The organism is Acetobacter oryzifermentans, from assembly GCF_001628715.1.
GTDB classification, from domain to species: Bacteria; Pseudomonadota; Alphaproteobacteria; order Acetobacterales; family Acetobacteraceae; genus Acetobacter; species Acetobacter oryzifermentans.
On record NZ_CP011120.1, the window covers coordinates 1,600,001 to 1,762,500 of the forward strand.

Consider the following 162,500-nt stretch of genomic DNA (forward strand, 5'->3'; position numbering starts at 1 on the left):
GAATATTTTGTAACCCGCTGACCACCTGCCCTTCTGGTTCAGCACTTTCCGCCACTTCTGGAATATCGTTTTCACCGGCTTCAGGCTGCTCAACGGGTTCTTTCTGCCCAAGTGCCTTGGAAACGATACTGACCAATGCCTGACCGGCTAAACTGGATTTTCCGGAACCAGAAATACCCGTCACTACCGTCATTACACCTAAGGGCAATTCTAGCGTGACATTGTGTAAATTGTTCCAATTGATACTCTTCAGGCAAAGCCACCCTTCAGGCTTGAGTGGAACCATCTGCCCGTGCTTAATCTCATTAAAAATATAAGGCCGCGTGCGGGAGCGAGAAACAGACCTCAGTCCTTCTAATGAGCCACTATACAGGATTTCCCCACCTTTTTCGCCTGCATCTGGCCCTACATCCACCAGCCATTCTGCATGCCGAATAACTTGGCAGTTATGCTCAACCACCAAGAGCGAATTTCCTGCATCCAACAATCCATGCAGTGCCTTAAGAAGGGCCTGTGTATCGCATGGGTGCAAACCAGAGCTTGGTTCATCCAGCACATACAGCACACCAAACAAATTAGAACGGATTTGAGTGCCCAAACGCAGACGTTGATATTCACCGGGGGAAAGTGTTTGCACGCCCCGGCTTAACTGAAGGTAGCCAAGCCCCAATTCCAATAAAGTTTGCAAGCGTTCTATCAGCGCTTCCACAATACCATAAGCGGCCAGCCCCGTCGCATCGGTCTGCTTTTTGAGTTGCTGGCTTTGTTCGCGCAAAATGGCCGTAATTTTCTTGAGCGGTAAAGATGAAAGTTCGGCAATATTGCGCCCAGCAAATAACACCTGAAGCGCTTCAACTTTAAGCTTCTGACCATGACACTCTGGGCACACGCTGCTAACCATGAACGATGCAGCTCGCGCCCGCATTTTAGCGCTTTGCGATTTGGTGAATGTGTTCAGCACATATTGGCGTGCACCGGTGAAGGTGCCGTTATAATCTGCGGGAACACCGTGCTTGATAGCTTCCAGCACTTGCGCATGCGTGCGACCGGGGTAAACAGGTTCTGTTGGGGTTTCCTTTGTGTAAAGGATCCAGTCCCGCGTGGCTTTGGGAAGATCTTTCCACGGAATATCTACATTCACACCACGCGTGATCAGAATATCCCGCAAATTTTGGCCCTGCCATGCAGTCGGCCATGCCGCAACGGCCCTTTGCCTGATACTGAGCGTATCATCCGGAACCAATGTTTTGTCTGTTACATCGTAAATACGCCCTAGCCCATGGCAGCGTGGACATGCCCCCATTGGCGTGTTCGACGAGAAATCTTCTGCCTCCAAACGGCTCATGCCAGCAGGATACGTGCCAGCCCGCGAATACAGCATGCGCAAGAGGTTTGAGAGTGTAGTTAGGCTGCCAACAGAAGATCGGCTGCTACTGCCTCCGCGCTGCTGTTGCAATGCTACGGCTGGGGGCAGGCCTTCTATGGCATCCACAACCGGCACTGGCATTTGATTAAACAGCCGACGTGCGTAAGGAGAAACAGATTCCAGATACCGACGCTGGGCTTCTGCATAAATTGTGCCAAATGCCAGCGAGGATTTGCCTGACCCTGAAACGCCGGTCATTACAACAAATTTATCGCGCGGCACAGAAACAGAAACGTTTTTCAGATTGTGTTCACGTGCCCCGCGGACGCAAATCATATCGGCTGGGCTGCTGGCAGAAGACTGTGTTTTCATGGGGGCATTATACGCCCCCTATTTCTGCCCTGTGGTATGGAAAAAAGAATAGGTGCCCTGCATATAGCGTTTTCTGGCGTTTAACGCGGCCAATCGGGCACTTATTAAAGCTTAAAGCGTATCCTCTGTTGGCCCATCAGAAAGCGCACCTTCCCATTTAGCCGAGATTGCAGCGGCATACCCATTGCCCAACACGTTGGTTGCTGTGCGCATCATATCCAGAAAATGATCAATACCCAGAATGAGCGCAATACCTGCTTCCGGCAGACCAAACTGAGGCAGCACAGCCACAAGCGTAACAAGTGAGGCTCGCGGTACGCCCGCAATACCCTTACTGCTTAGCATCATCACCAACAGCATCAGAAACTGCTGAGACCACGGCATATGGATGCCATAAGCCTGTGCAATAAAAATGGCCCCGAAAGACTGAAACAGAATGGAGCCATCCATATTGAAGCTGTACCCTAGCGGCAGCACAAAACCGCTGATCCGAGTAGGTACACCAAAATTTTCCAGCTTTTCAAGCAGCAGCGGATAAACAGATTCACTACTAGCCGTGGCAAAACCTAACAGCACAGGTTGCACAAGCTCGCTCACCAGCCTTTTAATGCTGCGCCCCAGAACCAGAAAAGCAATAAAGGTAAGAACGCCCCACTGCACAAAAATCGTGCCATAAAATTCTGCTAAAAACCGTCCAAAATGCAGCAACATGCCAGCGCCACTTTGGGCTACAGTGCCCATAATGGAGCCAAATACGGCTAGTGGCGCCAGCACCATCACCATGTCTGTCATACGCAGCATGATATGCGCCAGCTCTTCGGTCCATTTCAGCATGGTTTCACCGGCCTTGCCCGCTGCGGGCAAGGCCACACCAAACAGAACCGAGAATACCACGATCTGAAGAATATCATTGCGCGCCATGGCATCCATGACACTGGTTGGCACCACATGCAGTAAAAATTCAACAGGCTGAAAAGGATGCTTTAAGGATGAAATATCAGACGGCAGAGGCGCAGAAAACCCATGACCTGGCTGCAAAATATTGGCTGCAAACAAGCCAATAAGCAGCGAAATAAAGGACATGGTGATAAACCACAGCAAAACGCGCCCACCCACGCGCACCACCAAGGTATCGTCCCCCAGCTTGCCGATACCGCTTACCAATGTTGCAAATACCAACGGCGCAATAATCATGCGTATAAGCCGCAGGAAAAACCCTGTTAACAAGGTTGCCACCTGATGCGCAGCCGAAATATAGGCCGGAAACAGATCATGCACCGCAAGCCCGCACAGAATGCCAAGCACAAGGGCAATCAGGATAGCGTAGGTGCGCCGTTTGGTATTAGTAGGTGAAGCAACCTCTGCCATCTGTCATTCTTCTCCCTCTGGAGCATGAAACTTGTCAAAAAGAAGGCTCATATAGGGAAGAAGACGCAAGAGGTCAAAGCTGTAAGAATAAGCAAAATTATTTCTTAACCGTATCATTTATTTGACAATATAAATGATTACCTGTCCGTTTTTTGGTAAATTCCTGATACAGACTATTCAGGTTTCAAAAGCCATACGCTCTCGGTAGCTGGCACACCGCCTTTTAGACCTCCTGCTACCGAAGTATTATCCAAACACATTATGGCATAATCTGCCCCATAATACCGCTGAATATCTTGCTGGGTTACACTGAACGGTGGCCCCGCTATGCAAGACTGATCATAACCTAAAGTAACAAGAAGTTGCTCTACCTTGCCCGAAATATCTATCAGATGCTCTGCATAAGTTATACGCATGGCGGGCGGCAAGGCCACCAAAGCGGCCCGATCGTAAATTGCCTGTACGCAACCGAGTAATGCACGAGAGAGCGCGAAAATATCACCCACAAATATGTTTAGGTTTTCAGCCTTAAAGCACAGCATATTGGAGGCCACTTGAGATATTTGTGGCGTTATACCAAGTTCAGAAAAAAGCTGTTCTACCGCAATCTGGCTAAGCTCTACTCCAACCACCTTCATGCCACGTTGTAGGAGCCAATGAATATCCAGCGTTTTGCCACATAATGGCACAAAAATACGTGCGCCCTCCTTAAGCTCCAGAACAGGGAAATATTTGACCAAAAGCGGATTAACAGCGGAAAGATGAAAGCCAATTTGGTTTTTCTGCCATTTCATGTCCCAGAATTGTGCATCCATTTTGGCCTCTTTCTGCTATAAAATCATTTATGATAGGTTTTATGCTTAGTGCGTAAACAGCAAAGCGAACACCCTGTTTTTGCAGGATATTCGATCCTACACTCTGTATCAGAAAGTTGTCTCTTATGCGTAAACTTTATGTTTATGATCATTGCCCATTCTGCATTAAAGCCAGAATGATTTTTGGCCTCAAAAACATTCCTGTCGAGATTGTTGTTCTTCAAAATGATGATGAAGCAACACCCATAGGTATGATCGGCCAGAAAATGCTGCCCATTCTGGAAGAAAACGGGCACTATCTGGGGGAAAGTCTGGATATTATTGCGCAGATAGACCGGGAAGGAACACCTCTCCTTACAGTTCCTTCCCGTCCAGAAGTTTCTGATTGGATCAGCCGCTCCAGTTCGCTGCTGTATAGGCAGTTTTTGCCTCGCGCCGCAGCGGCCCCTTTCGCAGAGTTTTCCACCACATCTGGACGAGCATACTTTATTCGCAAAAAAGAGGCTTCAACTGGCCCATTCTGCACGATTTTTAATGGAGGCCCAGAGGCCCTTCTCCCGTTAAATGCATTGTTAGAAGATTTGGCCTCTCTCCTGCCTGAACCATCTACTCTTCAGGGGGCGCTTTCTTATGATGATATTCATCTGTTTGCGCATCTGCACAGTTTTTCCATTATCAAAGGGCTTACCTATCCCGCTGCAGTAGAGAACTATAGGCAGGCTCTTTCCAAGCGTTCGGGCATTGCCTTGCTGGATGCTATAGCCGTCTGATTATAAAAAACTTTTCCTGTGTTACATTTTGTGAGAATTCATAATCATAAACACAGGAAAGGTTTGTATATAAATAAAAATGAAAAATAATACATGAGTATTTGTTTTATAAATTTATGATTTTAAAAAGTAATTTTTCAATTATTATAAAATTATATATTTATTTTCACATTTTATAATTATGCCAAAATAATATATTGCAAAAATTTTCCGTTGAAAATTTTATTAGAAAATATTATCAAGGCAATGTTATGACAACTGGCATAAGGAGAGGCCTTTCCTTTAGAATTGTAATTCTTCCCTAACATCAAATGGTTTCGTTTTCTTGTGGTCTTTAGATGGGTGCCTGTTTTATATTATTGCAATAATATAAAACCATAATCTGTTTACTCTCAGATTTTTCCTTTTCTCCCATCTGGCAAGCAGATACATCCAGCTATCGCATAGTGCCGCAGACCCGCTGCGCTTTTTTCCCTCAGACACATGTCCTGAGGCTTTTTATGGTTAGAAGCCCCTATTGGCTCTTACCATTCAGGCGCGGACTTCCCTCCGAACCGTATTTTTCCACAAGATTCCGGAGTGAACGGCCATTTGGCATCACCCGGAGAATTGCAGTCAGCCAGCATATTCCGCACTTCGGTGGAATATCCCGTCAAAATGACGGTTGCCTGTGTAAAGAGGAGTATCTCCCCTTGAAACAGACAGACTCCCTGTCGCCTCCGCCTGCATCTTTTGCAGATCGTCTTGGAATTCCCGCGCCCCTGTTCTGGGGCTTTGTGGGGCTTCTGTTCTTCATGATCGGTGATGGTGTAGAAGCCGGTTACCTTGCCCCTTATCTGGAAGGGCATGGTACATCAGCCGGTAATACCGCACTTTTGTTCACTATTTACGGCGTTACTGTTTCTATCTCCGCATGGCTATCTGGCCCACTGTCTGATCTATGGGGCCCCAAGCGGGTAATGTGGATTGGCTTGGCGATCTGGGCCGTTTTTGAAGTTATCTTTCTGGCCTGTGGTGTTGCCGTTAACAGCTATCCCATTATGCTGCTGGCCTATTCCCTGCGTGGTTTAGGGTATCCGCTGTTCACCTACGGCTTTCTGGTCTGGATTGCTGCTGCCACGCCGCCGCGCCAGCTTGGTTCTGCAGCAGGCTGGTTCTGGTTTGCCTTTTCTGGTGGTCTGCCTACCTTGGGCTCTCTGTTCGCCAGCTTTGCCATCCCTGTTATCGGAGAAATGGCCACTTTCTGGTCTTCTCTGGGGATGGTTGTTTTTGGTGGCTTGCTGGCTCTGCTGCTTACGCGTGAACCCACAGGCTCTCAGCGTCTGGCAGCCCCCGGCACTCCAGCCAAGGAAATCTTCTTCAGCTCTATCAGTATTCTATGGCGCGAACCCAAAACCTTTGTGGCCATGGTGGTACGCACAATCAACACATCATCCGAATATGCGTTTCTGGTGATTATGCCGACCTTCTTTACCAAGGTTATTGGCTTTACGCTTTCTCAGTGGTTGCAGTTGCTGTCGATTGTGTTCCTGTCCAATATTCTGGTAAACCTGTTTTCCGGCATTTCAGCAGACAAATTCGGCCATCGCGAAGTTGTGGCTTTTGGTGGCGGCATTGGGGCAGCCATTATGGTGCCTGCTTTCTATTATGTGCCGCAGATGTTTCCCGGCAACTTTATGATTGCTGCTATTGTAGGCGCTTTGTATGGCGCTTCCTTAGCTGCTTTTGTGCCTCTGTCCGGTTTGGTGCCCCAGATTTGCCCGAAGGAAAAAGCTGCGGCTCTTTCAGCTCTTGGGCTGGGCGCTGGCGCCAGCACATGGGTTGGCCCGGCCATTGTAACGTGGTTTGAATCCTGGCACGGCGTTGAAGGTATTATCTGGATCTTCTCTGGTCTGTATGTTGCCTCTGCCCTGATGACCATGTGCCTGACCATTTCACCCGAAGCACATCGTTACCTGAAAAAAATCTCCGAACGGGAGAAACAGAAGCGCGCAGCCGCAGCCCGTGGTGATATTGGTGAAGAACTTTCCCTCAGCAAACAATCCTGAATCCGCTCTGCTTTATATGCAAAGCTGGCAAAAAGCCCCGTCCAGCAATGGATGGGGCTTTTTTTTATGTTCTGCAACACGCAGATGAATTACATCATGCCGCATGGCACCCAACACTCATCCCCTCCGGCGAGGCTGGACAACAGGCAGCTGCGCAACAGCCGCCGCAAAGGCAGCGTGGCAGATCCTAAACGGCCATTCGGCCCCGGCCTGCGTAAATATCACCCTTCCCTCCGGCCAACATGTTGGTTTCGCCATTGCCCGTACCGGTGGCACGCTAGAGGCACCTTTTGCTGAAGTTATTAAAGATGCGGGGGATGATCCCGATATCACGCATGGGGCGCTTATCCGTGCAACCGTCAAAGCTTTGCCTGCTGGTTACGGCATCGCATTTCAAGCAGGCTCCGGTGTAGGCACTGTCACCCGCCCCGGCTTGCCGCTAGCGGTGGGAGAGCCAGCCATAAATCCAACACCTCGGGCCATGATCCGTGCAGCTTTAACCGAAGCAAATGCCGGTATCTGCCCAGATGCAGAGGTGAGTATCAGTGTAGAAAATGGAGAAAAACTGGCTGAACGTACGTTAAATAGTCGGCTAGGCATTCTGGGCGGTTTGTCCATTCTGGGCACAACCGGCATTGTAGTGCCTTTTTCATGCTCGGCATGGATTGAAAGCATCCATCGAGGAGTGGATGTTGCGCGCGCTGAAGGCTTGACGCATTTGGCAGGAAGCACCGGAAATGTTTCTGAAAAAGGCGTGCAGAAATTCTATAATCTGCCCGACAGTGCGCTTATTGAAATGGGGGATTTTGCTGGTGGCCTGTTAAAATACCTTCGCAAACATCCTGTGCCACACCTTACGATCTCTGGCGGTATCGCCAAAATGACCAAGCTTGGCCAAGGCTTTATGGACCTGCATTCTAAACGAGGCCCAGCAGACATGCGCCAGTTGGCTGCGCTTGTTCTCGCACATAACGGAAAACCCGATATAGCAGACACTATTGCGCGCAGCCCCACAGTAGCAGAGGCCTTTTTGCACGCAAGTCAGCAGGGTTTTCCGCTAGGCAACCTCATTGCCCGCTCGGCCTTGCAAACCGTTAAGGACGTTCTACACCCCGCCCCCATACAAGCCGATGTGCTGGTGTTTGACCGTGCAGGCAATCTGGTTGGGCAAGCCTGAAAGCTTAGTCCTGCCCGCGAAAACGCCGCCGATAATCAGGGTTATACAAAGCGCTTTCCCTAAAATCTTTATCCCCCAATACCCGGCCCACTATCACAAGTGCGGTGCGTTCTATGGGGTTTTCTTTTAATTTATTTACAATGTTAGCGAGTGTTCCGCGTAGCACAAGCTGATCTGGCCATGTCGCTCGGGCCACAATAGCTACCGGACAATCCGCCCCATAAAAGGGTGTCAGCTCTTCTACAATTCTATCCAGCGCATGCACTGCCAGATGAATAGCCAATGTAGCCCCTGTAGCGCCAAACGCTGCCAGCGTTTCTTTTTCTGGCATAGCGGAAGCACGCCCGTTTACACGCGTAAGCACCACACTTTGGGCAACGCCTGGTATGGTTAATTCCTGCCCTAATATGGAAGCCGCTGCCGCAAAGGCTGGTACGCCCGGTGTCATGCTCCACGGAATACCGTGCTTGTCCAAGCGGCGGATTTGCTCTGCCACAGCGCTATACACAGACAGATCACCTGAATGCAGGCGTGCCACATCCTGCCCTTGCTGATGGGCTTTTACGTATTCGGCTTCAATCTCGTCCAATGTCATGGGGGCTGTATCAACCTTACGCGCATCAGGCGGGCAGAATTGCAGCATTTCCGGCGGCACAATAGATCCTGCATACAAACATACTGGACAGGATGCCAAAATATCCCTTCCGCGTATGGTAAGCAGATCAGCTGCTCCGGGGCCTGCCCCTATAAAATGCACGGTCATTCAAATATCTCCTTCTGCCACGGCGCATGTCACACCACTCATGCTGCAACGCGGTACAATAAGTTTGCCCTGTGGGCCAGCCGCAACCAATGCACAGGCTTCAGATACCGAGGCTACGCCAGTATACTGCATGCTACGGGCTGCTACTGTCTGGCATTGCGCATTCATCTGCTGCATGACGGCAAGCTCTACCCAGATAATTCGGATATCCAGCCATTTTGCTGCCTGTAACGGCAGATTTTCTGTATGTCGAAATGCAGGCACAGCAAGAGCTGACAACTCTTTACCAAACTGCCGCGCCAAGGCGAGTTCAATACACGCCTGAGCCTGTGCTAAGGTAGCCCTGCTGTTCCAGCCCATACCTAGAAATATCATGCGGTGCCGGGCTTTTGCGCAATCCATTGCGTTACCGGCATGGCAGGGCGGAAACCGTGCAGAGAACCTATCTTCTCTAACCGAGACACAGAGATACGCGTAAGCGTTCCACCCCACTCCTGCATAGCGCGTAGCAAGCGCGCTTCTGTTTCGGCCACCACGGCATTCACAACAATACGACCACCGGGTTTAAGAGCCTGCCATGCAGTTTCCAACACACCAGCGCGGCTTGCGCCTCCGCCAATAAAAATAGCATCAGGCTTTGGCAAATCTTCCATGCCTTCTGGCGCACGGGCTTGCCTTATATCTAACCCCGGCACACCAAGAGCCACAGCATTGCGTGCAATGCGTGCAACCCGCTCTGGCTGCGCTTCAACACACACAGCGCGGCAGAAGGGAGATGCCAACATCCACTCAATACTGATGGAACCAGCTCCCCCCCCAATATCCCACAACAACTCCCCTGCCCGAGGCGCTAGGGATGACAGTGTAACAGCGCGAATTTCCCTCTTTGTAAGCTGGCCATCATGTTCGAAGCACGTATCGGGCAACCCATTGGCAAGGGGCAATGTGTGCGGAGCACTTTGGGCATCTATTTCCAACCCGATCAGATTAAGCCGTTGTATCTTATCCGGCGCACCTTTGCTGGCGTAAAAACTGTACATGGCTTCATGTGGGCCACCTAGCCGCTCCAGCACATGGCAGCGCGTTGCCCCTAACCCTTTATTACTAAGCCAGTTGGCCAAAACACGCGGCGTATTTTCATCAGCAGACAGTACAATCACACGGCCAGATGGCTGCAAAGCTGGATAAAGCTGCTCTATGGGGCGGCCACATAAAGAAATCACCCGGCAATCCTGCTCTGCCCACCCAAGCCGACTACATGCCAAAGCCACAGAAGATGGAGCTGGTAAGCACAGCATTTCCTGTGGTGGGATAGAGTGCGCAAGTGTATTACCCACGCCAAAAAAGAATGGATTACCAGAGGCCAACACTACAGTTGGCGCACCCTTTCGGGCAAGAATAGCATCTATTCCGCGTTCAAAGGGTGTGGGCCAAGCAAGTGTTTTCCCCTGCACTAATGAAGCCGCCAGTTCCAAATGGCGAGCCCCTCCGACCACAAAAACCGCTTGTGTAAGAATGGAACGCGCAACAGGAGAAAGACCTTCCACACCATCTTCCCCAATCCCGATCAGGGTGAGCCACGGGGGGTGTGGCGCATGTTGGGGTTGCTCGGTCATTTATCCATTCCTTTTTTGGCACACACTTGCACGCTAATGGGCTGGGCTTTTACAACAGTTTTATTTTTTATGCTGTAAAGCTTGCCCGTATGCCTTCATCTTCCAATAATTTTCGCGTTCTTGTTCTCGGTGGCACCACAGAAGCTTCTGCCTTGTGCCGTGATCTGGAGCAGACCCCCTCCATCAGTACCACGCTTTCCCTTGCCGGAGTAACCAAACAGCCGCATTTACCTACGCTATCCGTGCGGATTGGTGGCTTTGGAGGCGTTGATGGATTAAGCACATGGCTTAAAACACATGGCATCAGCGCGCTCATAGATGCCACCCACCCTTTTGCTGCCACTATGAGCCAACACGCCGCCACAGCCTGCGGCACTACGCAAACGCCACTGCTACGTCTTGAACGTCCTGATTGGCAGGAAATGCCAAGCGATAGATGGTTCCATGCGGCTAATCTGAAAGAAGCCGCCAGCCTGTTAGCCAATTCCCCAAAATGGAGAACAGCACCACAGCGCATTTTTTTAACAACAGGCCGTAAGGAATTAGCGCCGTTTAAAATTGCACCCCAACATCATTACCTCATTCGCTCTATTGATGCGCCCGATCCGGCCTCCTTACCTCCAAATGCAACCATTCTGCTGGATCGCGGGCCTTTTGATGTGAACAGTGAAGCCAAGCTGATGCAGGATTACGGCATCACACTTCTGGTTTCCAAAAACTCTGGGGGCAGTGCTACATACCCCAAACTGGAAGCTGCACGCCTGTTGCGTATTCCCGTCCTGATGATTGACCGCCCAGTGGCCTGCCCTCATATCCCTACAGTAGAAACTGCCCAACAAGCCATGGCATGGTTACAGGCGCATCAAGCTGCATCAACCCGCCGTAAAGTATAGAACCACGGTTCACCATTGGGCCGATCCACCAAACGGCTGGCTTTACAACCTATCAGCACCAATGTGCTCATATCGGCCCATTCCGCATTGGCATCCTGCAGGGTGGAAAGCCGCACAGCTTCATCAGGTCGCCCAATGGCGCGCGCGAAAGCAACGGGAATAGTGGCTGGCAACACACCGCGCAAATGCTCCAATGCCTCACCCAACTGCCACGGGCGGGCATGAGACCGAGGATTATACAGCGCAATCACAAATCCAGCCTGTGCAGCCAACTGCAACCGTTCCAGCACGACATCCCAGGGCTTGAGGTTATCTGAAAGGGACATCACACAAAAATCCCCACCCAACGGGGCACCCAGCCGTGCAGCCGCAGCCAGAACAGCACTTAAGCCGGGAACAACGCTAATATCCAGCGCACGCCATTTATCTGGCCCTTGCTCCAATGCTTCAAACACAGCGCTGGCCATGCCAAATACGCCTGCATCTCCACCAGAAACAACTGCCACATGTCGCCCTTGCTCTGCCATTTCCAACGCATGGCGAGCACGATCAAGTTCTACCCTATTGTCTGAGGCATGACGAACAACATGCGAAGGGGCTTCTACCCGATTTACATACGGGCCATAGCCAACCAGATCTGTTGCTTGAGCTAAGGCCTGATCTGCCTGTGGCGTACGCTGGAGGCTATTACCTGGCCCTAACCCTATAATGGTAACGCTACCCTTCATCTCACACCTTTCCGACCCGGCAGCAGAACCAGCGAGAAATAAGGCACGTTATCTGCCTGCTCTTGCAAGGCACACATACGGGTATTTTCCTGCGTGCCGCGTTCAACATATACGGCATCTTCCAAACGCCCCGCTTTTTCCAGCGCCCGCTTGACCTGTGGCATATTACGGCCTGTTTTCATGATAACTGCGGCATCTGCCTGTTCCAGCCAGTTGGTCAGCTTTTCTTCTGGCAATGTGGCAGGGAGAACGCACAACACATCATCTCCGTGCGTTATGGGCAGATGTGCCTGTGTCCAGCAGCCATTCATAGCCATAATGCCGGGTACAATTTCGGTTTCAAAACCGGCTTTCAGCCGATCAAAAAGATACATGGCCGAACCATACAGAAAGGGGTCGCCCTCACATAACAGAACGACGTCCTGCCCTTTTTCCAGCCGTTGAGCCAGATTGCGCGCGCAGTTATCATAAAACTGGCTCATGCCACCATGATACGCCGGATTGGCAACGGAAACTTCTGTTGTGAATGGATATTCCAGCCGCAACTCATCGGCATCGGGCGCAATATGTGCACGTGCAATAGTACGCGCATGGCCCGGCCTATCATGACGGCAGAAATACGCCACGACCTTTGCCGCCTGCACCAGCCGAACAGCCCTTACTGTCATGAGTTCGGGATCACCCGGGCCTACGCCAACAACCTGCAATTTGCCGCGTGTCATTTATTCACGCTCACAAGCCAGAGCATTTACAGCAGCAGCAGCCATGGCGCTGCCCCCCGGCCGACCGCGCACAACAAGCCAAGGCACATCCTTGCGGAGGGAAAGAGCTTCCTTAGATTCCATGGCACCCACAAAACCTACCGGCAGCCCGATAATGGCCGCAGGGTACGGTGCGCCTGCATCCAACATTTCCAGCAAGTGGAAGAGTGCTGTCGGTGCATTGCCAATGGCAACCACTGCTCCAGCCAGCTTTTCACCCCACAAATTCAGCGCTGCGGCTGAGCGGGTGTTGCCAATCTGACGCGCCAATTCCGGGGTGCGACTATCGCGCAGCGTGCAGGTTACGGCATTATCAGCAGGCAGTCTCGCCCGCGTAACCCCATGCGCCACCATTTCGGAATCACACAAAACATCGCAGCCCTTTTTCAGAGCCGTGCGGGCAGCCGTAACAAAATCAGCCGTCATGCTAACAGATTGCGCCATTTCCACCATGCCGCAGGCATGAATAATACGTACGACAACCTGCGCTTCTTCCGGCGCAAAGGCAGACAGATCGGCTTCCGCCCGAATGGTCGCGAAGGAGCGTTCGTAAATAGCTGCTCCATCCTTGATATACTCATACGCGGCCATTCATTATCCTTTCCTGTGGCTTGGTGCCTATAAAATAGTCTTCGACTGCTGTGTCATCTGGGAAAAAGCGCATGACAGGCCCCGATGTCGTGCCATTGTGGATGAGCCCATAGCCATTTTGGTCGGCAACAACCGTCCAGCTTGCTTTTGCAGGGTGCGCACAGCCTTTACTGCATCCAGATACATGCAGGCTTTCCCCTGCCCCCAAACTATGCGCCAGTGTTTTTGCCAATGCTTGTGTTGCACCTTCTGCTTGCGCACATCCTGCATTTCCCATGCAGGCAGAAACTCGTAAAATAGGATTGGTGCTTGTATCCACCATATCCGCCACATGCGGCGCGTACGGCATACCGTGCAGAATAATACTGTGCCACGGCGTAAGCCGCAGGATGCCATCTCCGTTTCGTGCATGATGCGCGCAGCTACGCAGCATAGTGGATGTTAAAATGCCTAATGGCGCATTAAGGGCATATAAGGCAGAACCTATTGAGCCTGCTAATAAAGCCGGATCCGGCACGGCTGCACTCGTAACTTCTGCTGGATAATAAGGCTGATGAATGGCCTGAAAGAGCATTTTACCCGTTGCTGGGTACCGTGCTGGCCGTTTACCTTCCGGGATGGCGGTAAAAGCCTGGGCCAACTTTACAGCCAATTCAACTATGGTCTGAATGGGGGCAGCCTTGCTTTTCTGATTGCCACATACAACAGACCACAACCCCGCCCCATTGGCTTGCAACGTGATATCTGCCTTCAACAACCCAACAGTAAACAGCCCTCCGCCATCTACGGCAAAGCCAAACTTATCCGGCAATACAGAAAGAGTATCGGCATGACACAAGGCCATGCGCAAAGCTGCGGCACATTCCAACGTATCTGGAGCACAGGATCGATCACACCCCGCCAAAGGGGATACCAATAACGCCAAGCGCTTTTCATGCTCAGGATTGGCCATACCTAAACCTGCCAGAACGGCCAGTTCGGGAAAACGCAAGGCGTTGTTATGAGAGAACCCACGCAATTGCAGGCTGGCGCGGTTGGTAAGGCAGATCAGCCCATTGCCTTCACGCTCTGCAATCTGTGCCAGAAAAACAGCCTGCGCCGCAGTTATCCGGCCCAATGGTGGCCTTACACGCACCAACCAGCCATCTTTGGCTTGCATGGGGGCAAACAGACCCGGACACCACCCTTTAACCTCTGGCGGCGTAAAACGCTGTGTCACGCTATCTGCCTCCTTTCTTGGCTGCGGCGGATACAAAATCTCTCTTCACGGTCGCCCTGTTACGCAACACAAGCCTTGCTTGTCAAAAAGCCAAACGTACTTCCATATTTAAGAGAGAGGCAGCCTGTAGCATTACATGAGCCAGCAGCAATCTGTGTTATGAAAGACAGATGATCATAACATCTCCTCTTTCCATCCGCTTGGGCTTGATAGCAGGTTTGTTTTTTGCCGGATCAGGCATTTACTCTACCCGCGCCTGCGCAAATGAAACCCTCACGCTGGATACAGCCGCACAGGCCACATATGCGTTGGTGAAACAGATAGGTGAACAGCGCTTTACTGCGCCAGACTTTCGCCCCGGCACTGTGCGGCATATGGTGATGTTTCAGTTCCGCACCACAGCAACTGCTGCCGAAAGGCAGGAAGTCACACGTCGTTTTCTGGAACTGGCGACACACTCACGCCGACCGAATGGCAAACCGGTTGTTGCCAACTTGGAATCTGGGCCACAAAATAGTGGTGAAAATGCAGATCACGGGCTGGATTATGGGTATCTTGTTACCTTCCGTTCAGAAGGTGATCGTAATTACTATGTAGGTCGCCCGATTGTACACACGAGCGGATGTTTTGACCCCGCGCATGATGCCTTTAAAAAATTTGCTGCACCATTTCTGGCCAATGTGGTGGTTTTTGATTTTACCGTAAAATGAAGGGGAGAGAGAAACCCTCCCCACTCCGTTAAGGCTTGAAATATTTAGTATTCAGGCCCCGGCAACGCCTTCTCCCACCATATCAAGTGGGTTTACCACCTTGTCGAAGGTAGGTGCATCTACGTAACCAGATTTAAGGGCTGCATCCTTGAGGGAAAGATCATGCTCCATGGCAATGTGCGCAATTTCCGCAGCCTTGTCATAGCCAATAACAGGGGCCAAAGCGGTAACGAGCATAACGGACCCACCCACATTCTGCTTGAGCCGCTTTTCGTTTAGTTGCGTACCTTCAACAGAAAAAATGCGGAAGTTATGGCAGCCATCGGCCAAAATACGGATACTGGCAAGACAGTTGGCCAGTATTACCGGCCGCATCACATTCAGATCCAACTGGCCCTGACTAGCCGCAAAAGCAATGGTGTTATCATTCCCCAACACCTGCGTTGCAATCATCACCATTGCTTCACATTGAGTGGGATTCACTTTGCCGGGCATGATAGAAGAGCCAGGTTCATTTTCGGGCAGATGCAGTTCTCCTAACCCGCAACGTGGGCCGGAGGCCAGCCAGCGCATGTCGTTGGCAATTTTCAGCAATGGCACCGCCAGGCCGCGCAAACCCGCAGATGTTCTGGCCATGGCATCCAACCCACTTAACGCAGCAAATTTGTTAGGCGCCGTAACAAATGGCTGCTTTGTTAGCTCTGCTATACGCGCAGCTATAGCTTTGCTGAAACCTGCTGGCGCATTCAGCCCCGTGCCAACAGCAGTACCCCCGGCAGCAAGCTCGAACAAAGCTTCACGATCTTTACGCAGGCCACAAAGCGCATCTTCTAGCATTTGCACCCAGCCAGACCATTCCTGCCCTACCGTTAAAGGTACAGCATCTTGTAAATGGGTGCGGCCAATTTTAACAACGTCCATCCATTGTTCGGCCTTTTGCCGTAAAGCTTCTATAAGCTTTTCTACGCTGGGCAAAAGTCGGTTTTCAATTTCCAGCAATGTGACAACATGCATGGCCGTTGGAAATGAATCGTTGCTGGATTGGCCCATGTTCACATCATCATTGGGATGGATGGGTGTTTTAGAGCCAATTTTGCCACCTACAAGCTGAATGGCACGGTTTGCAATAACCTCATTCACATTCATATTTGTTTGGGTGCCAGACCCTGTCTGCCAAACAAACAGCGGAAAATGTGCATCCAGCTTACCTGCTGTAACTTCATCTGCAACCGTAGCTATCAGATCTGCCTTCCATTGCGGCATACGCCCTTCTGCCGCGTTCACTAACGCAGCCGCTTTTTTAACAATGCCATATGCATGATACAGCGGTAGAGGCATACGCTCTGTGCCAATGGAAAAATGCACCAGACTGCGCTGGGTTTGTGCTCCCCAGTATTTGTCTGCCGGAACATCTATGGTTCCCATTGAATCCCGTTCCTGCCGGACACCTGTGGCCTGAATACCTACAGGACAAAAACGAATTTGCGGATTATTGCTCATGATACATGATCTCCCTGCTGGCTCGTGACGTTCAGCCAGCTTTCTGGTTTGAGCAGCATAGACCTCTTCCGCATCTAAAAATGAGGCCACGCCCATCACATTTAGACGATGATGATTTTCAACCAGATATTTATAAGATTTTTGAAATTTACTTATATATATCGTTTCACTAACTCCTTTACTAAGTAAGGACTAGAAAAACCAAGATGCATTTCTGCTATGAATTTGACCACTTCATAGACTTGCTATCGCCAAATGTTTATTCTACACGCTTTGTTTACATCATTCAAAAGGGCGTGACATATTGCGCCCTCATGAACTTGGCTCAATGCATGATTCCATAAAAATTATCATGCAAATAATTTCATCGTGCAATGGTACAGCATTCAACATGCACATACCGTGGGAAATATGAGAAAACTGTTACTGACAGGGAGCGTATTTACCTGCACCATACTGCTTTCTGCCCCCGCTCTGGCAGATGATGCGCAGGAACTGGCAGCCATTAAGGCGGAAATGCGCCGGTTGGCTGCGCAGGTGGAAGCAATTGAAGCCCGTCAGGCCAAGCGGCATACAGGCACCTCTGCCCCCGCTCGTAATGTTGGCCATAGCGCCAATACACCTGCAGGCGCACATACTGGCAATAAGCTTGCCACTGCTTACGCAAATCAAGCAGATCGGGAAGATCCTTCCATCCGCTTCTCACCAGATGAAGCCCCAGTTAAAACTGCCTCCAATACGCAAGGCGGAACTGCAAAAAGCGGTGTGGGCTTTAAATGGCTGCCCGGAGCCACTGGCTCTGACTTACCCTCTGGCGCAGATGCAGAAGAAAAAAGCCATTCCTCAATCGATCTTTCATCTTCCAGCCCTACTGCCATTACGCAAACAGAAGTTGATAGATTACCGCCCATTTTCAGTATTGGTGGCATATCTGTAAAGCTGGGTGGCTTTATAGATATGTCCAATATCTGGCGTAGTTCCAACATGACCAGCGGTCCGGCAACGGGCTGGGGCAATTTTCCTTATGCCAACAGCCCCAACCATGGGTTGTCTGAAGAACGGCTTTCTGCTCAGCTCAGCCGCCTGTCTATTTTAATGGAAGCTAACCCCAGCAAGTCTTCCCGCTTGCAGGCTTATGTTGAAAGTGATTTTGCGGGTTCTGGCAGCACAACCAACAGCGTGCAAATTAACGGCTACACGCCGCGTCTGCGGCAAGGTTACTTTACGTTCACCCAAAAGGATTGGGGCTTACATATTCTTATGGGGCAAGCATGGAGCTTGGCTACAAACTACGCCAAAGGCATTATTCCCCGCCAAGAAGAATTGCCCGCAGTTACAGATAACAACCAGTTACCCGGTATTGTCTTTACACGCGTGCCTCAAATCCGAATTGGCAAGGACTGGAATCAGAAATACTGGCTTGGCCTTTCTATTGAAGACCCTCAGGCGACCGTTGGTTTCTCTTCCACTGTCAGTTCTGGCAGCACCATTCCTGCTGCGCGGGGGCAAGCAGAAGGTGCGCGTGTTTACTATGCCAATACCGGGGGAATGCTGCTAAACGCAGCCACAAATTACTCTTACAACCCTGTTCCAGATATGATTCTGAAGGCAGCGGCAGATACATCCTTCGGTCATTATGAAGTGTTCGGCCTTGCGCGCTGGTTCCGCTCTCTTGCCGTGGAGCCGGGAACAACAACAACCAAAAAACACACCCATTTTGGTGGCGGCGTAGGTGCTGGTATGACAGCCCCCTTGGGCACGAACCGCCTACACCTTACCGGCGATGTTCTGGCCGGTGATGGCATTGGCCGTTATGGACCAACCCAGATACCAGATACAACATTCAACGGCCGTGGGCAGCTTACGCCTGTTCCCGAAATTATGGGGTCACTCGGCTTGGTGGGGCACCCCAATTCTTCCGTGCTGCTTTACACTTATGGGGGTGTGGAAGCTTCTGGTCGCAAACGTTATATTGGCGCAGATGGCAAGCAATATGGTTACGGCGTAAACGATCTGGATCTGGCTGGGTGCGATGTGGAATTTGGAGTATGCAGTGCACAAACACACACCCTTGCCTCCTTTACCGCTGGCGGCTGGTGGCACTTTTTGCAAGGCCGTTACGGAAGCATGATGGCAGGCTTGCAATATACCTTTGTGCGCAAGTTCGCCTTTAAGGGGAATGACGGGCATGGCGATAGCGTAGACCCGGCAACATCAGGCAACACAGTTTACGTAACTTTCCGGTACTTCCCGTTCCAGTAAAGGCTTTTAGTTAATTCCAAAACCCTTCATCTTGCGGTAAAGTGTTGCACGGCTAATTCCCAAACCACGTGCAGCCTGCGTAACATTTCCCTGAGAAACCGCCAAAGCGGAGCGGATAACGTTTTCTTCCGCCTTTTGGAAACTTATTTCCGAACCCTCTTCCAGTTCGGTTAACAGGTTGGGATGTTGGGCAATAGTTTGATCTGTCCAGCCCATCCATTCACGCGCAGCATGCGTGGCACCTGTAATCTCCCCTTGGTCGTTAATAGAAACCAAAGGTGCTGAGCACCCCCTTACAGAACCCAAGGTAAGTATTTTTTGCCCTGCATAACTGTTACGGAAAAGCTGTTCTTCAATACGCCGGCCAGATTGCGCAAGTGTTTCCATTAGCAGTTTGTCAATAGGCTGGACTGTTTTGCCATTCATGGAGGCAAGGTTTAGGGCTCCTGCAACACGCCCCTGTGCGTCGAATATCGGCACAGCATAACTAATCAGCAAGGAAAAACAAAAGCGCCAATGCGCGCCTCGCCCCAGAAAAACTGGGCATCTATCCTCTACGCATGTTCCAATACCATTAGTGCCTGCTATCTCTTCGCTCCAGATGGCGCCTTCACGCAGATTAAGGCGGCGGCAAACGGAAAGGTGTGTTTCATCTGCGCAGCGTGCCAGAATCATGGCGTTTGGATCGGCCAACAATACCATAAGCCCCAAACCTTGCACCAAAGTAAAAAGGTGCTGCATTTCTTCCGAAGCTTGGCGCAAAAGCAATGCGGACCGGCTGCTAACATGCCGAAATTCTGCACCACACAGAACGTCTGCCTTCCATTTTTGGGAAGGATCAAGCTGGTAGGATGTCTCGCAACGTATCCAAGATTTCTGTACTGTTTCTTCCGGGCTTTCTGCTTTGGAAACAGTGTGTTGAGAAAAAGGCCGTGTATTCATCGCGGGGGCTCTACCATATCCGGCAAGGACATATTAAAGGCTTTTCTAACGTTGCTTTTCTCTTATACATAAAAAATATAACTCTCATAGGTAATTTATGTATTTTATTTTTTACCTATCCTCTCCAAGTAAACTTTTTGTTATTCAAAAACAAAGCCTACTGCCAGAGGTAAACAAACTTTACGTAATAGGCATTCGTTTCTGGTGTATTTCGCCCTTCAAGAGAATGCGAGTAACGGGCTGTTAGCGAAAAGTGCTGGTTAATATTATACATAAGCCCCGGGCCCAGAGCGATTTCACGGCTGTTAGAATTATCCAGATACTGACGTAGCGTATTATCGCGCGTTCCTGTTACATTCTGCCAGTCAAATGCAAGAAATGGCTCGAACTTCTTGGTCGCTTTCCAGCTAAATCGCAAGTTGGTGTAAAACACCACGCCGGGTGAATAGCTATGCTGGTCTTTTTGATGTTTTGTAGACCCAACAACCGTGCCGGCATCACCATCAAAACTGAAGTGTTTCCATTCATAATCAAATATTAAACTGGATATATTTGACCAATAATTTGTAGATGTTGCATCTCTTGTGCCATATGGCGTTTGCATAAAAGTCTGTATGCCAAAAGTACTGTGCTTGTTGGGCTTAAACCATGCTGCTGGCCCAACAATAGTAGGCCCTAGCCCACCGTAATTTGTGCCATCTGCCAGTTTGTAGCTTTCGGTTTGGATCAACTCAAAAGCAAATCCGACATGAGGAATGGCCTCAAAACTACGAAAGTGCACATATTTTGTCATACCCGACCATGTATGGCTGCCGCCAGTTGGCGTACGCTGTCCACCACTTCCGTAACTATGGCCTGCGGCGTTTCCATCACCATACTGCACCAGCACGTTAAATGGCTTGAAATCCACAGGTAGGTCATATTCATGTGGGCCAATAATGCCCAACGTGATATCCGCAGCTCGCGCAGGAACTACGTGACACACAATCACTGTAGGCATGACGAAACGCACGAGGGAAAGCAGACGCTCCCCGCCTTCTATCAAACGCATCTGAATATTCCGATAAGCAACAATAACAATCAAATAAACGCGTGATGCGGGGTTCCAGATAAACTGGAACCCCAATGTGTTAACGCGTTACTGAGCGGGAGAAGCTTTCTCACCATCAAGCGTGTAAGCGATAATGTAATCACCGCTTCTGGTACCAAGGCCACCGTGGCCACCGGCTGCAATCAGCACATACTGCTTGCCACCAGCTTCGTAGCTCATGGGGGTAGCCTGGCCGCCTGCTGGCAGGCGATCACGCCAGATAACCTTACCACTCGCCAGATCGAATGCCCGCAGATAATCATCTGCTGTGGCACCCATAAACACAACGCCACCTTTGGTAACAATATTGCCGCCAATATTATACATACCGGTAGGCAAAGGCAGGTTGTTATGGGTACGGAAAGGCCCGGTATCACGCGTTGTGCCAACAGGATGCTGCCAGACAATCTTCTTGGTAACCAGATCGATTGCCGTCAGCGTGCCCCAAACCGGCCCCTTACAAGGGATCTGTAGTGGGTTCAGCCAAGGGTTGGTAAGCGCAATATAGGGTGTTCCGTAATCTGGAGAAACAGAAAGGGCATCACCTTTAGGCGCAGGTTCTTCCCCACTGCCGGTCCATTTTGGCAGCGTACCGGCCTGCTCCATTCCCGTACGTTTTTCCAGCTTGATACGAAAAGGCAGATAACTTGCATTGGCCAGCATAATCTTACGCTGCGGGTCAATGGTAATACCCTGCCAGTCTACAACACCGTAAAATGCAGGATAAACAATGGTTGTTTGACCCACATGCGGTGGTGTGAACTGCCCTTCGTAAGCAGACTGACGATACTGGATACGGCAGATCATCTGGTCTAGCAGCGTTGCCCCCCACATATCAGACTCTTTAAGATTGGCCGGTGTAAGAGAAGGCATGCCAACAGGATAAGGCTGTGTAGGAGAGACACGGTCATCCGGCGCATGGCCTGCTGTGGGAACCGGCTTTTCTTCAACCGGATAACCCGGAACAGGCGTGCCGGTGCGGCGGTCCAGAACAAAAAACTCACCACGCTTGGTGCTCTGCACCAGTGCGGGAACTTGCTCACCATTCGCGCCGGGAAGTTCAACCATGGATGGGCCGGAGGGCAGATCCATATCCCACAGATCGTGATGCACGGTCTGATAGGTCCAGCGGCGTTCACCCGTTACAATATCCAGCGCAATTGTGGCAGAGGATGTTGCATCGTCAAACGGACGACGGGTTCCGCCCCAGTTATCTGGCGGAGAATTACCCGTAGGAATGTAAACAAGCCCAAGGTTGAGGTCTGCCGTGTAAACACCCCAAGCATTGGGTGTATCACGCGTTAGCTCATCATTCGGGCCGGGTTTCCATGTTTCTGGCTGATGCCCTGCATCCCACGCCCAGGCAATTTCACCTGTTGTGGCGTCAAACGCACGGATAGCGCCGGAGGGCTCGAAATTGGCTTGGTTATCAAAAATCCACCCGCCAGTAATCACGCGGTTTTTGGCTACCATTGGCGGAGAGGTTACAAAATGGAACCCATGCGGCACATGGCCCAGATACTGGCGCAGGGAGATAAAACCGTGATCCCCAAAATCTTCACAGGGTTTACCGGTTTCTGCGTTTACCGCCACCATGCGCACATCAGCAACTGGTGAGTAAATGCGGTTACGGCAGCTTGTCTGAATTTCATCAGGAATATGGTAGTAAGAAACACCGCGGCAAGCCAGATAGACGTTCTTGTCCAAATCTGCCGTTGCAGGGTGCGGATCAAACTTCCATTTCACTTTACCTGTGGCTGCATCCAGTGCCATCACCCAGCTATGGGGTGTGCACATGTAAAGTGTATCACCAACCTTAATGGGCGTAAGTTCCAGATTGAACTCATGCCCTTGGTCTGGCCCAGCTACAGTGCCTTCACCCTGCTGCTGCACATCCCCCGTGCGGGTAACCCATGCACGTTTGAGGTGCGAGATATTAGAAGCCGTAATCTGCCCCAATGGAGTGTAACGGTCCCCGCCAACAGTGCGGCCATAAGCCGTCCAATCTCCATCTGGCACACCTGCTGATGTTTCATCAGACTGGCCGCTTGCTGCCATGCGGTCTGCCGGTACGGTGCCATCAATGGAATAAGAACTGAAGCAACTTGCCACAACAACAAGGCAGGAAACCACCAAAGAACCCAGAACTTCGCGCTTATCACTCAGCCAGCTATTGCCCGAGCGCCAAACACCTGGCAGCAGAAGCCAAACACCTAGCCCGATAAGCGTAAAGAGACGAACTTCCAGACCCCAGATATTCAGCCCGACTTCGCATAAAGACCAAATAGTGGCCACAAGCAGCAAAGCTGCATACAGCCGCATAGCCAGAGCAGGCCTGCGAAAGCCGCTGATAGCGGCCCCCAGCATGACACCGCCAGCAATAATATAAAACCAGGAACCACCAAGGAACAGAAGTTCCGCGCCACCAAAGAAGAGGAAAAGCCCCACAATGGCAAGCAGAATAGAGGTTATGAGCGAGAATAACCTCGCCTGACTCTCTCGCATACTCGTGCTCTTTCTACAGTTTCACGAGCCGTTACGGCGGCATGATCCTGAGATACCATGCTCACGCACCGGCCAATGACCCTGCACAACATAAAAGGACACAATGCCGTCACACTTTTGTCCTGTTTTTCACGCGAGTTTGTAAAAAATGTTACCAATTGTCTCATGGGTGAGACAGTTGGTGAGACTGACTGTTCTATTGAAGCCAAAATAGCAATGCCCGACATATTCAGGCAGATGCATCATTCTTTATGCTGTATAAAATAGAAAGCTAAAAAACGGGAGATTTTGTTTTTATATCTCCCGTATTCTTATCACCTCTATATTTTTAAAAACACCTTAGAACGACCATGTTGCATCGCAACTGAACCAGAGCATGTTGTTTGTGCCGTTATTAACAGTTGGGTTTTGCACAGTGCCTGCCTGGTTGAATGGATGCGTGCCGTTAAGGGATTTGTCCAGCCGAATTTCAGGCCGGATAGTAAAGCCGCCCAACGCCAGCCTTTTGTTCACGAACTCGGGCCTGTAGGAGACGCCCACCGTCAGCTCCCCATAGGTTGTGGGCAAGGCATTGTAATATGGGAAAGGCTGGTTGCTCAGAGCCTGCGTGAGAGAGTTAAAGCTGGAATATTCCATAATCACCCCACCTGTATTGTCACGAAAGATCTCGCCGCGTGCATTAAATGTCAGCCAAGGATGAATGTCGTAAGAAAAATAGGTTGTCACCCCATAAGCATCATCACGCGAAGAATCATCGTGCAGATAGGTACCATCCACAGAAACAGTCATCTTATCATTGATATGATACGAGGCCATCACATCCGCATTATACTGCATAAGGCTGTTGGCTTGCTTGCCAATGCCTGCACTCACCCACCCTGTGGGTGAAACAATGGTGCGGCCATTGTTGCCCTGCGGCCCAAAATGCCCAATGGCATGCACATCCAGCTTGCCATCCATCAGCTTGTTCCACGCCAGACCAAAATAACCCTTGGGCTTGTTGTTGTTGCCAGAGGCACCAAAGGTTGTGGAGTTCCCTGCATCCACCCCCAAAATCCAGTCCATATGACGTGTCAGATGCATGGTGGCCAGAATGCCTACCGTCTGAAACGGTACGATATAATCTGAGGCGTAGTTATATGTGTAGAATGGCCGTGCAAGAGCGGGTGTGCCTTCTGCCCCCATAATGCCGTACATCTGGCCGATCTGCACATCAATGCCGCGCTTGAAGATCCACGGTAGATGTACATCCAGATGCGCCTGTGTGGGTGCCCATTGATACAGACCATGCAAAGACCCAGACCCCATCCCGATTGTGGGGTCAAACCGTGCATCGGAACCATACATGGCCTCCAGCACAAAACCGATGCCGTATCCGCTGCCTACAGACGTGATAGGATGAGACAGAGAGCCAATGATCTGGTTCAGCGTGACCGTATTGGCACGATCTGAATAATACTGCGCAAAGTTGCGGCCAGAACGGGTCCAGGGGTTTCCTGAAATCCCTGCTTCAATGGAGACATGCCCTTCCAGACCTTCCCAGTATGTAGGTGTGTGCCCGGGTTTAACATGAAACAGGTTGCCTGCCTTGGGCTTCATGGCCTCTTCCTCTTCAGAAAGAGAAGTGGCAGGCGGCTCTTCTCCATCTGTTGGGGTGCCTGCACCCTTTTCTGCCTCTTCGGGCTTAAGGGTTTTGGCGATGTCTCCCACCTGAACCTGTGCAGGCGCAGATGTTTGTGCGTGAGCTACGGATGTACCTGTTTCACACAAAAATGCAGCGCAACATGATAGCAATACAAATTTGAAGGCACTTCGATCGGTTTTGGTCTGTCGCATGTATCACTTCTCTTGCGCATCAGAAATAGTGACGAATACGAAACGTATTGATCCACACTTGCCACCAGCCGAACACAAATAAAGTATTCAGCAGCATGATGCCTTCACCGCAATTGTAAGACCAACACGTACGTTTCGAATTAGAAATAATATGTCGTGCGCAAAATGGCAATCCTCTAACCACAAAATAAACATGGATTTCAGCACAATTTACTCTGTTGAATGCATTCTCTGCCTCTTTAGAGGCTAAAATATTGGATTTGCGCGTTCAATACGCAGGCAACCTCAGCTCTACCTAGTGCGTTGGTTAGAAACTTTTGCACCCATTATGAAATAAGGTATTTGCAAATTCATTAGATATTTACAAAATTTTCCAAAAACCGAATAAACTGAAATACTTCTGCGCTTTTCATACATTATAAATATCTATATTTATAATATAGTTTTGATATATTCCTTATGCATATGCTGTTGCAATGTATCACAAACCTGCGCATATAAAACATATCAACACTTACTGATATGCGCAATTTGCATGCCATCGTGGTTTTCGATTACAAAGGATCAGTCTTCAACAACAAAGGACGGAACGACACAGCAATGACATCGCTTTTCACAGATGCCACAATTTTTGTTTTCCTTCCTTGGGTGCTGTGGCGCCTTCTGCACAAAGCATTGCCTATTGTTGTATTACCTATCCTTATTGGCATTCTGCTGGCTGTATGGCACGCTCCCATAAAAGAACTGGGCATTCCCTCTTCTTATGGTGATACCATTGGGTGGATTGCCGTATTGGTTTTAGCGTTTACTGCTGGCTTGGAAATGTGGCAGCACCCTGAGGGTGATACATCTGTTCATGCCATTGCCTCCCCTACCCTCGGTCGTCTGTTAGCCGGTGCGGGCGTTGCTTTAGGTATTCCCTTCTTGCTCGGGGCCATCTTGGCCTACACCTGTTTTCTGCCTTTGCATGGATGGCAAGCTCCTCTGGCCTCACCTCTTATTGCCGCAGCGTCTATCGGTTTGTGCATTTCCGTAAGCGCTCTCCCGGTTCTGATTGGTGTTGTAAGAGAACTTGATGCGTCCCAACGTCCGTTGGGGCAATTAGCACTTAAGCTTGCTGTGGTGGATGATGCTGCCTTATGGGTTGGCCTTGCTGTTTTACAGTTTGCTCATAGAGGCACCGCAGCTCTGCATAGCTGGACAGGGCTGGAGTTTCTGGCCGTTGCGTTGCTGGTTGGGCTGTCTTCTGCTGGCAACTGGGCCTCTCGCCATTTTCGTCACCCTCCCACATGGGTTATCTGGGTCACTGTTCCTATTTATTTGGCTGCCGGATCATGGGCCAGCATGCAGCTTGGATTGCACGAACTGATAGGCGCATATTTTGCCGGTGCAATCATGCCGCCCAGTTGGGTAAGACGCCTGCCCATAGAACAGGTTGGAACGTTTGCTCTTATCTGGCTGGCGCCAATGTTCTTTGGCCATAGCGGGCTACGAATAAACGGAGACGCCCTGACATGGCCTTCCATTATTGCGTCTTTTGCTCTGGTTGGTATTTCCATTCTGAGCAAGATTGGCGCAGTTTATGTGTTTCCGCCTGCTCCGGGGCTTAAACCCAGACAAGCCTTGGGTATTGGAGCGCTGTTACAATGCAAAGGGCTGATGGAAATTGTTGCCGCCACTATTTTGCATGAACAGGGTATGTTGTCTGATTTTGCTTTTGCATCTTTAATGGTGCTGGCAGTTGTTTCCACCGTTTTAACCGGGCCACTTTTCCGCCTGCTGGCGCCGCGTTAAACCAATACCTCCTGCGGTAGAGCCCAAAAATGCAATGCGCGCTGCTGGTGCATATACACCAGCAGCTTCACAAATCTAAAATACAAAACATTTACAAACATAAATTAAAGGAATGGCAAGGGTTGTTATAACAGCACACATCCCCAATACACGTATGCGCGCTGTATCTGGCATTATAAAAGCTCCCCCAAGGCAGATACAAAAAATAGCATAATAGAGAAGGCTGACACTTAAATAACTTCCGAAATAAGGTGTTAAAAGCGCTGTGCTGATAAGAACAGAAATGCCGGAAATACATCCAAAAATACTGCCATATGTTAAACACGTAAGAAATTTTGTACCCGCTCCAGGCTCTGTTGCTCCGTTTTTCTGCTCCTTTCGATACCGCGATATCAGCCACAATCTGTTGCCAGAATAGAAAAGAAATGCCCCTACAAAACCCAATATCAAATATCCAAACTTAATTGTATTTCCACCAAAACTTCCAAAGTGTAGTGCAAAAAAGGTGGTTAAAATACTAAAGGATTCAGATTGAAGCCCCGGCATATATTCTGTGGAAAGTATTTTTCCAGAATCTGGATCAAGTTCGACAAGGCCACCAGCCGGGCCACGCATCATATAGTGCCCATCATGCCCGATTACGCGTAAAGTCTGTTGCGCTTTATCTGTTGAGGCATAATCTAAAACATCTGGCACAAATCCCGGAGCCTGCTTTTGCAACGCTTGCACAATCTCTGCCGGAGCAAGAGGCATTATAGAAGTCTGCGCAACCTGCTCATGATTCATATTGCGTGCGTGTAAGTGATGATCATGAATAGCCGTCGGAGCAGAAAACATCATGGTTTGCACATTATGAATGACACCATGATAAGCAAAAAGCACGGATGAAAGAGCAATAACCACATGAAAAGGCAGGCTAAAGAGGCCTAGAAGATTATGAATATCCAGCCATTTCTTCCATGCCCCCTTGACCAGCCGCAAGGCAAAGAGATTTTTTGCCAGCATAGGCAAAAACACAATCACACCAGATACCAGCGCAACGGCATACAACAGCGCAATACTGCCCATGAACCATCTGCTGTAGGGCATAAAAACGGGTAGCCCCACATTTTCATGGAGCTCATCTATAAAATGCGCCACTTCAGATGGCTTGTGTCTTACCGTAACCAGATGCTCCTGTGCATCTAGTGAGGCCGCTATCATATCCACTGGTCCGGCATGCCTTTGCCCGGCCTTTACGGGCCACATCAGCCTGGCAGGCAAAGAAGCGGTGGGCGACAGTACAACCGTATATTCCTGCTGTGCCTCAGGGTAAGCTGCAAATGCTTTTTGCATCAGATCCGGCACCTGCTGCACAGTTACTGGTGCAGGCAAAGCCGCTGGCTTTGTGAGCCAGTTTTGAAGAGGCACTTCAAAAACGCTGATGCCTCCAGCATAAAACGCCACAAAAAGAAACAACCCTGCCAGAATACCCACCCAACTATGAATATCCCGATACATTTGTACAATATCTGCGCGTATTTTCATGCCTGTAGGCCCCTTAAAACAAAAAACAGGCCCCAGACACATAAGGCAGATATGGATAGGTAATTCCAAGCCCGCCTGCCGTTAGAAAACAAAAAGCAGGTTGGTAAAATAATGCACCACAGCAAAACCGTGAGCCATGTTAAAAACTGAGCAGATGCCGTTCTTGGGTCACTATCTACGTGAGAGAGAACGCCAATTACCCCAACAAGGCCAAATGTAAGAATATTACCCGGCACGACAGCCGCAGTAACTTTGGCAAACCAGTTCTGGCTTGTGTAAGTATATTTACGCATAATGCCTACCGTTGCCTCAGCAAAGCAACAGCAAATGGAAACAGAAGCCATACAAGCATCATCAACAGTATTTGCATGAATAATGCAGTTGCTACGCTTTTGATCTGCCAAAGACAACAAAAAGAAAGCCCCAGCACTGCCCACCCCGCCATTCTGAACAAACCTTTGGGGCGCAAAGGAACCGTAAATACATATTGATTCTGGCAAGTGGCATAAAGCATACAGCACCCAAAAACAGTGGCTCCTGTTGCAATCCACATCACGTATTCAGGCAACATGCTGCCCCTCAATATTACGATCGGGCTGAAAAAATATGGTTATGCTTGCCCCATGTATGCATTTATATAAAGCCATGAACCTCATGCGGAAAAGCCACGCTATCTTTCAGACAAGTTAAAGGAGAACTCGTTGCACAAATACATTATTAAGAATCATTATCAACATAATTTTTTGCAGTTATCCGTTACTCCCCTCCTTCATGGAGCAACCGTCCCACCGGCCTTGTTCTCAGGCCATAGCAGGGTATCTTTGATAATCTTGTAAATACCGCATCAAAACCCCAAATTTTAATAGATCAAAATTATGCCAAAAGGATGTATTTACATGAGCCTTATAAAAAAATGTATATTCCCCGTACTTAAAGTTAGCGCCATAGGCCTGAGCGCTGCATGGACAGCTATGGCAGCATGTAGCAAGGATAAGGAACTGGATGGCCAAGAAAAATCCGTCCATCTCGCCACCATGGGCTCTGCTGGTCTGGTTGGTATTCTAGGTTTTTGTCTACTGCGTAAGGATGGATGGGGCAAAACATACCGCCCCTGGTTAGGCCTTAGCCTTATTGCCAGCCACGGGATTGCCGGTGTGCGTAGCCGTAAAGCTGTTCAACATCAGGATAAAAAGGATGCGGTGCAGAGCGGTATCTTGCAGATTGTTATGATTATTCTGGCCGCTTGTGTATTCACCACAAAGCCAAATAAATAACTCTTAAATAAACCCCAATATCTTGTATCCTTATTAAGATATTGGGGTTGTTATTCGATTTTAAAATCAGGCTTCCTGATTACTTTCCATCCATTGCTTGATCAATGTATAGGTAATGGAAAGGATCATCGGGCCAACAAAAATACCGGCCAAACCCAAAGCCGCTAATCCGCCAATAACGCCCATCATGATAAGAACTAATGGAACGTCTGCCTGTTTACGGATCAGATAAGGCCGCAACATGTTATCTAGAAAGATAGTTAAAAAAGTTATGGCAAGCAGAACAATTGCTGGCATCACTCCCTTATCAAAGTAAACCCAGATCACCGCCGGGAAAAGAGTAACCCCCGGCCCTGCTTGCAATAAACAGGCCATAAAGGTAACAGCCGTAAGAATGCTGGCCCATGGCACACCTGTAAGGTACATACCACCGCCCCCTACCAAACTTTCAACAATGGCGGTAAGGGTAACGCCCAATGCAACCCCTCTGATAGTACGCACGGCCAGCTCCAGCATATTCTGCCCACGCTTGCCAGATAACGTTCCTACCAACCTTTCTGATGTTGTAATCAGATATTCAGCTTTTGCCAAAAACACTGTAAGTATAATAAGAGTAAGCAAAAACTGCACTGCAAGCATACCAATACTGCCCGCATAAGACATAAGATAATGCATAATCTGGTCTGGTTGCGGCACAGCCTGCTGCACAATATCCATTGGCTTCATGTTTTGCAGATGTTGCCACCATTTGCCCAGATACTCACCCACCATAGGCAAATGGAGCAGTTTTTCTGGCAGATCGGGTAATTTTAGAGATTTAATGTAGGGAATAATATTACTGAACGCATCAGCATGCTTCACCACTGTAGAAACTGCCATCCAGAATGGCAGAACAAATAAGGCCAGAGCAACCAGAAGCGTGCAGGAAATAGCCATTTTACGGCTACCATGTAACCAGCCTTGCAACCGCAGCAATAATGGCCACATGGTTACAGCAATGGTGCCCGCCCAAATAAGAGCGGGAATAAAAGGTTCTAAAATCCACACTGCCCCCAGCACAAGGGTGCAGGCAAACAAAGCTACCAGCACAGGCCGCGTTCCTGTAGCAAGTTCAGGCTTTTGTTCGGAAACAGATGTCTCTGGTATCATTGTTTTACGCTCATCCCATGGCTACAGGCCGAACCAGCCGTAAAGCTTTTCAGTTCAGGGGGTAAAAAGGATGCCATGTCTGCTTCTTTCAAAAGCTCTCGTCCGCGGTCAGACCATTTGGCCAGCCCCACATGTGGGTTGCTAAAAGAGCCGCTCACCATAACGGGAATTTCCATTGCCAACATGCCTTTGGCACCATTGCTGGCAAAAACCAATTCAAATGCCTTTTTGTTCAAATCAAACTCGGCTTTTCCCACAATACTACCTGCATCCGATTTTATACGTAATGGCTGCACAACACCTTTACCTTGTTGCATTTTGAGCGCTCCCAACAGGCATGATACACTCGCCTTGCCTTTGCTTTGGCGAAAGAGAGCACCAACATCTGTTGTCGCAATATCCATCACTTCGCGAGAGATTGTTCCTGTGTTCATGCCCACTGCAGCCGTGACATTGGCCTGGCGCGAGGCTTCGTTTAAAGTCTGGATATTATCTGCATGCGTAAGGACGCGAATATTCAGCTTTCCGCCCACCGGAAAAGGTGAAAACCCTGCCTGCTTACGAAACTGATCAATATCCCCATTATCTACATTTACTGTAGCCTGTACGCGCGTGCCTTTCTGACCAGCCAACAAGTGCCCGGAAGCCTGAATACTGGCTCCAAGCCAATTCATTTTCATGGAGCTCACATCCACCCGGCCTGGCATTTGGCTTACGCTGATTTGGGCTTGATTGAAAACAAGCTTATTATACAGCACCGTATCTGCCGCGAATGTAACATTAATAAGCGGATCAGGGTGTAAAGGCACCAACAGCGGCACATCAATACCGCTCGTAGACGTTTTGGGTTTTTCGGACGGGCTTCCCAAAAGAGCATTCAGATTTAGGCGGGAAAACGCCATGGAACCAGCAACCTTATCAGGTTGCCCTTTCGCGCCTTCTGTAAACGTTACGTCCGCAGTGCTAATCGGACTTTCATTGAGCGAACCAGTTGTATGGTCTAGATGCCAAACATCCCCTTTATGCGTAAAGTGCCCCGATAACGTAACAGGTTGCGTAATCTTGCTATCAGCTTTGCCAGCAAAAGCCATGATCGGGCGAGATGTTGCTGTCTGCAAATCCAGCTTTGCATCAATACCATCAAAATCAAATAGATCTGTCATGGTGCCGTTGAGATGCAGAGATAAATCCCCTGATGCCGCGTGAATATCCGTTCCATAAGGCTTACCCGCTTGGCGCAAAACATCTATCGGCTGCATATTGGCCTGAAATGTTACAGGCGTGCCATTATACGCCCCGTTAACGTTCATCACCAATGGTGCGGTATCACTTGTTGAGTGCAGGGCAACTGCCTTCAGGCCTGTTACATAGCTATGCCCATGCGCTGAACGGTAAATAACCTCACTATCCGTAATGGCTGCATCACGCAGGCCGGGAAACCATATTTTGCCACTGGGTTCCTTTGGCTTGGCTGGCGCAGAAGATGCCTTTTTACCAAACCTCCAGTTGGGTTCGCGCGTAGGCGTACGCTCGAACAAGCCCGAAAATCCATCAATTTTCACATCTCGCGCCTGCATTTGCCCATTAAATAAGGAACTAAGCAGGATTTGAGCGTGCAGATGCTTCAAACTTATCATATCTGCACGACTACCTTGGGGGATATTGGCCAGATGCAGATTATCCAGATCCACCGTAACCCACCGACCAAAGCGCACATGCAATGCCCCTATTTGGGTTTTCCGTCCAAGTGACGCACTTATTTTATCTGAAGCAATATGCGCCAGATTATAGTGTGGAAGGCCAGCAAGCAGCACGCCAATAGCCACAGCAGAAACGGCCAGAACACTTCCGGCTAACCATACCCAACGGGGCATACAAGTACCTTTCCCAATCCTTTATGAGGACGTAGAATGCAGAAATATTATAAAAAATTCTATGGAAATATATTTCTCTAAACCAGAAATATATTTAAATCTATTTTTCTGTATCAAGAAAAGGAAGAACACTGCGGTAGATTTGTAGTTCTTCATTTGTAGGTATGACACAAACTTTTATTTTACTACCTGCTCCGCTGATAACCCGCGCATGGGCTGCATTGGCGGCTTCATCAATCTGCACACCCATCCATGCCAACGCCTCGCACACATCGGCACGCAAATTCTGATCATGCTCACCAATACCTGCGGTAAAAACTATGCCGTCCAAACCACCCATAATGGCAGTTAATGCTCCAATTTCCTGTACAATCCTATAAACAAACAACCCGAGCGCTTCTGAAATATTCTTACGTTGGACGGCATCCTGACTTTGCGCCAATGTTACACGCAAAATGCGCATATCGGACGATATGCCCGAAACTCCCAAAAGCCCCGATTGATGATAAAGCGTGCTAACCAGGGTTTTCCAATCCGCTTTTTCAGATTGAACCATGTAAAGCAATGCGCCCGGGTCTATCGCCCCGCAGCGTGTCCCCATCATCAACCCATCCAGAGCAGAAAACCCCATGGTTGTTTCCAAACTTTTGCCTGCTTGCAACGCACACAAGCTCGCACCACTTCCCAGATGCGCAACAATAGTACGCCCCTGCGCCAGTTTAGGATCAACCTCTGCCAATTGGCCCGCAATATAGCTGTATGAAATGCCATGAAACCCGTAACGACGAATGCCACGATCTGCATAACGGCGCGGAAGTGGTAACAGTCGTGCCATTTCCGGGATAGTTTGATGAAAGGTGGTATCAAAACAGGCCACCTGCAAAATATCAGGACGCTTTTCAAAAATAGCTTTTGCAGGGGCCAACGTGGCCGCCTGATGCAGCGGATCAAACGGTGTAAGTTTGTCTAATTGCTTAAGCGTATCCAGCGTAATTTTAACGGGTTGCAGAAATTCTGCCCCGCCATGCACAATCCGGTGCCCTACAGCCCGCACCTGTCCTTGACCGGAATATTGCTCAAACCAATGGAAAAGATGGCTAAAAATATACAATCCCGTTTCCTGCCATCTTTCCTGCGCAAGAAGCTTCCCCTCCGCATCTTTGGCCGTAAATTGAGAATAATCAGGAAACTCCTCAATTTCTCCGTGCAGCAGAACCTGCGGATCTCGCGTGCCTGAGAAAGCGTAAATCGTCAGCTTCAGGCTTGAAGAACCACTATTAAAAACAACAACTACATCCTGCACGGATACTTTTCCTTGTTATAAGGCGACGTTCAGCCCTGCCCACCAGCAAGATGATGAACATAAAGCGCCCCAATGGCTATGGAAGCCAGACGCGCCTGTACACTGTTTGCTCGACTGGTGAGTAATACGGGAACGGCTGCCCCCAAAACAATGCCTGCGGAATCTGCGCCAGACATAAAAATCATGTTTTTTGCCAGCATATTACCGGATTCCAGATCCGGGGCCACCAGAATTTGCGCACGTCCTGCTACGGGTGAAACAATGTTTTTTATTTTTGCAGCCTCAATACTTACTGCGTTATCCATCGCCAAGGGCCCGTCCAAAACACCTCCTTGTATTTGCCCACGTTCTGCCATCTTGCATAAACATGCAGCATCAACTGTTCCGGGTATTTTGGAATTAACCGTTTCCACTGCAGAAAGAATAGCAACGCGTGGGACACCCAAACCCAGCCCGTTGTGTAGGTCTATCGCGTTTTGAACAATATCGCGCTTTACATCCAGATCCGGGAAAATATTGATGGCTGCATCTGTTACAAACAGTAAATCTTTATACCCGGGCACAGCCAATACAAAAACATGGCTAATACGCCTGTTGGTGCGTAAACCACTCTCTGCTTCAACAATTGCATGCATAAAAACATCTGTATGCAGGCTGCCTTTCATCAACGCTTTTACGCGCCCTTCCCTTACCAAAGTCGTTGCTTTCTGGGCAGCTTCTGCTGGTGTTGTGGCATCAATAAAAACAGCCTTATCCAATGCAATACCACTTGCCTGTGCCACAGATACGATTGCGCTTTTATCACCTATCAAGACAGGCTCTATAATATCCCGTTGTGCCGCATCCATTGCACCTTCAAGGGCGTGTTCTTCACACGGCCAGACAATACCGACAGGTACCTGCCCCGGCAATTGAACAGCGCGTGAGACCAATTGCTCAAATGCCTGATGGCTGCTTGACGCTGCACTGCCCGGCATTTCCCCAGTATCATGCGCATATTGTGAAGTCTGCGTCTTGCTGGAAAGGATCTTGTGCATATCATTCATCTTCACAATTATCCGGCAATATCAGTGAAATGAGCAGATAAAATGTGCCTATACTGCGTGCGCAGAAAATCTTCAGCTTGGGTTGCTGTGCCTCTGACTGCCATGCGCCCTTTAAATTCCTTTACAGACACCAGTTTCTGCACAGACATCCATTCACGCAGTTCTTCCAGAAGGGTTGAGATATAGCTCGGCCCCTGCTGCAACAGCACGGATGTCACCATCGCTATGTCACCCCCAGCCAGCAGGCATTTGGCAACATCCGTACCAGAATGCACGCCACCAGAAATGGCCAAATCAGCCTGACAATGTTCTGAAAGCAGCGCAGCCCACATCAGCGGAAGCCGTAATTCGTAAGCAGAACTGGGAATAAAATCCACCTCTGCGCTATCTGTTAAGGAACGCAACCCCGGCTCATAAAAACTGTTGAACAGAACTATACCATCCGCTCCGTTTTCCGATAATCGCTTCACCATATTGCCCAGTGAGCTGAAAAAGGGAGAAAGCTTAACGCTGACTGGAACCTTAACCTGTGCTCGTACATCCCGTAATATCTGTATGCAACGTTCTTCCACCTGCGCGCCTGTTTCATCCGGATTGGTTGGAATATGCCAAAAGTTCAGCTCTATTGCAGATGCCCCCGCCTGCTCCATATCCTTGGCAAAACGCAGCCAACCCGCTGGTGTGCAGCCATTAAGGCTGGCAATAATAGGCACGCCCGCCCTTTCTGACGCACTGCGCAACACAGCCAGCCTTCCATCCAGCGGAGAAGCATGAGGCATGACAGGAAAATACCCTGCCGCTTCTGGATGAGAGTTTTCTCCCGTTTCCCACAAAGCAGCTTCTGCCAGTTCCTGCGCTCGAATGTCTTCCTCAAACACAGAGGCCATAACAATGGCAGAAGCCCCGGCATCTGCCACGCGCAAAATGCCTTCCAGATCTGCCGTTAACGGAGATGCAGAAGCTACAACGGGATGGGCCAATTCCAGCCCAAGATAGTGTGTACGAATATCCATGACCATAATGCTCCCGTATCGCCTCAGTTCACATCTTCCCAATGCGGAAGGAAGCGGCTGCCATCACGTGCAGCCATATCTTCGTAAATCCGGTAGCGCTCATTGGCTGCCGCCTGCGCCTGATGCAACAAATGCGCGGCACTTTGTGGATGCGTGCGAGTAAGCGTTTTGTAGCGCAGTTCCCGATACGCATAATCTTCCAATGGAATACGTGGGCGGGTTGAATCAAGCCGGAACGGATTAAGCCCACTTTTGCGCATGGTGGGGTCAAACCGGAACAACGGCCAATACCCCGATGCCACGGCACGTGCCTGTTGCTTCATACCTGTGCGCATATCTATGCCATGTGCAATACACTGCGAATACGCCAGGATAAGAGATGGCCCTTCATACGCTTCTGCTTCTCGCATTGCGATAATAGCCTGCTCCGGATTAGCCCCTAGTGCAATTTGGGCCACATACACATTGCCGTAAGCAATGGTCTGCAAGGCCAGATCCTTCCGCGGCACACGTTTGCCACCTGCCGCAAATTTGGCAGAGGCGCCCAACGGTGTTGCTTTGGAGGATTGCCCACCCGTGTTGGAGTACACCTCCGTATCCAGCACAATCACGTTTACATTACGCCCTTGAGCCAACACATGGTCTAGGCCGCCGTAATCAATATCGTACGCCCAGCCATCGCCTCCAACAATCCAGATAGAACGTCGGATTAGAAAATCTGCCACAGAAAGTAACATGGCGGCATCAGGCGTGTTTACACCCTCTAACTTGCTACGCAGCGCGCCTACGCGCTCACGCTGTAGCGCAAATTCACTTTCTGTTATCTGGGACGCATTCAGGATAGCCGTTGCCAGATCCTGCCCCACGACCTGAGCCTGTTTTTGCAACAACTGCCGTGCCAAAGATTCCTGCTTATCTGCGGCCAGACGAAAGCCAAGGCCAAATTCTGCATTGTCTTCAAACAGGGAGTTCGACCAAGCAACCCCACGCCCCTGGGCGTTGGATTTCCATGCATGTGCTGGAGTATTTCCCGCATAAATGGCCGAACAACCTGTGGCGTTGGCAATCTGCAACCTATCTCCAAACAGTTGAGAGATCAGTTTCAGGTAAGGTGTTTCACCACATCCTGCGCATGCTCCGCTGAATTCGAATAGAGGTTCCAAAAACTGCACGCCGCGTACGTTGGCTTCGTTAATGGCTGCCCGGTTTACTTCTGGAAGGTGTTCAAAAAACGCAATATTCCCACGTTCTTGTTCCAGAATAGGCAATTTTTCTCCCATGTTGATGGCACGCGTTTTACCATCTGGGCTAATTTCCGGGCAGTTTTCAACACACACACCACAGCCTGTGCAGTCTTCCACATAAAATTGGAGTGTAAAGCGGGCATCTGGATAACCACGAGCATTCACCGGAGCAGATTTGAAGCTTGCTGGAGCGCCTGTCAGATCCTTGTCTTCGTAAGTTTTGGCACGAATGACACTATGGGGGCATACAATACTACACTGGCCGCACTGGATACATGTATCCGGGTTCCAGATTGGCACCTCTACGGCAATATTTCGCTTTTCGTACTGCGTTGTACCACCGGGGAAAGTGCCATCTGCCGGAATATGACTTACAGGAATACTCTCGCCCCTGCCCGCCATAATTTCTGCAGTCACCTGCTGCACAAACAATGGCGCTGATGGAGGCACAACCGGCGGCATGGGCAATGTGCCATCAGCCTTGGCGGGCACAGCAACTTCATGCAGCGCCGCTACAGCGGCATCTACTGCACGGAAGTTAAGCTGCACAATGCTATCACCCTTTGCGCCATATGTTTTCTGAATAGACTTTTTAATTTCTGCAATAGCTTCATCAGATGGCAAAACGTTGGAGAGATGGAAGAAGCATGTTTGCAAAATAGTATTAACGCGTGGCCCCAAACCAAGCTTAAGCGCAACGTCTGATGCATCAATTACAAAAAACCGCAGTTTTTTATTAACGATCTGATCCTGCACTTTACGCGGCAGTTGCTCCCAAACCTTATCGGCTGCATAGGGGCTGTTCAGCAGAAAAGTAGCTCCATTATTAGCAGCACCCAGAATATCGCGCCTGAACAGAAAATCGAACTTATGGCAGGCTACAAAGTCAGCATGCCGGATAAGGTAAGGTGCCTGAATGGGAGATTTACCAAACCGCAGATGAGATGCTGTTTCTGCCCCAGATTTATGGGAATCATAATCAAAATAAGCCTGAGCATACCAGCCCGGTTTTTCGCTTAGAATTTTAACACTGTTCTTATTAGCCCCAACTGTGCCATCCGCACCAAGGCCATAAAACAGACAGCGCACTGTGCTTTCTGGTTCTATGTCAAAAGTTTCATCATATTCCAGATGAGTATGGGAAACGTCATCTATAATCCCCACCGTAAAATGATTTTTGGGTGTGGGCTTCTTCAATTCATCAAAAACGGCTCGCGCCATAGCCGGGCTGAAATCACGCGAGGAAAGCCCATAGCGCCCACCAATTACGCGCGGCATATGCGAGAACTGGCCATTCCCCCCCCCCTCTGCCAGCACGCCCAAAATATCTGCATGCAAAGGCTCCATAGGGGCGCCGGGCTCTTTTGTCCGATCCAGCACGGCAATAGATTTTACACTTGCTGGCAAGGCTTTTAAAAAATGCTCCGCAGAAAATGGCCGGAACAGGCGCACATGCAACGCCCCCACTTTCTCGCCATGCGCGTTCAGCCATTTTGCAGTTTCCCGCACCACTTCAGAACCAGACCCCATGGAAATAACCACACGTTCTGCATCTGGCGCACCTGTGTAATGAAACAGATCGTATTGACGGCCTGTTAGCGATGCAAACTTATCCATAGCTTCCTGCACAATGGCAGGTACACGCTCGTAAAACGGATTAACCGCTTCTCTGGTTTGGAAATAGGTATCCGGGTTCTGCCACGTCCCGCGGATAAACGGATGTTCCGGGTTAAGCGCCCTTTGCCGATGCGCATGCACCAGCCGATCATCTATCATCTGGCGGATAACATTATCCGGCACCACAGAAAGGCTGTTGTATTCGTGCGAAGTGCGGAAGCCATCTGCAAAATGGATAAAAGGAATACGTGCAGCCAAAGTGGCGACCTGTGCAACCAGCGCCAGATCGTGAGATTCCTGCACAGACCCCGCACCCAGCATAGCAAACCCTGTTGTACGGGCCGCCATGATATCCTGATGATCACCAAAAATAGAGGACGCACCCGCAGCTAATGCGCGCGCTGCCACATAGAACACAGTTGATGTGAGCTCGCCTGCAATTTTGAACATGTTGGGCAGCATGAGCATGAGACCCTGAGAGGCCGTAAAAGTTGTGGTAAGTGCCCCGGTTTGCAAAGCACCATGCACACACCCGGCAGCGCCGCCTTCTGCCTGCATTTCCTGCACAACAGGCACTTCTCCCCAGATATTCTGCACGCCTTGGTCAGACCACGTATCTGCTAGTTCTGCCATAGGGGAAGACGGCGTAATGGGGTAAATCGCACAAACTTCGTTCACACGATAAGCAATATGCGCAACAGATGTATTGCCATCCATTGTCTGGAGTTGTTCAGCCATGACATTCTCCATTTTATGCACGCACCTTGAAGCGTGTAGGCATAATTGGCTCACCCAAACTTCCCTTTGTTGGCGTGGCCTCTACTGGTTCAGGGTTCATCTCAATGGCATGGCAAGGGCACTGTTCTGCGCAAACTGCGCAACCGGTGCACAGATCCATCTCAACCGCATATCCCTTCCCCGGCCCTAGCCGCGTAATAGCTTGTTCGGGGCAAGAGGCATAACAATTGTCGCATTCAAAGCAATTGCCACAGGAAAGGCATCTACCGGCTTCATAACGTGCTGTTTTTTCATCCAAACCGGCGAATATTTCATCAAACCCGGCCCGTTCCGTTAAGGGGCGCTCGGGCTGCTTGCTTCGGTCTGCCTGCGCGTAATCTGGCAGGTGCAGCATATCGAATGAGACAAGCGGATGTGCCGCAGGGTGCACATAATGACGCCCGGCCAAATAAGCATCTATGGCACGTGCTGCAAGCTTGCCGTGGCCTGTTGCGGTTGTCATGGTGCGTGCGCCACCTATGCAATCTCCGCCGGCAAAAATGCCATCCTGCCCTGTTATGAGCGTTGCGGCATCTACAACAACCGTATCACTCGTACTTATGGTGATAGCTGGCGCTGTTTTAAGCAAAGCCAGATCACTATGCTCTCCAACGGCCATAACCACTGCATCCGCTGGCAAATGTGTTGTCTGCCCCGTTGGGGTTACGCTGCCATCTGGGTTCATGGTCACTTTTTCAACTGTGACCCCATCTGCACCAAAATGGTCTGCAACGCTTAACCATTCAATTTTAACTCCTTCTGCAAAGGCTGCATCTGCTTCGCTTGGCAAGGCTTCCATGTGCTTGGGATCATAACGGAAAATCAGAACCGTATCTTTGGCGCCCAAACGTTCTGCTGTACGGGCGGCATCCATTGCCACGTTACCCCCGCCAACAATGGCAACACTGCGGCCCAACTGGGGCGTTTCACCTTTGCTCACATCATCCAGCAAGTTCACGGCATCCACCAGTTTTTTACCATCTGTTGCTGGAATATTCAGATGGTTGGCTAACTGGGCCCCTACGGCCACAAACACGGCATCAAACCCGCCTTGCTGACGCGCTTGAGAAATATCATCAACCCGCACACCACATCGCAGCGTAACGCCCGGCATAGACGTTATTCTAGCAATTTCATCTTTCAGAGGCTGTCTCGGCAACCTGTAGGCCGGGATGCCGTGCATCATCATCCCCCCCGGCTCTGCTGCGGCTTCTCGTATTTCAACCTGATGCCCTAGTCTGGCAAGATGATAAGCGCAGGAGAGCCCTGCTGGCCCACTGCCTATAATCAGCACTTTTTTGCCCGTGGATGGAGCAGACTGAAAACGCCATCCATTCTGCACTGCCAAATCACCCAAAAAGCGCTCTACAGCATGAATGGAAACCGCATCATCCAAACTGCCCCTGTTACACCCACCTTCGCATGGGTGGTAACAGGCTCTGCCGTGTACTGCGGGCATCGGGTTATTTTCTGTAAGTGCGTACCATGCTTTTTCGTAATCTCCAGCCTGTGCATGTGCCAACCAACCTTGAATATCCTCCCCCGCAGGACAGGCATGGTTACAAGGCGGCAAAAAGTGTTTGTAAACAGGTCTTTGCCATCGAGAACTCCCAACACCTCTACGTGTTGTATCCTGCATGACCTGTGTCATGTCGTGCAGCTTTATAGTCATGTAGGTTCTCTCCCGACCCCGTGGCCATTTCAAAGTGGCCGTGCGCATGCAACGCACATTTACGGAACAGATTTCTGAAACACATGCGTGAACCGTAATGCGCTTTGTGCAGGAAGGCAAAAATCGAATAATCCGTCAACTTTAAATTGATGAAAATATCTTCTCATTTAAATTATTTTTCTTGCAAATAATTTTCATTAAAAATTATTATTCGACAATAATTCCTATTCATAAAGAAAATAAGAACCAAAATAGTGCTGTATTTTAAAAAATAATAATTTGACGTATTATTCATTTTTGTTTTCCACAAAACTCATTTTCAACACTTAACTCCGAACAAGAAAACTGCAACGATGCAGGAGCCCCCCCCCCCCCTAACGACTGCCTCTTTTTTGATGAACATCACACAACGGATCATGGTCCATAATAGTTATTTAGAAACAAACTAATAATAAGAATTAAAATAATTAATGAAAATTATATACCGATTTAATACTTAATTTATAATATTTTTTGTTTGTTTGTTCTTTTTAATGTTATATTTTTGATTGATGAAAATATTATATCCCCCTCTACAATGTATTAAAAAATATCTCTTTTTTTAATCTTATTTTATTGCCGCTTTCAGACGGAGGAATTTTACTGTAAACAAAGAGCGAGAAGGACACTGGAGTTTGTAAAAAATTGACGGAACGCCCGCAAAAGCCCGTTACCAAGGCTAAACCAACAACAACCAGACCCAAAAAGTCCTATCGCGCTTCTCAAAAACGCGAAATGACACGCGCATTCAAGCAAGATGCCTTTGAAAGCGCGGCATGGAAAGTTTTTTCTGGCATTGGCTTAGATGCAGCAACAGTTAGAGATATTGTTGCTCTTAGCAATGTCTCTCCGGGCAGTTTCTATAATTATTACAAAACCAAAGAAGCCATTTTTGATATTATCCTCGTAAAAGTTGCGCAGCGCGTAAGAGGTGCAGCACGCCAGGCACGGAGCGAAGAAGATAATCTGGATGCAATGCTCCAGAAAAGTCAGTGCGCAGCTTTCCGGGAACTTCTCAGTATCCATGGTGCTCCGCATTTTCTGGAGCTGAATCAGCACCATATCAGAGCCAAGCTTTTTAATATGAGTGAAACACGGGAAATGCTGGATGACCTGAAGCAGAACCTGCTCAGATTGGTCCCCATGAAAAATACATCTCCCGAACGCATGGATTTTATTGCAGCCGCTGTTTTAACAACAGCTCTGGAAGGGTTACTGTATATTGCGCGCAACCCTTTAGTTGATATTGATCAAACATCCCATCTTACAGCGGGTATGGCAGCGGCAGGTATCCGTGCTGCTGCTGCGGCTGCCGGCTAATTTTTTGTCTTACCCGGCAGCAGAGGTAAGATGTGTGTATAGGATAGAGCAGCCAATAAGTATAAGCGCTATCCCACCACAGATCTCTGCATAGCGGCCAATCCACACACTGGCATGCCGCCCTAGCATAACCCCTGCCGTTGCCATAACCGTGGTAACGGCACCAATAACCAAGCAGGCCGATAAAATATTCACCTGCATAACGCCTAAGCTCACCCCTACCGCTGTTGCATCTATGCTGGTTGCCAAAGCTGTTCCAACCAACCCCAACACGCCACGGCTTACAGCTTTAGGCTGTTCAACTTCAGCCGCTTCTTCTGATGCATCTTTCATTGCCAAGCGGATCATGTTGCCGCCAATACCGCAGAGCAGTGCAAAGGCTATCCAATGGTCTACTGCGGCAATCCACGTGCTTAAAGCTAACCCCAGCACCCAACCCACAACAGGTGTAATGGCCTCAAAAAACCCGAACACAGCACCAATACGCAGGGCATCATTCCAACGTGCGTGTTTAACACTGGCCCCTTTGCCAACCGCAGCAGCAAAAGCATCCACAGAAAGAGAAAGCCCCAAAACGCCAAGTGTAAAAATACCAGTCATGAGCTTGTCCAAGGGCCGCAAAACGCAAAACAGCACGCACCGCCCCCCGGCCACAGTTGAGGCAATGATGCCGTTGGTCTTGCTGGGCGTTTTTTCTAAAACGCTGTCTCCGCCATGGCCTGCTGGCCAAGTGTGTTGACGAAGACCCCTCTGCAACAGAGGGTGGCTACTCCCCAATGAACGGGGCCTCTGTATCAATATCGCCGACATTCCGCAAGAGCCTGAAAAACCGAAGGCTTTCACGCAACATATGAAGCATTCATGATAATTCGAAATAAGAAGGTGAACGCTGGGCAAAAATAGCCGTTAGTATGCTGAAGCTAAATTCTGCGTGACATAAACTCGATAAAAAGGACAAAACACTATGATAAAATTATATTACACTCCGGGTGCCTGCTCTTTAGCATCGCATATTATTTTAAATGAAACACGCCTGCCCTTCGGTCTGGAAAAAGTAAACCTGAAAACCAAGACATTGGAAGATGGTCGAGATTATCTTAAGATCAATCCACGTGGTGCTGTTCCTGCCATCGAAATTTCACCCGGCGTAGTGCTTACCCAAAACGTGGCTATTCTCCCCTATATTGGCAACCTTTCTGATATTGCCGCCTTCCGGCCAGCAGAAGGCTCATTAGATCGCTCACGTCTGCTGGAAGCTCTGGGTTTTTGTGAAGATGTGCATAGTGCTTTTGGTATACTCTTCACCCCCGATCTGCCTGATACCACACGCGCACTTTGCCAAAAAACAGTAACCCGGCGGTTGGAACAGCTTGAGCAATTGCTAGAAAGCAATGGCACAGACTATTTACTTCCTGCTGGGTTTAGTCAGCCTGATGCCCTTATGGCCGTGATTTTAAGCTGGGCCGCCCCTTTGGATATTGATCTTGCCGCTTACCCCAAAGCACGCGCATTACGAGATAAAGTGTTTAACCGCCCTGCCACACAGGCCGCCCTTAAAGCAGAAGGTTTAGTGTAAGCCAGCAACTCTCCTGCCCTGCTAGATACTTTCTTGATCCTGTGGGGCAGGAGAAACCATATACATACCGGTTGTACGTGCTGGAGAAATCAACACCAACCCTGCAGCACGCGCGGTACGCACAGCAAGCGCCGTAGGCGCAGAAAGAGACACCACGGCGGACATGCCAGCAGCAACAGCTTTTGCGGCCATCTCATAAGAACAGCGGCTCGTTAAAAAACAAAACCCCTGCGTGAAATCTAGTTGATGCCTGAGCCCATATCCTATCAGCTTATCCAAGGCATTATGGCGGCCAACGTCCTCTCGCATATGCACAATATGTCCATTAGGCAAACACCACGCGGCAGCATGCAGCATACCAATGCCTTTATTCAAAACCTGATGGTTTCGTAAGTTTTCAAATGCTTTATGGATTGCGTTTGCATCAGGCTCCTGCCCTATTACACCACATATTTTACGGTTTGTTATGCTTTCCATGTCGGAACCACAAATCCCACACCCTGTCCGCCCTGCTATCGGACGGCGCGTGCGTGCCAGTACCTTGCGCAAGGATTCTGCATTTACGCGCACATCAGCCCGCAAGCTATCAGGCTGTGCTGTTATTTTTATTTGTCGCAAATCTGCACCGGAAGAAATAATATCTTCTGTAAAAGAAAAACCTACAATAAAATCATCTATATCATACGGTGTTATCATCATGACCGCATAATCAATACCATTGTATATTAACGCGAGAGGTGTTTCCTCTGCTACCATAAGCGTGTTGTGCTCTCGCGCCACAACTACGCTTTCATGCCCTTGCGGCCAGCTTATCCGCTCCGCTTCATACGGAAGCGCTACAGAAAAGGATATATTTTCTGCCATCACCCATTTCCTCTTGCAGCATCAACCTTACACACAGGAGCGCAATATTTTTGTGCACGCATAAGATCTTCAGGCGTGTTAATATTCATAAAAGGGTCCACTCCCTCTATTAGAGGAAAATCTACAGCACGTGCTTCCAAAACATGGGTAAGTGTACGCACACGTGTTTGATGCTTTTTATTCTCCGCCGTTAGGAAAGATAACTGTGCCGCCAACACTGGCTTGGCAGAAACAGGCCATGCTGCCACCAATGGGTGAGATTGCCCCCCACAACACGCATACGAAGGGGCTGGCACAAGTGCAGCCACAAGCCCCACAGGAATAAACGGCGTATCCACCGGTATTGTTATGAGTGTATCGTAACCGCACTTTTCTGCCCATTCCAACCCGCTTAACACCCCAGCCAATGGCCCTACATTATGTATGCTGTCTGGCAAAACAGGGCATTGCCAGGCACTAAAGCGTGCAAAATCACCATTAGCGCTAATCGCTACGGCGCTGCATTCGTGCTGCAACCGTGCAAAAACACGATCTAGAGAAAAGCCATTCCCTGTATCTAAAAATGCCTTATCCTGCCCATGCATTCGGCGCGCCTGTCCGCCTGCCAACACCAGTCCGGCTATTTTCATGTCCATTCCACCCTTTTTGAAAATATCTTTCTTGTTGATTCTAGTTTTTACTTTTTACACATTCTAAAATCTAAAGGATTTTTATATGCCTTATTGGTTTTGCAAACATGACATCTCAACGTACGCAGCTTATTTTTGGCATTATCGGCCGCAGTGGGGCCGGTAAAACGCATTTAATATCACGGTTGCTTCCTGCTTTTTGCCATCTCGGTTGGCGCGTCTCAACCATCAAGCACACGCATCATGGTGTAGATATGGACAAACCCGGCAAAGATACGTTTGTACACAGGCAAAATGGCGCTACAGAAGTTATGCTAGCCACCCCTGAACGATGGGTGCTTCAGCATGAATGCAATACCCTTCCCACTATATCTGATTTGCTCCAGCGTATGGAACCGGTAGATCTGGTACTGATAGAAGGCTTTCATGCAACTATGCCTACATGCATGGAAGTATGGAGACCCACCATAGGGAAAACCCCTTTATTCCCGCAAACGCCGGGGGTTGTTGCTATGGCATCTGACAATTCCAACATACCAAATATTCCAAACAATCTTACTGTTCTGGATCTGAATGATACAATAGCTATTGCAGCATATATTCGTGCGCACGCTTATGCGTTCAAATTACCAAACTAACTTGTAAAAGGTATCATCTGACACATATCCCCCACCTGTAGAGTTTCACCAGCCGACACTTTCACAAAACCAGTAGCCCGTGTGAGACAAAGAATATCAGAGGCCCCAACAGACGGCACAAGGCTAATAGAGTTTTCTCCCTTATTTTCTGTAAAATGCACTGGCAGAAAACAGGTTGTATCTGTTGCCGCAACATAAGAAAAACGGCTTTGCCCTTCTGTTGCTATACTTGCATTTGCCTCATACTTTTCATCCACCAGACAATGCAAAAATGGCACAACAAACAGTTGGGCACATATAGCTGCCGCTGCTGGATTTCCGGGCAGACAGAATACCATTTTCTGGCCGAGCTGCATGACTGTCATGGGCTTGCCGGGACGTATTTTAACACGTCGAAAAAGACATTTAGCCCCCATCTGGTTAAGGACAGACAAAACATGATCAGTCTGCCCAACAGAAATACCTCCCGTGGTGATAAGAATATCAGCTTCCTGCACGCACTGATAAAGGAGTTTATGCAAATCCTCCGCACTGTCTGAGCCACATACATAACGCGTGACCAATGCACCTTTACTTTGCAGCATTGCTGCTAGTAACTGTGTATTCAGTTCCGTTCGGCAATCTGTTGCTGTTGCGCCAAATTCTGCTCCATTGGCCACAACACAAATTTTGGGGCGTTTATATACAGCTACCTGTTTCTTACCTTGGTGCACCAATACAGGTAAATGCCGCCAATCCAGTTTTTGGCCGTGTTCGAGCAGCATATCACCTTTACAGAACTCCTCCCCTTTCCGCCGAACGTTCAAACCACTTCGGGCGGTCTGTTCCCGCAGATGTACACGCCCATCCATTATGGATGCGCGTTCCTGCGCCACAACACAATCAGCTCCTACAGGAAGCCGTGCCCCCGTAAGAATGCCGTATGCAACATCTTGACCCAAGGGTGGTGGAGTATCCCCCGCCGCTATTTGCCCAGCAAGAGGCAGACCTGTGTTCCCCGCTTTTTCCATATCAGCACAACGGAAGGCATACCCATCCATTGCTGAAATATCAGCTTCTGGGCGCGGCATCACTGCCCTTACATCCTCTGCAAGAATACGCCCATCTGCCTGCGCAATAGATACAAACTCTATTGGAAGTAATGGTATGTTTTGCATGCAAGCGGCAAGAAGTGCTTGTGCTTCATCATACCCCACCATATCTGGCGCTGTGCATTTTTGTTCTGGAGTGGCGGAGGCTAATAAAGAACCAACCATACAGCCATTATCCCGGAAATGAGAACGGATTCAAACCTGCGCGCGAAAACCCCTGCTGTTCTACGGCTGTATCCAAAGCAAAGCTATCCAGATCATCTGCAACGGCATCCAGATCCGGCTTATAATCCAACCGAAAAACCTTCAGATATGTTTTGCAGTCTCCACAGCTTTCGACTTGAACCGGGGCTTTTAAATCTTCAAATGTCCAGTGTTCAACATGAGCAGATGCACCGCACTCCACGCAGATACCACGCACTCTGTGCCAACGTGTCTCACACAAACTGCACTGAAGGTAACGTAGCCCCTCACGGTCTCCGCCCAATACAAGACTGGCTACCGGCTGGGCACCACAACAAGGGCATAATCTGGCCTCTCCAACAGGTTGTGTCTGTTGAATATGCTTCTGGTCTTGCCCAACAGCCTGCGCCCAAGAAACAGATAAAGCGGCCCATAGTATAACGGCTAACCCGGCATCAACCTGCGTATAATTCCCGCGTAACAAGTGGACAGCCGACTTTTTTAAAGCTGGTATATTCTGCCTGTAGCTTTCCAACATTATGCGCGTTTCTTCTGGAACAACAAACTTTACTTGCTGCACTAAAAATAAAAACGCCTGTTGCCAGTATGGTATTGCCAGAAACAACTTTTCAAGCTGATCTTGATCACATCCCTGCTTTGGCAAAGCACGAATAGCAGAACCGTCTGCCACACTCAGCGGCATATGTTTCAAAATCTGCTGCTGTGCCAAAACAAGATGAGAAAGAAATTCAAAATATCCTCCCTCCGCCTCACCCCGTTGTTCTGCCAGAAAACGTAGCCGTTTTTCCCTGCGGGTATATACAGCTTCCAGAACCGGAAAAATCAGTGGCTCAATAGCCTGCACGCCCGGCGTGCGTTTATCCAGCGGAACAATATCGGTTTCAGCACGCATCAATGTGGCCGCTTTGCAGAAGATTTTTCAGCAGGCAATACTTCCTCTTCATACCACCGATCATGATGCTGCCGCGCCCACGCACGGGATACGTAGCCTGTAATCATACCGCCAATAGAACCCCGTACCCATATGCCCATATAGATATGCCCCAACACCAACAGAATAAGCCCAAGCCCTGCAACAGAATGCGCCAGCAAAGCCAGCCGCACCACAGGGATGGAAAAATACATAGCAAAATAGGCGCGCCAGATTATTAACCCACTTACCAGAAGCAGGCTGATAAGTGACATAATGCCCCAGAACAATATCTTCTGGCCTGCATTGTATTTGCCGATCTGTAATTTCTCACCATGCTTGTTCATCAGCACATCAACAATATGGCGAAACCACGTGATATCTGTGCGCACAAACAGGTTGTGGTGCACAAAGCGCACGCACATACACATCAGCAATACAAATACTGTTATACCAAGAAACGGGTGTAGCAACCGCGCCATCTGCGGTGGCCCAAGCACATACCCAAGCCAGTTCAGGCTAGGGAAAAACCATGAGATTCCAGAAAGCGCAACCAGAAAAAAACAGGCAACCATTGTCCAATGGCAAAGCCGATCCATAAACTTTGTGCGTAGTATAAGATTTTGGGTATCCATTACGCATCACTCCCGTTCTGGTCCGGCTTTTCATCTGCCGCCATCCGTTCCTGTTCAGAAACCTTCGGCAATGTTTCATCCGTGGTATTGGGGCCAACGGCCATGTAATGTGCAAAGGCACCTGCCAACGTGGCAACAAAGCCAAGCGCACCAACTGGTTTCAGCCATTCCTTCCAGCCACGTACAACCGGGCTGATATGAGGTTCGGCTGGCAATCTGTGATAAAGAGTTGGATTATCGGCATGGGTCAGCACATACATAACATGCGTGCCGCCTACGCCCGGCGGATCATACAATCCTGCACCTTCATGCCCACGACTTTTAAGATCTTCCACACGCGTTGCCGCCAGATCTTTCATGTCTGCCTTGGAACCAAAAGATATAGCGCCGGTCGGGCAGGTTTTTACGCAAGCGGGTTCCTGCCCTACAGCAACCCTATCTGCGCATAAAGTGCATTTGTAAGCCTTGTTATCTTTTGTATTGATACGCGGAATATCAAACGGACACCCCGCAATACAATACCCACAACCAATGCATTGTTCAGACTGAAAATCCACAATGCCGTTAGCAAACTGCAAAATAGCACCCGGGCTTGGGCAGGCCTTCAGGCAGCCCGGGTCCTCACAGTGCATACATCCTTCCTTGCGCAGCAACCATTCCAGCTTGCCCCCCTCATCCTCCACTTCATCAAAGCGGATGACGGTCCATGTTTCTGCTGTTAGGTCAGCGGGATTGTCATATACACCTACGTTGTGCCCAACCTCGTCCCTTAGATCATTCCATTCCGAACAGGCAACCTGACACCCCTTGCAACCCGTGCAGAGAGAAACGTCAATCAGTTTGGCGACTTCCTGCTCATGCCGTCGCGCCTGAGGTGATGGTGTAAGCCCATTGGTGGCGGAACGGCGAATGATGTCCTGTGACTGCATGCTCATCAGCGCACCTCAGACTTTTTCAACATTAACAAGGAAGGCCTTGAACTCTGGGGTTTGAGAGTTTGCATCGCCCATGGCTGGTGTCAGTGTATTGGCTAAAAAGCCTTTACGTGTGGCACCCTTAAAACCCCAATGGCAGGGCACTCCAACCTGATCAACTTCCTGCCCCATCACATTCAGGCGTTTAAGCCGCTTGGTGACTACTGTCTTGGCCTCAATATACCCACGGCGGGAAGACACTCGCACCGTATCACCCGCGGCAATGCCCAGTTTGCCAGCAAGAGGCTCCCCTATTTCCACAAACTGCTCTGGCTGCATAATGGCGTTTAGATGTGAATGCTTTGTCCAATGCCGAAAAAGCTCTGTAATGGAATAAGTTGTGGCCACATATGGAAACTCTGACGGGCTGCCCATACGCGGTATTTCATCTGCAAATTGTCGGGCCACTGGGTTATGCCGCACCTTGCTCCCCAACGCTGGCGCCAATACCGGGCTTTCTGTTGGCTCATAATGTTCGGGGAAAGGCCCATCTACCAACGATGCCCCCGCAAAAAGACGGCTTACACCTTCACTTTGCATAATAAATGGCCCAACACCGCTACCCGGCGGAGATGTAAGCGGGTAATCAGGCACATCTGCCCCGCCCCAACGCTGGCCATTCCATTCAATAATCTTGCGGCGCGGATCCCACGGGCGCCCCTGTGGATCCAACGATGCACGATTGTAAAGCAAGCGCCTGTTTGCAGGCCAAGCCCATGCCCAACCGGGCGTATTACCCAGACCTGTATCCGTATTATCGCGCCGCGCCATCTGGTTACCGGCCTCTGTCCATGAACCAGCAAACACCCAGCAATAGCTGGCTGTTGTGCCATCATCTTTCAGCACAGAAAAATCAGGCAGCAGCTCCCCTTTTCTAACAACCACCTTGCCTGCGGCATCCTGAATATCTGCCAACGCATAACCATTCGCTTCCTGCGCCACTTCCTCTGGCGTAGGATCTTCCGGGTCCCGGTAGTTCCACTGCATATTTAGAACGGGTTCTGGGCATATCCCCCCTTCCTTCGCGTACAAAGCGCGCAACTTGGTAAAGATGGTGCCCAGAATGCGTCCATCATTCCAAGCTTCTCCTGGTGGTTGCGTGCCTGCATAATGCCACTGCAACCAACGTGCAGAATTCACCACTGAACCATTTTCTTCTGCAAAACAGGAAGAAGGCAGGCGGAAAACTTCTGTCTGGATATCTTCAGGCCTTACATCATTGTAAACGCCCTCGTTCTGCCAGAAATTGGATGTTTCTGTATCCAGCGGATCAATTGTTACAAGGAAACGCAATTTAGCTAAGCCATCACGCATACGGTTTTTATCTGGCATGGCAGCAAGCGGGTTAAAGCCCTGCGCAATGTAACCGTTGACCTTGCCTTGCTGCATACGTTCAAAATAGGCCAGCATATCGTAACTGCGGTCCCACTTTGGCAGCCAATCATACCCCCAGTTATTGGAAGCTGTGGCATGATCCCCCCATAGGGTTTTCATCAGACTTACAAAAAACTTGGGCGCATTATGCCAATAATTAACCTCCTTGGGCTCATCCGCCTTTGGGGTAACTGCCAGCAGGTAGGCATCTAATGTTTGCTGGCTGTCTTTAGGCAGATTCATATACCCGGGCAGACGCGTTGAAAGCAGCCCAAGATCCGTATAACCCTGAATGTTGGAATGTCCGCGCAAAGCATTCAGGCCGCCACCGGGCATCCCCACGTTACCCAACAGCATTTGCACCATAGATGCCGCACGAATGATCTGAGACCCGTTGGTGTGATGGGTCCAGCCCAGAGCGAACAGGAACGTAGACGTACGATCTGGCACACTCGTAGATGCCAGTGTTTCACATACGTGCAGAAAATCTTTTTCCGGCGTGCCCGTGATTTGGGAAACAAGCTCTGGCGTATAGCGGTTCGTATAGGTGCGTAAAAGATTTAGAACACAACGTGGATTTTGGAATGTTGGGTCCTGCTTGGCAAACCCTTGTTCATCGCGCTCGTAATCCCACGAGGTTGTATTGTAGCTACGCGTAGCGGCATCATACCCGGTAAACAGGCCTTCATGAAACTGAAAGTCTTCACGCACTATCAACGCGGCGTTTGTGTAGGCTTTTACATATTCATGCTGAATTTTATCGTGCGTCAGCAGATAATTGATAACACCCAACATAAAAGCGGCATCAGAACCAGCACGAATTGGCGCGTAAAAATCTGCAACGGCTGCACTTCGGTTAAACCGTGGATCAACCACCATAACCTGGGCACCATTACGGGTTTTGGCTTCCATAACCCATTTAAAACCAACAGGATGCGCCTCTGCTGGGTTGCCGCCCATAATCAGAACAACATTGGCGTTTTTGATATCCACCCAATTGTTGGTCATTGCGCCACGGCCAAAGCTGGCACCCAATGCAGAAACCGTAGGCGCATGACAAAGCCGTGCCTGACAATCCAGCCCCAGAATACCCAACGCCCGCGCAAACTTAAAATCCAGTAGTCCGGTTTCATTACTGGCGGCAGAAGATGCCAGCATACCTGTGCTCAGCCAGCGATTAACCAATTCACCTTTTTCATTCCGCTTAATGAAGTTTTTATCCCGATCATCCTTTAAAAGGCGGGCAATGCGGTCAGTCGCTTCCTTCCAGCTTACGCGTTTCCACTCTCGGCTCCCAGGGGCACGGTAAGAAGGATATTGCAGGCGTGTTTCACTGTGAATGAAATCCACCAACCCCGCACCTTTTGGGCACAAAGAACCACGGCTGACGGGATGGTCTGGATCACCTTCAATATGAAAGATGCTGGGCTTGGCATTTTTAGCGCCATCCCCCAATGCATACATAAGTAACCCGCACCCAACCGAACAATAAGTGCAGTTGTTGCGGGTTTCCTTGGCACGCAGCAGCTTGTACTGGCGCGTTTCTTGCGCCAAAGCTTTAACTGGCGGCACAAAACCAAGCGCAACAGCACTGGCACCCGCCACACATGCACCAGTATTCCGCAAAAACTCTCTGCGCCCCAAGGCCATGTAAACCACCCTGATGTTTTATTAAAAAACAGAATGAAGGTTATCTACATTTTTCTTACTGAAGCGTCTTTGATCCGGATCATATTATTTTATCTTTTAACTGTATTTACAAGAATACAGACATCCAACAACTTAATTAAATATCTTATGCTTATTGAATATTTAAGTTAAAACTCCATAAGAACAAATGAATACTGTGCATATCCAAACACAACACCATTTACAGAAACACAAGAGAGTTATTTTGTTTTTCTGGATGAAATTTCTGTCTATTCTCAAATATTACTTGGCAAACAAATAAGACCGCAACACCAATAAATATTAGCATTGAGAAGTATTGCTTGATATAAATATTATTTCTCAGAAAAAATTGGCTGGGGGACCTGGATTCGAACCAGGGCTGACCGGGTCAGAGCCGGTAGTTCTACCGCTAAACTATCCCCCAGCAAACTGGGCCTTACAGAAACTCTTTAAAGAGCGCTCCCGTTCGGTGAGGCTCATCTAGCATTCCACTTCAGGGCATGCAACCCCCTTTTCCAAAAGAATTTTCATTTTGTCACATATTTGTCTTGCTCCCTGCGCGTGAGAGCCCAAAATAAGAAACAATATGGTTTAACCTCTTGTTTAAGGACCGGACAGATGGATCGTCCCCCCCCCTGGACCGGCCGGTCTGGTAGATTTGTGTCGGCCTCTCCACCTTATAGTGGAGAGGAAGATCTTTTTGCCGCACTCGATCTGGGAACAAATAACTGCCGCTTAATGGTTGCAACCCAAACAGCAGGCGGCTTTAGGGTTGTTGATAGTTATAGCCGTATGGTGCGGCTTGGAGAAGGCCTGCATCACACCGGAAAACTGCATAAAGCTGCCATGGAACGCACCATGGAAGCACTGCAAACATGCGCAGAGCGTTTAAGCAGATGGCCTGTTCGAGAAATCCGTGCCGTGGCGACAGAAGCATGCCGACGCGCAAAAAACGGACAAACCTTTCTTCAGCAGGTTCACCAGCAAACGGGGTTTGATATCAAGATCATTTCCGGACGGGAAGAAGCCTGCCTTGCGGTAGAAAGCTGCTCCAATCTGCTACACAACCCACGCTTTGGGCCTCCCCGCAATCGGGCTTTACTGTTTGATATTGGCGGCGGCTCAACCGAAATTGCATGGGTGCGCACAGATTCCACGCGTCAGACAGAAGAACTCATCGGCTATCTCAGCTTACCGGTTGGTGTCATCACACTTTCCGAGCAGTTTGGCCACGCATACAGCACGGATGATCGGGCTTATCGTAAAATGGTGGAACATACGCGCCACCATCTGCGTGAGTTTGAGAACGTCTATCGGATCAAACCGGAAATCAGGCGCAAACAAACACGCCTGATAGGTACCAGCGGCACAGTCACAACGCTTGCCAGCCTTATCTTAAATTTGCCGCGCTACGCACGTGCAGCAGTAGATGGCTCCCTACTCCCAGCATCCAGCGCCAGATTGGCTGTGCGCACTTTGCAAAAAATGGGTGCTGATGGCATTGCCCGCCACCCATGCATTGGCCCAGATCGTGCGCCTTTTGTTTTGCCCGGCTGCGCCATCTTTGAGGCCATTCATGATGTCTGGCCAGTAGAAGATATTATTGTTGCAGACAGAGGGCTGCGCGATGGCATGGTTTTGCGTATGATCCGTGGCAAATCGGGGATGACTTCTCGCCGCAATCGTGCGTCTTTATCTATCCCCCCTCACCTTCGCCACTCCATGCAGGCAACAGGCTTATGACTGAAAAGAAAAACCTCCCTACTGGCAGCTCAACGTTGCGCGTGCCTGGCCGTGCCCGCAAGAGCAGCGCAACACCCGGCAGCCGTTTAGTGCAAAACGATTCTGATGCTCCGCAAAAAATGCGTGCGCAATCGGTTTCATTACGCACAGCACGAGGCCGCACGACAGCCCAGCAACGCTGGCTCTCTCGGCAATTGAATGATCCTTACGTGCAGGCCGCTCATAAACAGGGCTGGCGTTCGCGCGCGGCGTTCAAGCTGATTGAACTTGATGATCGCTTCCACCTTATTCGCCCAGGCATGCGCATTGTAGACCTTGGCGCAGCCCCCGGTGGATGGACACAGGTTCTGGTTAAACGCGGCGCGGCGCAAGTTGTAGGGGTGGATCTTCTGCCTGTGGAGCCCGTAACCGGTGCAGAAATTATTGAAGGCGATTTTACAGACCCAGAAATGGATGCACGCCTTATTTCCATGCTGGGCGGCAAAGCTGATCTGGTTGTTTCTGACATGGCCCCCAATACAACGGGCCACGCCCCAACAGACCATGTACGGATTATTGGGTTAGCAGAAGAAGCCTTACACTTTGCTTTTGATATTCTGGCAGAAGGCGGTGGGTTTGTTGCTAAGGTGTTTCAGGGCGGCTCCGAAAAAGCCATGCTCAACACCATGAAACAGGCCTTTACGCAGGTTCGGCACGCCAAACCGCCCGCAAGCCGTAAAGATTCTAGCGAGCTTTACGTGGTTGCAACAGGGTTTCGTCCAGACCGCATCACTGCGCAGACCGCATAGTTTCTACGCGGTCTGCGGCCTCTTTATTAGCCCCAAAGCCAAGCAGCACCTCTTACGCCTGAGCTATCACCGTGCTTGTTTTTCAACAACTCTGTCTTGCACTCAGGCGTAATCACATAGCGCTTCATAGCATCCGGCACACGTTCATACAGGCATCTCAGGTTTGAAACTCCGCCACCCAGAACAATTGCATCCGGATCAATAATATTCACGATAAGAGCGCAGGCGCGGCCTAGCCTATCTACATACAAATCCAAGGCGCGTTGGGCCGCAATGTCACCAGCGGCAGCCGCATCCTCAATACCCTGCACGCTGCGGTTCCCCGGCCCTTGCCAAGCTTCTGCCAAAGCTGGCCCGCATAGAAAACGCTCCAGACAACCCGAATTACCACAAAAGCATTTTGGCATGGGGAATTCATCCTCCCTCACCCACGGCAAAGGTATGTGTCCCCATTCTCCGGCAATATCATGCAAGCCTTTTAAGGGCTTACCATCAACAATAATACCACCGCCCATGCCGGAACCAAGAATCACACCAAACACTACATGGCGTCCGGCTGCTGCTCCATCAGTTGCTTCCGACAAAGCAAAGCAGTTGGCATCATTTTCAACACGAACGGGAAACCCTAAAACATCCTGCAAATCATCTGCAAAAGGTTGACCATTCAGCCATGTCGCATTCGCATTTTTTACAAGGCGGGTATGCGCATCTACAGCACCGGGAATGCCAACCCCAACAGTGGCATACGGATTTGTGCGGCTATGCGCATCATCAACCAATTTTTTCACGTCACTTAGCAAACCCTGATACGTACCAGGGTTGCTCACACGATGCCGCAAAACCACCTGCCCTTCGGCATCAAGAGCGACGATTTCGATCTTGGTGCCCCCAATATCGATTCCCAGACGGTAGTCCGACATACTTTTAACCTGCTGTTTTTATTAAACTTTTAACAGAATGTTTCCTGTTGCAAAAGAAAGTGGCACACTTTGCAAACAACATGCCACCAACCTCCTACGGCAGGAACCAGCCAAGATGAATGAAACTGTTCTTGACGCACGCGGGCTTAATTGTCCACTTCCCGTGCTCAAGGCCAACCGTGTTCTCCGAACCATGCAACCAGGAGAGCGGCTTCGAATATTAGCAACAGACCGCGCTTCCATAACCGATTTTCAGGTATTCTGCCGTGAGACCGGCCATGCCCTTATCGCTTTTACGGATGAAAACAGCGTATTCTGTTTTACCGTAAAATGCCGCACCAGCGCGCCTGCAAACAAGCCAAACTAAAAAAATCCTGCCTGCCACACACCACCCAAGACTTGGCAGACCCCTGCATATCGGGCTATTGCCTGCCCCTCATGACGGATAGGAACCCCCGCGCCATGTCGGACAACATCAAATCACTGTCTTTCGAAGATGCGCTTTCCGAGCTGGAAAAAATTGTGCGCGGCTTGGAAGGTGGGCAGCTAAAGCTGGAAGATGCAATAACGGCCTACGAACGCGGGGCTGCCCTACGGCAACATTGTGAGGCCAAGCTTAGCGAGGCTGAGGCCCGCGTGCAGGCGATCGTGCAGCGTTCTGATGGAACGCTGAACATGAAACCTATGGACTGAGATGTCGATGACAAACCCGACACACCCTTCTATCAATCGTGCATCAGAGAATGGCGCCCTGCTTAAGCAGGATATGGGCGCGCGCGCCCGTGTCATTGAACACACAATTGATACCTTGCTCCCCCCTACAACAGGAGGCGATGCGCGGCTGATCGAAGCCATGCGCTACGCAACACTTGGGGGAGGTAAGCGGTTACGCGGTTATCTTGCCATTGTAACGGCCAGCCTTTTTGGCGTTCCAGAAAGCCAGTCCGCACGCGTCGCCGCCTCTGTTGAAATGCTGCATGCTTATTCCCTCGTGCATGATGATCTTCCAGCCATGGATGATGATGATATGCGGCGGGGCCAACCTTCCACACACCGCAAGTTTGATGAAGCCACAGCCATTCTGGCTGGAGATGCTCTTCAGACCAAAGCATTCGAAATTCTGGCGGCCAGCCAGACCCATGCGGATGCAAACGTGCGTATTGATCTGATTTCCGCTTTTGCCGAAGCATCTGGCGCTGCTGGTATGGTGGGCGGCCAGATGATTGATATGGAAGGCGAAGGCCGCGCACTCCCTCTTGCAGAAGTCCGCCACCTCCACGCACTTAAAACCGGCTGCCTAATCCGTTATTCTGCAGAATCCGGGGCTATTCTGGGGCAAGCATCTCCTGATCTGCGCCGCCGCCTGCGCTCCTATGGTGCAAATATTGGCGCAGCCTTCCAAATTGCAGATGACGTTCTGGACGCAACAGCCACGGCAGAAGAACTGGGCAAAACCGCAGGTAAGGATGAAGCCTCTGGCAAGTCCACCTTCGTAGCTCTGCTAGGTATTGAAGGTGCCAGAGCAGAAGCCCTGCGCGTAACAGAAGAAGCCATTGCCGATCTGGAACCCTTTGGCGCACAGGCAGATCGTCTACGTGATCTGGCCTATTATGTGATCGAACGGAAAAACTGAACTCATGACCAATCAGCCCCACACTTCACCGATTCCGACGTTAGGGCGTTTTCCTGCTCTGGATCGGGTTGAGTATCCGGCGGACCTGCGCAATCTCTCGGTTGAGCAGCTTAAGCAGGTTGCGGATGAACTGCGGGCCGAAACGGTGGACGCGGTTTCCACCACGGGGGGGCACCTTGGGGCATCCCTGGGTGTTGTGGAGCTGACGGTTGCCTTGCATGCGGTGTTTGACACCCCTGATGACAAGGTAATCTGGGATGTGGGCCATCAGGCCTACCCTCACAAGATTCTAACAGGGCGGCGGGACCGTATCCGCACCCTGCGCCAGCCGGGCGGCCTTTCTGGCTTTACCCGCCGTGCAGAAAGCCAGTACGATCCGTTTGGCGCCGCGCATTCCTCCACCTCCATTTCCGCAGGACTCGGCATGGCCGTGGCCCACCACCTGCGGGCGGAGGAAGACCCCAGCTACCGCGAACGCAACGTGATTGCCGTGATCGGTGATGGCTCCATTTCCGCCGGTATGGCGTATGAGGCCATGAACAACGCCGCCGTGGCTGGCCCCGGCGCAGAACGGCTGATTGTCATCCTCAACGACAACGAAATGTCCATTGCCCCACCCGTGGGCGCAATGTCGAACTACCTGTCGCGCCTGATGTCCTCTCGCAAGTTCATGGGCTTGCGTGAACTGGCTGGCAAGTTCGTGAAAAAGCTGCCTGCCCCTGTGGAGCGCACGGCCCGCAAGGCGGATGAATATGCCCGCGGCATGATCACCGGCGGCACGCTGTTTGAAGAACTGGGTTTTTACTACGTTGGCCCTGTAGATGGGCATGATCTGCCACAGTTGGTCTCTATCCTGCGCAACCTGCGCGATACGGATAACGGCCCCATCATGCTGCATGTCATCACGGAAAAAGGCCACGGCTATCAGCCAGCCGAAAAAGCCGGAGACAAGTATCACGCTGTTGCCAAGTTCAACGTTGTTACAGGTGAGCAGAAAAAAGGCCCCGCAGGCCCGCCAAGCTACACCTCTGTGTTCTCGCGCGAACTCACACGTCGCGCCGCAACCGATAACAGGATTGCCGCCATTACCGCCGCCATGCCCTCTGGCACGGGGCTGGATGCCTTTGCCAAGGCTTACCCGGATCGGTTTTTTGATGTGGGTATTGCCGAGCAGCACGCCGTTACCTTTGCCGCAGGCATGGCCACGGAAGGGCTGCGCCCGTTCTGCGCCATTTATTCCACCTTCCTCCAGCGCGCCTATGACCAGGTGATGCACGATGTGGTGCTGCAAAAGCTGCCCGTGCGCTTTGCCATTGACCGCGCCGGTCTGGTAGGGGCCGATGGCGCCACCCATGCCGGATCCTTCGACATTGCCTATCTGGGCTGCCTGCCGGGCATGACCATTATGGCGCCATCAGACGAGCTGGAACTGCTGCACATGACAGCAACCGCCACCCTGTTTGATGAAGGCCCGATTGCCCTGCGCTACCCACGTGGCAGTGGCCTTGGGCTGGACCTGCCTGCCGAGGGCACGCCGCTGGAAATTGGCAAGGGCCGCATTATCCGTGAAATGGGTGGGCAGTCTGGCCCTGAAAAAGGCGGCGTGGCCATTCTCTCGCTTGGCCCACGTCTGGCGGAGTGTCTGAAAGCCGCAGACATGCTGGCCGCCCGTGGCCTGCCGCCCACCGTGGCGGATGCCCGTTTTGCCAAGCCGTTTGATACGGAACTGGTGGAAAATCTGGCCCGCAACCATGCGGTGCTGATCACCATTGAGGAAGGTTCGGAAGGTGGCTTTGGCTCCCTTGTTGGCCACCATCTGGCCCGCACAGGCCTTTTGGACAACGTCCGCTTCCGCCCCCTCACCCTGCCAGACCGCTTTATTGACCATAACACTCAGGCCGCCCAATATGCCGAGGCAGGGCTCTCCGCTCCGCATATCGTCGGAACAGCTCTAAGCGCATTGGGCATTAATTTTTCGGAACAGATGGCCTGATTTGATATGGCACGACGTCGTGTTGACCAGCTCCTTGTAGACAGGGGGCTGGTTGAAAGCCGCACGAAAGCACAAGCTCTGATTATGGCTGGGCTTGTGTTTTCTGGTGAAAAACGCGTAGCCAAAGCCGGAGATCAGATTCCTGAAGATGCACCGTTGCAAGTGCGTGGGCAGGAACATCCTTGGGTGTCTCGTGGCGGCTGCAAGTTGGCTCATGCCATTGAGCATTTTAGCCTTTCTCCAGAAGGGCGTATCTGCTTGGATGTTGGTGCTTCAACCGGCGGGTTTACAGACGTACTTCTTACCCACGATGCCAAGCATGTTTACGCAGTTGATGTTGGCCACGGACAACTTGCATGGAAATTGCGGTCTGACCCACGCGTAACTGTGCTGGAAAAATGCAACGCCCGGTACCTGGATAAGACAACCATACCGGAAGCCCCTTCCGTAGTTGTGTGTGATGCAAGTTTTATCGGCCTGCGCACGGTGCTCCCTGCCGCGCTGGCTCTTACCACGGAAAACGCTTGGGCTGTTGCGTTAATCAAACCTCAGTTTGAAGCCGGGCGTGATCAAATAGGTGCCAAAGGCGTTGTGCGTGATCCTGCCGTGCATGATGCCGTTTGCGAAACCATTTTTTCTTGGTGGAGTAGTCTTCCCGGCTGGAAAGTGCTGGGGATTGAACCCAGCCCTATTACCGGACCAGAAGGAAATAGAGAGTTTCTTATTGCGGCTCAGCGCGTCTAGCTAAGACGGCTGATTATAACACTAAATTAAATTTTCAGGTTTCCCTGCCTTTTTTGCATGGCAGCACATCAATTTTTTTGCCACATTTCTTTGTGATCCTTCTACACGTTATCACTAGGAATAAGGGCAAGCATCTTATGCGCAAAATTGCAGGTCTGTTTGGCGTCGCCTGCCTTGCATTTACAAGCGGTCACGCATTGGCGACCCCAGTTTTTCATTCTGCATCCCACACTTCTGCCCCTACCCAAAATATGCAGGCGACAGAAGTTGGTAATACGCTTTTGCGTGGATACGAACAGGATGGGTTAATCCTGCATGATGATATAAGTGCAGGTACACTTTCAATTCAGGCAGATCCTGCAACACTACAAGCGCATGATTCTAATACGAATAATCGCTATCGGTTAGCCATGAAAGATGTTCTTTCTGCTGCGGCAACATACGCGTATCTGTATTTTGGACAGAACCCCGATGCGCGGGAAGTTACCGTCTCTGCCAATATCCAGACCGATGGTTTTACCCCTGCCAGCGCAAACTCAGCAGACACGGCAGAGCCTGCTATGACTTTGGAAATTACCCGACCAGCTTTTCCTATTTCTTCGGATACCAAACCCGATTCATATTCCGCACAAACCATTGGCATGATTCTGGATGGCATAGACGCTTCAAAAATTACCATTGCCCCATGGCTGCGTTCCGCCCTGAAGGAAAGCAACTAACGTGTAAAGGCTGCTGCCTACAACAGATACGAATGCGCATATATAAAAGAGGCTGGTATCTATCAGCCTCTTTTTTTGTTATATCCACTTTCCCTTCCTTTTTTGTAGCAGCATATCCGTAATGTTTTCGCGCACTTATACTTCCACATCAGCTAACGCTAACAGTTCAGCCCTTACCGATCTGAACGCGGAAGAACGTTCACGCATTCTGGCCAAGGCTGCGCTTTTTAGCCCCCCATCAGCCACTTTATCCGATGGACGAAGAGATTTGGTTGGGCTTTCACGCGATGAACTCACGGATATTCTGATAGAAATTGGCGAAAAACCCTTCCGCACCAAGCAACTCTGGCACTGGATTTATCATCAGGGTGTGACAGATTTTTCGCGGATGAGCACAATCGCCAAGCCTCTTCAGCAAAAATTGGCTGAACGATTTATTATCGGACGCCCAGAAGCTGCAACGGTTCAAACATCATCGGATAGCACACGTAAATTTCTGTTCCGTTTTCGCGATGGGCAGGAAGCTGAAACCGTTTACATTCCTGATCGGCGTGAAGATCGGGGCGCTGTGTGCATTTCATCGCAAGTGGGATGCACTCTTTCCTGCACTTTTTGCCATACAGGCACGCAAAAGCTGGTGCGTAACCTCGGCGCGGCAGAAATTGTCAGCCAGTTCATGGCTGCGCGGGATTCCTACGGAGAATGGCCTAGCCCGAAAGGCGAAACCCCGCGCCTTCTCTCTACTATCGTGCTGATGGGCATGGGAGAGCCGCTCTATAATTATGAGAATGTTGCCAAAGCCATGAAAATTATCATGGATGGCGAAGGTATTGGGCTCTCCCGCCGACGTATCACACTTTCTACGTCCGGCGTTGTGCCTCTGATGGATCGGTGTGGTGATGAGCTGGGGATCAATCTGGCGGTCTCCCTACACGCAGTCCGGAATGACCTGCGTGATGAAATTGTGCCGCTCAATAGGAAATATCCAATTGAGGAAGTGCTGGCAGCTTGCAGGCGCTACCCCGCAGCCAGTAATGCCCGCCGCATTACATTCGAATATATTATGCTGCGTGGCGTGAATGACAGCGAAGCCGATGCACGTGAGTTAGTACGCCTGATTTCCGGCATTCCCGCAAAAGTTAACCTCATCCCCTTCAATCCGTGGCCCGGCAGCGCTTACAAACCTTCCACGCGTGAACAGCAGAACCGATTTGCAGAAATTGTTATGAATGCAGGATTTGCATCCCCAATCCGCACGCCCCGTGGTCGGGATATTCTGGCTGCCTGTGGGCAATTAAAAACGGCAAGTGAACGTGCACGCGTAGGTTCGACACCTGTTTCAGAGTAATTTTTCCACACAAACAGCCCTTAGTGGGTGAATGCACTCTGGTTACGCGCCTCCTGCAGTGATAGGAGGAAAGCCATAGTTACAGATTTATATATCAGGAGATCTGCCTCATGGGCCCGACTTCCGCCCGGAAAGACGTCAAAAAGGTTGTGCTGGCTTACTCCGGTGGCTTGGATACATCTGTTATCCTCCGCTGGCTCCAGAAGACCTATGGTTGCGAGGTTGTTACCTTTACGGCTGATCTGGGCCAGGGGGAAGAACTGGAGCCTGCCCGCAAAAAAGCGGAAATGTTTGGCGTAAAGGAAATCTTCGTTGAAGATTTACGCGAGACATTTGTGAAAGACTTTGTTTTTCCCATGTTCCGGGCCAACACCCTGTATGAAGGCCAGTATCTTCTGGGCACATCCATTGCGCGCCCTTTGATTGCTCAGCGCCAGATTGAAATTGCAGAAGCCGTTGGTGCAGATGCCGTGGCACATGGCGCAACGGGTAAAGGCAACGATCAGGTTCGCTTCGAGCTAGCATATTACGCCCTTAAGCCAGACATCACAGTTATTGCCCCTTGGCGGGAATGGGATCTGACATCCCGCACACGTCTGCTGGCCTTTGCTGAAGAAAATCAGATTCCGATTGCCAAAGACAAGCGTGGTGAAGCCCCCTTCTCTGTAGATGCTAACCTGCTGCATTCTTCTTCCGAAGGAAAAGTTCTGGAAGACCCTGCCGTTGCGCCAGAAGAAATTGTGTTCCAACGCACAATCTCTCCAGAAGCCGCGCCGGATAAGCCCACAGAAATCACCATGGATTTTGTAAGCGGTGACCCCGTTGCCATTAACGGCGTGGCTATGTCTCCAGCCACATTGCTGACACGTCTGAACGAGTTGGGTAAAGAAAACGGTATTGGCCGTTTGGATATGGTGGAAAACCGCTTTGTTGGCATGAAATCCCGCGGGATTTATGAAACACCCGGTGGCACCATCCTGCTTGCTGCGCATCGTAGCATGGAATCCATCACGCTGGATCGCGAAGCCATGCATCTTAAAGATAGCCTGATGCCGCGCTACGCTTCCATTCTGTATAATGGCCTCTGGTTCTCTCCAGAACGGCGGATGCTGCAAGCTCTTATCGATGCCTCCCAGCATTCTGTTACGGGGCGTGTTCGTCTCAAACTTTACAAAGGCAATGTTATCTGCGTTGGGCGTGAAAGCCCCAACAGCCTGTATGATGCGCGCATTGTAACGTTTGAAGATGATGAAGGCGCATATAACCAGCAGGATGCTCAAGGCTTTATTAAGCTAAATGCACTGCGCCTGCGCCTTGGTGCGCAGATCGGGCGTAAAGGTGGTGCCCTGTAAGGCACCCCTTTCCACCATCCATCAGAAGGTGTTGAAGAAGATCATGATCCGTCGCTTTTCTCTTATCCCCTGCATGCTTGCGGCCAGCTTGGCCGTATCTCTTACGGCCTGTGGTTCTCACAAGGAAGAACAGGAACTTACGCCTGCTCAGCAGATGGAAAAGCTGCGCTCTGCACCTGGCGTAACCGTTCTGAAAGATGGCTTGGCTTATAAAGTGCTGGAATCTGGCCCCAAGGATGGTGAACAACCACGCCCGGGTGATGGTATGATGCTTATTTATGAAGGGCGTCTGCCAGACGGCTCCATCTTTGATAGCTCAGACCAGCATGGTAGCGGTGCCTATATGCAGATGCCTCTTGCCGGCTTGATCCAGGGCTGGATGGAGGCTCTGCCCTTGATGCATGTGGGTGATACATGGATGCTGTATGTTCCGCCAGAACTTGGGTATGGGCATAAATCCATGGGCATTATTCCTTCAGATAGCCCGCTGATTTTCCGCATCCAGCTTTTGGGTGTGGAACACGCACACAATTCGCCCTGATATAAACCCTTATGATAATGCGGGTTCTTGGTTTCAAGAACCCGCTTGGGTTTTTGCCCATGTTTTCTTCACGCTTTGCGTATCGTCTTTTATGTGGCGGCATGTTGCTTTTGGTAGCGGCTTGTTCTCCTAAAAGCGGCTCCAGCCTTTACGGTACCAATTGTGGTATTTGCCATCATGGTGGCGATGGTATGCCCGGCGCTGTTCCGCCTCTTGTCAACCGCATTGACCATATTGCCAGCACCCCAGAAGGGCGCAAATATCTGGCCGATGTGCTTATGAATGGTGTAAGCGGGCCTATTAAGGCTCATGGGGCGGCTTATAGCGCAGAAATGCCCCCTTTCCGCTACCTTAAAGATGAAGAAGTTGCCGCTATTCTGACTTGGCTTTCTCAGCGCGGAAACCTAAAACCTGCCCCAACAATAAGCGCGGCAGACATTGCAACCGCACGGGCTGATAGGAAATCGGCCGGTAAAGTTGCAGACGAGCGGGAAGAACTGGATCGCATACATCCAATCCCATAATCTGTCCCTATAACATGCGGTGATATTTTTCTTATGCAGCGTATTTTTTCTGGTATTCAGCCTTCTGGTGTTCCCCAACTTGGTAATTATCTGGGGGCAATTCGAAACTGGGTTCATTTACAGGCAAACTATGAGTGCATTTTCTGCCTTGTAGATATGCATGCCATTACTGTGTGGCAGGACCCAGAAAAACTACGCGAACATACCTTAACACAAGCCGCTATCCTGCTTGCTGCGGGCATTGATGCTGATAAGCATATTCTCTTCAATCAGTCTGCTGTTTCTGCCCATGCGCGGCTGGCATGGATTTTTAATTGTGTTGCACGGATCGGCTGGCTGAACCGTATGACGCAATTTAAGGATAAAGCCGGAAAAGACCGAGAAAATCATTCGGCCGGTCTATATGTTTACCCCAACCTTATGGCTGCCGATATTTTAGCCTATAAAGCCACGCATGTTCCTGTAGGCGAAGACCAGAAGCAGCATCTGGAACTCACCAATGATATCGCCCAAAAATTTAACCATGATTACAAGGTAGAGTTTTTTCCGCAGGTAGCACCTCTTATTCCACCTACAGCCGCGCGCATCATGAGCTTGCGTGATGGCACCAAAAAGATGTCCAAATCCGACCCTTCTGCACAAAGCCGGATTGAATTAACGGACGATGCCGATGCGATTGCCTTAAAAATTCGCCGTGCAAAAACAGACTCAGCCCCCCTACCCGAAGATATTTCTGACCTTGCAGATCGCCCGGAAGCAAAAAATCTGGTTTCCATTTATGCTGCCTTGGCAGATATTCCTACCGAGCAGGTACTAAAAGAGCATGCAGGCCAAGGTTTTGGACCATTTAAAGCCGCACTGACAGAAATTGTTGTCAACGCTATTGCTCCTATCGGGCAAGAAACTACACGGCTTTTGCAAGATAAAAGCTATTTGCTGAATACTCTGCACTCTGGTGCACAACGCGCGCAAAGCATTGCGGAGCCTATTGTTTCTGAAGCTGAAAAACTTGTTGGTTTTCTCAAATAAACGCAATCTGACACTATGTTTTGCGTGCGGATGTTCGGGCATTTTCAATAATGCCCGGCGCCGCCAAAGCTACCAGAATAATTGCGACTATAAATAAAATATATTTTTTGCAATGCATGTAGCCTACAGCCCCTAAAATACCTCCTACAATAAAACAAAATACAATTTGCGCATGTAACCATAAGCGTTTTTTAATAACATCCAAATATTCATCATCAACATGATGATAAAAAGATTCAAGCCAATCTGATATTTCTATCCCAAGGTCTGTCAACATTCCGGTAACATGGGTGGTACGTACAACAGACCCCGAAATGCGCGTGACTGTGGCATTTTGTAGCCCCATGACAAAACTTAAAACCAACGTAGCGCCCCCATCTGGCACTCCCGCTTGGGCAAACCAAGCAGATTTTATACCTAAAGTTACAAGGATAGCTGCCTCTAAAACCAAACTGAAAGCATATACAGCGCCCCACCCTTTCCGACGCCCCATATTAACTAAAACGGTGCAGACAATGGCACCCAGAACAAAACTTGCAATTAAAGCAAAACATAAAAAGGCAGATCTAACATCCAAGGCATTGATTTTTAGAGCCAGACTAGACGCATTGCCTGTCATATTGGCGCAGTAATATCCAAACTGCAGAAAGCCAAGCACATTTACAGTTCCTGCCACCACAGCAAGAGAGCTGCCGAGTTGCCGGTTCATCTGAAAACTGCGCTGACTTTTTTCTCGCAAAAGCATGACTAAGAATTTCTCTGCTTTAATGATGCAAAGCAATGCCATTGCCCTGTTTTTTTACACTTTTTATATGAGAAGCCCCTTGCCAAATGTCTTGGAGGCAGATATTAAGCTCCCATAAACCGGGTGCGTAGCTCAGCGGTAGAGCATCGCCTTCACACGGCGGGGGTCACAGGTTCAATCCCTGTCGCACCCACCACGGTTTTTCCTCGTTTTCTGCGGGTTTTGGGCGAATTCTGGAACATTAACGTGTTCTATTCAGCTCCGTTTTGTTCCACTTAGAATCGGTAAATCGTTGCCAAAGTTGTGCAAAACTGGTGCATAATTCGCATCCTTGCACCCATCCCCAATCCGCATGAGATTCACGAGGTGATAAGCTGCTATCCCCTTCCTAATGTCTGAGCCCTCCCCTCGATCTCACGAGGAAAGTCGTTTCTGGGAACGCTCATCAGAAAAAAGCTGAGAGCTGCGACTAGACAGCAGCAGGTAATGCAGAGGGATATAGACGCCAAACCTTAGTCGCATGGCATATCCTATCGTAGGTTCAGCTTGGCCGTAATCAGAATGAGGAGTTCCATTTCGATCTGAACATGGCCTTTCAAGGGTTGGAATGGAATTTGCATACGATGACATGATTTTTACGGCAGAATGTAGCATCTCAACTGTTCATAATAAAAAAGCCCTCCAAAGTTGGAGGGCTTTCCTAATATAATTTAAATTACGAAACCGTTAGAAATTGAATTTATTTTCAATTTAGCAAGAATCAAACGGCTGTTGTCGCAACTTCTGGTTCAGGATTAAGCCGATACCCCCCTCCCTCTGTTACCAGCAAGGATGCATGAGCTGGATCTGGCTCAATCTTCTGGCGAAGGCGGTAAATATGCGTTTCCAGCGTATGTGTTGTTACCGCTGCATTATATCCCCACACCTCATTCAGCAAAACCTGCCGAGGCACTGGGCGCGTTCCTGCTCGATAAAGAAACTTGAGAATAGCCGTTTCTTTTTCCGTCAAACGAATGCGACGGTTTTTAGCCGGTTCCTGCAACAGTTTAGCAGATGGGCGGAACGTATATGGACCAATGGAAAACACTGCATCTTCACTGTTTTCAAACAGTCTGAGCTGCGCCCGCAATCTGGCCAGAAGTTCTGCAATACGGAAAGGCTTGGCAACGTAATCATTAGCTCCAGCATCAAGCCCTTTTACAATATCAGATTCGTCATCTGATCCTGTGAGCATGATAACGGGCATACGCAAGCCATCCTTGCGCAGTTCTGCACAAAAATCGCGCCCGTCTCCATCTGGTAGCGTTACGTCCAGCAGAATGGCATCACATCGCGCATCTGGTTCCTTCAGCTTCTGGCGGGCTTCGGCCAATGTTGCCGCCTCCAGAACCTGAAATTCCCCATCCAACTGCAACTGCTCTGCCAGTGTTCTGCGAATGACCTGATCGTCATCTACAACCAAAATTGGGCGCGCACCCGTCATGGAACATCGTCTCCTTATGTCAGCCCTCTGGCTCGGCTGCCTTGGCCTGCTTCCTGCACGATCACAAAACGAATCGTATCGAAACCACTTTCTGGCATGATACGTCAACCTCACGCGAAAGCCATAAAGCAGGGGTAAGATTGTTTATGATGATACACGTCTGGCCAACAGTAAACAGCAATATGGATGCACAACTGCATTGCAGACACAAAAGCATGAGCGCCATTATCGGCAAGAATGGCGTAACGCACCATAAGCACGAAGGGGATCTGGCAACACCGCTGGGAACCTTTCCTCTACGGCAAGTATTTTATCGGGCTGACCGGATTATAAAACCACAAGCAGCGCTGCCTGTTATCCCTTTAAACCCACAGGATGGATGGTGTGATGATCCATCATCATCCTCCTATAACCAGCACATCCAGCTACCCTCTTCTTTCCGCCATGAAATACTGTGGCGTGAAGATGCTGTATATGATCTGATTGTTGTGATTGGTTATAACGATTGCCCAGCAGAACCCGGCAAAGGTTCTGCCATTTTTATGCATCTGCAACGCCCTAACAAAACACCAACTGAAGGATGCGTTGCCCTAACAGAAGCAGACCTACGCTTTGTGCTGGCTGCAGGGGCTACAGAAATAACCATTCACCAGCCACGTTAAGCCGCATTGCCAGAAGCAGGCTTGGCTATTTGTTCCGGCGCAACCAACCCTATTGCTACGTATCCTGGTGTTAAAGTTGGTTGTGGCTCATCCTCTGCCGATACAATCGTGATGGCCGCATCTTTCTGAAGCACCAGAAACAACAGGAAATGGCTGCTTTCACTCAGCAGATAATCCTGATTAGCTTCGGTAACTTCTATCGCAACAAAATGCCAGCCTTGGCTCACCAGCGCTTCCAACACGGTAAAATTCCACGCAGGCTGCCCCAAAACCTTTCCGCGCGCTTCCCGGCTAAACCCGCGGTACTGATCCAGCCGCGCAATGCCGGGGCTGACCTGATAAACTCTCTGCCGCCCGAAATGGGGAGCCAGATGTGCACAGACCAGCCCATTGTAAATGGCATCTGGCGTAGCTGAAATAAGATAATCAGCCGGGCGCTCCTCCAAATTTTCTGTGCCTTCTTCCGATAAAACTTCAGCACATAAAACAGGCACACCAGCAAGCTCGGCTGGGCGTAAATCACCCAAAGAACTATCCACCAGCAACACAGGTGTGCCTACGGCGTGCACTGCCATAGCCAACTGTGTGGACCAATCATTGGCCCCCACAATAGCCAGCGCGGGTTGATTGGAAAGCGTAAGATGCAACCGGCGACCTAGTGGAATAAGGGAAAAACCATGCAAAATCATGGTGGAGGCAATAACGGCAAAAACAGCCGGCATAACCTGAGAAGCCCCAGGGTAACCTGCATCCTGCAATCGTATCCCAGCGGCGCCTGCAACTGCCGCCGCCACAATCCCACGCGGTGCAATCCACCCCATAAATAACCGTTCGGCCCGGCTTAGGCTGGAACCTATGGTAGCCAACCAAATACCCAAAGGCCTGACCACAAACAGCACTGCTAGCGTTAAAGCCCCAATAGACCATGACAAACCAGCAAGCTCACTTCGTGTCAGATCGGCTGTAAGCATAATGAACAGGATGGAGACAATGAGCACCACCAGCGCTTCTTTCATCCGCTGGATTTCCGCCATACCGGGAATACGCAGATTAACCAAAGCCATGCCGAACACGGTAGAGGCAATTAGCCCAGCCCCATCCATGGTTAAAGTGCCGATAACGTAAAGAATCAGCGCAAGGCTAAGCAGTATCGGCATTTTCAGAAGATCGGGCATTAAATCCCGTATGCACAGCCACCGCACAAACCATGCCGCACCAATGCCAAGCGCAATCATCAATGTAGCGCTCATCAGCATATGCGGGATGATAGATACAAAAAATGTGCCAGACCCCTCACCCGGCTGCATAAGCAACACTTCCAGCACTAACGTGGCCAGAATAGCACCTACGGGGTCATTCAAAATAGCTTCCCACCGCAGAAAGGCTGCAATGCGCGGTTTCAGCTTGGCATGGCGTAACAGGGGCAAAACAACCGTTGGGCCGGTAACCACAATAATGGCGCCAAACAAAAAGGCTGGGCCCCAGCCCATACGCCCAACATAATGGGCGGCAATGCTGCCTAAAATTAAATTGATCGGCAATGCCACCAGCGTAAGGCGCAAAACGCCCTCACCGGCTTCTTTTAACTGACGAAAATCTAATGCAAGGCCGCCTTCAAACACGATAAGCGCCACCGCCAAAGAAACCATTTGGTGGAAAGCGCTACCTGCAACCTCTGAGGGATGCATGATTTGCAACCCCGGCCCCAAAAGCAGCCCCAGAGAAAAAAGCAGAACAATGGCAGGTAACCTGAACCGCCAAGCCGCCCATTGTGCCAGCATACCGCCGCCCAGCACGAGAAAAACAAAAAGAATTACGCTTTCAGTCATGCTAGGCCATTTATCTTATTGGTCTGTAGAACCTGATGAATCAGGCATCAGTATTATGCGTAAGACCAATAAGATGAACAGTTAAAAATGTTTTCCTATTCTATACCTGCCTCAGCTTCTGGCGCGGCACGTTCCATTACGGCGGCAAAAAAGCCATCTGTTCCATCCCGCAGAGGGCTTAAACTGATGGAGCTTTCCTGACGCAAGGCCTGCGGCATTTCTGGGCTACCTGAAGGAACAAGCCTGAAATCAGGATGGCGTGCCAAAAATGCTGTAACCTGATCCATGTTTTCTGCGCGTAGCAAAGAACAGGTTGCATACACCATGCGCCCTCCGGCCCGAACAAGTGCTGCCGCCCGGTCCATAATGGCAGCCTGCTTTTCCAACAGCTCTGTCAGATCCTGTTCCGTAGTGCGGAAACGTGCATCTGGATTCCGGCGCCATGTGCCCGTTCCACTACATGGTGCATCCACCAATACCCGATCGAATGATCCAGCCCGACGTTTGGCCCATTTATCTCCCGGCACAAGCAAGTGCCGTTCAACATTATGCACGCCTGCACGCCGCAAGCGTTTAACTGCACCTTCTAACCGAGGCGCAGAAACATCGCATGCAACAATATGGCCTTTGTTTTCCATCATCATGGCCATAGCAAGCGTTTTACCGCCCGCACCTGCGCAATAATCCAACACACGCATCTGGGGTTCAACGCCACTTATGGCAGCAACAAGCTGGCTGCCTTCATCCTGAATTTCCACCAGCCCATCACGGAATGCCACACTTGTTGTAACTGGCAAACGTGCAGGTAAACGCAGCCCCCACGGAGAAAGCGGTGTAGGTTCAGCATGCAGGCCTTCACATGCCAGACTACGTTGTGCCTCCTTACGGGGGCCACGCAGAATATTCACCCGCAAATCCAGAGGCGCTGGGGTGGACATAGCTGCAAGCTCTTCTTCCAGCTTATCGCCAAACGTTGCTTCCAGATGGGGCAACAGCCAATCCGGCAGTTCCAGCCGAACAGCACGAGGCATTTCCGGGTTATCCAGAGTTTTGCCCGCAAGCGGCGTAAGGGTTGAAAGTTCCCCACGCGTCAACGCCCCTGCGGCAAAGCGCCCCTGCTCAAACATTTCCTCTACTTCTGCAAGAGAGAAACCATCGAACAACAGACGCGCTCCGGCCCGGAGCCGAGCAGACGCCACCTGCCCTTTTTGCTCCAACCACCAACCAAGCCGACGCCACGCCCGCATAACATCCCATACAAGGCCGGATATGGCTCTGCGGTCTCCACCGCCCATATAGCGCCGCTCTCTAAAAAAGCTGTTGGCGACAGCATCGGCGGGTTTGCGCGGGGCGGCTTCCATTGCTGCAAGCAGATCAATAGCGGCCGCAAGCCTGGCTGAAGGTGTCATATGTGGTTATCAATCCCGACGGTAATTAGGAGCTTCACGCGTGATGGAAACATCATGCACATGGCTTTCACGCAGGCCCGCACCGGTAATACGGCGGAACTGAGCACCTTCTTGCAGTTCCTTCAGCACGCGGGAACCTGTATAGCCCATACCGGCTTTAAGGCCGCCCACCAGCTGATGAATAACCGCAGCCATGCTGCCTTTGTAAGGCACGCGGCCTTCAATGCCTTCTGGCACCAGCTTAAGCGCATCTTTGACTTCCTGCTGGAAATACCGATCAGCCGAGCCACGCGCCATGGCGCCAAGACTGCCCATGCCACGGTAGGATTTGTAAGAACGCCCCTGATAAAGGAACACCTCGCCCGGCGCTTCTTCCGTGCCAGCAAGCAATGACCCTACCATGACCACATCAGCACCAGCACCAATGGCCTTTACGATATCGCCCGATGTACGAATGCCGCCATCTGCAATGCAGGGAATACCTTTTTCCTTACATGCCAGAGAGGTTTCAAGCACGGCAGAGAACTGAGGTACACCTACGCCAGCCACAATACGTGTGGTGCAGATGGAACCCGGGCCAATACCGATTTTCACGCAGTCTGCACCAGCTTCAATCAGGGCATGTGCAGCTTCTGGCGTGGCAACGTTACCAGCCACGATCTGCACATTGGCATCAAAGGCTTTCAGGCGTTCAACCGCCCCCAAAACACCGGCAGAATGGCCATGCGCTGTATCTACCACCAACACATCCACGCCTGCTTCAATCAGCATCTTGGCGCGGCTAAAGCCGTCTTCACCCACTCCGGTTGCAGCCGCACAGCGCAGGCGGCCCAAGCTATCCTTGATAGCCAGCGGATGGGCTACAGCCTTATCCATGTCTTTAACAGTGATGATACCTACGCAACGGTCTGCATCATCAACCACCAGCAGTTTTTCAATCCGGTGTTTGTGCAGCAACTGGCGGGCCGTATCTGCATCCACACCATTTTTAACCGTGATCAGCCGATCTTTGGTCATCAACTCAGAAACGGGCTGGTTGGGATCTACGGCAAAGCGGGCATCACGGTTGGTAAGAATACCCACCAGCTTCTGCGTGCCGGGTTCCACCACAGGAAGGCCACTAATGCCGTGGCGGTGCATGATATCACGCACTTCGGCCAATGTCTGATCCGGGCCAACTGTTACCGGGTTCACTACCATGCCAGATTCAAAGCGCTTAACGCGACGAACCTGCTCGGCCTGTTCTTCTGGCTGCAGGTTTTTATGGATCACGCCAAGGCCGCCTTGCTGGGCCATGGCAATAGCCATCTGGTCTTCCGTAACCGTATCCATCGCGGCGGAAACCAGCGGAATATTCAGTTCAATAGAGCGTGTGAGATGCGTGCGAACGGTTGTCTGGCTGGGCACAACGTCAGATGCAGCCGGCACAACCAGCACATCGTCAAACGCCAGAGCTTCCGTAACACGGCTATAGGGAGAAGAGGTCATGCTGCGGGCACCCTTGCTGAAATACAAAAAGGCAGGTTACCCTGAAGCATACGCTACGCCGCAGGTCACCCGACCATTGGCGCTCCCTCTTATGATGATGCACGCATAAACGCAAGCATTACACGCACCTTCTGTCTGTTTTTTTAACGTAAATGCAAAAAAGCAGAGGAGGAAAGTTTGAAAGACACCCGCATACAGGCCATAACACGGGAGATGAAACGTGTTCTTCCTTTCCTGTGGGGTTTTATGCTGGCCCCTGCTGCTGCACATGCAGTGGAAACTCCACATACAGGAGGCACGCTGCGCATTCTGGTTTCCAGCGCAGCGGGCACACTTGATCCACAGATATCCTATATTGGCTTAACCAAGTTTTTTGAAACGCCTGTTTACGATACGCTTTTAACCTACCCCAAATTTGCAGGAACAGGCGCGCAACCCGTTATTCCCAATCTGGCAGAAAACGTGCCCCAGCCAGAAGATAACGGGCTGACCTATAGGCTCACCTTGCGCAAAGGTATTCACTTCTCCAACGGGCAACTTTTAACCGTGGCGGATGTGGCGGCTTCTTTCCGGCGTATTTTTGCTGCTGGCAGCCCGACTGCTGGGCCGTATTACAGCGCAATCAAAGGGGCTGATGCCTGCCTGAAAGACACAGCCCATTGCACTTTAGCCGAGGGCATTAAAACAGACGCAACGGCAAACACCATTACATTTCATCTCAGCCACCCGGACCCGGAATTTCTGGAACATCTGGCGTGGGTTCATGCAGCTATTTTGCCAGCGAGCACGCCCACGCATGATATGGGTAATACAGCCCCTCCGGGTACGGGGCCTTACCAAATTACAGATTACAACCCCACAACGCACATGCGTTTTGAGCGGAATCCATACTTTCATGAATGGTCGCATAATGCGCAGCCTGCGGGCTTTCCTGACCACGTAGAAGTAACATTCGGATTGGAGCCAGAAGCCGCTGTAACCGCGGTAGAAAATGGCCAAGCTGATCTAATGTATGAAAACGTTCCACTAGACCGCTTGGGTGAGGTCGGCAGTAAATATGCAGGCCAAGTGCATATCTTTACCCCTCTGTTGTATTACTACGCGACGTTAAATGTAAATGAACCGCCGTTTACATCCCTCAAGGTGCGGCAGGCACTTAATTACGCGGTAAACCGTCATGCTATGGTGATTTACGATGGCGGCAGTGCTGTTGCATCTCCGCAGTGCCAGCTTCTGCCAGAAGGCACTCCGGGGTATGAACGCTTTTGCTCCTATACCGCTGGCGCATCCCCTCAAAACCCTGCACCAGAATGGGCCAAACCGGATATGGAAAAAGCCCGTCAGCTTGTGCAGGAAAGTGGCACCAAGGGTATGCGGGTAACTATTGTAACCCCATCTGGCGGTAAATCAGACAATACTGCACTAGATTTGCGCAGTGTATTGGAAAATCTGGGGTACAAGGCTTCAGTTCACAGTATCAGCCCGGCCATCCATTTCACGTTTGTGCAGAACTCAGACAACCATGTGCAGATTTCCATTGGTGGGTGGAGTGCAGATTACCCATCGGCTGCCAGCTTTCTGGACACGTTGTTTGCGTGCTCCAATTTTCATCCCCATTCCGATAATTCACCCAATATGTCCGGCTTTTGTGATCCGCATATTGACGACATGATGCACCACGCTGCTCAGCTTGCCTTAACAGATCGCACAGCCAGCAATGCGGCATGGGCTCAGGTTGATAAAGCCCTGATGGCACAGGCCCCTGCCGTACCTTTTGTACAAACCAAAAGGGTTGTGCTGGTTTCTAAACGCACACGAAATATAATTATTACGCTTAATGATGAAATCCTGCTTTCTCAGCTACAGGCTCCATGACTGATCTCGCCCCCACTTTTGCGCAAGATACCAAACCACCCGGCCCTTGGCGGATGGCGTTGCGGTCCCTACGCCATAATCGCTCTGCACTGTTTTCTTTTGCCGTTTTGGTATTTCTGGCTGTAGCCAGCCTGCTTGCGCCTTATTACGCACGCTATGTTGCACATACAGATCCGTTCGTTTCCAACGTAGCAGGTGCCATCACGGTGGGTGGGCAGGAAGTGGATATCATGCAACCCAATGATAACCCATTGCACCTTGGCCTTAGCCCCATTGGCCCCACATGGCATGGAACTTACATGCTGGGGGCGGATAGCCAGGGGCGTGATGTTGCAGCACGGTTACTTTATGGCGGACGGAACTCTTTGCTGATTTCGTTCTGCTCTGCCGTTCTATGCCTTGTAATGGCTGCTGCTGTCGGAATAACTGCTGGTTTTTGCGGTGGCATTATAGATACCGTTCTCTCCCGCATGATGGATATTATGTGGTCTGTTCCCGTATATCTGTTTGCTATTTCTCTTTCCATTGTCACGGTAAGTGATGGGCTGCATCTGGGCCCGTTTGTTATTGAATCTGATAACCTGCTTTTACCTATCTGCATTATCGCGCTGGTTTATGTGCCTTATGCTGCACGCCCTATTAGGGGACGGGTTATGGCATTGCGGGAAGCTGAGTTTGTTATGGCCGCACGCTGCCTTGGCGTACCCCGCTGGCGTATTGTGCTGCAAGATATTCTCCCCAACGTCACCTCCACCCTTGTTGTTCTTGGGCCACTTATCATGGCCATGTCCTTGCTGGCTGAAAGCGCACTCTCGTTTTTGTCCATTGGGGTGCAGGCCCCTGCGGCATCTTGGGGTACGCTTATTCAAGATGGTGAAGGATTGATTTATACACGCCCCATGGTGGCCATTGCCCCGGGCTTGGCCATTATAGCTGTAGTACTGGCCCTGAACATTCTAGGCGATGGCCTGCGAGATGCGCTGGATGTGCGTGATGCCAGCCACCGCGAACAATAGGAGGCCCACCGCATGTTGATGGCCGCCCTCCGCCGAGTGGGACAAACAGTTTTCGTGCTGTTTGGTATTTCCGCATTAGTATTTGCTGTATTTTTTGCCACACCGGGCGCAGACCCTACAGCTAGGATTGCTGGCAAAAACGCATCGCCTCAGACCATGCAGAAAGTGCGGCAGGAATACGGGTTTGATCGCCCCTTACCCGTTCAATATGCCATCATGATGAAAAAGCTGTTCATCACACAAGATTTGGCCTCTTACGCAGATAGAGGCGAACTGGTGGTGCCCGAAATTGCACGCGCGGCCCCGGTTACAGTTTCCTTAGTATGTGGTGCGGCCATTATCTGGGTTGTCGTTTCCATTGTCATGGGCACTCTGGCTGCCGCCCTTAAAGGCTCATGGATTGACCGCACGCTAATGATGCTGGGGTTAATTGGCATTTCCATACCCGTTTTCTGGCTTGGGCAAGTCGCAAACCTGATAACGCAGAACCGCTACCACGATACCTGGCTTTTTTCATGGGTACCGGCTCTGGGCTATGTGCCGCTTACACAAAACCCTTGGGGCTGGTTCAAAGCCTTGGTTATTCCATGGGTTGTGCTGGCGGTTTTATTTATTGGTGTTTATAGCCGCGTGCTGCGGGCAGACCTTGTTGCGCTATCTGGAGAAGATTTTATACGCACGGCCCGCGCCAAAGGACTTTCTCCTTCTCGTATTCTTATCCGGCACGGACTGCGCACGGCTATGGTTACCTTTGTATCTCTGTTCGGTATGGATTTTGCTCAGTTGGTCGGAGGGGGCGCTTTGTTGACCGAAGTGGTTTTCGGCCTGCCTGGAGTTGGTCGCCTCACCTATCAGGCCCTTACCAATCTGGATCTGCCTCTTATTATGGCCACCGTTATGTATTCTGCCGTATTTGTTGTGCTGGCAAATGCGGCGGTTGATATGATCTACCTTCTGCTTGACCCGCGAGTGCGCGATGCCCGCTAACATGCCCCCCCACGCCCTGCTGGATGTGCGAGACCTACGGGTAAGTTTTCCGGCCCGTGGGAAGATGATTCCGATTGTAGATGGTGTTTCCTTCACCCTAAACCATCAAGATATTCTAGGGCTGGTGGGGGAATCTGGATCAGGTAAATCTGTCACGGCTTTAGCACTTATGGGGCTGATTGATGCTCCGGGCGTGCAGGTAACGGGTTCTGTCTGCTTCCGGGGGCAGGAACTGATAGGAATGCCGCCAAAAAAGCTACGGCGCCTACGTGGCAAAGAAATTGCCATGATCTTTCAGGACCCCATGACAGCCTTTACACCAGTTTACACAATAGGCTGGCAAATTGATGAGCAAATACGGACCCATGAACGTGTTTCGCGCAAACAGGCCCGCACCCGCACAGTGAAACTGTTGGGTGATATGGGCGTGCCAGACCCAGAGCGCACAGCCAACCGCTACCCACACCAATTGTCTGGGGGCTTACGCCAGCGCGCCATGATTGCCATGGCCCTTTCATGCAACCCATCTCTCCTGATTGCAGACGAACCCACAACCGCGTTGGATGTAACCGTACAGGCACAGATACTGGAGCTGATACGCAGCTTGCGAGATACGCACCACTCATCCGTTTTACTGATTACGCATGATATGGGCGTAGTGGCAGAAACCTGCGATAACAGCATGGTGCTCTATTCTGGCCGTGTTGCAGAATATGGGCCAACATCTGCCCTATTTGCATCCCCCGCTCACCCATATACAGCCGGGCTTCTAGCCTCCATCCCGCCATTGGATGGGCCAAGACCATTACGTTTACCAGCCATTGCGGGTTCCCCTCCGCTTCCGCAAAACCGCCCGGCAGGATGTGCTTTTTCACCACGTTGCCAATACGCACATACAGCCTGCACAATAGCATTGCCACCTTACGTTCAAACAGGGCCGAACCATTTTGCCGCTTGCGTTCTCCCGCAAGAAGGAAAATCTTTGCCACCACGCCTGAGTGATGCACTTGCACAGGAACACCTCCGGCCATGAAAGCGTCCCAAGCCCCTTCGCCCATTTTGGATGTCCGCGATCTGTACAAAACATACCGCCTTCCCCGCGGGCAGGAACTCAAGGCTGTAGATGGCGTTTCCTTTTTCGTTATGCCGGGGGAAGTGCTGGGCGTTGTGGGTGAATCTGGGTGCGGGAAATCATCCCTAGGGCGTTGTCTGCTCAAACTGATGCCGGCTACAAGTGGCCAGATTGTATTTGAAGGGCATGATATCACGCATCTATCTGAACGCACCTTGCGTCCCTTACGCCAGCGTATGCAGATGGTTTTTCAGGATTCCTACGCCAGTCTAAACCCGCGCCGAAGAATAGGAGACTTACTAGCCGAACCTCTTAAAGTTCATCCTAATGCCCAAGGCCGCAAGCGTTCCTCCACCGAAATTACGGCGCGCTTACACGAACTGATGGAACTTGTCAGCCTGCCTATTACAGCATTGGCACGATATCCACATGAATTTTCTGGCGGGCAACGCCAACGTATTAACATTGCGCGTGCATTAGCTCTGTCCCCTCAATTGATTATTGCGGATGAGCCTGTTTCTGCCCTGGATGTTTCTGTTCAGGCCCAAATCATCAATCTGTTTGCTGACTTACAAAAACAACTTGGCCTTACCTACGTATTTGTAGCGCATGATCTGGCTGTTGTGCGCCAGATATCAAACCGGGTAGCTGTCATGTATCTGGGCCGCATTGTAGAAATTGGTGATACCGATAGCGTGCTACACACCCCCGCCCACCCCTATACAGCCGCTCTTACTGCTGCCATTCCGCGGCCTGTTACAGGGCTAGCACGCCCTGTGCCTTTGCAAGGGGATGTTCCCAGCCCCATTAACCGCCCGAGTGGTTGCCGTTTTCATACACGCTGCCCCTACGTACAAACACGCTGCAAGCAGGAAGACCCAGCTTTACGCTCCATCCATCACGATAGGCATGAAGTGGCCTGCCATTTTCCGTTATGATCCGCTGCGGCCGCACCTCATTTCAACAGATAAAGCTATGTTTACCTTTTCCACTGCTGAATATATTTCATCCTGCAAAATATGCGCCATTTCTTTGAAAGAGTTATTTCGTATCAGTCTCAGCCCCTGCCCTGCCCACAAAGACATATTCTCAGCGTTTCCATCTCGCGCGGCCTTCTTACGTAACGCTTGGGTTAAGGCATTCTGGACAGGATAAGGAAACGGCTGGGAACTTCCATATTCTTCAATAAATTGATTACATATACCACGCGCCAACCTACCTGAAAAAACATTCGTCAATACGGTGCTTTCGGCTGGCAAATGCTGTTCAAGCGCTTTTCTATACGCTGGGGCCAACGCTGTATCTGAACAACCCAAAAATGCTGTGCCCATTTGCACGGCTTCGGCACCCAAGCTTATAGCCGCTACTATGCCTTCTCCATCCATGATACCTCCTGCGGCAATAACTGGAATTGAGATATCCTTTACAATTTCCCGGACAAGAGGAAGCAATCCTACGCCATTTCCTCCATCAGAGAGAAAGCTTCCGCGGTGCCCACCCGCTTCTATACCTTGAGCACACACAGCATCTGCCCCAACGTCTGCCCATGCGCGCGCCTCTGCACTGGTTGTAGCTGTGCCACATACAAAAATACCTTGAGCATGCAGCATGGAAACCTGTTCCTGTGTAAGAATACCAAACGTAAAACTTGCAACTGGCGGTTTGGCGTGAAGCAGAACTTCAAACTGTTCCTGAAATGATGGAGCATATTGATTGGGTAATATAAAATCCAATTCCAGTTTTTCATAAACATGACGCAAAAACAGAGTATCTTGTGGATCAGGATAATAACTGGGCAGATGGTCAATAATAAAAAGGTTAACGTTAAAAACTGATGTTGTTTCAGATTTAATCTGGCGAAGAGAAGCCTCAATTTCCTCTGGAGACATCATGCCAGCACCAAGAGAGCCTAAAAAACCTGCATTACTGGCAGCAATAACCATTTCAGCATTACTTATGCCAGCCATAGGAGCCTGAATAACTGGCAAGGCAAGCTCTAACTTTTCGACCAAAGTATGATGCGGCATGTGCTAGCCTTTCTATGTTTTTGCTGTTTAGCACTTTATTTACAAAACCCATTCTCCACGATCTTCATGCAATCGTCACAGTTATAAATGTGAAATGCAGGTAAATTATACGCCAGTATGACGATTGATGTGGGAATAAGTCACTATGCGTTTTCGTAACGCCGTTTTTTATGCCGTAAGTCTTTCCTTAGCGCACACCTTCTTTGGATATACCGCACAGGCACAACAGTTTACCCTACCTGATGGGCGTGCATTCTTGCCGCCACCTCCGCGGGCCGAAGAACCTGCACAACAGGCAGACTTACGGGCTTTTGAAAAAACGCGGGGGCTGAAAGATAAGGCGCGCTGGAAATTGGCCCAGAATGACGCCAACCTGAACCCAGACCATGTTATCAAGGATTTTTCATGCGCTGCCGGATTTAATCTGGATCCAGCCAAACTTCCCGCACTGGTCGATCTTCTTACATCGCTTGCGCAGCCCGTAGAGCAAGATGTTTCAAACGAAAAAGACTTCTGGAAACGGCGCAGGCCTTTTGTTGGAACAGATAAAGACATCTGCACCGCGCATTCAGATGGGCTTGATCATAGCTATGCCTACCCATCTGGCCATACAACCTGGGGTTGGCTTACGGCGTCCATTCTTGCCAGCGCTCTGCCTGATCGTGCAACGCAAATCATGCAACGCGGCCGTATATTTGGTGAAAGCCGTATTGTTTGTGGCGTGCATTGGAAAAGCGACGTGCAAGCTGGCTATATGAACGGAAGCGCCATGTTTGCAACACTTCAAGAACAGCCCGCTTTTACCCAGAAAATGGCAAAAGTTCGCCAGGAACTCCTTGCCTTGCGTAATGCTAAAACAGAACCAGACACAAAAACTTGCGCAGTAGAGCAGCAAGCCGCGCAAGATATTTTTTAATAATTGATATTTCTGATTCTGGGGTTTGGATATTCATGAGTTGCCGGTTATCTGCGTTGCCTGCCCTGCGGCTGTTTACGCTGGCAGGTTACGCACAACAGGCTTTGCCAACCGCTTTTAAAGCACCGGCTCCGCTTATCGGCTTGCATGGCTTGTGGGGCTCTCGCCTATCCGATCTGGTAGCATATGAATGCACCAAACCTGCAAACTGCTTTGGCATGAACCCAGAGAAGAAGAAATTGGCATGCTTCAGGCTCTTTCCCTGCAAGCACGCGCTGGCCGCGTTGATATGAACCGTATTCTTGTTTTACGCGCTGGCAGCAATTTTGACATACCTCCACCCGGACAGACGACTGCAAACCTACTTAAGGCCGAAACTGAAGAATCTGGTTTTTCTGGTTTTCTACCTGCTCTGGATGCTGCGTATCTGGCAGGAAGTGTGGTTGTAAAAGAAATTGCAACACACTGGGCTCATTACGAAAACACCATTCCCTCTCATTAGACGTTTTTACGTATCTGACAGGATCGAAACATGACGACACGTCGTAATTTTCTGAAATATGCGTTCCTTTCCGGGGCTGCGGGTTCTGCTGGCATGTTGCCTTCTGCCATTAGCCGCGCATTTGCTATTTCCCCCGATCCAGGAACGACATATCAGGATGCAGAACATATTGTTATCTTGATGCAGGAAAACCGTTCGTTCGATCATTTATATGGTACATTACAAGGTGTACGTGGGTTTAACGACCCTCGCGCCATACGCCAGCCCAACGGTAACCCGGTATTTGTGCAATCCAGCACAGAAGGGCAAACCTACGTGCCTTGGCGCCTGAATATTCATGACACACGCATTACATGGATGGGCTCTATTCCTCATTCACGAGAAAGCCAGGTTGATGCGTGGAACAACGGGCATCATGATCGATGGGTAGACGTCAAAAAGTCACATTACAAGAAATACGAACACTACCCCATGACTATGGGATATTATACACGAGAAGACCTCCCGTTTTATTATGCATTGGCAGATGCTTTTACTGTTTGTGACCAAAATTACTGCGGTGTGATGACAAGCACTTGCCCGAACCGTTTGGTGTTCTGGACAGGTACTGTGCGTAATAAACAAAGCACTGACTCCACAGTTTATATGCGCAACCCAGAAATTCTTAAATCTGGCCTAACATGGACAACCTTTCCTGAAAGATTGGAACAGATTGGCATTTCATGGAAAGTATATCAAAATGAAACCGATCAGGTTGGCGGTCTGGATGAAAAAGAACGCGCATGGCTTTCTAACTTTGCACTTAATATTTTAGAATGCTTTGAAAATTATAATACATCTGCAAACCCCAGATTTCATGAATGGGTAGATGAGCGTATAAAAGCCTGCTCCAAACATATTGAAAAACTTCAGGCCGAAGAAAGACTTGTTTCAGAAAAACATCAGGAACAGTTAGCTGAAGCCAATACCTTGCTGGCTGTTCTAAAACGCCGCCGCGATACTGCTACAAAAACAGTAGAACAGCTTACTTCGGCAGAACGTAGCTTGTTTGAACGCGCTTTTGTAACTAACAAAGCAGACAAAAATTACCGGACACTTGAAACACTCACTTTTTCAGATGGTTCCAATACACGCCATATGAATGTTCCCAAGGGAGATGTCCTGTATCAATTCCGCAAGGATGTACAGAACGGCAAACTCCCCACTGTTTCATGGTTAGCTGCACCGGAACATTTTTCTGATCACCCAGCCTCGCCTTGGTATGGTGCATGGTTTGTATCAGAAGTTATGGATATTCTTACCGAAAATCCGGAAATCTGGAAAAAAACCATTTTCATCATGACTTACGATGAAAATGATGGCTACTTTGACCATTGCTGCTCCTTCACGGCACCAGACCCTAAACGCCCGGAAACAGGCAAATCCTCCGCCAGCATAGGGCCTGATGGTCTAGAATATACTTACGCCAAAGATGAAGAAATTATGGGCGTGCCTCCTGCATTAGCACGTAGTGGCCCAATTGGTCTGGGCTTTCGGGTTCCCATGATTATTGCATCTCCGTGGAGCCGTGGAGGCTGGGTGAATTCTCAGCTGTTCGAGCATAGCTCTACGCTTCAGTTTCTTGAAAAGTTTATTGAAGGTAAGTTTGGTAAAAAGGTTACCGAAACCAATATTTCTCCATGGCGCCGTGCCATTAGTGGGGATTTAACATCATGCTTCCGCCCTTATGATGGCACGGTTCCACAACTTCCATTTATTGAAAGAGATAAACATCTAGAAATTATCGAAGATGCACGCTACCGGCCTATGCCCAGTGGATTTAAATCTCTCGAAGAAGCAGACATTACGCTGCTGAAAAACGATCCCCTCCAACTACAGCACTATGTAAAACAAGAACCAGGCACACGGCCAGCCTGCGCCCTACCCTATGAACTGTACTGTGATGGCGGCCTAAGCGCAGATGGACAAACCATATCCCTGCATCTGCAAGCAGGTACAAAGGTACACAAGCACCTTTCATCTGGTGTCCCTTTTAATGTGTACACCCACAACATGCGGCAAGAAAGCGGTATGCGATCCAGCACCTATGCTGTAGCTGCTGGAGATAACATAACGGTAAATATTGATAGCCGTTTATCTGAAAGCAATCTTTACGATGTATCTGTTCACGCACCCAATGGCTTCTACCGCAAATTTACTGGGCGCAAGCATGGCATAAAACTTTTAGCTGAATGTAAATATATGCCTTCGAGCAAGGAAAGCATGCTTCTTTGCCTAAAAAACATGGGACATGATACATTGGAAATCCACTGCAATAGACTAGGGCGCGCAGCTTTACATATCCTGCACATTCCTGCCCAAGGCAATGTCAGGCAGGTTATACCTCTTGCTCAATCCAACATGTGGTATAATTTAACACTGACAGCACCCAAAGAACCTGAATTTTCTTATGTTTTTGCAGGCCATCTCGACAATGGGAACCATAGTATTACGGATCCAGAAATGGGCCTCATAAAATAAATACAAGTTATTATTCTATACAGGATAAAACACTGGGCGTTTACATGCTGATTTATGTAAACGCCCAGAATATTAAAAATAAACTAATGTATTTTATTTTATAAACTTTTGAATTCTTATAAATTTCTCTAATCATAAATATAGAATTTCTTATTCTCGCAATTTACTGATCAACAGTGAAATACAGATCATAAACAGCCTGATTGAATGAGCGTTTTTGGCTTTTGTATATGAACAGATGAATCATGATGCAAGAATGGCCCGCGCCCTAAGGTGCAAACGTATCGTGCCATTTCCTGTCCGCAGTTCTAAAGCGCTAGGAAACACATAGTTCTTCAATTTGAGCTGTTCCTGAGCAGAGAGGCCGCCATCTCCACCAGCATAAGCAAGAAGGCTATTTTTGGTCTCACTGTTCAGCAACCGTGACCTCTGAATACCAAGCCACCAAGGTCGCTGACAATGGTAAGCAGAGCCGTTGAAACAATACTCTGATCAAGCATGCAGCCATTGTGCGGCTGGTAACATAATGCAGTATCAATACCTACTGCATTATGTCTTGGTCTCTTTATTATGCACTCACATCCTTAACAGATGCATCTGCCTGCCCTTGCACCCAATAACCAGATGCCTTGATCCATTGTGTGGCAATACCGCGTTTTTCAAGCAAATATTGGCGCACTGTTTTTGCAACACGGGCTTCTGCCCCAACCCAAATAAATGTGTGTTCTGAAATATCCATGCCGGATAGAGCAGACACAATACCTTGTGCATCATCAGCTTTATCCAAAGGACGATGAACCCAATGCGCTGTATGCTGTGCAGATGTTTCGAATATCTGCTCGTCTTCTTGCCCTGGCACAGCAACGATTGTTGTCACATGGCTTTGAGCGGGAAGCTCCTCCACCCTACGGCCAATGGCTGGCAAGGCTGTCTCATCCCCAATCAGTAACCAGTGCGCGATATTGCCAGAAATAATCTGAGATCCTTTTGGGCCGCCAATATCTAGATGATCACCAACCTTTGCAGCCCGTGCCCATGCGGCAGCAGGTCCACCTTCGTGATTCACAAAATCCAGCACCAGCGTACCTGCTGCTGGATTATATTTGCGCGGAGTGTAATCCCGACGGACAGGCGCACCATCCAAACCAGGAATGAATATTTTGATATGATCATCTGGAGAGGAACTTACAAAACCCGCTAGATCCGAACCTGCAAGACTTATCCTTATCATATGCGGTGTTAACCGCTCCACCTTTACAACTTCTAAAGAGCGACGATGCAATTCATGCCGCACACGATGGATTTCTGGCACATCGCAAGCACCAGAAACAACATTCTGGGTTGTCATTTATTTATCCTATTGCTTACTCGAAGTTTTATTTTGTTTCTAAACGGCTCACTTCTATGCCCGCCCCCACAGGTAGCAAAACGCTGGAAATACCGGGCAATACGCGTATGGCCTGCCCATAGCGTTTTACATCTTCTGTACCGGGCCGGATCATATTATCAGCCACAATAATTGCACCGGGGTTGAGGCGTGGGTAAAACGCCTTTAAGCAAGGCACATAAAGATCTTTCCAAAGATCAACAAAAACAAAATCTACTTTTTCATCCATCTCATCAATCATCTGCACGGCATCACCTACGCGAAAGTCTATCCAATTCGCCAAGCCTGCTTGCTGTGCCATTTTCTGAGCATAAGCAGATTTATAATCATGCAGTTCCATTGTAATCAGCTTACCGTCAGCAACGCGGGCAGCTTCGGCAAGCCAGATGCCAGAATATCCGAAGGATGTGCCGAGCTCCAGAATAGTTGGATTTTTCAGGCTCTTGGCTAAAATATTCAACAGTTGCCCTGTTTCTGGCCCGATGGAACGCATGCGCTGGTCATGCCCCCCATCACGACCGCCAGGCGCTTCAATACGCGATTGGCGACGTTCTTGCTGTATACGTTCATGATAGAGGTTGAGAACTGTCTGAATTTTATCATCCATGATTATCTTCCCTCTTATTGTTTACAGATTTAAACTTGCCCAACACCACGTGCAGCTTCATCTAAAAGTGCTGCAATTTTTTCTTCTGCCGCCGGGTCAAGCCCACCGTTACGCAACCGAAGACGCAACGCAATTTTCAGGTTTTCCATGGCGCGCATTACAGGCATGGGAATATTCTTACGCCCACCTCTTCCTTCGGGCTCCGCTGCCGCTGCACGAGAAAGGATTTCTTCCAACCCGGCCTGGTTGGCAGACAAAAACGCCTCACCCTCTGGTGTTATCTGGTAGTTTTTACGGCTTTCGCCTTCAGATGGGCGAATATATCCTGCTTCTTCCAACCAAGTGAGTGTTGGATAAATAACACCGGGGCTTGGGGTATAACTTCCCCCAAATTTTTCTTCGATATCCTTAATAAGTTCATAACCATAAGTTGGTTTTTCCGAAATTAACTTAAGAACCAGCAAACGGATTTCGCCATAATCAAAAAGCCTGCTGCGGCCACCCCGTCGGCCTCCACCCCGACCATGTTGATGGCGATGCTTCCCTCCAGAACCTGCTGTTCCTTCAGGGGAGAAAACCGGGCGGTTACGACCGCCTGCGTGTTTGTTTCTGTGTTTCATAATTCCGATATATGTTCCGATATATCGTATGTCAAGATATATCTAGATATATTTCTTAGTCGATCTGTTTTACTCCCTACCCTCTTCACACAAGCAACAGGCACACGTGCGCAGGCATACAAATGCGGCAAAACACAAGCAGTCGATATTTTACCATATATGTAGAATCCCCGTTTTTCGCACAATGCGTGAATGTTTTATGAATACTCTATTTAATATAAATGAATTTTTTAAATATCTCTCAAAAACCCACAAAAAGTCAGATAGGTTGCGGCGCCTTATGGGAAAATGAGACACCGCAATGAAAAAGTTCCTGATCCTGAGCACAGTTTGTATATTTGCTCAAAACACCGCAACCATAGCCAAAGCGAGCAGCAACCCGGATAAACACAAAAACCACGCTCCCCTTGCTGCAAAAAAAACGGCTAAATTGCCGAAAGCCAAGGATGAGAACGTCGACGTCGTCTCGCGCAAAACAGCAGGCGGCGGAATGATGGTAAAACACACATCTGCCAAAACGATAAGCTCACTTTCCCATAGCTATATCGAGATGCAGTCTCCTACTTCCACAATCGAATCACTGATCCAAACAGTGCCTGGCGTGGTTTCTGCCAGTGAAGGGCCTCTTACAACCTCCTTTTCCACCATTCATATTCGCGGGATGGCGCAAGCAGAAATTGGTGTCACGCTTGAAGGTATGCCAGCAGCCAACCCCTTTACATACAGCACCTATACCCCTTCTCTCGTTGATAGTGAGAATATGGGCCAAGTGAATGTGATGCAGGGCTCGGTGGATATTAATTCCCCCACCTACAACGCAACGGGGGCTGAGGTTTCTGCAACATTACGCCACCCGATGGACCACCAAAATGTGCATGTTGCGGCCTCTGGCGGCTCCTACGGCACGAACAAAGACTTTATCCGCTACGATAGCGGAGAAATCGGACACTCCGGCGTGCGGGGCTTTGTTTCTGGTTCCTATGCCCGCAGTGATATGTGGCGTGGTGCTGGTGACATTCGCAAGTGGCACGTAGATGCAGCACTTACAAAAAGCTGGGCTCCCGGTAGCCATTCAGAAGCTATTTTTGGTTTTACAGATGCCGCACAAGGTGAATGGCTTTATCCATCCTTGGCGAATTGGAAAACCTACGGAACCAAATATGGCCTGAACAACCAGTATTATAATGGTGATACACACTACGTTGGGCTGAACGGCAAAAATACTGGGGCTATTTACGGTACATTAAAAAATCATTTCAGCTTTGGGCATGGGTTAAGCTTAGACGCACAAGCCTATTCTGTTGAATTTCATGGACCTTATTATTACGGCGAAACCGTGCCTGTCTCCAATGGTTATGCTGGCGCGGAAAAATACGCACATCTTGACGATTATAAAAACCTACCTGGATATGACCCATCAGTTAGCAAATTAACGTCTGTTGAAGTTTCAGATTGGTATACAATTTCTTCCGGTTTAACCCTTACCGGACATTGGAAGCATAAATTCAATACACTTAACTTTACCTATTGGTATTCTTACGCTCAGGAAGCCGCCACCCAGAAGTTTTATCCTGTAAATGGCAGTGGGCATTGGAACTCTAATGGTGCCCCCCTTACAGCTAACGGCGGACTGCTTATTAACCAAGATAATGAAAACGCCTTACAGCAGTTGAATAGCTTTGCTGTGGACGATAAAATGTCGTTCCTGCATGACCGCCTGACTATTGATGGTGGTATTAGAATGGTGATGGCAAACCGCCAATACACTCAGGACCTGCCGGGCGTAACGGCAAGCAAATCCATTAAAAATGTGTTTGTTCCCTCTCCTCAGGTGCTTATCAATTACCGCTTCAATCCCAACCATCAGATCTATGTTAACGGCACAACTGGTTACCACCTTCCTGCAGGGTTAAGTTCACAGCTTGCATCCTACAGCTATAACACTGGCAAGGCGACATCGCTCCCGATGTCCGATTACAAGCCAGAATATATGATTACAGAAGAAATAGGGTATCGCTATAGTGGCCTCTTTATGGCTAACCTTGCAGGCTTTCATTATAACGTAACGAACCATCAGGTTTCGGCCATAAGCTATCAACCGGGATCAACATCAACAATTTCACAGTTAATCAACGCCGGTGGTCTGGAAGCTTACGGTATTCAGGCAGAACTTGCCACGCGCCCCTGGCACAATGTAAGCGCTTACGCATCTGGCCAGTATATGCACACTAAAAATGGAAACAATATTGCTTATGCAGGAGATTATCTTGCAACCAAAGGCAAGCAAGAAGTCGGTGCTCCACAATTTTCTGGTTCTCTGGGCCTGACCTATAATGATGGCAAATGGTTTGGCAACTTTACGCTGCAATATACTGGTGCCCAATACGCCACACTCATGAATGATCAGAGTATTCCCGGTTACGTTACGGCCAACCTTGGCTTTGGCAGGCGCTTGCCGCAAATTGGCCACGTCTCTCCTAAAATCAAGCTGAACCTCGTTAACCTTGGGGACAACCATTATCTGTCTTCAATGTATGGCTATACAACAAACGCCAAAACACAGCATGGTGTGCTTACGGGCAAAAGCCTTTCTGGCTCACAGCCTACTTACGTTATTGGTTCCCCATTTGTGGTAACTGCCACCCTTTCTGCTGATTTTTAATTTTGCACATTATCAGGATATTAAGTCGTTCTGTGTTCTGCTTCTTAAAAGCAGTGCACAGAACCACTATAGAACACCCAATAGTTTGATACCGCAGAACACACAGCGTAATGCTCCAAAAAGCACATCCACAGTGCACCTAACCACAAGCCTTATGAGAAGACCCTTTTAAGTTATGCAGGCAAAAGTGCTGCCGCAGCCGTTGGCGAAACCTGCACTGGTGGAGCATGCCAGCGCCCCTCGTCTACATTCTGAATTTCCCTATCAATCTCACGCACCACCTGCCGTGAAAATGGGCCGAGATGTAAATAAAGTGCACTCGTCATAACCACATAAGGTATTGCCTTTGGGTTATGCAGGGCACAATCAATCATCATACGCCAGAATTGTTTGGCTGTTCCTGGGCCAGCACGGTGAATACGGAAAAGCAAACGTGCAAAACTGCGCAAATCACCCCGTATCATTTTATGGGCGCGCTCACGCTTAAGCATCCGGCCCATCCGTCGAACACGCCCAAAATATGCAACTGGATTGTAAATTTCTGCCAGAACGGTTCTGTAATCATTCAACACATCGCGGCGCGGGCGGTTTGTTTCAAAATTCAGCCCCGCTGTGCACTGATCTCCAGATTGCGTCTGCTCGCCCCCAGAAAACAAGCGCCCCTCGGCTAGCAGGCGGCGCGTAAGCTGTGTTGTTGGCAGGGCATAAAGTAACCCAACCATGCAAACCGGAATGGAAGTATCTTCAATACATTCTACCATCCCTGCTGCAACACTGCTTTTTTCGCTATCAAAGCCAACAATAAAGCCAGCGTTTACAAAAATACCAGCCTCATGAATTTTGGTAATACTTTCTTGCAAGCTGCGCCGAGTATTCTGTTTTTTCTGCGTCATCACCAGCGTATCTGTATCCGGGCTTTCAATCCCGATGAATACAGCAAAGAAATTTGTTTCTGCCAGACTGCGCAGCAAATCCGTATCATCTGCAAGGTTGATGGATGCTTCGGTTGAAAACTCAAATGGAAATTTCTTTTTATTCTGCCAGAGTTTCAAATCCGGCAAGAACTTCTTAAGCGCTTTTTTGTTACCAATCAGATTATCATCAACAAAATCCACATGCCCCCGATAACCAAGAGCATACAATGCATCCAGCTCTGCAATAACCTGCGCGTTTGTTTTGGTTCGCGGTACACGGCCATAAAGCTCAATAATATCGCAGAACTCGCAGCTAAACGGACATCCACGTGAAAACTGAATACCTACATGCAAATACTGATCCAGCTTTAACAGATCAAAACGCGGCAAAGGGCTTTTTGTAACGTCCGTTTTCCCCATCGGGGCCTTAAAGACGCCCTGCGTGTCCCCCCTCCGCCAAGCTGTTATGAAATCAATCATGATTTCTTCAGCTTCACCCAGCACCTGAAAATTTGCCGCGCTATACAAATCTGGGCTGGATGTCACATCCGGCCCACCAACCACCACTGGTTTATTGCTGATGCGGCACATTTCCATAATGCGCAGAGCGTCATTTCTTTGGGGAAGCATTCCGCCGGTCATCACCATATCGGCCCAAACGAAATCCTCATCTGTCAGAAGCTCGGTGTTCCGGTTCACCAATTTAACCTCCCAGTGTTTGGGAAGCAACGCAGCAACCGTAATCAAACCAAGCGGAGCCGCCGGATAGCGCGCCCCAGCCAGATCACAGGCCTCTTTGTAATTCCAGAACGAACTGGCATTAAAAAGTGGAAAGATCATCAAGACCTTGCAGCTATCGATCGTCACGGAGATATCCTTTGATTGAACAGCTGATCACAATCAAAGCGGACGATATCTCGCTCTCTTCGACGGCGCGCAGCCCCCTGCAGGGCTTGGTTTCCTATCGAGGGTAAATGCTCTGGACACCTTCCATATGGGCGTCGTATCTGAGAGCTGGGGGTAGCAAGAGCCAGCAAAAGGTCATTTCATGACCTTTCATCTGAGTGAATTCTGCTTATACGCTCAAGAACGCATGTATTGCAAATCAATCACTATCCTAGAAGAAAAAGACATACCAAGGTGCTTATCACCTCGGTATGAAATTTCCAGCCAGAACGCTGGTACTCTACAACTCACATAAAAATACAAATTTACTGAGGCAAGTTCTTTGCCAGTCTCAGATGCTCTTCAAGCGTTGGCACAGTGCTTGCGGCCCACTTTTTCAAGGCAGGATTATCCCCATTTTTTGCATAACGCTGGAAAAGTGAGAGAGCATTTTCATGCGCCGTTATCTGATCTTGCCTATACTGCCGCACGAAACTTTCACCATGCAGGCCGTGGAGCGTATCAAGCTTTTTTTGGCTTGATTCATCAACGTCAACCGGAAGCATATTGTTTATGTTGTTATCACTTACAATCTGCTTCAGTTCTGCTGATGTCTTATGATGATCTTCTATCATTTTAGATGCAAAATCTTTAAGAGAAGGTTCTGAAAGTGCCTGTTGGCTGGATTGAATCTCGAAAAGATCGCTCCATACAGCACCTTGAATAAAATCATCCGTTTTAGGGGCTATACCCATTGCAGAATTTATGCCGGTTCGTTCTGGTAAAGATTCTGCAAATGCTGGCGCAGCAACACACAAAGCCGCAACAAGAAAGTACGTCTTTTTCATGAGTATTGTCCTTTTGAAAGCAGTAATTTCTTGAAAAAAGATACATCCGCAAAGTACGCACTATGTTGAACGGCGCCCTTTACTAAAGGTTTCACGCAATCAAAAAACAGTTCTGCTATTGAATAATTTTTATTTACAAAAAACTTTTAAAAATTCTGGAACTCCCTTTATTAGAAAAAGTTTATGTCCCATGCAGTAATAAATCGCATTCACCCATAAATAAAGCCGGATGCTGCACTGTCTATTGAGCAACATCCGGCAAAAAATGGTATTATTTTCTCATCTACCGTTATCAGAGATCAGCACTTACAGAAAACTTAAATGTTTGCGGATCCCCCATAACCAGATCGCTCTGATAAACAGAAGCCCAATACCGTTGGTTTCCAACGTTATCGACTTCAAACCGTGCCGTAAGGGGCTTGTTATGAACCAAAAAGGTATAACGTGCCCCCAGATCAAACCGAGACCATGCAGGCAGGTGGGCTGAATTGACGTTATTGAACTGCTGCTTGCCAGTACTAACAACTCGGCCAACAAGCGTTAGCCCTTTTACGAAGGGCACATCATATTCCAGATTTCCGTTAATTGTATAGTTTGGAACACCAATAACGGTCTTGCCATTATATTCACCTCCGGCTGTATGCACCTGTTTGGCATCAATCAGCGTAAGGCCTCCGTTAAACCGCAACCCACGCAGGATTTCTCCATTAAATGTCAGTTCCATACCCCGGTTTCTCTGCTTGCCGCTTTGGGTATAGATAGATTCACCCGTATCTCCGTAAGGTTCTGTCATACCATACGGCATGGATGTCTGGAAAAATGCGACACCGGCAGAAAAACGCCCCACGTCGTACTTGGCACCAACCTCGTACTGCGTGCTCTGATACGGCGCAAAGGTTTGCCCTGCATTTACATAGGTAGAACCAACAGTGGTGCCAGCAGAAAGCCCCTGAATACGGTTGAAATACAACGCAACATTCTTAACCGGGTGCACTACAAGGCCGATAACAGGCGAAAAAGCTGAAGCATTATAATGCGAAAGCAGACTTCCGCTCCCGTAATTATAAGAATCTGATAGGATATCCTGATACCGGAAGCCACCTGTCAACGCGATACGGTCATGCCAGAATGTCATCGTATCAGACAAAAACAAGCTATAGAGTTTGTTCCATGAAACGCGCCCTGGGTTGCGCAAATTGCCTCCGGCAAACGTCTCATTGGGCGTAAACTGAGTTGGGTGATAAATATTCCCGGACTCCCCTACCAGACTCATAGCATAAGCTGCGTCTGATTCTTCCCAGATTGCAGAACCACCCGCATTGATTTCATGCTTGATAAAGCCTGTATTTACATGGGCACGCACCCCAGCCTGCGTTGCCTCGTTCATAACATTATAAGCATCCGCCATAGCCCCCACAGAGCCATCCCCTGTACGAGAATTGCTTAGTGTGGTTGTGGCGTAATTACCCATTTCGTTTCCACTTTGGGCACCAAACTTTGCGTAGGTGGTAATGTGCTCGCCAAAGTCATGTTCAATATTCAGCGTGCCAAACAGATAGGAGAGATCTGTGTAAGCCCAGCGCTGCCCCCAGTTTTTGGAGGGAGAGGTAGCCTTTGGTGTAGGCATATCTGTTGCAAGGCTGGAAACAATAATGGCGCTACGCCCACCAAAAACCTGCTGTTTCTGGTAGTTCATATTCATATTGATGCGCGTATCATCATTATGCCAATCAAAGGAACCACCAAGGGCGATGTCATCATGCCGTTCTCCTTTGATAGGTGTTTCACCATCCATGCCAGCGGCATTGAAGCGGAAACCATAGGCGCGATCTTTACCAAACCGACGGCTTAAATCAAAAGCGCCACCGCCCTGCCCGCTACTTGTATAATCACCTGTAACGCGGGTGATATCGGTAGATGCCGCACGTTTGGGAATAAGATTTACATTCCCGCCAATGGCAGAACCGCCCGGCGCCGCACCGTTCAAAAATGCACTGGCGCCATTAAGAACCTGCACTGAATCATAGAGCTGAGGAGAAACAAGCTGGCGCGGTGTAACGCCATACAAGCCATCAATCGCAATATCATCGCCATACAGGGTAAAACCACGTATCTGGAAAAGCTGGGCGTAATTACCATACCCCATAGTTGTGCGAACGGTTGGATCATTCAGCAAAACATCACCAAGCGTTTGAGACTGCTGGTTCAAGATAAGGCTGGAATTATAGCTTCGTATATTAAACGGAACATCTAAGCCCTTTTTATGCCCTAAAACCCCCAGATCTCCTCCATTCGTCACATACATACGGTTACTGCGCGATGCTTTAACAACCAGATCTTCTTGCTTGGCTGCAACTGTATCTGTTGTTTGCTTGTTTTGCCCCTGTATCGTTTTTTTTGTCTGGCCTGCACTCGGCTGTTTTGTATCCGAAAGAGGTGCATGAACTGGCTTATGTGACGGCTTGATATCTTCTGCCTGCACATAACCAGGAAAAAAAACGCCTTCTGCAATGCCTGCAAGCAAGCTGGAAACACAAAGCGTATTCAAACAAAACACACGAAAACTCATGGCAAGGCTCACTGCATGGGAATAGCCTGCGCCTTATCTAGCAACTAAGAATAAATTGCAAGTACGTAATCCCATGAGTTTCCGCTGGATCCTCCGCAAGACACGCAACACCCCATAGAATCAGAAAGGGGTAGGACAATGCCTACCCCTTCGCCTAAGCAGATGGCTCTTATTAAGCTCCTAACAAGAATACCCTGAATTACGCGGCAGCTCGTGCAGTTACCCCCAAGCGATAACCTTCCCGCTGAAGCACCTTGATTGAATCCTCGGAATATTTTGCCACGAGGGAGGAAACATCACCAGGAGCACACCAGAACCCCAGAGTAACCTGAATATTTGCAGGCTTGGGCAAAAAGGAAACCGAAGCAGCCGGGTCTTTCAGAACCTGCGGATCCTGCTCTGTCAGCCCCAGCAATAGTGTCCGCGCTTTATCGAGATCATCATTGTAATCAATCAGCAAACTGACCGAGCCCAGAAGCCGATCTGATTCCGAGCTGTTAATAACAATGTTGTTTGAGAGTGTTCCATTAGGAACGTAAATAATCTCGTGGTTTGCATCCAGCAGCACAGTGCGAAACATTTCGATTGATGTCACTGTGCCCGAGCTACCACCCGCAGTAATGGAATCCCCTACCTTGAAAGGACGGAAAAGCAGAATCAAAACACCGCCGGCAAAGTTCGCAAGGCTGCCTTGCAATGCCATACCAACAGCCAAGCCCGCTGCACCCAACACCGCAACAAACGACGTTGTAGCAATGCCAACCATAGAAGCTACGCTGATGAGCAAAAGAGCTTTTAGGAACAGGCCAACAACACTTAGCAAAAAACCACGCAGTGTTGGTTCTATATGGCTGGCGGTCATCATCCGGCCCATTGCCCGCGTTACAGCGTTAACAACTTTCCAGCCCACAAAAAGAACAATCAATGCCAGAACAAACTGGCTTGCATACCCTAACAATACAGGCAACAGCCCGCTTAATTGCGACCAAATTGAATGAACCTGATTTTCCATAATCATCCCTAAATCATATTTCGCGTGCGCCACACGACAGCATGCAACGCCCGCACCTTCCTGACATGGTAAGATATCTCACTGCTATCCGTCATCATTATGGCCTGACTAAAATTTACACACATTGTTGTAAATTCATTAACTATGCATCGCCACCACATTAGGAAGGCCGGGCCAAGCCATACAGGCTTCTTGGCAAACAAATAGATAGCCGAGCGCGTATGCTTCCATCACGTTGAAAACATACGCATCTGTTAAGCACCAAAATCACATAACTGTGATATTTATTTTATCATCATGAATACAGGAAAGGTATTCAAAACAATTATCATTACGGGTTCTGGCCTATGACACGCCACACAACATTGCCAACATCATCAGCAACCAGCAACGCGCCTGCACGATCAAGCGCAAGACCAACTGGTCGGCCATGCACATGTGATTCATCTGGTGTCAAAAAGCCCGTAAGCACATCAATAGGCATTCCTGCTGGCCGCCCATCGGCAAACGGCACATAGATTACCTTATAGCCACTTTTAGGCCTACGGTTCCAAGATCCATGTTGCGCCACAAACAATCCATGCCGCCATACGTCAGGGAGTTGCATGGCATCATGAGAAAACGCAATACCAATAGAAGCTGTATGCGCACCAACAGCATAATCAGGCACAACCGCTTGCGCTACAAGATCCGGACGTTGAGGTGAAACACGGCTATCAACATGCTGGCCGTAATAACTGTAAGGCCAGCCATAAAATGCGCCTTCCTTCACGGCGGTAATGTAATCGGGCACAAGATCACTCCCTATTTCATCCCGCTCATTCACCGCCACCCATAGGGCTCCGCTGTCTGGCTCAAAGGCCAAGCCATTTGGGTTACGCAATCCGGTTGCATATGGAGTGAGCTTTCCTGTGGACAGGTCAAGTTTGTCTATCCGTGCCCGGCCCTCTTCAACCTCCATTCCATTATCAGCAACATTGCTGTTAGATCCGATAGTTACATACAAAAAGCTGCCATCTGGGCTTGCAAGCAAGTTTTTGGTCCAATGATGGTTATATCCAGCAGGTAGATCCACCACTTTGGTGCCGGGCGTATTAATCTGTGTATCACCATCGTGATAAGGAAAGCGCAAAATCTCATTGGCATTAGCGACATACAGATTATTCCCTATAAGCGCCATTCCAAAGGGAGAATAAAGATGATCCAGAAAAACCGTGCGCGTATCTGCGGCTCCGCTCCCTGATGTATCACGCAGCAGAATAATCCGGTTCGGGCTGCTATCGCCCGCACCGGCCTTGCCCATTACAAGCCCGGCAATACGATTTTTAACGCTTTTAACGTCCGTTTTGGGGGAGTTGCTCTCGGCCACCAGAATGTCACCATTGGGTAACTTATAGAGCCATCGGGGGTGGTTCAGGTTTTTTGCATAAGCTGTAACAGCCAACCCCTGCGCGGGCGATGGTGTTTGTGTGCCCGACCACCCCATAGGCGTTGCAATATTAACTGTTGGGAACAAGGTATGGTTGGGTTTGGGAAGATCAGGACTAGGGCCCAACCCGGCTGCAATGGGCAACTCTGCTGCTTCTGGATGCAGCAAAAGTTTCCACCCAGCGGCACTCATAACCGCAAGGCTCAGCACTCCGACACCACCCCAGTACACCCATGTTTTCATAACATTCTCTCGGTTCTATGTTACGACCAAGATCATGCACCCAACAAAAAAACCTTTGCCCTATTTTTTGGAAGACAAACCAAGAATAAAGCAAGCGTAAGCACAACAGCATGATCGTCTGGTCAATGCGTAGTGCGTGTGTAACATCCGAACATCTCAGGGAGTTCCACACCCTGCCAGCTATATTATCTGCTTAACCTCATAATCGCGCCACCCGCATCTGCTGGGTGGCGCATTTTTACTTATGGAAACCAACGCCGTCCGCACTGGTAAGCAATCAGGTAAAGGCCCATATATACAACGGGAATAAAGAAAATAATCCGCTCAAGATCACCCATCATAGTTAGATTTCCTCATCGGATGAAAGGTTGGATTGGGCATCCAGCATAATTGCCCCTGCCCCGGAAATCAGGATGATCATGACCGTACCAATCACCCACGCAAAATACCATGGCCCCTGATCCCCCACAAACACGGCAAACAGCAAAGAAATAACAAGAGCAACAGCCAGACCGGCCAGACGCAAAAGCTTTGTCATCACGACCTCACAATCAGTAGCTATGGGTATCATTAACGACATCAGCGGTATGAACCTTCCCGCGCATGACGTAATAACACCACGAAGTATAAGATAGGATAATCGGCACAAAAATGGCTGCAACGGCCAGCATGCAGCCTAAGCCGTATTCACTTGCCGTGCTGTTCCATACCGTCAAACTTTGGTTTGGCACGGTGGAAGACGGCATAAGAAATGGAAACATAGCGCAGCCGACTGTCGTGATAGTACCGGCCCATGCGCCCAAACCTAACCACCACGCAACCACAGTACGGCCAGCCGCCAGCATTGCAGAACCAGCCAGCATGCAGCCTACCCCCATAAGTGGTAACAGCCATAAGGCAGGATGATGACGGAAATTATGCATCCACCCCCCAGCAACAATTGCCACAGATTGACCATGTAGAGGATTTGCTGGCATGGCCGGATTAACCGGGCCTGTCATAACAAATCCGGGCAGAAACTGCATCCATATGCCACCAGCCACAAACAGGATGGCCGCAAATATACCTCCGGCAATGGCATAATGCCGTGCACGTGCCCAAATGGGATTATCAGCCCGCAACATCAGCATGGCGCCGCCTTGATAAATACTTAGGCTGACAGACATAAAACCACATAAAACGGCAAAGGGATTAAGCAGATAAGACAGGAAGGATTCATCCTGATAATACTGCCCCGTCCAGCCAAAATGGTATCCTACTCCTTCCAGAATATTCCCAAACGCTGCGCCATAGATAAACATTGGCACAAAGCCCGAAACAAGAAATACCCAGTCCCAGCTTGCGCGCCACAACTTGCTATCTGCCTTGGAACGATATTCAAACGCTACAGGCCGCAAAATCATGCTGAACAGCAGGGTAATCATAACCACATAAAAAACCGAAAATGATGTGCCGTAGAGTGTAGGAAAAGCGGCAAAAATTGCCCCTCCCCCTAAAATAAACCAGACTTGGTTACCATCCCAATGCGGGCCAATAATGTTGAGTGCTGTACGGCGTTCGGCATCATTGCGCCCTACAAAGCGCAGCAATGTGCCTACCCCCATATCCATACCAACCATGGTGCCAAGGCCAATAAACAGCACACCCAACATAACGGCCCAAACTATCTTCAGTATCGCGTAAAGTTCCATATCACCGTTTCCTGTCAGGGGGCCGTAGGGTGCATGTCAAAGGCTGACGGTTTGGGAGCATGCAGTTGAGCATGTGGTTCCATGCTGTCGTGTTCTGGCCCCAGACGCGCGAACTTGAACATGAGGTAAAGTTCTGCGGCAATAAACACACTATAAAGCAGCACAAAACCAATAAGCGAAAACACCATGTAAGACACGCCATGGCTTGAGGCGGAAAGGAAGGTGGGCAACCATCCGAACACTGTCCACGGCTGACGGCCTGCTTCAGCAGTAATCCATCCAAATTCTGTTGCCAAAATTGGCAAAGGAATTGACCACATGCAGAGTTTTAGAAGTAGCTTGTTATGCTCTAGCCGACGTTTCAGACTGACATAGGCTGAGATGGCAAACAGCGCGAAAAACCATAGAGACAGAAACACCATAAACCGAAAAGACCAGAACGTAACAAATACGTTGGGGAGAATATCGGGCTGAGTTGCTTTCACCACAGCGTCAATCTGATCTTCGGGAATGTTCGTAACATCCTGATTGGGGGCGTGGCGTGCGGCCAACAGGCCGTATCCCATATCCTGCTCATGCTGTGTAAACAGAGTGAGATCTGCATCGCTATGCGTAACACCATAGCGGCGCAAAGCGCTCACAGCCTCGATACCCGCACGAATACGCGGTCCGGCTGCATCTTCCAGCTCATGCATACCGGTAATGGGTTGGTCAAACGTATGGGTAATCAGTGGAGTGAGCACAAGCGGCACACCAACTTCAAAATGGTTTTCCTGCTTGGCATCATCTGGCAAAGCCGCCAAAATCCACGGTTCAAACGGCGGTTTACTGGTGTGCCAAAGGCCTTCAATTGCCGCAATTTTGGTGGGCTGTTTTTCATAATCCAACCGGCCCAATACATCTCCCAACGTAATAACAGCCACAGTGGAGATAATGCCAAACAGCGCTGCCATACGGAACGAACGTGCTGCAAACTGCCGATGCTGACCGCGTAGTAGGTAAAAAGCACTAATACCCATAACAAACATTGCTGCCGAGACGTAACCCGCAACAGATGTATGAACAAACTTGGCTTGTGCATCTGGGTTAAAAACCAGATTTACAAAACTTTCAAACTGCATCCGCATTGTTTCAGGATCAAAATGTGCACCTTCGGGCATATTCATCCCGGCGTTGGCAATTAAAATCCATAAGGCTGATAAATTAGAGCCCAACGCCACCAAATAAGTGATAGCCAGATGCGCCTGCTTGCTCAGCCTATCCCAACCAAAAAACATGAGACCTACAAATGTAGATTCCATAAAAAAGGCCATAAGGCCTTCAATCGCTAAGGGTGTACCGAACATATCCCCGAAAAAATGAGAATACATGGACCAATTGGTGCCAAACTCAAATTCCATTGTGATGCCAGTTGCAACACCAATGGCAAAGTTTATTCCAAACAGTTTACCCCAAAACTGCGCCATATCTTTATAAATCTGCCGGCCAGTAACAACGTAAACTGTCTCCATAGCCGCCAGCATAAATGTAAGGCCGAGGGTAAGCGGCACAAACATAAAATGGTACAATGCCGTCAGCGCAAATTGAAAGCGCGACAGATCAACGACATTGGGATCAATAAATTCCACCGTCAGATCTCCTGATTACGGTAAAAGCAAATAAAGGTTTGGGGAGGATCAGATCATCGTCGGATCATGGCGCTCTCCCGACCTCATAAAACCGGCCTTCTGCAACGCGCACGATACGGTCCATCAATCCCGCCACTTTGCGGTTGTGGGTAATGCACATGATGGTTGCCTGCGGCGGTAGTGCAGCAAGTAAGGCGGCCATAAGATCCTGCTCCGTCTGTGCATCCAGCCCCTCCGTTGGCTCATCTAAAATGATCCATGCAGGCGCACGCAGCACAACCTGCGCTATGGCCAACCGCCGCGCCTGGCCGCCAGAAAGGCAAATACCTTCTTCACCAACCAAGGTATCAAGCCCTGCTGGCTCAGCCCGCACAAACTCTGCTAGCTGCGCAATTTTTAACGCCCGCCACATTTCATCTTCTGTGGCATTGGAGCGGGCGATCATCAGATTACGCCGAATACTGCCCAGAAATAGGTGAAAGTCCTGCGCAACAATGCCAACATGTTGCGACATGGTATCTGCATCAACGTTTTTCAGATCAACGTTGCCAAAACTGGCTGTTCCTTCCTGATAATCATAAAAACGGAACAGCAGATTTATCAGCGTGCTTTTACCTGCCCCTGATGGACCAACCAGAGCGACATGTTCCCCTTGCCGGATCAACAGATTTGCATGCCGAAGCGCCCAGTAATTTGCTTCTGGGTAACGCATTCCCAAATTACAAAAGCACAGATCCAATGGTTGAACTGGAGAGGCTGTTACAGCAGGCAGAGGCACGCATGGGGGCTGATCACATACAGCAAATACGCGCTGCGCTGCCACACGCACATGCCCCAGTAACTGCCATGCTGCTGGCAAAGGCCCCACAACATCAAACGCAGCAAGCCCACCTAACGCCAGCATAGGCAAACATGCCGCAGAAAGAGTGCCTGCATGATAAGCATGCGTAGCAAGAGCCAGCATTGCTACTGCACTTAATGTGCCGATAAGAGTAATTAGGAAGCGAGCACCTCCTTCCAGCAGCAACACTTTTTGGCGGCATACGCGAATATTGGTTTGTTGGCGTGCAATATGCTCCTGCACGCTGCCTGCAGCGCCAAGAAACATAAATTCACCCATGCCCTGTAATATCTCCGTCAGATCCGCATGCATAATGTCTTGCTGAAGGCTGATCTGTGCGGTTGCACATGCTGAAAGTTTGGCCGCTATCAACGGAATTATGGTTCCGCACAACAAAAGACTTGTCGCCAGCACCAAGGCGGCTGAAACAGAAAAAAGGCCCGTTACAACCACATATGCAGCGCAACAAATGGCCGCCACAGCAAAAGGCAACATGACTTCCAGATAAAACTGCCCCATCCGGTCTGTGTCAGACACAAAGCGGAACAGCATATCCCCACTACGTTGCCGAGCCAGAACAGCTGGAGCCTGAGGTATAAGGCTCTCAAAACTCCATGCCCGCACACGCCCAATAAACCGCAGCGTGGCATCATGCGTCACCACACGCTCTAGGTACCGAGCAAGAATACGCACAGTGGCAAAAAACCTGACGCCTACCGCGGGCAGAAAAATATTGAAGGCATTTTGCGCAACAATCCCCCCAAGTCCGGCTACAGCCGCAGCCGCCAAAAGCCATCCAGACAGAAACAACAGCCCAAAATTAGCCAGAGATGCCAACACTGCCAGAGCAAGCCCCATCAGCATTTCACGCCGGATAGGTCTCATAAGCACAGCAAGGCGTGAAAACTGCGTCATGCTGCGTGCTCCAACAGATGTGGACCACTAAAAACCTGCCCCTTATGCACCCTCAATACTTGCTGTGCGTGAGTGATGATTGCCCCACGATGAGCGATCACGATGACAATGCAATGGGTTGCAACATGCGCGATGGCAGTCGCCACACGTCGCTCACTTTCGGGATCAAGGTGGGCTGTAGGTTCATCCAGAATGAGAATTTGCGGCTTCCGCAACAACACACGCGCCAATGCCAGCCGCTGCACCTGCCCACCAGAAAGACATGTCCCGCGCTCACCTATCAAAGTATCAAAACCTTGAGGCAAAGATTCGATAAATGAGAGCGCATCGGCTTGTCGAGCTACATTGCGAAGGCTTGCAATATCTGCTTGTGGGCTTGCCATGCGTAAATTTTCCGCCACTGTACCATGTACGAGACAAGGCCGTTGTGGCACCCAGCCAATATTAGATTGCCAATCCCTATGTGCTATGCCGTGAGCATCTTCCGCAACAATGCGCCCTGTAACGGGTGACAACAGGCCAAGCAGCAGGCGCACTAACGTTGTTTTACCTGCACCACTTTCGCCGGTTATCAGGCTGAGTGTGCCACGTGCAAATGTGCAGTTTATGTTGGATAAAACTGGTCTGTTCGCTTCATATTCTGCTGACAGATTCTCGCACTTTACAGATACCAAAGTCTCTGCAAGGAGCTGATTTTCATGACGTGCCGCCATCGCTGGGAGCGCAAACAGTTTGCTAATACCTGCCATAGCTGCAGTTGCATTTTGCCGTGCATGATAACTGGCAGAAAAAGCCCGCAGAGGCATAAAATATTCCGGTGCGAGAAGCAGCACCAGAAAAGCAGACTGAAAATCTGCTTTTCCTTCTAGCAAACGGGCACCAAACACAACAGCCACAAGAGCAATGGACAGGCTGGCAAAAAACTCCAATACCGCAGAGGTAAGAAATGCCACTTTCATGACAGACATAGTTGTGCAGCGATATTCATCTGCCATGTCAGCCACCGCAGCAACAGCATCCCGCGCGCGGCCCAATAACCGCAAGCTTGTCATTCCTTGCAATGCATCCAGAAAGGATGAACCCAGCAGAAGCAGTTGGGTCCATTGTCGATCCATAATCGCCTGTGCCCGATACCCAACCAGCGCCATAAAAACGGGAATAAGCGGCCCAGTACAGGCAAGAATTAGAAAGCTCCAGCCATCTAGATGCAAAACGGTTGCCAATATCATAAATGGCAAGACAACCATCATGGCAGCACGTGGCATATACTGGGTAAAATAAGGTTCCAGCCCTTCTAGCCCAGCATCCAGCGCCGTAACTGTCGCCCCTGTTGCGTGGCCGGCCATACCCACTGGGCCAACATTAAACAAATGTTGTAACAGCTCACTCCGCAAATTAGAGATCAACCGCAGGCTACCTTGTGCGGCAACCATATCGGCAGCCCATTGCAACAGCGCACGAGTAACCAGAAAAAACACCAACCACTTTAAGGCTGGAATCTCATCTGCCAAAGAGTGATGCTGAAAAGCAAGACCAGCAACAATTTGCGCGAAAACAGTAAGTTGTAGCACCAATAATACGGCAGCAACGCCACCAAGCAGCACAGATGCACCAAGCCAAAAGCTTATGCGCCGCGTAAAGCCCGCAAGAGTTTTGTTGCCCGAAGATTGCATCATCACTTTCACACTCATTGACCCATACCCCCACCATCACAAAAAACCGGATGAGGATTTGGAATGCGCCACACCTCAATTCATAGTTAATGTAATTATGTATTTATTTATGTCAAGATATCTTGGGAAGGGATATTTTCGAAAATATGATTTATAAAAATATAGAATATCTAAAATTTTTGGGATTATGTGCCCTTTAACTTACATATTTTTATTAACTATCCTCACGCTAAATAGGCATGAAGAAAGATTTCTGGTTATGCAGGGTTATGAATAGATAAGGCATATGATCGAGGCACAGCCTACAGAACACATGATGCTAATCTGCTTCTAGAAGAACGCTTTTAAGAAACAACACGGCACACTCCTCCGCGTGTTCGTCATGACCCAATGCGTAATAGCGCACATGAGAATACCCATGTACGCTTTAAACTGGCCAACACGCTGATAATAATTAAATTAAAAATAATACAGAAGAGTTATATACTAAAATACTATAAATAATTATGATGATAAATATACTTTGTTATGGTAATTATAAATTATTTATTACAGAATACACCACTGGCGCATCAAATTATGATAAGTATTTGTAAGTGCTAAAACAGTATGATCCGTATCCCCTAACCTTTCGCGCAGAGATATAATCTGTGTATCCAGATCAAACATAATTTGCCGACGGCTTTCTTCCGCTATCATTGATTGTGACCAAAAAAATGCCGCCAACCTTACACCCCGCGTAACTGGTGCGACACTATGTAATACCGTGGTAGGATATATAACCATATCACCAGCAAACAACTTGACCGATTGCTCCGCGCCATTGGCATACATAATCAGTTCTCCACCATCATATTCTTCTGGCGCAGAAAAAAATAATGTTGAGGAAACATCTGTACGAATGCGCGTATGAATGCCGCCAGCAAAAACACCCCGGATAGCATTATCAACATGAGCACCAAAATTCATACCTCCTTCATATTTGTTAAATAAAGGAGGCGTTACTTTGTAAGGTAACACTGCACTATTAAACGTGGCATTTCGCCCTAAAGCGCGCAAAACCACTTCACCCAACTCCAAACAGATGCCTGAATGACGCGACAACTGTAGATTGTTCTTGCTTTTTGCAGATTGCGCTCCGGCTGTTTCCCGCCCATCCGTCCATTCCGCTGCCTCCAACTTCATCCGACAATAGGCAAGCTCATCAGCCGTCAGAACAGAAGGAATGCGCAGGAACATAGTCAAAAACTTTTCTAATAATTGATGAATGTTCTATTTTTATCTTAGAAACGGAAGGAGCACTTTTTATACGCTCCCTCCGTTATTTCTGGCCGCAAGCCTATCAATAATCCGCTGCCAAATTGAACAAAAATGCCCGCCCAATAGATGGTGTAACACGGTTACTGAACAGATTTCCGTAATTCAGACGATTAGCAAGATTGTAACCATTCATCGTAACTTTCCAATGCTGATCGAAACGATGGGAAACAACTGCATCAAACTCTACGTTTGCTGGAACACGCGCTGTATTGGCGTTATCAAGGAACACACCTTCCCGCCAGGTCATCCCTCCGCCTACAAGAAAATTGTAGGGCTTAGAAGGCGCAATCTCATATGTTGTCCAAACCGTTGCCTGGTTTCTGGGAACATACTGCACCTGCTTACCAACATCTGTGGCTGTGCCAGAAAGCGTTTTGCTATCATACCGTGCATAAGTGGCAATCACGTTCCAGTTTTTCATGATCATGCCAGAAACACTCAGCTCCACACCTTGGTTGCGCTGCGTATCGCTGGTTGGCGTAACAGTACCAGAGCTTGGGTCTGTTTGAATAGAATTACCCTTTTCCAAACGAAAAACAGAGGCGGCAAAACCAATGCGATCATGAAAAGCTGAATATTTAGCCCCTAGCTCATAAAGCCGGCTACGTTCTGGTTTGGAGCCTTGATCCTTCAAGTTCAATGGTTCAGAACTGTTTGTAACATACAAGCCCAATGGCGTTGTTGATTCCGACCAGTTAAAGTAGATCATACCGTGATCATCAGGCGTGTACATTAAGCTCACGTTAGGGTTAAATGTATCCTGCGTCTGCCCCATATGCACATCCGGTTTGGCGTAGCTCCCACCAGTCATGCTGTAATGCGTATCCCAGTGATCCCACCGAAAACCTGCCCTAACAGAAAACCACGGGGCAAGCTGAGCCTGTTCTGAAAAAAAAGCCCCTACATCTGTGGCATCGCCTGTTTTCCATTTTTTCTGCCCGGCTGTAGCTGTGTTGACCAACCCTCCGGGCATAGAAGACCCATTTACAACATTCAGCCCCGGCACGATTGGAGATGGATCCAGAAGATTTACGTATTGACGCGCAACTGCATTATTATAGGCAAAATTTTCGCGGCGATCATACACATGCATGATATCTACACCGCCAATCATTTCGTGCTTCACGCTACCTGTATCAAACTTGGCAACTGCAGAAAGCACATTTTGCACAGACCAATCATTTTGCTGATACGGATTTGGCCCAAACACGCCACCAGTTCTGGAAAGCTTGGCCGCTGCCGCATTCCCACCAAAGAAATCGGTATTACAATTATAGGCAGCCCCATTCTTGAGCCCACCGCTGGCATTATAAGAGAGCTGACTGCTTGTGCAGCCTTCCTGTGAAGCAGAAAAATACCGGCTATAAAGCCCACCGCGTGTATCATTATACACAGTAACGTAGGGAGAAGCCTCCCACTTCAAACGCCCTGTTAGCATATCCACACTGGAGTTATCCTGATCAAACGTGGTGCCATACCAATTGGTGCGTTTGACACCATATTCTGTGGCTGGTTTGCCATAAGCCGCTCCCGGTTTTTTCAGCACAGGCACACCGTAATCTGGAACACGATTATCTGTTTGGTGAAAGTATTCTAGGGTATAAGAAAGCTTTTTTCCCATACCGAATGTAATAGACGGTGAAATACCCCATCTGTGAGAATAAACATAATCTCGCCCGACAGTATTGTTTTCATTCCCCATGCCGGTAATACGGATACCAATACTATCCGTAAGCATGCGGTTAAAATCCAATGTGCCGCGATAATATTGTCCGCTTCCGCCAGAAAACGAAGCGCGAATATGATTTTTTAATGTGGGTGTTTTGGTTGTAATATTAATAGCGCCGCCTGTGGTGCCATTACCAAATACCTGTGATGATGGACCTTTAATAACGGCCACATTTTCGTAATCAAAGCTATCACGCGTATAAACACCAAAATCGCGTAAGCCATTTTCATAAATATCATTCTGAGCGGCAAAGCCTCGGATCAGAAACTGATCTCCTGCCATTCCGCCTTCACCTTCCCCAACGGAAGCCGTAATACCCGGAACGTTTTTAAGAGCCTCATCCAGAGATTTCACATTCTGCTGCTGCATGAGAATTTGCGGCACCACGTTAATAGTTTGCGGGGTATGCAAAGCATCATGCGGCATTCGGCTAATACCCATGGGTGTCCGAAGCGTGTTCATGGGGGATGCAGTAACCACCCATTCCTCTGCCTCTGAGCCATCTTTCTGCTTGGCAGAATGCGGCCCTTTCTTACCTGATGTGGCAAGAGTTGCTTTGGATGAAGCATCTATGGCTTCCGGGACCTTCTGATTTTTAAGAGACTGCCCTTCTGCTGCGACAGACGCTGCGTATGCATCCCCTGTTAGCAATGAAAGTGTACCCCACCCCATAGCCAAGCCAAACATAAAAGAAGATGTAGGTATCTGCCGAGATGAAGATAAATCTGTCATGAGACTTTACAAAAATATTAATGCGAATGAGTTGCATATATATCTTTCCGCGAATGATTCGCAACTTAAAGATTATTAAAATAATTTTATAATATCTATATTCCTATACATATATTAATATTCGCACTCAATTGGAAAAATATATTTTATTAATTATTATTTTTATTTGAACTTATTCTTTTTTCTATCATATTTTTCAAATTATAAATTGAACTGTGTTGCAAATGTTGTGTAATATCTTGTATTGCAAGCAAAACATCTAATGTGGCTTGTGGTACAGCTTGCTGCCACCATAACATTGCTTCTTCAATATGCCCTTGCTCTGCCAGCCATACCGCGTAATTGTGCTGGCCTCGGTAATCACCTTTTTGTGCTGATTGCTTATACAGCATGATCGCTTTTTTCTTATCTCGAGAAATAACCCACCCCTCTTCGTAAAATCTTGCTAAAATATTCATGGACTTTGCGTGCCCAGCTTGGGTTCCTTCTTGAAAAAGCGCGAATGCAGATGGAAGATCCTGCGGCATGCCAATACCCCGCATTGTCATGATCGCCAGATTATAGCGCCCCCAATTATCATGTAATTTTGCCGCTAAAGTGTAATGGGTAATGGCTTTCTGATGGTTTTGGGTACATCCCCAGCCAAAATAATAACAACGCCCCAGCATGTTATGTGCTGGCCCATACCCTGCCTGAGCAGCCATGCGAAACCATATAACCGCCGTTTCGGGATCTGAAGGTAAATATACACTGTCTAAAAGGATTTTACCCCATAACACCTGCTCCAAATGGTACCCACGCAACGCTTTCTGGCGAATAGCTTCTATCTCAGAGGGTAATTCCACAGGTTTAGAAACGTCTTTCTTCCTTTTCCCATATCTCCAGAATTTTCTAAAATACATTACCGTAAACCCTCCCTGATAAGGGTATGCAACATAAGGATAATGCAAATTATTCTCAATAATACATATACTGAGATTTTTTAATTCTCACGTTGAAATGAGCATCCAGCAACAAAATATCATTGAATTGTTATGACAGGTATCTGGTTAAAATCACCAAAGCAGGTCGCAGACAAGAACACGGCATCCACCATTGCTCTTGTCATTACAAGTGTTATCTATAAAAATTCTGCTCGCGTTAAAGCAATACTCAAAAATCTTACAAAGTTAACCTCAGAACATGGCATTGACTGCAAACTGTGGGGAAACCTGAATACTCTTATTGTGTCCTGCAAAATAAAATGCCGAGCCCACAATAACCCCCCAACGTGCATTCCAATTATACTCAAACGCAGGAGCAATTTGCCAATCCGTTCCGGATGTTCCTGTTTTATGGATGTAATTGCCGTTACCATCATGCCCACGAAGCGTAGACCCATTAGACCAGTCTCGTGCAAGATCCATGGCTAGAACCCATTTCTGGCTTAAACCATATTCTAATGAAAAACCCGTCTGGCCGCTCATTCCCGGTTGACCACGGCCACGGAACCCGTGAGCGGTGCCATAACTGGTCACATCCGTAAGTTTAGCTGATGTTACAGCACGCCGGAACCAGTTCCATACACGCAGGCGCAGTTCATGGTTGCCCGGTAATGTATAAGTAGATTGCTCAGTCAAGGCAAAGCGGAAAACGTATGCACCACTCCCTACTCCGTCCTGTGCATCACCAAGTTTTTTGTAATCCCCTGTAGGAAAAATCATACCTGCAAACAGGTTAAACGCCGGAATGTAACGTTTAGGATTAGGCCGCACCAAACGATAGATAAGATCAACAGGCACATCACCTGTTTTGGGGCCATGAGAATGGCCATCTGCATGTTTCCATCCATAATCTACAATGGTATGGACTTGAATGCTGAAATCCTGAGAAATCCCGTATTTCCAAAGAGTTGAATTGGAAAACATGCGTTGCATAGGGTGAGATGCAGGCTCTGCCCGCCCATGCGCATCAAAAGACCCTAAGGGCTGGCTATAGGAATAATAAGGTTCAACATTCAGCACCCCTTCCCGCGTTGTGCCAGAAGGGGAAACGAGCGAGCCTGTATACCACTGATCTGCATGGGCGGATGCAAAGCTCCCACCAGATGCAAGAAAGCAGACAAACGCTTTTCTTACGGAAACCTTGCCACCTGCATATGCCCATTGCTTAAGGCGTACTCTCATTCACTTACTCATCCTGCTGAGTTCTTTCTGCTCAAAAGCCTGCGCTGAAAGCTTTTTGAATATCTGCTGCTGAGGTTTTTCCATTAGCCAGCAAAAGCTGCAAAAGTATCCGTGCCTTTTGTGGGTTCAGATCCATAGAGGCCACAAGCCCGTAGTGATCATCATCCACTTCCACATCGCGGTTTACAAAACCGTTGCCTACGCGGGTAGAACGCACAACAATCACGCCAGACTTTATGGCGCGTTCTATGCCTGCCAAGGCATCTGTTGAAACATTTCCATCCCCCATACCTGCAATGACAATACCCCGAGCCCCATTTTTTACGGCATCATCAATTTGCTGGGCATCCATATCTGCGTGGGCATATACAATTTGCACCCGTGGCAATGTATGATCTGCCGGTAAATCGAGATGCTGCTGAGGTTTGGCTGGGGCAACAAAACGCACGCTTGCTGGATCAACATAACCCACTGGGCCCAGATTAGGTGAGTGGAATGTTTGTAGCGCAGTTGTATGCATTTTGCTCACGCCACGCGCAGATTGCACTTCATCATTCAGCACAACCAGAACGCCTCTTCCGCGGGCCTGCGGGTCTGCCGCTACCTTTACGGCTTCATACATATTAGCGGGGCCATCTGCACTAATGGCCGTACTCGGCCGCATTGCTCCAGTTAAAATAACCGGGCGTGCATCCCCAATCACATTATCCAGGAAAAAGGCCGTTTCTTCCATCGTGTCAGTTCCGTGAGTGATCACAACAGCATCAACTTCGTTATTGGCAAACGCTTGCCGAATACGTTCAGCCAACTTGAACCAGACCTGACTGTTCATGTTCTGAGAAGCGATGTTGGAGATCTGCTCCACCTGCAATTGGGCCAGTTTTTCAACTCCTGGCACACCTGCAATCAACTGCTCACCAGTTACGGCACCGGCATCATAGCCAATAGCAGAACGGGTATCGGCCTTACCGGATATTGTGCCTCCTGTAGCCAGCACAAGCACACGTGGCAAGGAAACCTGCTTATGCGCAACAGGAGGTGCACTGGCCCCTTCTGCGTGGGAAAAAACAGGCATAACAGAAGCTACTCCCAAAATTGCAGCAAGAATAGGCAGACCGCGCACAGAAACCATAAAAGAACACTCTTTCCGACGCAGAGAGATAAGGGAATGCCCTTACCTCTCCTTCTCATCGTTAAAAAACCAAACCTACCGAAAGAAGAACCTTATCCTTCCAGACACAACGTTCATTACGCCTGAGCCTTCACAAACTCAGCATGATATTCCTCAACCATCTTGCGCAATGAACGACCAATTGCGGCATACTGGAATTCATTCAGATTGGCGAGAGATGCACGGGCTGATGGGCGTGTGGTTCCAAACCCTGCGCCGGGAAGCAGCACAATACCAGTTTCATCTGCAATCCGGAACAGAATTTCACCTGTGCTGGCGCGCTTGAGCATCCACTGAGCAAAGTCTTCGCCATACAGAGCACGGCAGGTGTCTTCCAGATCAATCAGCGTGTAGTAATCTACCGCGTTTGCATCTTCTGATGGCGCCACACCTAGTTCATGGTAGAGCGCAGCTTCTCGACGGCGGATAACACTCTTGAGTGTAGCTTTATAACGGCCTTCGTGATCCATGAGTGCAAACAAAGAGAAAAGCACCATCTGAACCTGCTGTGGCGTAGAAAGGCCCGCCGTGTGGTTAAGTGCCACAGCACGACTATCCGCCACCAATCGGTCAATAAACTTCAGATCAGCAGAATCTGTGGTCAGGCTGGAATAACGCTTTGCCAGTGCTGCTTTTGCATCTGCCGGAAGCTGCGCCAAACGTGCATCAATCGCGTTATCCTTGTGCATGCCGATAACGCCAAGACGCCACCCCGTTGCCCCAAAATATTTAGAGAAGGAGTAAACAAGGATCGTATTGTGCGGGCAGATTGCATACAGCGAGCGGAAACCATCAGCAAACGTGCCATAGACATCATCTGTCAGGATCATCAGATCTGGACGATCTTTAACAATGGATGCAATTTTCTCCAGCGATGCATCATTCATTTTGACTGATGGCGGGTTGCTGGGGTTCACACAGAAGAACATTTTAACTGCTGGATCACGCAGCTTTTCCAACTCGCTTTCCGGATACTGCCAATCCAGAGAAGGGTCTGCCTGTACAGGCACAACTTCAAGGCCATATTCTTCAAGCTGTGGAATTTCGATATAGGGGGAGAAGATTGGCATACCGATAGCCACCTTATCTCCCTTTTTGATCAGATTATTCTGCTTGAGCGAATTAAACACATAGGCCATAGCCGCCGTGCCGCCCTCTGTTGCGAAAAAATCTGTGGAATCCAGAGATATCCGGCCCCCCACCATTTCACGCAGCACATATTGGCCAACAATTTTCTCGCTCAGTGTCAGCATACGTGGGGGAGTTGGATAGTAACAGCCCAGAATACCTTCCACCATTTCAACAAGAAATGTATCGGCAGGCAGCCCCATCTGATCGCGCACATAACTTAGGGCATGCCCCAAAAGTGCTGCTTCTTCTTTATCTTCATTGCTTTCAATAAAGCGATCAAAGCGTGCTTCAATGCCTTCAATCCGTACCGTGCCCCCAAGCCCCGGTGACAGATAGGAAAGAGACAGGCGCGCTTCTGCCAAAGCATATTGCCCAAGCAGGAAAAAAGCAGCACGTGGAAGTGTTGCCAAAAAGTTGGGGTTCCCCCGGCCTGCATTTAGCATAACGCGATCAGCCTTTGATGAAGCAAGACTGATGAGCGTATCTTTAAGTTCAAATGGGCTGAGATCACGAAACTTCGAATAGTCGAGTGTCATTATTACGTTTCCTTTTTTTCAGTATTCAGGAAAATGCGACCACAAGTGGTCCAAGTAGCGTAAGCAGTACGTTTGCAACCGCGTAAGTAATGGCAAAGGGTGTGGTGGGAACAGCGTTACCCGCCTTGTTCAGCACTTCACCAAAAGCAGGGTTGGCACTGCGAGAACCAGCCAGAGCACCTGCAAAAATGGCCGTATTATTATAGCGCAGCACATAGCGCCCAAAGAACATGGTAAGAATAAGTGGCACCAGTGTAACAACCACGCCCAAGAGAAAGAGCGTTATGCCATGCTGCATGATAGTGGCAATGGCTTGCTGGCCCGTTTGCAAACCAGTTACGGCCACAAAGCCAGCCAACCCGAAATCTACCAGAAAAGTTGAGGCCCCCTGCGGCATATTCCCCATAACGGGATGTCGGCTTTGATACCAACCAAACAGCAGCCCGGACAGCAAAGCTCCGCCACCACTGCCAAGTGTAAGTGGAACAGACCCCATATGCACCACACCCAAACCAATCAACAAACCAAGGGCTACACCCAGAGAATGGAAAACAAGATCGGTTTTGATACTGGGAAGAAGGATTGTGCCAATTTGGGCTGCTGCCCTCTGCACATCTGCTGATGTGCCAAGCAACGTCACAATATCTCCGTCTTTTACCTGCATGGAGCCCGTAATAGGCACGGCCTTACCAGCGCGGGAGAGCGCAACAAGGTAAACACCATGGCGCACAGCAGCAGAAAGAGACTGCACGCATTGATCAACAGTTTTTCCTATAAAATCCTTACGAGACAAGACAACATCCCGGCGAATGAGGGAAAGATCCAGACCCGGAACTTCACCAATTTCCTGCCCGATGCTCTGCCCAGCGGCCAGAACATCTGGACGCTGCCCAACAAGCAAAATCTGATCACCCGGCAATAGCGGCGTGTCAGCCCCTACTCCGGCTGGTTTACCATTACGCAGCACCTGCTCTACCGTAACGCCAGCGGCCATGCTTTCCACGCTTGCAACAGTCAGATCAGACTGTGTTAAACGGTACGCACGCCCAACAAGATTAGGGAAAGCAGAAACCTCACCCTCGCCCATAACATGCACACCGCCTGCCTGTTCGGCTTCAGCACGGATGGCATCTTCACGGATACCACGCTTCATGAACCATGGCAGAACATTAACGCATAGAAGAATAGGCCCGATGGAACCAAAGATATACGTTACGGCATATCCAACAGCAACATTGCCTTGAAGCTGCTGCACCTGCGCAAGCGGCAGGCCAATTTTTTCCAATGATGATCCTGCCGTGCCAATAATGGCCGACTGGGTAAGCCCACCTGCAGCAAGCCCCGCAGCAAGCCCTTTATCAAGATGGAATATACGCGCAACAGCTACAACGGTAATTAACCCCGTAATAGCCAGCACAACAGCCATCAGAATTTCCTTAAGAGACTGCCGCCCCAAGGAACGGAAAAACTGCGGGCCACTTTGATAGCCTACAGCATAGATAAAAAGAGCAAACAGAACGCTCTTGATGCCAGAATCAATATGAACGCCCACTTGGCTAATAAGCACGGCCGCCAGAAGCGAGCCTGCCACACCACCAAGCTGGAACGAACCGAAACGAAAGCGCCCAATCCAGCACCCTATAACCAGCGCAAGAAACAGAGCCATTTCCGGACACGCACCAAACAGGCCGGATAAAAGAGCAGTGAATGCGTGCAAAATGAAGTTCCTTAGAATTTATTCTATCCGAACTGCGCAACATATATATGAACTCACGCACTTGTAATTGATTCGAGTCAATTAATTTAATTTTATTTTTGTTATTACATTTCATTTAAGTAACAATACTTAAAATATTCTAATTTTATACTTATAATAAATATTCCATTTTTATTTATTTTAGTTTTTACCATTGTTAATATACTAATCTTAAAGTTATTATTTTTATTTTGTTAAAATATAAATAAATAATACATTATTGTTTTCATGAAATAACGTATAAACATAAATTATTTAACTATATATAAAAAAATGCAGATTCATAATTGTCAAATTAAAATAGACAAAAATGTCAAGTTTTCCTTATATACCTGCCACGCAAACCATGAGTAAATAATGTAATTATACATATCTCCACTTAACTTTTACGATAAAACTCATCCTTAGATTCTTTCATCAATCAGCAAAATATTCAGAAAACCAAGATGTATCCGTATGCTAAATTCTCATAATCAATTAATTTCCTGCTTTACAATGAAAAATAAAGTAGAACATGATGACCAAGAGACTGTAAATTCTCACAATACTTTAAAATATTACGTGTCCATCGCTATCAGAGCCATGAAATATTAAATTGAAATTTTATACCTCTGATATGTTTTAAAAAACCACCTTAATCTTCTTTGACGAGGCGTATCATTATGTCTTCAGAAGATCCTGATAATCCGGCTTTATGTATTCCCTATATTGCCTACCGACAAAACCTATTTTGGAAAAAACAGAAAATTATCGCGCAAGATAAATATATTGATGATACTTTTGAGGTGATATCCAGACAATTATTTCGCATTGGCGCTAATACGGATTGCCGTAAATAGTCTCCGGCTGAGGCAAGAATACAATCTGGAGAAATAACAACATCTGTAAAATCGTAGGCACCTGTACCGCTTGCTTGATCATAACAAGGGGGCGCCATCCGTAACCCAAATGCCTGCTAATATTCCGCTTCGGAGGCGCTAAGCAAACTCATGGCGTTGCTCTAATTTACCATAAAGCTCTATCAATCGGACAACATTGACATGTCCTTCTAAACATCGCCCCAATGAAAACACTATTTTTTCTTCTACCTGCATCCAAACATGCCGTGCCTAGAGGCACCAGCAATCTTGCTGATGCCTCCAGTATTTAGCACGAAGTCAGGTGTTTTTATGACTCTGCTGGCCAGCTTTAACATGTTGCTCATGTGTGCCGCCCCGTGTGCCAGAACTATGTTCGCCCGTGTTCCTCTCATCATGCGATGTGCCTGTATTTTTGTGGCTCTGCTTACCAGCTTTTACATGCTGTTCATGCGTGCCGCCCCGCGTGCCAGAACTATGTTCGCCCGCATTCTTTTCAGTATGCGAGCTACCGGTGTTTTTATGGCTTTGCTCACCAGCTTTTACGTGCTGTTCATGGCTGCCGCCTTGATTGACCATTGCGCTCTTCCTTTTTTTGAGATGAGACGGTCTTTTAATCTAGCCGCCAGACACAAAACCTCTCGGTCTGTGTAAAGTTTCAAAAACGGGAAATGATTACAAATATTTTATAAGAAAACCGATACGATACTAAAATAAATAAGATATTTTCTTTATGTTTTGGCGCATTTACTACAATGAATATTCATGATATTTTGAAAAATATGTGAAAAGATTAACTCATTCTCTTACGCGGCTCATGCAGTCAACAGATTTTTATTCACATGGACCGAAAAAACTTACTCTTCCAATCTTCTACCTATTTACGGCGTGTCGTCAGTTAAGCAGGATGATGATTGAGGCGAACTGCACGGCTGCGAGGAAGGTCGATTTCAGTTTATCGTAGCGGGTTGCGATAGCGCGAAACTGCTTGAGTTTATTGAAGAACCTCTCAACAAGGTTCCGTTCGCGGTAGAGAGAAAAATCGGTTTTCCGTCGTGTCGTTCTGTTGCGTTTTGGCGGGATGACCGGGGTAATCCCGCGCTGTATCAGCCGATCGATCAACCTGTCCGCGTCATACGCCTTGTCAGCAAGGAAAGCATCCGGGTCGATGTTTTCCAGAAGTGGTTCTGCCTGGGTGATATCGGCATCCTGTCCCGGTGTGATACCGAGTTCCACTGGATTGCCCAGAGCGTCGCAGATGGCATGGATCTTTGTCGTCAACCCGCCTCGTGATCGTCCGATGGCCTGATCCGTGCCCCTTTTTTGAGCGCTCCGGCACTATGCTGATGCGCCCGGACAATTGTGCTGTCGATCATCATGTATTCGTTGTCGTGATCAGCGGCCAGATAACGAAATATCCGTTCGATGACGCCGCTTTCACACCAGCGGCGCAGACGCCGGTGCACGTTTTTCCAGTCCCCGAAACGGGAAGGAAGGTCGCGCCATGGAATGCCCGCGCGATAGCGATACAGCACCGCCTCCACGAACAGACGGTTGTCCGCCGCAGTGCCGCCGACATAGCCTTCACGACCGGGAAGAAGATCCTTTATCCGCTCCCACTGGTCATCGCGTAAACTATAGCGCCGCATCTGTCTGTCTCCCCAAAAAAACGGGAAAAACAGTCAGCACACGCAGACACAAAGTACAACCCTCACGTGCCACTCTCAGGGCTTAACTGACGACACGCCCTAGCAACTCATCTACTCTTATTGCGCTACAGGGCAGCACAATCGCCCGCACTTCTTACAGAAACCATGGTAAGCTCATGGTTGGAAATCTGTAAAAGAAGATACGGGCCGAACTAGGTTGAAATAAAATCCAAATTCAGTTTGAATAATGCATTACTCATGCAGTCCTGGAGCTTCACGTCCGGTTCGCGCAACGTATTCCGTATATCCACCATCGTAACGGAGAAGCCCTTCTGGTGTAAGTTCCAGAACACGGTTGGAAAGAGCAGCTAGAAAGTGACGATCATGGGAAACAAAGAGCATTGTGCCCTCATAATCAGCCAAAGCTGTAATCAACATTTCCTTGGTTGCAATATCAAGGTGGTTTGTTGGTTCATCAAGCACCAAAAAGTTCGGCGGATCGTACAGCATCAATGCCAAAACCAAACGTGCCTTTTCCCCTCCGGAAAGAACGCGGCATAATTTATCAATATCATCGCCAGAAAAGCCAAAACTTCCCGCTAATGACCGCAATGATCCTTGAGATGCAAGCGGGAAAGCATCATTGAGAGTTTCAAAAATAGTACGGTCACCATCCAATAGATCCATGGCATGCTGCGCAAAATATCCCATCTTGACGCTACCACCAAGGGTAACCGTGCCAGCATCTGGTTCTGTGCTTCCGGTAACAAGCTTCAACAAAGTTGATTTCCCTGCCCCGTTGATACCCAGCACGCAACAACGCTCTTGCCGACGGATCAACAGATCAAGGTTTTTGTAAATCACTCGGCTGCCATATGCTTTATCCACACCACGCAAGTTCACAACAACATCACCAGAACGTGGAGCAGGAGGAAAAGTGAAGGAAAGCGTTTGGCGGCGTTTTGGTGGCTCAATACGGTCAATCTTATCTAATTTCTTAACGCGGCTCTGCACTTGTGCAGCATGAGAAGCCCGCGCCTTGAAACGTTCGATAAATGCCACTTCCTTGGCCAGCATAGCCTGTTGGCGCTCAAACTGAGCCTGCTGCTGCTTTTCATTTAAAGCACGCTGCTGTTCGTAAAACTCGTAATCACCTGAAAAACTGGTGAGCACACCGCCATCAATTTCAATTACTTTATTGATAACGCGGTTCATGAAAGCACGGTCATGTGAGGTCATCAGCAAAGCGCCATCATAACTAGCCAGAAATTGTTCCAGCCAGATCAGGCTTTCCAAATCAAGATGGTTGCTTGGTTCATCCAACAGCATGACGTCTGGTTTCATTAACAGAATACGCGCAAGTGCCACACGCATTTTCCACCCGCCAGAAAGACGGCCTACGTCACCGTCCATCATTTCCTGGCTAAAGCCTAATCCATGCAGAACTTCGCGCGCGCGGCCATCTAGCGCATAGCCGCCTAACTCCTCAAACCGCCCTTGCACTTCGCCAAACCGTTCGAGAATGGCATCCAGTTCATCCAAACGTTCTGGATCTGCTAGCGCGGCCTCCAGCTCGGCCAGTTCAGCTCCAACCTCGGCAACCGGGCCAGCACCATCCATAACCTCTGCCACAGCGCTGCGGCCGGCCATCTCCCCCACATCCTGATTGAAAAAACCGATTGTGATACCCCGATCAATCAAGACATTCCCTTCATCGGGCTCTTCCTCTTTTGTAATAAGACGGAATAGTGTTGTCTTACCGGCACCATTTGGCCCAACTAACCCGATTTTCTCACCTTTTTGGAGCGAAGCAGAGGCATCGACAAAAATGACACGATGGCCATTGTACTTGCTGATAGTGTCAAGACGGATCATTGGGCCTCAGATAACTAAATGGAATAAGCAAAACCGGAGGCCCCTTATTGCGTAACCCTTGCTGAGCGTAAATAGGGAAGCTCAAATTTACATATGGAGGGGCGTAACTGCGCGTAATCTGGCCCAATTACCAAGAATATCAACAGAACAATGAATATATATTTTCTTAAATTGTTTTTGTTATTTTATTAACTATAAAATCACTGGCATATTGTGCCGCAGCGCTAAGTTGCGTGTCCTGCAAATAGATCATTCCTGCTTCCAACTGCATCTCAGGTAAAAATCGTAACTTTGTTTTGGGATCAATAATATCGCGCCAAGCTCTCTTAGCATCGTTACGAAAAGCAGGGTAAATGCATCTGCTAGATTTACAAAAACAAAATCATAATAGTTGGTCGCCAAGCCAGACAAAAGTTGTTGGCACGATGCAAGATTTTTAAGTTCAGAATCAATTCTTCTACCCGCAATAATAAAGCGTTCACAAATAGGATCTACAATCAGACCGCCTTTATTTCTAATGAAACAGTTTATACGTACCAAAGTGTGTTCTCTCAAATGTTGCAAATCCGCCACAAATTTAAAGTTCCTCCATATAATACAAAAAATATGTTGAAAATATTAATCTACTTATATGATCGTGTATATGAATTCTATGCGTTTTTTAGGAGCTTATTGTGCGTTCATCCCGTTCGATCATGGCTCGTCCAGCTAACATCACACGCCCTCTCTTTTTGGGAACAACCTCCATATTCTGCTTATTGGCTGAACCGGTACATGCCCAGAATGAAAGCAGCTCCTTACCTAAACAGCATCAAACCACAGGGAAAAAAGCCCCTTCGACCTCCCGCGCCCGGCAATTAACAGTATCCGATCCGCATCCTGTTGCTGCACAACCCGCAACTGGCGGTACTGAAGCTGTTATTGTGACTGGCACCCGTGAAATTGGCAAAAAGGCACGAGATAGTATTTCGCCTGTAGATATCATTACGGCACGCCAGCTTTCAGAAACAGGCATGCCCTCCCTCCGTGAAGCACTCACCCAACTTGCCCCTTCTTTAACCATGCCAACCAGTGGTTACGATGCAGGAGCCCTTACATCGGCCTTCAGTCTGCGCGGGCTAAGCCCGAATGAAACTCTTGTGCTTGTGGATGGTAAGCGTCGGCACACCACAGCCAATATTTATGCAGACCCCGGCCCTCAACAGGGAAGTACGCCTGTTGATGTAGACATGATTCCACTTGCTGCCATTGATCATGTTGAAATTCTGCGAGATGGCGCATCAGCCCAGTACGGGTCAGATGCTGTGGCTGGTGTGGTGAACATCATTCTTAAAAAGCAGGATCATGGCTTTCATGCCCAATCCCTTACGGGCATCACGGCCTCAAAGGATGGGTTTGAGCAAGGCATTTACATGGATGGTGGCGCAAAGCTGACAGATCGCGGGTATATCCATGTCAGCGGTGATTATGTGCATGAAGATCACACATATCGCAGTGCGCCAGACCTGCGCACGAACACAAAAATCAACAAACTTCTAGGCCAGCCTGAACAAACGCGCGAGACTGTCGCTGTAAAAGCCGGATATCATATACTGGATAATCTGGAAGCTTATGCGGTAGCCACCTATGCGCACCGCCATGCTGAATCCTTCCAGAATTATCGGACAGCCAGCTCTTTGGATAATTACCCGGCTTATGCCGCCATTTATCCAAATGGTTATTCCCCTGTCATGACAATGGATGAAAATGATTGGGAAGTAACGGCAGGCCTACGTGGCGAAATTGATAACTGGCACTGGGATCTGTCATCCGTTTACGGGCGTGATTATGACCGGATCGGAATTGCCAATTCAGCCAATCTTGCCCTTTCAACAGATACAGGCCGCACACCTACAAATTTTGATGCTCAGGGCTACAATAATGAGCAATGGAGCAACACGTTTGATCTCAGCAAAGCCTTCCATATTCCCGGCTGGCCGTATGCTATCAACGTAGCTGGAGGTGCATCCTATCGCTATGAAAGCTACAGTATTGGCACAGGATCTCCAGATTCCACCTATAGTAGCGGGTCTGATGCATTGCAGGGCACAGTAGCTGCCAATGCAGGCAATTATAGCCGCGATGTTATTGGTGGTTATATTGATATTGCCACTCATCTTGCCAAGAACGTGCAACTCGATCTGGCGGGCCGTTACGAACATTATACAGATGTAGGCGATACGGAAACAGGCAAGGCAGCGCTGCGTTATGATCCTCTGCCATGGCTTGGCCTACGTGCGACAATATCAAACGGATTTCATGCCCCCACATTGGCGCAAGAATATTACAGTGCTGTTGCTGTTTCTCCCACAGCGGCGCGCGGCATTATTGCAGCAAACTCACCTGGTGCGCGTGCAAATGGCGCCAGTGCGCTTAAACCAGAACGCTCCACCAATGTTTCTGGCGGTATTGTGCTTGAACCCGTCAAACGGCTGCATATCACGGCAGATGTTTACCAGATAAACCTACGCGATCAGATTCTGCCGGGCGGTAACGTATATGGTACGGATGCTCTTTCTGCCTTGCAAATGAACGGATTTACACTTCCGGCTGATGCCGCCACGTGGGGCAGTTCTCTTTCCACCCACTGGTTTGCAAACGTGGCCAGCACGCGTACGCAAGGGCTGGATATTACCGCCACGTATCCAACGGAATTAAGCCCTACAATAGGCCGTATTGACTGGGATGTGGGTATCAACCTGAACCGCACGCGCCTGACACACCAAAGCAACGCAGCAGATGGCACGCCTCTGCTTACGGCCCAAAGTATTGCCTACATCACAACAGCTTACCCACGTAGCAAAATGATCTGGGGTGGCCGCTTTACCAGCAGTGATGGCAAATGGACTGTAGGCGTGCATGAAATACGCTGGGGGCAAACCACTTCAGAACTTACTGACTATACAGGGCCAACCAATAGCGCCAGCGTAAGCGCTTATTCCTTTACGCAATTCCATAACACGCCCAAATTTGTAACCAATCTGGACATTACCTACCGGGTTATGCCGCAACTGTCCTTTACGCTTGGGGCAAACAACCTGTTCAATGCCCTTCCCTCACGCGTGCCAGACAGTAACCGCTACCTCGGTGTGCCTCAGTATTACATGAGCACATCACAACTTGGTATTAATGGTGGTTTTTACTACTTAAAAGCGGATGTGAGATTTTAGAAATATCGTATCCATCCCGCATCTACGGGGCCATCATGATCTGGCCCCGTAGAAAAATAGCTGCAAAACTATGCTGCACGAAAGCTGTAATGCCCTCGTGTTAGGCTGAAGCACTGTTCGGCATAGAAGCCATATCTATAACAAAGCGGTATTTTACATCAGAACGCAAAACCCGCCCATAGGCCTCGTTAATCTGATCTGCGTGCACAACTTCGATATCACTTGTAATATTGTGTTTGCCGCAAAAATCCAACATTTCCTGTGTTTCCTGAATACCACCGATTGCTGAACCCGCAAGGCTTCTCCGCTTAGCCACAAGGCTGAATGCGCCAATAGACATCGGCTTTTCTGGCAGACCAACAAGAACCATGTGTCCGTCCTGCTTGAGCAACGCAAGATAGGCATTAATATCGTGCTCGGCAGAAACAGCATCCAAAATAAAATCAAACTGGTTGGCTTCTGCTGCCATGGCCTCTGCATCCCGCGAAATAACTACGTGATGAGCCCCCAAGCGTTTGCCATCTTCCACCTTATTTGCAGAGGTGGTGAAAAGCGTTACTTCCGCCCCCAGTGCCACAGCAAACTTTACTGCCATATGGCCAAGCCCACCTAACCCAACAATGCCAACCTTATGGCCACCCCCCACTTTCCAATGCGACAGCGGAGACCATGTGGTAATGCCCGCACAAAGCAAAGGCGCTGCGGCAGCCGGATCCAAATTTTCTGGTACGCGCAGCACAAAACGTTCATTCACCACAATTGCGCGTGAATATCCACCAAACGTATAGGCATCCGTTTTGGGAAAATCCGGGTCTGGGCTATTGTAAGTCCACGTTGGTCCGGCATCGCAGTATTGCTCTAACCCGGCTTCACAAGAAGCACATGTCTGGCAGGAATTAACCATACACCCCACACCCACCAACTCACCCAGCTTAAAGCGCGTAACATCCACACCCACGGCAGCAACTCGCCCGATGATTTCATGCCCGGGCACACATGGGTAAGACGCAGGGCCCCATTCGCTCCGAACAGTATGAATATCAGAATGGCAGATACCACAATGGGTGATATCAATCTGCACATCGAGAGGGCCGCAATCACGACGCTGGAAGGTAAAAGGAGCCAGCGGAGTGGTGGCGCTGGAGGCAGCATAGCCGACGCAAGTAAACATAAAACACCCCTATTAAAACTGAAAACAGGTTTCAGATAACCAGCCAAAACTAACAGAAATTTCCTGCCTGATGTAAGCACATCAACTTGACCTCTGCATTGTCATTTTGGACAGGCACGTAACATCGGCGCTTCCTATGTTGTATGCGCAGCAAAAATCGCTCCCATAAAATGAAATACATATAAATAATAAATTCTTTTTCAAAACATCCATGTTCAGACTATAATTCTCACTCACTAGGCTCAGGACCTGTTAATTTATTGAACTGAGCGAGACGTTGTGATTCACAGGCTTACCAATGGAGGTGAGGCTGTGAGTGAAGTGTTTTTGCTGTCTGAGAGGCAGATGGAGCGGATTGAGCCGTTTTTTCCTCTGGCGCACGGAGTGCCACGCGTGGATGACCGGCGTGTTCTGAGCGGGATCGTTTATGTGATCCGCAACGGCCTTCAGTGGAAGGATGCCCCGAAAGCGTATGGTCCGCACAAGACTTTGTATAATCGCTTCATCCGGTGGAGCCGCCTGGGTGTCTTCGACCGGATCTTCGTCGCGCTGACAGAGCAGGCTGGCCGTTCAAAGCGCCTGATGATCGATGCGACACATCTCAAGGCACACAGAACGGCAGCGTCCCTGCTCAAAAAGGGGCTTTTCCCCGCCATATCGGACGGACAAAAGGCGGCCTGAACTCAAAACTCCATGCCGTGTGCGATGGTCAGGGCCGTCCGGTCCGGCTGCATCTGACTGCGGGACAGGTCAGTGACTTCAGAGGCGCAGACGTGCTTCTGGCAGATCTCCCCGACGAGACAGAAGAAGTCATCGGGGACAGAGGCTATGACAGCAACCGGATCAGGTTATCGCTTGCAGAACGCAATATCACTACCTGTATTCCCCCGAAAAAAAACCGGAAATCAAAGCCGCCTTACGACTGGCATCTGTATAAAAAGCGTCATCTGATCGAAAACATGTTCGCAAAGCTGAAAGACTGGCGACGTGTCGCGACCAGATACGACCGCTGCGCTCATACATTCATGTCTGCAATCCACATAGCAGCAAGCGTCATCTTCTGGCTCAAAGAATGAGTCCTGAGCCTAGATAACCTGTGAATTCAAACACTGTGCTGTAGCAACGTTAAATGCTGCATCAGATCAGGAGTCCACTATGTCACGACCGCCCTTTCCACCTTTTGATATCAAGAGCGCAACACGCAAAGTCCGCCTTGCCGAAGATGCTTGGAACTCCCAAAACCCTGAACAAGTGGCACAGGCCTATACTGTAGATAGTCAATGGCGCAACCGAACGGAATTTATTCATGGCCGTAATGAAATAGTAGATTTTCTAAAGCGCAAATGGAAAACAGAGCATGAGTATCGTCTCATCAAGGAACTCTGGGGTTTTCGCAATACCCGCATGGCTGTTCGCTTTGCGTATGAATGGCATGATGACGCGAAACAGTGGTTTCGATCTTACGGCAATGAGGTATGGGAGTTTAACCCCGATGGCCTGATGCTCCGCCGCTTTGCATCAATTAATGATTTACATATCGAAGCAGAAAACCGCTTGTTTCATTGGCCCCAAGGACGTCGGCCGGACGATCATCCTGAGCTTTCCGATCTTGGACTTTAGCGCCATAAAAAGAGAACGTTTTCCAAACTGCTATTTAATAAATTCGAGTTTCTTCATAAAATGAGCTACTGCCCCACAGGATACTTCTGTTTATGGTTCTGAATTACAGGGTTTTTCATACCCATGGCCTGTTTGGGAATTTTCGTTTCAGTCCCAGCAACAAACATTACACATGGCTTACATGAATATCTAACCGGAGCATCCTAAGGAACAGGTGGTTGTGCTTCTGCATGGTAAAAACTTCTGTACAGCAACATGGCAAAACACAATTCATGTTCTTACTAATCGAGGATATCGGGTTATTGCTCCAAACCAGATTGGGTTTTGAAAGTCCAGTAAGCCACGAGCCTATCAGTTCAGTTTCGGGCAGCTTGCCTGCATGTACCGGAGGCCTGATGCCAATATTGTCGCGTGGAATTCTGCTTTGCTGTACGACATGATCGCAACACAGCCGGTTATCTATGAGCGGCCACGCCTCAAATCCTCTACAACCTTGATGATCGGGGACAAGGATGTGACCGCAATAGGGAGTAATAGCGCGCCCTCCAACGTAAGTGCAAAGTTGAGACATTACCCTGAACTTGGCGGGACAGCGGCAGCCGCCATTCTTAATGCAAAACTGGCTGAATTTCCCAATGAACAGCATACACCCCAGCTACAGTATCTGGAGGTCTTTCATAAGGCGTTTCTAGGCACTCATCTAAATGCTCACAGTCTTCAATAACCGATCCTCACGGACAAAGCGTGGTTTATTATCTGGATTTCACAACCTCTTCTGTTTTTTGGTGCTATTGCTTATCTCGGATAACACGGCGAGAAACGCTGAGAAGAGCACCGGTAAGGGCAAATCCTGTTGCCAGTTCTAGGCAATGAACAGCCCCAGAACTTCCTTCTGACAAACCAAAAACCAGTGCCACCAAAGCTGAGCCCAGCGCCCAGCCCATCGTACGCGCAACAGCTAACATGCCACTGGCCGCGCCACTGCGCGTTGTCGGGCCAGAAGTCATGACTGTAAGATTATTGGGTGTTTGATAAAAACCAAACCCAATGCCGCACAACCCCATCCGCCAAGCGACATCCCAAAATGGTGGGTGCGTAGGCATAATACTCAACATGGTTAATCCAGCCGCCAGAATAGTCAGCCCAATACTGCTTAAAACAGATGCAGGGTGGCGGGCTGCCAACCGGCCAGCAAAAGGTGCGGCCACGGCAACAAGCAACGGCCAAGGCGTAACAAGCAAGCCAGTTGTAACCGCAGACTGATGCATAACTGTTTGAAACAGAAATGGCAGAGCAACATAGGCTAAAATTTGTGCTGCATAGGCACAAACAGATGTGAGGATTGAGAGCGAAAACAGGGGGATGGCTAGAAGATCAAGGGGGAGCATAGGGGCCTTCTGGCGGCGCTGCTGCATATACAGCATAACGGCGCACAAAAAGCCTGTTCCAATCTCAATACCCGCCCATCTGGGCTCTTTCTGCCCCAGCGCATCAACACCAAGAACACCGAGCCCCAGAGCACCAACATTTAGCAAAGCGCCCAGCCAATCAAATGTAAATGAACGGCGCGGGCTATGTGGTGCTACCCGGAGGAAAAGTGGAACCGCTATAAGACCGATTGGTAGATTGATCAGGAATAACCAAGGCCAGGTGGCAATAGATAAAACCGCAGCAGCCAATGTGGGGCCCGTAGCGGCTGAAATAGCAACTGCAAGTGCAATTGTTGCGAAGGCTTTATGCAAAAATTCTCGCGGGTAAACGCTTCTTACGAGTGCGCCGCTTAACGCTGCCATACAGGCACCACCAACGCCTTGTAAAACGCGTGAACCAACAAGAAGACCGATGGACCCGGAAAGCGCACAAGCCAGAGAAGCCGCAGTAAATAGGGCAAGACCAAAAGCGTATACTCTTTTAAGGCCAAGAGACTCAGCCAATGCCGCAGCAGGTAGCAAACTGACCGCAACAGCAAGTTGATATCCGTTAACAATCCAGACAGTCAGCGTTTCGCTACATGAAAGATCTCGTGCAATGGTAGGAAGGGCGATATTGGCAATGGCGCCATCTAGCCCTCCCAATACAATTCCGAGCACAGCGCAAAGCATAACCAAGCGGCGTTGCGTATCGGAAACCGGTTGGTTATTCATGGGATGAAAGCACTATGTTTGTGAGTGTTTGCACGTGATGTGGCTTAAATATTGAAGGGGCCATGAAAGCTACCGGTTTCCTGATCATGCATATGCTGCTGTGAGCCGTGAAAGAAAATACGAGCATTTTATCATATTCGACAATTCGTATTTACAGACAGCACATGTCACATTGCTTCTGTGGCTCATATTTTTAAAGAAAACAGCCAAAACTTGTATCATCTACGATACTGCGCAGCAGGCACGATTTTCCTTTGTGTGTCCCCAAAAATAAATTCATAATGCTACTGTCTTATTCCGCTACTGGAGCTAAAATTCGCAGTGGAAAAACTATGATTCAGCACAATACCATTGTTGAATACGATAGTAAGTGTTTTGCTTTTGTTGTTTGTTCTTGCTCCAAGCATACCCAGACCAACAACATCCTGAGCTATTGAGAGACCATCTTCTCTCCCGACCGTAAAACTATAAACCCAAAACTCATAGCCGTTTTCGTAACCTTTCTGCCCCGGTTCACCATAAATTTGATGCACTTGGGATGAAGTTGTCACGCCATCATGAATATTCTGGTTAACTTCCGTAAGTGTTGTATGTTTTATGGAAGCATCACCCGAAGATGTGCAGGCACCCGTACTGGCAATAATAACCATGGCCACGGCGGTTCTGATGATCTTCATTCTGTAATCGGTCCTTTTAAATGTGTATTTTCTGTATACTCTATTGTGTTGTATCAATACAGATGGTCTATCTGGATGTTACCATTGGCTTGCTAAATGTGATTTTTTCACTAACTCATTCCCCCAGTTCCTTCGCCATGCAGAGTGAGATGACTTCGGTTGTGCCTTTCATGGCCGAGTAGAGGCAATGATCCGGTAGGTAGAAACGTGTGGCGGCTGGGGTGATGTTGAGAATACGGCCCCTTGAAATGAATATTGCACTGATTGTCGCGCTGTTCCTGAACTAGAAATGTTACAAAAATTGTGTGGTCTGAAATATCCAGTTACAGCATGTACAGTTTTGCTGTGTCAGTGCCTATCTGCTCGGTATTTGGCAGACAGAGTGACCCACATTTTTCAGATTGGGCAAAAAGTAGGAAGATAACCCTGCTCTCTCCAATTCTAGAACTTCCTGCTGGCAGTAGTTAACGTTGATAATTATAACAATAACAAAATTTTATTATTTATTTTTCATGTAAAAACGCTGTTATGAAGCAAGCGTTTCTCTCCAACTTCGGAAATATGAAAAAATTTAATACTTTAGAATTGTATTAAAATGGAACGAGCATCCATCTACAAGTTCAGACAGCATCGCTTCGAGACTAGCGCCATGTTGTAATCAACGAGAGATTTCCCCAACTCATAAGAACTGCGCTTTTTAGGAAGGATAATGTCATGCCCAGCCTGTTTGAACCGATTAAATTGGGAAGAATTTACGCTAAAAACAGAATTCTCATGGCACCGCTAACGCGCGGTAGAAGCACCCGCCAGCATGTTCCAACCCCCATTATGGCCGAGTATTATGCGCAACGTGCCACCGCTGGTCTGATCATCTCGGAAGCAACCGGAATCAGCCAAGAAGGTCTTGGATGGCCCTATGCGCCGGGCCTGTGGTCACAAGAGCAAGTGGAAGCATGGAAGCCCGTTACTGCGGCAGTGCATGCAAAGGGCGGAAAGATTGTGGCCCAACTCTGGCACATGGGCCGCATGGTGCATTCCAGTGTAACGGGCCAGCAACCTGTATCCTGCTCAGCAACAAAGGCACCTGAGCCACTTCATACATATAACGGCAAGCAGCCTCCCGAAGTTGCCCGGCCCCTTACCAAGGATGACATTGCCCGTATTCTGAATGATTACGAAAAAGCCGCCCGCAATGCACTGGAGGCTGGCTTTGACGGTGTACAAATTCACGCAGCCAACGGTTATCTGATTGATGAATTCCTGCGAGATGGCACCAACCATCGCTCTGACGAATATGGTGGCTCTCCTGAAAACCGTATTCGCTTTCTGCATGAAGTCACGAAAAGAGTAATCGCCACGATTGGCGCAGACAGAACATCTGTCAGGCTTTCACCAAATGGCAATACACAAGGCTGCATCGACAGCCATCCCGAGCAGGTTTTCGTACCCGCCGCAAAGCTTCTGAACGATCTCGATATTGCATTTCTCGAACTGCGCGAGCCCGGCCCTCATGGCACATTTGGCAAGACCGATCAGCCGAAGCTGCATGCTCCGATCCGCAAAGTTTTTACAAAACCATTGGTTCTGAATCAGGATTACACACGGGACGAAGCGATTGAAACGGTCGCAACCGGTATTGCCGATGCCATTGCATTTGGCCGACCTTTTTTAGCTAATCCGGATCTGGTGCACCGTCTGGAAGATAACCTTCCCCTGAATAAGGATGATATCCAAACCTGGTACACGCAGGGGGCAGAAGGCTATACCGATTACCCACTTGCTCGGTAACCCCCATGCCTTTTCCACTAGAGTAAGGGTTTCACCAGTTCATCCCCGCGTGTGCGGGGAACATGTACGCCCCGCCCGGATGCCATCAGCCGATGCGCCGCCACCAACGCCGCTTCAGTTTTGCCGGAACCCGTCATATCCTCAATCACCACCAGAGTTGGTCCGGCAGGAAGAGACGTAACGTCCAGCAGCGCCTGAACTGGCGAAGGCGTCCTGATATGCGGAAACAAATGTGCAATGCCTTGGAATGGTGAAATGCTTGCGGGAGCAAGCCCCGCATGCACAATCGCACTTTGAGCATGAGGAAGGGCTTTGTTCCAAAAATAGCCTGAAAGATCATCAACATCATCCGGCCTGACATATGGAAACCATTCCTGCCGTGAACCAATCCAATCCGCCTGAACCGTCAACCCAGCTAACTGCCATTCCAACTGGAGTAGATGATCTAATGAATGATAAGGCTTGATAGGAGGAGGACGAAAAACATCAAATAACAGACTAACAAGTTTATGAGCATATGGTGTCGATAGCTTAATATCAGAAGCACGAGTTTGATAATCGTTTACTGAGGCTGGCTGTCCATGATGCCCTGCCACAGCACGCCATAACCGCCTTTTATCCGAAAGCAGCCAGCCTTCCCCTTCGGAATTAGTGCCAAATAGCGGCGCCAGTTCCTCTCGGCAAATGCGATCAAGAAATAATACGCCATCCACGTCATGACGTGATGCCACGACTTCATCAGGACACTCTCCCAATGCCAGCTCTGGCCAGCACTCCGGAACTTTTGCCTGAAAAGCTGGCGTTAGTTTGCCAATATCATGCAAAGCGACCAGCATCCCCAACTGGCGATTGTCCAACCCTAACCGCTGACTACCGGGCAAAAGAATTGCTACTGCCGCCACATCCAGCATATGCGCGATAAGCGGATGTATTGAAGAGTCTTCCTCCAAGCCGACTGATGCCGGGCGAGCCTTACCCCAGAAAAATTTTAGCCCTTTCCCTTCTTGTGTGTCCGACATGTTTCATTCCTTTTTTCAACGATCAGCGATGCAGCTATTCTTGCTAAAAACATAGCGAAATTTACCACGGACCGGCACAAAACCGTTGCAAGTCCAGTTTGGTTGCTGCGCGCTAAGCGGATCTCCCGCTTTCGCCGTCATGTCGGTCTTAAGAAAATCGTTTCAGACGTCCAAAAAACCGACATTGTTTTATCAGTGATCGCCTAATTTTAGTTCTGACAACATTGCATAGTTTCTTAATTCGAAATTCAAGATAGCATTCAAATGACAAGTGTTCGCTTTTTCTATTCAGATCCTATTCCACTTCACCAATGATTTTCACGAGACATCAATTCCCGATGCATGCTTCGTCCTCGACTGGTAAGACGAGCGGCAGCACTGCCCCAGCGTACGGAAAATCCGGCCGCGACATATCCCATCAATATCAATGATCCGCGAATGGCACCGCGATCCGCTACGGGGATGCCATACTCGCCGCTTATCGGTAGAGAGAGAATAAAACGGCACTGTTCTTTTGTGAGATCTTTTGCCGCCAGATAGGGCCTGCCTGCCCCATTCTGGGTGGGGAAATCTATGACATTACTCATGATCTGTCTCTTCAGGTTCACACTGTTCAAGAAATCATAAATTCAACTTGCACACGACAATACAGATCCATCGCAGCTTTCTGTGCACCAATCAGATTCTGAACCGCTATATAGGTTTGCACGTAACTTGCTTCCGGCACGTGCGCTGGCCTGTCAGTCAGCGCCATCGCCATTTCTATCGCTGTATCGAGAAGCGGCCTGAAATGTGCTTCCAGATAGTCACCACGCATCTGGTGGTCTGTTGGTAGATTGGAAACAGTCATCTGGAAAAGATCATAGCCATTCTGCTGCAATTGTTCTTCTTCAGGTAAAGCCGCATCTGTCTCCAGCAAAGAAATGACACAGGTTCGATCAGGCGCCAGAAGAATGATCTTTTCCAGCAAAGGATGAAAAGCATGGGAAGGTGGCGCGATAAAAGGCAATCTCATGGGGCCGTCTTTTCTACACTCTCTGGCACCTGACCACATCGCCTGAGCAGATCACGAAGTTGATTGATAACCGGGAAGACTTCCCGATTGTGATCTCCACCGAGGTCTTTCCATGCAGCCTGTTCCAGCTCGACAATCTCGCGATCTTCAAAGAAGACGCGCTCCGTGAATGCGACCAGTATTGGCCAGGCAATATCCAGTAAAAAAGGCACTTTCAGTCGTTTGATCGACAACAGACCGAAAACACGGTTGGTCAGCTCCTCACGATCCTGCGGCACATAAGATATCCATAACTCCATCACGGGTTCCTCAATCCCTTGCGTTTCAATACGCAGGATCTGGTAAGGATATTGTGTCCTGATGGTCATGACATCCCGGTAGGCAAAATCCCGACCATCACGGCGTCTCTGGCCGTAGATCAGCGCCTCGCTCAAAGGCTGTTTGCCGCCGGTTCGTGCAAAAGTGTAGCGGGCCTCCACAAAATCCTCTCCGTGATCCATTCCGAGGAACCGAGGCTTCATTTTCCCGACCAACCGACTGTGCAAAACCTGATGATTCATATCCATCAGATTTTCATGCATGAAACTGTAATGACAGTTCACCACCTGCCCGAAGCGCCGCGTGCGATAGCGCCTGTCTCTCACCCTTGGAAAATCAGGAAGCGAGGTCGTCGCCGCAAGAGACTGGTCTCCCATGAAAACAAAAATAAGCCCATCTTTTTCGCGGCAGGCCCAACTTTTGAGACGCAGACATTGCGCTTCGGCTGAAACATTCGGCGAAGCACATTGGCCGTCCCGGTTATATCTCAGACCATGAGCAACGCAGCTTATCAGGTCACCATGGACGTTTCCTTTGCCAAGCAGAACCTGCCGATGGGCGCAAAGGCCATCTAGAGCATAAGGAATGCCGCTTTTGGGGCGCACGACGACGATATGCTGTCCTGCAAACCGGACATCGATTGCCTTTTCCCGTCCCAATTCACGGGACCAAGCGACAGGATACCAGAAGTTCGGGTTGGTTCTGACACGTCTTAAATCAATCTGTACCGCGCACGCTGAATGATCTGAAATTTGGTGAAGTTCGTTTTCCATTGCCTCGGCTTTTCAACTGGCTCAGCGCAAAGGAAACAATACAACGCCTCGTCATGGAGCATCGTGTCGTCTCTCACATTTTGTCTGAGCAAGTGTACCCGTTATCAATTATCGGACAGAATGCATGATTGTCCGGTGACTGACTCTGAAGTGTCTAACGAACTAATGCTGTTTGCAGCACAAAAGCGTCATTCGTATATCGGCCAGAAATAATGGGGTCAGCCCCCCTGACCTGAAAAGAGTCCATCGCCTGATTCATCAGGAGTGACCGAGGCATGAGGCAGACAGGCATATATTCTCTCCTCCCTTCGGTCATCCCGCCCGACGGTTGGTGGCTGAGCAATGGCAGGTCTCCTGGCTCACGGATCATGGCCAACTGGTTCCAACCTTCCCGTTCCTATGAGAACAGTGGTCCACGTTCAAAGTGAACGAACCAGCGGCATACCGCCTACAGTTGCGGGAGCAGCCTCCGACTTTGCTTCCGGCCGATTGTCTGACCAGAACATAACGGAATTCCCTATTACCCCGCTTGCGCGGGACCATTGAAGCGTTTGCTCCTGCACCATGCCGCCAAACGCATCCTACGTGCAAGCTGGAACATTCTGGAGCTGCGAAAGGCAGATATCAGTTTTTCGCATGTAGACCGAGACCGGATTGAGCTGATGCCCTGAAAACAAACATTACGCCAATCAGTTTCTGACTGCGTCTTTTCCTGAGACAATGCAGCCACATTAGTCCATGAACAATATTGATGTATTGATGAAATCAAATCATTTCTGCTCACGGGTTCGTTCAGGCATAAAGCTACCATGACGATGACCACCACCGCCTAAAAAACTCAGAAGACAAACTTGGGGACGCCATGCCCCCGTGCCCGCATTCTGGTTTGCGGTGGAAATAGGGATGCAGAACAACAATGATTCAGGATTCGACATTCAGTATCCATCGGCTTCGTTTCGATGAAAACTATCATCCTTCCGACAGAACCCGCCTTACGACCAATTTTGCCAATCTGGCGAGAGGGAAAAGCCGTCAGGAAAACCTGCGCAATGTCCTGCGGATGATAGACAACCGGTTCAATGATCTGGCGCATTGGGATAATGCCAACAGAGATCGTTACACTCTTGAACTTGAAATCGTTTCTGTGGAGATGGATCTCGCCTTTGCAGGCAAAAGCGGCAGCTTTCCTCTGATCGAAGTCCTCTACACAACAATTGTTGATAAAAACGCCAACAAACGGATAGAGGGCCTCGCCGGAAACAGTTTTTCCTCGTACGTGCGGGATTACGACTTCAGCGTGTTGTTACCGGCTTACAATAAAGAAAAAGCCAAATTCAGTGTTCCCCATAATTATGGAGACCTACATGGAAATCTCTTTAAAAGCGTTATGAACTCGTCTGCTTACAAGCAGAATTTTAAAAAATTACCGGTTATCTGCCTCAGTGTCTCGACCAATCGCACCTATCATCGAACGGAAAATCAGCATCCTGTTCTCGGCGTTGAGTATGAACAGCGTGAATTTTCTCTGACAGACCAGTATTTTAAAAAAATGGGAATGCAGGTTCGTTATTTCATGCCGCGCAATAGTGCTGCGCCACTGGCCTTCTATTTTTTTGGCGATCTGCTGTCTGACTACTCTGCTCTTGAACTGATTAGCACCATCAGCGTGATGGAATCTTTTCAGAAAATTTACCGTCCTGAAATTTACAATGCCAATTCTGCTGCGGCTGACTGTTATCAACCGAGCCTAAAACATCAGGACTATTCCAACACCCGCATTGTCTACGATCGGGAGGAGCGTACACAACTGGCGATCTCACAGGGACACTATACGGACGAGCATTTCATCAAGCCATATCACGACATTCTCGAAAAATGGTCTGCCGGTTACGTCGCCTGATCCATCAGAAATACAAGGTTACCTCTCATGAAAACACTCCTCCCCACCTCAACGGCTGGCAGCCTGCCGAAACCCTCATGGCTTGCCAAACCTGAGACACTCTGGTCCCCCTGTAAATTGCAGGGGGAAGAGCTGGTCGAAGGTAAGCAGGATGCGCTTCGCCTGACGCTGGACGATCAGAACCGTGCTGGCATTGATATCGTCAGTGACGGCGAGCAGACGCGTCAGCATTTCGTCACGACCTTTATTGAGCATCTCAGTGGTGTCGATTTCGAGAACCGTCAGACAGTCAAAATTCGCAACCGCTACGATGCAAGCGTACCATCCGTTATCGGCGCTGTAGCGCGTGAAAAACCGGTTTTTGTCGAGGATGCAAAGTTTTTACGCACCCTGACAAAAAAACCTATCAAATGGGCGCTCCCCGGCCCCATGACGATGATCGACACGCTCTATGATGGCCACTACAAAAGCCGTGAAAAACTCGCCTGGGAATTTGCCAAAATTCTCAATCAGGAAGCAAAAGAACTGGAAGCGGCTGGTATCGACATCATCCAGTTCGATGAACCCGCCTTCAATGTTTTCTTTGATGAGGTCAATGACTGGGGCATTGCCACATTAGAGAAAGCTATTGAAGGGCTGAAGTGCGAGACAGCAGTTCATATCTGTTATGGTTACGGCATCAAAGCCAATATCGATTGGAAAAATGCTCTTGGGGAAGAGTGGCGTCAGTATGAAGAGATCTTTCCCAAACTGCAAAAATCCAATATCGATCTGATTTCATTGGAATGTCAGAACTCCCGCGTTCCAATGGATCTGATCGAACTCATTCGTGGAAAAAAGGTCATGGTTGGCGCCATTGACGTGGCCACCAAAACCATTGAGACGCCTGAAAAAGTCGCCGATATTCTGCGAAAAGCACTTCAGTTTGTTGATGCTGACAAGCTTTACCCCTGCACCAATTGCGGTATGGCACCGTTACCGCGTGATGTAGCGCGTGGAAAACTGGATGCTCTGGGCGCAGGTGCGGAAATTGTTCGAAAAGAACTTTCGGCCGGCTAGGTAGCTCTGCGGGTTTCTATCATGGACGGCAGGACACAGGTCTTGCCCTCCATGATGCCAGAATTTCTGGAGACATCAGCAGTCTCACCACGTCTTCCGCGCTGTATAAAGCCAGCGAGAAACGCCCTCGATCCTTTATCATTTTCGTTCCAATCGGCCGGAGCTTACCGTCACGCGTCCATCTGATACGTTCCCGACTGGAAACTCCCAAAGCATCCTGAAGAGTGGCTGGTGTGAAAGGGCGTGTGCAGATTTCCTCCACCGTCGTGATCAATTTTCCAATATCGCGCGCTTTATTGGTCGTGGGGCACGCCATGTCCAGAATGTGCTCGAACCGACGCAGTCGTTTCCGACATTCCTGCTTTCGGCAAACAATAATCCTGTGATGTTCTGAAAGAAAATCCACAAAACGGGTGAGACGTTCGCCCTTTGAAAGGGCCAGACGTTCAGGTGCATGGAGATAAGACAGAATATCTCTGACAAGGGCATGATGTATGGGTCGTTTCACCGTTCAAACAGTATTTTGTCCAGATCAACGGAACCACGGGTTTACACAACACGGACAGCCGAACTGACTTTCCTCATCAGAGACACTGTCCTCCGGCTCATCACATCTCAGAACTGGTTCGTGCTGTAGTTTATTATCACGTGTCGTGGTGGGTGGAACTTCGCCGAACAAACAAGCTCCGTCATCTTGTGTGTGATCAGGCCTCATCATCAGTTCCATAATAGAGCTTGCCAAGCTCGATCGGCGAACGCCCCTGACTGCGGCGGTGAGCATTGGTATCACGCAGGGAATAGACGCAGCCGCAATATTCCTGCTGGTAGAACTTCTCCTGCTTGCTAATCTCGATCATTCGCGCGGAGCCACCCCCTTTGCGCCAGTTGAAATCCCAGTAGGAAAGTCCTTCATAAAGGGATACGGCGCGTTGGCCGCAGTCATTGATCTGCGCCATGTTCTTCCATCGTGAAATACCGAGTGAACTGGTCATCACCGGGAAACCATGCTCATGAGCGTAAAGCGCTGTGCGCTCGAAGCGCATATCGAAGCACATGGTGCAACGCACACCGCGTTCCGGTTCCCATTCCATGCCTTTCGCACGGGCGAACCAGTTGTCCCTGTCATAATCGGCATCGACGAAGGAGATACCATGCTTATCAGCAAACCGGATGTTTTCGTCCTTGCGAAGAAGATATTCCCGCTCAGGATGGATGTTCGGATTGTAGAAGAAGATCGTGTAGTCGATACCCGATGCGGTCATGGCCTCCATCACCTCACCCGAACAGGGTGCGCAGCATGAATGGAGGAGCACCTTCCTGTGCCCATGCGGTGGAGTCAAAATCTGCCGGGGTTTCTCGTTCATCGGGGACTTCCGTTTTTTCCAAAAGGCCTGTCACATTATGAGATGCGTTCGTCTGCATCGGACGCACCCCAAGGATATGGGCAATCGCGTACGTCAGGTCAGCACGGTTCAACGTGGAGACATGAAACTCGTTAATCCCATAGGTCTGCAAGGTACGGATCTGTTCCACCGCCACCATACTGGCAACGATACGACGAAGTTCAGGATTCTTCGCCGTCCCATCGAACAGATGCCTCAACCATGCCGGAACAGTTACCCCACACACAGCCGAGAAGCGCACGATCTGCTCGTAATTCGAAACCGGCATAATGCCAGGAATGATGGGGGCAGTAATTCCGGCCGCCAGACACCGATCCAGAAAACGCAGATAAATTTCACTATCAAAGAAATACTGCGTGATGGCCCGTGTGGCCCCCGCATCAAGCTTGCGCTTGAGGTTATCCAGATCAGCTTCCGGGCTTAACGCTGTAGGATGGGTTTCGGGATAAGCGGCGACAGAAATATCGAAATCCGCGATACGACGCAGACCGGCAACAAGATCACTGGCATAGATATAGCCACCCGGTCGCGGACTATCATCAACAGCGCCTGCGGAAGGATCGCCACGCAGGGCCACGATATGATGAACACCAGCATCCCGATAGCAACGGGCAAGATCATCTACGGCCTCGCGGGGCGCACCGACACAAGTCAGGTGGGCGGCGGGGATAAGGTCTGTATTCCGCTTCAGACGCAACACCGTGGAAAGAGTACCGGCCTGCGTGGTTCCGCCAGCCCCATAAGTGATCGAGACAAAGCGGGGTGCGAGAGGCGCCAGACGCCGGATACAGTGCCAAAGCCGTTGCTCCATTGCGTCAGTTCGCGGTGGGACAAACTCGAAAGACAGAATTGGGGTTTCGGAATTACACGACAACAGTCTGTCGATACGCTTTTCCGACAGCCAGGTGCTCAAAATGCCTGTCATGTCAGCCGGAAGTTCTCACCGCGTTCAACTTTTCCTTGAAAATGTCGGAAGAAAGATTGAAGCCACCGTTCGATCCACTGTGAAAGTGGTCGTGAATGTCGTTGGAGACCATGGTCTGCATCCGCATGAATGAATGATTGATCCTTCATAGTAGAAGTTTATAAAAATGAACTGAAATGATATATTTTTATGGCTATATGAATTTCGTGCATTTATCGGACAAAACATGGGCATTCTGGAACGCAGCCATCTAACAATCATTCGGGAAGTTGCACGGGAAGGTTCGCTGACGGCTGCCGGAGCGCGTCTGAATCTGACCCAACCAGCACTCAGCCATTCTATCCGCAAGATTGAACAGCAGCTTGGTGTCAGAATATGGCGGCGGGAGGGGCGATCCCTTGTTCTTACGCAGGCTGGTGAATGGCTTTTGTCTCTGGCAAACCGTCTGCTCCCTCAGTTTGAACTGGCGGAAAGCCGTATTGAACAATTCGCCAATGGCGGACGCGGTACATTGCGCATCGGAATGGAATGCCATCCCTGTTATCAGTGGCTTCTGAAAGTCGTTTCACCCTATCTGGAAAGATGGCCCAAGGTCGATGTGGATGTACGACAGAAATTCCAGTTTGGCGGGATCGGCGCGCTGTTCAGCAATGAAATCGATATTCTGGTGACCCCTGATCCACTGTATAAACCCGGCCTGAAATTCACGCCGGTATTTGACTATGAACTGGTGCTGGCTGTGGGGCCGGAACACCCCCTTCGGAAGGCAAAATTTGTTTTACCAGAGCAGTTGGCAGATGAAACATTGATAACCTATCCGGTTCCGTCCGAGCGGCTCGATATTTACACGCAGTTCCTGCAACCAGCAGGGATTGGACCACGACAGCAGAAGCAGATTGAAACAACGGATATCATGCTGGTGATGGTCAGCCATGGAAGGGGCGTTGCAGCACTTCCTCGCTGGCTTGTGGAAGAATACGCCACGCGCTTTGAACTTCATCCCGTAAAACTTAGCAAAAAAGGCATTGCGAAACAGATATTCCTTGGCCATCGGGAAACCGATGAAGATATTAAATACCTTGAAGATTTCATAAATTTTGCTTCAGAAACGGGAAAGTAAAGGGCTTGTGTCGATAAGTTAAATCTGGTTTGTCTGTTTTTATGACACAACAAGTTATGACTCGTTTCCAGTCAAGAGCGCTGCTTTTCTGATCAAAAAAGAGTGTGTATAGGCTCATGGGGATAAGACCCAAGGAGCTATTATGACACTTCCAGATGAAGCCATTTTTCGGAAAGCAATGTCGCATCTGGCCACAGGCGTGTCTGTGGTAACAGCCAAAGGTGTTGACGGAGAACATGGTGCTACAACCAGTGCTCTACTTCAGTCTCCATGGAACCGCTTCCGCTACTGATTTGCCTGCATCGGAAGAGTGCGGCTTATCGTGCAATTACGGAAGCAGAGACATTTGGCCTGAGCATTCTCGGTAACGATCATAAAGACATTGCATTGCTGTTCGCCTGCCGCAATGCTGATAAATTCAATTCCGAAATAATTGAGCATGCTGCTGATGGAACAGCTTACGTTAGGATACGCGCGGGATATGCTGCGGCGAATTGCGCTGATTAAAGCCGCGCAATCCCTGGGTATCTCTTTAGCGGATATTACAGCCATATTGGCTGCGTTTCCGCTCACTGACAAAATTTCCGCCAAAGATATTGATCAAATGGTACGGAAATGGTCTGTAATGCTAGATGGGCGTATTGCAGGACTGACAAAACTCCGTAATCATCTTGATAAATGTATCGGATGCGGATGCTTGTCCCGAACCGATTGCCCCTTGGTCAATCCTTCAGACTGTCTTTCCAAGAAGGGTCGCGGCGCGGTCATTCTCTCTTGATCATTGAGTTCATTACATCAGGGATTTCTTCGCATATAACGCGTCTATTTCTTAACTAAAATACGGCGGATCGGGAGGATTACATGGCACGCGAAAACTTGAATGATTTGACCGCTCTGGTCGCTGTTGCACGGGAAAAAAGTTTTACAAAAGCTGCCGCGAAATTAGGCGTATCACAGTCGGCACTCAGCCATACCATTCGTCTTTTGGAAGAGCGCCTTGACTTGAGATTGCTGACCCGCACGACAAGAAGCGTTACCCCCACAACTGCAGGACAGCAACTGATCAGCGGCATTGCACCACATTTAGACCAAATAGAAAATCAACTGACATCATTAGGAGAATTAAGAAATCAGGAATCTGGGAATCTTCGAATTACAATGCCTGATGATGCTCTGGCTTACGTTGTCCTGCCTAAGATAAAAGAATTCGTCCAAAAATACCCCAAAATCAATATAGAGTTTGTAGCAGATCTTAAACTTATTGATATTTTTTCTGAAGATTTTGATGGAGCAATTCGACTTGGTGAAAATATAACAAAAGAAATGACATCTGTCCCTATCACACCAGATATTCGTTTTGTTGTGGCTGGATCACCTGAATATTTTTCAAAAAATCCCAAACCGAAACACCCAAAGGATTTATTAAATCATAATTGTCTGACTTTACGGCTTCCAACGCATGGTCGCATTTACGCATGGGAGTTCGAGAAAAAGGGGAAAGACATAACCGTGAAGGTAGAAGGATCTTTAATTTTTAATAGCATCTTTCCCATTCGAGATGCCTGCCTGGAAGGCTTAGGTTTGGCTCATATGCCTGAAATGGTAGCACGAAAATACATTCAGGAAGGACGCCTCCTGCAGGTTCTAGAAGACTGGTGCCCTTACTGGTCCGGGTATCATCTCTGCTTCCCCAGACATCATGAAAATGTTGCTCCACTCTCTCTTTTTATCGACGAAATGCGCCTCAATAAAAACAATACTTAAATTGTGACAACAAACCCCATTTTCAAGTTTGGAAATGGGGCCGTATTAAAACTAATATTACATTAGACTTCATTTTAATATGGCGACGCGCACTATACTCCGCATTTGTAGATGCGGTTTGCCATTAACGCGCTGAGTGACGCTGCTATAAGAATGAGTGCGCTCACACCAAAAGTAGCACGATATCCGCTGCCGTCGAAGAGAATTCCCCCGCAGGTTGCCCCCATGGTAATAGCCAATTGTACGACCGCAACCATGAGCCCACCTCCTGCTTCCGCATCATTGGGAAGCGTTCTCGCCAGCCAGGTCCACCAGCCAACAGGAGCAGATGTCGCAAACAGCCCCCAGATGGTAAGAATGACGGCAGACATCACGATCGACTTACCTAGGCAAAGAAGCCCGACAGCCAGCAACGCCATAATAAATGGAATGATTATAAGAACCGGATAAACGCTGTTCTTCAACAACCCACCAATCAACAGAGTTCCAACAAGACCGGAGACCCCTATCAGCAACAAAATAAACGACAGAGTGGAGACGTTGACGTGAGCAACAATTTCAAGAAATGGTCTTACATAAGTAAACAGGCTAAATTGCCCCATAAAGAAAAGGCCTGCTCCCGCCATACCAACGGCGACCAAAGGCTTTTTGAGCAACCTGAAAACGTTTGGTGACGCATGGGTCTTGCCAGACGTCATGGACGGCAGACTTACCAGTTGCCAAAGGAAGACAATAACAGCAACTGGAACAACACAAAAAAATGCTCCACGCCAACCGATCAGACCGCCAAGAAAACTGCCTGCAGGAGCGGCGATAACGGTTGCCAGGGCATTTCCGCCGTTCAGAATGGCCAGAGCCCGTGGAACATGATGTTCTTCGACCAACCGCATGACTGTAGCAGCCGACATCGACCAAAAGCCGCCAATGACCACCCCGATCAAAGCGCGGCCGAGCATGAAAATGAGATAATTTGGTGCGACGGACACAACGCTCCCGGAAACAATCATCACACCAATTAGCCCCAACAGGAGCCACTTGCGATCGAGCCCTTTGGTCAGGGAAGATATGAACAGGCTCGTCAATACGGCAAAAGCACCAGAAACTGAAATGGCCTGCCCGGCCTGCCCTTCACTGATCTGTAAATCAGCTGCAATCGGGGTCAAGAGACTGACGGGCATAAATTCTGATGCAATGAGAGCGAATGCGCCGAGAGACATGGCGAGCACGCCACTCCACGAGCCAGATCTCGCTTCTGGCTCCACTTCCACATCAGGTGATATGTCAGATACTTCTTTCATTATACCTCAACTGAGCGGCCCACTTTCGGAATATAAAGGCCATTTTTTGAATGATTCTGTATTTTCTTAAGTATATTGTGAATAAAAACGAGAAATAATTTTAATCACAATAAAAAACTCATCAAGAATGTGCTGAATAAACCAGATGACGTGCCAGAACTAGACCGTATAATATCATGATCAAAATGAGCAGATTTCATGAATTAGACTAAGATCCCGCCCAGCAGCATTCATGAAATATACTCATCTCTATATTCTAAATATCGCCTCTAAACCCAAGCTTTTTACATCGCTATAATGGTTGAGTCAGGTGTACCAGATGAGTGATTCTCAGCGGCAAGATCACAGCGTATTTTGTTTCTACAAAGCTCGGTGAGCCCGTCTACTGCGTAAGTCGGTCTGAATGTGTCACCCACGTTACGGGTTTTCGCAAAGGTTTCATCTCCAGACGGGAGATAATGTAAATATGAAAATACGTCTGACACTTGGAGAGCAAGTAATCTTTGCTGCGTGGCAACACTCAAACTACTTAGGATTACCATAAATGATTAAAGATAAAGTCGTCATCATCACGGGTGCATCATCGGGGATCGGCGAAGCCACGGCAAAGCTACTGGCCGCAAAAGGGGCAAAAGTTGTCCTCGGTGCGCGCCGGGAAAGCCTGCTAAAACAGATCGTGACCGACATTGAAAAAGCCGGCGGTCAGGCTGCCTATCAGGTTCTGGACGTCACGAAGCCATCTGATAACGAACGCATCGTACAATTCGCCAAGGACACGTTCGGTCGTGTGGATGTCATCTTCCTGAACGCGGGCCTCATGCCCAATTCTCCGGTTTCGGCACTCAAAACCGATGACTGGAACAGGATGGTCGACGTCAACATCAAGGGCGTCCTGAACGGCGTCGCAGCCGTCATGCCATCTTTTCTGGAGCAGAAATCCGGACAGATCATTGCAACGTCATCCGTTGCTGGCATCAAGGCCTATCCGGGCTTGAATTGCCCCGGGTTTTGTGGAGACGTTTTTTATCTGAACTATGCAGCTAATGCATGTGATTTTTGTTGTGCATAAAAGCGATCCTCAGCTTCTGCCGGGGGGATGTTTCCAATGGAGGACAGAATGCGGCGATTATTGAACCAGTCGACCCATTTAAGTGTTGCCAGTTCAACCGCGTCCCTGTTTTGCCATGGCCCCTGCCGATAGATGAGTTCGGTTTTGTAGAGCCCGTTAATGGTTTCCGCCAGAGCGTTATCATAGGAATCTCCAATGCTTCCGACTGAGGCAACGAGGTCTGCTTCAGCCAGTCTTTGCGTGTAGCGAATGGACACATACTGACAGCCCCTGTCAGAATGATGGGTCACTTGCCCCTCGGGCTGCCTCTGGCACAGAGCCTGCTCCAGGGCATCCAGTACGAAGTCGGTATGGGCAGTGGACGAGACGCGCCAGCCCACAATCATGCGGGCAAACACATCAATGATGAAGGCCACATAAACAAAGCCCTGCCAGGTCGAAACGTAAGTAAAATCCGAAACCCAGAGCCTGTTGGGGGCTGGAGCATGAAACTGGCGCTGCACCAGATCCTGTGGGCAGGGACGTTGTGGATCAGACCGTGTGGTTCTGATCCCCTCGCCACGAATGACACCTTTCAGTCCCATCTGGCGCATCAGCCGCTCTACCGTGCAGCGGGCGACATTTCTGCCTTCGCGTCTGAGCTGATGCCAGACCTTACGCGCTCCATAGACACAAAAATTATCGTTCCATACTCTACGGATTTCGTCGCTCAGCTCTTTGTCTTTCTGGCTGCGCACACAGGGATTTTTCTGTCTGGCAACGGTTGCATAATAGACAGATGGTGCAATCGGCAGGATCTTGCAGATTGACCCGACACCATATGTCTGCCGGTGCTCATCAATGAAGCGCGTCATGGCCTGAACCGGCGGTCGAGTTCCGCCTGGGCAAAATACGCAGAAGCCTTACGCAGGATTTCATTGGCCTGCCGCAATTCGCGGTTCACTCGCTCCAGTTGCCTGATCTTCTCTCGATCAGGCAGGTCACTCACCGCAGATGCATTGGCCCGCTCATGCAGACGGGTCCATTTTGACAGCGTGTCAGGGTGAATATCCAGCTTTGGGGCGATCACCATCACCGCAGACCACCGCGAAGGATGGTTCTTCTCTTCCTCCAGAACCATGCAGGCTGCACGTTCACGAAATTCAGGCGGAAAACGCTTCGATTTATTGCTCATGAATTCTTCTTACCTCACGGGTCTTTCTGTCTCCACAAAACCCGGGGCAATTCACGTCCGATGCGCTGGAACTCGGCGAGGATCTGATCATGATCGGGAAACTGCTGGGTCACCGGGATCTCAAATCGACCGCACGTTACGCCCACCTCAAGAAAGAGCCCATCCAGCGCGCGGTCAAAGGGATCGACCTAAAAATTTCTGCTGCCCTTACCCTACCCAGAGAAACACTGGAGGCTACGATTGATTAGCCTGCGTCACGCAAAGTGGTGTCAAAACGATTAATGATACCCCGACCGTGCAAGCCTCTGTCAGACTTTCGCGAAACAATCAAGTCGTCTTTACACCAGTAAGAATAAAAGAGAACAGCACCGTCGCGTCCAAATCATAAAGAAGAGAAACGACGACGATATTCAAAACCACGAGACCGCTAGAATTATACAAGTAATATTTTAAATATACATCATTAATATACCTACAAAGGCGTAATCCATTCTATAATTCCATGAGACACTTGATATTTACTTCAAGGCGTTCCCTATCCTTAATCTCACATTCCCATATAACATGGACGCGCCAACCTAACTTCTGCAATGCGATCAGCGTCTCTTTATCTCGCACGCGATTACGTTCAATTTTTTTTGTCCAATACTCTGTGTTGCTTTTCGGAATCCGTGCTCCTCGTAGACAATCATGCCCATGCCAAAAGCATCCATTCACAAATAAAGCCAATTTTCGACCTGGAAAAACCAAATCTGGAGAGCCAGGAAGATCTTTACGATGGAGCCGAAACCTGTATCCCATTGCATGGATAAGCTTTCTTACCACCAACTCCGGGCTCGTATTCTTCGACTTAACTGCCCTCATAGTTCGTGAACGAACAGGATCTACTTTCATCCATCAAATTCAATTCTGAGGCTTGGGTCGCTCTCGCACTCGGCGATAATTTTATTATAGCGATCGATAATATCCCTCACTGCTGTCTGTCTGGCGTCCCGTTCAAACGTGCTCCACTCATAAACATTCGTCGCCAAAAACTGCTCGATCTCAATAATATCGAGGCGATCGTCTACTCCAACCTGCTTGGCGAGCGCTTTGGCACCACCCACCCCATCTTCCGTAGTCACAATAAGAGGACGTAAACCGGAACTGAGATTGTCCTGGCATTTCCGAATAAGCGCTTCTCCAGGCGCAGTTGTGACATGAATAGCCACGTCTCCGATCAAAAAATCTCCTGAGCGATTAGACGGCGCATCCGCAACCGAAAAACCGTGATGAAGAAGACTCCCTTCTGTGATCACATCTAGCTTGGCTCCTACCAAATGCTGCATAACAGCACCCGCATACATAGTGCCTGAAACTTCGCGTTGACGTTCGACGGCCTGCGCCAGAAGGTCTCTTACACAAGCCCGTAAAGAACGGGATGGATCAAGTTTAAAAGTAAACGGAAGAGCATCAAAATACGCCTGAGCACGCTCTACCCAATATTTTTCCGCAGCATCTAAATCCAATAAATTATGAGAATGCAGATCGTTTAAAACATCAATGTAGGCATTCATTCTCTCCATATTCCCTCGACTGGTTCTACCCCCTTCACTAGAGAGAATACGCTCAATGCCATGGTCTTTAAGTATTTTTTTTACCGCCCCACCGCCCAATCCGGCGACTTGCCCACCTTTTGTTGTTACGAACGAATTTTTATCTAACGGAAATTGCTTCGATGCCGCATTCCTCGTTAGGATCAGAGCAAGAGATAAAGACCCTTTTGACAAGCCAATATAATCATCGTCAAACGCCGCCAATACTGCTCGTTGTGATAACATCATAAATCTTTCTCAACTCGTCGAATTGCCGTCATTTCTGAGACCTGTTCTATCGTGCCAGCATGTCGCACAACTGTCTGACGCATCAACTCACTTCCTCGCATTTCCATCCGAAAGTCGACATGATGGATTTCCTCGGCATATCCACCAAAAGCAGCATTAAAAGCCGCGAGAATTTCAACTTCTCCAATATCCCGTCCTTTAACGAAAGGAATAGAAATTGAAGGGATATTCTCAGGAAACAGATAGATACACGGAGGAGGCACACAAAAAGGACCAAGATTCGTCAACCGATCACCGTCTACGGATTTTGGACAAGGTCTACCAATTGTCGCACAAACCATATCCCACAACAGCACCCCATCCACCTGCTGGTTCCGCGCAATCATTTCAGCGCTAAGACGTGTGTGAATGCCCGACCAAGTGTTTCGTTGAGGATCTGCACCAGGATTGGAACAGATACTCCAGATCACAAACTCATCAGCGAGTGGCGGTCGTTCAAAAATATTCGTGTTATTCCCATCAAGACAGCCCTTAAGGTCAATAACAGCAACACGTCCACTATTTAGACGAACAATATAATCATTACGGTTTGCATTATCTGTCAGATCCCATCCAGCAATAAAACCGCCGTCTTCCATATGATTCAGCGCATGCTGAACAAACTCTCGTTTGCCACGCATAGTGGCCGAAAACTGGCCACGGACACGCTCTATCGCGCCACGAAACAAACCAGACTGATAGAACTCTCGCTCATCCAAACCATGGTCGCCAAGTTTATGCGCTTCTGTTTTAAGTGTTTCAGCAAACCTCTCGATTTGATCGCGCAATCCCTTGTTCTGTTTACAGGGAATAATGGTCATGCCGCTTCCTGTTTCCCTTCGGAAACCATGCCAAGTAACGGTTCCAGGATATGCTGCGCCAGATGACGAACGACAGGCACAGCTACGCCATCCCCTGTCAGGTGATAAGCTTCATTATAATTCTTAGGCAGCTTGTAATGATCTCCAAGCCCCATCAACCTTGCTGTTTCACGAGTGGAGATTAGCCGCGACCGAACCTTCCGGCCGTCAACAACAATAATTGTCTGACGGCTTGAACCTCCTGCCGGCGTCCGAAGACAACCTGCGATATCGTCAAACCGCACTTCAGCACGCTGAACTTTCGCCCCGTTTTCATCAAGACGTGTTCGTCTATAGATGGCTCCCACCATACGCCTGCCCGCACGTTTTGCAGCATTTACTTTGGCGAGATTGGTGGCAGACATCATCGAAATCAATCTTTCGGTTTCGCTGGCTGTATGCCAAGACACTCCAGTAGGCGCCTCCTCAATCAGATCAGCGAAAGTTGTATGCCGATGCGATGGAGTAGGAATATTCCACCACAAAAATTGAGTTTGCGCCTTTTTTGATATTCCCTGAACAGCCCTCTTCAATCCATTGGTGTGAAACGGGTCAAGCGGTTCAGGAGATAACAATGAAGGATGAATTTCGACATCCTTATGCACCCCGATCATGAACAAGCGAGGACGTGACTGGGGCACAAACAATGAGGCGTTGATTACGAGCGCTCCATACCGATATCCGGTCTCGACAAAAGTCCGACAGATAGCGTCGAAATCCTGTCCCCCATGAGACGTCAGCGTGCCAATGACATTTTCAAGAGCTATAATTTTCGGGGCTCTTCCCTCTGAAACAAGCTCTCTCACGACATGCCAGAAAGGATAGAAGGTGCCAGAACGCTCTCCTTTAAGACCTGCGCCCCCTCCAGCCAACGACAAATCCTGGCATGGGAATGAACCCCATACGAGATCTGCAACACCAGGTAAGTCTTCAACACGGACATCATTGACGTCCCCAACCCGCAATTCTCCTCCTGTTCCCCAGTTGGCCTGATAACTCAGGCCTTTTTTATGATCAAAATCATTGGCGAACAGACACGTCCAGCCGCCCCCCAGTCCCGCACGGGCCATCCCGCCGCCAGCAAAAAATTCGTAAAAACTAGGCATTGGCTGTAGACCTGACGTCATCTTCTTGTAACGACACCACCTCACGCGCGAGCTTTTCTTCAATCGCTTCCGCTATCCAAGTGTTACGAGACACTCTTCCAGCCCTTTTTGCGCGCGCGTCATCAATCGCGCCAAACGTCTCCGTAGAGAGGCGCAGATTGATCCGGTCCATCGCGCGAACTCCCGAATTTTCTGTAGCATGGCTCATGGCGCCATGGTGGCGCCAAATCGTATCTATGTCCAGCCCCATGTTCTCTAAATGTTTTCATCCATAAACGCATGCTTATTTCTGCGTTCAATTTTACGACCCTCACATTACAGCTCCACCTGGTCGCAACGCAGAATGTCGTTTTTTGGGAGCATTGATCACACGCATTGACATCCGCCTTGTGAGTGATATTCACAATAAGACAATTGGATATGAGGAAATTATGAGCGACGACTTAGTAGGCATCAACGAAATTGCAGTAATGGCAGAGGTCACAACTCAAGCGGTAGCTAACTGGCGAGTGCGCTCTTCCGACTTCCCTCTTCCGATCAAAGAGCTCGCGTCTGGACCGATCTTTCGCCGTCCGCAAATTAGTGCATGGTTGAGGCGCAATAAACGCAAGTTAGGATCTCCAAAAATTCTTTCAACTTATTACGACCGCCTCAAAAGTTGTCGGGATGATGATAAAGCACTCGCAAAGTGTATCGAGGAAACGGTTACTTCTCTCGAAACAGAAGCAACGTCTGGAGACCGTCCGGGCATGTTGCTCGGTAAAATTCAATCAGGAAAAACACGTTGCTTTGTCGGCGTTATTGCCCACGGTTTCGACCGAGGTTTCGATATGGCCATAGTACTGACAAAGGGCACCAAAACTCTTTCAGCTCAGACAGTTCGTCGCCTTGAAACGGATTTCAAGGAGTTTATTGAAGACGACGAATTCCTTGTCCTTGATATTATGAATCTTCCTGGCACGCTTCGTCGAAGCGAACTACGACGAAAAATTGTAATTGTCGCCAAGAAACAAGCGCGAAACCTTGATCGCTTGATAGAATTTATTAGTAACCACAACGATCTACGCAATCGTAAAGTATTGTTAATTGATGACGAGGCTGATCTTGCCAGCGTCCGTTTCGTCCGAAAAAAGGGTGATCAAAATATTAGCCAAGGCACCATTGCTGATCAGATAGACCAACTTCGTCAGATGACACAGGGCATCGCCTTTTTGCAAGTGACAGCCACACCATATTCCTTGTACCTGCAGCCAGAAGGATATGAACACGCCGCTGATGGATCGACCTATGTATTCAAGCCCAAGCGCCCCGCATTTACAAAATTATTACCAATTCATGCTGGATATGTTGGAGGCGATGACTATTTTGGCTCCTTTGACACAAAAGACCCACGCTCCAAGCTTCTCGTAGAAGTGACTGAACAAGAACAAGACGCTCTACGCCGAGCAGATAGACGTCGTATTAGCGAGCATAACGTCCTTGAAAGTGACAACGTAGCAGGCCTACGTCGCGCTATCATTACGTTCATAGTTGCGGTCGGTGTTCGGCAATGGCAACAGCGAGAAGCTGGAGATCGACCTAAAAAATATGCAATGGTGATTCATAATGATATCCAGAGGGCAGCTCATGCGTGGCAAGATCAAGTAATTGATTGGATATTCTCGTCTATTGTTAACGCAGCGGAGAAAAATCCAAATCATCTACGTCCGTTATTTGATAGAGCGTTTAATGACCTGAATTCCTCAGTGTCTGCAAACAAAGGACATATGCCACCTCGCGTTGAAGCCTTTGATGCTTTTATTGACGCTCTCCAGAGCGACGACGTGGTAGTTGAAAAAGTAAATTCAGATACAGATGTTATGGCTCTCCTTGATAATAATGCTGAACTAAAATTACGCACACCTTACAACATCTGGGTTGGGGGAAACATTCTCGATCGTGGCATAACTATTCCTAATTTAATCTCGTTCTATTATGGCCGCAATCCGAAAACTATGCAGGCTGATACAGTACTTCAACATTCGCGTATGTACGGCAATCGTGATCGAAAGGATTTGGCCGTCACGCGCTTTTACACTTCGCGCGCTGTTTATGAACGACTTTATACGATTAATTCTCTAGAAAACTCGCTTCGGAATGCTTTCCGAAAAGGTGCCCACGATGCGGGTGTAGTCTTTATTCAATCAGACACTGATCGCCGGGTTCGCCCATGCGCGCCAAACAAAGTATTACTAAGCAATGTAGTTACAGTTTCACCTGAATACCTTCTTCTTCCGAGTGATTTCCAGACCAAAGGTGGAGAAACTATGACTAGATTACAAAAAAAACTTGATCATCTAATAAAAAGAGAATGGCGAGATATCGACGGTTTTGTTTCTGTAGACCGAGACACTATCGTTGCAATTATTAACGTTATCAAAAAAACTATGGTTTTCGACGCTGTGAGTTTTGAGTGGAACGCTATGCTAGGCTTGATCGATTATTATACAGATGTCGTAAAAAATAGCGACAATCGAATTCTCGTTTGGGCGGAAACTGGTAGAAAGCTTTCACGTGCTGGATCAGGTGACAAATCCGGTCGTTCTATTTTAGGTACTTCTCTTCGCAAAAAAGTATTAGATGAACCGCGCTCAAAGCCGGCATTGATACTACTCCAGCAAGAAGGAGGGAGAGATCTCGGGTGGACAGCACATAAATTTTGGTGGCCGTTGTTTGCAGCCCCTACCGACTCAGAGCCATGCATATTTGCGACGAAAGTTGCAGAATAAGAGCGACACTTATTACATCACGAGATATTTCGCAGTTGCGGGCATTGTAAGCTGGTGGCAATTCTTGTCATCAGCAGATAGAGCGCCGGGGTCGTGAACATGGTCTGAGCCTGGCTGACGAGCAGGCCACCGATCAGCGCGATGCCCAGAGGCTGGCGCAGTTCCATGCCGTAGCCGCCCATCATTACCAACGGCAGCGCGCCGAGGGCGGCGGCAAAGGTGGTCATGACGATCGGTCGCAGGCGCAGCAGGCACGCCTCACGGATAGCCTCGCGCCCCGTCATGCCCCGTTCGCGTTCGGCATGGATGGCGAAATCCACCAGCAGGATCGCGTTCTTGAGCGAGATGCCGGTCAGCAGCAGCATGGTGATCACCGCCATGCCCGAGAACGGCAGCCCGAACAGGTCGAGTGCCATCACCGCCCCGATCCCGGCCGAGGGGATGGTGGAAAGAATGGTGAGCGGATGCCACACGCTTTCATACAGCATGCCCAGTGTCAGATAGACGGCGAGCACAGCAGCGACGATCAGAATCTCACTGTCATGGGTGCTTTTGCCGACGTCTCCTTCATCACTCTGTAGTTCGCCGTTGATGGTTTCCGGCAGATGCTGGTTCCGCCACTCCTGATCGATGATCGCCTGCACCTGTAACAGACTGACCCCCGGCGTGAGTTCCAGCGCCAGCGAGGCGGAACTGGCGTAACCGATATGGGTGACCGCCACTGAATTGCCCCGGGTTTTGTGGAGACAGAAAGACCCGTGAGGTAAGAAGAATTCATGAGCAATAAATCGAAGCGTTTTCCGCCTGAATTTCGTGAACGTGCAGCCTGCATGGTTCTGGAGGAAGAGAAGAACCATCCTTCGCGGTGGTCTGCGGTGATGGTGATCGCCCCAAAGCTGGATATTCACCCTGACACGCTGTCAAAATGGACCCGTCTGCATGAGCGGGCCAATGCATCTGCGGTGAGTGACCTGCCTGATCGAGAGAAGATCAGGCAACTGGAGCGAGTGAACCGCGAATTGCGGCAGGCCAATGAAATCCTGCGTAAGGCTTCTGCGTATTTTGCCCAGGCGGAACTCGACCGCCTATGTGGACGGCCGTTTAAGCGCAATACCTCACATTGTTCTCCCGATGTCATTTCTAAAACGTATTATTCTACCGGCTGGATGATGAATACCGATTTAACGTGAAGACCCGGTCAGATGCGCTCTTATGTCCGGCCTGTTTATGCGACTTTATGCGCTGGCCATCATGGGTGTGCGCTCACGTGTCAGGCACCAATCTGGTATCACGTGCTCAGGGGCACAGACGGTCGAACGGTATGGCCTGAACTGTTGCTGAATGACTGTCTTCCCATCACGTCGGTTCGTACATACTGCCGGATCTACCGGAGCAAGCTCCGGTGTCCATCGTTCTGCTGGTGCAGGTCAGCCTGCTGAAACACTGACACCAGCCGGACGATAGATCTCTTTACGTGACAACAACGCCCAGATGATACGAGCCATTTTATTGGCAAGTGCAACTGTTGCCAGACGCCTTGGACGACGCGCCATGAGTTCGCATAGCCACTGACCCGCAGCGCTATCCCACTTATGGGCACGATGAAGCATGGCCGTCGCACCAAGAACCAGCAACGTTCTTATCTGCCGATTGCCCGTTTTGGTAATCCTTCCCAGACGGGTTTTACCGCCGGTAGAATGCTGACGAGGCACAAGCCCCAGCCAGGCGGCAAAATGGCGCGCAGAGGCGAAAGAGCCAATATCCGCGACCGAGGCGACAATCAGAGAAGCCGTTATGGGACCGACCCCAGGGATGGTCATCAACCGACGCGCATCGTCATCGCTTTTTGCACGCGCCCGGATCTGCACTTCCAAAGCATCAATGCTCTGAGCGACCTTTTCATAATGCTCAAATAACAACATGGCACTCTGCTTCATGGCAGCAGGCAGGTCGGCTGATGTCTCTATTTTTGCCATCAGTTCTGGCAGATGGCGTGTGCCCAGAGGGGCTATCAGCCCGAACTCGGAAGCAAGAGCCCGTAACGCATTACTCAGCATGGTCTGCTGTTTGACCAGAAGAGCGCGGGCAGAATGCAGTGACAAGACACCTTGCTGCTCTTCGCTCTTGATCGGAACACACATCGTATCAGGATGAGTCGCCGCCATGCAGATCGCAGCCGCATCAACAGCGTCATTTTTCTTGCCTTTTTTGACAAATGATTTGACCCGATCAGGAGGAACCAGTCTGACATCATGACCAATCCTGCTGATCACCCGTGCCCAGTAATGAGCTGATCCGCAGGCTTCCAGAACAACTTCACATGGGTCAAGTTTTGCAAAAAATGCTGAAACTTCACTGCGACCAAGCTTGCGCTTGAAAACGCACTTTCCAATTGCGTCAGCCCCATGAGCCTGAAAAACGGATTTGGCAATATCAAGGCCAATTATGCTAGCTTTCATACGGGCGGTCTCCTCCTGATGGTCAGTGAACCTCCATCATGGCACATTGATGCCGCAGGGAGGCCGTCCACCCCATCTGGTTCAGGCCATGACGCGCTTCATTGATGAGCACCGGCAGACATATGGTGTCGGGTCAATCTGCAAGATCCTGCCGATTGCACCATCTGTCTATTATGCAACCGTTGCCAGACAGAAAAATCCCTGTGTGCGCAGCCAGAAAGACAAAGAGCTGAGCGACGAAATCCGTAGAGTATGGAACGATAATTTTTGTGTCTATGGAGCGCGTAAGGTCTGGCATCAGCTCAGACGCGAAGGCAGAAATGTCGCCCGCTGCACGGTAGAGCGGCTGATGCGCCAGATGGGACTGAAAGGTGTCATTCGTGGCGAGGGGATCAGAACCACACGGTCTGATCCACAACGTCCCTGCCCACAGGATCTGGTGCAGCGCCAGTTTCATGCTCCAGCCCCCAACAGGCTCTGGGTTTCGGATTTTACTTACGTTTCGACCTGGCAGGGCTTTGTTTATGTGGCCTTCATCATTGATGTGTTTGCCCGCATGATTGTGGGCTGGCGCGTCTCGTCCACTGCCCATACCGACTTCGTACTGGATGCCCTGGAGCAGGCTCTGTGCCAGAGGCAGCCCGAGGGGCAAGTGACCCATCATTCTGACAGGGGCTGTCAGTATGTGTCCATTCGCTACACGCAAAGACTGGCTGAAGCAGACCTCGTTGCCTCAGTCGGAAGCATTGGAGATTCCTATGATAACGCTCTGGCGGAAACCATTAACGGGCTCTACAAAACCGAACTCATCTATCGGCAGGGGCCATGGCAAAACAGGGACGCGGTTGAACTGGCAACACTTAAATGGGTCGACTGGTTCAATAATCGCCGCATTCTGTCCTCCATTGGAAACATCCCCCCGGCAGAAGCTGAGGATCGCTTTTATGCACAACAAAAATCACATGCATTAGCTGCATAGTTCAGATAAAAAACGTCTCCAGCTGCATAGTTCAGATAAAAAACGTCTCCACAAAACCCGGGGCAATTCAATAGCCGCTGCACCTGCGTCAGAATGAAGAGTTCCTGCCGTCGGGAAGCGGCTGGGTGTTGCCGTGTGGCCGGTCTAGCCGGAGCAGTTGCAGCATGTCGTTCTCGTCAAGTTCAAAATCCCACACAGCCAGGTTCTCCGGCAGGCAAGTGGCCGTAGCCGTCTTCGGCAAGGGAACCAGCCCTTGTTTACGGTGCCAGCGAAGGACGATCTGCGCGGGCGGGCGATCATGCATGGTGGCAATCGACAGCACGACGCGGATATTGTCCGTTGAAAAATCTGCTTCGTCCATTTTAAGAATTTGGGTAGTGCATCATGCGACTTTCTCGAATGGCTCTCTTGACGCTGCCGATATCTTTGTAGCCATCATCAATGGCAAGTAAAATTTATAATGGTCATGTCTGCTATATGGAAGACAATTTGACCAACTGTATGACCGAGATGAGGCGACTGCCGCCTGTCAGTTCTCTTGTCATTGAGCAGACAGGCAGCTTAGGGGGGGAACGGAAGGTCTGCTTTTGATAAGGCTATCGGTAAACTGGACACTCAAATGGACGACGCTCGCTAAGATATTGAACCTGTTCGAGGCCGTCCCAGAAACTTGCCGGAATCAGGTATTTGGTTACGGAATAATTAGGAGTTAAACGTTTAATTGAGTGTACGTGTATAAAACATACTCAGTTTGTTAAGCATGACCGATTTCTCTCTATAGTGCGATATTGTTGCCGCTCACTACACACACACCGACGCGAAAAGTTCTTTTGAAGGCAGAAAAAGCTGTAATCGTCCGTGACGTTGGCGCTGGCGTAATTATCGCGTCACAACGGGTAACTGGAGCTAATAATGATTCGGCAGAGGTTATTACAAGACAAGGTGCTTTGCATTTTCTGTGATAATGAAGTGGGCACTCGCACTAAACCTGAACATATTCTGCTCGACGCGTTAGGTGGGCGAATGACGACCAAATGGGCTGATTGCAATCACTGCAATCAATCCTTCGGTGGGACGATCGACAAGGTTCTGCCTGAGCAGTTACGCATGCTCCGCAACATGTTCCAGATGAAAAGCGGGAGCGGTCAACCTCCACCCGGTCTGTCGAAAATCCTCTCATCGACCGGAACGATCACTCTCGATTCTCGTGGTAGACCCAAGCGCGTTGGGGGTAAACCATTCACTATCACACCACTGGGCAACGAGCGCTATGATGTCAGTTTCAGCGTCGATAGCATGGAGGAATTTAGGAAATATGTTGCTCATGCTGCAGCGGCTATAGGCGTAACCGAGGATCATTTCTGGGCCAAAATTGAGGGACAGTACGCTTCCTTTCAGAACGAATATCCCGGCACACTTCACTCTCGGATCCAGTGCGGCGGTGAGGAAGTCGTCCGCTCGATGGTAAAATCTAGCCTAGTCTTGCTGGCAACCCGTGTTGGGACGATGCCTTTAAAAGGCGCGGCTTTTGCCCAAGCCCGTGACTTCGTCGTCAAGGGGAGCGAAGACTTCCTGCAATGCTTCACCGCTGTAGATGCTCGTGATTTTCCTGAATCTGCCTATCAGTATTTTCTGGAAAACCATGGGCCGATGTTCAATCTCATTTATGTCAGAAGCGATGATTATGGGCGAACTCTTGCTTATTATCACGCATTTAACATTGCTTCTTGGCAAATGGTGTTGGCTGAGAAAGGTGGGCCAAGAAATATTGAGATCGGGCTCGCATCCGATCCACTCAATCCGGCACGTTGGGACGGTGATCTGGCCACCAAGGTGTCACTCGATTTCGACTGGCTCAACGCACCCGATGGCAGCAGACTCAATGACGTCTCGCTTGCGCGCGTGTCAACAGTTCTCAAGCTCCATCAGGATGTAAGCCGGGAACGAATTATCCAAAATGTCCTCAATGATGTCCTGGGACACTATTACGATGAAGGTGATATGATCGAGATGGATGAGAAGGGCAGAGCAGCCATAATCGAGATCAGTCAGAAGTTGGTCGCCGCGTTGATGCAGATTCCTACCAAGGAAAAATTTCTATTGAGACGGTCAAAACAACCTGGAGCAGAATAGTCCTACCTAAGGCCTAATAGAGAGAGGTGGCTGGTTCAGACGGAATCTGTGTGCCTGTTTCGCATTTTCCGAATAGATAGGCCGCTAAGGGGGGGGGGAAGCGGCCTGTCCGGTTTCGGAAACAGCCTTCAGGAAGCTGACATCCGTGATATAAGGTTGTGTCACCTAATTCGCGAGCCCTTCCGCGCGCGACGGATTTTTTGATCCGACGTCCGCAGCGTAATTACTCGTCTCTACCAGTCCGGTTCAGAGCGATGGCAGGCGGCTGGGAAGCCGCGTTATCCTCCTCTCCACTCCTTCCTGATCAGGTCCAGACCCTCCTCATATGTCGTTACGGAAAACTCTGGGAAACGGCGTTTGAATTTTGTTGAGTCGAAAAGATTGTCCTGCTCATAACGGGGCAACAGTTCTCTGATTTCCCGCGCCTGTTTTGAGAGAATGCCCGCGATGATCAGTGGCCATTTACCTATAACCGAATAGGAAGGCGTGCGGCCGAAAATCCTGTTCGCCATGGTGACGAATGTCTTATAGGTCGGTCGATCATCACAGCATGGCAGATGCCAGGTCTGGCCATAAGCATCCGGCGTATTACCCAGAGTTGCAAGAGCACGGCTCGCATCAGGCGTCCAAATTAGGGTCCGACGTGTGTCGTCACGGACAGGGACCAGTGGCCTTCTGCCTGCTTTCAGCCTGTCAATGATCAGAGCGTTGGTGAAGCTCTGTGTTTTCCCCGGACCGTAGAATTCCGGTGCGCGGGCGATGAGCACCGGAATGCCTCCCTGTGCCATTTCTTCCAGCACCATGGACGCCATTGCGGCGCGCACCCGTCCTTTCCGACCAACCGGGGCGAAGCGCGTTTCCTCAGTCTGGATCTGGTTGTTCTGAGGATACATGTACGTATTGTCGAAATAGGCAAAACTGGCCCCCGCCGTCCGGCACGCTTGCAAGGCGTTCTTCAGCATGACCGGAAACTGCTCTTCCCAGAGCGTGCTGTCAGGGGGAAGGCCGGCTGTGAAATAGACAATCCGGCTGCCTTTCACCGCCTGCGCCGTCTGCCCTGCATCAAGCAGGTTCGCCGCCATGAGCGTGTCATCGTCATTGACCTTGCGGGGATTGCGGCCCACGAGCCGCAGGCCGCCTGTATGATGCTGATGCAATGTCCGCGCCAGTTCCGTAGCGATCTGGCCATTTGCGCCCAGAATTGTCTGCATGTGGGGCTGCCTCCGTGGTGCCGAGCAGGTTTGCCCATATAACGCTAACGTTGAAGTTAGGTTGAATGTCAAACGACAGATTGACCTTCAACCGGCCTTGAACGTTACAGAATGGCCGTCCGAGGACCTTGCCGCATGAAAGGGACAAGCCATGAGCCGCCATATCCTGCACGTCGCCACCAATATCTCGCATTTTGACAATCCCGCACATCCGACCGGATTGTGGCTGTCGGAACTTACGCATGCCTGGGACGTGTTTGCCGCCAGAGGTTATGAGCAGCGCATTGTCAGCCCCAGGGGGGGCAAGGTTCCACTTGACCCGCGTGCGTTGAAATGGCCGATGCGCGATACCTCCTCCAGAGCCTGGCTGGCCGATCCGGCGAAGATGGCCCTCTTATCTGTAACGGCCTGTCCCGCAGACATCAATCCGCAGGATTATGATGCGATTTACTTCACCGGCGGTCATGGCGTGATGTGGGACTTTCCGAACAGTGAAGGCCTTCAGGTCATCACACGCGCAGTGTGGGAAAAGGGTGGCATTGTTTCCGCTGTCTGCCATGGATATTGCGGGCTTCTGAATACCCGGCTTGAAGACGGTTCTTTTTTAGTGTCCGGGCGCACAATCACCGGATTTTCGTGGACTGAGGAGAGGCTGGCGGGCGTCTCCGGGGAGATACCCTACAACGCGGAAGCTGAAGTGAAGGCGCGAAAAGCGCTTTACGAAAAAGCCCTTCTGCCGTTCATGTCCCATGTCGTGGCGGATGGAAAGCTGGTGACGGGCCAGAACCCCTTTTCCGCCAGAGCGACCGCAGGAAAAGTCGCGTCGCTTCTGGGAAGGCTTTAAGGCGAAACAGCTTTTTTGCTGCGCCCTCTGCTCACGGACAGACGACGATCCGTCCTGTCCAGAAGGCGCACATCGTTAGGCGTGACGTCCAGATTGTCGGAAGGTCCCGCAAGCACATTCGTCAGGACACGATGGGCGTTAGCCGCGCAGTCCATGTCTTCGGGGCGCGCCTGAATGTCCTCCACCAAACGAAGGAGATGCGCCTTGCTCTGGGTCAGACGTGCCTGCAGCGCCTCGATATCCGCAATCTTGCGTGTCAGTGCGTCCATGAGCGCATCATGGTCCCAGTGTTGCAGATCAGAGGGTAGCAGGGTGCGGATTTCATCCAGCGTAAATCCGGCCCGTTGCGCCGTTGTGATGAGCCCCAGAAGCAGCACGGCCTGTGGTGGGTAGGTACGGTATCCGTTGGAACGACGATCAACCGCTGTCAGCAATCCGATGCGCTCATAGAACCGGATTTTTGACGTCGTAAGACCGGTTTTCTGGGCCAGTTCTCCAATCTTCATCATCAGTCTTCTGTTACAAATTCATCTTGACGTTGAACTTATGTTCAACGTTAGCGTCTGAGCATTATCAGTTTTGAATGCTCAGGAGAAGTATCATGTCATTTGTCACGACACTCGACGGTGTAGAGATTTTTTATAAAGACTGGGGACCGAAGGATGCACAGCCTATCGTTTTCCATCATGGCTGGCCACTCAGCGCCGATGACTGGGACACGCAGATGCTGTTCTTCCTGAGCAGGGGCTTTCGCGTCATTGCGCATGACCGCCGTGGTCACGGACGATCTGCGCAGGTGAGCGACGGTCATGACATGGACCATTACGCGGCCGACGCATCGGCAGTTGTGGAACATCTCGACCTGAAAAACGCCATTCATGTCGGGCATTCGACAGGGGGCGGACAGGTTGCCCGCTATGTCGCGCAATACGGTCAGCCGCAGGGACGGGTTACCAAAGTCGTGCTCGTCAGTTCCGTGCCGCCTTTGATGGTCCAAACGGATCGCAGCCCGGAAGGCGCACCGATCCAAGTGCTGGACGGCCTGCGGGCCGGGCTTGCCGCCAACCGCGCGCAGTTCTTCCTCGATGTCCCGACCGGACCGTTCTACGGCTTCAACCGGCCGGGTGCGGAGATCTCGGAAGGCACGATCCGCAACTGGTGGCGGCAGGGCATGATGGGCAGCGCCAAGGCGCATTATGAAGGTATCAAGGGCTTCTCGGAAACAGACCAGACCGAAGATCTGAAGACGATCACGGTGCCGACCCTCGTCCTGCAGGGCGACGACGACCAGGTGGTTCCCTACAAGAACGCGGCTCTGCTCCAGCATCAGTTGATCGCCGGCAGTGTGCTGAAGATCTACCCCGGCTATCCGCACGGCATGCACACGACCCATGCCGACACGATCAACGCCGATATCCTGGCCTTCATCACGGGGTGAGGGTCTCCGCCAGATCTTCGAACGTGATCCCCCCGCCCTGCCACTCCAGTTATGGACAGCAAAAGGGGCAAACTGTCCTGACTCGACAAGGCAAGGTCACACCCTGAAACAGGCGACGGGATACCTCTCTCCACTTTCACGCATTTGTGAGAACCGACAAAAACGCGCCTGATTACTTTTCCGTTTGTTTCCTATGTGTTTCCTGCGCCACATTTCAGGCAACAAAAAACCCGCCTCAAGTGGGCGGGTTTACCGTGTGATATCAAGGACTTGAGATGGTTGCGGGGATAGGATTTGAACCTATGACCTTCAGGTTATGAGCCTGACGAGCTACCGGGCTGCTCCACCCCGCGGTTGTGATTGTGTTGAAATTTGTAGGGGTAGTAAGTTTTGGAAGGGTGGATTGGAAGACCTGGCGGCGACCGACTTTCCCGTGGCTTAAGCCACAGTATCATAGGCGCTGGGGGTTTTCACGGCCGAGTTCGGGATGGGATCGGGTGGATCTCTCCCCGCCATGGCCACCAGGTCATCCAGTCCACCCTGTAAGGGTGTGTGGAAGACGGTTGGTAGAAGAAGTAGGCGTATATATGGATGATTTCTGTGCACGGGCTGTCCTTTTAAGGGGACAGTAAGAGAGTGAGCCTATTGGGTGATTAGGACCAGTTAGCTGCACGTGTTACCACGCTTTCACACCTGGCCTATTAACGTGGTGGTCTACCACGACCCTCAGGGAGACCTAGTTTTGAGGTGGGTTTCCCGCTTAGATGCTTTCAGCGGTTATCCCTTCCATACTTAGCTACCCGGCGGTGCCGCTGGCGCGACAACCGGTGCACCAGAGGTATGTTCATCCCGGTCCTCTCGTACTAGGGACAAATCCTCTCAAGTCTCCAACATCCACGGCAGATAGGGACCGAACTGTCTCACGACGTTCTAAACCCAGCTCACGTACCACTTTAATCGGCGAACAGCCGAACCCTTGGGACCTGCTCCAGCCCCAGGATGTGATGAGCCGACATCGAGGTGCCAAACCTCCCCGTCGATGTGGACTCTTGGGGGAGATCAGCCTGTTATCCCTAGAGTACCTTTTATCCGTTGAGCGATGGCCCTTCCACGCGGGACCACCGGATCACTATGGCC

Annotated in this window: 138 protein-coding genes, 3 tRNA genes, 2 rRNA genes, 4 pseudogenes, 2 riboswitches and 2 other annotated features (2 of these 151 running past the window's edge); of the genes and pseudogenes, 57 read left to right on the forward strand and 90 right to left on the reverse strand. The window is 49.4% G+C overall.

Going from position 1 to position 162,500, the window contains the following annotated elements; genetic code table 11:
- From WG31_RS07595 to tmpT, 3 genes are all read right to left on the reverse strand, one after another.
- Positions 1 to 1,738, reverse strand: the 5' portion of a protein-coding gene (locus WG31_RS07595; protein WP_063354133.1) for an excinuclease ABC subunit UvrA. It extends 776 nt beyond the left edge of the window; the window shows 1,738 of its 2,514 coding nt (coding positions 1-1,738); its start codon is at positions 1,736 to 1,738; its stop codon lies off the left edge, out of view.
- 111 nt (positions 1,739 to 1,849) lie between these two features.
- The gene (locus tag WG31_RS07600; protein WP_006117159.1) at positions 1,850 to 3,106 is read right to left on the reverse strand and encodes a dicarboxylate/amino acid:cation symporter; all 1,257 of its coding nucleotides are present in this window, start codon (positions 3,104 to 3,106) and stop codon (positions 1,850 to 1,852) included.
- 173 nt (positions 3,107 to 3,279) lie between these two features.
- Positions 3,280 to 3,921, reverse strand: coding sequence for a thiopurine S-methyltransferase (gene tmpT / locus WG31_RS07605; protein WP_063354134.1), 642 nt, complete (start codon positions 3,919 to 3,921; stop codon positions 3,280 to 3,282).
- 125 nt (positions 3,922 to 4,046) lie between these two features.
- Here tmpT and grxB point away from each other — a divergent pair, with 125 nt between their 5' ends.
- The 3 genes from grxB to WG31_RS07620 all read left to right on the forward strand — a co-directional run bounded on the left by grxB (position 4,047) and on the right by WG31_RS07620 (position 7,916).
- Positions 4,047 to 4,691 carry a glutaredoxin 2 gene (gene grxB / locus WG31_RS07610; RefSeq protein WP_063354135.1) on the forward strand — a complete coding sequence of 215 codons (645 nt, stop codon included), beginning with the start codon at positions 4,047 to 4,049 and terminating at the stop codon, positions 4,689 to 4,691.
- 692 nt (positions 4,692 to 5,383) lie between these two features.
- Positions 5,384 to 6,739: an MFS transporter gene (locus tag WG31_RS07615; protein ID WP_063354136.1), complete on the forward strand. Its 1,356-nt coding sequence runs from the start codon at positions 5,384 to 5,386 to the stop codon at positions 6,737 to 6,739.
- A gap of 103 nt (positions 6,740 to 6,842) precedes the next feature.
- Positions 6,843 to 7,916: a cobalt-precorrin-5B (C(1))-methyltransferase gene (locus WG31_RS07620; RefSeq protein ID WP_063354137.1), complete on the forward strand. Its 1,074-nt coding sequence runs from the start codon at positions 6,843 to 6,845 to the stop codon at positions 7,914 to 7,916.
- Positions 7,917 to 7,920: 4 nt separating this feature from the next.
- Here the strand turns inward: WG31_RS07620 and cobM are convergent, their stop codons facing one another.
- Genes cobM through WG31_RS07635 form a run of 3 tightly spaced genes read right to left on the reverse strand, consistent with a single transcriptional unit; the run spans position 7,921 to position 10,295 of the window.
- Positions 7,921 to 8,679 (reverse strand): precorrin-4 C(11)-methyltransferase, encoded by a 759-nt coding sequence (gene cobM / locus WG31_RS07625; RefSeq protein ID WP_063354138.1) that lies wholly within the window; start codon positions 8,677 to 8,679, stop codon positions 7,921 to 7,923.
- Positions 8,680 to 9,054 (reverse strand): cobalamin biosynthesis protein, encoded by a 375-nt coding sequence (locus WG31_RS07630; protein ID WP_063354139.1) that lies wholly within the window; start codon positions 9,052 to 9,054, stop codon positions 8,680 to 8,682. It lies immediately after the preceding gene.
- The gene (locus WG31_RS07635) at positions 9,051 to 10,295 is read right to left on the reverse strand and encodes a bifunctional cobalt-precorrin-7 (C(5))-methyltransferase/cobalt-precorrin-6B (C(15))-methyltransferase (protein WP_063354140.1); all 1,245 of its coding nucleotides are present in this window, start codon (positions 10,293 to 10,295) and stop codon (positions 9,051 to 9,053) included. The genes WG31_RS07630 and WG31_RS07635 overlap by 4 nt, the downstream gene beginning before the upstream one ends.
- An 89-nt stretch (positions 10,296 to 10,384) precedes the next feature.
- Between WG31_RS07635 and WG31_RS07640 the strand changes: the two genes are divergently transcribed.
- Complete coding sequence (locus tag WG31_RS07640) at positions 10,385 to 11,188, forward strand: cobalt-precorrin-6A reductase (protein ID WP_063354922.1); 804 nt, start codon at positions 10,385 to 10,387, stop codon at positions 11,186 to 11,188.
- Here WG31_RS07640 and cobJ read toward each other — a convergent pair.
- Genes cobJ through WG31_RS07660 form a run of 4 tightly spaced genes read right to left on the reverse strand, consistent with a single transcriptional unit; the run spans position 11,158 to position 14,487 of the window.
- A complete protein-coding gene (gene cobJ, locus WG31_RS07645; RefSeq protein WP_063354141.1) occupies positions 11,158 to 11,916 on the reverse strand; it encodes a precorrin-3B C(17)-methyltransferase in 759 nt (252 codons plus the stop codon). The two genes, WG31_RS07640 and cobJ, sit on opposite strands and share 31 nt — an antisense overlap.
- Positions 11,913 to 12,638 carry a precorrin-2 C(20)-methyltransferase gene (locus WG31_RS07650; protein ID WP_063354142.1) on the reverse strand — a complete coding sequence of 242 codons (726 nt, stop codon included), beginning with the start codon at positions 12,636 to 12,638 and terminating at the stop codon, positions 11,913 to 11,915. Before WG31_RS07650 ends, cobJ begins: the two co-directional genes overlap by 4 nt.
- Positions 12,639 to 13,268: a precorrin-8X methylmutase gene (locus WG31_RS07655; RefSeq protein ID WP_006117170.1), complete on the reverse strand. Its 630-nt coding sequence runs from the start codon at positions 13,266 to 13,268 to the stop codon at positions 12,639 to 12,641.
- Complete coding sequence (locus WG31_RS07660; protein WP_063354143.1) at positions 13,255 to 14,487, reverse strand: precorrin-3B synthase; 1,233 nt, start codon at positions 14,485 to 14,487, stop codon at positions 13,255 to 13,257. The genes WG31_RS07655 and WG31_RS07660 overlap by 14 nt, the downstream gene beginning before the upstream one ends.
- A gap of 170 nt (positions 14,488 to 14,657) precedes the next feature.
- Here WG31_RS07660 and WG31_RS07665 point away from each other — a divergent pair, with 170 nt between their 5' ends.
- Complete coding sequence (locus WG31_RS07665) at positions 14,658 to 15,197, forward strand: Dabb family protein (protein WP_063354144.1); 540 nt, start codon at positions 14,658 to 14,660, stop codon at positions 15,195 to 15,197.
- 51 nt (positions 15,198 to 15,248) lie between these two features.
- Here WG31_RS07665 and fumC read toward each other — a convergent pair whose 3' ends face one another.
- Positions 15,249 to 16,697: a class II fumarate hydratase gene (gene fumC, locus WG31_RS07670; protein WP_063354145.1), complete on the reverse strand. Its 1,449-nt coding sequence runs from the start codon at positions 16,695 to 16,697 to the stop codon at positions 15,249 to 15,251.
- 411 nt (positions 16,698 to 17,108) lie between these two features.
- Here fumC and WG31_RS07675 point away from each other — a divergent pair, with 411 nt between their 5' ends.
- Entirely contained in the window at positions 17,109 to 18,959 is a 1,851-nt protein-coding gene (locus WG31_RS07675; protein ID WP_245191473.1) for a hypothetical protein, read from the forward strand.
- Between the two features lie 6 nt (positions 18,960 to 18,965).
- Here WG31_RS07675 and WG31_RS07680 read toward each other — a convergent pair whose 3' ends face one another.
- The 4 genes from WG31_RS07680 to WG31_RS07695 all read right to left on the reverse strand — a co-directional run bounded on the left by WG31_RS07680 (position 18,966) and on the right by WG31_RS07695 (position 25,332).
- Entirely contained in the window at positions 18,966 to 19,901 is a 936-nt protein-coding gene (locus WG31_RS07680) for a helix-turn-helix domain-containing protein (RefSeq protein ID WP_063354147.1), read from the reverse strand.
- Between the two features lie 157 nt (positions 19,902 to 20,058).
- Positions 20,059 to 20,952 carry a transporter gene (locus tag WG31_RS07685; protein ID WP_035350792.1) on the reverse strand — a complete coding sequence of 298 codons (894 nt, stop codon included), beginning with the start codon at positions 20,950 to 20,952 and terminating at the stop codon, positions 20,059 to 20,061.
- Between the two features lie 87 nt (positions 20,953 to 21,039).
- Positions 21,040 to 23,496 (reverse strand): membrane-bound PQQ-dependent dehydrogenase, glucose/quinate/shikimate family, encoded by a 2,457-nt coding sequence (locus tag WG31_RS07690; RefSeq protein ID WP_063354148.1) that lies wholly within the window; start codon positions 23,494 to 23,496, stop codon positions 21,040 to 21,042.
- A 339-nt stretch (positions 23,497 to 23,835) separates the two neighbouring features.
- A complete protein-coding gene (locus WG31_RS07695; RefSeq protein ID WP_063354149.1) occupies positions 23,836 to 25,332 on the reverse strand; it encodes an outer membrane beta-barrel protein in 1,497 nt (498 codons plus the stop codon).
- Positions 25,333 to 25,854: 522 nt separating this feature from the next.
- On the opposite strand from WG31_RS07695, the gene WG31_RS07700 reads away from it, so the two are divergent.
- On the forward strand, positions 25,855 to 27,126 hold the full coding sequence (locus tag WG31_RS07700; RefSeq protein ID WP_408736575.1) for a cation:proton antiporter: 1,272 nt from the start codon (positions 25,855 to 25,857) through the stop codon (positions 27,124 to 27,126).
- Positions 27,127 to 27,201: 75 nt separating this feature from the next.
- Here the strand turns inward: WG31_RS07700 and WG31_RS07705 are convergent, their stop codons facing one another.
- Positions 27,202 to 28,653, reverse strand: a complete 1,452-nt coding sequence (locus WG31_RS07705) for a PepSY-associated TM helix domain-containing protein (RefSeq protein ID WP_063354151.1) — start codon at positions 28,651 to 28,653, stop codon at positions 27,202 to 27,204.
- A complete protein-coding gene (locus WG31_RS07710) occupies positions 28,650 to 28,997 on the reverse strand; it encodes a hypothetical protein (RefSeq protein WP_035350795.1) in 348 nt (115 codons plus the stop codon). The genes WG31_RS07705 and WG31_RS07710 overlap by 4 nt, the downstream gene beginning before the upstream one ends.
- A 552-nt stretch (positions 28,998 to 29,549) precedes the next feature.
- On the opposite strand from WG31_RS07710, the gene WG31_RS07715 reads away from it, so the two are divergent.
- Positions 29,550 to 29,927 carry a hypothetical protein gene (locus WG31_RS07715; RefSeq protein ID WP_209439331.1) on the forward strand — a complete coding sequence of 126 codons (378 nt, stop codon included), beginning with the start codon at positions 29,550 to 29,552 and terminating at the stop codon, positions 29,925 to 29,927.
- Positions 29,928 to 29,993: 66 nt separating this feature from the next.
- Here the strand turns inward: WG31_RS07715 and WG31_RS07720 are convergent, their stop codons facing one another.
- From WG31_RS07720 to WG31_RS07750, 7 genes are all read right to left on the reverse strand, one after another.
- Positions 29,994 to 31,076 (reverse strand): AI-2E family transporter, encoded by a 1,083-nt coding sequence (locus tag WG31_RS07720; RefSeq protein WP_006117183.1) that lies wholly within the window; start codon positions 31,074 to 31,076, stop codon positions 29,994 to 29,996.
- Complete coding sequence (locus WG31_RS07725; protein ID WP_063354152.1) at positions 31,073 to 32,950, reverse strand: AsmA family protein; 1,878 nt, start codon at positions 32,948 to 32,950, stop codon at positions 31,073 to 31,075. The genes WG31_RS07720 and WG31_RS07725 overlap by 4 nt, the downstream gene beginning before the upstream one ends.
- 100 nt (positions 32,951 to 33,050) lie before the next feature.
- Positions 33,051 to 34,253, reverse strand: a complete 1,203-nt coding sequence (locus WG31_RS07730; RefSeq protein ID WP_063354153.1) for an acetate/propionate family kinase — start codon at positions 34,251 to 34,253, stop codon at positions 33,051 to 33,053.
- Positions 34,254 to 34,282: 29 nt separating this feature from the next.
- Complete coding sequence (locus tag WG31_RS07735; RefSeq protein ID WP_063354154.1) at positions 34,283 to 35,299, reverse strand: bifunctional enoyl-CoA hydratase/phosphate acetyltransferase; 1,017 nt, start codon at positions 35,297 to 35,299, stop codon at positions 34,283 to 34,285.
- Between the two features lie 8 nt (positions 35,300 to 35,307).
- Positions 35,308 to 36,318 carry a dihydroorotate dehydrogenase-like protein gene (locus tag WG31_RS07740; protein WP_063354155.1) on the reverse strand — a complete coding sequence of 337 codons (1,011 nt, stop codon included), beginning with the start codon at positions 36,316 to 36,318 and terminating at the stop codon, positions 35,308 to 35,310.
- A gap of 17 nt (positions 36,319 to 36,335) precedes the next feature.
- A complete protein-coding gene (gene nifJ / locus WG31_RS07745; RefSeq protein ID WP_063354156.1) occupies positions 36,336 to 39,923 on the reverse strand; it encodes a pyruvate:ferredoxin (flavodoxin) oxidoreductase in 3,588 nt (1,195 codons plus the stop codon).
- Between the two features lies 1 nt (position 39,924).
- Entirely contained in the window at positions 39,925 to 41,622 is a 1,698-nt protein-coding gene (locus WG31_RS07750) for an NAD(P)-binding protein (RefSeq protein WP_245191476.1), read from the reverse strand.
- A 684-nt stretch (positions 41,623 to 42,306) separates the two neighbouring features.
- Here WG31_RS07750 and WG31_RS07755 point away from each other — a divergent pair.
- Positions 42,307 to 42,981 carry a TetR/AcrR family transcriptional regulator gene (locus tag WG31_RS07755; protein WP_063354158.1) on the forward strand — a complete coding sequence of 225 codons (675 nt, stop codon included), beginning with the start codon at positions 42,307 to 42,309 and terminating at the stop codon, positions 42,979 to 42,981.
- Between the two features lie 9 nt (positions 42,982 to 42,990).
- Here the strand turns inward: WG31_RS07755 and WG31_RS07760 are convergent, their stop codons facing one another.
- Positions 42,991 to 43,581, reverse strand: a complete 591-nt coding sequence (locus WG31_RS07760; RefSeq protein ID WP_035350768.1) for a manganese efflux pump MntP — start codon at positions 43,579 to 43,581, stop codon at positions 42,991 to 42,993.
- Between the two features lie 6 nt (positions 43,582 to 43,587).
- A riboswitch (yybP-ykoY riboswitch) is annotated at positions 43,588 to 43,768 on the reverse strand.
- 177 nt (positions 43,769 to 43,945) lie between these two features.
- Here WG31_RS07760 and WG31_RS07765 point away from each other — a divergent pair.
- Positions 43,946 to 44,557 carry a glutathione S-transferase family protein gene (locus tag WG31_RS07765; RefSeq protein WP_063354159.1) on the forward strand — a complete coding sequence of 204 codons (612 nt, stop codon included), beginning with the start codon at positions 43,946 to 43,948 and terminating at the stop codon, positions 44,555 to 44,557.
- A gap of 21 nt (positions 44,558 to 44,578) precedes the next feature.
- Here WG31_RS07765 and fdhD read toward each other — a convergent pair whose 3' ends face one another.
- Entirely contained in the window at positions 44,579 to 45,421 is an 843-nt protein-coding gene (gene fdhD, locus WG31_RS07770; RefSeq protein ID WP_063354160.1) for a formate dehydrogenase accessory sulfurtransferase FdhD, read from the reverse strand.
- Positions 45,421 to 46,050, reverse strand: coding sequence for a molybdenum cofactor guanylyltransferase (gene mobA / locus WG31_RS07775; RefSeq protein ID WP_063354923.1), 630 nt, complete (start codon positions 46,048 to 46,050; stop codon positions 45,421 to 45,423). The genes fdhD and mobA overlap by 1 nt, the downstream gene beginning before the upstream one ends.
- 107 nt (positions 46,051 to 46,157) lie before the next feature.
- Here mobA and mobB point away from each other — a divergent pair, with 107 nt between their 5' ends.
- Positions 46,158 to 46,688 (forward strand): molybdopterin-guanine dinucleotide biosynthesis protein B, encoded by a 531-nt coding sequence (gene mobB / locus WG31_RS07780; RefSeq protein WP_063354161.1) that lies wholly within the window; start codon positions 46,158 to 46,160, stop codon positions 46,686 to 46,688.
- On the opposite strand, the gene WG31_RS07785 is transcribed toward mobB, so the two are convergent.
- From WG31_RS07785 to WG31_RS07810, 6 genes are all read right to left on the reverse strand, one after another.
- Entirely contained in the window at positions 46,685 to 47,944 is a 1,260-nt protein-coding gene (locus WG31_RS07785; protein WP_063354162.1) for a molybdopterin molybdotransferase MoeA, read from the reverse strand. The genes mobB and WG31_RS07785 overlap by 4 nt on opposite strands.
- A 7-nt stretch (positions 47,945 to 47,951) precedes the next feature.
- Positions 47,952 to 48,875, reverse strand: coding sequence for a formate dehydrogenase accessory protein FdhE (gene fdhE, locus WG31_RS07790; protein WP_063354163.1), 924 nt, complete (start codon positions 48,873 to 48,875; stop codon positions 47,952 to 47,954).
- A complete protein-coding gene (locus tag WG31_RS07795) occupies positions 48,875 to 49,528 on the reverse strand; it encodes a formate dehydrogenase subunit gamma (protein ID WP_063354164.1) in 654 nt (217 codons plus the stop codon). The genes fdhE and WG31_RS07795 overlap by 1 nt, the downstream gene beginning before the upstream one ends.
- Complete coding sequence (gene fdxH, locus WG31_RS07800; RefSeq protein WP_063354165.1) at positions 49,528 to 50,463, reverse strand: formate dehydrogenase subunit beta; 936 nt, start codon at positions 50,461 to 50,463, stop codon at positions 49,528 to 49,530. The genes WG31_RS07795 and fdxH overlap by 1 nt, the downstream gene beginning before the upstream one ends.
- A gap of 9 nt (positions 50,464 to 50,472) precedes the next feature.
- The gene (gene fdnG / locus WG31_RS07805; protein ID WP_082823168.1) at positions 50,473 to 53,526 is read right to left on the reverse strand and encodes a formate dehydrogenase-N subunit alpha; all 3,054 of its coding nucleotides are present in this window, start codon (positions 53,524 to 53,526) and stop codon (positions 50,473 to 50,475) included.
- A 371-nt stretch (positions 53,527 to 53,897) separates the two neighbouring features.
- Positions 53,898 to 53,971 (reverse strand) — tRNA-Gln (locus WG31_RS07810).
- A gap of 194 nt (positions 53,972 to 54,165) precedes the next feature.
- Between WG31_RS07810 and WG31_RS07815 the strand changes: the two genes are divergently transcribed.
- Entirely contained in the window at positions 54,166 to 55,290 is a 1,125-nt protein-coding gene (locus WG31_RS07815) for a Ppx/GppA phosphatase family protein (RefSeq protein ID WP_245191477.1), read from the forward strand.
- Complete coding sequence (locus WG31_RS07820) at positions 55,287 to 56,078, forward strand: RlmE family RNA methyltransferase (protein ID WP_006117202.1); 792 nt, start codon at positions 55,287 to 55,289, stop codon at positions 56,076 to 56,078. The genes WG31_RS07815 and WG31_RS07820 overlap by 4 nt, the downstream gene beginning before the upstream one ends.
- Positions 56,079 to 56,104: 26 nt before the next feature.
- Here the strand turns inward: WG31_RS07820 and WG31_RS07825 are convergent, their stop codons facing one another.
- Positions 56,105 to 56,998: an ROK family protein gene (locus WG31_RS07825; protein WP_063354166.1), complete on the reverse strand. Its 894-nt coding sequence runs from the start codon at positions 56,996 to 56,998 to the stop codon at positions 56,105 to 56,107.
- A gap of 115 nt (positions 56,999 to 57,113) precedes the next feature.
- On the opposite strand from WG31_RS07825, the gene WG31_RS07830 reads away from it, so the two are divergent.
- The 11 genes from WG31_RS07830 (at position 57,114) to trpS (ending at position 66,881) form a co-directional block, all read left to right on the forward strand.
- A complete protein-coding gene (locus WG31_RS07830; protein WP_035350809.1) occupies positions 57,114 to 57,365 on the forward strand; it encodes a sulfurtransferase TusA family protein in 252 nt (83 codons plus the stop codon).
- 71 nt (positions 57,366 to 57,436) lie between these two features.
- Positions 57,437 to 57,691, forward strand: coding sequence for an exodeoxyribonuclease VII small subunit (locus WG31_RS07835; RefSeq protein WP_003630879.1), 255 nt, complete (start codon positions 57,437 to 57,439; stop codon positions 57,689 to 57,691).
- Between the two features lies 1 nt (position 57,692).
- The gene (locus WG31_RS07840; RefSeq protein ID WP_063354167.1) at positions 57,693 to 58,631 is read left to right on the forward strand and encodes a polyprenyl synthetase family protein; all 939 of its coding nucleotides are present in this window, start codon (positions 57,693 to 57,695) and stop codon (positions 58,629 to 58,631) included.
- 4 nt (positions 58,632 to 58,635) lie between these two features.
- Positions 58,636 to 60,624: a 1-deoxy-D-xylulose-5-phosphate synthase gene (dxs, locus tag WG31_RS07845; protein WP_063354168.1), complete on the forward strand. Its 1,989-nt coding sequence runs from the start codon at positions 58,636 to 58,638 to the stop codon at positions 60,622 to 60,624.
- A 6-nt stretch (positions 60,625 to 60,630) separates the two neighbouring features.
- Positions 60,631 to 61,368, forward strand: a complete 738-nt coding sequence (locus tag WG31_RS07850; RefSeq protein ID WP_063354169.1) for a TlyA family RNA methyltransferase — start codon at positions 60,631 to 60,633, stop codon at positions 61,366 to 61,368.
- 137 nt (positions 61,369 to 61,505) lie between these two features.
- Positions 61,506 to 62,087: a hypothetical protein gene (locus WG31_RS07855; protein ID WP_035350957.1), complete on the forward strand. Its 582-nt coding sequence runs from the start codon at positions 61,506 to 61,508 to the stop codon at positions 62,085 to 62,087.
- Between the two features lie 121 nt (positions 62,088 to 62,208).
- Entirely contained in the window at positions 62,209 to 63,435 is a 1,227-nt protein-coding gene (rlmN, locus tag WG31_RS07860) for a 23S rRNA (adenine(2503)-C(2))-methyltransferase RlmN (protein ID WP_063354170.1), read from the forward strand.
- Between the two features lie 110 nt (positions 63,436 to 63,545).
- Positions 63,546 to 64,787, forward strand: coding sequence for an argininosuccinate synthase (locus WG31_RS07865; RefSeq protein ID WP_063354171.1), 1,242 nt, complete (start codon positions 63,546 to 63,548; stop codon positions 64,785 to 64,787).
- A gap of 43 nt (positions 64,788 to 64,830) precedes the next feature.
- Positions 64,831 to 65,328: an FKBP-type peptidyl-prolyl cis-trans isomerase gene (locus WG31_RS07870; protein ID WP_012813070.1), complete on the forward strand. Its 498-nt coding sequence runs from the start codon at positions 64,831 to 64,833 to the stop codon at positions 65,326 to 65,328.
- 59 nt (positions 65,329 to 65,387) lie between these two features.
- Positions 65,388 to 65,852, forward strand: coding sequence for a c-type cytochrome (locus tag WG31_RS07875; protein ID WP_035350992.1), 465 nt, complete (start codon positions 65,388 to 65,390; stop codon positions 65,850 to 65,852).
- Between the two features lie 33 nt (positions 65,853 to 65,885).
- Positions 65,886 to 66,881 (forward strand): tryptophan--tRNA ligase, encoded by a 996-nt coding sequence (gene trpS, locus WG31_RS07880; RefSeq protein ID WP_006117212.1) that lies wholly within the window; start codon positions 65,886 to 65,888, stop codon positions 66,879 to 66,881.
- A gap of 13 nt (positions 66,882 to 66,894) precedes the next feature.
- On the opposite strand, the gene WG31_RS07885 is transcribed toward trpS, so the two are convergent.
- On the reverse strand, positions 66,895 to 67,626 hold the full coding sequence (locus WG31_RS07885) for a YoaK family protein (RefSeq protein WP_035350995.1): 732 nt from the start codon (positions 67,624 to 67,626) through the stop codon (positions 66,895 to 66,897).
- 121 nt (positions 67,627 to 67,747) lie between these two features.
- On the opposite strand from WG31_RS07885, the gene WG31_RS07890 reads away from it, so the two are divergent.
- Positions 67,748 to 67,822 (forward strand) — tRNA-Val (locus WG31_RS07890).
- A gap of 564 nt (positions 67,823 to 68,386) precedes the next feature.
- Here WG31_RS07890 and WG31_RS07895 read toward each other — a convergent pair.
- Entirely contained in the window at positions 68,387 to 69,109 is a 723-nt protein-coding gene (locus WG31_RS07895; protein WP_003623877.1) for a response regulator transcription factor, read from the reverse strand.
- Between the two features lie 146 nt (positions 69,110 to 69,255).
- Between WG31_RS07895 and WG31_RS07900 the strand changes: the two genes are divergently transcribed.
- The gene (locus WG31_RS07900; RefSeq protein ID WP_209439333.1) at positions 69,256 to 69,771 is read left to right on the forward strand and encodes a L,D-transpeptidase family protein; all 516 of its coding nucleotides are present in this window, start codon (positions 69,256 to 69,258) and stop codon (positions 69,769 to 69,771) included.
- Here the strand turns inward: WG31_RS07900 and WG31_RS07905 are convergent.
- From WG31_RS07905 to guaB, 3 genes are all read right to left on the reverse strand, one after another.
- Positions 69,768 to 71,600, reverse strand: coding sequence for a cation:proton antiporter (locus WG31_RS07905; RefSeq protein ID WP_063354172.1), 1,833 nt, complete (start codon positions 71,598 to 71,600; stop codon positions 69,768 to 69,770). The genes WG31_RS07900 and WG31_RS07905 overlap by 4 nt on opposite strands.
- 95 nt (positions 71,601 to 71,695) lie before the next feature.
- Positions 71,696 to 73,009 carry an RsmB/NOP family class I SAM-dependent RNA methyltransferase gene (locus tag WG31_RS07910; protein WP_006117216.1) on the reverse strand — a complete coding sequence of 438 codons (1,314 nt, stop codon included), beginning with the start codon at positions 73,007 to 73,009 and terminating at the stop codon, positions 71,696 to 71,698.
- A 9-nt stretch (positions 73,010 to 73,018) separates the two neighbouring features.
- Positions 73,019 to 74,497 carry an IMP dehydrogenase gene (gene guaB / locus WG31_RS07915; protein WP_035350963.1) on the reverse strand — a complete coding sequence of 493 codons (1,479 nt, stop codon included), beginning with the start codon at positions 74,495 to 74,497 and terminating at the stop codon, positions 73,019 to 73,021.
- Positions 74,498 to 74,710: 213 nt separating this feature from the next.
- On the opposite strand from guaB, the gene WG31_RS07920 reads away from it, so the two are divergent.
- The 5 genes from WG31_RS07920 to WG31_RS07940 are packed head-to-tail and all read left to right on the forward strand — an operon-like array spanning position 74,711 to position 80,385.
- Complete coding sequence (locus WG31_RS07920; protein WP_063354173.1) at positions 74,711 to 76,372, forward strand: ABC transporter substrate-binding protein; 1,662 nt, start codon at positions 74,711 to 74,713, stop codon at positions 76,370 to 76,372.
- Positions 76,369 to 77,388: an ABC transporter permease gene (locus tag WG31_RS07925; RefSeq protein WP_063354174.1), complete on the forward strand. Its 1,020-nt coding sequence runs from the start codon at positions 76,369 to 76,371 to the stop codon at positions 77,386 to 77,388. Before WG31_RS07920 ends, WG31_RS07925 begins: the two co-directional genes overlap by 4 nt.
- A gap of 12 nt (positions 77,389 to 77,400) precedes the next feature.
- Positions 77,401 to 78,375 carry an ABC transporter permease gene (locus tag WG31_RS07930; protein WP_006117220.1) on the forward strand — a complete coding sequence of 325 codons (975 nt, stop codon included), beginning with the start codon at positions 77,401 to 77,403 and terminating at the stop codon, positions 78,373 to 78,375.
- A 1-nt stretch (position 78,376) separates the two neighbouring features.
- Positions 78,377 to 79,408 carry an ABC transporter ATP-binding protein gene (locus WG31_RS07935; protein WP_157884507.1) on the forward strand — a complete coding sequence of 344 codons (1,032 nt, stop codon included), beginning with the start codon at positions 78,377 to 78,379 and terminating at the stop codon, positions 79,406 to 79,408.
- Complete coding sequence (locus WG31_RS07940) at positions 79,405 to 80,385, forward strand: ABC transporter ATP-binding protein (RefSeq protein WP_063354176.1); 981 nt, start codon at positions 79,405 to 79,407, stop codon at positions 80,383 to 80,385. The genes WG31_RS07935 and WG31_RS07940 overlap by 4 nt, the downstream gene beginning before the upstream one ends.
- Here WG31_RS07940 and WG31_RS07945 read toward each other — a convergent pair.
- On the reverse strand, positions 80,380 to 81,474 hold the full coding sequence (locus tag WG31_RS07945; RefSeq protein WP_063354177.1) for an NAD(P)H-dependent flavin oxidoreductase: 1,095 nt from the start codon (positions 81,472 to 81,474) through the stop codon (positions 80,380 to 80,382). The two genes, WG31_RS07940 and WG31_RS07945, sit on opposite strands and share 6 nt — an antisense overlap.
- 145 nt (positions 81,475 to 81,619) lie before the next feature.
- Between WG31_RS07945 and WG31_RS07950 the strand changes: the two genes are divergently transcribed.
- The 3 genes and pseudogenes from WG31_RS07950 to WG31_RS07960 all read left to right on the forward strand — a co-directional run bounded on the left by WG31_RS07950 (position 81,620) and on the right by WG31_RS07960 (position 85,412).
- On the forward strand, positions 81,620 to 82,390 hold the full coding sequence (locus WG31_RS07950) for an acid phosphatase (RefSeq protein WP_063354178.1): 771 nt from the start codon (positions 81,620 to 81,622) through the stop codon (positions 82,388 to 82,390).
- Between the two features lie 229 nt (positions 82,391 to 82,619).
- A pseudogene (locus tag WG31_RS07955) lies at positions 82,620 to 82,892 on the forward strand (purine nucleoside permease); the annotation flags it as partial.
- Positions 82,893 to 82,922: 30 nt separating this feature from the next.
- On the forward strand, positions 82,923 to 85,412 hold the full coding sequence (locus tag WG31_RS07960) for a phosphocholine-specific phospholipase C (protein WP_063354180.1): 2,490 nt from the start codon (positions 82,923 to 82,925) through the stop codon (positions 85,410 to 85,412).
- Positions 85,413 to 85,980: 568 nt separating this feature from the next.
- Here the strand turns inward: WG31_RS07960 and WG31_RS07965 are convergent.
- From WG31_RS07965 to WG31_RS07975, 3 genes are read right to left on the reverse strand one after another with little or no spacing between them, the layout of a single operon-like run.
- Positions 85,981 to 86,760: a siderophore-interacting protein gene (locus WG31_RS07965; RefSeq protein ID WP_063354181.1), complete on the reverse strand. Its 780-nt coding sequence runs from the start codon at positions 86,758 to 86,760 to the stop codon at positions 85,981 to 85,983.
- A gap of 28 nt (positions 86,761 to 86,788) precedes the next feature.
- Entirely contained in the window at positions 86,789 to 87,412 is a 624-nt protein-coding gene (locus WG31_RS07970; RefSeq protein WP_082823169.1) for an O-methyltransferase, read from the reverse strand.
- Between the two features lie 23 nt (positions 87,413 to 87,435).
- On the reverse strand, positions 87,436 to 88,026 hold the full coding sequence (locus WG31_RS07975) for a PadR family transcriptional regulator (RefSeq protein WP_063354183.1): 591 nt from the start codon (positions 88,024 to 88,026) through the stop codon (positions 87,436 to 87,438).
- A gap of 301 nt (positions 88,027 to 88,327) precedes the next feature.
- Here WG31_RS07975 and WG31_RS07980 point away from each other — a divergent pair, with 301 nt between their 5' ends.
- Positions 88,328 to 90,688 (forward strand): TonB-dependent receptor, encoded by a 2,361-nt coding sequence (locus WG31_RS07980; protein WP_063354184.1) that lies wholly within the window; start codon positions 88,328 to 88,330, stop codon positions 90,686 to 90,688.
- Between the two features lie 173 nt (positions 90,689 to 90,861).
- Here the strand turns inward: WG31_RS07980 and WG31_RS07985 are convergent, their stop codons facing one another.
- The 17 genes from WG31_RS07985 to aspT all read right to left on the reverse strand — a co-directional run bounded on the left by WG31_RS07985 (position 90,862) and on the right by aspT (position 115,837).
- Positions 90,862 to 92,469: a B12-binding domain-containing radical SAM protein gene (locus WG31_RS07985; RefSeq protein ID WP_209439334.1), complete on the reverse strand. Its 1,608-nt coding sequence runs from the start codon at positions 92,467 to 92,469 to the stop codon at positions 90,862 to 90,864.
- Between the two features lie 344 nt (positions 92,470 to 92,813).
- Entirely contained in the window at positions 92,814 to 93,335 is a 522-nt protein-coding gene (locus WG31_RS07990) for a DUF4142 domain-containing protein (protein WP_063354186.1), read from the reverse strand.
- Between the two features lie 292 nt (positions 93,336 to 93,627).
- Positions 93,628 to 95,904 (reverse strand): TonB-dependent receptor, encoded by a 2,277-nt coding sequence (locus WG31_RS07995; RefSeq protein ID WP_035350979.1) that lies wholly within the window; start codon positions 95,902 to 95,904, stop codon positions 93,628 to 93,630.
- 199 nt (positions 95,905 to 96,103) lie between these two features.
- Positions 96,104 to 96,922: a mechanosensitive ion channel family protein gene (locus tag WG31_RS08000; RefSeq protein ID WP_081461466.1), complete on the reverse strand. Its 819-nt coding sequence runs from the start codon at positions 96,920 to 96,922 to the stop codon at positions 96,104 to 96,106.
- Between the two features lie 325 nt (positions 96,923 to 97,247).
- The gene (locus WG31_RS08005; protein WP_063354187.1) at positions 97,248 to 98,588 is read right to left on the reverse strand and encodes a PQQ-dependent sugar dehydrogenase; all 1,341 of its coding nucleotides are present in this window, start codon (positions 98,586 to 98,588) and stop codon (positions 97,248 to 97,250) included.
- Positions 98,589 to 98,931: 343 nt separating this feature from the next.
- Positions 98,932 to 99,126 (reverse strand): hypothetical protein, encoded by a 195-nt coding sequence (locus WG31_RS08010; RefSeq protein WP_063354188.1) that lies wholly within the window; start codon positions 99,124 to 99,126, stop codon positions 98,932 to 98,934.
- A 13-nt stretch (positions 99,127 to 99,139) separates the two neighbouring features.
- Complete coding sequence (gene cydB, locus WG31_RS08015; protein ID WP_063354189.1) at positions 99,140 to 100,279, reverse strand: cytochrome d ubiquinol oxidase subunit II; 1,140 nt, start codon at positions 100,277 to 100,279, stop codon at positions 99,140 to 99,142.
- Positions 100,280 to 100,293: 14 nt separating this feature from the next.
- Positions 100,294 to 101,907 carry a cytochrome ubiquinol oxidase subunit I gene (locus tag WG31_RS08020; protein WP_063354190.1) on the reverse strand — a complete coding sequence of 538 codons (1,614 nt, stop codon included), beginning with the start codon at positions 101,905 to 101,907 and terminating at the stop codon, positions 100,294 to 100,296.
- A gap of 64 nt (positions 101,908 to 101,971) precedes the next feature.
- Positions 101,972 to 103,663: a thiol reductant ABC exporter subunit CydC gene (gene cydC, locus WG31_RS08025; protein ID WP_063354191.1), complete on the reverse strand. Its 1,692-nt coding sequence runs from the start codon at positions 103,661 to 103,663 to the stop codon at positions 101,972 to 101,974.
- On the reverse strand, positions 103,660 to 105,348 hold the full coding sequence (cydD, locus tag WG31_RS08030; RefSeq protein WP_209439388.1) for a thiol reductant ABC exporter subunit CydD: 1,689 nt from the start codon (positions 105,346 to 105,348) through the stop codon (positions 103,660 to 103,662). The genes cydC and cydD overlap by 4 nt, the downstream gene beginning before the upstream one ends.
- A 537-nt stretch (positions 105,349 to 105,885) precedes the next feature.
- A complete protein-coding gene (locus WG31_RS08035) occupies positions 105,886 to 106,575 on the reverse strand; it encodes a Fe2+-dependent dioxygenase (RefSeq protein WP_063354193.1) in 690 nt (229 codons plus the stop codon).
- A gap of 103 nt (positions 106,576 to 106,678) precedes the next feature.
- The gene (locus WG31_RS08040) at positions 106,679 to 109,117 is read right to left on the reverse strand and encodes a TonB-dependent receptor (RefSeq protein ID WP_063354194.1); all 2,439 of its coding nucleotides are present in this window, start codon (positions 109,115 to 109,117) and stop codon (positions 106,679 to 106,681) included.
- A gap of 149 nt (positions 109,118 to 109,266) precedes the next feature.
- Positions 109,267 to 110,019, reverse strand: a complete 753-nt coding sequence (locus WG31_RS08045; RefSeq protein WP_245191478.1) for a tetratricopeptide repeat protein — start codon at positions 110,017 to 110,019, stop codon at positions 109,267 to 109,269.
- A gap of 273 nt (positions 110,020 to 110,292) precedes the next feature.
- The gene (locus WG31_RS08050; RefSeq protein ID WP_006117246.1) at positions 110,293 to 111,282 is read right to left on the reverse strand and encodes a transporter; all 990 of its coding nucleotides are present in this window, start codon (positions 111,280 to 111,282) and stop codon (positions 110,293 to 110,295) included.
- A 31-nt stretch (positions 111,283 to 111,313) separates the two neighbouring features.
- Entirely contained in the window at positions 111,314 to 112,414 is a 1,101-nt protein-coding gene (locus WG31_RS08055) for an asparaginase (protein ID WP_063354196.1), read from the reverse strand.
- Positions 112,415 to 112,530: 116 nt separating this feature from the next.
- On the reverse strand, positions 112,531 to 114,120 hold the full coding sequence (locus tag WG31_RS08060; protein WP_063354197.1) for a bifunctional aspartate transaminase/aspartate 4-decarboxylase: 1,590 nt from the start codon (positions 114,118 to 114,120) through the stop codon (positions 112,531 to 112,533).
- Positions 114,121 to 114,145: 25 nt separating this feature from the next.
- Positions 114,146 to 115,837 (reverse strand): aspartate-alanine antiporter, encoded by a 1,692-nt coding sequence (gene aspT, locus WG31_RS08065; protein ID WP_063354198.1) that lies wholly within the window; start codon positions 115,835 to 115,837, stop codon positions 114,146 to 114,148.
- A 701-nt stretch (positions 115,838 to 116,538) separates the two neighbouring features.
- On the opposite strand from aspT, the gene WG31_RS15490 reads away from it, so the two are divergent.
- Positions 116,539 to 116,715, forward strand: coding sequence for a hypothetical protein (locus tag WG31_RS15490; RefSeq protein ID WP_157884508.1), 177 nt, complete (start codon positions 116,539 to 116,541; stop codon positions 116,713 to 116,715).
- Here WG31_RS15490 and WG31_RS16205 read toward each other — a convergent pair.
- From WG31_RS16205 to WG31_RS08090, 5 genes and pseudogenes are all read right to left on the reverse strand, one after another.
- A pseudogene (locus tag WG31_RS16205) lies at positions 116,703 to 116,943 on the reverse strand (acyl-CoA dehydrogenase); the annotation flags it as partial. The gene WG31_RS15490 and the pseudogene WG31_RS16205 overlap by 13 nt on opposite strands.
- A gap of 90 nt (positions 116,944 to 117,033) precedes the next feature.
- Positions 117,034 to 117,312 carry a hypothetical protein gene (locus WG31_RS08070; RefSeq protein WP_063354199.1) on the reverse strand — a complete coding sequence of 93 codons (279 nt, stop codon included), beginning with the start codon at positions 117,310 to 117,312 and terminating at the stop codon, positions 117,034 to 117,036.
- A gap of 315 nt (positions 117,313 to 117,627) precedes the next feature.
- A protein-coding gene (locus WG31_RS14975; protein WP_157884509.1) for an IS5 family transposase occupies positions 117,628 to 118,382 on the reverse strand; the annotation gives its coding sequence in 2 pieces (ribosomal slippage) (positions 117,628 to 118,043 and positions 118,043 to 118,382; 756 coding nt in all).
- A gap of 252 nt (positions 118,383 to 118,634) precedes the next feature.
- A complete protein-coding gene (locus tag WG31_RS08085) occupies positions 118,635 to 120,257 on the reverse strand; it encodes an ABC-F family ATP-binding cassette domain-containing protein (protein ID WP_063354201.1) in 1,623 nt (540 codons plus the stop codon).
- 249 nt (positions 120,258 to 120,506) lie between these two features.
- Positions 120,507 to 120,830, reverse strand: a complete 324-nt coding sequence (locus tag WG31_RS08090; protein WP_063354202.1) for a hypothetical protein — start codon at positions 120,828 to 120,830, stop codon at positions 120,507 to 120,509.
- A gap of 122 nt (positions 120,831 to 120,952) precedes the next feature.
- Between WG31_RS08090 and WG31_RS08095 the strand changes: the two genes are divergently transcribed.
- Positions 120,953 to 123,466 (forward strand): TonB-dependent receptor plug domain-containing protein, encoded by a 2,514-nt coding sequence (locus WG31_RS08095; RefSeq protein ID WP_063354203.1) that lies wholly within the window; start codon positions 120,953 to 120,955, stop codon positions 123,464 to 123,466.
- Between the two features lie 100 nt (positions 123,467 to 123,566).
- Here the strand turns inward: WG31_RS08095 and WG31_RS08100 are convergent, their stop codons facing one another.
- On the reverse strand, positions 123,567 to 124,637 hold the full coding sequence (locus WG31_RS08100) for an NAD(P)-dependent alcohol dehydrogenase (protein WP_063354204.1): 1,071 nt from the start codon (positions 124,635 to 124,637) through the stop codon (positions 123,567 to 123,569).
- Positions 124,638 to 124,949: 312 nt separating this feature from the next.
- Here WG31_RS08100 and WG31_RS14980 point away from each other — a divergent pair.
- The 3 genes from WG31_RS14980 to WG31_RS16040 all read left to right on the forward strand — a co-directional run bounded on the left by WG31_RS14980 (position 124,950) and on the right by WG31_RS16040 (position 126,981).
- Positions 124,950 to 125,713, forward strand: a protein-coding gene (locus WG31_RS14980; RefSeq protein WP_157884487.1) for an IS5 family transposase whose coding sequence is annotated in 2 segments (ribosomal slippage) — positions 124,950 to 125,283 and positions 125,283 to 125,713 — 765 coding nt in all. Because the reading frame shifts where the segments join, the coding sequence is not laid out codon by codon here.
- A 79-nt stretch (positions 125,714 to 125,792) separates the two neighbouring features.
- The gene (locus WG31_RS08115; RefSeq protein WP_063354205.1) at positions 125,793 to 126,257 is read left to right on the forward strand and encodes a nuclear transport factor 2 family protein; all 465 of its coding nucleotides are present in this window, start codon (positions 125,793 to 125,795) and stop codon (positions 126,255 to 126,257) included.
- 379 nt (positions 126,258 to 126,636) lie between these two features.
- Positions 126,637 to 126,981 carry a hypothetical protein gene (locus tag WG31_RS16040; RefSeq protein WP_245191479.1) on the forward strand — a complete coding sequence of 115 codons (345 nt, stop codon included), beginning with the start codon at positions 126,637 to 126,639 and terminating at the stop codon, positions 126,979 to 126,981.
- A 64-nt stretch (positions 126,982 to 127,045) separates the two neighbouring features.
- On the opposite strand, the gene WG31_RS08125 is transcribed toward WG31_RS16040, so the two are convergent.
- From WG31_RS08125 to WG31_RS16210, 3 genes and pseudogenes are all read right to left on the reverse strand, one after another.
- Positions 127,046 to 128,401 carry an MFS transporter gene (locus tag WG31_RS08125; protein WP_063354206.1) on the reverse strand — a complete coding sequence of 452 codons (1,356 nt, stop codon included), beginning with the start codon at positions 128,399 to 128,401 and terminating at the stop codon, positions 127,046 to 127,048.
- A 284-nt stretch (positions 128,402 to 128,685) separates the two neighbouring features.
- On the reverse strand, positions 128,686 to 129,078 hold the full coding sequence (locus WG31_RS08130; protein WP_035352011.1) for a hypothetical protein: 393 nt from the start codon (positions 129,076 to 129,078) through the stop codon (positions 128,686 to 128,688).
- Between the two features lie 118 nt (positions 129,079 to 129,196).
- A pseudogene (locus WG31_RS16210) lies at positions 129,197 to 129,356 on the reverse strand (3-oxoacyl-ACP reductase); the annotation flags it as partial.
- 436 nt (positions 129,357 to 129,792) lie between these two features.
- Between WG31_RS16210 and WG31_RS08135 the strand changes: the two are divergent.
- Positions 129,793 to 130,866, forward strand: coding sequence for an alkene reductase (locus WG31_RS08135; RefSeq protein WP_063354207.1), 1,074 nt, complete (start codon positions 129,793 to 129,795; stop codon positions 130,864 to 130,866).
- A 17-nt stretch (positions 130,867 to 130,883) separates the two neighbouring features.
- Here WG31_RS08135 and WG31_RS08140 read toward each other — a convergent pair whose 3' ends face one another.
- The 4 genes from WG31_RS08140 to WG31_RS08150 form a co-directional block, all read right to left on the reverse strand.
- The gene (locus WG31_RS08140; protein WP_063354208.1) at positions 130,884 to 131,885 is read right to left on the reverse strand and encodes a CRISPR-associated endonuclease Cas3''; all 1,002 of its coding nucleotides are present in this window, start codon (positions 131,883 to 131,885) and stop codon (positions 130,884 to 130,886) included.
- A 305-nt stretch (positions 131,886 to 132,190) separates the two neighbouring features.
- Positions 132,191 to 132,472: a hypothetical protein gene (locus tag WG31_RS14990; RefSeq protein ID WP_245191480.1), complete on the reverse strand. Its 282-nt coding sequence runs from the start codon at positions 132,470 to 132,472 to the stop codon at positions 132,191 to 132,193.
- Between the two features lie 26 nt (positions 132,473 to 132,498).
- Positions 132,499 to 132,900 carry a hypothetical protein gene (locus WG31_RS08145; protein WP_209439335.1) on the reverse strand — a complete coding sequence of 134 codons (402 nt, stop codon included), beginning with the start codon at positions 132,898 to 132,900 and terminating at the stop codon, positions 132,499 to 132,501.
- Complete coding sequence (locus WG31_RS08150; protein ID WP_063354209.1) at positions 132,897 to 133,991, reverse strand: Rieske 2Fe-2S domain-containing protein; 1,095 nt, start codon at positions 133,989 to 133,991, stop codon at positions 132,897 to 132,899. The genes WG31_RS08145 and WG31_RS08150 overlap by 4 nt, the downstream gene beginning before the upstream one ends.
- A gap of 327 nt (positions 133,992 to 134,318) precedes the next feature.
- Positions 134,319 to 134,550, reverse strand: a riboswitch (cobalamin riboswitch).
- Here WG31_RS08150 and WG31_RS16175 point away from each other — a divergent pair.
- From WG31_RS16175 to WG31_RS08160, 3 genes are all read left to right on the forward strand, one after another.
- Entirely contained in the window at positions 134,534 to 134,662 is a 129-nt protein-coding gene (locus tag WG31_RS16175) for a hypothetical protein (RefSeq protein WP_280790743.1), read from the forward strand. It overlaps the preceding riboswitch by 17 nt.
- 245 nt (positions 134,663 to 134,907) lie before the next feature.
- Positions 134,908 to 135,891: a DUF1852 domain-containing protein gene (locus WG31_RS08155; RefSeq protein WP_063354210.1), complete on the forward strand. Its 984-nt coding sequence runs from the start codon at positions 134,908 to 134,910 to the stop codon at positions 135,889 to 135,891.
- A gap of 27 nt (positions 135,892 to 135,918) precedes the next feature.
- A complete protein-coding gene (locus tag WG31_RS08160) occupies positions 135,919 to 136,950 on the forward strand; it encodes a methionine synthase (RefSeq protein ID WP_063354211.1) in 1,032 nt (343 codons plus the stop codon).
- A 19-nt stretch (positions 136,951 to 136,969) separates the two neighbouring features.
- Here WG31_RS08160 and WG31_RS15495 read toward each other — a convergent pair whose 3' ends face one another.
- The 3 genes from WG31_RS15495 to metF form a co-directional block, all read right to left on the reverse strand.
- Positions 136,970 to 137,458 carry a hypothetical protein gene (locus WG31_RS15495; RefSeq protein ID WP_157884510.1) on the reverse strand — a complete coding sequence of 163 codons (489 nt, stop codon included), beginning with the start codon at positions 137,456 to 137,458 and terminating at the stop codon, positions 136,970 to 136,972.
- A 196-nt stretch (positions 137,459 to 137,654) separates the two neighbouring features.
- Entirely contained in the window at positions 137,655 to 138,212 is a 558-nt protein-coding gene (locus WG31_RS08165) for an epoxyqueuosine reductase QueH (protein ID WP_245191481.1), read from the reverse strand.
- A 13-nt stretch (positions 138,213 to 138,225) separates the two neighbouring features.
- The gene (gene metF / locus WG31_RS08170) at positions 138,226 to 139,278 is read right to left on the reverse strand and encodes a methylenetetrahydrofolate reductase [NAD(P)H] (RefSeq protein ID WP_063354213.1); all 1,053 of its coding nucleotides are present in this window, start codon (positions 139,276 to 139,278) and stop codon (positions 138,226 to 138,228) included.
- A gap of 226 nt (positions 139,279 to 139,504) precedes the next feature.
- Here metF and WG31_RS08175 point away from each other — a divergent pair, with 226 nt between their 5' ends.
- The 5 genes from WG31_RS08175 to WG31_RS08185 all read left to right on the forward strand — a co-directional run bounded on the left by WG31_RS08175 (position 139,505) and on the right by WG31_RS08185 (position 142,162).
- The gene (locus tag WG31_RS08175) at positions 139,505 to 140,398 is read left to right on the forward strand and encodes a LysR family transcriptional regulator (RefSeq protein WP_063354214.1); all 894 of its coding nucleotides are present in this window, start codon (positions 139,505 to 139,507) and stop codon (positions 140,396 to 140,398) included.
- 142 nt (positions 140,399 to 140,540) lie between these two features.
- Positions 140,541 to 140,690 carry a hypothetical protein gene (locus WG31_RS16045; RefSeq protein WP_245191482.1) on the forward strand — a complete coding sequence of 50 codons (150 nt, stop codon included), beginning with the start codon at positions 140,541 to 140,543 and terminating at the stop codon, positions 140,688 to 140,690.
- On the forward strand, positions 140,669 to 140,905 hold the full coding sequence (locus WG31_RS16050; protein WP_245191483.1) for a flavin reductase family protein: 237 nt from the start codon (positions 140,669 to 140,671) through the stop codon (positions 140,903 to 140,905). The genes WG31_RS16045 and WG31_RS16050 overlap by 22 nt, the downstream gene beginning before the upstream one ends.
- Positions 140,847 to 141,176 (forward strand): MerR family DNA-binding protein, encoded by a 330-nt coding sequence (locus tag WG31_RS08180; protein WP_245191484.1) that lies wholly within the window; start codon positions 140,847 to 140,849, stop codon positions 141,174 to 141,176. The genes WG31_RS16050 and WG31_RS08180 overlap by 59 nt, the downstream gene beginning before the upstream one ends.
- An 83-nt stretch (positions 141,177 to 141,259) precedes the next feature.
- Positions 141,260 to 142,162: a LysR family transcriptional regulator gene (locus WG31_RS08185; RefSeq protein WP_063354215.1), complete on the forward strand. Its 903-nt coding sequence runs from the start codon at positions 141,260 to 141,262 to the stop codon at positions 142,160 to 142,162.
- 92 nt (positions 142,163 to 142,254) lie between these two features.
- On the opposite strand, the gene WG31_RS08190 is transcribed toward WG31_RS08185, so the two are convergent.
- Complete coding sequence (locus WG31_RS08190; RefSeq protein WP_063354216.1) at positions 142,255 to 143,460, reverse strand: MFS transporter; 1,206 nt, start codon at positions 143,458 to 143,460, stop codon at positions 142,255 to 142,257.
- 544 nt (positions 143,461 to 144,004) lie between these two features.
- Between WG31_RS08190 and WG31_RS08195 the strand changes: the two genes are divergently transcribed.
- Positions 144,005 to 144,529, forward strand: a complete 525-nt coding sequence (locus WG31_RS08195) for an SDR family oxidoreductase (RefSeq protein ID WP_245191485.1) — start codon at positions 144,005 to 144,007, stop codon at positions 144,527 to 144,529.
- Here the strand turns inward: WG31_RS08195 and WG31_RS08200 are convergent.
- A protein-coding gene (locus WG31_RS08200; RefSeq protein ID WP_157884511.1) for an IS3 family transposase occupies positions 144,493 to 145,703 on the reverse strand; the annotation gives its coding sequence in 2 pieces (ribosomal slippage) (positions 144,493 to 145,418 and positions 145,418 to 145,703; 1,212 coding nt in all). The genes WG31_RS08195 and WG31_RS08200 overlap by 37 nt on opposite strands.
- Positions 145,309 to 145,425, reverse strand: a sequence feature (AL1L pseudoknot). It overlaps the preceding gene by 117 nt.
- 89 nt (positions 145,704 to 145,792) lie before the next feature.
- Between WG31_RS08200 and WG31_RS15005 the strand changes: the two genes are divergently transcribed.
- Positions 145,793 to 145,951, forward strand: a complete 159-nt coding sequence (locus WG31_RS15005; RefSeq protein ID WP_342446844.1) for a hypothetical protein — start codon at positions 145,793 to 145,795, stop codon at positions 145,949 to 145,951.
- Positions 145,952 to 146,195: 244 nt separating this feature from the next.
- On the opposite strand, the gene WG31_RS08210 is transcribed toward WG31_RS15005, so the two are convergent.
- The 4 genes from WG31_RS08210 to WG31_RS08225 are packed head-to-tail and all read right to left on the reverse strand — an operon-like array spanning position 146,196 to position 149,531.
- Positions 146,196 to 146,597 (reverse strand): very short patch repair endonuclease, encoded by a 402-nt coding sequence (locus WG31_RS08210; RefSeq protein ID WP_063354219.1) that lies wholly within the window; start codon positions 146,595 to 146,597, stop codon positions 146,196 to 146,198.
- Positions 146,594 to 147,526, reverse strand: coding sequence for a DUF4928 family protein (locus WG31_RS08215; protein WP_082823171.1), 933 nt, complete (start codon positions 147,524 to 147,526; stop codon positions 146,594 to 146,596). Before WG31_RS08215 ends, WG31_RS08210 begins: the two co-directional genes overlap by 4 nt.
- Positions 147,523 to 148,386, reverse strand: a complete 864-nt coding sequence (locus WG31_RS08220; RefSeq protein WP_063354220.1) for a hypothetical protein — start codon at positions 148,384 to 148,386, stop codon at positions 147,523 to 147,525. Before WG31_RS08220 ends, WG31_RS08215 begins: the two co-directional genes overlap by 4 nt.
- A complete protein-coding gene (locus WG31_RS08225) occupies positions 148,383 to 149,531 on the reverse strand; it encodes a DNA cytosine methyltransferase (protein WP_063354221.1) in 1,149 nt (382 codons plus the stop codon). Before WG31_RS08225 ends, WG31_RS08220 begins: the two co-directional genes overlap by 4 nt.
- 362 nt (positions 149,532 to 149,893) lie before the next feature.
- On the opposite strand from WG31_RS08225, the gene WG31_RS08235 reads away from it, so the two are divergent.
- Positions 149,894 to 152,299: a Z1 domain-containing protein gene (locus tag WG31_RS08235; protein ID WP_157884512.1), complete on the forward strand. Its 2,406-nt coding sequence runs from the start codon at positions 149,894 to 149,896 to the stop codon at positions 152,297 to 152,299.
- 17 nt (positions 152,300 to 152,316) lie between these two features.
- On the opposite strand, the gene WG31_RS08240 is transcribed toward WG31_RS08235, so the two are convergent.
- A complete protein-coding gene (locus WG31_RS08240; RefSeq protein WP_063354223.1) occupies positions 152,317 to 153,021 on the reverse strand; it encodes an efflux RND transporter permease subunit in 705 nt (234 codons plus the stop codon).
- A gap of 54 nt (positions 153,022 to 153,075) precedes the next feature.
- Between WG31_RS08240 and WG31_RS08245 the strand changes: the two genes are divergently transcribed.
- A complete protein-coding gene (locus WG31_RS08245; protein ID WP_063354131.1) occupies positions 153,076 to 153,489 on the forward strand; it encodes a transposase in 414 nt (137 codons plus the stop codon).
- 237 nt (positions 153,490 to 153,726) lie between these two features.
- On the opposite strand, the gene WG31_RS08250 is transcribed toward WG31_RS08245, so the two are convergent.
- On the reverse strand, positions 153,727 to 154,758 hold the full coding sequence (locus WG31_RS08250) for an IS110 family RNA-guided transposase (RefSeq protein ID WP_010511145.1): 1,032 nt from the start codon (positions 154,756 to 154,758) through the stop codon (positions 153,727 to 153,729).
- A 40-nt stretch (positions 154,759 to 154,798) separates the two neighbouring features.
- Positions 154,799 to 154,921 (forward strand) — a sequence feature (AL1L pseudoknot).
- Here WG31_RS08250 and WG31_RS08255 point away from each other — a divergent pair.
- Positions 154,811 to 155,737 (forward strand): annotated as a pseudogene (locus tag WG31_RS08255) (IS3 family transposase); the annotation flags it as partial. Its footprint overlaps the feature before it by 111 nt.
- Before the next feature lie 88 nt (positions 155,738 to 155,825).
- Here WG31_RS08255 and WG31_RS08260 read toward each other — a convergent pair.
- The gene (locus WG31_RS08260; RefSeq protein WP_063354224.1) at positions 155,826 to 156,098 is read right to left on the reverse strand and encodes an aldo/keto reductase; all 273 of its coding nucleotides are present in this window, start codon (positions 156,096 to 156,098) and stop codon (positions 155,826 to 155,828) included.
- A gap of 551 nt (positions 156,099 to 156,649) precedes the next feature.
- Between WG31_RS08260 and WG31_RS08265 the strand changes: the two genes are divergently transcribed.
- Positions 156,650 to 157,870, forward strand: coding sequence for an HNH endonuclease (locus WG31_RS08265; RefSeq protein ID WP_063354225.1), 1,221 nt, complete (start codon positions 156,650 to 156,652; stop codon positions 157,868 to 157,870).
- Between the two features lie 278 nt (positions 157,871 to 158,148).
- Here WG31_RS08265 and WG31_RS08270 read toward each other — a convergent pair whose 3' ends face one another.
- On the reverse strand, positions 158,149 to 159,081 hold the full coding sequence (locus WG31_RS08270) for an SDR family oxidoreductase (RefSeq protein WP_063354226.1): 933 nt from the start codon (positions 159,079 to 159,081) through the stop codon (positions 158,149 to 158,151).
- A gap of 151 nt (positions 159,082 to 159,232) precedes the next feature.
- Between WG31_RS08270 and WG31_RS08275 the strand changes: the two genes are divergently transcribed.
- On the forward strand, positions 159,233 to 159,925 hold the full coding sequence (locus WG31_RS08275; RefSeq protein WP_063354227.1) for a type 1 glutamine amidotransferase domain-containing protein: 693 nt from the start codon (positions 159,233 to 159,235) through the stop codon (positions 159,923 to 159,925).
- Here the strand turns inward: WG31_RS08275 and WG31_RS08280 are convergent.
- Positions 159,922 to 160,434 (reverse strand): MerR family transcriptional regulator, encoded by a 513-nt coding sequence (locus WG31_RS08280; protein ID WP_245191486.1) that lies wholly within the window; start codon positions 160,432 to 160,434, stop codon positions 159,922 to 159,924. The two genes, WG31_RS08275 and WG31_RS08280, sit on opposite strands and share 4 nt — an antisense overlap.
- Positions 160,435 to 160,526: 92 nt before the next feature.
- On the opposite strand from WG31_RS08280, the gene WG31_RS08285 reads away from it, so the two are divergent.
- The gene (locus WG31_RS08285; RefSeq protein WP_063354229.1) at positions 160,527 to 161,363 is read left to right on the forward strand and encodes an alpha/beta fold hydrolase; all 837 of its coding nucleotides are present in this window, start codon (positions 160,527 to 160,529) and stop codon (positions 161,361 to 161,363) included.
- Positions 161,364 to 161,639: 276 nt separating this feature from the next.
- Here the strand turns inward: WG31_RS08285 and WG31_RS08290 are convergent.
- From WG31_RS08290 to WG31_RS08300, 3 genes are all read right to left on the reverse strand, one after another.
- Positions 161,640 to 161,716 (reverse strand) — tRNA-Met (locus tag WG31_RS08290).
- A 57-nt stretch (positions 161,717 to 161,773) separates the two neighbouring features.
- Positions 161,774 to 161,889: ribosomal RNA gene (rrf, locus tag WG31_RS08295) — 5S ribosomal RNA — on the reverse strand.
- Positions 161,890 to 161,995: 106 nt separating this feature from the next.
- Positions 161,996 to 162,500, reverse strand: a 23S ribosomal RNA gene (locus WG31_RS08300); it runs 2,238 nt beyond the window's last position.

What these genes read in the sequence shown, in the direction of transcription:
- WG31_RS07600 (WP_006117159.1), bottom strand. Translation starts at nt 3,106, where the DNA reads ATGGCAGAGGTTGCTTCACCTACTAATACCAAACGGCGCACCTACGCT.
- tmpT (WP_063354134.1), bottom strand. Translation starts at nt 3,921, where the DNA reads ATGGATGCACAATTCTGGGACATGAAATGGCAGAAAAACCAAATTGGC.
- grxB (WP_063354135.1), top strand. Translation starts at nt 4,047, where the DNA reads ATGCGTAAACTTTATGTTTATGATCATTGCCCATTCTGCATTAAAGCC.
- WG31_RS07620 (WP_063354137.1), top strand. Translation starts at nt 6,843, where the DNA reads ATGGCACCCAACACTCATCCCCTCCGGCGAGGCTGGACAACAGGCAGC.
- cobM (WP_063354138.1), bottom strand. Translation starts at nt 8,679, where the DNA reads ATGACCGTGCATTTTATAGGGGCAGGCCCCGGAGCAGCTGATCTGCTT.
- WG31_RS07630 (WP_063354139.1), bottom strand. Translation starts at nt 9,054, where the DNA reads ATGATATTTCTAGGTATGGGCTGGAACAGCAGGGCTACCTTAGCACAG.
- WG31_RS07635 (WP_063354140.1), bottom strand. Translation starts at nt 10,295, where the DNA reads ATGACCGAGCAACCCCAACATGCGCCACACCCCCCGTGGCTCACCCTG.
- WG31_RS07640 (WP_063354922.1), top strand. Translation starts at nt 10,385, where the DNA reads ATGCCTTCATCTTCCAATAATTTTCGCGTTCTTGTTCTCGGTGGCACC.
- cobJ (WP_063354141.1), bottom strand. Translation starts at nt 11,916, where the DNA reads ATGAAGGGTAGCGTTACCATTATAGGGTTAGGGCCAGGTAATAGCCTC.
- WG31_RS07650 (WP_063354142.1), bottom strand. Translation starts at nt 12,638, where the DNA reads ATGACACGCGGCAAATTGCAGGTTGTTGGCGTAGGCCCGGGTGATCCC.
- WG31_RS07655 (WP_006117170.1), bottom strand. Translation starts at nt 13,268, where the DNA reads ATGGCCGCGTATGAGTATATCAAGGATGGAGCAGCTATTTACGAACGC.
- WG31_RS07665 (WP_063354144.1), top strand. Translation starts at nt 14,658, where the DNA reads ATGATCATAACATCTCCTCTTTCCATCCGCTTGGGCTTGATAGCAGGT.
- fumC (WP_063354145.1), bottom strand. Translation starts at nt 16,697, where the DNA reads ATGAGCAATAATCCGCAAATTCGTTTTTGTCCTGTAGGTATTCAGGCC.
- WG31_RS07675 (WP_245191473.1), top strand. Translation starts at nt 17,109, where the DNA reads ATGAGAAAACTGTTACTGACAGGGAGCGTATTTACCTGCACCATACTG.
- WG31_RS07680 (WP_063354147.1), bottom strand. Translation starts at nt 19,901, where the DNA reads ATGAATACACGGCCTTTTTCTCAACACACTGTTTCCAAAGCAGAAAGC.
- WG31_RS07685 (WP_035350792.1), bottom strand. Translation starts at nt 20,952, where the DNA reads ATGCGTTTGATAGAAGGCGGGGAGCGTCTGCTTTCCCTCGTGCGTTTC.
- WG31_RS07690 (WP_063354148.1), bottom strand. Translation starts at nt 23,496, where the DNA reads ATGCGAGAGAGTCAGGCGAGGTTATTCTCGCTCATAACCTCTATTCTG.
- WG31_RS07695 (WP_063354149.1), bottom strand. Translation starts at nt 25,332, where the DNA reads ATGCGACAGACCAAAACCGATCGAAGTGCCTTCAAATTTGTATTGCTA.
- WG31_RS07700 (WP_408736575.1), top strand. Translation starts at nt 25,855, where the DNA reads ATGCGCAATTTGCATGCCATCGTGGTTTTCGATTACAAAGGATCAGTC.
- WG31_RS07705 (WP_063354151.1), bottom strand. Translation starts at nt 28,653, where the DNA reads ATGAAAATACGCGCAGATATTGTACAAATGTATCGGGATATTCATAGT.
- WG31_RS07710 (WP_035350795.1), bottom strand. Translation starts at nt 28,997, where the DNA reads ATGGCTTCTGTTTCCATTTGCTGTTGCTTTGCTGAGGCAACGGTAGGC.
- WG31_RS07715 (WP_209439331.1), top strand. Translation starts at nt 29,550, where the DNA reads ATGAGCCTTATAAAAAAATGTATATTCCCCGTACTTAAAGTTAGCGCC.
- WG31_RS07720 (WP_006117183.1), bottom strand. Translation starts at nt 31,076, where the DNA reads ATGATACCAGAGACATCTGTTTCCGAACAAAAGCCTGAACTTGCTACA.
- WG31_RS07725 (WP_063354152.1), bottom strand. Translation starts at nt 32,950, where the DNA reads ATGCCCCGTTGGGTATGGTTAGCCGGAAGTGTTCTGGCCGTTTCTGCT.
- WG31_RS07735 (WP_063354154.1), bottom strand. Translation starts at nt 35,299, where the DNA reads ATGAATGATATGCACAAGATCCTTTCCAGCAAGACGCAGACTTCACAA.
- WG31_RS07740 (WP_063354155.1), bottom strand. Translation starts at nt 36,318, where the DNA reads ATGGTCATGGATATTCGTACACACTATCTTGGGCTGGAATTGGCCCAT.
- nifJ (WP_063354156.1), bottom strand. Translation starts at nt 39,923, where the DNA reads ATGGAGAATGTCATGGCTGAACAACTCCAGACAATGGATGGCAATACA.
- WG31_RS07750 (WP_245191476.1), bottom strand. Translation starts at nt 41,622, where the DNA reads ATGACTATAAAGCTGCACGACATGACACAGGTCATGCAGGATACAACA.
- WG31_RS07760 (WP_035350768.1), bottom strand. Translation starts at nt 43,581, where the DNA reads ATGACTGGTATTTTTACACTTGGCGTTTTGGGGCTTTCTCTTTCTGTG.
- WG31_RS07765 (WP_063354159.1), top strand. Translation starts at nt 43,946, where the DNA reads ATGATAAAATTATATTACACTCCGGGTGCCTGCTCTTTAGCATCGCAT.
- fdhD (WP_063354160.1), bottom strand. Translation starts at nt 45,421, where the DNA reads ATGGCAGAAAATATATCCTTTTCTGTAGCGCTTCCGTATGAAGCGGAG.
- mobA (WP_063354923.1), bottom strand. Translation starts at nt 46,050, where the DNA reads ATGAAAATAGCCGGACTGGTGTTGGCAGGCGGACAGGCGCGCCGAATG.
- mobB (WP_063354161.1), top strand. Translation starts at nt 46,158, where the DNA reads ATGACATCTCAACGTACGCAGCTTATTTTTGGCATTATCGGCCGCAGT.
- WG31_RS07785 (WP_063354162.1), bottom strand. Translation starts at nt 47,944, where the DNA reads ATGGTTGGTTCTTTATTAGCCTCCGCCACTCCAGAACAAAAATGCACA.
- fdhE (WP_063354163.1), bottom strand. Translation starts at nt 48,875, where the DNA reads ATGCGTGCTGAAACCGATATTGTTCCGCTGGATAAACGCACGCCGGGC.
- WG31_RS07795 (WP_063354164.1), bottom strand. Translation starts at nt 49,528, where the DNA reads ATGGATACCCAAAATCTTATACTACGCACAAAGTTTATGGATCGGCTT.
- fdxH (WP_063354165.1), bottom strand. Translation starts at nt 50,463, where the DNA reads ATGAGCATGCAGTCACAGGACATCATTCGCCGTTCCGCCACCAATGGG.
- fdnG (WP_082823168.1), bottom strand. Translation starts at nt 53,526, where the DNA reads ATGGCCTTGGGGCGCAGAGAGTTTTTGCGGAATACTGGTGCATGTGTG.
- WG31_RS07815 (WP_245191477.1), top strand. Translation starts at nt 54,166, where the DNA reads ATGGATCGTCCCCCCCCCTGGACCGGCCGGTCTGGTAGATTTGTGTCG.
- WG31_RS07820 (WP_006117202.1), top strand. Translation starts at nt 55,287, where the DNA reads ATGACTGAAAAGAAAAACCTCCCTACTGGCAGCTCAACGTTGCGCGTG.
- WG31_RS07825 (WP_063354166.1), bottom strand. Translation starts at nt 56,998, where the DNA reads ATGTCGGACTACCGTCTGGGAATCGATATTGGGGGCACCAAGATCGAA.
- WG31_RS07830 (WP_035350809.1), top strand. Translation starts at nt 57,114, where the DNA reads ATGAATGAAACTGTTCTTGACGCACGCGGGCTTAATTGTCCACTTCCC.
- WG31_RS07835 (WP_003630879.1), top strand. Translation starts at nt 57,437, where the DNA reads ATGACGGATAGGAACCCCCGCGCCATGTCGGACAACATCAAATCACTG.
- WG31_RS07840 (WP_063354167.1), top strand. Translation starts at nt 57,693, where the DNA reads ATGTCGATGACAAACCCGACACACCCTTCTATCAATCGTGCATCAGAG.
- dxs (WP_063354168.1), top strand. Translation starts at nt 58,636, where the DNA reads ATGACCAATCAGCCCCACACTTCACCGATTCCGACGTTAGGGCGTTTT.
- WG31_RS07850 (WP_063354169.1), top strand. Translation starts at nt 60,631, where the DNA reads ATGGCACGACGTCGTGTTGACCAGCTCCTTGTAGACAGGGGGCTGGTT.
- WG31_RS07855 (WP_035350957.1), top strand. Translation starts at nt 61,506, where the DNA reads ATGCGCAAAATTGCAGGTCTGTTTGGCGTCGCCTGCCTTGCATTTACA.
- rlmN (WP_063354170.1), top strand. Translation starts at nt 62,209, where the DNA reads ATGTTTTCGCGCACTTATACTTCCACATCAGCTAACGCTAACAGTTCA.
- WG31_RS07865 (WP_063354171.1), top strand. Translation starts at nt 63,546, where the DNA reads ATGGGCCCGACTTCCGCCCGGAAAGACGTCAAAAAGGTTGTGCTGGCT.
- WG31_RS07870 (WP_012813070.1), top strand. Translation starts at nt 64,831, where the DNA reads ATGATCCGTCGCTTTTCTCTTATCCCCTGCATGCTTGCGGCCAGCTTG.
- WG31_RS07875 (WP_035350992.1), top strand. Translation starts at nt 65,388, where the DNA reads ATGTTTTCTTCACGCTTTGCGTATCGTCTTTTATGTGGCGGCATGTTG.
- trpS (WP_006117212.1), top strand. Translation starts at nt 65,886, where the DNA reads ATGCAGCGTATTTTTTCTGGTATTCAGCCTTCTGGTGTTCCCCAACTT.
- WG31_RS07885 (WP_035350995.1), bottom strand. Translation starts at nt 67,626, where the DNA reads ATGCTTTTGCGAGAAAAAAGTCAGCGCAGTTTTCAGATGAACCGGCAA.
- WG31_RS07895 (WP_003623877.1), bottom strand. Translation starts at nt 69,109, where the DNA reads ATGACGGGTGCGCGCCCAATTTTGGTTGTAGATGACGATCAGGTCATT.
- WG31_RS07900 (WP_209439333.1), top strand. Translation starts at nt 69,256, where the DNA reads ATGATGATACACGTCTGGCCAACAGTAAACAGCAATATGGATGCACAA.
- WG31_RS07905 (WP_063354172.1), bottom strand. Translation starts at nt 71,600, where the DNA reads ATGACTGAAAGCGTAATTCTTTTTGTTTTTCTCGTGCTGGGCGGCGGT.
- WG31_RS07910 (WP_006117216.1), bottom strand. Translation starts at nt 73,009, where the DNA reads ATGACACCTTCAGCCAGGCTTGCGGCCGCTATTGATCTGCTTGCAGCA.
- guaB (WP_035350963.1), bottom strand. Translation starts at nt 74,497, where the DNA reads ATGACCTCTTCTCCCTATAGCCGTGTTACGGAAGCTCTGGCGTTTGAC.
- WG31_RS07920 (WP_063354173.1), top strand. Translation starts at nt 74,711, where the DNA reads ATGAAACGTGTTCTTCCTTTCCTGTGGGGTTTTATGCTGGCCCCTGCT.
- WG31_RS07925 (WP_063354174.1), top strand. Translation starts at nt 76,369, where the DNA reads ATGACTGATCTCGCCCCCACTTTTGCGCAAGATACCAAACCACCCGGC.
- WG31_RS07930 (WP_006117220.1), top strand. Translation starts at nt 77,401, where the DNA reads ATGTTGATGGCCGCCCTCCGCCGAGTGGGACAAACAGTTTTCGTGCTG.
- WG31_RS07935 (WP_157884507.1), top strand. Translation starts at nt 78,377, where the DNA reads ATGCCCCCCCACGCCCTGCTGGATGTGCGAGACCTACGGGTAAGTTTT.
- WG31_RS07940 (WP_063354176.1), top strand. Translation starts at nt 79,405, where the DNA reads ATGAAAGCGTCCCAAGCCCCTTCGCCCATTTTGGATGTCCGCGATCTG.
- WG31_RS07945 (WP_063354177.1), bottom strand. Translation starts at nt 81,474, where the DNA reads ATGCCGCATCATACTTTGGTCGAAAAGTTAGAGCTTGCCTTGCCAGTT.
- WG31_RS07950 (WP_063354178.1), top strand. Translation starts at nt 81,620, where the DNA reads ATGCGTTTTCGTAACGCCGTTTTTTATGCCGTAAGTCTTTCCTTAGCG.
- WG31_RS07960 (WP_063354180.1), top strand. Translation starts at nt 82,923, where the DNA reads ATGACGACACGTCGTAATTTTCTGAAATATGCGTTCCTTTCCGGGGCT.
- WG31_RS07965 (WP_063354181.1), bottom strand. Translation starts at nt 86,760, where the DNA reads ATGACAACCCAGAATGTTGTTTCTGGTGCTTGCGATGTGCCAGAAATC.
- WG31_RS07975 (WP_063354183.1), bottom strand. Translation starts at nt 88,026, where the DNA reads ATGAAACACAGAAACAAACACGCAGGCGGTCGTAACCGCCCGGTTTTC.
- WG31_RS07980 (WP_063354184.1), top strand. Translation starts at nt 88,328, where the DNA reads ATGAAAAAGTTCCTGATCCTGAGCACAGTTTGTATATTTGCTCAAAAC.
- WG31_RS07990 (WP_063354186.1), bottom strand. Translation starts at nt 93,335, where the DNA reads ATGAAAAAGACGTACTTTCTTGTTGCGGCTTTGTGTGTTGCTGCGCCA.
- WG31_RS07995 (WP_035350979.1), bottom strand. Translation starts at nt 95,904, where the DNA reads ATGAGTTTTCGTGTGTTTTGTTTGAATACGCTTTGTGTTTCCAGCTTG.
- WG31_RS08000 (WP_081461466.1), bottom strand. Translation starts at nt 96,922, where the DNA reads ATGATTATGGAAAATCAGGTTCATTCAATTTGGTCGCAATTAAGCGGG.
- WG31_RS08005 (WP_063354187.1), bottom strand. Translation starts at nt 98,588, where the DNA reads ATGAAAACATGGGTGTACTGGGGTGGTGTCGGAGTGCTGAGCCTTGCG.
- WG31_RS08010 (WP_063354188.1), bottom strand. Translation starts at nt 99,126, where the DNA reads ATGACAAAGCTTTTGCGTCTGGCCGGTCTGGCTGTTGCTCTTGTTATT.
- cydB (WP_063354189.1), bottom strand. Translation starts at nt 100,279, where the DNA reads ATGGAACTTTACGCGATACTGAAGATAGTTTGGGCCGTTATGTTGGGT.
- cydC (WP_063354191.1), bottom strand. Translation starts at nt 103,663, where the DNA reads ATGACGCAGTTTTCACGCCTTGCTGTGCTTATGAGACCTATCCGGCGT.
- WG31_RS08035 (WP_063354193.1), bottom strand. Translation starts at nt 106,575, where the DNA reads ATGTTCCTGCGCATTCCTTCTGTTCTGACGGCTGATGAGCTTGCCTAT.
- WG31_RS08040 (WP_063354194.1), bottom strand. Translation starts at nt 109,117, where the DNA reads ATGACAGATTTATCTTCATCTCGGCAGATACCTACATCTTCTTTTATG.
- WG31_RS08045 (WP_245191478.1), bottom strand. Translation starts at nt 110,019, where the DNA reads ATGTATTTTAGAAAATTCTGGAGATATGGGAAAAGGAAGAAAGACGTT.
- WG31_RS08050 (WP_006117246.1), bottom strand. Translation starts at nt 111,282, where the DNA reads ATGAGAGTACGCCTTAAGCAATGGGCATATGCAGGTGGCAAGGTTTCC.
- WG31_RS08055 (WP_063354196.1), bottom strand. Translation starts at nt 112,414, where the DNA reads ATGGTTTCTGTGCGCGGTCTGCCTATTCTTGCTGCAATTTTGGGAGTA.
- WG31_RS08060 (WP_063354197.1), bottom strand. Translation starts at nt 114,120, where the DNA reads ATGACACTCGACTATTCGAAGTTTCGTGATCTCAGCCCATTTGAACTT.
- WG31_RS15490 (WP_157884508.1), top strand. Translation starts at nt 116,539, where the DNA reads ATGTCTTCAGAAGATCCTGATAATCCGGCTTTATGTATTCCCTATATT.
- WG31_RS08070 (WP_063354199.1), bottom strand. Translation starts at nt 117,312, where the DNA reads ATGGTCAATCAAGGCGGCAGCCATGAACAGCACGTAAAAGCTGGTGAG.
- WG31_RS08085 (WP_063354201.1), bottom strand. Translation starts at nt 120,257, where the DNA reads ATGATCCGTCTTGACACTATCAGCAAGTACAATGGCCATCGTGTCATT.
- WG31_RS08095 (WP_063354203.1), top strand. Translation starts at nt 120,953, where the DNA reads ATGGCTCGTCCAGCTAACATCACACGCCCTCTCTTTTTGGGAACAACC.
- WG31_RS08100 (WP_063354204.1), bottom strand. Translation starts at nt 124,637, where the DNA reads ATGTTTACTTGCGTCGGCTATGCTGCCTCCAGCGCCACCACTCCGCTG.
- WG31_RS08115 (WP_063354205.1), top strand. Translation starts at nt 125,793, where the DNA reads ATGTCACGACCGCCCTTTCCACCTTTTGATATCAAGAGCGCAACACGC.
- WG31_RS16040 (WP_245191479.1), top strand. Translation starts at nt 126,637, where the DNA reads ATGTACCGGAGGCCTGATGCCAATATTGTCGCGTGGAATTCTGCTTTG.
- WG31_RS08125 (WP_063354206.1), bottom strand. Translation starts at nt 128,401, where the DNA reads ATGAATAACCAACCGGTTTCCGATACGCAACGCCGCTTGGTTATGCTT.
- WG31_RS08130 (WP_035352011.1), bottom strand. Translation starts at nt 129,078, where the DNA reads ATGAAGATCATCAGAACCGCCGTGGCCATGGTTATTATTGCCAGTACG.
- WG31_RS08135 (WP_063354207.1), top strand. Translation starts at nt 129,793, where the DNA reads ATGCCCAGCCTGTTTGAACCGATTAAATTGGGAAGAATTTACGCTAAA.
- WG31_RS08140 (WP_063354208.1), bottom strand. Translation starts at nt 131,885, where the DNA reads ATGTCGGACACACAAGAAGGGAAAGGGCTAAAATTTTTCTGGGGTAAG.
- WG31_RS14990 (WP_245191480.1), bottom strand. Translation starts at nt 132,472, where the DNA reads ATGAGTAATGTCATAGATTTCCCCACCCAGAATGGGGCAGGCAGGCCC.
- WG31_RS08145 (WP_209439335.1), bottom strand. Translation starts at nt 132,900, where the DNA reads ATGAGATTGCCTTTTATCGCGCCACCTTCCCATGCTTTTCATCCTTTG.
- WG31_RS08150 (WP_063354209.1), bottom strand. Translation starts at nt 133,991, where the DNA reads ATGGAAAACGAACTTCACCAAATTTCAGATCATTCAGCGTGCGCGGTA.
- WG31_RS08155 (WP_063354210.1), top strand. Translation starts at nt 134,908, where the DNA reads ATGATTCAGGATTCGACATTCAGTATCCATCGGCTTCGTTTCGATGAA.
- WG31_RS08160 (WP_063354211.1), top strand. Translation starts at nt 135,919, where the DNA reads ATGAAAACACTCCTCCCCACCTCAACGGCTGGCAGCCTGCCGAAACCC.
- WG31_RS08165 (WP_245191481.1), bottom strand. Translation starts at nt 138,212, where the DNA reads ATGACCGCATCGGGTATCGACTACACGATCTTCTTCTACAATCCGAAC.
- metF (WP_063354213.1), bottom strand. Translation starts at nt 139,278, where the DNA reads ATGACAGGCATTTTGAGCACCTGGCTGTCGGAAAAGCGTATCGACAGA.
- WG31_RS08175 (WP_063354214.1), top strand. Translation starts at nt 139,505, where the DNA reads ATGGGCATTCTGGAACGCAGCCATCTAACAATCATTCGGGAAGTTGCA.
- WG31_RS16045 (WP_245191482.1), top strand. Translation starts at nt 140,541, where the DNA reads ATGACACTTCCAGATGAAGCCATTTTTCGGAAAGCAATGTCGCATCTG.
- WG31_RS16050 (WP_245191483.1), top strand. Translation starts at nt 140,669, where the DNA reads ATGGAACCGCTTCCGCTACTGATTTGCCTGCATCGGAAGAGTGCGGCT.
- WG31_RS08180 (WP_245191484.1), top strand. Translation starts at nt 140,847, where the DNA reads ATGGAACAGCTTACGTTAGGATACGCGCGGGATATGCTGCGGCGAATT.
- WG31_RS08185 (WP_063354215.1), top strand. Translation starts at nt 141,260, where the DNA reads ATGGCACGCGAAAACTTGAATGATTTGACCGCTCTGGTCGCTGTTGCA.
- WG31_RS08190 (WP_063354216.1), bottom strand. Translation starts at nt 143,460, where the DNA reads ATGAAAGAAGTATCTGACATATCACCTGATGTGGAAGTGGAGCCAGAA.
- WG31_RS08195 (WP_245191485.1), top strand. Translation starts at nt 144,005, where the DNA reads ATGATTAAAGATAAAGTCGTCATCATCACGGGTGCATCATCGGGGATC.
- WG31_RS15005 (WP_342446844.1), top strand. Translation starts at nt 145,793, where the DNA reads ATGATCGGGAAACTGCTGGGTCACCGGGATCTCAAATCGACCGCACGT.
- WG31_RS08210 (WP_063354219.1), bottom strand. Translation starts at nt 146,597, where the DNA reads ATGAAAGTAGATCCTGTTCGTTCACGAACTATGAGGGCAGTTAAGTCG.
- WG31_RS08215 (WP_082823171.1), bottom strand. Translation starts at nt 147,526, where the DNA reads ATGATGTTATCACAACGAGCAGTATTGGCGGCGTTTGACGATGATTAT.
- WG31_RS08220 (WP_063354220.1), bottom strand. Translation starts at nt 148,386, where the DNA reads ATGACCATTATTCCCTGTAAACAGAACAAGGGATTGCGCGATCAAATC.
- WG31_RS08225 (WP_063354221.1), bottom strand. Translation starts at nt 149,531, where the DNA reads ATGCCTAGTTTTTACGAATTTTTTGCTGGCGGCGGGATGGCCCGTGCG.
- WG31_RS08245 (WP_063354131.1), top strand. Translation starts at nt 153,076, where the DNA reads ATGAGCAATAAATCGAAGCGTTTTCCGCCTGAATTTCGTGAACGTGCA.
- WG31_RS08250 (WP_010511145.1), bottom strand. Translation starts at nt 154,758, where the DNA reads ATGAAAGCTAGCATAATTGGCCTTGATATTGCCAAATCCGTTTTTCAG.
- WG31_RS08260 (WP_063354224.1), bottom strand. Translation starts at nt 156,098, where the DNA reads ATGGACGAAGCAGATTTTTCAACGGACAATATCCGCGTCGTGCTGTCG.
- WG31_RS08265 (WP_063354225.1), top strand. Translation starts at nt 156,650, where the DNA reads ATGATTCGGCAGAGGTTATTACAAGACAAGGTGCTTTGCATTTTCTGT.
- WG31_RS08270 (WP_063354226.1), bottom strand. Translation starts at nt 159,081, where the DNA reads ATGCAGACAATTCTGGGCGCAAATGGCCAGATCGCTACGGAACTGGCG.
- WG31_RS08275 (WP_063354227.1), top strand. Translation starts at nt 159,233, where the DNA reads ATGAGCCGCCATATCCTGCACGTCGCCACCAATATCTCGCATTTTGAC.
- WG31_RS08280 (WP_245191486.1), bottom strand. Translation starts at nt 160,434, where the DNA reads ATGATGAAGATTGGAGAACTGGCCCAGAAAACCGGTCTTACGACGTCA.
- WG31_RS08285 (WP_063354229.1), top strand. Translation starts at nt 160,527, where the DNA reads ATGTCATTTGTCACGACACTCGACGGTGTAGAGATTTTTTATAAAGAC.